The 230,686-nt window shown below is 72.7% G+C and carries 194 protein-coding genes, 2 tRNA genes, 2 rRNA genes and 4 pseudogenes (2 of these 202 running past the window's edge); 50 read left to right on the top strand and 152 right to left on the bottom strand.

Going from position 1 to position 230,686, the window contains the following annotated elements; genetic code table 11:
• The 4 genes from HUT16_RS27740 to HUT16_RS27725 form a co-directional block, all read right to left on the bottom strand.
• A protein-coding gene (locus tag HUT16_RS27740) for a ricin-type beta-trefoil lectin domain protein (protein ID WP_176190782.1) crosses the window boundary here: on the bottom strand, positions 1-1,873 show its 5' portion. Its footprint begins 1,322 nt before the window's first position; 1,873 of the gene's 3,195 nt are visible here — the first part of the coding sequence; it begins with the start codon at positions 1,871-1,873; its stop codon lies off the left edge, out of view.
• Between the two features lie 238 nt (positions 1,874-2,111).
• Positions 2,112-2,897 carry a carbohydrate ABC transporter permease gene (locus HUT16_RS27735; RefSeq protein ID WP_254898377.1) on the bottom strand — a complete coding sequence of 262 codons (786 nt, stop codon included), beginning with the start codon at positions 2,895-2,897 and terminating at the stop codon, positions 2,112-2,114.
• A gap of 131 nt (positions 2,898-3,028) precedes the next feature.
• Positions 3,029-3,928, bottom strand: coding sequence for a carbohydrate ABC transporter permease (locus tag HUT16_RS27730; protein ID WP_176190780.1), 900 nt, complete (start codon positions 3,926-3,928; stop codon positions 3,029-3,031).
• Between the two features lie 66 nt (positions 3,929-3,994).
• Complete coding sequence (locus HUT16_RS27725) at positions 3,995-5,290, bottom strand: ABC transporter substrate-binding protein (RefSeq protein WP_176190779.1); 1,296 nt, start codon at positions 5,288-5,290, stop codon at positions 3,995-3,997.
• 421 nt (positions 5,291-5,711) lie between these two features.
• Here HUT16_RS27725 and HUT16_RS27720 point away from each other — a divergent pair, with 421 nt between their 5' ends.
• Positions 5,712-7,490, top strand: coding sequence for an alpha-glucosidase (locus HUT16_RS27720; RefSeq protein WP_254898013.1), 1,779 nt, complete (start codon positions 5,712-5,714; stop codon positions 7,488-7,490).
• Positions 7,491-7,562: 72 nt separating this feature from the next.
• On the opposite strand, the gene HUT16_RS27715 is transcribed toward HUT16_RS27720, so the two are convergent.
• Positions 7,563-8,774: an ROK family transcriptional regulator gene (locus HUT16_RS27715; RefSeq protein ID WP_176190778.1), complete on the bottom strand. Its 1,212-nt coding sequence runs from the start codon at positions 8,772-8,774 to the stop codon at positions 7,563-7,565.
• A gap of 294 nt (positions 8,775-9,068) precedes the next feature.
• On the opposite strand from HUT16_RS27715, the gene HUT16_RS39375 reads away from it, so the two are divergent.
• Positions 9,069-11,372 (top strand): carbohydrate-binding protein, encoded by a 2,304-nt coding sequence (locus HUT16_RS39375; protein ID WP_176190777.1) that lies wholly within the window; start codon positions 9,069-9,071, stop codon positions 11,370-11,372.
• Positions 11,369-14,206 carry a TIM-barrel domain-containing protein gene (locus tag HUT16_RS27705; protein ID WP_176190776.1) on the top strand — a complete coding sequence of 946 codons (2,838 nt, stop codon included), beginning with the start codon at positions 11,369-11,371 and terminating at the stop codon, positions 14,204-14,206. Before HUT16_RS39375 ends, HUT16_RS27705 begins: the two co-directional genes overlap by 4 nt.
• A gap of 103 nt (positions 14,207-14,309) precedes the next feature.
• Here HUT16_RS27705 and HUT16_RS27700 read toward each other — a convergent pair whose 3' ends face one another.
• From HUT16_RS27700 to HUT16_RS27660, 9 genes are all read right to left on the bottom strand, one after another.
• Entirely contained in the window at positions 14,310-15,233 is a 924-nt protein-coding gene (locus HUT16_RS27700) for a carbohydrate kinase (RefSeq protein WP_176190775.1), read from the bottom strand.
• A 76-nt stretch (positions 15,234-15,309) separates the two neighbouring features.
• Positions 15,310-17,328, bottom strand: coding sequence for a glycoside hydrolase family 32 protein (locus HUT16_RS27695; protein ID WP_176190774.1), 2,019 nt, complete (start codon positions 17,326-17,328; stop codon positions 15,310-15,312).
• Between the two features lie 44 nt (positions 17,329-17,372).
• On the bottom strand, positions 17,373-18,389 hold the full coding sequence (locus tag HUT16_RS27690) for a glycosyl hydrolase family 32 (RefSeq protein WP_176190773.1): 1,017 nt from the start codon (positions 18,387-18,389) through the stop codon (positions 17,373-17,375).
• A 98-nt stretch (positions 18,390-18,487) separates the two neighbouring features.
• Positions 18,488-19,411: a carbohydrate ABC transporter permease gene (locus tag HUT16_RS27685; protein WP_100840062.1), complete on the bottom strand. Its 924-nt coding sequence runs from the start codon at positions 19,409-19,411 to the stop codon at positions 18,488-18,490.
• Positions 19,412-19,414: 3 nt separating this feature from the next.
• Positions 19,415-20,425, bottom strand: coding sequence for a carbohydrate ABC transporter permease (locus HUT16_RS27680; RefSeq protein ID WP_217712099.1), 1,011 nt, complete (start codon positions 20,423-20,425; stop codon positions 19,415-19,417).
• A 64-nt stretch (positions 20,426-20,489) separates the two neighbouring features.
• Positions 20,490-21,764 (bottom strand): extracellular solute-binding protein, encoded by a 1,275-nt coding sequence (locus HUT16_RS27675; RefSeq protein WP_176190772.1) that lies wholly within the window; start codon positions 21,762-21,764, stop codon positions 20,490-20,492.
• A gap of 153 nt (positions 21,765-21,917) precedes the next feature.
• A complete protein-coding gene (locus tag HUT16_RS27670; protein ID WP_176190771.1) occupies positions 21,918-22,955 on the bottom strand; it encodes a LacI family DNA-binding transcriptional regulator in 1,038 nt (345 codons plus the stop codon).
• A 700-nt stretch (positions 22,956-23,655) separates the two neighbouring features.
• Positions 23,656-25,614 carry a sulfatase-like hydrolase/transferase gene (locus tag HUT16_RS27665; protein ID WP_176190770.1) on the bottom strand — a complete coding sequence of 653 codons (1,959 nt, stop codon included), beginning with the start codon at positions 25,612-25,614 and terminating at the stop codon, positions 23,656-23,658.
• Between the two features lie 195 nt (positions 25,615-25,809).
• A complete protein-coding gene (locus HUT16_RS27660; protein ID WP_176190769.1) occupies positions 25,810-28,023 on the bottom strand; it encodes an MMPL family transporter in 2,214 nt (737 codons plus the stop codon).
• 93 nt (positions 28,024-28,116) lie between these two features.
• Between HUT16_RS27660 and HUT16_RS27655 the strand changes: the two genes are divergently transcribed.
• Positions 28,117-28,698: a TetR/AcrR family transcriptional regulator gene (locus HUT16_RS27655; RefSeq protein WP_176190768.1), complete on the top strand. Its 582-nt coding sequence runs from the start codon at positions 28,117-28,119 to the stop codon at positions 28,696-28,698.
• Between the two features lie 216 nt (positions 28,699-28,914).
• Here the strand turns inward: HUT16_RS27655 and HUT16_RS27650 are convergent, their stop codons facing one another.
• The 7 genes from HUT16_RS27650 to HUT16_RS27620 all read right to left on the bottom strand — a co-directional run bounded on the left by HUT16_RS27650 (position 28,915) and on the right by HUT16_RS27620 (position 36,267).
• Positions 28,915-29,745: an aldo/keto reductase gene (locus HUT16_RS27650; protein ID WP_176190767.1), complete on the bottom strand. Its 831-nt coding sequence runs from the start codon at positions 29,743-29,745 to the stop codon at positions 28,915-28,917.
• A gap of 202 nt (positions 29,746-29,947) precedes the next feature.
• A complete protein-coding gene (locus HUT16_RS27645) occupies positions 29,948-31,093 on the bottom strand; it encodes a phosphotransferase enzyme family protein (RefSeq protein WP_254898012.1) in 1,146 nt (381 codons plus the stop codon).
• Complete coding sequence (locus HUT16_RS27640; protein WP_176190766.1) at positions 31,090-31,947, bottom strand: ABC transporter ATP-binding protein; 858 nt, start codon at positions 31,945-31,947, stop codon at positions 31,090-31,092. The genes HUT16_RS27645 and HUT16_RS27640 overlap by 4 nt, the downstream gene beginning before the upstream one ends.
• On the bottom strand, positions 31,944-32,747 hold the full coding sequence (locus HUT16_RS27635) for an ABC transporter permease (protein ID WP_176190765.1): 804 nt from the start codon (positions 32,745-32,747) through the stop codon (positions 31,944-31,946). The genes HUT16_RS27640 and HUT16_RS27635 overlap by 4 nt, the downstream gene beginning before the upstream one ends.
• On the bottom strand, positions 32,747-33,820 hold the full coding sequence (locus HUT16_RS27630) for an ABC transporter substrate-binding protein (RefSeq protein WP_254898011.1): 1,074 nt from the start codon (positions 33,818-33,820) through the stop codon (positions 32,747-32,749). Before HUT16_RS27630 ends, HUT16_RS27635 begins: the two co-directional genes overlap by 1 nt.
• 71 nt (positions 33,821-33,891) lie before the next feature.
• Positions 33,892-34,821, bottom strand: a complete 930-nt coding sequence (locus tag HUT16_RS27625) for an ABC transporter substrate-binding protein (RefSeq protein WP_176190764.1) — start codon at positions 34,819-34,821, stop codon at positions 33,892-33,894.
• 738 nt (positions 34,822-35,559) lie between these two features.
• Positions 35,560-36,267, bottom strand: a complete 708-nt coding sequence (locus HUT16_RS27620; protein ID WP_176190763.1) for a GntR family transcriptional regulator — start codon at positions 36,265-36,267, stop codon at positions 35,560-35,562.
• Between the two features lie 311 nt (positions 36,268-36,578).
• Here HUT16_RS27620 and HUT16_RS27615 point away from each other — a divergent pair, with 311 nt between their 5' ends.
• The gene (locus tag HUT16_RS27615; RefSeq protein ID WP_176190762.1) at positions 36,579-37,562 is read left to right on the top strand and encodes a sulfurtransferase; all 984 of its coding nucleotides are present in this window, start codon (positions 36,579-36,581) and stop codon (positions 37,560-37,562) included.
• 18 nt (positions 37,563-37,580) lie between these two features.
• Here HUT16_RS27615 and HUT16_RS27610 read toward each other — a convergent pair whose 3' ends face one another.
• The 4 genes from HUT16_RS27610 to HUT16_RS27595 all read right to left on the bottom strand — a co-directional run bounded on the left by HUT16_RS27610 (position 37,581) and on the right by HUT16_RS27595 (position 42,477).
• Positions 37,581-39,059: an RICIN domain-containing protein gene (locus tag HUT16_RS27610; protein WP_176190761.1), complete on the bottom strand. Its 1,479-nt coding sequence runs from the start codon at positions 39,057-39,059 to the stop codon at positions 37,581-37,583.
• A gap of 122 nt (positions 39,060-39,181) precedes the next feature.
• Entirely contained in the window at positions 39,182-40,942 is a 1,761-nt protein-coding gene (locus HUT16_RS27605) for a glycoside hydrolase family 27 protein (protein ID WP_176190760.1), read from the bottom strand.
• A 175-nt stretch (positions 40,943-41,117) separates the two neighbouring features.
• On the bottom strand, positions 41,118-41,963 hold the full coding sequence (locus HUT16_RS27600; RefSeq protein WP_176190759.1) for an SDR family oxidoreductase: 846 nt from the start codon (positions 41,961-41,963) through the stop codon (positions 41,118-41,120).
• Between the two features lie 103 nt (positions 41,964-42,066).
• A complete protein-coding gene (locus HUT16_RS27595; protein WP_176190758.1) occupies positions 42,067-42,477 on the bottom strand; it encodes a heme-binding protein in 411 nt (136 codons plus the stop codon).
• A gap of 313 nt (positions 42,478-42,790) precedes the next feature.
• On the opposite strand from HUT16_RS27595, the pseudogene HUT16_RS27590 reads away from it, so the two are divergent.
• The 3 genes and pseudogenes from HUT16_RS27590 (at position 42,791) to HUT16_RS39370 (ending at position 46,340) form a co-directional block, all read left to right on the top strand.
• Positions 42,791-43,991 (top strand): annotated as a pseudogene (locus tag HUT16_RS27590) (IS3 family transposase).
• 539 nt (positions 43,992-44,530) lie between these two features.
• Positions 44,531-44,737: a hypothetical protein gene (locus HUT16_RS27585; protein ID WP_176190757.1), complete on the top strand. Its 207-nt coding sequence runs from the start codon at positions 44,531-44,533 to the stop codon at positions 44,735-44,737.
• Between the two features lie 1,471 nt (positions 44,738-46,208).
• On the top strand, positions 46,209-46,340 hold the full coding sequence (locus HUT16_RS39370; protein WP_303392105.1) for a hypothetical protein: 132 nt from the start codon (positions 46,209-46,211) through the stop codon (positions 46,338-46,340).
• A 2,750-nt stretch (positions 46,341-49,090) separates the two neighbouring features.
• Here HUT16_RS39370 and HUT16_RS27580 read toward each other — a convergent pair.
• The 4 genes from HUT16_RS27580 to cas7u are packed head-to-tail and all read right to left on the bottom strand — an operon-like array spanning position 49,091 to position 55,943.
• Positions 49,091-50,191, bottom strand: a complete 1,101-nt coding sequence (locus HUT16_RS27580) for a hypothetical protein (RefSeq protein WP_176190756.1) — start codon at positions 50,189-50,191, stop codon at positions 49,091-49,093.
• A gap of 2 nt (positions 50,192-50,193) precedes the next feature.
• Entirely contained in the window at positions 50,194-53,241 is a 3,048-nt protein-coding gene (gene cas3u / locus HUT16_RS27575; RefSeq protein WP_176190755.1) for a type I-U CRISPR-associated helicase/endonuclease Cas3, read from the bottom strand.
• A gap of 29 nt (positions 53,242-53,270) precedes the next feature.
• Positions 53,271-54,743, bottom strand: a complete 1,473-nt coding sequence (csb2, locus tag HUT16_RS27570; protein ID WP_176190754.1) for a type I-U CRISPR-associated protein Csb2 — start codon at positions 54,741-54,743, stop codon at positions 53,271-53,273.
• 6 nt (positions 54,744-54,749) lie between these two features.
• On the bottom strand, positions 54,750-55,943 hold the full coding sequence (gene cas7u, locus HUT16_RS27565; RefSeq protein ID WP_176190753.1) for a type I-U CRISPR-associated RAMP protein Csb1/Cas7u: 1,194 nt from the start codon (positions 55,941-55,943) through the stop codon (positions 54,750-54,752).
• Positions 55,944-56,346: 403 nt separating this feature from the next.
• Between cas7u and HUT16_RS27560 the strand changes: the two genes are divergently transcribed.
• Positions 56,347-58,263 (top strand): DNA/RNA helicase domain-containing protein, encoded by a 1,917-nt coding sequence (locus HUT16_RS27560; protein ID WP_176190752.1) that lies wholly within the window; start codon positions 56,347-56,349, stop codon positions 58,261-58,263.
• Positions 58,264-58,281: 18 nt separating this feature from the next.
• Here HUT16_RS27560 and HUT16_RS27555 read toward each other — a convergent pair whose 3' ends face one another.
• Entirely contained in the window at positions 58,282-59,217 is a 936-nt protein-coding gene (locus HUT16_RS27555; protein ID WP_176190751.1) for a phosphorothioated DNA-binding restriction endonuclease, read from the bottom strand.
• 275 nt (positions 59,218-59,492) lie between these two features.
• On the opposite strand from HUT16_RS27555, the gene HUT16_RS27550 reads away from it, so the two are divergent.
• A complete protein-coding gene (locus HUT16_RS27550) occupies positions 59,493-60,128 on the top strand; it encodes a hypothetical protein (protein ID WP_176190750.1) in 636 nt (211 codons plus the stop codon).
• Between the two features lie 37 nt (positions 60,129-60,165).
• Positions 60,166-61,260 (top strand): ImmA/IrrE family metallo-endopeptidase, encoded by a 1,095-nt coding sequence (locus HUT16_RS27545; protein WP_176190749.1) that lies wholly within the window; start codon positions 60,166-60,168, stop codon positions 61,258-61,260.
• Between the two features lie 168 nt (positions 61,261-61,428).
• Here the strand turns inward: HUT16_RS27545 and HUT16_RS27540 are convergent, their stop codons facing one another.
• Positions 61,429-64,704, bottom strand: a complete 3,276-nt coding sequence (locus HUT16_RS27540; protein ID WP_217712098.1) for an AAA domain-containing protein — start codon at positions 64,702-64,704, stop codon at positions 61,429-61,431.
• Between the two features lie 262 nt (positions 64,705-64,966).
• Between HUT16_RS27540 and HUT16_RS27535 the strand changes: the two genes are divergently transcribed.
• Positions 64,967-66,334, top strand: coding sequence for a tyrosine-type recombinase/integrase (locus tag HUT16_RS27535; RefSeq protein WP_176190747.1), 1,368 nt, complete (start codon positions 64,967-64,969; stop codon positions 66,332-66,334).
• Positions 66,335-66,837: 503 nt separating this feature from the next.
• Here HUT16_RS27535 and HUT16_RS27530 read toward each other — a convergent pair.
• The 7 genes from HUT16_RS27530 to HUT16_RS27500 all read right to left on the bottom strand — a co-directional run bounded on the left by HUT16_RS27530 (position 66,838) and on the right by HUT16_RS27500 (position 73,823).
• A complete protein-coding gene (locus HUT16_RS27530; RefSeq protein ID WP_176190746.1) occupies positions 66,838-67,485 on the bottom strand; it encodes a hypothetical protein in 648 nt (215 codons plus the stop codon).
• Between the two features lie 69 nt (positions 67,486-67,554).
• Positions 67,555-68,340 carry a hypothetical protein gene (locus HUT16_RS27525; protein ID WP_176190745.1) on the bottom strand — a complete coding sequence of 262 codons (786 nt, stop codon included), beginning with the start codon at positions 68,338-68,340 and terminating at the stop codon, positions 67,555-67,557.
• Positions 68,341-68,396: 56 nt separating this feature from the next.
• Entirely contained in the window at positions 68,397-68,954 is a 558-nt protein-coding gene (locus HUT16_RS27520; protein ID WP_176190744.1) for a hypothetical protein, read from the bottom strand.
• A 336-nt stretch (positions 68,955-69,290) separates the two neighbouring features.
• Positions 69,291-70,367: a DUF4192 family protein gene (locus tag HUT16_RS27515; protein ID WP_176190743.1), complete on the bottom strand. Its 1,077-nt coding sequence runs from the start codon at positions 70,365-70,367 to the stop codon at positions 69,291-69,293.
• A 71-nt stretch (positions 70,368-70,438) separates the two neighbouring features.
• Complete coding sequence (locus HUT16_RS27510; RefSeq protein ID WP_176190742.1) at positions 70,439-71,494, bottom strand: DUF4192 domain-containing protein; 1,056 nt, start codon at positions 71,492-71,494, stop codon at positions 70,439-70,441.
• Between the two features lie 194 nt (positions 71,495-71,688).
• Positions 71,689-72,681, bottom strand: coding sequence for a DUF4192 family protein (locus HUT16_RS27505; RefSeq protein WP_176190741.1), 993 nt, complete (start codon positions 72,679-72,681; stop codon positions 71,689-71,691).
• 104 nt (positions 72,682-72,785) lie between these two features.
• Positions 72,786-73,823: a DUF932 domain-containing protein gene (locus HUT16_RS27500; RefSeq protein ID WP_176190740.1), complete on the bottom strand. Its 1,038-nt coding sequence runs from the start codon at positions 73,821-73,823 to the stop codon at positions 72,786-72,788.
• 406 nt (positions 73,824-74,229) lie between these two features.
• On the opposite strand from HUT16_RS27500, the gene HUT16_RS27495 reads away from it, so the two are divergent.
• The 3 genes from HUT16_RS27495 to HUT16_RS27485 all read left to right on the top strand — a co-directional run bounded on the left by HUT16_RS27495 (position 74,230) and on the right by HUT16_RS27485 (position 75,902).
• Positions 74,230-74,439: a hypothetical protein gene (locus HUT16_RS27495; protein WP_176190739.1), complete on the top strand. Its 210-nt coding sequence runs from the start codon at positions 74,230-74,232 to the stop codon at positions 74,437-74,439.
• Between the two features lie 23 nt (positions 74,440-74,462).
• Positions 74,463-75,362 (top strand): helix-turn-helix domain-containing protein, encoded by a 900-nt coding sequence (locus HUT16_RS27490; protein ID WP_176190738.1) that lies wholly within the window; start codon positions 74,463-74,465, stop codon positions 75,360-75,362.
• A 198-nt stretch (positions 75,363-75,560) separates the two neighbouring features.
• Entirely contained in the window at positions 75,561-75,902 is a 342-nt protein-coding gene (locus HUT16_RS27485; RefSeq protein WP_176190737.1) for a hypothetical protein, read from the top strand.
• Here HUT16_RS27485 and HUT16_RS27480 read toward each other — a convergent pair.
• The 10 genes from HUT16_RS27480 to HUT16_RS39365 form a co-directional block, all read right to left on the bottom strand.
• Positions 75,899-76,252: a hypothetical protein gene (locus tag HUT16_RS27480; RefSeq protein ID WP_176190736.1), complete on the bottom strand. Its 354-nt coding sequence runs from the start codon at positions 76,250-76,252 to the stop codon at positions 75,899-75,901. The two genes, HUT16_RS27485 and HUT16_RS27480, sit on opposite strands and share 4 nt — an antisense overlap.
• Before the next feature lie 137 nt (positions 76,253-76,389).
• Entirely contained in the window at positions 76,390-76,731 is a 342-nt protein-coding gene (locus tag HUT16_RS27475) for a hypothetical protein (RefSeq protein ID WP_176190735.1), read from the bottom strand.
• A gap of 87 nt (positions 76,732-76,818) precedes the next feature.
• The gene (locus HUT16_RS27470; RefSeq protein WP_176190734.1) at positions 76,819-77,280 is read right to left on the bottom strand and encodes a hypothetical protein; all 462 of its coding nucleotides are present in this window, start codon (positions 77,278-77,280) and stop codon (positions 76,819-76,821) included.
• On the bottom strand, positions 77,277-77,720 hold the full coding sequence (locus HUT16_RS27465; RefSeq protein WP_254898010.1) for an HU family DNA-binding protein: 444 nt from the start codon (positions 77,718-77,720) through the stop codon (positions 77,277-77,279). The genes HUT16_RS27470 and HUT16_RS27465 overlap by 4 nt, the downstream gene beginning before the upstream one ends.
• 69 nt (positions 77,721-77,789) lie before the next feature.
• Positions 77,790-77,996 (bottom strand): hypothetical protein, encoded by a 207-nt coding sequence (locus tag HUT16_RS27460; protein WP_176190733.1) that lies wholly within the window; start codon positions 77,994-77,996, stop codon positions 77,790-77,792.
• A gap of 66 nt (positions 77,997-78,062) precedes the next feature.
• On the bottom strand, positions 78,063-78,638 hold the full coding sequence (locus HUT16_RS27455) for a hypothetical protein (protein WP_176190732.1): 576 nt from the start codon (positions 78,636-78,638) through the stop codon (positions 78,063-78,065).
• 272 nt (positions 78,639-78,910) lie between these two features.
• Complete coding sequence (locus tag HUT16_RS27450) at positions 78,911-79,741, bottom strand: N-acetylmuramoyl-L-alanine amidase (RefSeq protein WP_176190731.1); 831 nt, start codon at positions 79,739-79,741, stop codon at positions 78,911-78,913.
• A 113-nt stretch (positions 79,742-79,854) separates the two neighbouring features.
• Positions 79,855-80,400 (bottom strand): hypothetical protein, encoded by a 546-nt coding sequence (locus HUT16_RS27445; protein ID WP_176190730.1) that lies wholly within the window; start codon positions 80,398-80,400, stop codon positions 79,855-79,857.
• Between the two features lie 242 nt (positions 80,401-80,642).
• Complete coding sequence (locus tag HUT16_RS27440; RefSeq protein ID WP_176190729.1) at positions 80,643-81,752, bottom strand: hypothetical protein; 1,110 nt, start codon at positions 81,750-81,752, stop codon at positions 80,643-80,645.
• Positions 81,753-81,859: 107 nt separating this feature from the next.
• A complete protein-coding gene (locus HUT16_RS39365; protein ID WP_176190728.1) occupies positions 81,860-82,489 on the bottom strand; it encodes a helix-turn-helix domain-containing protein in 630 nt (209 codons plus the stop codon).
• 635 nt (positions 82,490-83,124) lie between these two features.
• On the opposite strand from HUT16_RS39365, the gene HUT16_RS27430 reads away from it, so the two are divergent.
• A complete protein-coding gene (locus HUT16_RS27430; protein ID WP_217712097.1) occupies positions 83,125-83,418 on the top strand; it encodes a hypothetical protein in 294 nt (97 codons plus the stop codon).
• 98 nt (positions 83,419-83,516) lie between these two features.
• Here the strand turns inward: HUT16_RS27430 and HUT16_RS27425 are convergent, their stop codons facing one another.
• The 38 genes from HUT16_RS27425 to HUT16_RS27240 form a co-directional block, all read right to left on the bottom strand.
• A complete protein-coding gene (locus HUT16_RS27425) occupies positions 83,517-83,984 on the bottom strand; it encodes a hypothetical protein (RefSeq protein WP_176190726.1) in 468 nt (155 codons plus the stop codon).
• A gap of 98 nt (positions 83,985-84,082) precedes the next feature.
• The gene (gene folE / locus HUT16_RS27420) at positions 84,083-84,676 is read right to left on the bottom strand and encodes a GTP cyclohydrolase I (protein WP_176190725.1); all 594 of its coding nucleotides are present in this window, start codon (positions 84,674-84,676) and stop codon (positions 84,083-84,085) included.
• Positions 84,673-85,404 (bottom strand): 7-carboxy-7-deazaguanine synthase QueE, encoded by a 732-nt coding sequence (locus HUT16_RS27415; RefSeq protein WP_176190724.1) that lies wholly within the window; start codon positions 85,402-85,404, stop codon positions 84,673-84,675. The genes folE and HUT16_RS27415 overlap by 4 nt, the downstream gene beginning before the upstream one ends.
• Positions 85,401-85,874: a 6-carboxytetrahydropterin synthase gene (locus tag HUT16_RS27410; RefSeq protein WP_176190723.1), complete on the bottom strand. Its 474-nt coding sequence runs from the start codon at positions 85,872-85,874 to the stop codon at positions 85,401-85,403. Before HUT16_RS27410 ends, HUT16_RS27415 begins: the two co-directional genes overlap by 4 nt.
• Complete coding sequence (locus tag HUT16_RS27405; protein ID WP_176190722.1) at positions 85,871-86,230, bottom strand: hypothetical protein; 360 nt, start codon at positions 86,228-86,230, stop codon at positions 85,871-85,873. Before HUT16_RS27405 ends, HUT16_RS27410 begins: the two co-directional genes overlap by 4 nt.
• Positions 86,227-87,165 carry a hypothetical protein gene (locus HUT16_RS27400; protein ID WP_176190721.1) on the bottom strand — a complete coding sequence of 313 codons (939 nt, stop codon included), beginning with the start codon at positions 87,163-87,165 and terminating at the stop codon, positions 86,227-86,229. The genes HUT16_RS27405 and HUT16_RS27400 overlap by 4 nt, the downstream gene beginning before the upstream one ends.
• Positions 87,162-88,067, bottom strand: coding sequence for a hypothetical protein (locus HUT16_RS27395; RefSeq protein WP_176190720.1), 906 nt, complete (start codon positions 88,065-88,067; stop codon positions 87,162-87,164). The genes HUT16_RS27400 and HUT16_RS27395 overlap by 4 nt, the downstream gene beginning before the upstream one ends.
• Positions 88,064-88,900 carry a hypothetical protein gene (locus HUT16_RS27390; RefSeq protein WP_176190719.1) on the bottom strand — a complete coding sequence of 279 codons (837 nt, stop codon included), beginning with the start codon at positions 88,898-88,900 and terminating at the stop codon, positions 88,064-88,066. The genes HUT16_RS27395 and HUT16_RS27390 overlap by 4 nt, the downstream gene beginning before the upstream one ends.
• A 68-nt stretch (positions 88,901-88,968) precedes the next feature.
• Positions 88,969-89,184: a hypothetical protein gene (locus HUT16_RS27385; protein WP_176190718.1), complete on the bottom strand. Its 216-nt coding sequence runs from the start codon at positions 89,182-89,184 to the stop codon at positions 88,969-88,971.
• Positions 89,185-89,331: 147 nt separating this feature from the next.
• Positions 89,332-90,609, bottom strand: a complete 1,278-nt coding sequence (locus HUT16_RS27380; RefSeq protein WP_176190717.1) for a hypothetical protein — start codon at positions 90,607-90,609, stop codon at positions 89,332-89,334.
• An 83-nt stretch (positions 90,610-90,692) separates the two neighbouring features.
• Positions 90,693-91,838, bottom strand: a complete 1,146-nt coding sequence (locus HUT16_RS27375) for a recombinase RecT (RefSeq protein ID WP_176190716.1) — start codon at positions 91,836-91,838, stop codon at positions 90,693-90,695.
• A gap of 375 nt (positions 91,839-92,213) precedes the next feature.
• On the bottom strand, positions 92,214-92,522 hold the full coding sequence (locus HUT16_RS27370) for a hypothetical protein (protein WP_176190715.1): 309 nt from the start codon (positions 92,520-92,522) through the stop codon (positions 92,214-92,216).
• A 128-nt stretch (positions 92,523-92,650) separates the two neighbouring features.
• Entirely contained in the window at positions 92,651-92,896 is a 246-nt protein-coding gene (locus HUT16_RS27365; protein WP_176190714.1) for a hypothetical protein, read from the bottom strand.
• 28 nt (positions 92,897-92,924) lie between these two features.
• Positions 92,925-93,185, bottom strand: a complete 261-nt coding sequence (locus HUT16_RS27360; protein WP_176190713.1) for a hypothetical protein — start codon at positions 93,183-93,185, stop codon at positions 92,925-92,927.
• The gene (locus tag HUT16_RS27355) at positions 93,136-93,369 is read right to left on the bottom strand and encodes a hypothetical protein (RefSeq protein ID WP_176190712.1); all 234 of its coding nucleotides are present in this window, start codon (positions 93,367-93,369) and stop codon (positions 93,136-93,138) included. The genes HUT16_RS27360 and HUT16_RS27355 overlap by 50 nt, the downstream gene beginning before the upstream one ends.
• Complete coding sequence (locus tag HUT16_RS27350; protein WP_176190711.1) at positions 93,366-94,025, bottom strand: hypothetical protein; 660 nt, start codon at positions 94,023-94,025, stop codon at positions 93,366-93,368. Before HUT16_RS27350 ends, HUT16_RS27355 begins: the two co-directional genes overlap by 4 nt.
• Before the next feature lie 17 nt (positions 94,026-94,042).
• Positions 94,043-97,459 carry a hypothetical protein gene (locus HUT16_RS27345; RefSeq protein WP_176190710.1) on the bottom strand — a complete coding sequence of 1,139 codons (3,417 nt, stop codon included), beginning with the start codon at positions 97,457-97,459 and terminating at the stop codon, positions 94,043-94,045.
• 17 nt (positions 97,460-97,476) lie between these two features.
• Positions 97,477-98,301, bottom strand: a complete 825-nt coding sequence (locus tag HUT16_RS27340; protein ID WP_176190709.1) for a hypothetical protein — start codon at positions 98,299-98,301, stop codon at positions 97,477-97,479.
• On the bottom strand, positions 98,301-102,101 hold the full coding sequence (locus HUT16_RS27335) for a hypothetical protein (protein ID WP_176190708.1): 3,801 nt from the start codon (positions 102,099-102,101) through the stop codon (positions 98,301-98,303). The genes HUT16_RS27340 and HUT16_RS27335 overlap by 1 nt, the downstream gene beginning before the upstream one ends.
• On the bottom strand, positions 102,094-102,360 hold the full coding sequence (locus HUT16_RS27330) for a hypothetical protein (protein WP_176190707.1): 267 nt from the start codon (positions 102,358-102,360) through the stop codon (positions 102,094-102,096). The genes HUT16_RS27335 and HUT16_RS27330 overlap by 8 nt, the downstream gene beginning before the upstream one ends.
• A gap of 5 nt (positions 102,361-102,365) precedes the next feature.
• Positions 102,366-102,959, bottom strand: coding sequence for a hypothetical protein (locus HUT16_RS27325; protein WP_176190706.1), 594 nt, complete (start codon positions 102,957-102,959; stop codon positions 102,366-102,368).
• Between the two features lie 566 nt (positions 102,960-103,525).
• Positions 103,526-104,071 carry a type II toxin-antitoxin system CcdA family antitoxin gene (locus HUT16_RS27320; RefSeq protein WP_176190705.1) on the bottom strand — a complete coding sequence of 182 codons (546 nt, stop codon included), beginning with the start codon at positions 104,069-104,071 and terminating at the stop codon, positions 103,526-103,528.
• Between the two features lie 271 nt (positions 104,072-104,342).
• A complete protein-coding gene (locus HUT16_RS27315) occupies positions 104,343-104,909 on the bottom strand; it encodes a hypothetical protein (protein WP_176190704.1) in 567 nt (188 codons plus the stop codon).
• 119 nt (positions 104,910-105,028) lie between these two features.
• Entirely contained in the window at positions 105,029-105,457 is a 429-nt protein-coding gene (locus tag HUT16_RS27310; protein WP_176190703.1) for a hypothetical protein, read from the bottom strand.
• Positions 105,450-105,704: a hypothetical protein gene (locus HUT16_RS27305; RefSeq protein WP_176190702.1), complete on the bottom strand. Its 255-nt coding sequence runs from the start codon at positions 105,702-105,704 to the stop codon at positions 105,450-105,452. Before HUT16_RS27305 ends, HUT16_RS27310 begins: the two co-directional genes overlap by 8 nt.
• Positions 105,705-105,811: 107 nt before the next feature.
• Complete coding sequence (locus tag HUT16_RS27300; protein WP_176190701.1) at positions 105,812-106,282, bottom strand: hypothetical protein; 471 nt, start codon at positions 106,280-106,282, stop codon at positions 105,812-105,814.
• Positions 106,282-106,623, bottom strand: coding sequence for a hypothetical protein (locus HUT16_RS27295; protein ID WP_176190700.1), 342 nt, complete (start codon positions 106,621-106,623; stop codon positions 106,282-106,284). Before HUT16_RS27295 ends, HUT16_RS27300 begins: the two co-directional genes overlap by 1 nt.
• Positions 106,623-107,210, bottom strand: a complete 588-nt coding sequence (locus HUT16_RS27290; protein WP_176190699.1) for a hypothetical protein — start codon at positions 107,208-107,210, stop codon at positions 106,623-106,625. Before HUT16_RS27290 ends, HUT16_RS27295 begins: the two co-directional genes overlap by 1 nt.
• Positions 107,211-107,322: 112 nt before the next feature.
• On the bottom strand, positions 107,323-108,297 hold the full coding sequence (locus HUT16_RS27285) for a phosphotransferase (RefSeq protein ID WP_176190698.1): 975 nt from the start codon (positions 108,295-108,297) through the stop codon (positions 107,323-107,325).
• 152 nt (positions 108,298-108,449) lie between these two features.
• Positions 108,450-109,052 (bottom strand): hypothetical protein, encoded by a 603-nt coding sequence (locus HUT16_RS27280; protein ID WP_176190697.1) that lies wholly within the window; start codon positions 109,050-109,052, stop codon positions 108,450-108,452.
• A complete protein-coding gene (locus HUT16_RS27275) occupies positions 109,049-110,182 on the bottom strand; it encodes a hypothetical protein (protein ID WP_176190696.1) in 1,134 nt (377 codons plus the stop codon). The genes HUT16_RS27280 and HUT16_RS27275 overlap by 4 nt, the downstream gene beginning before the upstream one ends.
• Complete coding sequence (locus HUT16_RS27270) at positions 110,179-111,021, bottom strand: thiopeptide-type bacteriocin biosynthesis protein (RefSeq protein ID WP_176190695.1); 843 nt, start codon at positions 111,019-111,021, stop codon at positions 110,179-110,181. The genes HUT16_RS27275 and HUT16_RS27270 overlap by 4 nt, the downstream gene beginning before the upstream one ends.
• Positions 111,022-111,046: 25 nt before the next feature.
• Entirely contained in the window at positions 111,047-112,204 is a 1,158-nt protein-coding gene (locus tag HUT16_RS27265; RefSeq protein ID WP_176190694.1) for a lanthionine synthetase C family protein, read from the bottom strand.
• A complete protein-coding gene (locus HUT16_RS27260; protein WP_176190693.1) occupies positions 112,201-115,239 on the bottom strand; it encodes a lantibiotic dehydratase in 3,039 nt (1,012 codons plus the stop codon). Before HUT16_RS27260 ends, HUT16_RS27265 begins: the two co-directional genes overlap by 4 nt.
• A 115-nt stretch (positions 115,240-115,354) precedes the next feature.
• Entirely contained in the window at positions 115,355-115,519 is a 165-nt protein-coding gene (locus HUT16_RS27255; protein WP_176190692.1) for an FxLD family lanthipeptide, read from the bottom strand.
• A 44-nt stretch (positions 115,520-115,563) separates the two neighbouring features.
• Positions 115,564-116,793, bottom strand: a complete 1,230-nt coding sequence (gene fxlM / locus HUT16_RS27250; RefSeq protein ID WP_176190691.1) for a methyltransferase, FxLD system — start codon at positions 116,791-116,793, stop codon at positions 115,564-115,566.
• Positions 116,794-116,909: 116 nt separating this feature from the next.
• On the bottom strand, positions 116,910-117,257 hold the full coding sequence (locus HUT16_RS27245) for a hypothetical protein (protein WP_176190690.1): 348 nt from the start codon (positions 117,255-117,257) through the stop codon (positions 116,910-116,912).
• A gap of 170 nt (positions 117,258-117,427) precedes the next feature.
• Complete coding sequence (locus HUT16_RS27240) at positions 117,428-117,907, bottom strand: ATP-binding protein (protein ID WP_176190689.1); 480 nt, start codon at positions 117,905-117,907, stop codon at positions 117,428-117,430.
• Between the two features lie 230 nt (positions 117,908-118,137).
• On the opposite strand from HUT16_RS27240, the gene HUT16_RS27235 reads away from it, so the two are divergent.
• Entirely contained in the window at positions 118,138-119,388 is a 1,251-nt protein-coding gene (locus HUT16_RS27235) for a helix-turn-helix transcriptional regulator (protein ID WP_176190688.1), read from the top strand.
• Positions 119,385-119,900 carry an N-acetyltransferase gene (locus HUT16_RS27230; RefSeq protein WP_176190687.1) on the top strand — a complete coding sequence of 172 codons (516 nt, stop codon included), beginning with the start codon at positions 119,385-119,387 and terminating at the stop codon, positions 119,898-119,900. Before HUT16_RS27235 ends, HUT16_RS27230 begins: the two co-directional genes overlap by 4 nt.
• A gap of 152 nt (positions 119,901-120,052) precedes the next feature.
• Here HUT16_RS27230 and HUT16_RS27225 read toward each other — a convergent pair whose 3' ends face one another.
• Both HUT16_RS27225 and HUT16_RS27220 read right to left on the bottom strand, forming a co-directional pair.
• The gene (locus HUT16_RS27225; RefSeq protein WP_176190686.1) at positions 120,053-120,511 is read right to left on the bottom strand and encodes a hypothetical protein; all 459 of its coding nucleotides are present in this window, start codon (positions 120,509-120,511) and stop codon (positions 120,053-120,055) included.
• A complete protein-coding gene (locus HUT16_RS27220) occupies positions 120,511-121,833 on the bottom strand; it encodes a phage major capsid protein (RefSeq protein ID WP_176190685.1) in 1,323 nt (440 codons plus the stop codon). The genes HUT16_RS27225 and HUT16_RS27220 overlap by 1 nt, the downstream gene beginning before the upstream one ends.
• 405 nt (positions 121,834-122,238) lie before the next feature.
• On the opposite strand from HUT16_RS27220, the gene HUT16_RS27215 reads away from it, so the two are divergent.
• A complete protein-coding gene (locus HUT16_RS27215) occupies positions 122,239-122,817 on the top strand; it encodes a hypothetical protein (protein ID WP_176190684.1) in 579 nt (192 codons plus the stop codon).
• Between the two features lie 25 nt (positions 122,818-122,842).
• On the opposite strand, the gene HUT16_RS27210 is transcribed toward HUT16_RS27215, so the two are convergent.
• From HUT16_RS27210 to HUT16_RS27200, 3 genes are all read right to left on the bottom strand, one after another.
• Positions 122,843-123,994 (bottom strand): hypothetical protein, encoded by a 1,152-nt coding sequence (locus HUT16_RS27210; RefSeq protein WP_176190683.1) that lies wholly within the window; start codon positions 123,992-123,994, stop codon positions 122,843-122,845.
• Between the two features lie 64 nt (positions 123,995-124,058).
• Entirely contained in the window at positions 124,059-125,066 is a 1,008-nt protein-coding gene (locus HUT16_RS27205) for a hypothetical protein (protein WP_176190682.1), read from the bottom strand.
• Between the two features lie 92 nt (positions 125,067-125,158).
• Positions 125,159-126,181: a hypothetical protein gene (locus HUT16_RS27200; protein WP_176190681.1), complete on the bottom strand. Its 1,023-nt coding sequence runs from the start codon at positions 126,179-126,181 to the stop codon at positions 125,159-125,161.
• Between the two features lie 193 nt (positions 126,182-126,374).
• Here HUT16_RS27200 and HUT16_RS27195 point away from each other — a divergent pair, with 193 nt between their 5' ends.
• Together HUT16_RS27195 and HUT16_RS27190 are read left to right on the top strand one after the other, a co-directional pair.
• Positions 126,375-127,445 carry a DUF6615 family protein gene (locus HUT16_RS27195; protein WP_176190680.1) on the top strand — a complete coding sequence of 357 codons (1,071 nt, stop codon included), beginning with the start codon at positions 126,375-126,377 and terminating at the stop codon, positions 127,443-127,445.
• A gap of 79 nt (positions 127,446-127,524) precedes the next feature.
• Positions 127,525-127,974 carry a hypothetical protein gene (locus HUT16_RS27190; RefSeq protein WP_176190679.1) on the top strand — a complete coding sequence of 150 codons (450 nt, stop codon included), beginning with the start codon at positions 127,525-127,527 and terminating at the stop codon, positions 127,972-127,974.
• A gap of 70 nt (positions 127,975-128,044) precedes the next feature.
• On the opposite strand, the gene HUT16_RS27185 is transcribed toward HUT16_RS27190, so the two are convergent.
• The 7 genes from HUT16_RS27185 to HUT16_RS27155 form a co-directional block, all read right to left on the bottom strand.
• Positions 128,045-128,284 (bottom strand): hypothetical protein, encoded by a 240-nt coding sequence (locus HUT16_RS27185; RefSeq protein ID WP_176190678.1) that lies wholly within the window; start codon positions 128,282-128,284, stop codon positions 128,045-128,047.
• 41 nt (positions 128,285-128,325) lie between these two features.
• Positions 128,326-130,368 carry a phage portal protein gene (locus tag HUT16_RS27180; protein ID WP_176190677.1) on the bottom strand — a complete coding sequence of 681 codons (2,043 nt, stop codon included), beginning with the start codon at positions 130,366-130,368 and terminating at the stop codon, positions 128,326-128,328.
• 7 nt (positions 130,369-130,375) lie between these two features.
• On the bottom strand, positions 130,376-130,594 hold the full coding sequence (locus HUT16_RS27175) for a hypothetical protein (protein ID WP_176190676.1): 219 nt from the start codon (positions 130,592-130,594) through the stop codon (positions 130,376-130,378).
• A gap of 26 nt (positions 130,595-130,620) precedes the next feature.
• Complete coding sequence (locus tag HUT16_RS27170) at positions 130,621-130,995, bottom strand: hypothetical protein (RefSeq protein ID WP_176190675.1); 375 nt, start codon at positions 130,993-130,995, stop codon at positions 130,621-130,623.
• Positions 130,996-131,163: 168 nt separating this feature from the next.
• Positions 131,164-131,592: a hypothetical protein gene (locus tag HUT16_RS27165; RefSeq protein ID WP_176190674.1), complete on the bottom strand. Its 429-nt coding sequence runs from the start codon at positions 131,590-131,592 to the stop codon at positions 131,164-131,166.
• A gap of 612 nt (positions 131,593-132,204) precedes the next feature.
• The gene (locus HUT16_RS27160; RefSeq protein ID WP_176190673.1) at positions 132,205-134,067 is read right to left on the bottom strand and encodes a helix-turn-helix domain-containing protein; all 1,863 of its coding nucleotides are present in this window, start codon (positions 134,065-134,067) and stop codon (positions 132,205-132,207) included.
• Positions 134,068-134,271: 204 nt separating this feature from the next.
• Complete coding sequence (locus HUT16_RS27155; protein WP_176190672.1) at positions 134,272-135,981, bottom strand: hypothetical protein; 1,710 nt, start codon at positions 135,979-135,981, stop codon at positions 134,272-134,274.
• A 197-nt stretch (positions 135,982-136,178) separates the two neighbouring features.
• Between HUT16_RS27155 and HUT16_RS27150 the strand changes: the two genes are divergently transcribed.
• The gene (locus tag HUT16_RS27150) at positions 136,179-136,619 is read left to right on the top strand and encodes a hypothetical protein (protein WP_176190671.1); all 441 of its coding nucleotides are present in this window, start codon (positions 136,179-136,181) and stop codon (positions 136,617-136,619) included.
• On the opposite strand, the gene HUT16_RS27145 is transcribed toward HUT16_RS27150, so the two are convergent.
• The 5 genes from HUT16_RS27145 to HUT16_RS27125 all read right to left on the bottom strand — a co-directional run bounded on the left by HUT16_RS27145 (position 136,613) and on the right by HUT16_RS27125 (position 139,567).
• Entirely contained in the window at positions 136,613-137,806 is a 1,194-nt protein-coding gene (locus tag HUT16_RS27145; RefSeq protein ID WP_176190670.1) for an AAA family ATPase, read from the bottom strand. The two genes, HUT16_RS27150 and HUT16_RS27145, sit on opposite strands and share 7 nt — an antisense overlap.
• Positions 137,807-137,875: 69 nt before the next feature.
• Positions 137,876-138,100, bottom strand: coding sequence for a hypothetical protein (locus tag HUT16_RS27140; protein WP_254898009.1), 225 nt, complete (start codon positions 138,098-138,100; stop codon positions 137,876-137,878).
• 50 nt (positions 138,101-138,150) lie between these two features.
• Positions 138,151-138,309 (bottom strand): hypothetical protein, encoded by a 159-nt coding sequence (locus tag HUT16_RS27135; protein WP_176190668.1) that lies wholly within the window; start codon positions 138,307-138,309, stop codon positions 138,151-138,153.
• A 71-nt stretch (positions 138,310-138,380) separates the two neighbouring features.
• A complete protein-coding gene (locus HUT16_RS27130) occupies positions 138,381-139,277 on the bottom strand; it encodes a hypothetical protein (RefSeq protein ID WP_176190667.1) in 897 nt (298 codons plus the stop codon).
• A gap of 68 nt (positions 139,278-139,345) precedes the next feature.
• Positions 139,346-139,567, bottom strand: coding sequence for a helix-turn-helix domain-containing protein (locus HUT16_RS27125; protein WP_217712096.1), 222 nt, complete (start codon positions 139,565-139,567; stop codon positions 139,346-139,348).
• Between the two features lie 489 nt (positions 139,568-140,056).
• On the opposite strand from HUT16_RS27125, the gene HUT16_RS27120 reads away from it, so the two are divergent.
• Together HUT16_RS27120 and HUT16_RS27115 are read left to right on the top strand one after the other, a co-directional pair.
• A complete protein-coding gene (locus HUT16_RS27120) occupies positions 140,057-142,048 on the top strand; it encodes a site-specific integrase (RefSeq protein ID WP_176190666.1) in 1,992 nt (663 codons plus the stop codon).
• A 19-nt stretch (positions 142,049-142,067) separates the two neighbouring features.
• On the top strand, positions 142,068-142,589 hold the full coding sequence (locus tag HUT16_RS27115; RefSeq protein ID WP_176190665.1) for an HD domain-containing protein: 522 nt from the start codon (positions 142,068-142,070) through the stop codon (positions 142,587-142,589).
• Here the strand turns inward: HUT16_RS27115 and HUT16_RS27110 are convergent.
• Positions 142,523-143,890: a hypothetical protein gene (locus HUT16_RS27110; protein WP_176190664.1), complete on the bottom strand. Its 1,368-nt coding sequence runs from the start codon at positions 143,888-143,890 to the stop codon at positions 142,523-142,525. The genes HUT16_RS27115 and HUT16_RS27110 overlap by 67 nt on opposite strands.
• 285 nt (positions 143,891-144,175) lie before the next feature.
• A tRNA-Lys gene (locus HUT16_RS27105) sits at positions 144,176-144,242 on the bottom strand.
• A gap of 420 nt (positions 144,243-144,662) precedes the next feature.
• On the opposite strand from HUT16_RS27105, the gene HUT16_RS27100 reads away from it, so the two are divergent.
• The 4 genes from HUT16_RS27100 (at position 144,663) to HUT16_RS27085 (ending at position 150,907) form a co-directional block, all read left to right on the top strand.
• Positions 144,663-144,971 (top strand): helix-turn-helix domain-containing protein, encoded by a 309-nt coding sequence (locus HUT16_RS27100; protein ID WP_254898008.1) that lies wholly within the window; start codon positions 144,663-144,665, stop codon positions 144,969-144,971.
• Entirely contained in the window at positions 144,972-146,246 is a 1,275-nt protein-coding gene (locus HUT16_RS27095; protein WP_176190663.1) for a site-specific integrase, read from the top strand. It begins immediately after the preceding gene.
• 240 nt (positions 146,247-146,486) lie between these two features.
• A complete protein-coding gene (locus HUT16_RS27090) occupies positions 146,487-147,380 on the top strand; it encodes a hypothetical protein (RefSeq protein WP_254898007.1) in 894 nt (297 codons plus the stop codon).
• The gene (locus tag HUT16_RS27085) at positions 147,365-150,907 is read left to right on the top strand and encodes a DEAD/DEAH box helicase (protein WP_176190662.1); all 3,543 of its coding nucleotides are present in this window, start codon (positions 147,365-147,367) and stop codon (positions 150,905-150,907) included. Before HUT16_RS27090 ends, HUT16_RS27085 begins: the two co-directional genes overlap by 16 nt.
• Positions 150,908-151,353: 446 nt before the next feature.
• Here HUT16_RS27085 and HUT16_RS27080 read toward each other — a convergent pair.
• The 4 genes and pseudogenes from HUT16_RS27080 to HUT16_RS27065 all read right to left on the bottom strand — a co-directional run bounded on the left by HUT16_RS27080 (position 151,354) and on the right by HUT16_RS27065 (position 154,987).
• Positions 151,354-152,357: pseudogene (locus tag HUT16_RS27080) on the bottom strand (IS5 family transposase).
• A 277-nt stretch (positions 152,358-152,634) separates the two neighbouring features.
• Positions 152,635-152,708 (bottom strand) — tRNA-Pro (locus tag HUT16_RS27075).
• A gap of 135 nt (positions 152,709-152,843) precedes the next feature.
• Complete coding sequence (locus HUT16_RS27070) at positions 152,844-154,139, bottom strand: MFS transporter (protein WP_176190661.1); 1,296 nt, start codon at positions 154,137-154,139, stop codon at positions 152,844-152,846.
• 230 nt (positions 154,140-154,369) lie between these two features.
• Entirely contained in the window at positions 154,370-154,987 is a 618-nt protein-coding gene (locus HUT16_RS27065; protein WP_176190660.1) for a TetR/AcrR family transcriptional regulator, read from the bottom strand.
• A 124-nt stretch (positions 154,988-155,111) separates the two neighbouring features.
• On the opposite strand from HUT16_RS27065, the gene HUT16_RS27060 reads away from it, so the two are divergent.
• A complete protein-coding gene (locus HUT16_RS27060; RefSeq protein WP_176190659.1) occupies positions 155,112-155,831 on the top strand; it encodes an SDR family oxidoreductase in 720 nt (239 codons plus the stop codon).
• 18 nt (positions 155,832-155,849) lie between these two features.
• On the opposite strand, the gene HUT16_RS27055 is transcribed toward HUT16_RS27060, so the two are convergent.
• Positions 155,850-156,413, bottom strand: coding sequence for a YbhB/YbcL family Raf kinase inhibitor-like protein (locus HUT16_RS27055; protein WP_254898006.1), 564 nt, complete (start codon positions 156,411-156,413; stop codon positions 155,850-155,852).
• A gap of 309 nt (positions 156,414-156,722) precedes the next feature.
• On the opposite strand from HUT16_RS27055, the gene HUT16_RS27050 reads away from it, so the two are divergent.
• Entirely contained in the window at positions 156,723-157,610 is an 888-nt protein-coding gene (locus HUT16_RS27050; protein WP_254898005.1) for a helix-turn-helix transcriptional regulator, read from the top strand.
• 153 nt (positions 157,611-157,763) lie between these two features.
• Here the strand turns inward: HUT16_RS27050 and HUT16_RS27045 are convergent, their stop codons facing one another.
• Positions 157,764-158,462, bottom strand: coding sequence for a type 1 glutamine amidotransferase domain-containing protein (locus HUT16_RS27045; protein WP_176190657.1), 699 nt, complete (start codon positions 158,460-158,462; stop codon positions 157,764-157,766).
• 231 nt (positions 158,463-158,693) lie between these two features.
• On the opposite strand from HUT16_RS27045, the gene HUT16_RS27040 reads away from it, so the two are divergent.
• The gene (locus tag HUT16_RS27040) at positions 158,694-159,743 is read left to right on the top strand and encodes a LysR family transcriptional regulator (RefSeq protein ID WP_176190656.1); all 1,050 of its coding nucleotides are present in this window, start codon (positions 158,694-158,696) and stop codon (positions 159,741-159,743) included.
• A 270-nt stretch (positions 159,744-160,013) separates the two neighbouring features.
• Positions 160,014-162,086 (top strand): phosphocholine-specific phospholipase C, encoded by a 2,073-nt coding sequence (locus tag HUT16_RS27035; RefSeq protein WP_176190655.1) that lies wholly within the window; start codon positions 160,014-160,016, stop codon positions 162,084-162,086.
• On the opposite strand, the gene HUT16_RS27030 is transcribed toward HUT16_RS27035, so the two are convergent.
• Positions 162,076-163,332, bottom strand: coding sequence for an MFS transporter (locus tag HUT16_RS27030; protein WP_176190654.1), 1,257 nt, complete (start codon positions 163,330-163,332; stop codon positions 162,076-162,078). The genes HUT16_RS27035 and HUT16_RS27030 overlap by 11 nt on opposite strands.
• A 395-nt stretch (positions 163,333-163,727) precedes the next feature.
• On the opposite strand from HUT16_RS27030, the gene HUT16_RS27025 reads away from it, so the two are divergent.
• On the top strand, positions 163,728-164,837 hold the full coding sequence (locus HUT16_RS27025) for a helix-turn-helix transcriptional regulator (RefSeq protein ID WP_176190653.1): 1,110 nt from the start codon (positions 163,728-163,730) through the stop codon (positions 164,835-164,837).
• A gap of 75 nt (positions 164,838-164,912) precedes the next feature.
• Here HUT16_RS27025 and fusA read toward each other — a convergent pair whose 3' ends face one another.
• The 6 genes from fusA to HUT16_RS26995 form a co-directional block, all read right to left on the bottom strand.
• Entirely contained in the window at positions 164,913-167,015 is a 2,103-nt protein-coding gene (gene fusA / locus HUT16_RS27020) for an elongation factor G (protein ID WP_176190652.1), read from the bottom strand.
• A gap of 458 nt (positions 167,016-167,473) precedes the next feature.
• Positions 167,474-168,799: a hypothetical protein gene (locus tag HUT16_RS27015; protein ID WP_176190651.1), complete on the bottom strand. Its 1,326-nt coding sequence runs from the start codon at positions 168,797-168,799 to the stop codon at positions 167,474-167,476.
• A 157-nt stretch (positions 168,800-168,956) separates the two neighbouring features.
• On the bottom strand, positions 168,957-170,384 hold the full coding sequence (locus HUT16_RS27010; protein WP_254898004.1) for a GH1 family beta-glucosidase: 1,428 nt from the start codon (positions 170,382-170,384) through the stop codon (positions 168,957-168,959).
• 78 nt (positions 170,385-170,462) lie between these two features.
• Positions 170,463-171,362, bottom strand: coding sequence for a carbohydrate ABC transporter permease (locus HUT16_RS27005; protein ID WP_254898003.1), 900 nt, complete (start codon positions 171,360-171,362; stop codon positions 170,463-170,465).
• Between the two features lie 4 nt (positions 171,363-171,366).
• On the bottom strand, positions 171,367-172,308 hold the full coding sequence (locus HUT16_RS27000; RefSeq protein WP_176190649.1) for a carbohydrate ABC transporter permease: 942 nt from the start codon (positions 172,306-172,308) through the stop codon (positions 171,367-171,369).
• Between the two features lie 91 nt (positions 172,309-172,399).
• On the bottom strand, positions 172,400-173,701 hold the full coding sequence (locus HUT16_RS26995; RefSeq protein ID WP_176190648.1) for an ABC transporter substrate-binding protein: 1,302 nt from the start codon (positions 173,699-173,701) through the stop codon (positions 172,400-172,402).
• A gap of 309 nt (positions 173,702-174,010) precedes the next feature.
• On the opposite strand from HUT16_RS26995, the gene HUT16_RS26990 reads away from it, so the two are divergent.
• From HUT16_RS26990 to bla, 4 genes are all read left to right on the top strand, one after another.
• A complete protein-coding gene (locus HUT16_RS26990; RefSeq protein ID WP_176190647.1) occupies positions 174,011-176,926 on the top strand; it encodes a glycosyl hydrolase in 2,916 nt (971 codons plus the stop codon).
• A 238-nt stretch (positions 176,927-177,164) separates the two neighbouring features.
• Positions 177,165-177,533 carry a hypothetical protein gene (locus tag HUT16_RS26985; RefSeq protein WP_176190646.1) on the top strand — a complete coding sequence of 123 codons (369 nt, stop codon included), beginning with the start codon at positions 177,165-177,167 and terminating at the stop codon, positions 177,531-177,533.
• Positions 177,534-177,622: 89 nt separating this feature from the next.
• Positions 177,623-178,633 carry an aminoglycoside phosphotransferase family protein gene (locus HUT16_RS26980; protein WP_176190645.1) on the top strand — a complete coding sequence of 337 codons (1,011 nt, stop codon included), beginning with the start codon at positions 177,623-177,625 and terminating at the stop codon, positions 178,631-178,633.
• Between the two features lie 570 nt (positions 178,634-179,203).
• Complete coding sequence (gene bla, locus HUT16_RS26975; RefSeq protein ID WP_176190644.1) at positions 179,204-180,124, top strand: class A beta-lactamase; 921 nt, start codon at positions 179,204-179,206, stop codon at positions 180,122-180,124.
• Between the two features lie 141 nt (positions 180,125-180,265).
• Here the strand turns inward: bla and HUT16_RS26970 are convergent, their stop codons facing one another.
• The 4 genes from HUT16_RS26970 to HUT16_RS26955 form a co-directional block, all read right to left on the bottom strand.
• Positions 180,266-181,306, bottom strand: a complete 1,041-nt coding sequence (locus tag HUT16_RS26970) for a LacI family DNA-binding transcriptional regulator (protein WP_176190643.1) — start codon at positions 181,304-181,306, stop codon at positions 180,266-180,268.
• A gap of 213 nt (positions 181,307-181,519) precedes the next feature.
• Entirely contained in the window at positions 181,520-182,317 is a 798-nt protein-coding gene (locus tag HUT16_RS26965; protein WP_176190642.1) for a DUF1684 domain-containing protein, read from the bottom strand.
• A 90-nt stretch (positions 182,318-182,407) separates the two neighbouring features.
• Positions 182,408-183,268 carry an acyl-CoA thioesterase II gene (locus tag HUT16_RS26960; RefSeq protein WP_176190641.1) on the bottom strand — a complete coding sequence of 287 codons (861 nt, stop codon included), beginning with the start codon at positions 183,266-183,268 and terminating at the stop codon, positions 182,408-182,410.
• Between the two features lie 118 nt (positions 183,269-183,386).
• Complete coding sequence (locus HUT16_RS26955; RefSeq protein WP_176190640.1) at positions 183,387-184,073, bottom strand: alpha-ketoglutarate-dependent dioxygenase AlkB; 687 nt, start codon at positions 184,071-184,073, stop codon at positions 183,387-183,389.
• 417 nt (positions 184,074-184,490) lie between these two features.
• Between HUT16_RS26955 and HUT16_RS26950 the strand changes: the two genes are divergently transcribed.
• The 3 genes from HUT16_RS26950 (at position 184,491) to HUT16_RS26940 (ending at position 186,720) form a co-directional block, all read left to right on the top strand.
• Positions 184,491-185,333: an MBL fold metallo-hydrolase gene (locus HUT16_RS26950; protein ID WP_176190639.1), complete on the top strand. Its 843-nt coding sequence runs from the start codon at positions 184,491-184,493 to the stop codon at positions 185,331-185,333.
• Positions 185,334-185,409: 76 nt separating this feature from the next.
• A complete protein-coding gene (locus HUT16_RS26945) occupies positions 185,410-186,027 on the top strand; it encodes a TetR/AcrR family transcriptional regulator (RefSeq protein ID WP_176192888.1) in 618 nt (205 codons plus the stop codon).
• Between the two features lie 87 nt (positions 186,028-186,114).
• Entirely contained in the window at positions 186,115-186,720 is a 606-nt protein-coding gene (locus tag HUT16_RS26940; protein ID WP_176190638.1) for a DUF4865 family protein, read from the top strand.
• Between the two features lie 123 nt (positions 186,721-186,843).
• Here the strand turns inward: HUT16_RS26940 and HUT16_RS26935 are convergent, their stop codons facing one another.
• Together HUT16_RS26935 and HUT16_RS26930 are read right to left on the bottom strand one after the other, a co-directional pair.
• Positions 186,844-187,203 (bottom strand): transglycosylase family protein, encoded by a 360-nt coding sequence (locus HUT16_RS26935; RefSeq protein WP_176190637.1) that lies wholly within the window; start codon positions 187,201-187,203, stop codon positions 186,844-186,846.
• A gap of 207 nt (positions 187,204-187,410) precedes the next feature.
• Positions 187,411-188,214: a transglycosylase family protein gene (locus HUT16_RS26930; RefSeq protein ID WP_176190636.1), complete on the bottom strand. Its 804-nt coding sequence runs from the start codon at positions 188,212-188,214 to the stop codon at positions 187,411-187,413.
• 648 nt (positions 188,215-188,862) lie between these two features.
• Here HUT16_RS26930 and HUT16_RS26925 point away from each other — a divergent pair.
• Positions 188,863-189,723 carry a hypothetical protein gene (locus HUT16_RS26925; protein WP_176192887.1) on the top strand — a complete coding sequence of 287 codons (861 nt, stop codon included), beginning with the start codon at positions 188,863-188,865 and terminating at the stop codon, positions 189,721-189,723.
• A gap of 104 nt (positions 189,724-189,827) precedes the next feature.
• On the top strand, positions 189,828-190,397 hold the full coding sequence (locus HUT16_RS26920) for a hypothetical protein (RefSeq protein ID WP_176190635.1): 570 nt from the start codon (positions 189,828-189,830) through the stop codon (positions 190,395-190,397).
• A 118-nt stretch (positions 190,398-190,515) separates the two neighbouring features.
• On the opposite strand, the gene der is transcribed toward HUT16_RS26920, so the two are convergent.
• From der to HUT16_RS26905, 3 genes are all read right to left on the bottom strand, one after another.
• Positions 190,516-191,970 (bottom strand): ribosome biogenesis GTPase Der, encoded by a 1,455-nt coding sequence (der, locus tag HUT16_RS26915; RefSeq protein ID WP_176190634.1) that lies wholly within the window; start codon positions 191,968-191,970, stop codon positions 190,516-190,518.
• Between the two features lie 140 nt (positions 191,971-192,110).
• The gene (cmk, locus tag HUT16_RS26910; protein WP_176190633.1) at positions 192,111-192,827 is read right to left on the bottom strand and encodes a (d)CMP kinase; all 717 of its coding nucleotides are present in this window, start codon (positions 192,825-192,827) and stop codon (positions 192,111-192,113) included.
• Between the two features lie 154 nt (positions 192,828-192,981).
• Entirely contained in the window at positions 192,982-194,067 is a 1,086-nt protein-coding gene (locus tag HUT16_RS26905) for a prephenate dehydrogenase (RefSeq protein ID WP_176190632.1), read from the bottom strand.
• 192 nt (positions 194,068-194,259) lie between these two features.
• Between HUT16_RS26905 and HUT16_RS38610 the strand changes: the two are divergent.
• The 4 genes and pseudogenes from HUT16_RS38610 to HUT16_RS26890 form a co-directional block, all read left to right on the top strand.
• Positions 194,260-195,060: pseudogene (locus HUT16_RS38610) on the top strand (DUF4139 domain-containing protein); the annotation flags it as partial.
• Positions 195,061-195,412: 352 nt separating this feature from the next.
• Positions 195,413-196,306: a DUF4139 domain-containing protein gene (locus HUT16_RS38605; protein WP_254898002.1), complete on the top strand. Its 894-nt coding sequence runs from the start codon at positions 195,413-195,415 to the stop codon at positions 196,304-196,306.
• Positions 196,303-197,880 carry a DUF4139 domain-containing protein gene (locus HUT16_RS26895; RefSeq protein WP_176192886.1) on the top strand — a complete coding sequence of 526 codons (1,578 nt, stop codon included), beginning with the start codon at positions 196,303-196,305 and terminating at the stop codon, positions 197,878-197,880. Before HUT16_RS38605 ends, HUT16_RS26895 begins: the two co-directional genes overlap by 4 nt.
• Before the next feature lie 64 nt (positions 197,881-197,944).
• Positions 197,945-198,307, top strand: a complete 363-nt coding sequence (locus HUT16_RS26890; protein WP_176190631.1) for a DUF952 domain-containing protein — start codon at positions 197,945-197,947, stop codon at positions 198,305-198,307.
• A gap of 109 nt (positions 198,308-198,416) precedes the next feature.
• On the opposite strand, the gene HUT16_RS26885 is transcribed toward HUT16_RS26890, so the two are convergent.
• The 10 genes from HUT16_RS26885 to HUT16_RS26840 all read right to left on the bottom strand — a co-directional run bounded on the left by HUT16_RS26885 (position 198,417) and on the right by HUT16_RS26840 (position 210,470).
• Complete coding sequence (locus HUT16_RS26885; RefSeq protein ID WP_176190630.1) at positions 198,417-199,394, bottom strand: helix-turn-helix domain-containing protein; 978 nt, start codon at positions 199,392-199,394, stop codon at positions 198,417-198,419.
• 217 nt (positions 199,395-199,611) lie between these two features.
• On the bottom strand, positions 199,612-200,913 hold the full coding sequence (locus HUT16_RS26880; protein ID WP_176190629.1) for a pseudouridine synthase: 1,302 nt from the start codon (positions 200,911-200,913) through the stop codon (positions 199,612-199,614).
• Positions 200,913-201,509, bottom strand: a complete 597-nt coding sequence (locus HUT16_RS26875; protein ID WP_254898374.1) for an SMC-Scp complex subunit ScpB — start codon at positions 201,507-201,509, stop codon at positions 200,913-200,915. Before HUT16_RS26875 ends, HUT16_RS26880 begins: the two co-directional genes overlap by 1 nt.
• 182 nt (positions 201,510-201,691) lie before the next feature.
• Positions 201,692-202,492, bottom strand: a complete 801-nt coding sequence (locus tag HUT16_RS26870) for a ScpA family protein (RefSeq protein ID WP_176190627.1) — start codon at positions 202,490-202,492, stop codon at positions 201,692-201,694.
• Positions 202,493-202,565: 73 nt separating this feature from the next.
• Positions 202,566-202,745, bottom strand: a complete 180-nt coding sequence (locus HUT16_RS38600) for a hypothetical protein (protein ID WP_254898001.1) — start codon at positions 202,743-202,745, stop codon at positions 202,566-202,568.
• A 348-nt stretch (positions 202,746-203,093) separates the two neighbouring features.
• Positions 203,094-204,206 carry a ParA family protein gene (locus HUT16_RS26860; protein ID WP_099908327.1) on the bottom strand — a complete coding sequence of 371 codons (1,113 nt, stop codon included), beginning with the start codon at positions 204,204-204,206 and terminating at the stop codon, positions 203,094-203,096.
• A gap of 399 nt (positions 204,207-204,605) precedes the next feature.
• Entirely contained in the window at positions 204,606-205,721 is a 1,116-nt protein-coding gene (gene ald, locus HUT16_RS26855; RefSeq protein ID WP_176190626.1) for an alanine dehydrogenase, read from the bottom strand.
• A 240-nt stretch (positions 205,722-205,961) separates the two neighbouring features.
• Entirely contained in the window at positions 205,962-207,707 is a 1,746-nt protein-coding gene (locus HUT16_RS26850; protein ID WP_176190625.1) for a tetratricopeptide repeat protein, read from the bottom strand.
• 356 nt (positions 207,708-208,063) lie between these two features.
• Positions 208,064-208,684 carry an NUDIX hydrolase gene (locus HUT16_RS26845; protein ID WP_176190624.1) on the bottom strand — a complete coding sequence of 207 codons (621 nt, stop codon included), beginning with the start codon at positions 208,682-208,684 and terminating at the stop codon, positions 208,064-208,066.
• 115 nt (positions 208,685-208,799) lie between these two features.
• A complete protein-coding gene (locus HUT16_RS26840) occupies positions 208,800-210,470 on the bottom strand; it encodes a CTP synthase (protein WP_303392104.1) in 1,671 nt (556 codons plus the stop codon).
• A 335-nt stretch (positions 210,471-210,805) separates the two neighbouring features.
• On the opposite strand from HUT16_RS26840, the gene HUT16_RS26835 reads away from it, so the two are divergent.
• A complete protein-coding gene (locus HUT16_RS26835; protein WP_176190622.1) occupies positions 210,806-212,740 on the top strand; it encodes a glycoside hydrolase family 15 protein in 1,935 nt (644 codons plus the stop codon).
• A gap of 7 nt (positions 212,741-212,747) precedes the next feature.
• Here the strand turns inward: HUT16_RS26835 and HUT16_RS26830 are convergent, their stop codons facing one another.
• The 3 genes from HUT16_RS26830 to HUT16_RS26820 all read right to left on the bottom strand — a co-directional run bounded on the left by HUT16_RS26830 (position 212,748) and on the right by HUT16_RS26820 (position 216,514).
• Positions 212,748-213,908: a glycosyltransferase family 4 protein gene (locus HUT16_RS26830; RefSeq protein ID WP_176190621.1), complete on the bottom strand. Its 1,161-nt coding sequence runs from the start codon at positions 213,906-213,908 to the stop codon at positions 212,748-212,750.
• 125 nt (positions 213,909-214,033) lie between these two features.
• Positions 214,034-215,767, bottom strand: a complete 1,734-nt coding sequence (gene recN, locus HUT16_RS26825; protein WP_176192885.1) for a DNA repair protein RecN — start codon at positions 215,765-215,767, stop codon at positions 214,034-214,036.
• A gap of 63 nt (positions 215,768-215,830) precedes the next feature.
• Entirely contained in the window at positions 215,831-216,514 is a 684-nt protein-coding gene (locus HUT16_RS26820) for a YitT family protein (RefSeq protein ID WP_176190620.1), read from the bottom strand.
• A gap of 114 nt (positions 216,515-216,628) precedes the next feature.
• Between HUT16_RS26820 and HUT16_RS26815 the strand changes: the two genes are divergently transcribed.
• Entirely contained in the window at positions 216,629-218,101 is a 1,473-nt protein-coding gene (locus tag HUT16_RS26815) for a PLP-dependent aminotransferase family protein (protein ID WP_176190619.1), read from the top strand.
• A gap of 24 nt (positions 218,102-218,125) precedes the next feature.
• On the opposite strand, the gene HUT16_RS26810 is transcribed toward HUT16_RS26815, so the two are convergent.
• From HUT16_RS26810 to HUT16_RS26790, 5 genes are all read right to left on the bottom strand, one after another.
• Positions 218,126-219,028 carry an NAD kinase gene (locus tag HUT16_RS26810; RefSeq protein ID WP_176190618.1) on the bottom strand — a complete coding sequence of 301 codons (903 nt, stop codon included), beginning with the start codon at positions 219,026-219,028 and terminating at the stop codon, positions 218,126-218,128.
• Positions 219,029-219,119: 91 nt separating this feature from the next.
• Positions 219,120-219,926, bottom strand: a complete 807-nt coding sequence (locus HUT16_RS26805) for a TlyA family RNA methyltransferase (protein ID WP_176190617.1) — start codon at positions 219,924-219,926, stop codon at positions 219,120-219,122.
• 36 nt (positions 219,927-219,962) lie between these two features.
• A complete protein-coding gene (locus HUT16_RS26800) occupies positions 219,963-220,184 on the bottom strand; it encodes a hypothetical protein (protein WP_176190616.1) in 222 nt (73 codons plus the stop codon).
• On the bottom strand, positions 220,177-220,767 hold the full coding sequence (locus HUT16_RS26795) for a histone (RefSeq protein WP_176190615.1): 591 nt from the start codon (positions 220,765-220,767) through the stop codon (positions 220,177-220,179). Before HUT16_RS26795 ends, HUT16_RS26800 begins: the two co-directional genes overlap by 8 nt.
• A gap of 49 nt (positions 220,768-220,816) precedes the next feature.
• Entirely contained in the window at positions 220,817-221,395 is a 579-nt protein-coding gene (locus tag HUT16_RS26790; RefSeq protein WP_176190614.1) for a hypothetical protein, read from the bottom strand.
• 120 nt (positions 221,396-221,515) lie between these two features.
• Here HUT16_RS26790 and HUT16_RS26785 point away from each other — a divergent pair, with 120 nt between their 5' ends.
• Entirely contained in the window at positions 221,516-221,863 is a 348-nt protein-coding gene (locus tag HUT16_RS26785) for an SCP2 sterol-binding domain-containing protein (RefSeq protein ID WP_176190613.1), read from the top strand.
• A 16-nt stretch (positions 221,864-221,879) separates the two neighbouring features.
• On the opposite strand, the gene HUT16_RS26780 is transcribed toward HUT16_RS26785, so the two are convergent.
• From HUT16_RS26780 to HUT16_RS26770, 3 genes are all read right to left on the bottom strand, one after another.
• Complete coding sequence (locus HUT16_RS26780; RefSeq protein WP_176190612.1) at positions 221,880-222,590, bottom strand: hypothetical protein; 711 nt, start codon at positions 222,588-222,590, stop codon at positions 221,880-221,882.
• A 101-nt stretch (positions 222,591-222,691) separates the two neighbouring features.
• Entirely contained in the window at positions 222,692-223,738 is a 1,047-nt protein-coding gene (locus HUT16_RS26775; protein ID WP_176190611.1) for an HAD-IIA family hydrolase, read from the bottom strand.
• 47 nt (positions 223,739-223,785) lie between these two features.
• Positions 223,786-224,292, bottom strand: coding sequence for a tetratricopeptide repeat protein (locus HUT16_RS26770; protein ID WP_176190610.1), 507 nt, complete (start codon positions 224,290-224,292; stop codon positions 223,786-223,788).
• Positions 224,293-224,398: 106 nt separating this feature from the next.
• On the opposite strand from HUT16_RS26770, the gene HUT16_RS26765 reads away from it, so the two are divergent.
• Positions 224,399-225,754: a DUF1015 family protein gene (locus HUT16_RS26765; protein WP_254898000.1), complete on the top strand. Its 1,356-nt coding sequence runs from the start codon at positions 224,399-224,401 to the stop codon at positions 225,752-225,754.
• A gap of 76 nt (positions 225,755-225,830) precedes the next feature.
• Here HUT16_RS26765 and HUT16_RS26760 read toward each other — a convergent pair whose 3' ends face one another.
• From HUT16_RS26760 to HUT16_RS26745, 4 genes and pseudogenes are all read right to left on the bottom strand, one after another.
• Positions 225,831-226,715 carry a tetratricopeptide repeat protein gene (locus HUT16_RS26760; RefSeq protein WP_176190609.1) on the bottom strand — a complete coding sequence of 295 codons (885 nt, stop codon included), beginning with the start codon at positions 226,713-226,715 and terminating at the stop codon, positions 225,831-225,833.
• A gap of 606 nt (positions 226,716-227,321) precedes the next feature.
• Positions 227,322-228,119: pseudogene (locus HUT16_RS39865) on the bottom strand (tetratricopeptide repeat protein); the annotation flags it as partial.
• A 258-nt stretch (positions 228,120-228,377) separates the two neighbouring features.
• Positions 228,378-228,494, bottom strand: a 5S ribosomal RNA gene (rrf, locus tag HUT16_RS26750).
• Between the two features lie 135 nt (positions 228,495-228,629).
• Positions 228,630-230,686 (bottom strand): 23S ribosomal RNA (locus HUT16_RS26745); it runs 1,049 nt beyond the window's last position.

The raw sequence follows: 230,686 nt of genomic DNA, 5'->3' as shown, positions 1-230,686 counted from the left end.
GCCACTGCGCCAGGGCGATGTCGGAGTTGATGTGGATCTCCAGGGGCCCGGTGAGGCTGTCCAGCGGGGTGGCGTCGTTGCCGGTGAGGGCGCTCTCCCAGGGGAACTTGGCGCCCTTGATCGGCTGGGAGGGGGTGGACAGCGACGCGGCGTTGGCCTCGGCCTGCGGGAGGAGCTTCTGCCGGTAGGTGTTGGCGGCCTTGGCGATGTCGGGGTGCTGGGCCAGCAGCGCCGGGTACATCCACGTCTCCATGTCCCAGAAGACGTGGCCGCCGTAGCCGGCGGAGCCGTGGGTGGACAGGCCGCCCGGGGCGGCGCTCCAGGTGACGTCCGAACGCACGCCGGCCAGCAGGTAGAACATCGACGCGCGGATCTGCGCGGTCATCGCGGTGTCGCCGGGGACCGAGATCGTCGACTGCCACAGCTCGGCCCAGGCGGCGGAGTTGGCCGCGAGCGCCTGCCGGTAGCCGGCGGCGGCACCGGCGGCGGCCGCGTCCGCGGCGGCCTGCTGGGGGGTGGCTTCGGCGAGCGGGCGGTCGGTGTCGACGCTGGAGGCGGCGCCGACGAACTTGGTGACCTCGTAGGTCCGGCCGGCGGTCACCGGGAAGGTCGCGCGCTGGCCGGACGTGGTGCCGCCGGGCCCGGTCACCGGGGTGGAGGGCACGGTGGCGCCGTCCACCCGGAGCGCCGAGTGCAGGGCGGCGGTCACCAGGTCGCCGTCCGAGACGAGGCTCTGCGACAGCGTCGCGTGCGCGCCGTCGACCTGCGTGCCGTTGACGGACGCGTCGCTCAGCCCGCGCTCGTCGAAGCCGTCGACGGCCGCGGCCGTTCCGCTCCAGTGCGGTACCGCCCGGATCGTCACGGTGCCGAGGTGGGCGTGGGCCCGGTTGGCGTTCACCTCGTAGGTGAACGTCGTGCGGTCGCCCTCGGGCGAGGTCCAGTCGAACGAGGTGGTCAGCAGTCCGGTCCTGAGGTCCAGCGCCTGGCGGTAGTCGCCGGTGGCGCCGTTCTTCAGGTTGCCCCCGGTCGGGAGCGGGGCGCCGGCCGGGTAGGCGGAGACGTAGTCGACGTTGACCCTGGCCGTGTCGCCCTGGGCGACGGTGATCTCGACCGTGTTCGTTCCGGCGTTCAGGGTCGTCGGCACCGTCAGCAGCGCCCAGCTGTCCCAGTCGGGCGTGGCGGGCGCGTTCACCTGCTGGGGCACGCCGTTGACCGTGAGGTGGACGGTCTGCGGGCCGCCGCTGCCGTTGGAGTAGCGCACCGCCAGCGTCGCGGCTCCGCCCGGGGCGTCCAGGATCGGAATCACGTCCCGGGCGCCGACCGTCGGTGCGTCGTGGGTGTTCAGGCCGGCCAGGTAGCTGCCGGTGGTCGAGCCGGCGTGGGTGTCCTCGACGAACGCCCCGCCGGAGATCTGCCCGTGCCCGGCCGGGCACAGCTGGTCGAACGTGCACGGGCGTGGCGCCGGCACGCCGTAGACGCCGCCGTTGCCGTCGTCGCGCCCGAATCCGAGCGTGGTCCAGGTCGGCAGGCCCGCCCGCAGTTCCCGCTGCCCCTGGGGCAGGGCGTACAGGCCGGCCAGCTCCGACTGGACGGGTACCTTGCCGTCGCTGTAACCGGCTCCGGCCGCGGGGACCCGGGAGGCGAGGTACCCGTTGCCGACGAATGCCGGGGCGTAGTCGGTCGTGGTGTCGGTGGTGCTCAGCACCCATCCGTCGCTGCCGCCGGTCCCGGTGTCGGCGGCGGCCGGGGCCGGTGTCGCCGCGATGTCGGCGGCCAGGCAGCCGATGGCGAGTGCCAGCGCGAGGCGGGCCCACGGCCGCCGGGGGGTGCGTGAGGGTGCGTGCCGCGGTCGGGGTGGGAGGTGTCGGTCCATCGGAGCGGTGGCCCTCTCGTGAGAGATGCGCGAACGGGGGATTCGCCGTGGCCCGGCCGGTGTGGGGCCGGTGCCGCGGCTGCACCGCCCCGGGCGGCGGGGTGCCTCGGGGCGGGAGCTCTCGATGAGGGTGGTGACGCTGGGGGTGAGACGGTGGGGTCTCTGACGCTGCTGCGGGGAACCGGGGCCCCGGCGGCCGCGGTGCGGGGTCGGGCCCCTGCCGGTGCGGACGGGGGCCCTACTTGACGGCTCCGGCGGCCATGCCGCGGGTCAGGGTGCGCTGGAAGGCGAAGAAGAAGAGCACCATGGGGAGGATGCCGAGCAGGGCGGCGGCGCTGAGCGCGGTGGGGTCGCTGGTGAACTGGCCCTGCATGGCGGACAGTCCCAGGGGGACGGTCTGGTTGTCGTTGGAGATGAGCAGGACGACGGGGTAGAGGAACTCGTTCCAGCTCCAGACGAAGAAGAAGACGCACATGACCGAGAGGGTGGGCCAGCTCATCGGCAGCACGATCCGCCACAGGATGGTCCACCGCCCGGCGCCGTCGAGGGAGGCGGCCTCGATCAGTTCGCGGGGGAAGCCGCTGAAGACGGAGGTCAGCAGGTAGGTGCCGAAGGCGCTGTAGACGATGCCGACGAGCAGGGTGTAGCCGAGCTTGTCGTCGTAGAGGCCGAACTGCTTGAAGAGGTAGTAGATCGGATAGACGAGTCCCTCCTGCGGCAGGACGTTGACGCCGAGGAAGAACACCAGCAGGGGGGTGCGCCAGCGGACGCGGCCGATGCCGATGGCGTAGGCGTTGAACAGGGCGAGCGCGACGGCCACGACGACGACGCCGAGGCTGGTGGTGAGGCTGTTGGTGAGCTTCTGGGTGAAGTCGACCCGCTGCCACACGTCGCCGAGGATGCTCCAGTTCCAGGACTCCGGCCAGCTGAGGGGGCCGTTCTTGCGGTAGTCCGCGGACGTCTTGAAGGAGTTGAGGACGATGACGAGGAACGGGGCGAGGAAGGCGAGGACGAAGACGCCCATCGCGATGGTGACGGCCCGGGACAGCGGGGTGCGGCGGCCGGCGGCGGAGCGGGCGCCCGGCTTCGTCCTCGCGGTCTTCGGGTGCGGGGTGGCGCCGGTGCGGGCGGGCGGCGCGGTGCGGGTGTCGGTGCTCATGCTCGTCCGTCCTCGCGGGCCTGGCGGGTGAGGAAGGCTCCGGCGATGATCAGGACCAGCAGCGACATGGTGCTGGAGATCGCCGAGCCGTAGCCGACGTCGGCGCGCTCGAAGAAGTTCTGGTAGGCGAAGTAGGAGGGGACCAGGGTCGAGTTGCCGGGTCCGCCGCCGGTCAGGACGTAGATCTGGGCGAAGACCTTCAGACCGGCGATGGTGGTGGTCACCAGCACCACGTAGACCTCGGGCCGCAGCAGCGGGACGGTGATCCGGGTGAAGCGCTGCCACCAGCCGGCGCCGTCGAGTTCGGCCGCCTCGTACAGTTCGGGGTCGATGCGCTGCAGGCCGGAGAGGAAGAGGACCAGCGGGTAGCCGAGCTGCATCCAGATCAGGACGAACAGGACGACCCACAGGGCCAGGTCGGGGTTGCCGAGCCAGTTCTGCGCGAGGCCGTCGAGGCCGGCCTTGGCCAGCAGGGAGTTGACGGTGCCGCGGGGCGCGAGGATCCAGCCCCACATGAGGCCGGTGACGGCCACCGGGATGACCTGGGGCAGGTAGAGGCCGGAGCGGAAGGCGTTGACGAGGCGGTCGCCGTGCTTCTTGCCGATGTAGTCGAACAGGACGGCGGCGATCAGCAGGCCGAGCATCGTGGGGACGACGGCCATGCCGAAGATGAGGAAGAAGATGTTGCGGAAGGACGCCCAGAAGTCGGCGTCGCCCAGCAGGCGGGTGTAGTTGTCCAGGCCGGTCCACGTCGGGTCGCCGATGCCCTGCCAGCTGGTGAAGCTGTAGCCGAAGGTCATCAGCAGCGGGACGACCAGGAAGAGCAGGCACAGCAGCAGGCCGGGCGCGAGGTAGAGCGCGTAGCCCGCGGACCGCGAGCGGGGTTTGGTGTCCATCGGTGCTCCTTGGGTCGGGGCGCCGGCCGCGGGTGCGGTCGGCGCCCCGGGTCGTCCGGCCGGGGGTCAGTGCCGGGAAGCGGCCTGCTTCTCGTAGGGGGCGGCGATCTGGTCCAGGACGGACTTGGCGTCGGTGCCGTTCATGAGGTTCTGGGTCGCGGAGACGAGGACGTCGTAGTACCCGGCGGCCGGCCAGTCGGGGTAGTAGCCCAGGCCGTCGCTCTTCTGGATCTGGTCGAACTCGCTGACCAGCTCGCGGGACTTGGGGTCGGTGATGGCGTCCGGCTGCGCGGCGATCGGGACGTTGCCGTTGTTGCCGATCAGGGCCTGGATCTCCGGGGACATCGTGATGTCGATGAAGTCCTCGGCGAGCGTCTTGTTCTTGGAGTGCTGCGGGACGACCCAGAGGTTGCCGCTGGAGCCGAGGGTGATCTTGCTGCCGGGGAAGTTCGCGGTGCCCCAGTCGAAGTCCTTGATGTCGGACTTGAAACCGCCGAACCACCAGTTGCCGCCGACCAGGATGGGGCGCTTGCCCGAGACGAACTGCTCGGTCATGTCGGCGCCCTTGAGGCTGACGTCGTCCTTGTCGAAGTAGCCCTTGTCGAGCCAGCGCTGGTAGGTCTCGACGGCGTAGGTCCACTCCGGGCCGTGGAAGTCGATCGTGCCGGAGAAGGTCTGGTAGTCCTGGACCCACTTCTTGTCGGCCTTGGACAGGGCCAGCAGGTAGAGCCAGTGCGAGGCCGGGTGGTCGTTGCCGGCGTTGGCCAGCGGCGTGATGCCGGCGGCCTTGAACTTCGCGAGGGCGTCCTCGAAGCTCGCCATGTCGGTCGGGATGCTCACGCCGTACTTGGTGAACATGTCCTTGTTGTAGTAGGAGAGGACGAACTCGCCGTAGTTCGGGATCCCGTACCACTTGTCGCCGCCCATCTCGCCCTTGGCGTTGTAGCGGGCGGGCACCGAGGCGCTGTCGCTGATCTTGGCGGTCCAGCCGCGCTCCTTGGCGACCGCGGTCAGGTCGGTCAGCAGCCCCTGCCTGGACAGCAGGCCGGCGGTGGCGTTGCCCTTGTTGTACTCCATGACGTCGGGCGCCTTGTCGGAGTTCAGGATCATGCCGGCGCTCTGCTGGATCTGGTCGAACGTCTTGCGCTCGAACTCGACCTTCACCCCGGGGTGGGTCTGCTTGAACTTCTCGATGGCCGCGTCCCACGCGTTGCTCAGGGCGCCGTCCTGCTCCTCGTAGTGCCAGATCCGGAGCGTGTTGCCGCCGGAGGCGCTGTCGGAGCCACTGCCGCAGGCGGTCAGCGGGAGGGCGAGGGAGAGGGCGAGCGCGGCGAGGGCGGCGCGTCTGCGGGGGAGGTTCATCGGGAGTCCTCGGGTGATGGCGAACCGGGTGGCGGGGCTGCGCACCCGGCACGGGCCAGGGAGTCGGAGCCGGGCCGCCTGGCACGGGGCGGCCCGGTGCGTCCGGTCGGCTCGACCGCAGGGACGTTGCGGAAGGCCTCGGTCGTCCGGCGCCCGCCGATCGTGACACGGGCCACTTTCTCGCGTCAAGAAACTATCGAAACACGAACATCACCATGTCGTAACAGCACAGACGCGCAGGTGACATCCTCGTGCGCCCGCGCCACGACGACAAGAAGCCGTTGACAGCCAGCAACTTTCTCGACAAAAGTAATTATCTCCGAGGCAGTGCGCTGCCCAGCCACCTGCCCGGTCGTCCGCCCTGCCGGAGCCCGGCAGTACCGGCGTCCCCGTTCCCCGTTCCCCCGAGAGGTCGTTCCCCGTGTCCCTCGACGTCCGCAGCATTCCCGAGCAGTCGGCTCCCGCGCCGCAGGAAGGCCCCGGCCCGGAGGCCCCCGCGCCGTGGTGGCAGTCCGCGGTCGTCTACCAGGTGTACCCGCGCAGTTTCGCCGACTCCGACGGGGACGGGATCGGCGACCTGCGCGGCATCACCTCCCGGCTCGACTACCTGCACGAGCTGGGCGTCGACGTGCTGTGGCTGTCGCCCGTCTACCCCTCGCCGCAGGACGACAACGGCTACGACATCAGCGACTACCAGGACATCGACCCAGTCTTCGGCTCACTGAGCGACTTCGACGAGTTACTCGCCGGCGTCCACGCCCGGGGCATGAAGCTGGTCATGGACCTGGTGGTCAACCACACCTCCGACGAGCACCCCTGGTTCCGGGACTCGCGCGCGGGCGTCGGCGGCAAGCGCGACTGGTACGTGTGGCGCCCCGCCCGCCCCGGCCGCGTGCCGGACACGCCCGGGGCCGAGCCCAACAACTGGGGCTCGTTCTTCTCCGGCCCGGCCTGGGAGTGGGACGAGGCGAGCGGCGAGTACTACCTGCACCTGTTCTCCCGCAAGCAGCCCGATCTGAACTGGGAGAACCCGCGGGTCCGGCAGGCCGTGTACGCGATGATGCGCTGGTGGCTGGAGCGCGGGGTCGACGGCTTCCGGATGGACGTGATCAACCTGGTCTCCAAGGACCAGCGCTTCCCCGACGGCGCGGTCGCCGACGGCGCCGCCCACGGCGACGGCTCGCCGTTCTACGTGTGCGGGCCCCGGATCCACGAGTACCTGCAGGAGATGCACCGCGAGGTGTTCGCCGCGCACCCGGGGCGGCTGCTGACGGTCGGCGAGATGCCGGGGGTGGACGTCGAACAGGCCCGGTTGTTCACCGACCCCGCCCGCGCCGAGGTCGACATGGTCTTCCAGTTCGAGCACGTCGGCCTCGACCACGGCCCCGGCGGCAAGTTCGACCCCCGCCCGCTGCGGCTGAGCGAGCTCAAGCGCTCCCTCGGCCGCTGGCAGGAGGGCCTGGCCGGCACCGGCTGGAACAGCCTGTACTGGAACAACCACGACCAGCCCCGCGCCGTGTCGCGCTTCGGCGACGACGGCCCCCGTTACCGGGAGCTGTCGGCGAAGGCGCTGGCCACCGTCCTGCACCTGCACCGCGGCACCCCGTACGTCTACCAGGGCGAGGAGCTGGGCATGGCCAACGCCCCCTTCGCCGCCGTCGACGACTTCCGCGACATCGAGTCCCGCAACCACTACGCCCACGCGGTCGCGGCCGGCGCCGACCCGGAGCAGGTCCTCGACGGGCTGCGGCGGATGGGCCGGGACAACGCGCGCACCCCGATGCAGTGGGACGCCTCGCCCGGCGCCGGATTCACCACCGGGACGCCCTGGATCGCGGCCAACCCCGACCACCTCCGCGTCAACGCCGCCGCCCAACTCGCCGACCCGTCCTCCGTCTTCCACCACTACCGGCGCCTGATCGCCCTGCGCCACGGCGAACCGGCCGTGGTCCACGGCGACTTCACCATGCTCCTGCCCGAGGACGAGCACCTGTACGTCTTCACCCGCAGCCTCGACGGGAGCGCGCTCCTGGTCGCCGCCAACCTCGACGGCGCTCCCCGCCCCCTTCCGGCCGCGGTGCTGGAGGGGTGGGGCGGGGCCCGCGTCCTGGTCGCCAACTACGCCGACCTGCCCGACCTGGGCGGCTCCCGGGTCCTGCGGCCCTGGGAGTGCGTGGTGCTGCGACGCGCTGCGGTGTGAGAACGGACGGTGCCCCGGACCGCGGCTTCCCGCCCGGTCCGGGGCACCGTCATGCGCGCGGCCGCCCCGGCGTCACGACTGGACGGCGTCGCGGATCACCAGGCAGGCGGCGCCGCGCGCCCAGAGGTCGTCGGTGACCGCGTCCACGATCACCTCGCAGTCGGCGGCGGCGGTGGAGAAGGCGTGCTCGCGCAGGGACGCGGCCATCGCCGGCCCGAACAGGTCCTGCACCGCGGCGCCCTCGCCGGCCAGGACGATCTTCTCCAGGTTGAGCAGGTTGCACAGGCCCGCGAGCCCGCGGCCGAGCGCGTCCCCGGCGGCGGCGAACGCCGCGAGCGCCGTCTTCGAGTCCGGGCCGCGGCCGGAGCGGGCCAGCGCGACGGCCTGCTCGATGTCGTCGCAGCCCGCCAGGCCCGCCTCGCGCAGCCGTCGCAGCACCGCGCCGTAGGAGACCAGGGCCTCCAGGCACCCGGTGTTCCCGCAGCTGCACACCGGCCCCGTCGGGTCGAGCGGCATGTGGCCGAACTCGCCCGCCAGGCCCGTGCGGCCCAGGTGCAGCCGCCCGCCCAGCAGCAGTCCGCACCCCACGCCGGGGCCGACGGTGACCACGGCGAACGACTCGGTGTCCCGCCCGTGGCCGAACCACTGCTCGGCGACCACCAGGGTGTTCACGTCGTTGCCCACCGCCACCGGCAGACCCGTCGCGGCGGCGAGCGGACCGGCGACGTCCTCGTCGTGCCACCCCATCAACGCCGAGTACCGGCACAGCCCGGCGGCCGGGTCCACGTGCCCGCTGACCCCCACGCCCAGGCCCAGCATCCGCTCCGCGCTGCCCGGCACGGACGCCAACAACTCCTTGACGCCCTGCGCGGTCGCCGCCACCACGGCGTCGATCCGCCGGTCGGTCAGCGGCTGCTCCCAGCGCGCCAGGACCTGCGCCCCCAGGTCGGTCAGCACCGCGGTCACCTTCGACGGCCCGATCTTCACCCCCACGACCAGGTGCAGTTCGGTGCGCACCTGGAGCATCCGCCGGGGGCGCCCGACCGCCCCCTCGGCGGCCGCCGAGGCGTCCTCGACCAGGTAACCGGCGTCCATCAGCGGATTGACGATCTTCGTGACCGTCGACTGGGACAGCCCCAGCTGCTGCGCCACCTCGGTCCGCGACAGCGGGCCCGCGGTCAGGATCGCGGCGAACACGTCCGCCTTGGTGCGCTGCCCGGCCGGGTCCGCGGCCGGCACCCACAGCCGGGGCACCGGCCGTCCAACGGGCATCTGGATGGTCACGGTCGGCCTGCCTCCAATGTCTCGCCCCCGGCCGTCGGCCGACGCGGCTGCGGATCAGTCTGGCACCGGTCCGCCGCACACGGCGGGCATCGCGCAGTTAGTTTACATAGCCAAGAAAATGAAGGGGAGCCTTGACCGCACGACCCTTGACTTCACATGCACACGTCGCCACGATGTGGGCGGCGTTAATTTCTCGCTTCAAGCAAGTATCGGAAGCTCTCCTCCGGGACCGCTCCGACTGCGACGACGCCCCCCTCCCCCTCCGTCCCACCCCACCTCACGGAGAACGATCCCATGCACCGAAGAATCGGCCAGGCCCTGCTCGCGGCCGCCCTCGCCGGGACCGCCCTGCTGGTTCCGGCCTCGTCGTCCGAGGCCCGGGAGAGCACCAGCACCCGCACCGGGACCAGCTCGCACCCCCTGTACTGGATCGCCTACGAGCAGCCGTTCACCAGCGACTCGCCCCTGACCGAGGCGCAGTGGGACGCCGACATCTCCTGGGTCTCGCACAACCTGAAGCCCTACGGCTACACCATGGCCAGCACCGACGGCTGGATCGAGGGCGGCACCCAGACCGACGCCCACGGCTACGTCCTGAAGTACAACGACTCCTGGACGAAGACCTGGAGCGGCGTCAAGGACCAGCTCGACTCCGCGGGCCTGGACATGGGCGTCTACTACAACCCCCTGTGGGTGACGCCCGCCGCCGTCGCCGACCCCGCCAAGACCGTCGTCGGCCGCCCCGACCTCAAGGTCTCCGACATCGTCACCCCCGGCGACCGCTTCCTCGGCAACCCGGACAAGCCGCTCTACTGGGCGGACGTCACCAAGCCCGGCACCAAGGAGTACGTCCAGGGCTACGTGAACTACTTCAAGCACATCGGCGTCAAGTTCCTGCGCATCGACTTCCTGAGCTGGTACGAGTCCGCGACCGCCGTCGGCGCGCCCGCCGGGTCCGTCGCGCACGGCGCCGACAACTACGCCACCGCGCTGCGCTGGATCGAGGAGGCCGCCGGCCCCGACCTCGAAGTCAGCCTGGTCATGCCGAACCTGTACGACCACGCCGCCACCGAGGTGAAGTACGGCGACCTGATGCGCATCGACGAGGACGTCTTCGGCGGCGGCTGGGACCACGTCAGCGGACGCCGGCAGACCTGGCAGCCCGGCTGGAGCCAGTGGGCCAACCAGTTCCTGGGCTTCACCGGCTTCTCCGACGTCGGCGGCCGCGGCGCGATGACCCTCGACGGCGACTTCACCCGGCTCAACACCTTCCCCGACACCCCGATCGGCGACGCGGGCAAGCGCACCGAGATCTCCCTGCTCACCATGGCCGGCGCACCCATCGCCGTCGCCGACACGAACACCACCGGCGACGGCCAACTCGCCTACTACCAGAACCGCGAGATCCTGGCCCTCAAGCAGGAGGGCTTCACCGGGAAGCCCGTCTACCGCAGCGCCGCCCCCTACGAGCCCGCCACCGACGGCCAGGAGGCCACCGGCAGCCGCGACACCGAGCGGTGGACGGGCCAGACCGCCGACGGGGACTGGGTCGTGGCCCTGTTCAACCGCGACGACACCCGGACCCGCACGCTCAGCCTCGACCTCTCCGCCGAAGCCGGACTCACCGACGGCGGCGACGCCCGCGACCTGTGGACCCACACCGACCTGGGCCACCTCACCTCGGTGACCGCCACCCTCGCCCCGCACGACGTCAAGCTGGTCCGGATCAAGCCGACCGGGCCCACCGCCGACGCGTTCACCACCACCTACCAGGCCGAGGTCGCCACCTGGCGCGACGGAGCCAGGTTCGACAACAACCACGCCGGGTACTCCGGCACCGGGTTCGTCGACAAGCTCGAAGCCGCCTCCGCGGGCTCGAACGTCGTCTTCGCCGTCGACGCCCCCGAAGCCGGCAGCTACGACCTCGGCATCCGCTACGCGGCCGGCGGCGGCACCAGCACCGTCCACTGGAGCGCCCAGAACCTGGCCGGCGCCCAGCAGTCCGCCGGCACGGCGTCCCTGCCCGGCACCGCCGACTGGAACACCTGGGCCACCGGCCACCAGCAGGTCACCCTCACCCGGGGCGTCAACCTGCTGACCGTGCGCCGCGACGCCGCCGACACCGGCGCGATCAACCTGGACTCCGTCACCCTCGACAACCGCGACCCCGTCGCCAACGGCGGCTTCGAGAGCGGCGACCTGTCCGGCTGGAGCGAGTGGCACGGCAGCGCCCCGCAGTACGGCGTCGACTCCTACGACGTCGCCGACGGCCAGTACAAGCTGTACTTCTACGACCCCGCCCGGCCCGTCCGGCAGAGCACCCACCAGACGCTCTCCCTGCCCGCCGGGACCTACACCGTCCGCGCCAAGGCCAAGCTCCAGTCCCTGGCCGGCAACCCCGTCACCACCGCCCGCCTGGAACTCACCCCCGGCGGCGCACCGACCACCACCTCCCCGATCACGCCCGGCGCCGCCTACCAGGACGTCACCGGCACGGTCACCCTCGACACCGCCGGCACCCTCGACCTCGGCTTCTACCTCGACGCCGGCCCGGGCACCTCCCTGCAGCTCGACGACGTCACGGTCACCCGCGGATGAGAGCGCCCACCGCCCGCCGGCGGGCGCCGTCCGCCGCCTTCGCCCTGGTCCTCGCCGCCGCCCTCACCCTCGGCGCGCACCCGCGAGAAGCCCGCGCCGCCTCCCTCGGCGACGTCACCGGTGTGAGCGTCACCGGCGACACCGTCACCGTCTCCGTCGGAGCCGACCGGCTCGTCGTCCGCGCCCTGCGCCCGGACACCGTCAAGGTCGACTACCGGCCCGGCGGTGCGGGTAGCCCCGACACCCCGGTCATCGACCCCGGCAAACAGTGGACCGGCTCGAACACCACGAGCATCGACACCACCGCCGACCCCGTGGTGATCACCACCGACCGGCTCAGCGTCCGGATCGCCAGGCACCCCGCCCGGGTGGCGATCTACGACTCCACCGGCACCCCGCTGCTCACCGAACCCGCCTCCGGCGGCGTCGAACCCGGCGCCCTCCACTTCACCCACGCCCCCGGGCAGAACTTCTACGGCATCACCGGCACCCCCGTCCCCCACGCCGAGGACGACCCCAAGCAGAGCCTCGCCGCAGGCATGCAACGCGACTCCGGCGGCCACGTCAGCGCCGGGAAGCAGGGCGACGGCGGCGCGCCCCTGGTGTTCACCACCCACTACGGACTCCTCGTCGACTCCGTCGACGGCGACTTCGACATCACCGACACCGGCCTCACCTTCACCGGCGTCTCCAAGACCGACGTCTCCTACTACGCCGTCGCCGGACCGCCCAAGCAGGTCATGAACGCCGTCGCGGAGATCTCCGGCCTGCCCGACATGGCCCCCAAGTGGGCCCTCGGCTTCAACAACAGCCAGTGGGGCAGCACCGAGGACGAGGTCAAGGGCATCGTCGACGGCTACCGCAGCCGGCAGATCCCCCTCGACGCGTTCACCATGGACTTCGACTTCAAGGCCTGGGGCGAGGACGACTACGGCGAGTTCCGCTGGAACTCCACCTCCGCGCCCGGCAACGTCCAACCGGACAAGTACCCCGACGGAGCCTCCGGCGCCTTCGCCCGCGACATGGCCGACCGCGGCGTCCACCTGATGGGGATCATGAAACCCCGCATCGTCATCGGCGCCCCCGACGGCGGCACCACCGCCCAGGGCCGGTGGGCCCGCGACAACGGCTGTCTCTACCCCGGCCGCGCCGACTACCCCGAGTACTTCTCCGGCCGCCTCGCCAACGACATCGACTTCTCCCAGCAGAAGTGCCGCGACTGGTACTGGCAGCACGCGAAGAACCTCGCCGACACCGGCATCGCCGGCTGGTGGAACGACGAAGCGGACGAGGCCAACGGCACCGACTTCGACAGCCTCCAGCACACCGACATGCAGCGCGCCCTCTACGAGGGGCAGAGCGCCACCTCGGACCACCGCGTCTTCTCCCTCAACCGCAACTTCTACCTCGGCGCCCAGCGTTACGGCTACGGCATGTGGTCCGGCGACATCGACTCCGACGCCACCACCCTCGCGAACCAGCGCACCGGCCTGCTCACCGCCGCCAACATCGGCGAGACCCGCTGGGGCATGGACATCGGCGGCTTCACCGGCGACCCCACCGACGAGGCGTACGCCCGCTGGATGGAGTTCGGCGCCTTCGTCCCCGTCTACCGCGTCCACGGCACCCTCGACAAGAAGCGCCAGCCCTGGCTGTACGGCCCCGCCGCCCAGGCCGCCGCCACCAAGGCGATCGACCTGCGCATGCAACTCATGCCGTACCTGTACGCCAACGAGCGCACCACCCACGAGACCGGCATCGGCCTGGTCCGCCCGCTCTTCTACGACTACCCCGACGACCCGGCCGCCGCGAACCTCACCAGCGAGTGGATGTTCGGCGACTCCCTGCTCGTCGCCCCCGTCGTCGAGATGGGCGCCACCGGCAAGAGCGTCTACCTGCCCGCCGGCACCTGGACCGACTGGGCCCGCGGCACCACCTGGACCGGCCCCACCACCATCGACTACCCCGTCGACCCGGCAACCCTCCAGGACATCCCGCTGTTCGTGAAGGGCGGCGGCATCGTCGCCACCCAGCCCGTCCAGCAGTACACCGGGCAGGCCCCCGTCACCCAGCTCGACCTGAACGTGTTCCCCGCCGACACCGCCACCGACTTCACCGTCTACGACGACGACGGCCTCACCACCGCCTACAAGAACGGCAGTTACTACCAGCAGAAGATCACCGCCCGGCGCACCGCCGACACCGCCACCGTCCGCACCGACGCCCGCACCGGCTCCTACGACTCACCGCTGCGGTACAACGTCGTCAAGATCAACCGCTGGGACGCCACCGGCGTCACCGTCGACGGCGCCACCCCCGCCGCCTACCCCGACCTCACCGCCCTGGAAGCCGCCGACGGCGAGGGCTGGACCACCGGCACCGACCAGTACGGCCCCTACACCGCCGTCAAGGTCCGCGCCGGACAGGCCCGCACCGTCCAGGCCACCGGCAGCCCCCAGGGCCACCTCGTCGGACTCGCCGGCAAGTGCGCCGACGTCTCCGACGGCGACACCGCCAACGGCACCCCCGTCCAACTGTGGGACTGCGCCGCCGTCCCCGCCCAGCAGTGGACCTTCACCGACGGCAAGCTCCACGCCCTCGGCAAGTGCCTGGACCTCGAATCCGGCGGCACCGGCAACGGCACCCGCGCCCACCTCTGGGACTGCCTGCCGGTGGCCTCCCAGACCTGGGAACGCACCGCCGACGGCCAGTACCGCAACCCCGCCTCCGGCCGCTGCCTCGACGTCTACCAGCAGTCCACCGCCAACGGCACCCGCCTGCACCTGTGGGACTGCCACTCCGGCACCAGCCAGAAATGGAGCACCCCCCGGTAACCGGCACCCCTCGAGGCCCCGGTCCGCCCGCTCACCCGGTCGTCCGGCGCCGCGTGCTGCGGCTCACCCCCAGGTCCTCCCGTGCCCGGGCATCCGCAAGCGGTCACCCGCTTCCGGGTGCCCGGCGACTGGAGGCGTCGGTGAGTTCGGCGGCGGTGGGCGGGTTGGCTCCGGCGCGGGAGACGGTGATGGCAGCGGCCGCGGCGGCGGTCCGCAGGGCGGCGGTCAGTGCGTCGAGGGAGGGGCGGTGGGTGTCGAGGGTGGCGAGGAGTGCGGACATGAAGGAGTCTCCCGCGCCGACGGTGTCGACGACGGTGGTGGGCGGGGCGTCGACGCGGGTCTCGCCGGTGGGGGTGAGGGCGAAGGCTCCGTCGCCGCCCCGGGTGACGACGACGGTGCCGGGGCCGAGGGTGAGCCAGCGGGCGGCGCTGTCGCGGACGGGGATGCCGGGGTAGAGGAAGGCGAGGTCCTCGTCGCTGGCCTTGACCAGGTCGCTGAGCGCGACACAGTGTTCGACGGCGGCGACGGCGGCCGCCCGCTCGCCGACCAGGCCGGGGCGGACGTTGGGGTCGTAGGAGACGGTGGCGCCGCCGGCGCGGGCCTCTCGGAGCAGGCGGCGGGCGACTGCCGCGCCGGGTTCCTGCACGGAGGCGAGCGAGCCGAGGTGGACGTGCCGGGTGCGGGGCGTCGGGGTCGGGGCGAGGGTCCAGTCGATCGCGAACTCGTAGGAGGCGCTGCCGGACGGGTCGAGGGTGACGATGGCGGTGGGTGTCGGGACGTCCTGGCCGTCCGTCAGGACGGTGGTGCCGCCCGCCTCCAGGTGGGTGCGGATCAGTTCACCGTACGGGTCGTCGCCGAGCTGGGTGAGCAGGGCGGTGCGCCGCCCGAGCCGGGCGAGGCCGTGGGCGACGTTGGCGGGGCTGCCGCCGGGGTGCGGCCGGTCGGGGAGGCCGGGAGTGCGGACGATGTCGGCGACGCACTCGCCGATGACGAGGAAGTCGAGGTCCGCTGTGGTGGGTTCGGGCATGGCGGTGGGCTGCTCCCGGGTAGGGGGTGGGTGCCCGGGGCGGCGCACGGGGTGCGCCGCCCCGGGCGGTGGTCGGTCAGTCGCTCAGGACGACCTGGTCGACCATCAGATGTCCCCAGGCGCCGGTGGCGTCGTCGAGGACCTGGAGCCGGGCGGTGCGCCCCTGGAGGTCGGTCAGGTCCCAGTCGACGGGTCGCATGGTGCCGCTGTCCGCGCCGGTGGCGGTGCGCACGGGCTGCCCGTCGACCAGCAGGTTGACGCTGGTCGCGCCGGGGGTGCCGAGCGGGTGGTCGCCGCCGGCGAGGAGGAGGTGCAGGTGGTCGCGGTCGACGGTGAAGGCGGGCGAGGTGAGGGTGCCGGTGGCGCTGTCGCGGCCGGCGAAGGTGTCGAGGACGGCGGCGCCCACCGAACCGGGGAGCTGCTCGACGGTCGGGGCGGTGCCCGCCAGGTCGCCGGTGCCGGTCCAGCCGGGGGCGTACGCGCCGCCCTCGAAGTCGGCCAGCGGCCGGGCGGGGCGCTGGGTCAGGTCGTTGTACTCGGTGACGGTGAGGTGGGCGAAGGTGGCGGTGCCGCCGCTGGTGAACAGTTTCAGCCCGTCGTCGGCGGGGTCGGCGAACACCTCGTCGGAGTGGACGTGGCGGCCGTCGTCGACGAAGTACTCGACGCTGGTGCGGTCGACCAGGACCGTCAGGTGGGCCGTGGTCTTCGCCGGGTCCCGGGGGGCGTGGGACTCCAGGTGGGTGCCGTCCGGCGAGGGGTTGCCGGTCTGACCGCGGTTCAGGTAGCTGAAGTCGTGGTAGATCCCGGCGTCGGCGTGCCGGGTGCCGTCGGCGGAGACCCGCAGCTGGACGCCGAGGTTGTCCAGGGCGCTCCAGCTGACGTCGGCGTCCAGCCGGTAGGCGGTGCCGCGGTAGGGCAGGGTGGTGAGGCCGCTGACCTGGACGGTGCCCAGGTCGGTGGTCCTCGCGGCGTGCCGGTCGAGGGCGGGGGCCGGCCGGGAGGCCAGCGCGTAGCCGTCGGCATAGTGCTTGAGGCTGAGCTGCCGGGTGATCGCGTCGGTGCCGTTGAAGCCGTCGGACGCCCAGGTCGGGGTGGTGTACGGGTAGGTCCAGTTGTTGAGCCAGGCGGTGGCGTAGCGGTGGTCGAGCGGGGCGGCCGGGTCCTCCCAGGTGACGCCCGCGTACCAGTCGAAGCCGTGGTCGAGCCACTGCGGGGCGGTGGTGTCGGGGGTGAAGGCGGTGCCGTCGAAGCTGCCGGTCCAGTAGGCGTAGGTGTTGGGGTCACCGGTGAGGTAGCCGTTGGCGCTGGCGCCCAGCACCCAGTGCACGGTGCCGTCGTCGGCCCGCATCCGGAACAGGTCGGGGCACTCCAGGGTGCCCAGACCGGTGTGGGTGGAGTCGGAGGCCCAGGTCCAGGTCTTCAGGTCGGGCGAGGTCCAGAGGCTGATCTTCGTGCCCTCGGCGAGCAGCGCGACCCAGCGGTTCCGGTCGGCGTCCCAGACGAGCTTGGGGTCGCGGAAGTCCCTGCGGCCGCCGTTGGGGAGGACGGGGGTGTCGCCGTAGGGGCGGAAGTTGCGTCCGCCGTCGGTGGAGTACCAGAGGAACTGGGCCTGCGGACCGGAGGCGTCGGCGATCTGGGCGGGGGTGGGGTGGTCCATCTGGGTGACCATCATGACCACCGCGCCGGGGCCGAACCCGGCGGTGTTGCCGGTGTCGACGACGGCGGAGCCGGACCACAGGTCGTAGTTGGCGTTGGTCTTCTTCGGGGCTGCGACGCCCTGGTCGTGGAAGGCCACGCCGTCGGTGCTGGTGGCCTGCCGCCAGGCGGTGCCGATCTGCTGCCCGTAGTCGGCGTTGTAGAGGTAGTAGGAGTGGAACGCACCGTCGAACCAGACCGGTCGCTGCGGGTCGTTCTTCCAGTGGTCGGGGACGGTGAAGTGGTAGACGGACCGGTAGCTGTCCGCCGCCCGGGCCGCCGTGGGGGCGGCCCGGCCGGGGGCGACCACGGCGGCGGCGGTCAGCACCAGCCCGAACAGGGCGGCGAGGCCGAGCCGCAGGGCGCGGCGGGGCCGGTGGAGCGAGGAGCGTGGGGTCATGCTCGACTCCTGGGTGGAGGAGGGGGGATGGGGGCGGCGGGGCGTCAGCGGGCCGGCGGGAGCGGGCCCCGGGCGTGCAGGTCTTCGGCCTCCAGGTCTTCGGCGTCCAGGCCCTCGACGGTCAGCCGGTGTCCGTCCCAGGACACTGGCATCGGATCGCTCACCCCGCCGGCGAAGCCGCCGTCGGGACCGGTGTGGTGGAAGCCCAGCAGCACCCACGCCCCGTCGCGGCGGCGGACCAGTTTGCCGCTGTAGTAGCGGTCGTCGGTGACCTGCTGGGCGGCGTCGATGTCGAACGGGCCGAGCAGGCTCCGGGCGGGGGCGGCCCAGATGCCGCCGCGGGTGCCGGTGGCGCGGCGGCTGTCGGAGGCGTGCTCGGCGAGGCAGGAGAAGAGCAGCAGGGGCTTGCCGTCGACGACCTCGGTCTGGGTGACCTCCAACTGCCCGAAGCCGTGGGCGGTGGGGGCGGAGAGCGGCGGCCGCAGTTCCCAGGTCCGCAGGTCGGCGGAGACGGCGTGGCCGACCACACCGCGTTCGAAGGCCGCTCCGGTGGTGGCGCGGGCGGTGATCAGCATGTGCCAGCCGTCGCCGTCCGGGGCGGGGAACACCCAGGGGTCGCGGAACGCCTCGTCGTGCCATCGGCCGGAGTCGAGGGTCTCGTAGAGGGCCGGGTCGGCGCTCAGTACGGGGTTGGCCTCGGCCTTGTGCCAGGTGGTCAGGTCGGTGGAGGTGGCGTAGCCGATCCGTTGGACGTTCTTGCCCCCGGGGGCGCGGGTGGAGCCGGTGTAAAACAGGAACCAGGTGCCGTCGGGGTGGCGGACCACCGAGCCGGTCCAGGTGGCCAGGTCGTCGAAGGCGGGGGCGTCGGCGCGGACCAGGGCGTCGGGAACGCGGGTCCAGTTCCGCAGGTCGGTGGAGACGGCGTGCCCGATGGAGGCGCGGTAGTGCCGGTCCTCGGGGTCGTGCAGGGCGCGGGAGGCGTACAGGAAGAACAGGTGGTGCTGCTCGCCGTCGTCGGCGAACCAGAAGTCCCAGACCCAGGAGTCGGGCAGCGAGAACATGACGGCCTTTCGGGCAGGCCGCGCGGACCCTCGGCCGCGGCGGGGGGCGGGCGGCGGGGTCGGCGCGGGGTGCGGAGGGAACTGCGGGAGGAGGGCGGTCAGCCCTTGACGCCGCTCGCGGCGACGCTGCTGACGAAGGAGCGCTGGAAGGCGAGGAAGACCACCAGCACCGGCAGGGTGATCATCGACGTGTACGCCATGACCTCGCCCCAGGCCGGGTTGTCCTGGAAGAAGTACTGCATGCCGACCATGACGGGCCGCAGCTTCTCGTCCTGGACCACCATGGTCGGCCACAGGTACTGGTTCCAGGCGGGCAGGAAGGTCAGGATCGCCACGGTGGCGAAGGCCGGTCCGGACAGCGGGACGACGATCCTGCGGTAGATGGTGAACCAGCCGGCGCCGTCGATCCGGGCGGCCTCGTCCAGCGAGGTCGGGATGGTGGAGAAGTACTGGCTGAACAGGAAGATCGAGAAGGCGTTGGCCACGAACGGGATGATCTGCACCTGGTAGCCGTCGAGCCAGCCGGTGTCCCACACCAGGGTGCCGTCCTGGAAGAACAGGATCGGCAGGTGCGCCACCCAGTACACCAGCGGCACTGCGATGGTCTCGAACGGGACGATCAGGGTCGCGATGACGACGCTCGTCACCAGGCCGCGGCCGCGCCAGCGCAGCCGGGACAGGGCGAAGCCCGCCATCGAGTTGACGACCAGTCCCAGGCCGACGATCGCCACCGTCACGAACAGCGAGTTCAGCAGGAACCGGCCCACCGGCACCCGGTCGAAGACGGCACCGTAGTTGTGCAGGCTGACGTCGCCGACCGGGAGGAAGGCCCGCCAGCCGCCGATGTCGGAGAGCAGTTGCCCGTCCGGCTTGAGGCTGGAGACGAACATGAACACCAGCGGGAACAGGAAGAACACCGACAGGCCGACCAGCACCAGGTAGGACCACGCCCGGCGGCGCCGGCGCAGCTGCTGCTCGCTCGTTGCGGTGCGCGCCCGGGGGGCGCGTACGGTCTCGGCCATGGGTCAGTCCTTGTCGCGGGTGAGGTGGCGCTGGATCAGCGCGATGACGAGCACGATCACGAAGAAGACCAGCGACAGGGCCGAGCCGTACCCGATCTGCTGCTGGCGGTAGCCGGTGAGCACCGCGTGGTAGACCAGCGTCGAGGTGGAGTCGACCGGGCCGCCCTGGGTCATCACGTCGATCTGCACGAACAGGCCGAGCGCGGCGATGGTGATGGTGATCAGGACGAAGATCCTGGTCGGGCGCAGGCACGGCCAGGTCACGTCCTTGAACTGGCGCCAGGCACCGGCGCCGTCCATCCGGGCGGCCTCGTAGAGCTCCTCCGGGACGGTCTGCAGGCCGGACAGCCAGATCAGCATGTGGAAACCGACGGCCTGCCAGACGGACAGCACGATGATCGCGAACAGCGCGGTGCTCGGGTTGTTCAGCCAGGCGGTGCCCTGCCAGGCCCCGAAGGTGATCGAGTCGATGAAGGAGTTCACCAGGCCGTTCGGCTGGTACATGAACTTCCACAGGATCGAGACCACGACGATCGAGGTCACGACCGGGATGAAGAAGATCACCCGGAACGCGGTGGCGCCGCGGATCTTCTGGTTGACCAGCAGCGCCAGCAGCAGGCCGAAGCCGGCCTGCACCGGCACCACCACCGCCGCGAAAGCGAAGGTGTTGAACATCGACCGGAAGAAGGTCGGGTCGACGGTGAACGCGCGGACGAAGTTGTCGAGGCCGACGAAGCGCAGCGGCTCCGGGGAGACCAGCCGGGCGTTGGTGAAGGACAGGACGAAGCCCAGCAGCACCGGCACGATCAGGAAGGCCAGCAGCAGCAGGACCGCCGGGGAGGCCATCGCCAGCCCCGCCCTGGCCTCGCTGCGGCGGGCGGCCCCGCGCCGCCCGCCGGAGCGCCCGCCGGAGCGGGCGGGGGTGGCCGCGGGGGCCGGGTCTGCCGCGGGGGCGGGCCGGGGTTCGTCGGGGCCGGGGTCGGCCGGGGTGTCGAGGCGGGAGGTCGCCGTCATGGGGTCACACCTTTCCGGCGGCCGGGCGGCGGCACGCCCCGCCCGGTCGCCGTTCGCCGCTGCGTCAGTTGCCGTAGCCGTTGTTCGACTTGATGTCGCTGTCGATCGCCTGCACGGCGGCGTCCAGCGAGGACTTGACGTCGGCGCCGTTCATGATGTCCTTGGCGGCCTTCTCGAAGCTGGTGGAGACCACCGGGTAGCCGGGGGTGGCGGGCCGGGCCAGCGCGAACTTCTGCGACAGCACGGCGAACTGGCGCAGCTCGCCGTTGGCGCCGAAGTACTTGGAGGCGGCGGTGGCGCCCGCGGTGGCGGGGATGACCACCTGACTGTCGGAGAACGCGGTGAGGTACTTGTCCTGGAAGCTGAACTCCAGGTACTTGCGGGCTCCTTCGGACTGCGTCTTGCCGCAGCCCGTGGAGATTCCCCACTGCCAGGAGCCGCCGCCGATCTTCGGGCCCTTGCCGAAGTCGACCGGGGGGAGGATCAGCAGGTCGGACCCGACCTTCTCGAGTGCGTCCTTGGCGTTCCAGACGCCGGTGTAGCTGAGCGCGACCTTGTCGTCGATGAAGTTCTGGTTCCCGACCGGGCCGTCGCTGTTCGCCCAGCCGTTCTTGAACGCCTTCTGGAACCAGGTGAAGAAGTTCACCGCGTCCGGCCCGTTCAGTACGCCCTGGGCCGACTTCATTCCGGTGCGGTCGATCTCGTCGCCGCCCGCGCTCTGCAGCATCGGCGAGTAGGCGTAGCTCCACCACTCGCCCTTGTCGGCGGCGCCCAGGTCCAGCGGGGTCGAGTAGCCGGAGTCCTTCAGCTTGCCGATCGCGGCGTCGAACTCCGCGAGCGTCCACGGCTGTTCGACGGTGGGGACGCGGATGCCGTTCTTCTCCAGGACCGACTTGCGGGCGAAGATCGACAGTGCAGCGTCCCAGTAGCCCGCCGAGTAGATCTTGCCCCGGTAGGTGCCGACGGCGGTGGGCAGCAGGGAGTCGGTGAGGTTGCTCGGCAGGCCGAGCGGCTGCAGGTAGCCGGCCCACGCCCAGTTGGGCATGATCGGGCCGTCCAGGTCGATCAGGCAGGGCAGCTTGCGGGCGGCGGCGGCCGCGGTGACCGCGTCGTTGTACGAGCCCTGCGGGAAGTTCTGCTGGACGACCTTGTACTCGCTCTGCGAGGCGTTGAAGTCGGCGATGATCTGCTGGTAGACGGCCAGCTCGCCGGGGTTGCCCGCGGAGTGGGTCCACATGGTGACCTCGGTCGGGCCGCCGTCGGAGGAGGCACCGTCGTGGCTGGCCTTGGCACAGCCGGTCAGTGCGACCGTACCGAGCAGGCTTGCCGCTGCTACCATCGCGAGGGGATTGCGCACAGGGGGTCCCTTTCCGGGGGCCGACCGCCAAGTCGGCCCCGAGTGAACGGCAGCGCCAACTGCCGTGTGGTTGCACCAGCCGGACGGCAGCGCCAACTGCCGCGTGCTGGAAGTACTGCGAGGAGTCCGCCGCCGCTACCGGCCAGTCCCCGGGGACGGCGGCGGACCCACGGAGTGTCGGCGGATGACCGGGCATTCCATGCGGTGCGGTTCGACCGGGTCGGCCACCCGTTCCCCGAGCGCCACCTCCATCGCCCAGCGCCCCATCTCGTAGTGCGGCAGGGCGATGGTGGTCAGCGGCGGGTCGAGTTCGGCGGCGATCAGCTGCTGGTCGTCGTAGCCGACCACCGACAGGTCCTCCGGGACGCGCAGGCCCCGGCGGTGGGCTGCGGTGTAGGCACCCATCGCCATCCGGTCGTTGAAGCAGAACAGGGCGGTCGGACGCCGGCCGGCGGGCAGGTCGAGCAGTTCCTCCGCGGCGGCTCTCCCGCCGCCCGCGTCGGTCTCGCCGCGCACGTGCAGCGCCGGGTCGGGGGTGATGCCCGCCTCGGCCAGTACCTGCAGGTAACCCTGCAGGCGGAGCCCGGAGGCCACCACGCCGGCCCCCTCCGGGGCGTCCAGGTAGGCGATCCGTCGGTGCCCGGCGGCCGTCAACTCCCGGGTCGCCGCTACCCCGCCCTCCCGGTCGTCCGGCACCACGGCCGGCCAACTCCCGTGCGCGGGGCGGCAGTCCAGGAAGACGCTGCCCTCGGCGAGGCCCGCCGGGGCGTCCACCACCTGGTGCCACATCCGGGCGTAGACCATCGCGTCGACCCGCTGCCCGGTCAGCGCCTCGACCGCCTGCCGCTCCTGCGCCGGGTCGCCGTCGGTGTCCACCAGCACCACCAGGTGGCCGTGCTCACGGGCCGCGTCGTTGGCGCCCGCCAGCATCCGGCCGGCGAAGGGGGTGGTGGCGATGCTGTCGGAGATCAGGCCGATCATCCGGGTGCGCTGCGTCCGGAGGCTGCGCGCCACCGAGTTGGGCGCGTAGCCGATCGCCTCGGCCGCCTCCCGGACTTTCGCCTGGGTCTGCGCCGAGATCCGGTCGCCCCCCGCGCCGCTGAGCACCATCGACACCGTCGCCGTCGACACGCCCGCCGCCGCGGCGACGTCCGACATCCGCACCCGGGCCATCGCCACCCTCTCCTCCCCGCCTTCGTTTAATCGATTAACCGCCGGGAAGTGAGTATGCAATCGCGCCGATACCCGGTCAAGGGGAAGTTGCGGCAGCGTTACCTCACCGCAACGCGAACCGCACCCCGGAGCCCCTGGACGGTCCGGTGCGGTTCGCCGCCCGCCCCGGCAGGTCCCCTGGCCGTTCCGTCCTGTGCCGTGGCCGTCGGCGCCCTCTCGCCGCGGTCCTTCCACCACGTCCCGGTGATCGGGGGCCCGTGGGGACGCCGCAACCGCCGGTGCGGCGGGTCCACCACCCGCGCGAAAGCCGCACGGGACCGGCACCTCCGTCCCCGAAGCCCTGGACGCCATCAGCGGGCCCGTCCCCCGGTCCGAGGCCCACGGCTGGACGACCGGCTGTCCCGCCGTCGTCCCCTCCCTCCCGCTCACCCGGTGGCGAGCCGCCCGGCCCCGGCCCTGACACCCCCGGGGCAGCGGCGGGGACGCTCGTGCTTCACGGCGCACAAGGTGACGCCGGCGCCCGCCCGCCGCAACGTGGCCGCCTTCACCGCCTGCGGATTCGCATCGGCCTGCGCAGCCTGGTCCGCGTCGGCACGGCAGGCTTCCCGGCCTGCCGCTCCCACCACGGGCAGGCGGTCCGTTCCGTCGGCCCGCCCCGGTGCGGGGGAAGGCACCTCGACGCCGCCGCGCAGGACGCGTTTCAGGCGACCGGCTCGTAGACCCGCGAGGACGGGGTGTACGTGCCGTCCAGGACGAACTTCAGGTAGCGGCCGGCGTTGTGCAGGTACTCGTTCGGGCTGAGCGCGGCGGCCGCCACCGCCGGGTAGGCCGGCCGGGCGGTCTCGGCGTCGATGAACGTGAGGGCGTTGATCGCCTGGAGGCGCACGAACGGGTTCGCGTGCTCACCCAGGGTCTTCGCGAGGAAGGCGACCGCCTCGTCCGTGCGGCGGCCGAGGTTGACCAGGCTCTCGGCCGCGGCGATCCGGACCTGGGGCGAGGAGTCGCGCTGGAGCGTCCTGGCCAGGCGGTCGGCGGCCGGGGCCGCCCGGCGGCCCAGGATCAGCAGGCCCTGCGCTCCCCAGTAGCGGACGGCCTCGTTGCGGTCGTCGAGCGCGCGGACGAGGGCGGACAGGTGGCGGGGGTCGCGTTCGATCGCCCGGCCGGCCAGCTCCAGGACCTGGCGCAGCGGGTAGGCGCCCGGCTTCCGGCTGGCCTCCCACCCCTCCAGCGGGCTGCCCTCCGGGATGAACCCGTTGTCGTTGATCGCGATGATGTGGTCGTCCAGCACTCGGCTCAGCCGGCGCACGGTGTCGGCGTGGCGGGGATCGTCGGCGAGGTCGTGCACCTGGTCGGGGTCGGCGTGCAGGTCGTACAGCTCCTGGTGCGGCTTGGGGTGCCAGAAGCGTTCCTGCTGGGCGTTCAGCCGGCCGGCGAGGTGCTCCCGCTCCCAGGACTGGTAGCCCTTGGCCAGCCAGGCGAACGCCTGCTGCTGTCCCCAGGGCCGGTGCGGCGCGTAGTTGCGCAGGTAGCGGTAGCGGGCGTCGCGCACGGTGCGCACCATGTCGTAGCGCTCGTCCATCCGGTCCCGGCCGCCGAAGGCGTAGGCGGCGGGGCGGGGTCTGCGGACGCCCAGGAAGGGCCGTCCCTGGACGTGGTCGGGTATCGCCACCCCGGCCAGGGCGAGGACGGTGGGCCCGTAGTCGACCGAGGTCACGGCACCCTCCTCCACCGAGCCGGCCGGCCGGGGCGCCAGGTGGGCCCACTTCTCGGGGAACCGCACGATGAGGGCGGTGCGCATCCCCTCCTCGTAGCAGTAGCGCTTGCTGCGGGGCAGCACACCGCCGTTGTCCGAGTAGAAGAAGACGATGGTGTCCTCGGCCAGCCCGGCCGCCTCCAGTTCGGCGAGCTGGGCGGCGATCCGGCCGTCCAGGGTCTCCATCGCGTCGTAGTAGTGGGCGAAGTCGGCGCGGATCTCCGGGGTGTCGGGGAGGTAGGCCGGCAGCCGCACCTCGGACGGTCGGGTGCGCCCGTCCTTCGCGGTGAACAGGCAGGTCTCGTGGGTGGTCATGTCGTTGAACACCGCGAAGAACGGCGCCCCGGCCGGGCGGTCGCGCCAGTGGGCCGTGGTGCTGGACTCGTCCCAGGTGGCGCCCGTGTCGACGACGGTGTTGTAGTCGGTCTTGCTGTTGTTCGTGCAGTAGTAGCCGGCGCGGCGCAGGTACTCGGGGAAGCCCCGGAGGAAGTCCGGCACCTTGCCCAGCGCCCGCATGTGTTCGGCCGGGCCGGCGCTCTGCGGGTGGACGCCGCTGATCAGCGCGAAGCGCGAGGGGGCGCAGACCGGGGCGCTGGAGTAGGAGTGCTCGTAGCGGATGCCCTCGCGGGCCAGCCGGTCCAGCGTGGGGGTGCGGGCGGTGCGGTCGCCGTAGCAACCGAGGAAGGTGAAGTGGTCCTCGGCCACGAGCCACAGGATGTTGGGCCGCTCCGCGCCGGGACGGGAGGCTGGCGCGGTGTCCCGGGCGGGGGCGGCGACGGCGGGTGCCGCCAGGGCGGCCGAGGCGGCGGCGGTTCCGGCGAGGGTGGTGAACCCGCGCCGGGACAGGCCGGCGGGGCGCGGCGAGTCGGCGGGTTCCCGGTCGGGGCGCGGCGAACGCGAAGGCATGGCGGTGCTCCATCGGACGAGGCGGAACGGGGCCGGAGGATGCTCCGGCGGGAGGCGGGGGTCAGTTCGTCCGGGAGCGACAGAGCGCGCTCGACTGCCGCACCAGGTCGACGTGCAGACGCACGACGAGCGGTGGACGGGTGTACGAGGCGCCGGAATTCATGATCACCATCCTGGGGACGCGGTGCGGGGCGGTCAACGGCCGTCCGGCAGGCGGACGGACGTGCTTGCGGTACCGGGGGGCGGCCCGGTCGGAGTCCGGTCGGCGGCCGGCCGGGGCAGGCCGGCGCCCTCGATGTCCACGTCGGGGAGGAGGTGGTCGAGTCGGCGCGGCAGGTACCAGGCGCGGCGGCCGAGCAGGGCCATCGTGGCGGGGACCAGGATCATCCGGACCACGAAGGCGTCGATGAACACGCCGACGGCCAGGGCGAATCCGATCGACTTGATGATCGGGTCGTGGTTGAAGACGAACCCGCCGAAGACGGCGACCATGATCAGGGCGGCGGCGGTGACGACCCGTCCGCTGGCGGCGACGCCGTGGATGACGGCGTCCCGCGCGTCGCGGTTGTGCTGGAAGTGCTCGCGCATGCGGCTGACGAGGAAGACCTCGTAGTCCATGGCGAGGCCGAACAGGACGCCGATCAGCAGGACGGGCAGGAACGCGGTGACGGGTCCGGCGGTGGGGATGCCGAGCAGGCCGTTCAGGTGGCCCTGCTGGAAGACCCAGACGGTGGCGCCGAGGGAAGCGCTGACGGAGAGCAGGAACCCGAGGACGGCCTTGAGCGGGACCGGCACGGACCGGAAGGCGAGGGTCAGCAGGGCCAGCGCGAGGACGACGATGAGGGCGACGAACAGCGGCAGGACGTCGGCGAGCTTGGCGGAGACGTCGATCGCGGCGGCGGTGGAGCCGGCGATGTAGAGGGTGCCGCCGTCGCGGGCGAAGCCCGGCTCAAGGGCGCGCAGCCGGTCCACGAGGTCGCTGGTGGCTTGGTCGTCGGGGCCGCTGGCGGGGACGACGGCGATGGCGGCGAAGGTGGCGTCGGCGTTGGGGACGGGCTGCTCGACGTGGGCCACGCCGGGGACGGCGGCCAACGAGGCGGTCAGCTCGCCGAGGGCGGCCTCGCGGTCGGACGCGGGGATGCGGCTGGTGTCGGCGACCGCGGTGAGGGTGGCGTTGAAGCCGGGGCCGAAGCCCTCGGTGAGCAGGTCGTAGCTCTTGTGCTGGGTGCTGGCGGCGGGTTGGGAGGCGTTGCCGGGCAGGCCCAGGCGCAGGTCCTTGGCGGGCAGGGCGAGGGCGAGCAGCGCGACGACACCGGCGAGGACGACGAGCAGGGGTTTGCGGGTGACGGCGCGGGCCCAGGCGAGGGACCAGGTGTCGTTCGGGGAGGTGCGGGCGCGGGCGCGCGGGCGCAGGCGTTCGCCGAGCAGGCCGAGGAGGGCGGGCAGCAGGGTGACGGCGATCAGGACGGCCAGCAGCACGGTGGCGGCGGCGGCCAGGCCCATCACGGTGAGGAAGGGGATGCCGGTGACGGCGAGCGCGGCGAGCGCGATGATCACGGTCGCGCCGGCGAAGACGACGGCGCTGCCGGCGGTGGCGGTGGCCCGCGCGGCGGACTCCTCGACGTCGGTGCCGGGGTCCTGGAGCTGCTCGCGGTGGCGGGCGATGATGAACAGGGCGTAGTCGATGCCGACGGCGAGGCCGATCATGAGGGCCAGGACGGTGGCGGTGTCGGTCATGTCGACGGCGTTGGCGGCGAGTTGGACGCCCAGGACGCCGATGCCGACGCCGACCAGGGCGGTCAGCAGCGGCAGCCCGGCGGCGACCAGGGAGCCCAGGGCGACGGCGAGGACGGCGAAGGCGATGACGACGCCGATGATTTCGGCCGGTCCGCCCACCTCGGTGTCCGGCTCCATGGCGGAGCCGCCGTACTCCACCCGCAGACCGGCGTCGCGGGCGGCGGCCATGGCGGCGGTGAGGGCCTTCGTGGACGTCTCGGGAACCTGCTGGGCGGCTTCGCGGAACTGGACGTCGGCGAAGGCGATCCGGTGGTCGGCGGACACCGTCCGCGCCTCGAAGGGATCGGCGACGTAGACGACTCCGGGGACGTGCGCGGCCTCGCCGAGGCTCCGGCCGAGCGCGGCCCTGGCGGCTCCGGTGTCCAGGGTCGCGCCCTCCGGCGCCGCGACCACGATCCGCACGGTGCCGCCCGACGCCTCGGGCATCTTCTCCTCCAGCAGGTCCTGGGCCCGCTGCGACTCGATGCCCGGGACCGGGAACTCCTTGCTCACCGGCCCGGCCATGGCCAGGCCCAGGCCGCCCACGACGGCGAGCACGACGAGCCATCCGGCGACCACCGCGCCGCGGCGGCGCACCGCCCAGCGGCCCCACGCGTACAGCACCGATGCCATGTCGTCCTCGCTCTCGAATGACCCGCAGATTTTTACACCCTAAGGTAATTTTGCAGTCGACTGCAAAATTACTGTCCGATATAGGCTCTGCGCATGGCTGACGGCGCGAGGGAGCGGGGCAAGGCCCGGCGGAGAGAGGCGATCCTGCGGGCGGCGTACGAGCTGTTCGCGGAGCGCGGGTTCGACGCGACGACGGTCGCGGACGTCGCCGGGCTGGCGGAGGTCTCCCCCCGCACGGTGACGCTGTACTTCCCGACCAAGCTCGACCTGGCGACCTCGTACCTGGAGGAGTTCACCGACCGACTGAGCCGGTCGCTGGCCGAGCGCGCCGAGGGCGTCACCACCCTCGGCGCGCTGGAGGCGTGGCTGCGCGAGGACGTGGCCGCCAGCGGCGAGCTGGACGCGCTGTGGGAGCGGATGATCGACCGGAACCCGCAGCTGAAGGCGATCGCCAACAGTCGGATCACCGAGGCCGTCCAGGAGGGCGCGCGGATCTTCGCGGCGGAACGCGGCGCCGATCCGGACTCGTTCGCGCCGCGCATGGTGGCCGCCGCCGCGGCCGCCGTGATCGCCGAGGTCTACCTCGACCCGAGCGAGGCGGCCGTCGCGGGCGCCGTCGCGTTCCTGGGCGGCGGAATCGCGGCCCTGTCGGACGCCGCGCACGCCGGGGGATGACCGGCTCCCGAACCGGCCTTCCCGGCGCGCACGGCCGGTAGTCCGGCCTGCGGCGCATCGACCCCGAGCCGTACGAGGCCGCCGACCTCGACGGCGGCTCCACGGTGGTCTTCTTCGCCTTCCCCCGCACCCCCACCCGCGGCATGGCCGCCGGAGCCGTCGAGCAGAGCGCTCCGGAGCGTCGCCGGAACTGCTCCGGAACTGCTCCGTCCGGGGTCAGAACTCCTCGTGGGAGTCGGGGTCGCCGCCCAGCCGCTCGTGCGGCCGGTCGGCGATCCGGGCCATCTCCTCTGCGGTCAGCTCGAAGCCGAAGAGGTCCAGATTGGCGCGCTGGCGCCCGGGGTCCGCGGACTTGGGGATCGGGGTGGCGTCGAGCTGGGTGTGCCAGCGCAGCACGGCCTGCGCGGGGGTCACGCCGTGCGCCCGGGCCACCGCGCCGACAGCGGGGTCGTCGAGCAGCGCCGAGCCGCGGCCGAGCGGGCTCCAGCTCTCGGTGCGGATGCCCAACTCCGCGTGGACGGCCCGCAGTTCGTCCTGCGGCAGCAGCGGGTGCAGCTCGACCTGGTTGACCGACGGCAGGACGCCGGTCTCCCGGTGCAGGCGCTCCAGGTGCTCGGCGGTGAAGTTGGAGACGCCGATCGAGCGGACCAGGCCGTCGTCCCGGAGTTTGATCATCGCCCGCCAGGAGTCCACGTACCTGTCCACCCGGGGCAGCGGCCAGTGGATGAGGTAGAGGTCCACGTACTCCAGGCCGAGCCGGCGCCGGGACTCCTCGAACGACGCCAGCGTCTCCTGGTAGCCGTGGTGGCGTCCGGGCAGCTTGGTCGTCACCACCACGTCCGGCCGGGGCACGCCGGAGCGGGCCAGGCCGCGCCCGACACCGGTCTCGTTGCCGTAGTTCACGGCGGTGTCGACCAGCCGGTAGCCGGTCTCCAGCGCGCCGGCGACGGCCCGCTCGGCCGCCTCGTCGTCCAGCGGGTAGGTGCCCAGGCCCACCCCGGGAAGCTTCGTACCGTCGTTCAGCGCGTGCACGGGGGCACTGGTCACGAGTCCACTCCTTGTCGGTCGTCCCTCGCCGCCGGCCCACGGGGCGGGGCGGGCGGGCGCGGTGTCCCCCTTCGCGTACCCGTGGCGGCGACCCGTCGAAGCCCGGTTTCACCCGACTGAGCGAGTTTGGACGTGCGCGACGGCCTGCCCGGGTCCGGACCCGCGCGAGGCCCCGCGCGAGTCCGGGCCGGGCGCCCGGGCCTCAGGCACCCCAGCGCTCGTGCAGGTGCTCCAGCACCGCGCGGCCTCGGGAGGTGGTGAACCAGGCGGTGTGGTCCGTGTAGTAGGCGCGGGCCAGGGCGGTGTTGACGGCCGAGCGGGTGACCCCGTGGAAGTAGTCCATCTCCGTCAGCGCGTACTCGGCGTTCACCAGCGGGAGGACCAGCGGCAGCGCGCGGGCCTCGGCCGCGGCGAGCGGGCGCACGCCGGTGTACCCGGTCAACAGGGCGTCCAGGTGGTCGAGGTGGACCGGGATGTCGGGGCCGAGGGGCAGGTCGAGCCAGCCGAAGACGTTGCGCTCCAGGGCGAGCGCGAGGTCGTGCACGGCGGTGGTGCGGTCGGCCAGGCCCACGTCCAGCACCGTCGCGACGCGGGCCCGCTCGGTACCGCCGTCCGCCGGGCAGTGCCACAGCAGGTTGGAGGCGTGCCAGTCGTTGTGCGTCCACAACGGCTCCAACTCGCCCAGCAGCGGCGCCAGTCGGGCGTGGAACGGCAGGTGCAGCCGCTCGGTGTCCGCACGCACCGGGGTCCGGTCGAGGGCCTCGGCGAGCGCGGGCCGGGCCGCCGCGTAGCGCTCCAGCGCGGCCAGCGGGTCGCGGTCGGCGAAGATGCTCCACGAGGAGACCAGCGGTTGCACGGACCGGGCCGGCGCCCGGTGCCCCGCCGCCGCGAGGTGGAAGCGGGCCAGCGCGGCACCGGCCTGCCGGGCGTGCGCCGCCGAGGCGAACGGCGTCCACGACAGGGCGTCGCGGTAGAGGTCGGTACCCGCCCCGGGGGCGTGCGCCTCGTAGGTCCACTCGCCCAGGGCGTGCGCGCCGAGGACCTCGACCACCGGGGCGCCGTGCGCCCGCAGGTGGTGCAGGAAGGCGTGCTCCTCCGCCAGCCCCCGGAGGGAGCGGACGCTCGCGTGGTGGCGTTTGAGGAAGACCTCCCGTCCGCCGTGCGCGACCAGCGCCGCCGCCGACAGCGGGCGCGGGCTGCGCCAGCGCACCCGGGTGCGGCCGGGCCCGCACAGCGCGTCCAGCACCTCCGCGGCCTCGGGGTCGGTCAGCGGCGCCCAGTCCGGCTCCACCCGTTCGTAGCCCATGCCGTGCGCGACGGGCCCGGTGCCCGGGCCGGACGCGTTCACCGGGCCCCGCCGGCGGTCGGCGGGCGCAGGGCGCGCAGGACGCGTTCCTCCAGCGCGGCGGCCGACGCCGGGTCGAGCGCCTGCGGGTGGCGTCCGGAGCCGTCCTCCGCGGGCCGGGGGACCTCGATCCGGTCGACCACCCGCGCCGGGCGCGGCGACATGACGTGCACCGTGTCGGCGAGCAGGAGCGCCTCCCGGATGTCGTGGGTGACCAGGACGACCGTCCAGCCGTAGTGCCGCCACATCCGCAGCAGCCACCGCTGCATGTCCGCGCGGGTGAGCGAGTCCAGGGCGCCGAAGGGCTCGTCGAGCAGCAGCAGCGGGCGGCCGAGGACCACCGTGCGCAGCAGCGCGGCGCGCTGGCGCATGCCGCCGCTGAGCGCGCTCGGGTAGGCGTGCTGGAAGCCGTCCAGGCCGAACGCCTCGAACAGTTCCGCCGCCCGGGCGCGGGCCTGCCGGCGGGGCACTCCCTCGGCCTCCAGGCCCAGGGCGGTGTTGGCGAGGACGGTGCGCCACGGGAAGAGCAGGTCCTTCTGCGGCATGTAGGCGACCCGTCCGGAGCGGGTGCGCGGCGGCTCGCCGTCGACCAGGATCTCTCCGGCGGTGGGCCGCTCCAGCCCGGAGACCAGGTTGAACAGGGTGCTCTTGCCGGCGCCGCTCGGACCGATCACGGCGGCGAACTCGCCCGGCCGGACGTCCAGGTCGAGCCCGTCCAGCACCCGGAGGTCACCGTAGGACTTGACCGCGGACCGCACCCGCAGGCGCGGGGGCACGGCGTCGCCGCCGGCGGGGGCGGGCACCGGCGTGGCGGACCGCGCGGCGGCGGACGACACGGCGGGGGGCGGGGCGCTCATGCGCGGTCCTCCTCGGTGGTACGGCGCTCCCAGGGCAGGACGAGCCGCTGGAGCAGGTGGGTCGCCCCGAACAGGGCCACGGACAGCACGGCCGTCACGGCGACCGCCGCGAGGACCAGGTCGGTGCGGAAGGCGCTCTTCTGGGCCTGCATGTAGATGCCCAGCCCGGACACGGCGCCCGCGTACTCCGCGAACACCGCCCCGACCACGGCGTACGTGATGCTCACCCGCAGGCCGGTGAAGAAGTACGGCATGGCGCTGGGCACCCGCACCAGCCGGAACGCCGTCCACCGGCCGGCCCCCAGCGAGCGCAGCAGCCGCATCGCCTCCCGGTCGGCGGAGGCGAAGCCGGCCGCGAGGTTGGCGGTGAGCGGGAAGAACGTGACGAGGGTGACCACCAGCATCTTCGGGAAGAGCCCGAACCCGAACCAGATGATCAGCAGCGGTGCGACGGCGACGATCGGGATCGTCTGGGAGGCGACCAGCAACGGGTACAGTCCGCGCCGCGCGGCGGCGGAGAAGTCCAGCGCGACCGCCACCAGCCAGGCCGCGGCGAACGACAGCCCGAAGCCGGCCGCGGTCTCCTGGAGGGTGGGCAGGGTGTTGTCCCACAGCGCCTGCCGGTTCTCCCAGCCCTGGGTGAGCACCCGCCAGGGGCCGGGCAGGGTCGTCGGGTCGACGTGCGCCGAGGACGTCCATGCCTGCCACCCCGCCAGGAGGACGCCCAGCACCAGCGCCGGCGGCCATCCCGCCGCCAGGGCCCGCCGGAGCGCGCCCGGCCGGGTACCGGTGGCGGCCATCACCGCTCCGGCAGGTAGTCGTCGGTGAAGTACGCGGAGGCGTCGGGCGCCTCGGTGAGCCGGTGGCCGTCGGCGTCGGAGAGCAGCCCGGCCCCGAACTCGAAGTCGGCGAAGGCCTGCCAGCGTTCGGCGCTCTGCACGCCGATCCTGCCGTCGGCGTCGCGGTAGTACTCGGCGGCGAGCAGCTTCTCGCTCTCGTCGACCAGTCTGGTGTTGGTGAGCACGCCCTTGTTCGCCGCGACCAGTTCCTTCGCGGCCTCGGCCGGGTGGTCGGCGGCGTAGGTGTAGCCGCGCTGGACGGCGGAGAGGAACGCGCGGGCCACGTCCCCGTGGCTCTTCAGGTAGCCGTCGGAGGAGGCGATCAGGGTGGAGTAGATCGCCGGGAAGCCGTGGTCGGAGAGCTGGAAGTCCTTCAGCGGTTTGCCGTCGAGCTTCGCCTCCAGGCCCTCCCAGGTCGGCATCGGCATCGCGAAGTCGGCCTGGTGCGCGTAGAGCGCGGCGTACGCGGAGGTGTTGAGCGTGACGTTCTCGAACTCGCCCTTGCCGCCGGCCTCCCGGATGACGCTCCTGAGCAGCGCCGCCTCGTAGGGGGCGCCGAACCCGGCGTACGTCTTGCCGTCGAGGTCCTTGGGGGAGGTGATGTCGTCCCGGTCGGCGCGCACCGAGATGGTGACGTCGGTCTTCTGGGTGACGGCGTAGACGGAGACGATGTCCTGCCCGGCCGCGCGGGCGGTGGTGACGCCCTCCTGGTAGGAGACGCCGAAGTCGGCCTTGTGGTTGGCGATGAGCGTTTCGGGCGCGGTGGAGCCGTAGGGCACGATCTCCAGGTCGATACCGGCTTCCTTGAACCAGCCCTGCCGCTGGGCCACGTAGATGCCCGTGTGGTTGGTGTTGGGCGTCCAGTCGAGGGCCAGGGTGACTCTGGTGAGCTTGCCGGCGGCACCCGTGGACGCCGCTCCGGAGGAACCCGGGGAGCACGCGCTCACGCCGATCAGGGCGGCGGTCAGGGCGAGGGCGGGGGCCAGGCGCCGGACGGAGCCGGCGCGGCCGGCGGCCGGGGAGGGGGTGGGCACGGGGGTGTCTCGTCTCTGGTGGGCGGGCCGGCCGTGGGGCGGCCCGGGAGGTCGTTCGGGGACGGTCGGTGTCAGACCAGGGCCGCGGGCGCGGCGGGGACGAGCCCCGGCAGGTAGGCGTCCTGCCAGTTGTCGGCGGTGGGTACCGCCCCGTGCTCGGCCAGCCAGTGCGCGTAGGGGCCGGTGCGGTCCGGGTCGACGACGCCCCAGCGGCCCTCCGCGTCGGTCCAGGTGGGCGCCACCAGGGCCAGGGAGCGGGCGATCAGCGGGCGGGGGAAGTAGGGGATGACCCGTTCCAGGAGCCGCAGCGTCGCCGGCTGGTCGGCGGCGGCGGCGAGGTAGCCGCGGGCCGTGGCGGCGAGGAACCGGACGACGAGGTCGCGGTCGGCGTCCACCAGTTCCTGCCGGGTGCCGAGCCAGTAGCTGTGGTAGGCGGGGGCGCCGATCTCGTCGACCGGCCAGGTGACGCGGCGCTCCTCGGGCAGGTCGCCGCGCAGGGCGTCCCACGACCAGTAGTTGCCGAACGTGGCGTCGGCCTCGCCGGCCTCGATGTCGTCCACGGTCAGCTCGCGGTAGCCCGCGTCCACCAGCACCACCGCGTCCGGGTCCCCGCCGTCCGCCGCCACCAGGTGGCGGATCATGGCCGCGCCGCGCGGTGTCGGGTTGCACGCGACCCGGCGGCCGGCCAGGTCGCGGGGACGGCTGATCCCGCGACCGGTGACGCTCTGCACCGCTTCCAGGGCCCGGTGGTTGACGGCGGCGACCCCGACCAGCGGCTGGCCCGCCGCCCGCCGGGCGAACAGCCGGTTCGGCGGGAACACCCCGAACTCGGCGCGCCCGGTGGCCAGGTGCTCCAGGGTGTCGCCGACTCCCGGGTCCTGGACGACGAGGTCGACCTCCAGGCCGGCCTCGGCGTACCAGCCGCGCTCGCGGGCCAGGTACAGGCCGGCCGTGTTCGGCCAGGGGTGGAAGTAGTCGAGCATCACGCGTATGCGGGTCACGGGGGGCTCCGAGAAGGGCGGGAGGGGGAGGGGGGGGGGGGGCCGGGCGCGTTCGGCCACTGCGAGGACGCGGCCCGGGTGCGGTGGTCGGCGGGGCGGGCACGGCCGACGGCGTCGAACGTCGGGGCGGCGGCCCGCTCTCGTGCCCGTTCCCCGTCCGGTCGCGGCACCGGGCTTCGGGCACGGGGGTCGGGTACGGGGTTCGGGCGGTGTCACGCCGTCCGGTCGGCGGTGCGGCGGTGCACCCTGTCGGCGGTGCGGCGCGTCAGGCCGTGCGGCCGGTGCCGGGCCGGCGCGGGCCGGACGGGTGGGTCCGGCGGGGCGCGGCCGGGAGCGGGATGGTGCTCACGGGGCTCCGGTGGGACGGCCGGGCGGGGGCCGGGCGGCGTTCGGGGCGACGACGGCCGGGCCCCGGCGCGGCGGCCGGCGGGGGGCGGTCGGGTCCGCGGGGCGCGTCCGCCCCGGCACCGGGGCCCGCGCGGGGCGGTCAGTGCCGGACGGGACGCCCGCGGCCGGGGTGGTGGGCCGGCGCCGGACAGCGGGAGCTCCCGCAGCGGCCGTTGTCGACGTGGCGCCGCGAGGTGAGCGCGGGCGGGGCGGGGCGGGCGGGGCGCACGTGCTCCTCCTCTCGTGACGGCGGCGGCGGTTCGGTGCCGCGTGGTGCGGACGCCCTGGTGGGCGGTGGTGCGGGACGGGTGGTGCGGGGCGGGGAAGGACCCCGGGCGGTGCGGGGGCCGGTCAGGGGGCCGGGGCGGAGCCCTCGACCATGGTCCTGATCCGCTGTTCGAGGCTGCGCTGGAGGTGCCCCCGGGTGGCCGCGCGGGCGGTGTCGGCGTCGTGCTCGGCGATCGCGCGCAGGATCTCGTCGTGTTCGGCGTGCAGGGCGTCCACGCCGCCGAACGGCGAGGGGGGGCCGCTGTCGTAGATGCGCAGCCGCGCGGTCAGCTTCACCAGCAGTTCGATCATGGTGGCGTTGTGTCCGGCCTGCCACAGCGCTTCGTGGAAGCGGAAGTTGGCCTCCCGGACCACCTGTTCGTCCTGTGAGCCGCGGATCAGCTCGTGCTGGTACCGCAGCCGGGCCAGGTCCAGGTCGGTGCGGTGCAGCGCGGCGGCCGCGGCGGCCTCCGACTCCAGGGCGATCCGGGCCGCGTAGATCTCCAGCACGTCCTCCGGGGTGCCCGAGCGCACCCGGTACCCGCGTGCGGCGCGCTCCAGCATCCCGTCGTGCTCCAGCAGGTTCAGCGCCTCCCGCACGGGGGTCCGGGAGGTGCCGTACGCCGTGGCCAGCGCGGTCTCCAGCAGGGTCGCGCCCCGGGGGAAGCGCCCCTCCAGGACGTCCTGCCGCAGCCGCCAGTACAGCTCCGAACCGCCCTGCTCGGCACCGGGAGCGCCGCTCTCGGGCACGGCCGACGACGGGTCGTCGGTGGGGGGCTTACGTGGCGCCATGGGGACCTCGCGGGGGTACGGGGAAGCCGGGACGGTGTCGCTCGCGTCGGGCGGGAGCGGTCCGCGCACGGCGTGACGCACCGGGCGGCGGCAGGTGTCCCGCCTCGGTGACGTCGTCACGGTATCAGATGGACACACGTGGATACGCGTGTATACGTGCGTCGACGCAGAGCGGCGGGGATGAGTACGATGAGTCCCGCCGTGGACGCGGTCCGAGCAGCAGGTGCGCCGACCGGCGCGTCCCGGACCCCCACCGGCCTCCCGCCGCAGCCGCCGTGACGGCCCCCGCAGACTCCCGGAGGTTCTCCCGCATGACCGATGACCACCCCGCCGGCCCACCCGCCGGCCGGGACGCGATCCTGCTCTCCCCGCACGCCCTGGCCGCCCTGCTCGACCGCGCCGACGTCCTGGTCCTGGACGTGAGCGTCCGCCTGGAGCCGCCCGCGCACGACGGCGACTACCGGTCCGCGTCCGGGGCGGCCGACTGGGCGCGCGCCCACGTCCCGGGCTCCCGGCACGTCGACCTGCGCCGCCGCTTCGCCGACCCGGCGGCCCGCCACCACTTCGCCCGCCCCGGACGTGACGCCGTCCGGGCCGAACTGGCCGCGCTGGGCGCCGGGCCCGACAGCCTGGTGGTCGTCTACGACCAGGGCGCCCTCCAGTGGGCGAGCCGCCTGTGGTGGACCCTGCGGGACGCCGGAGTGGCCGCCCTGGTGCTGGACGGAGGGCTGCCCGCCTGGCGGGCGGCCGGCCTCCCGGTCGCCACCGCGCCCGCGCCCGGCGCCGCCGCCGGTGCGCACCGGCGGGGCGGTCAACCCGCCCGCTCCTCCGGGGAGTTCGAGGCCGCCCGGGCGGGCGACCGGGAACGCGCCACACTCTGGGCCGACCGCCGCGACGTCCGCGCGCTGAGCGAGGGCCGAGCCGCGGGCACCCTGGTCTGCGCCCTCGGCACCGGGCAGTTCGAGGGCACCGACCCCACCCGGTACACCCGCCGGGGCCGCATCCCCGGCAGCGTCGGCCTGCCCGCCCACCCCGTCCTGGCCGCCGACGGAACGGTGCGCCCCACCGCCGAACTCGCCTCCTACACGGCCGGCTTGCCGTCCGCGCCGGAGGGGCCGGTGGTGGTCTACTGCGGCGGCGGCATCTCCGCCACCCTGCTCGCCCTCGCCCTGGTCCTCACCGGCCGCGACGACGTGCGCGTCTACGACGGCTCCCTGGAGGAGTGGACCGCGGACCCGGACCTCCCCGTACTGACCGGGCCGGCCGGACGCACCCCGCCCGCGGCGGCCGGCTGAGACCGCGACCGGCCCGGTTCAGGTCGCCTGCAGGTGGAACTGCTGGTTGGCGCTGTCGGCGCCGCAGGTCCACTGGATGAGCTTCGCGCCGTCGGCGGTGGAGACGTCGTAGACGTCCAGGCACATGCCGGAATGACCGGCGACGAGGCGCGTGTAGCCACCGCCCGCGTCCGTGAGCCGCCACTTCTGCTCGGCGCGGGCGCTGTCGCAGGTCGCCTGCACGATGCCCGCGCCGGCCTGCTGGGAGGCCCCGGACACCGCCAGGCACAGCGAGCTGTGGCGCGCGACGAGCTGGACGGAGCCGTCCCCGGCGGGGCGGGCCCAGAAGCGCTGGTTGTTCTCGCCCGAGCAGGGCCACTGGATCGCCGGTCCCCCGGGGCTCTGCGCGTTGTCGGACACGTCGACGCACTTGCCGGAGTGCCGGGCGCTCAGGGTCTGGTAGGGGCCGCCGGTGGCGGTGACCGTCCCGGCCGCCGCGTCGATGGTGAGTTCCGGGGCCCAGTCCATGGCGAGGGTGCGGGAGTCCGGGAAGGACAGGGGCAGCCACACGTACCGGGAGTCGTTCACCGACCCGCCGATGGAGTTCCCCCAGCGGTCGCCCAGGTACAGGTAGGAGGTGCCGGCCGTGCCCTGGAGCGGGAGCACGTAGGCGGTCTGCGAGCCGTACGCGGTGGAGTCGCCGACGTTCCGCATCGCGCTCCACCCGCCGGCCAGGCCGGTGGAGGTGGCGTACTGCTGCTGGTTGGGCCACCAGCCGGTGGCGTCCGAGGTGAGCAGGAAGTACACGCCGCCGCGCTTGAACAGGGCGGGGGCCTCCCGGCGGCCGCCCGGCCAGGGGTTGGCCACCAGGGCCGTCACCGTCGTGTAGTCGGCGCTCAGCCGGTAGATCTGGAGGTCCGCGTTGTCCCGGGCGGCGGAGACCAGGTAGCCGGCCCCGTCGTCGTCGACGAACACCGTCAGGTCGCGCGACATCTGGCCCAGCGGCCGGAAGCTGCCCTGCCACCGGTAGTCACCGTCGACGGTGCTGGAGACGGCCACGGCGGCCCGCGCCTCGTCGTAGTCGGTGGCGTTCTCCTTGTGCATCCACATCACGAACGTCCCGGTGGCCCGGTTGTACACGACCTTGGGGCGCTCGATGTTCGCCGACTGGAGCTCCGGCGAGGAGGACTGGGTGAGGACGTTGCGGCGGAACTCCCAGGTGCGCAGGTCTGCGGAACGGTAGACCGACACGTACCGGAAGGCGTTGCTGCCCCCCTCCTGCCGGTTCTCGCCGAACCAGTAGTAGAAGTCGTCGACCTTGATGACGCCGCCGCCGTGCGCGTGCACCGGCTGGCCGTCCGGGGTCGTGAACCGGGTGCCGCTGAGGACGGCCACCGGCGCGGCGTGCGCCCGGGGTGCCGCCGCGAGGAGTGCGGCGCACAGGCACAGGACCGTCAGTACCGATGCCAGGAGGCGGGTGCCGTCTCCCCCGCGCGGGGCCGCCTTGACGAGGGACATGGCCGTTCTCCGTTTCCGAGTGGGGGTGTGGACCCGGTACCACTGGCAGCGCCCGGCCCGCGGGTGGGGCCGGGCGGTGCGGTGGGCCCGGTGGCTCGCTTGCGGTCGGCCCCGGCGCGGGTTCAGCCGAGGGTCCAGCGCTGGTTGGCGCCGCCGTTGCAGTCCCACAGCTCCAGGCCGGTGCCGTTGGGGTTGGTGGCGCCGGTCACGTCGAGGCAGCGGCCGGACTGCACTCCGGTGAAGGTGCCGTCGGCGTTCCGGTTCCACTGCTGGTTGGCGCCGCCGTTGCAGTCGTAGATCTCGACGACGGTGCCGGCCGCCGTCCGGTTGTCGTAGGCGTCGAAGCACTTGCCTTCCAGGACCAGGGCCTTGGAGGACGGGTCGTAGGTGACGTTCTGGTTGGGGGCGCCGTTGCAGTCCCAGACCGTCAGCTGCACGGTGTTGTAGGTGGTGCCCTGCGGCGAGTCGACGCACCGCCCGGACAACCGGCTGACCATGGGCGCGCCGATCGTGCCGTGTCCGGCGGCCGGGGTGACGCGCAGCAGCCGCGCACCGTGGCCGGGCACGGCGGCCGTGAACGAGCCGGTGGAGGTGCCGAGGTCGGTGCGGCTCCACAGGTCGCGGACGGCGGCGGCGCCGGTGAAGCCGAGGTCGGACCAGTCGGCGGCGACCCGGGCGGAGGAACCGGCGAGGTTGAAGAGCCCGACGGTGTAGGTGCCGTCCTCGTTGTAGGCCCACCAGGTCTGCTGGGCCGCGCCCTGCCGCACCGGGTGGGCGGGGCGGCCGGCGCGGTCGACGGCCAGGACCTCGTCGTTGGTGAGCAGGGCCAGGTCGGTGGGGTCCATCCGGGTCAGGTCGGTGCCCAGCAGCAGGGGCGCCGCCGAGATGGACCACAGGGTCAGTTGGGTGCGGCGTTCGTCGACGGTCAGCCCGTTGGCGGAGCCGTTGCCCACCTCGACGGAGTCCGGGTCGCCCCAGCCGCCGGGGCTGTCGTACCGGACCCAGGCGGGCAGGTCGTCGAAGCGCAGGGCGACGTTGTTCCAGGTGGTCAGGGTGGAGCAGTAGCACTCGATGTCGTCCTCGACGCGCCACCCGTTGGAGTACTGCTTCCAGGCCGGACCGCTGTTGACGTCGAGCGAGTTGGACAGTTGGAAGTGGACGGTGCGCCCGGACCCGGCCAGCGCCCGGGACCAGTGCTCGACGTCGGCGGTGTCGTTCGGGCCGACGCCGTCCATCTTCAGGTAGTCCACGTCGTAGGACGCCAGCAGGCGGGCCCAGGAGTCGAGGAACGCCTGCGCGGCGGCGGGGTTCTTGGCGTAGTCGATGAAGTACATCGCGCCGTCGCCGAAGTTGTAGTTCTTCTCGTAGTGCGCGGTGTCGGAGACGATGTCCCGGGCGTGGTAGGGCGTTCCCTCGATGGGGGTGTTCTGGTTGTACGCCGCCACCGGGATGCCGGGCGTGAGGTACATGCCGAACTTCTCGCCCTTGCCGTGCACGTAGTCCGCGACGGCCTTCATGCCGTGCGGGAACCGCGCGGCGTCGACCACCCAGCGCCCGTAGGCGTCGACGGTCGTCCTGGGGTCGAGGTAGTAGAAGTCGTCGATGTTGACGTAGGTGTACCCGTGGGCGACCAGTCCGGTGGAAGCCATCGCGGCCGCCTGGGCCTCGATGTTCGCCTCCGTCGGATTGCCCCGCAGGAAGCTCCAACTGCTCCACCCCGCCTGGGGGGTCGCGGCCGCGCCGTTGCCCTGGGCGTGCGCGGTGCCCGGCTGCGTCGCGCCCAGGAGCGAGCCCAGGAGCGACGCCGCGCCCAGCAGACCCGCCCAGCCCCTGCGCCCGTGCGACCGGTGGCGGTACGGCTGCGGCCGCGGGGAAGAGGTCATGGCGATCCGGCTCCTCGACCGGCCCGTCGGGGAGGGGCGGCCGGACCCCCGGGGCCTCCAGGGGCCCGGTTTGCAGGATGAGGGCCGTGAATGAACGCGTCAAGACCGCCCCGGCGGGCGGTCGGCCCGCCCCTCCCCCGCACCAGGTGCCGGTGGTGACGGAGGTGACGGCGGGTCAGGAACCGGCCGGTGTGGCGGGGCTGATGTCGTACGCCTTCTGGACCAGGTCGGGGCGGCGGCCGTCGTTGACCTGCCGCTCCCACAGGGCGTCGACCTGCTCGCGGGTCTGCGGCTCCGTCTCGGCGGGCAGCAGGTTGCGGTAGCGGCGCTCCTCGCCGAGCAGGACGCGCACGGTGCGCTCGAAGACCGGCTCGGGGTCGTACTGCTCGTGCGGGAAGGCGAGCCGGGCGTAGTCGTACAGGCGCCCGGCGGGATCGTCCCGCCACTCCTTCCACGTCTCGAACATGGTGTCGTTGAAGCCGGTGAGGAACGGGCCGGGGTTGATCGTCGCCACCGTGACGCCGAACTCGGCGAGTTCCTGGTCGAGCGCGTCCGCGAACGCCTCGACCGCGTGCTTCGAGGCGGCGTAGGCACCGGTGAACGGATCGACCGTCAGCCCGGCGACCGAGGACATGAAGACGATCCGCCCGCTGCGGCGGGCCGCCATCGCGCGCGCGACCCCCTGGGTGAGCAGGATCGGGCCGAACACGTTCACCTCGAACTGGCGGCGCAACCGCTCCTCGGGGATGTCGGCGCTCGCCCCGCCCTCGGAGACGCCGGCGTTGTTGAGCAGGACCTCGGCGTTCCACGTCCAGGCCCGCTCCCGGTCGCCCGGATCGGTGACGTCCACCTTCTCCACCCGCAGCTCCACACCCCGCTCCCGCGCCGCGGCCCGCACCGCGGTGACTTGGGCGATGATCTCCACGCCCGCGATCACCTCGTGCCCGGCCGCGGCGAGCCTCAGCGCGACCTCCTTGCCGAAGCCGCTGCCCGCACCGGTGATGAGAATCGGTCCCGCCATGTCGTCGCGCCTCTCCCGTGCTGGGGTCCGGTCGTTCCGGACCACGCATGTCCTCGGCCCCCCTGGTGCTGCTTCCCCGGCCCGCCCGCCCCACGCCACCCCGTCACAAGGCCGCGGCCGCAACCTCGGCCACCGCGCCGTCCTGCTCGCGCGAACCACCGCTGACGCCCACCGCGCCCACCACCTCGCCGCCGCTCACGAGCGGCACCCCTCCCGCGAAGACCAGGACCCGGCCCAGCCCCGACAGCGCCATGCCCCAGAACTGCCCGCCCGGCTCGGAGTCCCGCGCCAGATCACCCGTCGGCGAGCGGAACAGGACACTGGTGTGCGCCTTGTCGATGGAGTGCTCGACGCTCCCGAGCTGCGCGCCGTCCATCCGCACGTGGGCGACAAGGCTGCCGCCGGCGTCCACGACGGCGATGTTGCTGGGCGACTGGATCCGGTCCGCCTCGGCGATGCCCGCATCGATGATCCGGCGGGCATCGACGAGGTCAACCGTCTGAATGGTGCGCATGACGGCACGTTAGGCCACCGGCAGCCGGGACCACCCGTGACACGCGCCCGGAGGACGAAACGCCGGCCCTCTCCTGCCACCGGGCACTCCCAGACCCACCAGCCGACCCAGGAGACTTCCCCGCCCCCGCCCCGCCCCTGCGCACCGCCCGCTCTCCGGCGGCAACGGCTGGTGGGGCCTGGACTGGGTAACCCCCTACAGCCGGGCCGGCGACGGCCGCCACCTGGCCACCGCCTGCGCCGACACCGAGCTTTGCTACGTAATGTGGACACCCTGACACTTGGATCTTGTCGATCCAGGAAGGGAAGTCCAGGTGGGACGTCCGTCGAAGTACTCGGACGAGTTCCGTCGTGATGCCGTCGCCCTGTACCGGGCCCTGGATGGTCGGCGCACGTTCGCGTCGGTCGCGAAGAAGATCGGGGTCAACCACGAGACTTTGCGGAACCGGGTGAGAGCCGCCGACGCCGAGCCGGCGTCGACCGCGCAGGCGCTGAGCGCTGAGCGCTGAGCGCTGACGAGCGGGCCGAACTCGCCCGGTTGCGCAAGGCGGAGCGTGAGTGGCAGATGAAAAAGGAGATCCCGCGCCGGGCAGCGGCCTATTTCGCACGGGAGATGAAGTGAGGGTCCGCCGCTGGGACTTCGTCTCCGCCCATGCCGCCGAGTTCGGCGTCCAGCGGCTGTGCGAGATCCTGGGCGTCGCCCGTTCCGGGTACTGCGCACGGCAGGCCGGGGCACGGGCCCGTGCCGATCGGGCAGCGGCCGAGACAGCACTCGTCGACGAGATCCGCGAAGTCCACCGCGAGACCCGAGGCACTTGCGGGGTGCCGAGAATCCATGCCGAACTGCGGGCCCAGGGCCGCGCGGTCAACCGCAAGCGGACAGCCCGCCTGATGCGAGAGCAGGGCATCGTGGGCCGCCACCTGCGCAAACGCTGCCGAACGACGCTCCGGGACAGGAGCCCCCGGTGCCGGACCCGATCGGTCGGAACTTCACCGCGGACGGGCCCGATGTCCGGCAGGCCGGAGACAACACGTATCTGCCGGTCGGCGGCTCGTGGATGCATCTCGCGACCGTCATCGACCTGCACTCGCGCCGCCTGGTGGGCTGGCCGCTGGCCGGCCACATGCGCACCGAGTTGGTCGCCGACGCGCTGGAGGCCGCGGTGACCGCCCGCGGCGGCCGAGTCGAAGGCGTGATCTTTCGCTCGGACAGGGGGGTCGCAATACGGCTCGGCCGAGTTCGCGGGACTCTGCCGGCGCCACGGCATCCGACGGAGCACGGGGAAGGTCGGCTCCAGCTACGACAACGCCGCCGCCGAGAGCTTCTTCGCTTCCCTGAAGCGGGAGTTGATGCACGGACCAAGATGGGCCAGCCAGCACCAGGCGAGGCTGGAGGTGTTCCGCTGGATCTCCTTCTCCAACCTCCGCCGACGCCACTCCACGCTCGACTGCCTCAGCCCGATCCAGCACGAACAGCAGACAGCGGCGTCCCATGGGATCACCCTCGCCGCGTGAAACCCCGGTGTCCACGTCTCGGGGGAGGCTCAGAAGCTGAACGAACTGCTCGGCTGACCAAGATCATTACCGATGTGAGAAGTCGTGAGGGGCAGGCCCGGAAAACGATCAAAGGCCCTGCTCCACTTTCGTGAAACAAGGCCCTGATCTGCGACTTTGGAGCGAACTCCAGTCGGGACGACAGGATTTGAACCTGCGACCCCTTGACCCCCAGTCGCCCGGCGATGGACATCGCTGCACGTCGGGCGGTGGACAGCCCGCGTTGTTCGTTCACCGAAAGACACCTCGGCGAGGATGGTGAGCGACGCGCGGTCCCCGGCTAGTCCCCACCAAGCAGGCCATCCTGCTGCAATGGTGCCGCACCGGGGCGGTGCGGAGCGCCACCTTGATTGCCGTGCAGCCCCTTCGGCATTGGCGCGCTGTGATGGTGCCGCACCAAAATAGTGCGGAGCGACCGCGTCCAGGGCCCGGCGATGGTCGGGGCGGTGTAGCTGCGATGGTGCCGCACCGGGACGGTACGGAGCGACCCAGGAGTCCCCGTGCGGGTCGATGAAGCCGACGCCGCTGCGATGGTGTCGAACTTGGATGGTGCGGCGACCGTGGTTGCGGTGTTCGGCGGCAAGGGCGGCATCGGGCTGCGATGGTGCCGCACCAGGGCGGTGCGGAGAACCGAGCAGGCCCAGAACGAAAACAAGCAGGCCATCCTGCTGCGATGGTGCCGCAATGAGAAAGTGCAGAGGGACTGACGTCGGTGCCGCTCTAGCCGTGTTAGGAGACAAACTCTGATGGTGCCGCACCGGGATGGTGCGGAGCGCTCGGCGTCGTCGCAGCAGCCGTCCTGCTCTGGCAACTGCGATGGTGCCGCACCAGAACGGTGCGAAGCGACCTGGTACCGGCATCCGAGCCGATCAACGCGTGGTCGGCGCTGCGATGGTGCCGAGCCCATGTGGTGCGGAGGAATCCGTATGACACAGATGCCTTAGTGGTGGCCTTGGGACTGAGATTTTGCCGCACCGGGCCGGTGCAGAGTGACCGGGTGGCCCGGGTGACGAGGCCGCGTAGCGGGTTGCTGCGATGGTGCCGCACGGGGACGGTACGGCGCGACCGCCTTGAATGCCTTGCGCACCTCCGGGACGGCACAGGGCGACACCCCGTAGTACGTGGCGCCGAGCGGGGGGCAGCAAGCTTCGATGGTGCCGCACCAGGACGGTGCGGAGCGACTCGGGGTGCCCCTTGGCGGTCTTGAGTAGGGAGCACGTGCTGCGATGGTGCCGCACCGGGACAGTGCGGAGCGCCGGCCAAGACGGAGCAGTACCCGGCGCTGTGGCGGCAGCTGCGATGGTGTCGCACCGGGACGGTACGAAGCGGCCAAGCGGAGTTTGGGATTGCGGCGGCTACGGGGCAGCTGCGATGGTGCCGCACCGAGACGGTGCGGAGCGACGTTCGAGGGCCGCGGCCCACATCACCTCCAGGCCGCGCTGCGATGGTGCCGTACCAGGATGGTACGGAGCAACGGCGGTGGTGACCGGCGTGAGGAGACCCTTGCGGGTGCTGCGATGGTGCCGAACCGGGACGGTGCAGAGCAACGGGTAGGCACCATGGTGGCGGCGGCGATCGTCTCCAAACTGCGATGGTGCTGCATCGGAACGGTGCGGAGCGACGCCCGCAATCGGGTCTCTGGTTAGCGCGTTCGCCGCAATGCCGCGATGGTGCGGACCGACCGTCGGCTGCTGGATCTGATGGTCGAGCCGTTGGTGCTGCGATGATGCCGCACCAGGACGATGTGGAGCGACGCGGATCATCAGCGTCTATCTGACGCTGGTGCACCTACTGCGATGGTGCCGCACCGGGAAAGGGCGGAGCAGCGATGTGGGGGCGCTCCCTGAGCCACACCAGCTGCATCCTGCGATGGTGCCTCACTGGGACGGTGCGGAGCGCCGACCCAGTAGTAGCGGCGCAGGTTGTCGATGACAGCGCTGCGATGGTGCCGCACTGGAACGATGCGGGGCGATCAAGAACGTGGTCAACGCTCCGGGTGGGGTGGAGACACTGCGATGGTGGCGCACCGGGGTAATGCAGAGCGACGGCGCGTTCGCGCATCGTCTCCTCGGCGCTCTTATCGCTGCGATGGTGCCGCACCGGGATGGTGCGGAGTGACTCGGAGTGGAGATGGAGAGCCGGGGTTTCCGAAAGCGGCTGCGATGGTGCCGCACCGGGATGGTGCGGAGTGACTGGTGTGACGGCGTGGAGTTCCTCGGCCCGGAGGAGCTGCGATGGTGCCGCACCGGGACGGTGCGGAGCGACGAGGAGTTCCTGTTCAACATCAACGTGGGCAAGTCGCCGCGATAGTGCCGTACCGGGACGGTGCGGAGCGACCGCGGTTTGGGTGGACGGTGATCACAATTTTTGCCGGCTGCGATGGTGCCGCACCGGGACGGTGCGGATCGACAGCCAAGGCGGAGCAGTGCCCGCCGCTGTGGCGGCAGCTGCGATGGTGCCGCACCGAGACGGTGCGGAGCGACTGGCCAAGTTCCGCGCCGAGATTGCCGTGATCGACGGGCTGCGATGATGCCCGGACCAGGATGGTGCGGAGCGGCTCTCGACGAGATCGCGCTGCGATGCAGCTGCACCAGGAAGGTGCAGAGCGACAACGACGTCCGCCGCCTTCATGCCCAGGGCAATGGCCGGCTGCGATGGTGCCGCATCGAAATGGTGCGGAGTGGCACGTCTGGCAGTTGGCGGTTCCCGTTCTGTACAACGTGCTGCGATGGTGCCGCACCGGGACGGTGCAGAGCGACTCGCGGCGGCGTCGATCAGGTCCGCCGGGCAGTCGAACCTGTGATGGTGCCGCACCGAGACGGTGCGGAGGGACTGGGCTCCGGGCGACAACGAGGCGACGGTTGAAAGGCTTCGATGTCGCCGCACCGAGCGGTGCGGAGCGACGGTCGGAGTCCGGCGACCACTGCTGGCGGGTGCCCCAGCTACGATGGTGCCGCACCAGCGAAGTGCGGAGGTAGGGACGGCTTCGGAGGCCAGAACATCTGGGAACTCAACCTGCGATGGTGCCGCACCGGCAAGGCGCGGAGGAGCCAGGCAGAAGAATGGGCCCTGCGCATCGCACGCGCTGCTGTGATGGTGCCGCACCGATAGGGTGCGGAGGGGTGTTGTCCTCAACGACACTGAACTTCTTGGTCAGCTTGCTGCGATGATGCCGCGCTGGCAAAGATACAGGGGGACCCGGGACGGCGGCCAGAGAAATCCGGCTGGCCGATGAGCTGCGGTGGTGCCGCACCAGTAAGGGTACGGAGATGCCGCACGGAAGGTGAGCGGGTCAGGGTCACCGCCAGCACGAAATGGTGCCGGACCGAGATGACGCGGCGGAAGTCAAGCCCTTCGGCTCGGTGGCCATGTCGCCTTTGAACCTGCGATGGTGCCGCACCAACGGAGGCGAAGGAGCCGGTGCTTCGGCGACTCCTCGGATCTCGAGCTCTGGCTGCCGTGGTGCCCGCCGAGGGCCAGGCCGGCTGGTACGACCAAAGCCAAGTGCCCGAACGGCGATGGTGTCGCGCCGGCAGGGCGTGAAGGGACCATGGGGACCGCGCCGCACGTCATCGTGCCCAAAGCCCTGCGATGCTGCCGCACCGGCCGGCGCGGAGGGACCGAGCGCTGCACGAGTTCATGCGACTTGAAGCGCTCGCCCTGTGATGGTGCCGCACCGAGATGGTCCGGAGCGACCTTGGTCATCGGCCGGTCGCTGCCGACGATCGAGCGGCGACGATGGTGCCGCACCAGGGAGATCAGGAGGAGGATGGCAAGGTACTACGCGAGGAGGCCGTGGCTATGCTGCTGTGATGCCGCCGCCCAGGGATGGTGCGGAGTGCGCCCACCCGTGCTGGTTCGGATACGGGTCATCTGGCTGCGATGGTGGCGTACAAAGCTGGTACAGAGAGATCCGGGGCACGCTTCAGATGACCATCCAGGAGCTATGGCTTCGATGGTGCCGCATCGGTGGGACGGAGCGACAGGCTAGGTCGGAAGGCGGATGTCCTCCGGCCCGGTGCTGCGATAGTGCCGCACTGGGAGGGTGCGGAGCGGCGGTCCTGCGCAACACCCGCACCTGCGGCGTCATGCGGCTGCGATAGTGCCCGGAGTGACGGAGATGGGCCAAGTTCGACGCCTGGCGCAACGTCAAACTGCGCTGGTTCCACCTCGGGGTGGTGCGGAGCGACCCTGGCCGGCATGGGCGGCCGCAGCATCGAGACGACGCTGCGATGGTGCCGCACCGGGGAAGGGTGCGGAGCGCCCCCGGCCGCTGAAGAGGCCTTCCTTCGCTGGCGACCTGCGATGGTGGCGCACCGGGAGGGTGCGGAGCGACGTCAGAAGTGACAGGCCATCCGGGCCAGTCATCTCGCGCTGCAATGGTGCTGCACCAGGATGGTGCGGAGCGACCTGCCGGTCGTCGGCCAAGTGGTACGACAGGTCGGCACTGCGATGGCGCCGGCCCCGGGACGCGCTGAGCGACTGACGGCGAGACTGTCATCAGGGTTGAACTCGATTTCGTTGCGATACTGCCGCACCAGGATGGTGCGGATCGACCTACAGGCGCGAGCCGAACTGACATGCCCCCAAGCCGCTGTGAGGGTGCCGCACCCGTGATGGTGTGGAGCGACTCTGCCGGAGGCTCGACAAGGACGCTGTTCTCGAAGCTGCGATGGTGCCGCACCGACGAGGTACGGAGCAACCCTCCTGGGAGGTCAGCACAGCGTCGGTGCTCAGACCCCTGCAATGGTGCCGCACCGGAACGGTACGGAGCGACCGGGAAGCTGCTGGCGGCCGCCGACTACCTGTCGGGGCTGCGATGGTGCCGCACCGGGAGGGTGCGGAGCGACGGCGTCTGAGCTGCTGGCTTGATGGTCCGACGAGTCGGTTGCCGTGCCTGCCCGGGTGCCTTTAAGGCAATTCGGACTTATTGCTTCGACGCGGTGGGGTGTTTTCGTGTCTGCTTGTGGTTCCGAAGTCGTGTCCGCCCGGGGTGCCGTCTTCTGTATTGGCGCTGTGGAGTTATCAAGGGCCGGGGGTTGGTGGAGTGAGGGTGGGGTTCAGGGCCAGAGGTGGCGGCTTGCGGCGAGGGGTCCGTTGGATTGTTTGAGGCCGGTTCGGGGTGCGGTGTGGAGGGCGGTGACGCCGAGGTTGGTGAGCATCGCGGTGTTGCGGTTTGTGCCGGGTTCGGTGGCGCGGACGGCGGGGTGTTCGAGGAGGACGGTGACCGCGGTGGAGGTGAGGGGTGGTGTCCAGGCGGGCCATCGTAGGGCGCCGCGGCGGTTGGTGGTGTCCCAACTGGTGGCGGTCTGGGTGCGGCCGGTGGCGGTGAGGCGGAAGGTGCCGAGGGCGTGGAGGGCGAGCCAGGTGGGGCCGGGGGCTCCGCGCTGGTAGGGCTTGCCTTCGGAGTTGGTGTGGGCGTCGCCGAGGGAGCGGTGGTCGAAGTTGGCGGAGGCGTAGTCGGGGACGCGGCGCCAGCCGTCCAGGGCCGAGCGGATCTGCCGAGGGTCGTTGTGGCAGCCGAGGACGGCTCTCTGGGCCAGGCCGGTGATAGTCATCTGGCCGGCGGCGGCGATCAGCGGTGTGACGGGCGTGCGTCGAACCGTGGTGGGCGCCGGCCCTCCGACAGGTTCCGGGTCGTTCTTGCCGGTTTTGGGTTTGACGTCCTCGAAGCACATGACGTTGGTCAGGGCGGCGAACCAGCGGGCTTGGCGGTCGCCCGTCTCGCGTTCGGCCTGGGCGAGTTCGCGCAGGGTGTGGTGCGCGGTGTCGACTCGAAGGCGCAGGGCTTCGTTGGGTGCGGTGGTGTCTTCGCGGGTGCGGGTGAGGAGTCCGGGGACGTGGGGGAAGGAGTCCCAGCTTTCGTCCTTCGTGCTGGCTGTGTCGGTGTCCTCGTTGTCCTGGTCCTCGGTGTCGGCTGTGTCGTCCGGCTGTCCGGCTGTGGGGGTGGGCTTGGGCGGGAGGTGGGTGGTGAGGAGGTCGGTGAGGGTGTCGAGGGTGAGGGGTTGGTCGGTGGTGAGGACGGCGGGGCCGGCGGGGCCGTTCCAGTGGAGGCGGGGTTTGGCGGTCAGGGTGGCGGTGGTGAGCTCGAGGATGCCGAGGGCGGCGAGGAAGCCGAGCGGGTCGTCGGCGTGCAGGGCGGGGAGTTCGAGTTGGTGCACGGTCAGTTGCCTTCTTCGGAGCAGGCGATGTCGGCGAGGCGGACGACGGATTCCAGGAGGGCCAGGCCCCAGGGGCCGTAGCGCTGGTTGAGTGCGTCGAAGCGGTCGGGGCCGTTCCAGTCGGTGCCGATCGTCGTGCTGGAGACGGTGACGATGGTGTCGTCGGGCATGGTGCACTCGACGAGGACGGGCTCGGGGTCGGCGAACGCGGGCAGCATCGGGCGGGCGTAGCCGTGGTGCGCGGCGACGAGATGGATGACGAGGTCGTGGTCGAGCCCTTGGGCGGCGTCGGGGTCGGTGGCGAGCCAGGTCTGGACGGCGGCGGCGCTGAGAGCTTCGTGGCGCAGGTCCTTGGACCAGTTGGCCAGGTGGGCGGCGCGCCTACGGGCGGCGCGGTCGGCGGGGTCCATGCCGGACTTGGCGAGGGGTTCGGGCAGGGATTCGGCGAGCAGGCGGTCACCGGAGCAGAGCATGCACTGGAACCGTGGGTGGTGTTTCCCGCAGTCGTGGGCCCGGGCGGCCAGCACGACGGCACCGACCAGGTCGTCGGGCAGTCCGACCGCCCGGGCGAAGTCGCGGGCGCGTTCGCCGACCGTCTGGTGATGGCGTTGGAGGGTGACGGTGCGGGTGAGGCTGCTGCTGTCCGGGTCTCCGTCGTCCACGGAAATCCGGTAGCGGCCGGCGTCGGCGAGCCGCGGCGGGAGGAGGACGATCCGCCCCTGACCATCGCGGTCGACCAGCACCGCCCCGGCCGTAGCCGACCGTCCGATGCGCCACTCGGCAACCTCCAACAGGCCCTCCAGGCGTCGGCCCAGTGCCGGGGTGTGCCGGGCGGGGCCGTCGGGTGCGGTGTCGGTGGGCAGGGTGGCGAGCAGGCTGGTGATTGCGGCGCGGATGGCGTCGGTCGTGCTCACGGCGTCCGGGGCGTCGGGGTCGGTGGTCAGGTCAGTGATGGCCTGTTTGACGATCGGGGCGAACTGCTCGGGGGCAGTGCCGGTGGTGCTAGCCAGGACGGCCGGGTCGAGGCGTAGCGGGGTGCGGGTGTGATCGGCGGGGTGGTCGCCGAGGTCGGGGACGGGGGTGTTGGGGTCGGCGGTCCAGCCGTAGGCGTCGTGGCCGCCGGCGGTGGTGGGCAGGACGAGGGTGGCGCCGGGTTTCAGGTCGTCGGCGGCGCGCGGGGTGGTCCAGGTGCCGTCGGCTTCGCGTTGGAGGACGGTGGTGCGCAGGCGGGTGGGTGGGTTGCGGGGTTCGGGTGTGGTGTCGGCGTCGGGGCCTTCGAGGTCGCTGGTGTCGGGGGTGCGGCGGGGTTCGGTGAGGGAGCGCCGCACCGCGGCGAGGGGCAGGGAGAGGGTTTCGGCGGTGTGGACGGGGGTGGTGCGGAGGTGTTCGACGAGGGTGTCGGGGTCGGTGGTGTCGGTCGGCAGGTCGGCGCGCCACAGGAGTTGGACTTCGGGCTCGCCGGTGTCGAGGCCGTGGAGGAAGGGGGCGGGGGATTCGTCGGGGACGGGGATGGGGCTGGTGCGGGCGAAGGCGTCCACGCGCACCCGGTGAACAGGTGGGATGTGTTCGCCGGCGCGGGTGAGCGGTGCGGTGTCGGTGCCGTCGAGGAGGCCGGGCAGGGTGGCGGGGTTGAGGACCAGGCCGTCGAGGAGGTGGGGGGTCAGTTCGGCGGGGTCCTGGGTGTCGTGGGCCGGGGCGTGTTGGGTGAGCCACTGCCAGGTGTGGGCGGCGGCCGGGCCGTAGACGGGGATGCGGTCGGGGTCTTCGGGGTTGTGGGTGCGTACGAGGATCGCGGGCACGGGGCCGAGTTCGCCGCGGCGGTCGAGGCGTCCGAGGCGCTGCAGGGCGGAGGCCCAGTCGCCGCATTCGCTGACCATGGCTCCGAAGGTGCAGTCGATCCCTACTTCGAGGGTCTGGGTGCTGATCACGACGAGGGGGCGTTCGCGGTCGGGATCGATGCCGGTAAGGAGCTCGGCCAGCGGGCCGGTGACGAGCAGGTCGCGTTCCGCGGGCCGGCAGCGGCCGGTCAGCAGCAGCACGTCCACGTCGGTGCGTCCGGAGAGTGCTTCGTGGGTGGCGCGGGCGTGGGTGATGGTGTTGGCGATCACCGCGACCGCGGGCAGTTTCAGGAGGGGAAGGACGGCGTCCAGGCCGGTTTCGGCGGCGAGGGCGAACGCCTCGGCGGGCTTCTTCGACCAGCTGCTGGCGTCCAGCAGTGTCACGTGGCGATCGGCCGCGATCCGCCGCCCGGCGATCGGGTGGGCGCGGTCGGCGTCACCGATGCCCAGGCGGGGCCGTCCTCCGGTGGCGCTGGTCGCCGACAGGCTCACCACCCGAAGCGCCCGTAGCGCCAACTCCGCTCGTGTCGCCGTCTGCTGGTAGAGGGCGGTGTCGGCGGCGGTCGCGAGCAGGGCCTTCGACAGGTGGGCCTCGTCCAGGGCGAGCAGGGCGTCGTACCCGGTCAGGGCGGCGTCGATCGGAGCGCGCTGCGGTGAGGTGTGGTAGCCGCGGAACAGCAGGCGGCTGCCGTACTGGTCCACGGTCGACGTCACCACCAGCGGCTGGGCTGGGCTGCGCACCCAGTTCGACTCCCACCTGGTGCCGCCGCGCATCCGCAGCACGTCCAGAGGCAACGCTCCGCCGCCGAGGTCGCGCAGCGATGCGGCGACCTTCGCCCGCACGGAACCGTCCGGCGCCCCGGCGAGGGCCGCGGCCAGCTCGAGGGAGTGCTGGTGGGCCTGGTCGACCACCAAGCGCCGGTCGACGCAGAAGAACAGCCGCAGCGGCACCCTCCGGTGCTCCCGGCCTAGCCTGCGGGCGTGTTCCCAGGCGAGGAGGAAGATCCAGATGTCAATGAACGTCGTCTTGCCCAGTGCGGTGGGCACGTCGAGGTCGGGCCAGTCCGCGCGGTCGGCCACGGCGTCCAAGTAGGCGCTCTGCCACGGGAACGGCGCCCAGCCCTCGCACCCGTCGCACACCGCGGTCCGTGTCCCGTCCGGGCAGTGGGTGTGGTGATGGACCTCCCGGAAGAAGGTTGGGAACTCGGCCACCTCGATCGTCGCAGACCGCTCGGCGCCGGTCACTGGTCGTCCTCCTGGAAGCCGGGCTCCGGACGGCACAGGCCCAGGCCGAAGTTCTTCTTGCTGCCCAGCACCACCGGCCCCGTCACCGGAGCAGGGAAGGTCAGGCGTACGTGGCAGCTCGGCAGCGGCCGCTCCCCGAGTTTGCGGCGCACCGGAAAACCGTCTACCCCCGGAGCTCCGGGGGTGAGCCCGTAGCGCGGGCTCACCTGCACCTGCGCGGGTTCAGGTAGCCCTGCTGCGACGCAACTGGCCGCGACCGAGTGGGCCCATGTGGCTTCGTCGTACTTCTTGGGGAAGCGGTCGAGGACCATCGGCAGCACTGTGGTCCACACGGTCGAGGGTCCCTGCCACGTCCCCGGCTGGACGGTCTGCGGCCACGAGTCCTGGTCCGCGGGGCTGACCCGCACCAGGTCCAGCGGTTCGCCGTCCGCCTGCCGGATCCAGCGCAGGCCCCCGTCGTGGCGGAGGAGGGCGGCGAGCAGTGCCTTGCGGTCCTGCCTGGGCATCTCGCGGGGCAGGGCGATGCCCAGGCCGCGAAGCCTCCCGTCGGCGTGGCGGTGGCCGGTGAACGGCAGCGCGAGGTAGGCGACCGGGCGTGGGCCGTCCGGGCTGTTCTTGTGGCCGTGGACGGTGGTCATCGCCTCGACGTCGTGGCCCATCGCCTCCAGGGTGCCCATCACCATGCTCCGCAGCCGGCCGGTCAGCTCCAGCGTCCACCGCGCATCCAGCACCACCCCGGGGGCGAAGGAGAACGTCAGCAGGTCATCGAACGGACCATCCACCACTGGGGTTTCGGGCCGGTCGTCGTGGTCGGGGTCGAGGTAGTGGCGGGTGAGCGACTGGCTCCAGGCCGGCCCCTGTTCCTCGAACGCCTCCTCCAGCCAGGCCAAGTAGCCGCGGTAGGGGACACGGATCGGCCGTGAACCTCTCAGGTACTGCCCGGTGGGTGCGGGCCTCCAGCGCTGCCGCCGCCCCTCCTCGTCGCCGGGCTCGTCGGGGCCACACCAGGCATCCAGCAGCCCCGCCCCGGTGGAGCGCCCGAAGTACGGCACCCGGTGGGCCAGTTCCTTCAGCACCGGGGTGAGTTCCTCCCCCGGCTCCGCGGCCCAGCTGAACACCATCCGTGTACCGGACAGCGTCTTCTGTGCCCACGCTCGTGGCACGCCGCCGGCAGTGCGTCCCGGCAACAGACCGTGGGTGACCTTCTTCGGGTCCACGGTGTTGGTGACCACCCATGCCGCGCGCGGGTGTTCCGCCTCCATCGGCCTGACCGGCACAGTGACTGCCGGCGGCTCCTGGGCCTCCAGCCAGGTCAGCGCCATCCGGTGCGCGGTGTCGTCGAGGTCCGCGTGCGCGACCAGCGCGCAGAACAGGCGGGCCGGATGGGGCGGCCACTCGGCCTTCTCGCCGTCCATCGCGGTCGCCTGATAGAGCGGTTCCAGCAGCTCCACCGAGATGTGGAAAGGCATGACGCTCTACTCGCCTTCCGCCTCGCCGATGCCCTCCAGGCGGAAGGAGCGCTCGATGGCCTGCTGCACCTGCGCGTTCGGCCGCAGCCGCACCGGCTCCTTCGACCACACAAGGCCCGCCTCCTCGGCCCGCGAGCGCGCGAACTCGAACAGCTCCAGAGCCTGCCCTGCCGTCTCCAGCTCCAGCGGCTCCGTCACCGCCACGCCCTCACGCCCGCGCCCGACCCACTCGATGCGCTCCGACACCAGCAGCAGGTCGCAGCCCGACCGCAGCCGCACCGCCGGCGCTGCGAACGCCAGCCGGTCCCCCACGAGTGCGAGCGCCGCCAGCAAGGCCCTCGCTGCCCGCACGTACTCCTTCGGCGCGTCTCCGAAGCGCAGCGCCCGCAGGCCCGCCGTGGCCAGCGTCGCGTTGCGTTCGATCGACTGCACCGTCACCCCGCCCATGCCTTCGACCGGCGGGATCATGCCGTGCCCAACCGCCGACGCCTTGAGCGTCTTCCCCTTGCCGCTCTTCTTGCCCGCGCCGTCGACCGGCCGCCAGCCGTCGGCGGTCAACTCCACGTTGTCACCGGGGAAGTTCCACTTGTCGAAGCGCCCCGCCGCCCGCTTCCCGGACAGCGGGTCCAGACCCACCATCTCCGAGGTGTAGGTGCGCGGCACCTTCAACTGCACGCGGCGCTTGCGGTGCGAGTCCCACAGCCCGAACACCAGGTCCGACGGGGCCCGCTCCAGAAAGGCACGCACGTCACCGGTTCCCGTGTCGCGCAGCGCTCGCCCCGCAACCGTGTCGTCGAACTTCGCTCCGGACTCGTCCAGCGCGTCCCGGAAGTAGGCGTCGCGGGAACGGTGCGGGGCCTCCAGGTTCGTCATCCGCAGCGCCCGGCCTTCCGCGGTCACGTGCAGCGCCAGGTGCGGCAGCACCACATCCCCCAGATCGGCGGCCTCCAACAGGGCCGTCTCACAGCGGTTCGCCTGCGACTGCCGCTGGTCCAGCAGCACCACCCTCGTGCGGTTCCCGCCGACCCACCGGTCCTCGAACAACTGGCCCGGACCGTCGCCCTCCTTGACCTTCACAGTCGGCGGCGCCACCGGCGCCCCCACGCCGGCCACCGGCTCGTACTGGGCCACGACCCGGATCGCGCCATCTGCCGACAGCCCGCTCGCCGCCTCAGCCAACCGCTCGTACAACGCTTCCATGAAAACCCTCCTGGAGCAGAACCTCTCGGACAGCTCGCATCGAAGCAGTCCCTTCCGACAGGCCTCACTCGTGAGAGTGACTATCCATCAGAACTCTTTCGGAATAAGCGAGTTGAGATAAAATCCGGCCCCTTCGGATGGTCGGCAGCAGTGATCATCCCAAGCCTCAGCCAGTGCCACAGCGTCACGAGCATCATCCGTAGATCACGGTGAGCTGGCCCGTGTGCTCTGCGTCCTTGCCTGGCGCCGTTGGAAGCCGCCGACCCCTTCCTTCGCCGTTCGAGGACGAGTTCAGACCACCCGTTGATAGGTTTGGCCCAGTCATCAGCGCGGCCCGCCGGGCTTCCCTCCCAGGACATGCCCCCACCCGCACGAGTCACTTCGTGCTGCCTGGGAGCATGTCTTGCTGTTCCGCGACTCCGCGTCCGCGGTCGCCGCCGAGAGGCTGGCCGGATCACTGTTCGTGCGCCTCATCGACCAGTTCGTCCACCAGCACGGCCACAAGCCCGGCCCGTCCGAGGTCCGCTCCTGGGAGATGAGCATCCCCGAGCTGACCAACGCCCTCCTGGACGCCGGACTCGGCGCGGTCGAGGTGCTCCTCGAGTACTCCCTACCGCTGAACAGCAAGCGCGCCGACGCCGTCCTCGCCGGCGTCCACCCGGTCACGGGCGAACCGTCGTACGTGGTGGTCGAACTCAAGCAGTGGAGCAGCGCACTCCCGGAGGACAGCGAGCCGCTGCTGTGCCGCGTCGACGCGTACACCCGGCCGGTGCTGAACCCGGTCGAGCAGGTCCGCGGCTACTGCGACTACCTGATCTCCTTCAACGGGGCGCTCGCCGAGCACCCCGAGCGGATCTCCGGGGTGGCCTTCCTGCACAATGCGACGGAGTTCGGCGTCCAGGGCCTGTACGAGGTGCAGCAGGACGAGCGCGGTCGGCTGTTCACCGCCGAGCGGCGCGGGGAGTTCGTGGAGTACCTGCGCTCGAAGCTGAAGCCCGCCTCCGGTGCCCAGGCCGCGGACCTGCTGCTCGCGGGCAAGATCGCCCCGTCCAAGCAGCTGATGGCGGTCGCCGCCGACGAGGTGCGCGAACGCGAGCAGTTCGTGCTGCTGGACGAGCAGCGGGTCGCCTACGAGCTGGTGCTGCGCGCGGTGCGCCGGGCGCAGCAGTCCGACCACAAGCAGGTGGTGGTCATCACGGGCGGGCCGGGCACCGGGAAGAGCGTGATCGCGCTGTCCCTGCTGGGCGACCTGTACCGGCGCGGCGTGACCGCTTTCCACGCGACCGGGTCCAGTTCGTTCACCACCACGATGCGTCGGGTCGCCGGGGCGCGGAAGCGCCAAGTCCAGGAGCTGTTCAAGTACTTCAACAGCTTCATGACCGCGGAGCGCAACGGGCTGGACGTGCTGATCTGCGACGAGGCGCACCGGATCCGGGAGACCTCGGCGAACCGGTACACCCGGGCCACCGAGCGCACCGGCAAGCCGCAGATCGAGGAGCTGATCGACGCCGCCCGGGTGCCGGTGTTCCTGCTGGACGAGCACCAGGTGGTCCGGCCGGGCGAGATGGGCACGGTGGCGCAGATCAGGGCGGCCGCTGCGGTGAAGGGCCTGGATTGCCAGGTGGTCGAGTTGGACAGCCAGTTCCGCTGCGGCGGCAGCGACGCCTACCTGCACTGGGTGGTGCGCCTGCTGGGTCTGGAGCCCGGCGGCCCGGTCCCCTGGGAGCCCGACGGCAAGGTCGTTCTGGAAGCCGTCGACACCCCGGAGGAGTTGGAGGCGTTCCTAGAGGCCCGGCGCGCGGAGGGCTACGGCGCCCGGATGTCGGCCGGGTACTGCTGGAAGTGGACCACCAAGGTCGCCCCGGGCGACCCGCTCCCCCTCGACGTGCAGATCGGTGACTGGGCCCGCCCGTGGAACGTCTACGGCGACCGCTCGATCGCCGGTGCGCCCCCCGCCGCGCTGTGGGCCACCGACCCGGCCGGCTTCGGCCAGGTCGGCTGCGTCTATACCGCCCAGGGCTTCGAGTACGACTGGAGCGGCGTCATCCTCGGCCCCGACCTCGTCTGGCGCACCGACCGCTGGATCACCGACCGGACGGCCTCCAAGGACCCGGTCTTCCGTAAGTCCACCAGCGACGCCGACATCGACCGCCTGATCCGCAACACCTACAAGGTGCTGCTGACCCGCGGCATGATCGGCACCGTCGTGTACTCCACGGACCCGGAGACCCGCGCCAAGCTGCGCGAACTGGTCACCGGGCAGCAGGCAGACCGGGTCGAGGCGGGCCAGATCGAGGCGGGACAGAGCAGCCGCGGCTGACAGCCTCCCCGCCGACGGTCAGCCGGTGGACGGCGAGTTCGCGGACTCCCGGGGCTCGCCGTGGAAGACCTGGTCGGCGTGCCACTTCCGGTGCCGGTCCGCGATCGGCGCGGTCCCCGGCTGCGGGCCGATGACCGGCCGTCCGGCCAGGGCGAGCACCTGCTGCCTGCTGGCCTCGCTGCGGCCGACGAAGCGCCGGGAGACCAGGACGCGGTGCCCCTCCCCCAGGCCCAGGACGCCCTTGTCGAAGAGCTTGTGGTGCAGCGAGCACAGGCACAGGCCGTTGTCGACCTCGTCCGGCCCGTCGAAGGACCACCACCGCACGTGCGCCGCCTCCAGGCCGACCGCGCTCGCGCCCAGCATCCCGTCGTAGCCGCAGAACGCGCACTGGAACTCGTAGGCGGTCAGCACGAGTTCGCGCATCCGCCGGTCCCGCTGCCGCCGCGCCGCCCGCTCCCTCGCCCCACCCGGGACGCCTCCGGTCAGGCTCTCGGTGTCGGCCAGGTCCAGGTCGAGCCCGACGGCCTCGCACAGGTCGGTGTGCAGCGACGGTGGGAAGTGGAAGTCCAGCAGCACTCGCGCCAACTGTCCCAGCAGCGCCGGGTCCTTGCGCAGGGCCGCCCGCAGCTCGGGCACGAGCCGGCCGGTCGCACCGCTGGAGCGCAGGACCCGCACGCCGGTCCCGGGGCTCCTGGGCCCCTGGTCGGTCCTGACCTCCCAGACCCCGTCGCTGACCAGGTGGTGGAACGGGTAGGCGGGGGTGGTCGAATGGGACGGCCCGTACTCCTCGAGCAGCCGCTTCAGCTCCTCCTCGACCGCGCTGTAGCGCAGTTCGGCGTCGGCGTCGCGCTGGTAGCTGCCCAGCGCGTACAGCAGCAGCAGCGGTTTGTGCGGCGCCCGGACGCCGCTGCTGGTCCACCGTCTCAGCTTCGCTACCCGCTCCGGCCAGTCCATAGCGGCCCAGCGTATTCCGAAGTCTCCGACGCGGGGCGAGCACTGGCCAAGTGGCAGAGGGGCGTGTGGCTGGCGCTGGCCATCAGGCGCTTCTTCTTCCAGCTCCTGCGTGCGGAGCGGATCGGTACCTGGCGGGGGTGCTTGGGCTGGCGGCCGTCAGGGTTGGGCGAGTCGCGTGACAGATACGAACTGGTGTGCGAAGATGGCCAAGGTTTCATAAACCGGCCCTCAGTTGAGGTATGGTTTATGAAACCTACGGTTGCTTGGAGGAGTCCTTGCACAACGTCAGCCCCGAGTGGTGCGCGGAGCGTCTTGCCCAGCTCGACCTGTCGGTCGATCTGTTCCACGTGGTGCTCGATCTGGCTGCGGCAGATGCCCGCAGTTGCACCGATTTCGATGCACCTGCGATGCAGGGCGTCACCTTCTGGAGCCGTACCAACCGCTACATCGCTGAGACGCTGATTCCGGAGGGGTGGGAGTACACGAGGCGCGACAGCATCCTCCGCACGATTCACCCTTCTCACAGTCATGCGGTTACGGCGATCAGCGCGGCCGGCGGGGTCGGGGATCTGAAGGCGACGGTCCGCTCGAAGAACCCCAAGGGTCCGAAGATGGCCCAGCTCGTGGAGCGCAACGGCCAGTTCGTGCTGCTGAGCCGTGACGAGGTGCGCTACGGCCGGGAGCTCGACGACATTCCCACGTGGTGCCTGCTCTACAAGCGGGAAGAGGGCAGGATCGTTGCCGAGCTCTCCCTGCCGGTCAAGATGAACGGGAAGTTCGTCGATGAGTGGCAGGAGCGCATCCCGTTGTACCTGCCGGACCTCGGAGACCCGGGCGTGGACATCGCCCTGCTGGACGGCCCTGGGGACGACAGCGGGCCGGACGTAGTGGTTGAGCTGTTGGGGGGCTGACGGAGCGTTACTGAGTACGACATGGGAGCTGAGGAAAGTGTTCACCCCTGAACGGCTGGTCTTGGCGCGCAAACGCCGGCGGATGACGCTAGCGGCGCTCGCTCGGGAGTCGGGAGTCTCAGCGCAGAGCATCACTGCGTTTGAGAATCATCGGAAGCCGCCTTCAGCGGAGACACTTTCCTCGCTCGCATCGGCATTGCGCTATCCCGTGTCGTTCTTCGGTGCGCCGATCCCGCCCGAGATGCTGCCAGATGCTGTCAGTTTCAGAGCCCCGTCGAAGATGAGCGCTCTGGAGCGGGACAGCGCCCTCAGTTCAGGCGCGGTGGCCGCATCTTTGAACCTGTGGCTGCAGGAACGTTTCAAGCTGCCCCAGCCGAATGTTCCCACCTATCCCCATCTAGACCCCCAGAGGGCTGCGGAGCAGGTTCGGGCCCATTGGGGGCTCGGCGAGGAGCCTGTGCCGAACCTCGTTCACCTACTGGAGGCCAACGGTGTGCGGGTGTTCTCCCTCGCGCCGGACTGTCTGGATGCGGATGCTTTCTCCACAATCAAAGACGGCACCCCGTTCGTCTTCCTCAACACCCGTAAGACGGGTGAGCGCGGGCGCTTCGATGCAGCGCACGAGCTCGGTCACCTTGCGATGCACTGTGAGCACCGCATCCCCCATGGACGTGACTCTGAGAGCGAGGCCAACGACTTCGCCTCCGCCTTCCTCATGCCGGCCGCGGGCATCAAGGCACAGCAGCTCCACAATGCATCAGTCGAGCGGATTCTGAGCGCGAAGCGGCGGTGGGGCGTCTCAGCGATGGCACTGACCTATCGACTGCACAAACTGGAGCTCCTGTCGGACTGGCGCTACAACCAGACGATGAAGCAGTTGGCGAGCATGGGTTACCGCAATGCCGAACCTGGCTCCTCGATGGTGCGGGAGAGCAGCCAGCTGCTGGCCAAAGTGTTCGATGCACTCCGTAAGCCGCCGCTGTCCATGTCACCGGCCGATGTCGCTACGCAGATGGACATCTTTCCGGAAGAGTTGAACGACTACGTCTTTGGCCTGGTGCCAGTCGGTGTCACCGGAGGGGGCCGGCAGACCCCGCCGGTGCGACCGGGTCTACGCCTCGTACACGGGTAGCGAGCCGGATACCTCCCACCGTTGTCTGCTGGCGGTCTGTCCCTGGTGCAGGATGAGGACGGGTCAGACCGCCAGGAAAGCGGGTGCTGAAGCCCGCCGAAGCCGGTTCTCCGCGGGCCCCTCCGGGCAGTTGCAGAAGCAGAACGTCATCGGGCCCGCTGCATCCAGCTACCGCGGGGCTGGTCTGCTGTTCGTGAGCTTGACGTCGCTTCGCCAGGCTTGCTTGCCCTTCCTCGCTGGGCAGGAAGGGTTGTAGCAGCGCCAGTACCAGCCCTTCGCGCCTCGCCGGAGGTCGACCTCATCGCCTCGGCAGCCGCCGCACCGCGGTGGGCGTGCGAAGTCCTCGGCGTGCTCGTGGTCGAGGATCTTGCGGGCGAAGTGGGCGCCTCGCACGGTCAGCATGATCTCGCGGGAGTGGCTGTGGGAGAGGGCGTTGAGGCTGCCGAGCAGGACGGTCCTCTCGTCGATGACGACGATTTTCTGGTGCATGACGTTGACAGGGACGACGGAGGGGATGACAGCTTTCAGTTCGCTGAGGTACTCGGTGAACTTCTTCTGGTTGTTGTCGCTCTGATCGCGGACGAACACGGTCACCTGAACGCCTCGCCGTACAGCATCGTCGAGCGCGGGGAGCAGGCTTCGTACACGGGTCGCTACCCACGGGGTCCAGATCCACAGGGAGTGCTTGGCTTCGGCGATGTGGTTGGCGAAGGTCTTGTAGAAGGCGACCTCGTCCTGGACGTCGGCGATCTCCACATGGCGGCTGAGGATGTCCGCGAGGCGGGTGCCGACGGGGCCGAGTCTGGGGGTCTGAGCGGTGAGCGGGGTGATGAGGTCGGCGGCCCGGATGGTGCGGACGGAGCCGGCGGCGAGGAGTTCGCGGACGGCGCCGAGGGCGGTGTCGCTGCGGGCGGCCGTGATGCGGCTGCGGCTGCCGATGAGGTAGAAACGGTTCTGGACACGGGTGGCGGCGACGTTGAACAGCCGCACGCCGTTGTTGACCCACTCTCCGGCTTCCGGTCGGCGTGCGGCGTGGGCCATCCACATGCCGCGGCCGTGCTGCTCCTCGACGAGGTCGAAGACGACGACGGGGAACTCGCGGCCCTGGAAGCGGTGGGCGGTGCCGACTTCGGCGAGCAGGCCGGAGTCGCCTTCGATGTCGCGCAGGGCCGCGAGCGTGGCTTCTGCCTGGGCTCCATAGGGGGTGACGATGCCGGTGGTGTCACCGTCGGCGCGGTGGAGTTCGACGAGGGTGCGGGCGAGCAGGAGTCCGGCCGGCCACCAGCCGCTAGCCTGTCCGAGGCGGTGGACCTGGGCAAGGCTGCCGAGTCCGTCGGTGTCGACGATGACGATCTCAGCGTCGTCGCCGTTCCTGGTGCGGGCGCGGGCTCGGACGGTGGGTCCGCCGGTGAGCAGACCGTCGTAGGCGAGGGTGTTGGCCAGGCGCATCACGTCCGGACCGAAACGATGTTGGACGTCGAGGCTGAGGCATCCCGGGTGGGCGCGGGCGGCGGCGGGGGTGGTGATGCGGCAGTGGTCGAAGACCTCGGTCAGCAGCCAGCGGCGGATGTCGGGGCGCTGGTTGCCCTTGAGCACCTCGGGCAGGACTGGGCCGAGCTGCATGAAGTCGCCGAGGAGGACGGCGGTGCTCTTGGCCTTCGCGACGGCGAGGAGGACTTCGGGCAGGGTGGCGGCGCCGACCTCGTCGACGAGGACGACGTCGTAGGGGCCTTCGAAGACGGTCGGGTTGGTGCGGAACCTGGCGAGGGTGGTGGCGACGAGGCGGGCTTCGCGGATGATGTGGCCCTGCGCGTCGCGGGCGAGGCGTTCGTACTGGTCGTGGAGTTCGCGGTGCTGCCGGAGTAGTCCGGGTTGCCGGGCGGTGTCGGCGGCGACCAGGGGCCGCAGGGTCTCGGCTTCGCGGTGGGTGGCGGGGTGCCCGCGGCGGTCGGCTTTCTTGACGTCGTCGGCGGCGGCCAGGGTGAGGCGCAGTTGCTCGTCGAGGTGGACGATGCGGGCGGCTGCGTCTTCCTCCTGTGCGCGGATGTGGCGGAGGGCGGCGTCGGCCTGGTGCAGTTCGTTGTCGATGGCGGCGAGGTCGTCGCGGGTGAGCGGGGTCTGCCGGCTGATCCGGGTGATGGCGGTGTGGGTCTGGAGGCGGTGGCGGTCGGCGAGGGCTCGAGCTTGTCTGGCCTGTTCGAGGGTGCCCTGCCGGCGTGCGAGGGCGGCGTCCCGGTGGTTCTCGGCCGCGGCGATGGCCTGCCGGGCTTTGAGTTTGGCGAGGCCCTTCCTCGATTCGAGTGCGTCCAGGGCCTGTTGGGCTTCGGCCAGGTGCTGGCGGGCGAGGAGGTCGCGGGCCTCGGCACTGGTCGCGGCCTCCTCGACCTCGGCCGCTTCGGCCTCCAGTGCGTCGATCTGCGCCCAGGCCGTGCGGGGAACGGCGGCGTCGGCGCTGCGCCGGGCGGCCTGTTCGGCGCGCTCTTCGGCTTGGGTGAGGAGGGGTTGCAGTTCCCGGTGCCGGTCGGAGTGGGCGGCGAGTTGCGCGGTGAGGTGTTCGGCTGCGAGTGCTGGGTCGTCCAGGCGTCGGCGCTGCCGGGTGTAGTGGTCGGCGTCGAAGCCGGCCAGGCGCGCGGTGAGGGCGGCGAGTTGCCGGGCGCGCTGCTGCAGGGCGCTGAGTTCGGCGGCCACGCTCTCGCGCTGCCCGTCGATGGCGGCGAGCTTGGCGCGGACCATGAGGGGCAGGCACACCTGGGGGTCGTCGGCGATCTGCTTGAGGTGGGGCGGGCCGACGCGGACGAGTTGCCCGGGAGAGTGCCGTTGTTCCTTGACGACGCCGAGCAGGGCGTTGTCGACGGCGATGTTGGTCGCCGACACCAGGAGCACGCGCTTTCCGGCGGCGACGAGGTCGCTGATGGCGCGTTTGAGGACGGAGGTCTTGCCCGTGCCGGGCGGCCCCCACACGAGCCACAGTCCCGTGCCGAGGCAGGCTCGGTAGGCGAGGTCCTGGGCGGGCAGGAGGACTCCTTGGGGCAGGCCGTGCGGGGAGAGGCGGCCGCCGGGTTCTCCGCGGGCGAGGAGGCCGGCGAGTCCGTCGTCGGTGAGGCCGGCGATGCCGTCGCGGAGGGCTTTGGTGAGGAACGTCGCCGGTTGCTGGTAGAGCCACAGGCACGGGTCCGCGGGCTCGGCGAAGTCGGGGACGCGCACGCGCAGGGCGGTGCCGTCGTGCGTGACGTCCAGGACGGGGTGGCCGTCCTCGACGGTGTTCTCGTCCGGTTCCGCGAGGCGCAGGCTGTCGCTCTGCAACTGGTCGGCGTTGATGTTCAGGCCGCGGATGTCGACCGCGTACTCCCCCGGCCCGGCGACGACGGCCCGGCCGAGGATGCGCCACTGGGCCTTGCGTCCGGCTCCGCCCTCCAGGGCGAGCCAGGAGTCGAGCGCCGTCACCGTTTCCTCGCGCCAGCCCACAGTCCCCCCAGAAGGCGTCCCTCAAAGGCCTCTGTCCTACCACCGAGGGCTGTTCGTTGGAGGAGTAACGCCGAGATCCGGCCTCGTGACGCTGGGTGGACGGCCGCATGAGGTGCGGAACCGGCCAACTCCGGCCGGGCAGCCGACCGCTGCCCGGCCACGGCACTGCCAGGACACGACTCGCACTGCCACAGGTCCACACTGGGCTGTGCGTCCACCGGAACTCCGGAAGGAGGACGTCATGCACGGCACCGGAACGATCTACAAGCGGTGCGGATGCCGCGATCCCCTCACTGGCCGGCAACGCGGCAGCGCCTGCCCCGGCCTGAAGCGGCGCGGCCACGGCTCCTGGTACCTGGCCCTTCCCCAGCCGGCAACCGCCGCCCACCGAGCAACCCGGCTCCGCCGCGGCGGCTACCCCACCCGTGCGGTCGCTGCCCACGCTCTGGCACGGCTCCGCGACCCCGAGCTCGTCAGCTCAGGTGCCCTGATGTCCTGCGCCCAGTGGCTCGGCCACTGGTATGCCACCGTCGAACCGCACCTGCGCGCTTCCACCGCCCGTGGCTACCGCAAGCACCTCCAGCAGTACCTGGTCCCGCTGCTCGGACGCGAGTTGCTGTGCGAACTGACCCATGACCGCGTCCAGCAGGCGTTCGACATGATCGTCCGCCAGCACCGGGACTCCGGGCGGCCCATCAGCGGCAACACTCTGCGCCGTATCCAGGCCACCTTGCGCGCCGCACTCAACGCGGCCATCCGCCGGGGCATGCTCACCGCTAACCCCGCCCGCTACCTAGACCTGCCCCGCACTCCGCGCCCGCACCCCGTGGTGTGGACCGACGCCCGCGTGGCCGAGTGGCTGCGCACCGGGCAGCGGCCTGCCGTCGCCGTATGGACACCCGTCCAGACCGCCACGTTCCTCGCCCGTATCAGCGACCACCGCCTCTACGCCCTCTACCACCTGTACGCACTACGAGGACTCCGCCGCGGCGAAGGCGCCGGACTGCGCTGGTACGACATCGACTTCACCGCCCGCACCCTCACCATCACCCGACAGCTCCAACAACGCGAGCGAGGCCGCCTGGAAGTGTGCCCGCCCAAGACCGCGGCCGGCGAGCGGACCATCGCCCTCGACTCCGGCACCATCCACATTTTGGTTATACACCGTAACCAGCAGCGGTTGGAGAAGATCGCCGCAGGCGAACTCTGGAACGAATCCGAATACGTATTCACCGACCGCTACGGACGTCCCCTACGTCCCGACCACATCGGTCACACATTCCAGACCCTCGTTCGCGCCAGCGGACTGCCGCCTGTCCGCCTGCACGATCTGCGCCACGGAGCAGCAAGCCTCGCCCTGACCGGCGGCTGCGATTTGAAGGTCATCCAGGCCCAACTCGGCCACTCCACCATCGTCACCACCGCGGACACCTACACCTCGGTACTCCCCCAGACTGCCCATGCCGGTGCCGAGGACACTGCCAGAGTCATCATCGACGCCGCCCGAAGGATCTCCCGAAGCATCCGCCAACAGCCCAAACGTCGCCACCGCCGCACGAAGCCCCGGTCAGCAGCCCACGCCGTCACCAGAACTCCCGTCGCGGCGTAGATGTTTGAGGGGCTACCAGCTCTTCCACTGCCCCACCCGGGGCCCACCGCCGACCCATCACCGATTCGAACACCACGAAGTGCGCTCTCACTGAGAAGAAAACGCCCAGGTCAGGAGTCATTTTGGACTAGCGGGTCGCCAGGGGTTCGAACCCTGAACCTACGGATTAAAAGCGCCAGTGCCAGTCGACCGGTCGGACGAGCAGGTCCACTCTCGTCCATCCCCGGGCTAGGGGGGTCCGTCCCCGCTCCGTCCCCGCTCCGTCCCCGCACCGGGGCGCAGAACGGCAAATCACACGAGCATCACCACCGGTGACCAGCGGCGATCTGGAGTAGAAAACTCGAAGCCGTCGGATCTTCCAACAGCAGGGGCGAGGTTTCCCTCTCCCCCGATTCGGTCCACCAACAACGTACCCGATAAAGGACATTGACCTCCCACCTCGCACGGCGGCCGAGTCCTGCCTTCCTCCCGGCCTGCGGTTCCCCGGGCCGGGAGGAGAGCGGTCAGTCCGTCGGCGTTTCGGCCGCGGACAGGTCGCCGACCGCGCCGGTCGGGCCGTTGAGGATGGCGCGGGCGACCTCGTCCTGCCAGCCCGCGGGCAGGTCGTCGTAGGCCGTGCCGGGCAGGCCGAGGTAGCTCCCGGCGTAGCCGTTCGGCAGGATGCCCTTCTCCTCCAAGCCGAGCAGGTACGCCAGGAGGCGGTTGCGGCCGGCCTGGTTGAAGTCCTCGTCGGCGGCGGGGATCACGCCGGCCCTGTCGAGGATGAAGTGCCAGCTGTCGAGGGCGTGCACCACGGTGGCGGCCTCGGGGAACAGCGGCTCCTCCTCGGGGCGCAGGAGCATCCAGGGTTCGAGAGCGCGGGCGACGGGCTCGATCACGCGGATCGTCCGCGGGGCCTTGCCCTGGCGGATCTGGACGTCGTACTCGGGGGCGTTGCTGGCGAGGTCGGTGGAGGCCGCGGCGGGGCGCAGCGAGCGGGCGTCCGCGGGCTCGTGGCGGGTCAGGTTCCCGGCACTGAGGGCCGCTATCTCGGCCATGCGCAGCCCGGCGTTGATGGCGAGCTGGGCCAGCGCCTCGTCGGCGGGGCCGAGCGTCTGCGCAGTGGCGAGGACGGCGCGGGCTTGTTCGTCGGTCAGGATGCCGGCCTTCATAGGTGTTTCCTTGGGGTCGGTGTACGGGTGGCGGGCCCGTAGAAGGCGTTCTACGGGCCCGGAGGGGTCTCAGGTGGCGGAGGGGCCGGGCAGGGCCGGGATGGCGGGTAGAACGAGCGCCTGGAGGCCCTGGTTCCACAGCTGGGACTGGTAGCCCTGCGGCCGGAAGTAGCGGGCCCGGTGCTCGGGGTGCAGCCACAGGTGGCGGACGGCCCGGCTGATGGAGGACTTGTTGCCCCGCCACCTGGGCCCGCCAGGTGCAGCGTGCTGAGCGGTGCTGGCGGTGACGTCGTTGAGGGAGTGTCCGTTGTGGTCGAGGATGTGGGCGATCTGGAAGTCGGTGCTGTAGGGGGCGGAGTCGACGTTCAGCAGGAGTGCGGCCGCGTGGGGGTGCTCCCGGCGGATCAGGGCAGCCAACGCGGCGGCGACGTCGGGGGCGAGCAGGTTGAGGAGGTGGCGGGCCCGCGCGCGTCCCGGCAGGTGCATGATCGGCAGCTTCTCGCCGTGGACCAGGAGTTCGAGCAGGGTCTGCTCGGCGTCCTTGAGCCACCGGTGTTCGACGTACGGGTCCGGCTCGCGGCGCCAGAGCCGAAGTGGGCGGGAGGGCGGCAGGATGTCCGGGCCGGTCCACATCGCGTGGAGCAGCGGCCCGTGGTCGGTCCGTTCGAAGTCGATGCAGGCGATGTCGGGGGAGAACTCGCGCACCGCGGTGCTGAGGTGCTCGTAGGCGGTGGCCGCGAGGGCGGCTTGGGCCTCGCTGAACTGGTAGTGGGCGGCGTCGTAGGCGTCGGCCGGCCTGCTGGCGAGGTGGGGCCCGGGGACGGTCGGCGTGAGCAGGGGGCGGGGCGTGTTCATGGCTGGCCCTTCGGAGGGGAGGGCCGGGCCGCCGGGTCGCTCGGCGGCCCGGCGGGTCACTTCGCGGCGAGGTGGCGTTCGGCGAGGTTCTTCAGCGCGTTCGACAGGGTGATGGAGGCGCGGACCTCGATGGAGGTCGGGTGGTTGTCCGGGTGGCAGTGGTCGGCGAACTCGTCTGCGAGGGCCGTCAGCTGCTGCATGGCGACGGGGTCGTGCCCGGGGATCGTGAGGGTCCAGGTGGAGGCGTCGATCTGGTGCTTGGTGCCGTTCTGGAGGGCGAGTCGCAGGCGGTCGGCGGTCTCGTCGCCGGTGAAGTGCTGCGGGGTGCGGCCGTTCTCGTCCGCCCAGCGGCAGAAGGCGGCGGGCAGGGTGAGGGTCAGCCGTGTCGTGGCGGGGGCGTGCTGGGCGGCCTGTTCGGCGTAGGCGCGGGCGTAGCCGAGGTGCTGGATGGCGCTGGAGGTGCCAAGGGCGCGCAGGGCCCAGTCGTAGCCGCACGCGGCGTGCTCGTGGTGGCGGCGGGCGGCGGGGCCGAGGTTGGCGTCGGCGGCGGCGGCGCGGTGCCGGTCGCGGGCGGCTTCGATCTCTTCGGCGGTGGGCTGCTTGGGTTGGGGCACGGTGTCCTCCGGGTGGGCAGGGCGGCTTGCGGCCCTGTTGCGGTTGGGAGTGGCGGGGCGTTCACCGCCCGACCACGCCCAACCTCTCCAATCCCAGCAGCTATGGGCACATCAACTTCCCTTGCTAAAAAGGTAGTTGACTCTCCCCGCGCACGTTTCTGCCGCGCCGGCACACCCTCTCACCCCTGACCGGCGGGTTCGATGCGGCGAGGGGGTAGAGGTTGCCTGTCTCAGCAGGGCGTGTCCGGCGAGGAGGTGCCGGCCTGTGGGCCGCTGTGTCGGCGCGCCGGGCCGGGAGCGTCCGGGGCGGGCTCTGCTGCCCGCCCCGGAAGTCCGTCAGCCGTTGCGGCTGCGGCGCTCCTTCCTGATGCTCTGGAGCAGGGGGTCGATGCCCAAGCCCCTCCGTATCGCCTCTTGGAGCAGTTCGGCAAGCACGTAGTCCGGGTCCACCTCCAAGGCCCGGTCGAGAAGGACGCGGCAGACCGCCACTTCCCCGGCGACGGCAGCAGCGATTGCCGCGAGGGTGATGGGCGCGGCGGCCAGGACGGTGCGGTTGGCGGCGCAGTGGCGGGCGAGCAGGGACCACAGCTCGCGGGCCCGCTTGAGCTCCTGCGGCTCCGTGTACTCCGCCCCGCGGTCTCGCAGCTTCTTGTCGCGCAGCCCAAGGAGCAGTTCGGCGGCCTCGACCGGGGTCAGGTTCAGCGGGGTGCCGTCGCCCCCGTTGCACAGCAACCGGTCGATCACGCCGCACAGGCGGTGGAACTCGGCGCCGGTGCCGGCTTTGCGGCTCCGGGCGGCGCGCTGCTGCGCGGCCGTCACCAGCGCCAGGCTGCAGGTGGTGGAGTCAACGGCGGAAGCCGGGGCGACGGCAGCCAGGATGGCGGCCTCGCTGGGCGGCACGTGCACGCCGTGGGCGATGGCACGCATGGTCAGGGCGCCAGGCTGGAGGGGGCCGCTGACGGGCATGCCCTCCTCCCGGTACGCGGGGTTCGGGCTGCGGTAGGACCACCAGTGCGACGGAGAGACGCACAGCACGTCCAGCACGGTCAGTCCGTGTCGTTCGGCGCTGGCGGCGAGGGCGTCGGCGAGCCCGCGGTACTGGCGCATCGCGGCGTTCCCACCGTTCTTGGCGACCTGCCCGGTGCACAGGTAGATCAGCACCCCGCCCGATTCGACCTCCTGCTCGGACAGCTCCTCCAGGGTCTCGTGGGTCAGGACGCTGACCGCCTCGTCCTGGTCCGCCAGCGGGAGCGTGGCGCGTCGGCTGGACAGGGGGATCTGCTGCTTCGCGTCGCAGACGACGTACAGGATCTTGGCGTTGGGGCCGTCGGGCTGGTGGCCCATGATGTAGGGCATGGCTTCGACGGACGCGTGCGGGTCGGTCAGGTCGAAGGCGGGGATGTTGAGGATCATGAGGTTTCTTCCGTTCACGGGCCGGTGGAGGGGTGGCCGGGGCCGCCGGTCGGCGGCCCCGACGGGGGCGGTCAGCCCGTGATGGCGTCGCTCCGGCTGGCGCGGCTGTCGCGCAGGCGCTTGCGGAAGCCCTCGTAGCTGTGCTCGACGTTCATCGCGTACACGAGGAGGCGGATCAGGTGGTACTCGCCGGTGACGTCGCTGGCGGCGTGCAGGGCGAGCCGGGCGATTCCCTCCTGGCCGAGGCCCCAGGAGGTGGCCGCGTACAGGACGGTCGGCTCGACGACGCACCAGTTGACGTCGTCGGGGCACAGGCGGGCGAGGTGGAGCCACAGGTCCCGGGCGGCGGGCAGTTCGCTGTCCTCGCAGTGCTCCAGGGCGACCCCGGCGACGTCGGAGTACTGCAGACCGACCAGGAGCCAGGCGGCGGTGTCGTCCGGGATCTGCTCGATGGTGGTGGTGCCGTTGACCAGGTCGCGGATGGTGCGCTCGATCAGCGCGGCCGCGTCCTTGGCGACCGCCATGTGCCCGGTGGTGCGGATCTGGACATCGGCGTCCTTGAGCACCTTGTCGACCGCCTTGGCGATGGCGTAAGCCCGGTCGCCGGTGACCGGTGCGAGCGCCGCGCGGACGTCGCCGCTGCGCGGCAGCGCGGTCGCGTCGAACTCGGCTGGCGGCGAGGAGATGGGGCGGCCCTCCCCGAAGGCGTCGGTGGACATCAGCCAGTACCGGTCCCGGGTGACGTAGACGACCTCCTGGAGGTCGGCTCCGCAGTGGTGGGCGGTCACGCCCAGGAGGCCCGCGAGGTGTCGGTGGCGGGTCATGGAATGCTCGCCGTAGAGGGGGTCGGCCGGGTCGGGGCAGATCCAGGCGACGAGCCCGGCGACGGTCCCCGGCCTCTCGGACGCCTTGCTCTGCTGGTACTTGAAGAGGTTCTGGACCGCGCCCTGCCAGTCGCTCGTATCGGCGGGCAAGGCGATGCGGATGATGTGGACGGGCCTGCCCTCGGGGGTGAGGCCGGAGAGCACCAGGGAGGCTTCGGGGTGGTAGCCGAACAGGTGCGGAAGGATGTGGACGAGGCTCTCGGGTCCGTTCACCACGTTGTTCTGGTCGTTCTGGGGGGTCATGACGTCCTATCAGGTCTGCCCGGGTTCGCGGCCCGGACCGGCAACCATAGAAGACTTTTGTCTTCTTTCTTGACTCAAGTCTATTTGAAGGCGTGGGGGTTGGGCACACCCCAATTCCCCTCCCCTCCAAAGCCGCTGACCCCGGGGGCAGCACCCGAACGGGCCGCCCCCGGGGCCGGAACACGCAAGCGGAGCTAGTCGCCGCTCAGGTGCCGGCGCAGCTCGCCCGGCAGGTCCAGCGGCACCCCGAACCGCTGCGCGATGACCGCGAACTCCGCGCACAGCAGCGCCGCGCGCGCGTCCTTCGCCTCCGGCCTTGCCTCGACGGCCCGGCCCAGGTGGCCGCTCGCCCCCTCGCAGTCGCCGTCCAGCAGGGTTGCGATGCCGAGCAGGACCAGCGGCCCGCCCACGAGCTGGGCGTGCTCGCCGGTGCACAGGTCGGCGACCCGCTGCCACAGCAGCCGGGCCCGCTTCACCTCCTGCGGTTCGAAGCGCAGCGCCGCGAGGTGCCGGAAGGCACCGCTCTGGGCAGCGAAGACCAGCCGGGCGAGCTGCTGGTCCGCGAGCTCCTCGAGGTCCTGGCCGTCGGCCAGCAGGTCCACGACGAACAACAGCAGGAGTTGGAGCAGGCTGTCATGGCCGTGGATGGACAGCTCGCCCTTGAAGTCGAGATACGCCTGATCCATCAGCCCGGCGTCAGCGTCGGCGGGCGAGGGAGCCGCGGCGGCCTGGGCGAGGGCGGCGCCGCGCAGCCGGACGGAGCCGAGGCCTGGCCCGTCGGAGGGCATGAAGCCGGGCAGCCTCCACCAGCGGGTGGGGGTGGCGAACTGCCGCCCGCCGACGGGCAGGTTGTGGTTGCCGCAGGCGAGGACCAGCCGCCGCCCGAGCAGGGTGTGCTTCTCGATGGCCTCGGGCCCGTCACCGGGGTGGGCGTAGATGATGAGGACGACCTCGCGGGGGTCCTGGCCCAGGGCGCGCAGGCGGTGGGCGACGAAGCCGATGAAGTCGGCGGCGAGTGCCGGCCAGGTGTTGGGGTCCTTGTCGTACCCGATGTCGAACAGGCTGAGCTTGCTGCCGAAGGCTATGAGGACGGCGCGACCGGCCGGTTCGTAGCCGTAGGCGTCGGCGACGAAGTCGGCGAGGCCACCGGGCTGGAGGTCGATGTGGGGGGTGCTGCTGCCGGACATGGCAGTTCCTCGTTCCGGGTGGGCCGCGCCGCCGGGCGGCGCGGCCGGGGTGGGTGGAGCGGGGCGGGCTGGCCGGGGGCGGGTTCCGCCCCCGGCCGCCGGGCTCAGGCCGCCAGCAGCAGGGCCTTCGCCATGTCCTTGATCGGGTTCTTCTGGTCGTGCAGCAGGGTGTTCATCGCCAGGTTGTTGCGGTGCTCCTGCTCGGTCAGGGCCTCGGGGACCTTGACGGTGCGGAAGTAGTCCTCGAACTCGATGACGGTCTGCAGGGCGGCCCAGCGGGTGCCCCGGATGTTCTCCTGGGTGGCGGCCTCGGCGAACAGGGTGTGGAGGCGGTCGCGGCGCTCCTCGTGGGCGGCGAGGAGGTGCTTGCGCGCGCCCTCGGCCGGGGCCTGCCACAGCTGGGTGATCAGCTTGTCGAACTCCTGGTCGGTCATCGCCTGCTGGAACAGGGCGGTCGCCTCGGCCTCCAGCGCGGAGGCGTACTGCTCGGTGAACCCGAGGGTCTGGCGGGCCTCTTCCAGGTCGGTCAGGGCGTTCTTGGTGTGGCGGATCTTCCAGACGCGGTGGGCGTCCCGGACGGCGAGGTCGAGGGTGTTGGTGCACACCGCCCGCACGGGGGTCTCGACGGCGACGGCGGCGGAGCGGCCGTCGTGGCTGTTGGCGAACAGGGTGTAGAGGTCGATGCGGTCGGCCGCACCCTGGGGGTCGATGGTGATGCTCGGGGACTTGGTGGACATGAAGACGACCCGGCCGCCGTCGAGGGCACCAGCGGTCTCGTAGGTGACGTGGCCGCCGCCGACCAGTTCGTCCAGGAAGCTGAAGGCGTCGCGGTTCTGGATCGGGGTCCAGGTGTTGCCGACCAACCCGCCGACCCAGTCGCCGCTGTCGTCGCGGAAGGTGCCGAAGCGGCCGGGGATCTTCTTGCCGAGCTTGCCCTTGTTCATCGACAGGAGGGGGCGCTTCTCGACCAGCCAGTCCAGCTTGGCGATCTTGATCACCTCGTCGCTGGTCTGGGCCTCCTCGGTGACGGTGCCCAGGCCGTGCCAGGCGGGCTCGCGGTGGGAGTAGAAGGCGGCCGCGCCGGTGGTGTTGTCGATCGCGCCCTGGTCGGCCCGGCCGGTGATGACGTCGCTCTGACGCATGGGTGTCTCCCTTGTGGTGGGCCCGGATTCGCGGTCCGAGCTGGCAACCAAGCTGACTTCTGTCTGCTTTCTTGACTAAAGTCTATTCTCGGGCGGCGACCTTGGGCACACCCTTCGGGGAAGAACTTCCGGGCCCCGCCGCGAGCCCCGCCCCCGGCCCGGCTCCCGTCGGCCACACCCCGGCACCCGCGCCCGGCCCCTTGGACGGAAACGAGTTGAAGTCGCGGATCACCGCAGATCAGGGCCCGATCGCGGCTCTCTCGCCGACACAACGTCCACCCCCTCGCCCGCTGCAAGGCAGTGGCCCCGGCCCCGCCACAGCTCCAAAATGGGGTCCCACGAACCCGGCTGGACAGGCGAGTTCGCCCTCTGCGGCAGACGCCGCTACACCCCTCAGGAGTCCCCCGTGAAGAACCGCCTCGCCTCCAGCGCCGCCCCCGCCGGCCACCTCTCCGGGGCAGAGGTCGCGCTGATGATCAGCCTCGCGCTGCTGATCGCCGTCCTAGCCCTGGTCGGCCGCCCCGTTCCCGACGGGCTGCTCGTGATGGCCGGCGCGTGCAGCGCCTTCATCACCCGCGGGCACCCGGGCGCTCTTCCCGGGCGGCAGGGGCGCTGACCGTGGGACGCCGCACGATGCCGGTGGCAGCGGGAGCCAGCCCGCGCACCCGGGCGCTCGCCGCCGCGCTGCGCCGGATGAAGGCGGACAGCGGCCTGACCTATGCGGACCTCGCCAAGCGCACCAAGGAACTGGGGGTCCCGCACGGTGCCGCGACGCTCAGCCGGGCCGCCGCCGGCGCCCATCTGCCCCGGCTGGACACCGTCCGGGCGTTTGCCCGCGCCGCCGCCGACCGGGACAGCTGGCACGCCCAGTTCCAGGCCGCCGACAGGGCCGAGGTGCTGTGGGCGGCCGTAGGCGCCGAGCAGGCGGCGGTGCTGGCCGCCGAACCGGTCCGGCCCCGGCGCAGCACGGCGGGGCTGGCCCGCGGCCTGGCCGGGCTACGGGCACGGGCCGGACAGCCGTCGCTCACCCGGCTGCAGAAGCTGACCACCATGGCTGGCCACCGGGTGCCGCGGAGCACCCTCCACCTGCTCCTCGGCGGCCGGGCGCTACCGACAGGGGATCAGCTCGCGGCCGTGCTGGCGGCGTTCGACGCCGCGGCGGGGCCCGGCCGGGTGGTGGTTGGGGACCACCGGAAGTGGCTGGAGGCCCGCAACGCGATCGAGCGGAGGCTACGCCCCGGCCCTCCGGAGCCGGTCATCAGCTACGGGTGCATCGACGGCCAGCTCGACGAGCTCCTGGAGCGCCGGGGGCGCGAGGAGGAGATCCTGCGCAAGGTCGGAAGGTGGAACGACGAGGAGGGCGACAGCGAGGAAGACGAGTACAGCCTCGGCATCCTCCGCGACCCGTACGCACCGTGGGAGGCGCTGGACGAAGACGAGTTGGCCGCCTGGGAGGCGGCGGCACTCGCCGCCGGCGCAAAGAAGGGCAATGAGGAAGACCTCGCCGAGGCCATACGGCGCTCCCTGGCTCGCAGCTAAGGCGCTTCTCCCATACACAGCGGCTGACCCGGTGCTCACCTGAGGGAACTTCAGCACCCACTGGTGGGATCGTCGGCGGCCCTCCCCAACATCATGGAGAATGTCGCCCAGCTCGAGTCTCGCCGAACGCGGGCCCAAGCTGGTTGACATCGTTCTGAGTAGCCCTCCGGAGCACCGGACAGGGCCGGGGAGGGACACATGGATCGGCGCGAGAAGCAGCAGCGTCGCAACTACATCGGCGAGTACCTGGACATCTCCAGCACGCGCATGACGGACGACGAAGTGATGCTCCTGTGCGAGTTCATCGAGATGTACGACAAGTCCTACAGGGGAGTGACGAAGACCCGCACCCGACGCGGTAGCAGCTGGAGCTCCGACGGAAAGTACACCTACAGCGAGACGTTCACCGACACCTTCACCGATGACATCGGCATCCGCCAGGACTACCAATACACGGATGACGACGGGGGGCGGAGGGAGTCGACGACGATCATCAACGACGCCCGGGGAGTGCTGAACTGGCTGAGGGAGAACTCCTAGGAGTCGGCGGAGCGCCGGTTGCGCATCTCCAGTCCGGCCTGCTTGGCGTAGCGGGTCACCAGGGCGGCCGACAGCCCGGCGGCGTCGGAGATCCGGTACACGGGCACCGACCGGTCCGGGTAGGCGCCGGTGACGCCTTGCAGGCGCAGCTCGCGCATCCTGGTGGCGACGTCGTCAACGACCGCGAGCGGGTCCCGTACCTGTTCCAGCAGGTCCATCGGCTCCAATCCGGCTCCCTCGACGGCTTCGAGTGCGGCGCGCAGTTCCTCGGCGGCGGCGGCCAGCCTCTCGCCGGGGGTGGCGGCCTTGCCGCGCCTGGTCTTCACGGCCGCCGGCTTCTCGCCGCTCATCGCAGTCTCCTTCGGGTGCGGTCCGGTCGGGGCCGGGGTCGTCTATGTCTACCAGTGAGTGCCGAGGTGGGCGAAGAACGCGCGGTGCCCGCGCCCCACCGAGGCGGGGCGCGGGCACGGGCCGTTCTCGTCGGGGCCTACCGGAAGAGGGCGACGTACTCCTCGATAGCGGCCGCCAGCTCCTCGCCCTGCAGGTCTTCGGGCCTGGTGCCGACAGACACCCGGCCGGTGCCGCCCTTCAGCGGCAGGGTGCCGTAGTCACCGAACCGGAAGGCGTTGACGGCGAGCGGACCGGCCGTCGTGCTGATCACGCGGACGAAGACGCCCTCCCACTCGTCCTCCTGGGGCACCCAGTCCGCCGCCAGGAGCTCGGCGGTGATGATCAGGGCACCGTCTCGGCGGGTCTGGCACTCCCCTGCGACCAGTCCTCCGGCGAGCGGCTGGAGGGCTTCGAGGATCGCCTTGTGGTCGACCGGCATTTGCAACTCCCCTACTTGGTGCCGGGGTTCTGCGTTCCCCGGCTGGCTCTGCCATCCTCCACCCCAAAGAAGACTTGAGTCAACTTTCTAGACCTTTGCCTCTTTGGCCGACTGTGCCGAAGCCCTGTCCTCCACTCCGGGCAGGTGCCCTGCCAGCTCGCGGCGGATGAGGCCCCGCACCGTGCGCAGCGCCTCGTTCCAGCCGTGCGCCCACGGGTCCGGGCCACGCTGCTCCCCCAGTTCGGCGACGGCCGCCAGGGCTGCCGCCATCTGCGGTACCGGCAGGACGAGCGCCCGGGTCCCGTCGCCGTGGCCGCCGACCTCGCCGAGGCGGCCGGGCCGGTCCCAGGCGATCGTCTGCCCGCGCTCACCCCGCAGCCGGGTGACGGCTGCGGAGCCCGCGGCGGGCGAGAACTGGCAGCCCTCGGCGACGATCCCGGTGACGCGGGCACCCGCGACGTAGGTGTCCCGGGCGAGGAGGTAGAGGGTGGGGGGCTCGGGGCCGAACGGCCGGAACAGGCCTTCCAGGAGGTCGGCGAGCTCGGTCACGCCGCGCCCCTGGCGGCGGCCCGGCGGCGGTTGCTGTTGGCGACCGTCCGGGTGCGGGCGCTGCGGGCTGCGGCCCGGGTACTGGTGCTCTTGGCCGCGGCCTGGGTGTGGGTGCCCTTGGGGTCCTTGCGGACCGCGCTGCCGGCCTCGGGCAGGTCGCGCTCGCGGTTGGCGTACTCCCTGAACCGGGTGTGCGGGCGGAAGCGGGGAACGGTGCGGGCGGCGAGGTCGAACGTCTCGCCGGTCTGCGGGTTGCGGGCCCTGCGGGCACTGGCCTCGGTCGTCTCGAAGGTGCCGAAGCTGGTGACGGACACGGTCTCGCCGCTGACGACGGCGCGGACGATCGTGTCGAGGACGGCTTCGACGGCCTCGGTGGCGGCGCGCCGGCTTCCGAGCTGGAGCGCGACGCGCGCGATGAGGGCGGTCTTGTTGATCGCCATGCGGTTCTCCTCGGGTTGGTCGGGCCGGGCGACGGGGTGGTCACGTCGCCCGGCCCGGGTCTTGGGGTGTCAGGCCGGGTGCGGCACGGGGGCCGGGGACGGGGAGGGCAGGAGCTGCGGGGTGGTGGCGCTAGTCGGGGCCGGGCAGGTGGGACCGGAGGTCGCCGCCGGGGGCGGGACCGGGCGGTCGGTGCTGCGGGCCGTGGCGGCCCCGCTGATGCTTCCGAGCACCAGTCCGGCGAGGAGGGAGCCGACGAGCAGAGCGGAGCCGCGCATGGTGGCGGTGTCCTTTCGGTGGTGGGCCCGACCGGCCCCGCCGGGGCGGGGCCGGTCGGGGCCGGGTCAGTGGCTGGAGGGGCGGGGGGTGGGGTTCGGACCGGTGCTCGGGGCCTCGGTGAGCGACGGGGAGGGCTCCGGGTCGGGGGCCGCCGTCGGGGAGGCGGCGGGCCCGCAGGTGCCCGGGGTGGCGCTCGGGGACGGGGCCCCGGAGTTCGGGGCCGTCTCGACCCGGGTGACCGTGACGGTCACGGTCGGGACCGGGGCCGGGGTGTCCCCGCCGTCGGCCTGCTCGGCGGCCGGGGCCTGGCTCAGGCCCGGGACGACCGGGGCCGTCGCGGCCAGGGTGCCCAGGGAGGCCGGGACGGTGGTCGCCGGGACGGTCACCGTCGGCAGGGCCAGGGCCGTCGGGGCGTCGGTGCCGAGCTGGACGGGGGTGGCCGTCCAGCTCGGCACGGTCGGGACCGGGGCCGGGGCCTGCGCGCTGACCGCCGGGGCGGCCGTCCGGTCCACCATCAGCGACCCGGCGACGAACCCGGCTCCGGCGAGCCCGAGGGCCACCACGGTCCGGGTGTCGAGGCGCAGGGTGAGCGCGCGACGGGTCCGGGCGGGGGCCTCGGGGGCGGGGGCGGTTTCGGTCATTTGGCTGTCTCCTCAGTCGGGCCGGGGCTTCGCGTTTCCCCGGCTGGCAGGACCAGCCTCGCATAAAACAGACCGAGGTCAAATAAGATGACACCAGTAACTTTAGGTTCGGGGTGGTCGCTCAACACGACCACCCCGAGCCCAAGTTGGTCGCTCCGGCCCGCAGCTCGCGCTGTCCGGAGCCGCCCGGCTGCACGCACCGAAGGGCCGCGCCCCTCGCCCGCCGGCCCAGCCCCGGCCCCGACTGCCCTCGCCGCCCGGCTGCTCCCGGCTCAGCGCGTGACGGGCCGATCCCAGAGGGCCGCCCAGGTGAGCGGCCCGATCTCGCCGTCGTCGGCCAGCGGCCAGCCGTTCGCGCTGGAGTCCCGCTGGAAGCCGACGACCGTGGCCCGCGTGCGCTCCCCGTACCAGCCGTCCGCACCGTCGGGGCCCACGCTCCAGGTGCGCTCTATCAGCCGCTCCTGCGCCCTCTGCACGTCGGGTCCGTGCATCATCGGCTGGGCGAGCCGCAAGACGCGGCCGGGAAAGGACGGGGCGGACGACGAGCCGGACGGCGGCGCAGGGGCCGGGGCGGGGGCCTGCCCGGAGTTGCCGGGCCTGGGTGCGCCGCGCTGCACCCATGCGTACAGCTCGTCCCCCGGGCAGGTGGTGGCGTACCCGTCGCGGTGGCCGCGCACCTCACCGCCGGCGCCGCCCTGAGCCCGGCAGTACTCGATGGCGTCGACCAGGCCGTTGAGCATCTCGTCGGTCGGCGAGGTGATGCCGGAGGTGCCGACCATCGCGCAGATCGCGTAGTGGCCGGCGTTGAGCGTGGGGTTGCCGTTGGCCCCGTTCTTCACGTTCAGGCCCCGGCCCTCGAACACGTACCCGTGCGGGCAGACGAGGAACGAGTACGCGATGTCGATCCAGTCCTCCTTCGGGTCGTTGAGGTGCGCGTGCTGGACGTCGCGGACGTGGCCGGCGCACCGGCCGTGGTCGCCCGCCAGTGCGCCGGGCACGGCCGAGCCTTCGTAGTGGACCTTGGCGCCCCTGGTGGAGCTGATGCGGGCGTAGGAGCCGGTGGGGGCGGCTGCGCCCCACGCGGAGCGGGAGACGAGCTTCATCGGCTCGCCTCCCGCCCGCGGTCGGCCCGGTTGGTGTTCGGCACGGGTTCCTCCCCTGGTGGGTTGGTCGGGTGCCGGGACGCTAGGCCGGGCCGGTGCCTAACGTCGCGCTGTCACTCCTCGGCGATCTCCGCCAACACGCCTTCCTGGTAGCCGAATCGGCGCGTGCGTATCACCTCACCGACGGTGAAGATCGGCACGACACCACCGCCCTCGGCGGGGACGAGCATGCTGCCGTAGCTGTCGGAGACGACGAGCACCCACTCGCTGGGCTTCTCCTCCGAGAACCCGACCGCGCGGACCGCGTCGTGGGCGACGCGCCGCTCGCTGGCACGTCGGGCGTGGGGCCGGGCGATGTGCGGACAGAGCTTCAAGGCCCACTCGGCGCACTCCTCATGCATCGGCGGGTCGGAGTAGAAGCCGAACTCCGCGCACTTCGGGCCGCCGAGGAACGTCGCCGTGCCGGTCATCCGCTGCCCGCACAGCGAGCACCGGCCCGTTCCCGCGAGCTGCAGCGCGGCAGGACCGTTGATGGTGACGAAGTCCACCTCGCCGCCGGGGTGGACGTTGACGGCCGGGATCGGAAGGCCGCGCCGCAGGTCGACGGGGCGGGTTCCCAGGCCGGGCGGGAGCTGGCTCAGGTCGGGTCGGGTGGTCATCGTGTCCTCCAGGGGGCCCCGTTCGCAGCGGGGCTCGGCAACAGAGCGTCCGCCCGCGCCGGCCACCGTGAGGGGTGCAGACGGCCCGTCACCCTTCTTCCCGGACGGCGCGGAGCGGGCGGCCCGGCACAGGACGGGCCCTGCCCCGCTCCCCCGGAGCCGACCCCGGAAGAGGGGTTCGGCGGTCCGGCGCGGGCGGACCCCTCCAGCCTCCCCACCCGTGCCGAAGTGGGACAACACCCTTACCTGGCAGGGCGGATGATGCCTTCCGGTGCCTGCCCATCGGCACTCAGAAGGTCTTCCGACACCCAGTAGGGCTCGATGAGCTTGGAGTCGGAGAGGGTCTTCCCAGGCCCGTACCAGACCACCTTCATGTGGCCGCCGCGCTGGTGGGGGTACTGCCGCCACCCGCCCCTGACCCCGGTGTCCTTCCCGCTGCGCCGCGCCGCCGCTTCTCGGGCCTGCTCCCGGGCCGCCTTCAACCGCGGTCCCAGCCTCCAGCCCATCCGCAGGAAGTTCTCCGGCTTGCTCCAGCGCCGCTGCTTTCCGGGTTTGGCGCTCTTGCCGCGCCGCGCGGGTACGCCGGCTTCCTCCTTCGAGGCGGGCACTTGGATGTCGGCCTTCGACGAGCACAGGTAGACGGCAACCTGGAGCGCCCGCAGCACCACCACCCGCTGCGCCGCCGTCGACTCCTCGCGCCCGGCCTTGCGGGCAATGCGCTTCGCCGCGTCCTCGACGGTGAAGCGCACATCGGCCCCGACGGGGATCGACAGGTGCAGGAACTCCAGTTCCGGCATCGTGCTGCCCGGCGGCAGCGGCAACGGGCCGCCGTCGTCCGCCAAGGGCTCGCAGATCACCGTCACCCCGACCTCGTCCATCCGCGGGTCGCTGGTGTAGCACAGCAGCTTGTCGGGCCCGGTCCGCCCGCAGAACAGGATCGCCAGCAGCCTGCCCGGCCCGCCGTCGCCCATGGACAGCTCCACCACCGGCGGCTCGGCGAACACCACGATGGGGTTCGGGAACCGGCCCAGGTTGCGGAACAACTGGCCGGGCAAGGTGCCAAGCTTGTACGTCACCAGCTCTGCGGCCATGTCGGGGTGCATCGCCACCACGTTTTTCGCCTTCGCCCACAACCGCCACAGCGCTGCGAGGGTGTTGGAGGCCCGAACCTCCCGCGCGCCCAGCACCTCGTGCGGGACAGCGCTGACCAGGACGCCGCCGTTGATCGCGTGGTCCGGCAGCGACCCGAGACCGATCGACTTCAACGCCCTTTCAGCTGAAGCGAGTTGCCCGACGACCTGTTCAGCGACAAGTGCGGCCGCCCGGCCGAGTTCAACGTCCTTGCTCGCCATGCGAGTTACTCCCTTGCCCCTGCGGGCCCCCTCCGGCCCGGCTGCACCCACACTCGCCAAGAGGGGAAAGGCGGACAACAGCCTTATGAAGTAAGGAAGTTCGCGAATCAGGCGTCCAGGCCGTCCACCAACTCGGCGTCGACCACCTCGGCCTCTTCGGCCAGCTCCGCCGCGAAGTCCTCGCGGATCTTCGACAGCCGCGCGGCCAGCCGGTCGACCGCATCTCCGCGACCGGAGGCCTCGATCGGCAGCTCCCCGCCGCCCGCCGGCGCCAGCTCGATCCGGGCCTGCGCCGCCCGGCCGAACGTCTCCGGCGCGAGGCACGCCAGCAGGAACTGCGCCGCCCGCCAGTCCGGCTGGGCGAAGTCCCGCTCCGTCTGCACCACCCGCTCGCCCGTCTCCGGGTCGCGCACCGTCCGCACCCGCTCCCGGACCACCTGCCCGCCGGTCGCCGCCTTCCGCACCAGCAGCACCAACTGCGCCTTGCCCTCGCTGCGCGCCCGCGTGAACCTGTCGCGGAACTCGCAGAACGGCTGCTCCGCCGCACGTGCACGGTGCCCCGCCTCGCGCCGCCGCAACTCCTCCTCCGCGCGCTCCAGCCACCGGTACACAGTGCTCGGGTGCACGCCGGCCATCGGCGCAGCGTCGCTCACGGGCACCCCAGCGCGCACCGCGTCCAGGAGGCGCTTCTCCACCTCCGGGTCGAGGGCGGGACGGCGACCACGACGGCTACTCACGGGGCGACGGTACGCGAAGCCCCAGGTCAACGGCGCTTCGAGACCCGCAGAGACGAAAGGATTCGGCCCTCAGAGCGAGGGAGGTGCCGATTCGAAACCAAAACACTTATGGATAGGCGGCACTACAAATCATCGCCGACAACGAAAAGAGCAAACCGAGTGATATGAGTGTAAATTATTTGGCTTCCCAGGCCAGCTACCAGGCGACGCGCCGATCGACTAAACTCCAAGTATCGAAAAGCCTCTGACTATTCACCCTGAAACCCAATACGGATGGGAATGTATTCAAATAACATTAGTGCCCCTCGACAGTGCCACCCTGCACAAATAGCACCCCCAGGCAACTAAACTATTCACCGACCCGGCCTCCGACAGGGGTACGCAAGAGCGCTCAGGAGGCAGGGCGCGAGCGAGATCGCGCCAGCCCGACCGGAGCGCCTTTCGACGGAGAGTTCCGGGGCTATGCGGCGTCCCGAGCTGGAACGATTCGCATCTTGACTTTCCGGATTTGGCGAGGCGTCAGCGAGGGCCCTACGATCACTTACAGAAGCGGGTCGCCCTCTCCACAAGGGCGACCCGCGAGCTCCGCATTCGCCCGGCCTTTAACCACGCGCGAGATTGGAACTATGCCCATGATGGCACAACCCGCGGGCTTCACGCCGCCCGCCTTCGAGGCCGACAAGCCGGTCACCTGGGGAGACCTGGCGGCCCACCTGGAGCGGCTGACCCCGCCGCCTCCGGCCCCGGCCCCAGCCCCGGTGGCGATCCCGGCCTCGATCGCAGATCGGCCGGTCACCTGGCGGGACCTGGCGGTCTGCGCGCACGGAGCCCTCACTGCGTGGGCCCTGCACCCGCAGGCCGGCTGGCTGGCTGCCGGTCTCGTCGGGGCCACCACCCCCGCGGTCTGGGCCCTGGTCCGCGGCCGGTAGCCGTCGCTCCGGGCACCTAATTACGTAATTAGGTGATGGCCACCCGCCCTACGTGAGGCGGTGGCGGCTACGCCCCGGGCCGTTGGCGCTGGGTGGGGCTACTCCCAGCCGAGGCTGTAGACCAGGTCATCGTAGGCGTCCCCGGTCATGCCGCCGGGTACGCCGGGGAGCACGACCACCTTCACGCTGACGCCGGAGTCCTCGTTGACCAGGTTTCCGAACTTCGGCTCGCCGATGGCGGCCTGGAGAGGGCCGTCGCCGCTCTCCCAGATCGTGACGGGCAGCGCGTGGTCGGGCAGGTCCGCGATCACCCGGGTCATCAGCGAGACCGTCATGACCTGGGGGTCGTCCGGGTCGACCTGCGGCAGGCCGATGACCGGCACTCGGTGGCCGGACTCGCTGAGCACGTGGGCCTTCACGGCCCAGCCGAGGGCGAAGGTGCCCTCTTCGGCGTCGGGGCGCTGGGCGACGACCAGCATGTCGTCCGGTGCCATGTGCAGCTGCGCCTTGAGGTCGCCGATCGTGATCGCGTCGGCGGGCAGGTCTCGGGGAACCCTGGTGAGCATCGGTGTCTCCTTCGTCAGGGGCCGGGGTTCGCGGCCCCGGCCTGGCGCTCCTATCCTCCCGCCGGACAGGTCAGCTTGGGAACAACTCCCTTGCCTTGTCAGGGAGATGGGGGCATGAGGGCGAGGACTTCCGCGCGGCGTGCCGGGTCGGCTTGGAGGGCACCGGTCAGGTGGGTGGTGACCATCGCCGCACCGTGGGCGCGGGCCCCGCGCAGGGTCATGCAGGCGTGGACGGAGCGGATCAGGCAGGCCGCGCCCTGGACGTCGAGGTGGGCCCCGAGCGCTTCCACGACCTGCTCGCCGAGGCGTTCCTGCACCTGCGGGCGGGCAGCGAACTCCTGGAGGAGCCGTGCCAGCTTCGACAGGCCGACGATCCGGGCTCCGGGCACCGGCAGGTAGGCGACGGCGGCCCGGCCGGTGAACGGCAGCCCGTGGTGCTCGCAGAGCGCGGTGAACGGCACGTCAACCGCGGCGATCAGGCCAGCCCGCTGCCCCTCCGGCGGGAAGGTGACGGCCAGGTGCCGGGTCGGGTCGAGGTGCTGGCCCGCGGTCAGCTCGGCGAGCGCCTTGGCGATCCGGGCCGGGGTGGCGGCGGTGGACTCGGTGTCGCAGGGGATGCCGAGCGCGGCGAACAGGCCGGCGGCGTGCTCGGCCGCGCGGGCGAGGTCGATGGTGTTGTCGGTGCTGGTCATCGTTCGCGTTCTCCAGGCCACAGCAGGACGTGCTGCCGCAGGGTCAGGTTCCAGTGCCGCCCGATGACGTCCTCGGCCAGCGCGCGGCCGGCGGCGATGGTCTGTTCGGGGGTGACGCCTTCGGGCATCACCCAGGTCGCGTGCGGCGGGATGTGGAAGCGGTCGGCGAGGACCGCGATCTCCTCGAGGTCGTCGCTGTTCGCGGCGACGAACTTGAACCGGGCGCGGCCCGCGTTGGCGAGGGCGGTGAACGCCTCCAGGGCCTCGGGCTTGATCCGCCGGTCCTGCGGCATGCCGGAGTTGGCCAGCTTCGGGCTGACGTTGAAGACCAGGCGCGGCACGCCGAGGGTGACGGGCTTGGGCGCGAGGGTGCCGTTGGTCTCGATCTCGACGCGGCGGGTGGTGTACCGCAGGACGGCCATCAGCGAGCGCCAGGCGTCGGTGCTCTGGTGCAGCAGCGGCTCACCGCCGGTGATGACGATCAGGGCGTGCGGGTGCGTGCCGGTGGCCTCCGCGAGGTCGACCACCGGCACGCGGCGGATCTCCTGGCGCAGGTCGAACCGCTTGCCGTCCCAGGTGTACGGGGTGTCGCACCAGGTGCAGGAGAGGTTGCAGGCTCCGAGGCGGAGGAACAGGGCGTTCTGGCCGGCGCTGGGGCCTTCTCCCTGGATGGTGGGGCCGAAGACCTCGGCGACGGGCAGGCTGGCCGGGGCGACGAGGGCGCTCACGCGGTCACCGCCCAGGAGGCGGCGTTGACGGCCGTCTCGGCGACGCGGACGTGGGAGACGTACGCGCCCGCGGCGCGCGGCAGGGTGCGCAGGGCCTCGGCGGCGACGCGGGAGAGCAGTTCGGCGACGGCCTCCACGCTCGGCCACTGAAGGCCCGCGGCGTGCTGCTCCTGCTCGGTGGGGTCGTCGGCGCCGAACCGGAACAGCTTGCTGCCCTGCCCGGCGAGGACCGGGGCGAGCGGGTCGTTGGCGCCGAGCATCGCGCCGTGGTCGAGGAAGGTGTCGATCCACTCGCGCAGGGCCCGCTTGAACGCGCCGAACTCCACGACGGTGCCAGCGGCGAGCACCGGCGCGGCGACGGTGATCTCGGCCCACCAGGAGTGGCCGTGCAGGTTCTCGCACTTCCCCGCCAGGTGGGGAAGCCGGTGGGCGGTCTCGAAGTTGTGCCGGACGGTCACGGTGTGGGTCACGGCCGCTCTCCCTCCTGCAGCAGGGTGACGACCGCCCCGGCTTCGCCGTCCTCGGACACGCCGACCTCCCGCACCGACAGGCCCTTCCCGAGCAGGTAGTCCGCGAGGGTCCAGGCCAGGGTCTCGCAGGACGCCGGTCCGCACTCGCGGTCGCCGGTCCCCCACCAGCCGCGGATCTCGTCGGCGAGGTCGTGGAACTCGGTGTCGCGGTCGTCGTGGACGACGTCGACGCTCACCCTGATGTGGAACAGGTGGCGGTGCCGGGCCCGCAGGTAGGAGCGGTGGTCGGGCGCTGCCGGCCAGTGGTGGAATCCGGGCAGGCGGACTTCCGCCCAGACCTCGGTGGTTGACTTCATGGGAGCGGGTTCTCCGATTCGGTGACAGGGGGGTAGGCGGGCTGCTGGAGCAGGCCGTCGCGGGTGGTGCGGGCGAGCCGCCACACGGTGGTGGTGGCCTCGACGGTCTGCGCGCACATCAGGCAGCAGGCGGTGCGGCCACGTTCCGGGTGGGCGGGCTGGTCGAGGTCGTAGGCGAAGCCGCGGTCGATGACGCCGACCTTGCGCAGCAGCGCGGAGTCGATCCGCACGTCCGGCCAGCGCAGCGGCCCGAGCCAGGTCGAGGAGTCGCAGGAGTCCGGGGGGACGGCCAGGCACCACTCGTTGACGGTCAGCCCGAGCACGTGCACCCACAGGCCGGGATAGCGGCGGTGGCGCTCCCACAGGGTGTGCAGCAGGCGCAGCCGGACGGGAGCCGGGGCCTGGACGACGTTGCCGAAGCAGATGCGGTCGTACTGCTGCGCGAGCTCGTCGAAGTACTCCCAGCCGTCCACCAGCGGGTGGTACACCGGGATCGGCGCGAGCCCTTCGCCCTCCAGCCGGGCACGGGTGCGGACCTTGTGGTCCCGGCCGCCCTGGTCCAGTTCGATGTAGCCCCACAGCCGGTCGCCGTGGCGCTGCACCAGCTCGACGTACCGGGCGTACAGGGCGTCGAAGCCGTCGATCTTCTCCGGCGGCAGGCGCAGGGCCTCGTCCATGGAGATGCCGGGGTGGTCGCGCTTGTACTGGTTGGTCAGCCAGAAGATCCCGGAGTCGAGCAGCACGCGGTGCCCGGCGTCCAGCAGCGCGGTCAGTTTGCGCTCGTGGCCGGCGGTCAGCAGGTCGTTGGTGGCCAGCAGCACGTGGTGCGGGTAGTGCTCGGAGTCGCCCGCGGCGAAGTACAGGTGCCGGTCGGCCGGGTCGAACGCTCCGCCGCCGGTCTTCTTCAGCACGGTGCCGCGCCGGGCCGGGCTCACCGCAGTGCCCCTTCCGCCTCGGTGCGGGCCCCGGCCGGGCCGCCGACCAGTTCCCCGGCGCGGTGGGCGGCATGCTGCCAGCACCGGCCCAGAGCGGTGGCGGCGTCGGCGCACAGCCGGGCGGCGGCCTGGTAGGAGGCGCTGTCGTCGCGGGTGTAGCGGAAGCCCGCGGGCAGGTCGCCGACGCGGCGCAGCATCGCGGTCTCGACGCGCTGGTGGTTCCAGCGCAGCGGGGCCAGCCAGGAGGAGGAGTCGCAGGAGTCCGGGGCGAGCGGCAGGCACCACTCGTTCGCGGTCAGGCCGAGCGCGTGTATCCACAGGTGTGGATAACTTCGGCGCCGCTCCCAGATCGTGTGGAGCAGGCGCAGCCGCACCGGGGCGGACGCCTGGACGATGTTGCCGACACAGATCCGGTCGTAGGTGGCCGCGAGCTCGTCGAAGTAGTCCCAGCCGTCCACCAGCGGGTGGTAGACGGGGATCGGGGACAGGCCGAGGTCGTGCAGCGCCGCGCGCTGGACGCGCTTGTTGTCCCGGCCGCCCTGGTCCAGTTCGATGTAGCCCCACAGCCAGTCACCGTAGGTGCGGGCGAGGTAGATGTAGCGCTCCCGGAGTTCGGCGAAGCCGTCGACTTCCTCGGGGGCCAAGCCCAGGGCCTCGTCCATCGTGATGCCGTGGGCACGGCAGTGCCGGTTGGTGAGCCAGAAGATCCCGGAGTCGAGCAGGACCCGGCAGCCGGCGTCGAGCAGGTCACGCAGCCGCTGCTCCTCGCTGCCGGCCATCAGCTCGTTTGCGGCCATCAGCACGTACGGTCCGGCGTTGAACTCGCCGCCGCCCGCGGTGAAGTAGATCGGGTGCTCGTCCGGGTTGAAGGTGCCGCCCGCGGTCGGCACGACGGCCGTCACCGGCTGCCCGCGAGGACGGGGGTCTGGCCGCTGATCCGGGCCCACTTGTCCAGGAGGTGTCCGGCGAGGTACCGCTCGGGCTGCACCATCACCAGGCGGTGCCTGAGGGCCCGGTCGGCGAACGGCGCGAGGGGCGTCGGGTAGGGCAGGAAGAGGCTGCCGTCGGTGAGCAGCGGCGCCCACAGCGGCCAGCCGTCGAAGACCTCGCCGATGACGAGGCGGTGCTCGCCCAGTTCCCAGACCTGGCCGGTCTCGACCTGGTGCTCGGGTTCTCCGACGGTGACGCCCGCCAGTGCCAGCAGGTCGCCGCGGTTGGTCGGGCCCGCGTCCTGGTCCTGCGGCTCGTCGGGGTCGCTGCTGCCGGTGGCGGGGGCGAGGTCGGCGAGCAGCGCGTCGAGCTGCTGCTGGTCGAAGCCGGTGGCGGCGGCCAGTGCCGGGTCGGCCTGCTCCAGCTCGGACAGCAACGCCGCGAGCCCTTCGCCGTCCCAGCCGCCCGCGGTGGTCAATTGGTTGGAGGCGACGAGGTACGCCTCCGCGTGGGCGTCGTCCCGGGACGCCCACCCCCGCACCACCGGGACGGTCCACGTCCCGTCCTCGGTGACGACCACGCCGTCCGGGGCGGCCTTGCCTGCTGCGCGGCGGCGCTCCAGGGTCTCGTAGCGGCCGTGGCCGGCCACCAGGCGGCCGGTGCGTTCGTCCAGCAGGCCGGGCTCGGTGAAGTCGAACTTGTCGACGGAGCGGTCCAGCCCGCCGTCGTCGTGCCCTTTCGGGTTGCGGGCGGCGGGCCGGATCTGGTCCAGCGGCTGGTACTCGATGTATCGGGGGGCGGCCATGAGCGGGGAACCTAGGCGGGTTCACCGGGTTAGGTCGCGTCGACAACTTCCCTCGCTGCTGTGGGGGTTCAGGTCGCGGCGGGACGCTCGCCGGTGCGCGGGGCCCAGCGGGCGCGGGTCGGCCCGAGGGCGCTGAACGGGTCGCCGAACTCGGTGACCATCCGCGTGTAGATGGGGGTCGGGGCCTCGGCCGGGGTGGCTGGCACCGTCCGGGTCACGGCTCGGTTCGTGGCGAACCAGGGCGAGGGCTGCGGTTCGGGGCCGGGTACGTTCGGGCTGCTCACAGTTGTTCCTCTCAACTGGCTTTCGAAGTAGGGACGTTAGGGGCGTGAGGCAACAGTTCCCTGCTGGTCGGCCGGGCGGGGACCGGCCCCGTGGCCCCGGAAGGGGCACGGGACCGGCGGAAACAACGCGCACCGGAGTTGGCGGCCTTACCCGCGACCGGGCGTCGCCCGGCGCGCCCGGACGGCCGCCCGGACACGGCGGACTTCCATCCGGCTGGTGGTGCGGGTCCGCTTCGTCGGGTAGTCCAGTTCGGCCAGGGCGGGCCGCTCGGTCTCCGGGAGGTCCCAGAGCCCTTCGAGCTGCCGCAGGCGCGCGGCCGGGTCGGGCTCGGGGTCCTTGAGCCTGCCGCCGGTGTGCACGTACTCGAACTCGCCGTAGGTGGCAGGCGGTATCCCGTCCAGCAGGGCCTTGGCGACGTTCTGCGCCTTCTCGGCCTTGGACTTCTCCGCGCGGGTGCGGTCGTACTCGCCGAGAGCCCACTCGATGTCGTCGGCGTCGGTGACGAGGGTGTACGACTCCGGGGAGCGCCCGGCGGCCTCGGCCTGGTTGATGCTCCAGCAGTCGATGCGGGCCCCGCAGTAGCGGCGGCAGATCACGTCGGTGCTCGGCCCTGACCGGTCCCGGGGCAGGGCCGTGCCGAGGTCGAGGGCGGTGGCGATCGCGGTCAGGCGGCCGAGGGCCCGCCGGGCGGCCTGCTCGTCGAAGGGCCGGGAGAACTCCTCGTCCGCGCCGCTCTTGCGCTCGTAGTAGACGATCCGCACTTCCACCACGAGCTGGCCCGCGAGGTGGAGCGCGAGCGCGTACAACTGGCCCTGGTCCCACTCGGTCTCCGGCGGGCCGCTCTCCCCCACCACCGCCCACTTCCAGTCACCCGCGGTCTTGTAGTCGTACAGCACGCCGGTCACCGGGTCGTACTCGTCGTACCGGCTCGGCCGGTCGAGGCCCGGGAGGGTGACGGACTGCTCCTGCAGCCGCCACGGGTACAGGGCGCGCCGGCGGCGCGAGATGGAGTCGTGGATGAGGGTTCCGGCGAGGGCGGCGCGCCGGTCGACGGGGGCCGGGACGTACCCGGGGGGCGGGTTCTCCCGGTACCAGATCGCTCGGCGGCAGGACCCGGTGTCGGACGCGCCGATCGACCACTCGCCGGGCTTCTTGGGGCGGCGGGGCCGCCTTCGCCGCCGGGGCCGGTCGGACTGCGCGAGGTCCTGGCCGAGCCGGTTGTTGGCTGCTGCCTGGGCGCGTTCGAGGAGGACGTCGGCGGGGTCGCGCCGGTAGCGGGCGCAGTTGGTTGCCGAGTGGCTGCCGAGGCTTTTCCTGCCCTGGTGAACGTGGCGGGGTGCGCCGCAGCGGCACGGCGCGAGGCCGGGGCCGAAGACCTGGGCGGAGGCGAGCGCGCGGGCGCGCTCGATGAGGGACTGCTGCATCGGGAAGGTCCGTGTCTGGGCAGGCCGCAGGGCCGCGCGGGCGGCGCGGGCCCTGCGGGAGGGGTGGCGGGAGGAGGGGGCGGTCAGTCCTGCGGGGTGGCCGCTTTGCTCCAGACCTTCGGGTCGGGGTCGAGGCCGATCAGCAGGTCACCGGCCTCGACGTGCTCGGCCGCCTGCGGGTGACGATCCCTCAGCTCGGCGATGACGTAGGCCCGCCACTCGGTGAGCAGTTCTTCGAGCTGGTCGGCCGTCGCCGCGTTGACTCCGCTGCCCGCGGTCTGCCGCCACCGCGCGGTCATCTTCGTGACGGTGCTGCCCATCGCGGCGGCGTAGGCACGCAGTTCCCGGCGCAGGTTGTCCGCTGTGCGCGGCAGGGGCGGCTTCGGGTCGCTGCCGGTCCCGGGTTCGTCGTCCTCGCCGTCGGCGACCGGGCTTGCGGTGGCGCTGACGACGGTGCCGGGGATGACCGTGCCGCCCTGCACGTGGCGGGCGTCCCGGCGGCGGGCTGCCGCGTCCTCCCGGTCCGTCTCGCGCTGCACGGCGTCGGCCTGCTCCATCTCGGCGTGCTCGTAGATCCCGACGAGTTCCCGGGGGAAGGCGCTGCGCCATGCCAGGGCCTCGGCGACCTTGCCGATCATGTGGGCGGGCATGACCGGCCACTGCCCGGTGAGGACGCGCTGCCCGGTCTTGAACCCTTCGCCGGTGGCGGGGTCCCGCTTCCACTCGTCCTTGCCGACGGCGAACTCGGTGAAGACGGCGACGGCCTGGGTGACCGTCACGTCACCGGCGATGCTGCGGTGCTCGATGCGGCACATCGCGGCGGCGGGGGGTTCGGTGTGGAGCCAGACGTCCACCCAGCGGCGGCGGTTGATGCCGTCCTCGCCGAGCGTCCACCACGCCGGATCGTCCTCGGGCCCGGTCCAGAACGGGCCGACACGGCGGATGAACCGGCCGGTGCGCTGCCCGGTGTGGCGGAACCCGTCGATGCCGGTCTGGGCGGTGTAGTAGATCTCGTCCTGTCCGAACACCTTGCGCTTGCGCTGGATGTAGTAGATCTCGCGGCGGAAGGGGTCCAGCCCGGTGGACTTGCAGATGTGGAAGAAGTTGACGAGGTCGTGTGTGGGGGCACCGGAGAGGCCGATAGCGCCCAGGGCTGCCCGCTGCGCCTTCGTCCAGAACCGCTGGTCGCTCGTGATCTCCAGGACCTGGTCGGCGGTCCGGATCGCCATCTCCTCGCGGTTGTCCGTCAGAGGAGTGAGCGGCTCTGTCTCAACTTGCTTTTCTTGCACGGGAGTTGTCACCGTAAGTGCCTTCCTGTCTCCAAGGGCGGCACCGGGGTTCGCAGGCCCCGGTGTGGCTGCCTGCCTCTACCCTCCCGCTTGCCGGGCCGACGTGGGAACACCCACCGCGTGGCCAACTCGGTTGCGGTTCATGGAGATTGGAAGTGTGGCCGCCGGGCCAGCGGGTTGCGAAGCCCGCCCGATTCCGCGTGCTCCCCTTGATAGGAGACAGCCCCGAAGGGTTGGTTGCCGGAGCACGCGGCCGGTTGGCCCGGCGGCCACATCATCACTCTAGGGTAGAGCCGGCCTCCGACACAGGGCCGGTTACCGGATCGGGCGCCGTTCGGCGGACGTCGCCTGCTCCAGCGCGGCCGCCCCGGCGTGCTGCCACAGCCCGTCGTAGAACGTCTTCGAGGCGACGACGGTCAGGGCGATGGTGGTGAGCGCGGTCTGCGCGTGGGCGATGTCGCCGCGGGCGAGGACGGTGACGGTGCCGACGATCGCGGACAGCAGGGTGCCGACGACGGCGCGCAGCGGCTTGCTCCAGGCCGGCTGCTGGATCAGAGCGGTCGCCCAGGGCGTAAGAGCGCCGAGCAGCAGGCCCCACGCCTCGGTGTCGTTGAGGATTTCCACGGTCGTCTCCCGGTGCTGGTGTTGGACGGGGCGGGGTCAGAGCGGCCAGGTGGCGGCCAGCGCGATGCCGGCGGCGGCCAGGTAGCCGGCGGTGACGGGGTATCGGGACAGCAGGCCAACGCGCGGGGCTACTCGCGGGGCGGCCGTTCGTCCCTTGACAGCACGGCGGGCAGCCCCGCGAGGGTCAGCCCGGTGATAATCACGCTCGGGTCGGCGGGCGGCGTCCACGCCTCCCGGACGATCAGCACCGCCCCGAGCAGGAACAGGGCCAGGTCCCGGATCGACTTCCACCCCGTGATCTCGCGCCATCTGGCCCTCCGTCGGTGTCGGCGGCCAGCGGCGGGCTGCTGCTGGTCGTCCGGTGCCTGTTCCACAGCGGGGGACGGTAGGTGCGGCCGGGGGTTACGGTCGCGTCGAGCTGCCCTGGAGCGACGCGATGGTGGCCTTCAACTCGGCGATCTCGCGGTCCTTGTCGGCTGCGGCTTCCCGGGAGACGGTGAGCTGGCGGTCCTTCTCCGCCTCGCGGGCAGCCCGGACGGTGCTCTCCGTCCGGGCGAGGGCGAGTTGGGCCTGTACCTCACCCCACGCTTCGACCAACTGCGCGCGCAGCTGGTCAATGTACTGCTGGGCGTCGACGGTGACCTGCTCGGCGGGCGGCGTCATGGCGGCGGCTCCGTTCACTTCGTCTGCTGGTGGTCAGCGGGCCGGGGCACTCGCAGGGACGGGCGACGGCCCGCAGCTGCTGCACGCCGGTGCGCAGCAGCGCGGCTTCGGCGGGGGTGAGGCGGCGGCGGTCGGCGGTTCCGAGGAGGTGGTCAAGCTGCTCGGGGGTGGGGGCGTCGCTCATGCCGGCTCCTGGTCGCTGTCGCCGTCGCGGGCCTGGTCCCGCTCGGGCAGCGCAGCGTCCCACACCGGCTCAGCGAGCGTCTGCGGGAGGCGGTCCGCGGCTGGACGGTACGGCCCGGACGGCTGCTGCTGTGCGAACTGCCGGCGGACCTGCTCCACGAACTCGGTCTTCTCCGCGACGCCTTCGGGGGTGATGTTGTGGTTGGCCCGGATCACGTCGAGTGGGTCGGTGGCCGTCCGTGCCGTGACGATGCCGGTCTTCCCGGTCGGTGTGGAGGGCGAGGTGACGGTGATGCGGGTCTGCTTGGTGTGGGCGATCCGCTCCAGGTGGGCGGCGCGGGCGGTCGCCCGGTCGGGCGCGGTGCGCAGGGTGATGGGTGCCGGGCCGCTGGCGGTCAGGCCCTTCGCCGCGGCGCCGGCCTGGTGGGGCGGGCTGTCGGGCAGGTGGGGCTCGTGCAGCAGCATGTCGAGGATCAGGTTGATGCCGTCCGGGGTGCGGTGGTCGATGTCGTATTCGGCGGCCCGCCACTCCAGTGAGGACGTCGGGAACACCGTCAAGTGGTGCTGGCCGTCGGGGCGTTCCTGCCGCACCTCCCAGCACTCCATGCCTCCTTCGGTGGTACGGGAGACGGCGATGATGCGGTACTGCTCGGGCATGGGTGTTCCGTTCCTGATCAGATGCGGTAGCACCAGAAGCCGATGCTGCCCCCGGCGCTGGTGGAGCCGAGTCCGACCGTGAACCCGGTGGTGCTGGACGCGGTGACCTGCCAGGCGCGCACCGCGCCGCTGTCCCGGAAGGTGACGATCGGCACCATGTCGGAGGCCATGGTCGGGCCGTAGCCGAGGGACAGGGACGCCCAGTTGTTCTTCTGGACGGTGCCGGTGAACCAGCCGCGATCGGGCTCGGAGTACCAGTAGTTGGGGAAGACGCCCTTGTACTGGAGGGCCGGGTTGTCGAGCCACAGCTCGCTGGAGCTGCCGTCGTCGTTGCGTCGGCCGAGGTTGGAGCCCCAGCTCTGGGCGGTGACGTAGCCATGGAGCGTGCTCTGCGTGAAGTAGGCGAGCGCCGCGCCGTTGGCCGCGGTCATGCGGACGGTGCCGCCCCAGGTCTCCTGGGTGTCGGTGCGGATCGTCTCCAGCGCGGCCGCGGAGTCGGTCAGGTAGAGCCGGTACGCGGCGGTCTGCCCGTTGGCCTGGAAGGTGCCGGAGTTGAGACCGATGTAGGCGGCGCCGTTGTTCCCCCCAACCGCATTGATGAAGGCGTAGTTGCTGCCCGTGGTGGGGAAGAACCGGATCTCCGGCAGGCCGACGACGGGGTTGATCTCGATGCGCTGGCCGGTGGTGCCGCTGGCGAGGCTGCCGATGAGCTTGACGTCGCCGGTCGCGGCGGAGACGGCGACGGTCTTCACCCCGGCGGCGTTCCACGCCTCGATGCCGCCGGAGTTGAGCTCGACCCGCGCGCCCTGGTTGGCGGTCTTGATGCGGGCGGCCACGGTGACGTCGGCGTTGAGCTGGCCGACGGTGATCTTGGCGGCGGAGACGGTGCCGATGTGGGCGTCCTGGATCGTCGCCAGGGCGATCTTCGCGCCAACGATCGTGGCGTCGGCGATCTGCACCGCGCCGATGATGTTCGGCGGGAACTCCAGCGATTCCAAGGTGAGCATGTCGACTTCGGTGACGGCCGTCGCGCCGCCGCCGGTGTTCAGCAGCAGCAGGGGGCGTACGTAGCGCACGTCCGGGTGGAGGGTGGTGGGCCGCTGCGGGTCAGGCTGGACGGTCCAGAACGGCCCGGTGGCGGGGCCGTAGCCCTTGAGAAACCCGGTGAGGATCGACCAGCCCGCACCGACGGCGAGCTGGGTGGCGTTCGCGCTGACGGGGAAGGGCTGGCCGATGCGGGTGGTGCCGTCGGCGGCGATGCCGATCAGGCCGACCGTGACGGTGCTGGGGGTACCGGCGGTCTGCCGGACCCGCACGGACATGCGGTACAGGACGGCGGGGTCGAGCAGCAGGTTCTCCGCCCACTCCAGGCGCACCGTGCGGGTGGCGACCAGGGCCCGACCGCCGGTGGGGGCGTCGGGCCGTGTGGCGGTGGTCCAGGCGGCGTCGTTGTCGCCCGCGGTCTTGGCCCAGCGGGCGTCGTCGGTGGCGAAGCCGGTGAAGAACGAGGTCTGTAGGCTGGCGCGTTCGACATCGGCCCACTTCCCGGCGGTGAGGATCTTGTCGGCAAGGTCGGAGCCAATCACCATGTCCGGCACCGCCGACACCTCGGCGGACGGCGCGGAGGCGTTACCCGCCCGGTCGACGGCGACGAGCTTCATGTAGTAGGTGGTGCCGTAGGCCAGGCCGGTGATCGGCGCGGCGGCTGCGCCGGCCAGCCGGTCGGTGACCGTCCCCGGGTTCGGGGTGAACCCGGCCGCGGTGGAGATGTGCACTTCGACGTGGGCAAAGTCGGCGGGCATCGGCTCGCCCTGCGCGCCGAGCCCGTTCCAGGAGGCGCGGATGCCGCCGATCAGCCGGGCGGCGGTCGGCGCCGACGGCACGGGCGGCGGCGTGGTGTCGCTGGCGAGAACTACCTCCTCGGACAACCGCCAGTCGGAGGAGTTGCCGGAGGCGTCCACGGTGCGCACCCGGGCCTGGAGGCGCTGTCCGGCCGGGAGTTGGTCGTAGTGGGCGATCGTGCCGTGCACGGTCTGCTCCGGGGACCACTGCGGGTCCTGCCCGCCGCCCAGGGGCAGGCCGGGCAGCAGGTAGGAGACGAGGTACCCGCCGGCGTCGTCGTACGCGGTGCCGTCGGCGTTGTGGGTCACCTCGGGCCAGGAGACGGCGAGCGCGGCGTGCTGCTGGCCGTCCGCGTCCAGGTAGGCCCAGGAGCCGAGCAGCACCGCGGCGGGCCGGTCGGGGGCGACGGTGTCGTTGCGGTCGCCGAGCGGCGGCAGCGGCGTGCGGGAGGCGGTGGCGGAGCCGTTGGTGAGCGCGTCGAGTTGCCGCTGCACCCGGATGCGCTGCTCCACGAACAGGTCGTTGAGTTCCAGGCTGACGCTGGGCTGCCCGGAGGCGTCGTACGTGGTGGCGATAGTGCGTACCCGCAGCGGCTCCAGCTCGGTGGGGCTCAGCCGCCGCTGGTCGTAGCGCAGGTAGTGCCCGGCAGGGGGAAGGCGGTCTGGGCCGTCTCCGGCTCGGGGGTCGAGTTCGACGGTGAAGCCCTCGGCGGCGGCGGCCATGCCGCCGAGGGTGACCCGGGCCAGTTCGGCGAGGGTCTGGGCGTCGGTGATGCCGCCGCGCCCGTCGAACGCCTCCCGGCGACCGTACCGGGCGGCCGCGGTCGGGTTGACGACCTCGGCGAGGTTGCCGCCGTCACCCGCGGCCAGCAGGTACGAGCGCACCTGGCGGCGGGAGCGCTGCCGGGGGCCCTTGAGGACGTCCCGGCCCAGGTACAGCACCACGTCCGGGTGGTCGACGGCGCATGCGGTGTCGGGCACGTAGGCGCGCAGCCGGTAGCCGTCCATCTGCACGTCCGCCCACCCGGCGTCCGTGATCGACTGCACGGTCTTCAGCAGGTCGCCGCCAGCGTCGTACTGCACGGTGTAGGTGGTGGGCCAGGGCTGCCCGGCGCTGTCCACGCTGCTGGTGAAGTCCCACTCGATCTCGGGGAGGGCACCACGTTCCTGGGCGCGCTGCAGCAGCGTGGCGATGATCGCGCCGGGGGTGGCGTTGGCGAACGGGAAGTGCGCGTCGAGGCCGGTGACGGGCTGGCCGGCACTGTGGCCGACGGGGTAGATGATCGCGCGTTCCAGCAGGGCGAGCGCCCCGCGGCAGCCGACCTGGATCGGGCGGGCTGCGCCGGCGTCGTCGGCGGGGTCGTCGCCGTCGTCCTCCAGCAGGTACCGCGCGGGCTGCTCCACGCCGTCGACGACGAGGGAGATGCGGGGGTCGTCGCCGGACAGCAGGGCCGCGCCGATGGCGTTACGCGGGTAGGTGAAGCTCAGCGCGCCGGGGCCGTTGTGTTCGGCCTGGGTCTTCACGTCGGCGGGGTACGGCAGGAGCCCGAGCAGGGTGCCGCTCGAGCTCAGGGCTCGCAGGTGCACGGCCACGGTGGTCTTCTTCCGGGTCAGGTCAGGTAGGCGCGGCGGCCGGTGACGGCGAGCTGGGTGGTGGGGCCCGGGTTGGTGCCGGTCAGGCGGACGCTCGGGGCGGTGCCGGGCAGGCCGGGGGTCAGACGTAGGAAAGCGGGGCCGGTGTTGGTCAGGCGGCCGGGGTCGGGGACGAGGCCGCCGCTGCCTGTCAGCTGCCAGGTGGCGGCGTCCACGGTCAGGGCCTGCCCGGCGGGGATCTGCCCGGTGTAGGTGAAGGAGTCGCCGGTCCCGTCGGTGGTGTCGGTGACGGTCGGGGCGGTGATCGGCCCGGTGATGCGGTAGGCAAGCTGCTCCATCGGGGCAGTGGCGTCCGCGAACGGCTCCAGGTCGAGGTCCTGCGGGAGCGGCACGCCGGGGGCGGTGGCCTCGAACGCCACATCGGCGGACTCCCAGTAGCCGGAGGGCACGTTGACCTCCAGGCTGATGCGCATGCCGTCCTGGCCGAGCGGGGTGGGGGTGAGCGCGGAGAGCACTTCGCCCTGGCAGCGGCGGACCTGCCCGGCCGCGGTGTGCCGCTCGAAGGTGAGCAGCCGGTGCGGACGGGCGACGGCGCGCAGCAGGTCCTCCCACGCGGCTTCAACGTCCTGCCAGCGCCCGCCGGCGGGCGCCAGCCACAGGGCGAGGGTGAACTTCCCGGGGCCGTGGTGCTTGGGCCGCCACAGCTCGCCGATGCGGTTGGGGACGGTGGCGTTCGCGCCGACGACCGCCGGGGTGGCGGTCAGCCCGGCCCGGTACTCGACATCGCGGACCAGGCCGTCGGTGAGGTCGTAGCCGTCCACCAGCCAGCGTTCGAAGGCCATCAGGCGCTCTCCTTGTCGAACAGGCCGAAGCTGGCGAGGGCCCGCAGCCGGTTGTTGACGGTCTCCCCCGGTGTCTCGGGCAGCGGGTTGGTGATGTACTGCACGATCGCGCCGGGCGAGATGACGGTGCCGATGCGCTGGCCCGCTCCGGCGTCGGCGAGTTGCCCGCGGGCGGCGTTGAGGGCGGCGACGGCCGGGCTGCCGCCGAGGCCGCGCACGGCCTGCGGGGTCAGGACGCCTTCGCCGGGCGACAGGCGCGCCAGGGCGCTGTCCTGGCCGGGCGCGTAGCCGGGCACGACGCCGCCGGTGGAGTAGCCGCGGACGAAGGCGAGCACCCCGTCGACGGCCCGGTTGACCATGCCGCGCATCATGGCGGCCCACCGGGTGTCGGGCATCCAGTTGAACATCGACCGGACGGGGGCGAGGGCCTTGCCGAGGGCGCTGGTGGCCCAGCCGCGCAGCTTGTCGAGACCGGCGTCGACCAGGCCGCCGAGGCCGAAGCCCTCGACGGGCGCGCCGGCCTGGGACAGGCGTCCGGCGCGGGCGGCGTCGTTCAGGGCGCTGATGCCGCCTTCGCCGCCGAGCTGCCGCACGGCCTGCGGGATGAGGATGCCCTCCCCCGGGGAGAGCATCGCGGGGACGGTGTCGCGGCCCGGGGCGTAGCCGGGCACGACGCCGCCTCGGGCGAAGTTGACGGTGAAGCTCGGCAGCTTGCTCAGGCCGAAGGAGTCGGCGAGGGCGTTCCACAACCTGCGGATGCCGCCGTCGTAGACGATGTTGACCCAGAACTTGATGGGCGCACCGAACACCGAAGTCAGGATCGGCCACAGCCACTTGATGAAGTCGACCAGGCCGTTGAGGGCGAACTTCGCCCCGTCGACCAGCCCGCCGATCGCGGCGTTGACGACGGAGCGGAACCACTCCGACTTCTGGTACGCCGTCACGAACGCGACGACCAGCGCGGCGATCGCCGTGATGATCAGCATCACCGGGTTCGCCGACAGGGCGAGCATGGCCACGCGCAGCGCGCTGATCGCGTTCGAGACGGCCATGATCCCGCCGGCCACACCGGCGACCATCAGCAGCGCGGAGACAAACTCGCCCATGCCGGGGATCGACAGCAGCAGTTGCACGGTCGAGGCGACGGCCTGGAGAACCAGCAGGAACCCGGACAGGGTGTTGCCCAGGCCGCCGAGCTGGGAGGCGATCCCGGCGATCGAGGTCAGCAGCCCGAGGAGCTGCCCCCACAGCTGGCCGTTGCCGAGCGCCCCGGCAAGCTGGACGACGACGGGCAGGAACTCGGTCCGCAGCCGGGCGAGCAGCGGGGCGAGCGCCGGGTTGTTGGTGAAGTTGAACCAGGCGAGGCCGGCCGCAGCCGCGAGCCGTCCGATCTCCTGGAGGACCGGGACGGTGTTGGCGAAGTACCCGGCGAGCTTGGACTGGGTCTCGCTCTCGCCGGTCAGCTGCCGGAAGGCGCTGGCCGCGCCGGACAGCGAGTCGAGGAGCTGCTGCCCGGCCGGGGCTGCGGCCCGCCCGACGTTGTACAGGCCGAGGCCGATGTCCCGCAGGACTCCCCACAGCTGCGCGCCGGTGTCACCCGCCCGCTGAAAGAACGCGCCGAGCTGCCCACCGTCGCGCCGCGCCTGGATGAACGCGGCGGCCAGCGCCATGCCGCGCTCCGCGCCGCCGGCCAGCCGCTCCAGCAGGGGCCCGGCCGCCACCGTGACGTTGCGCAGCGCGTCGGCCGCGCTCAGCCCGGCGTTGGCGACCGAGCCGACGACCCGGGCGTTCGTCTCGCCGATCTGCGCCAGGTCCGCGCGCCACGGACCGGAGGTCGCCATCTCGGCGCCCCGCAGCGCGGCCTCGCCGAGGACCTGCCCGGTCTGCCGGATCGCCGAGTCGAAGATCGGCAGCAGGGACAGGCCCCGGTTGATCCCCTTCTCCAGCGGGGGCAGCAGCGCCTCCTGCGCGGTGTCCCGCAGCCCACGCAGCGCGGGCTGCACCGTGCCGGAGATGAACCGGGCGAAGCGCTGCCCGGCCGGGGAGAGCGCGTTGAGGGCCTTCTCGGCGGCGCTGGCGGCGCTGCTGGTGGAGGCGAGCGCCTGGTTCTGGTCTCGCAGCGCGCGGGCAATGTCCCGCTGCGCGTCGGCTACTTGCTCGGCGGAACGTTTCTGCTGGAGGCCAGCTTCGCGGACCGTGCGGTCCAGCTCGGTGTGCGCGTCCTGGACGTCGCGCACCGCCTGGACCCGGGCGCGGGCGGCCTGCTCCTCGGCGTCCTGGACGCCGCGCACCGCGTCCTGCTCGGACTCCTGCGCGCGGGCCAGTTGCTCCTTCGCGGAGACGACCTGGTCGCTGCCCTCGACGCCCTGCTCGTTGGCCTTCTGGACGTCCTGGGCGAGCCGGGCGTTGCGGACCCGGACGTCTTCGAGCTGGTTGACCGCCTCCTGGTAGGAGATCTGCGCTTCCCGCCGGTCCGTCTCCGAAGAGAACGGGCTGACGTTGACCTGGTTGAGCCGGGAGCGGGCCTGCTCCAGCGCCAGCAGCGCCTTCTGCTCCTCCAGCGGCCCCCGGGCCGCGTCCCGGTTCAGGTCCTCCAGGGTGCGCTGGGCGTCCTGCCGGGCACCGTTGAGCGCTTCCTGCGCCTGCGCGGCGGCCTGGTGCGCGCGGGCAACCCCGAGTTCGGCCGACGCCAGTTGCCGGTCGGCGGCGGCGACCGACGCGGCGGCCTGCTGCTCGACGTCGGCCAGGCGGCGGCGGGCCTGCGCGACCTGCTCGGCCCCGCGCAGCGCCTGCTCGTCGCTGTCGCGCTGCGCGGTGACAAGGCGGCGCTGGGCGTCTGCCACCCGGTCGGCGGCGGCCTGCCGGGCCTGCCCGGCGGCCGACGACACCCCGGCGGATTCGGTGTCCGCCTGGCCGAGGGCCTTGACGGCGGCACCGATCCCGGAGAACGCCGCCAGGATCGTGCCCGCGCCCTGGGCGGCGGCGCTCATCGCGCCCGGCAGCGCGCCGATCAGCCCGACCGCGGGCGCGGCTGCCGACCCGAGGGCGAACAGCCCACCGGCGACCTGGGTGAGGGCCTGTCCGAGCGCCAGGGCGCCGGAGGCCATCGCGGGCAGCCGGGCCAGCCCGGCGATCGTGGAGCCCAGGCCCTCCGCCGCCTGCAGCAGCCCGCCGCCGGCCTCCCCCGCCGCCCCGGCAGCGGAGCCGCGGGCGTTGAGGGGGACGTCCACCGGCCGGGACGCGGCCGTACGGAACGCGACCAGCCGGGTGGTCGCGGCGGCCGTGTCCAGCTCGACCTTGACCTTGACCCGCAGGCCGACAAGGGCGTCCCGGACCTGGGCACGCAAGCTCGCCACATCGACATCGACGCCGAGGCGGACGCGGGCGGAAGCGGACTCGGCGATCGCCCGGACTCGCTCCTTGACGCCATCGGCGTCCAGCAGCGCCAGGAACCGCAGGTACGCAACGCCTCGGGTCTCCTCCCGGATCTTGGCGTTGAGTCCGTCGGCGTCGAAGTCGGCGGCGACCTGCACACGGGCCTTGACCGCGTTGACGGCGGTCTGGACCCGCTGGCGCAGGCCGGAGGTGTCGGCCTCGACCGCGACCTTGATGCGGGCCCGGACGGAGCCCGCGGCGGCTTCGACGCGCTCGCGCAGCCCGGCGGCGTCCGGCTCCAAGCGGATGCGGGCCCGCAGGTTGCGGGTGGCCGCATCGACGCGGGCCTTCGCGTCCGTCCCGAAGCCGCCCGAGTCGGCGACGACCTCGACAACGAGGCGGCCGGAGTCGATCTCGTCAGCCACGGCGGACCGCCCTCCCGCTGCGGCGCAGCACGCCGACCGCGCGGGCCATGCCCTGCGCGTCGCCGCCGCGCTCGCGGGCGGCGGCCTTCAGGTGGGCGGGGCGCGGCAGCTCGACCGGCTTGAGCAGACGGCGGTCGGCGGCGAACACCGACACCATCTCGACCAGCTGCGCCAGCAGCTCCTCTGTCAGCCCCCACCGGTCGGTGCCGGCGTCGGCGGCCGGGCGGCGCAGCAGCGCGTCGGCGGGCAACCCCCGCATCAGCGTCAGGAGGCGGCGGGTGCCGAGGAATCCAGCGTCACCGGGACGCCGCCAGGCACCGCGGGCGTCGATCCGGTAGTACCGCTGGAAGTCGGCTTCGAGGTCGTCCCACCGCTCGAAGGCGAGCCGGACGGCCCCATGAGTTCCCCCAGGCCGGCACCGCCCGAGAAGTACTTCGCCGACAGGGCGCGCACCAGCTCGAAGACGTCCGTGTGGCTGGGGCGCTGTTCCATCAGCCGGGTGAAGCCGTCCTCGCCGAGCAGGCGGCGGCCCATATCGGCGGCCGCGGTGAGCAGGTCGGACGGCAGGGTCGGCTCGGAGCCGAGCACGTCCACGATCAGGCCCGCGGCCTGGGTCTGCTGCTCGCCCTGCGACTGCGCGGCCTCCACCAGCGAGCGCAGCAACAGCGGCAGGTACGGGATGCCGATCAGCGGCTCCCACACCGCGAGCGGCAGTTCGGCCGGGAGCACCGCCACGGTGACGCCGCCGAAGATGACCGGCTCCTCGCCGACGGTGTACTCGGCCTTCGCCGCCTGGGCCTTCTCGGCAGCGGCGGCCAGCCGGCGGCGGCGCGCGGCGTCCAGGTCGATCCCGGCCATGTCGGCTCCTCGGTCTGTCGGCAACGGAACGCCGCAGACCGTAGGAGTCAACGCCGGTTAGCGTCGCGCCCAGCACCGAGTGCAGGGGCAGCACGATGCGGGTGGGGGGCCGCCACCCACCAACGCGGAAGGGGCCGTCGGCGTACCGGCGGCCCCTTCTACGGGTTAGGTGGTGGTGCTGGGCACGGCGGTCAGGCGCGCCGGGCCCTCCACCAGCGCTCGGCGATCACGAACAGGGAGACCTCGGCGGTCAGCAACATGACCTGCCCCGCCGACAAGCCGTGGACGGTCCCATACACGAGGACGCCGAGAAGGACCGCGGGAAGTCCATCGGTTGCGGCCCGGTCACGGATGGCCCGGATGATCCGGCCGCGGAGGATGGACTCTGAGGGAAGGGCGTGGCTCTCCTGGGAGCGACGCGCGATAATGCCCACTAGGTGCCTTTCGGACTCGATTCAGATGGGTACTGCAACCGCCGCCCCTCGCTGTTCGCCGTAGGAAGCACTGCGAGGGGTGGGCGGGGATCTCAGCCGCGAAGTGCTAGCAGGGACTTTGCGGCACGAACTTCATTGGCCGATGGGCTGGTTGGCGTAATCCCAGACATCCCGGAGCGCCTGCATGGCACCGGCCAGAAACTGGCCGCTGCGTTCGAGGCAGTCCTCCGACCCCGGCTCAGCGAACTCAGCGGGGAACGCCTCAGCGAGGCTCTGATACCAATCGCCGGACCAGCCGGGTGCCGACCGCTGAGCTGCCGCAATCTCTTGGAACGCGGAGTAATCGTTGTCGTACCGAGCTTTCCGGTGGATGCTCAGGACCCGCTTGAGGTCAAACCTCCACGAGGCGAGCCAGACCAGCCAATCCCAGGGGGCGACCTTGGCGAGCTCGAAGCCCGCGCGGTATCCCTCTTCGTAGTCTTCCCGGGCTGCGGCCCGGAGGCGGTCGGCCACCTCGGCAAGGCCGGCCTTCGCCCACTCCGGGCGGTAGGGCTGCTTCTTCTCGGGAGCGAGGAGGGCCAGCCCCTTCTGTACGAGCTGGCTCACGTTGTCCTGCTGGTGGAGGGCCTGCGCCCGCTCGAGGAGCTCGTCCGGGATGGAGACCGATACCTTCGCCATGAGGCCAAGAGTAGCACCGTAAGGTACGACAGCAAAGTGTGACTCTTAAGGTATTACCCACAAGTGCTACCCGGGGGGCGCCCCAGCCGACTGCGCCGCACGGCCATCCCCGCGCGAATGCAGCGATGCCCCGTCCGGAGGGGATCGGACGGGGCATCGCGGGTGCGGTCGGCCCCGGGGAAGGGGGCGGCGGGGGCCGACCGGCGTGATCCACACTATGCGGACCTCAGACCTATGGGCACAGCCTCAACTGTGCTGGTCAGGAAGGGTTTCACGCCGCCGGGGCGAAGCCAGGGTCGTCGGTCAGGTCGTACCACGGGTCGGTGGACTCGCCGCCGATGATGGCGAGTTCCAGGGGCAGCGTGGACTCGGCGTCGTCCGGGAACTTCTGGTTCACCGCCGCGACCTGCTCGCACAACGGCACGATCCGGCGGTAGTGCTTGGAGCCGTCGATCAGCTCCACCACCGCGGCGAACTGCTTGCGCCCGCCGACCTTCGGCGGGGTGTACCGGTAGAAGGTCTTCGAGTCCTGGGTGACCGTGGTGACCTCGCCGCCGCCGTAGACCGCGCAGATGTTGTTGGCGTTCCACTCCTGCAGCTCCACCTTGACCGTCGCCGCGTCCTCGGTCTGGATGGTGCGCGCCGCGTACCGCAGCTGGTGCGAGCGGAGCTTCTCGAACTTCGGGTCGGTGTTCCACTCCAGCGAGCCGGGCTTGAACAGCCCGGCCTCCTTCCACCCGGTGGGCAGCGCCACCAACGGGTCCGCCGGCGCGACCGTACCCGGCACCGCCAGGTACAGACGGGCCATCTGCGCGACGAACATGCTCTCTGCGGGCACGGCCGGTCCTCCTTGATGCGGGCCGTCAACGACGGACCGGACCGTAGGCCGGGCAGGTCAGTAGCGTCGCCCCGGGCGGCGCGCGTGGGGCTGTCGCAGAACTCGCACAACCCGGCCGGTCACCGGGTCGGGGGATGCGCGGTGACGGCCACGATGACCAGGTAGCGGCCCTGGCCGGTCGGCTCCGGCAGCCACCCGCCGGCCGACAGCGCCCGCACCGCGGTCACCACCGGCCGCCCCGGCACGGCCTGCTGCCCGGCCAGTTCGTGCAGCGCCTTCACGGCCACCGTGAATGCCTTCCGCAGCTCCGGCCGGGGCGTGGAGCGGTCCAGGTCCCCGAGCGCTTCGACTTGGAGGTGGAAGGTGGCGGTCCAGCGCCACCCGGGGGCGGAGCCGCCCGGTACCTGGGTGATGCGGATGCGCGGGTAGGGCGGGGTGTTGCGGGCGCCGACCCGGCCGGGGCCGCCGAGGGCCCCGGTCAGCTCGGCGTGGCCGGAGAGCCAGGTGACGGCCAGCTCCTCCGGGTCCAGGGAGGCCAGGTCACTCACTCGCCGGGCCCGCCGCCTTGTTCGCCGGCGGCTTGGCCATCGACGGCTTGCGCTCGATGGCCGGGGCGAGGGCCTTCGCCACGGCTTCCGGGTCGTTGGGGTCCACCCCGGCGACGTACCCGGCGGTGATGAGCTTGCGGGCCTCGTGGGTCGGCACGTCGATCTCGTCGCCGGGCAGCAGCTGCGCGCCGTCCCGGTCGAAGTGGTGGGCGAGGGTGATGCGGACGGTGCCGGGTGCGGCGGCCATGTCGACTCCTTCGAGCGGTTGGGGTGACCGGGCGAAGGAAAGCAGGCGTGGCGGCTACCGTCCCGCCGGAGAGCGGTCCGGCCGCCCCGGTGGCGGGGGCGGCGGGTTCACCGGTGCCGGTTGGCGACCTCGGAGGCGGCGGCGCCCATGAAGTGGCTGCCGTCGCCGTGTGCGTACTCGGCCTCGGCGGCCCGCGGGTAGTCGCAGGTGACGGTGGCGCGTACGCGCGTGCCGGAGGTGGCGGCCTTGCCCGCCGTGATGGCGGCGGCGACGGCTTCCGGGTCCTCGGTGACGGTGCAGCGGCACCCGGCGGTCTCCTCGACCGGGCCGTCCGGGTCGCGGGGCCGGTCGAGCGTCGTGTTGCCGACAGAGAACGGCAGCGGGGCGGGCACGGTCTGCCCGTCGGCGGCCTGGTGGCTGGGCCGGGCGTTGCCGTCCTCCTGGGTGTGCCAGGTCTTCGCCGCGGGCGCGCGCCTGCGGGCTTCCTCCGCGACTTCCTCGGCGAGGCGTTCGGTGTGGCGGCGCAGCAGCGGGGCGAGCCGTTCAGCGATGTCGGCGGGCAGCTCAAGGCGGGCCATCAGGGGTGTCCTTCTGCTCGGGTTCCACCAGCCTGGCGGGATCGGGCGGTCACCCGGACGTAGGCCAGGGCCGGGTCGGCGGCGTGCACCAGGTCGTCGGCGGCGGTGACCGTCCACTCCTTGCCGCTGGCCGGCTCCACCACCAGGTCCCCGACCAGCAGGGTGCCGGCCTGCGGGTCGAGCGCCAGGTGCCAGGTGCCGTCCGGCTGGGGCAGGGCGCGGCCGGGCCACGGGCCCCGCAGCGGGCCGGGCGGCCCGGTCACCTCCGCTCCGTGGGCATCGAGGCCGGGAGCGCCCCGGGTGCGCACGCCGAGCTGACGGTCGGCCAGCAGCACGCCCATCACGGCCCGCCCGGGACGGTCAGGCCGGGCGGGTTCGGCCGGACCGGGTCCTGGTAGACCCGGCGGCCGCGCAGCCGCCATCGGTCCGTGGTCGTCAGGTCAGGCGGGGCGAGGAGCACCGGCGGCTCGACCGCGGTGTCGTAGGTGACCGACTGGCCCTCCACCGAGGCGGAGGCGATGCGGCGCTGCCGGAGCGGCGCGTCGGCGAGCAGCGGGTGGTGGCAGGCCGTCGCCCGGACCCACAGGCGCAGCGGCGCGGTCTCCGGGTCGGTGCTGGCGTCGATCCCCGCGATGTAGGTGACGGTGTAGGTCGGCGTCCCGAACGAGGGGGTGGGCAGCGAGGTCGCGTCGGGCACGGCGGAGATGACCGTGATGACGGGGGCGTGGCTGAGGTTCCATCCGCTGGTACCGGCCCGGATGCCGCTCTCGGTGTACTGGACAGGCAGGAGCGGCCTGCCGAGGTGCGCGACGAGGGTCTCCTGCGCGTCCTCAACCGCGGTCTCGACGCGCTGCCGAACCTCGTCGGTCAGCGGGACGGACAGGCCGAGGCGGCGGGCGACCTCCTCGGCCGTGACGATCAGCTCCACCGTGTCCTCCTCGCGCGGCTTGGCGGCGGGGAGGACGGTAGGCGGCAGCTGGGCTTGTGTCGCTACCAGCTTCGGCCGGTACTGGCAGCTCTCCGGGAACCCACAGCAGCTGTCAGCCTGCGGTACCGGCTGCCGCTGCTGCCCGAACGGGATTGGCAGGAGCCCAGTCCCACGGGAACTGCCTGTTGGCGAGGAGGGTGTCGAGGCGGTGGCGGGCCTGGGGCAGGACCTCGGGTCTGCCCTGTGTGCCCAGCTCCGCGTAGAAGAGGTAGGCGCTGATGCCGAGGAGCATCGAGATCGTCCGGTACGGGAGTCCGCCGGCGGCGGTGGTGATGTCGTACCCGTAGTTGTCCACCCAGTCCTCGTGGACGGACGGGTCGAGGCCGAAGGCATCGCGAGCGAAGGCGGCTGCGGCCTGGTCGAAGCCGGGGTGCCCGATCGAGAGGGTTTCCAGGTCGAGGAGCGCGGTGCCGCCGCTGGCGAGGAGGGCGCCGTTGCCGGGGTTGAGGTCGCCGTGGACGGTGCGCGGGGCGGGCCAGGTGATGCTGGTGTAGGCGTCGGCGGTGCGGGTGAGGAGGGCGAGAAGGCGAGCGCGTTCGGTTTCGGAGATCACGCTCGACGGGAGCAGGGTGATGCGGCGGGCCGCGCTGGTGATCTTGTCGATGAGCGGGAGGCCGAGGCCGGCCAGGGGCGGGATGTGGTGCAGGCAGGCGGCGGCCTCGGCGAGCTGGCCCCAGGTGGGCTCCGTGGTGCCCAGGTCCTCGGTGAAGCTGACCACCAGGCCGCCAGCGGTGATGGGGCGGCCGTCGCCGAAGGGGGCGGCGGTGGGTATGCCCGCGGCGAGCAGGGCTTGAGCCGCCCGGGCGTCTCGCTGCACATCGGCGTACCGGCGGCGGTGGTGAACCTTGGCGATCACTCCACCACGCAGGCGGAAGACGAAGTTCCTTCCCTGATGGAGGAGTTGGGCGCCTGCCGGGTCGAGTCCGGCGAGCGCGGCGGCGTGGTGCAGAGCGGTCCGAGCGGCCCGGGCGGGGTGCTGGTGGGTGCTGCGGGCCGGTGCGGCTGTGCTGGTGCCGGTGGCGGACATGAGGGGAAGTTCCTTCGGGTGGATAGCGGGTACCGCCCCGCCCGGGGCGGGGCGGCACCGGGCGGGGCAGTGGCGGATGATTTCGACCTCGGCGTCTACGGCCTCCCACCACCTCTGCATGCTCCAGACGGTGACCTGCGGGAGGCGGTGGTTCACCTGCGGTACGTCCGGCGGGTGGCGAGCCAGGTCGTGACGGCCGCGGCGGTGACGCCGACGGCCCGGTGCAGGGCGGCGTCGAGTTCGAACCAGGCGGTTCCGGGCCCGTTAACCTCGGCGTGTGCCTCACCGTCGGCGTCGAGGCGTACGGCTTGGCAGTGCTCGATGTAGCCACGTAGGCGGGTCCTGTCCGCGAGCCACAGGAGCAGCGGGCCGCGGTCGATGGCCGCGTGGGTGACGGCGTTGATGGCCGCGCCGGCCAGGAGCGCGGAGGCCGGGACGCGGTAGCCGAACGCCCGGGTGAGGGCGAGGGCCGCACCGCTCTGGATCGCGGTGTAGGTGGCGACGTGCACGGCGACCGCGCGGCGGGCCCGGGCGTCGGCCGTCATCGTCGGCTCGCCGCCGCGGTCGTCGCTCTCGTCGCCAACGCGCACGCCGTCCCGGTAGACGAGGTGCTTGCCGCTCAGCCGCTTGCACCACGCCGTGGTCGAGTCCTGGGCCCACTGGTCACAGGCCGGGTGGATCTCGCCGAAGGCGGACAGCAGCGCGCCGAACAGCGCCAGCCGTTCGACTCGGTCGGCGTCGGCAGCGCGGTTCACCGGCCCGTCCCCGCACTCCTGATGACGGCGGCGGCCAGGGCGAGGGCGGCGGTGATCCGGTCGTCGTGGTCGGTGGTGAGGGTGGCCGGGCCGCCGACGCCGGAGTCGGCGGCGATGGCTGCCAGTTGGCGGCGCTGTTGGGGAGGGAGGCCGTCGGCGAGGGGGTGGCGGGCGAGGTCGCGGGCGCTGTAGCCCTCGGGTGCGGCGATCGTCCGGCCGACTGCGGTGAGGTAGACGCGGGCGGCGTCGGGGAGTTGGCCTGCGGCGGTGGCGAGGTCGGCGACGGTCAGGGCGAGCCGGGTGTCGAACACCGCACTGCCGTCCTGCGGGGCGACGGCGGAGTGGGCGTGGAGCAGGGTCTCGGTCTGCTCGGCGGCCGGGGCACCGTCGAGCAGCGTGCACGCGGCGGTCAGGGCGGCGGCGATGGCGTGCTCCCACGGTTCCTCAGCGGGGGTGTTGCAGGCCAGGGTGCGGGCGAGGGCGGTGCGGCCTTCGATGGCCATGGCGACAGCGGCGACTTGGCGGGCCTCGAAGAGGCGGTCGCCGGGGGCGGTGGACTGCTGGAGGTGCAGGCGGGCGTCGGACCAGCGCCCGGCACGGACCAGGGCGCGGGCTCCGCCGAAGACCCGGATGTCGCTCAGCCACTCGTGGACGTTGCCGCGGTCGACGCTGCTGGCAGTGAGGCCGGCGAGCGGGACGACCAGGCCGCCGAGGGTGGCGTCGTCGTTGTCGGCGACCGCGCGCGTCAGCTCGTCCAGGATGGCGAGTGCCGGCATGCCGTTGCCCGCCCGGAGTTCGAGGTGGGCGAGGTTGACGAGGGGTTCGAGGGCCAGGCGGGCCAGGTCGGCGGTCAGCGGCCGGTGGGCGAGGTAGAAGCCGGCGTGGTTGAGGCACAGCACGCGAGCCAGGCCGGGTAAGCCGCGGTCGGAGGCGAGGAGCGCGGCGAGGTTGTGGACGCTGGTGGCGGTGGTCGGGTTCTCGGTGTCGGCGGCTTGCCGGGCTAGGTCGGTGAGCCTTTGGACCCGCTGCTCCAGCGGGGTGGCGAGGGCGTGCCTGCGGGGGACGAGCGGGAGGCGGGCGAGGGCGTCGCCGAGCGGGCCGGTGGGCTGGGCAGTGCGTTGGGTGGTCACCGCAGTACCGCCTCGTCGGCGTCGACGAGGTCCAGGACAGCGCCGGCGGCGGCCGAGGCGAGGGCGGCCTGCTGCTGGTGGGGCAGGCCGAGGCGGTTGGCGGTGAACAGCTGGTGGTGGGCGAGGACGGCACGCTGCCCCCGCCACAGCTGCCCCTCGTCGGCCAGCGCCCGCAGGGTCAGGCCGTGGACGGCGAACGCGCCGAACCAGCCTGCGGCGTGGGCGAGGCGGCCCTCCAGGAGCGCGGAGCCGGGGGCGGTGTCGGCCCGGAGCAGGGTGCGCGCGGCGTCGACCAGGCGCCGATCCGGGACGGACAGCCGGGGCCGGTTCTCGGCGACCTGCGCCCAGGTGTCGCCGATCTCGTACCAGTCGAGTCCGGCCCCGCGCATCGCGGCCGTGCCGAGCAGCAGCCACAGCTCGGCACGCTGGTCGGGCAGTTCGCCGCGGTGGACGGCGGCGAGGTAGATGAGGGCGTGGCGGCTGTCCTGGTGGAAGAGGCGGTGGGCGGCGGGCAGCGCGGCGGCCCCGCCGAAGGCGTAGGTCTCCGGCTCGTAGAGGGCCGGGGTCCAGTCGCTGATCATGCCCGCTTCGCGGCACATGTCCAGGGCCTCGTTGACCGCGAACGCGGTGGTGGCGGCCCCCAGGATGCCGGAGGCGCTCTCGCGGTAGCGCAGCCGCCAGCGGTCGCCCTTGCGCAGGAAGTGCCAGCAGTCGATCAGCCCCTGGTCCTCCAGGGATATCAGGGCGGGGCCGAGGAGCCGGACGGCGTGCTCCTCGGGGGTGTCGGTGGCCAGGTGCAGGTGGACCTGCGTCCAGGCGCGGTCGCCGGTGGCGAGCACCAGAGTTCTCCTTCTTCGGTTCGGGTCAGACGAGCAGCAGCAGGGCGTCCCAGCCGGTGCCGGGCGTCTCGGCGGCCAGGGAGCAGCGGGCGAGGGAGATACCGGCGGTGCCTTCGAGCAGGCCCTGTCCGGTCGCGGCGGGGACCGGGGCGGGCAGGGTGCTGGCGGCGGCGAGGATGCGCACCGCGGTGGTGTGGTCGGTGCGTTCGGCAAAGCGCCGGGCGGCCAGGCGGACCCCGGCCGTGCCGTGGCAGACCGTCTCGTCGGTGAGGCTGTGCACCTGGTCGGGGTCTTCGAGGGCGTCGAGGAAGGCGGCTTCGGCGGTGCGGGCGCGCGCGGGGTCGCCGGTGGCGCGGGCGGCGTGGTGCAGGGCGGTGGCGACACCGGGGGTGCCGTAGCACCAGGACGGGCGCAGCGGCTTCGACTGCCGGGCGCGGCCCTGGTCGGCCTCTGCGGCGGTGATCGCCTCGGGCCACCAGGCGCGGGCGGCGCCGTTCTGCTGCCAGGCGTCCAGCCAGTCGAGAATCCGCTCGATCGCCTCCAGGTGGCCGGGCACGCGGGTGCCGTCGAGGTGGGCGAGGGCCAGCAGGGCGAGCGGGCCGGGGATGCCGTGCGCGATGCCGAAGTTGCCGTGCCCGCCCGGGTACCGCTCGTCCTGCTCACCGCTCGGTGCGAGGTGCGTCCACCAGCCGGAGCGCCCCTGCACCGGCTCGGTCAGCCGCACCAGGTAGGCCAGCACCTCGCGCAGCAGCTCCTGGCGGCCGCGGACCCGCAGGTGCGCGCCGAGACCGGTCAGCCCGCCCAGCAGGTCGAACTCGTGGAAGGCGGGGCGCTGCCCGGCATCGATGCGGCGGTGGGCGGCGGCCAGGCGCTGCTCCACCACGTGCTCCACCGCGGCGTCCAGCAGCATGCGCGGCTGGTGGTAGGCGCGCGGGCCGTGCATCGTGGCCAGGTGAAGGACGTGGGCGACGGCGGGCGCGCCGTAGAACACGGAGGCCCCGGCGAAGGAGTTCACGGGCTGGCTCACGCACGCGGTGATCCACTCGTGCGCGGTGTCCCAGTCGCCCCTGCCGGTGGCGGCGCGCTCGATGTGCAGCAGCGCGGTGGCCAGGCCCCCCTTGGCCAGGGACTGGCCCCACTGGGCGGATGCTTGGGTGGGCGGTGCGAGCAGTTCAGCGGTCATGCCGGCTGTCCTTCCTGAGCACGGGCGGTGAGGGTGAGAGCGGCGGCGCGGGCCAGGCGGTGGCAGATCCGCTCGCTGGCCGCATCGAGGCCGACGGCGCGGGCGTGGTGCAGGTGCAGCAGCGAGCCGAGGACGTCGGCGGTCTCCAGCTCCCCGTCCCGGCCGAGCGCCCTGCGGTAGTCGACCAGCTTCTTGGCCCGCACCTCCCACACCAGGGCGAGGGCGCGGCCCTCCTCGGTGAGCGCCAACCGCTCTGGCCGGTCCGCGAATTCGGCGACCAACCGAGGCGCAGAGCGCGGTAGTGCGATGCCGCTGTGCCGCGGCACCCGCTCCAGCAGCCAGGCGTGTCCGGCCTGCTCGCCGAGCAGCGCGGTGGCGAGGTCGAGCATGCTCGCCGCCGTCACGGTGGCCGGGTCGGTGGAGGTGGCGCGCTGGTAGGCGAGTTGGGCCAGCACCGCCCGGGAGTCGGCGGCGAAGAACGCCTCTGCCGCCCGCAGCGCCGCCCCGCGCCCGTACCGGCCGGCCTCCGGCAGGTACGTGTCGATCTCCATCCGTGTCAACAGGCCCTCCTCCCGCATCTGCTCCGCCCACCGGCCGATCCGCTCGGCGGCCAGCGACCACGCGGCGACGGCGGAGACGGGGACGCGCAGGCGCAGGTGCGGTTCGGGGTCGGTGTGCCGCAGGAACCACCACTGCGGCGGGACCACCCAGTCAGCGGCCAACCCTTCTACGCGGGACAGGAGTTCGTCGGCGCGGCGCGGGTTGCCGAACAGGCGGGCCGACAGCCACCCGGACGCGCCGGGCAGGTGCCCGGACCGGACGGTGGCCGGCCGCCCGGGCCGCGGGTGCGCGGCGGGCAGCGGGGCGCGGGTGGAGTGCAGCTGCACGGTGATCTCGTGGGCCCGGCCGCACCACCGGTTGTCGTCCGCCCTGGGGGCCTCGATCAGGATCGCGGTCGGCTCCCGCAGCAGGTGTTCGCGCAGCATCACCAGGTGCTCCGGCAACCTCAGGTCCAGCGGCAGCCGCAGGTCGCTCTGCGACAGGTACACCGCCGCCGGGACGTTGTACCGGGCGATCCACTCGCCCGCCGCCGCCCGCCACTGCTCCCACTCGGCGTCCTTGCCGGGCAGGTCGGCGGCGGGCAGGTGCCAGCGCGCCGCCGACAGCACCACCTCCCCGTAGCGCACCCGCGGCAGGTAGGGCAGCCGCCCGGCCGCGCCCCAGTTGAACGCGGTCAGCCACGGCGTGTGGGCGCCGGTGATCTCGCACAGGAACCGCACCAGCGGGTCGGTGTTCGCCCGGAAGTCCACCGCGTTGAGGACCCGCACCTCCACCGGGCGCCGGTCGGCGAGCCGCACCAGCCACATCCGCCGCTCGTCCGCGCACACCCCCAACTCCTCCAGCCGCAGCACCGATCCGATCTGCGGGTACTCCCCCAGCGTCAGCAGGGGCAGCAGCGCCGGGGCCCGGGAGACGTTCTCCGCTCGGGCGTACAGCGGCGGCGCGGAGACCTGCACCACCAGCGCGCCCGCCCGCAGCGGCGGCGCGGCGGCGATCGCCGCCTCCAGCTCGCGCCGGCGCTCGGTCTCCAGCAGGTACAGGAACCGGCCCGCGGTCGTGCCCGCCCCGCGCGGTACCGCCTGCACGACCGGGGTGAACGGCACGGCCCCGTCTGCCGACAGCCGCACCGTCAGCTCGGCGTGCGGCTGCACCACCCCCTCGGGCACCGGGCTCGGGGCGAGGCGCTCCAGCAGCGGGCCGTCAAGGTCGACCTCGTCCAGGCACTCGACGGCGGCCTTCTGCGCCAGCGCCATCAGCTGGGCGTCGCGCCGACGGACCCTCGGCGGCACGTCGGGCAGGACCGAGTGCCGGTAGCGGGCGGGGAAGCCCATCCCGGTGTCCGGGTTCACCAGCTCGACCACCGGCACCACCGCGCCGGGCCCGAACCGCTCCAGGAACCTGCCGTGGTAGTCCACCCACGCCGGATGGCCGTCCGGGAACGGCGACAGCCGGGTCAGCACCTCGGCCGCGCCGGCCATCAGCGACGCCACCCGCCGCGGCAGCACCGCGGGCCCTGCGTCCAGGTGCAGGTCCACCATCAGCGACGGCACCTCGCCCGAGCGCCCGGCCTGCTGCCGGGCCAGCCGCGTGCGCAGCGTCCGCTGCTCGACCGGGTCGGCGGACTCGTTGTGCCGGGCCGACTGCTCCCGGACGGATCGCAGTTCGTCCAGGGGCGCGGCGGCGGCGGGAACCTGGTCGAGGCCGGTGGTGCGGGCGACGGCGAGCAGGTGGCCGAGCGGGTCGGTCGCGGTGGTCGGCAGCCGCAGGATGCTGATCAGGAAGCCTTGGCGCACCAGTTCGCCGAGCATGGCGCGGACCTTGTCCGCCGGGGCGGCCGGGAAGCGGTCGGCGAGTTCGCCGAGCGTCACCGACAGCGGGCCGTCGGCGGCCTCCAGTACGGCCAGCACCGGGTCGGTGGCGCGGACGGACAGCTCCGCCGGTTCCCCGTCCTGCGGGTTGCACGTCACCGGCAGCAGGATGCGGTCCCCGCGCCGCACCCGCAGCTGGTTGGCCGTCACCGGCAGCAGGTCCCCGACAGCCTCCTCCAGCTCCCGCACCACCGAGGCCAGCCAGCGCGCATCCGGGCGCGCTACCGCCCGGGATGCACCCCAGCGGGGCGCGGCGGCGGCCTCGCCGAAGGGCACCGCGGTCACCCCGGCGAACAGCCCGAAGGGCGTGGGCCGCTGCTGGCGCAGCGCGTACTGCATCACCGAGGCGGTCAGGCGGCGCAGCCGCCGCCGGGGTGCGTGGTCGAAGTTGAAGACGACCTCGCGTACTCGGGCGGCCAGCTGCGGGCCGGCGGCGACCTCGACGGCCGCCGCGAACACCTCGTCCGACCAGACGTGCTGGAGCCAGGCCCGCCAGTTCGCGGTGGCGTGTGTGCCGGTGTCGGCCAGGTCGGGCCACCAGGACGGCCCGGCTCCGGCCGGACGGGCGGCGGCCCGCAGCAGGGCCGGTCCCACGGCTTCGTACACGGGTATTCGCCTCGATTCCGGGAGATTTCAGGAGGTTTCGGAAACGCCGGGGCCCGGCGTGCGGCGGCTTGACGGCCGCACGCCGGGCCCAGGTCACGCGGGGAGAGGAGTGCGGTCAGACGTTGCCGCCGCCCGAGGCGCAGGCGCTGCCTTCACAGGTGCTGCCGCAGCCGTCGTCGGTCGAGCGCAGCAGCGCGGCCACCGGGTCGGCGCCCTCCACGATGGTCACGTCGAGGTCGAAGTCGCCCGCGGCGACGGTGCCGGTGAGGGACTGGGTCATGGTGCTTCCTCCTTGGAGTCGGTGGTGCAGGACCTGGCCGCGGACTACGGCCAGGAGATCGTGAGCCGGACGTGGGTCTTGTCGATGACCAGCCCGTCCGGGAGCCGGTCGTCGGGCGTGCCCGCCGGGTACGCGGTGAAGACGGGGCCGTCGCCGCCGCGGTGCTCGCGATCCCACGTCCGCACCTCGGTGTTGATCAGGGCGGCCAGAGGTCCGCCCTCGGGGCCGAAGCCGTGCGCGCCGAACTCGAACGTCGTCGGTTCGTCGGTGATCTTGCGCAGCGCGAGGTAGGCGAGGCTGCCGCCCTCCACGATCACCGGGCACGCCATCCGGTTCGCCGGGGCGACCATCTTGGTGTCCAGCTCCGGGTCCACGGACATCAGCCCGAAGCCGGGCAGCGAGGACGCCAGCCACAGGTACAGGGAGTCGAAGGGCTCCCGGTTGCCGACCGTCACCCGGGTCCACCACTCCGCGCGGGGCGTCTCCAGCGCGCCGCCCAGACGGCTGGTGTCCGGGCGCTCCAGCTCGTCGAAGCGCAGCCCGATCTCCTTCGTGCCGCGCGGCAGCACCAGGAACTCGTCGTGCGCGTCCGCGCCCTGGATCTTGACGAAGCCGCACACCTCGGCGGACACGCTCACCAGCCGCTCGCCCTCCCGCCGGAAGGTGATCGAGCGGGTCAGCCCGCGCATCCGCAGCGGCACGGTGATCGTGCCGCCCTCGACCAGGGCGCCGGTCCACGCCGGCGGCAGGTCCCACGCCCCGACGGTGACGACGATCCGGTCGAACGGACCGCCCTCCACCTGCTCGGAGCCGTCCGCCAGCACCACCCGCACCCGCCCGTACCCGGCCTCCGCGAGGTACTTCTGCGCGCGCTCGGTCACGAACGGGTCGATGTCGACCGTCACCACCTCGCCCTCCGGGCCCACGAGTTCGGCCAGCAACGCCGCGTTGTAGCCGCCCGACCCGACCTCCAGCACCCGCATCCCCGGCCGCACGTCCGCCTGCTCCAGCATCTGCGCCTGGATGCGCGCCGCCGACACCGAGCTGACCGCGAGGCCGTGCTCGTTCCGCTTGGTCACCAGCGCCCGTTCGGGCTCGTACACCTCCGCCAACGACGACTCCGGGGCGAACACGTGCCGCGGGACCGTCAGCACCGCCTTCGCCACGGCGTCCGAACGCACCGTCCCCAACTTCCGCAGGGCGACGACCATCTCCAGGCGCAACGCATCGGCCCTGTGCGCGCCCGGGCCGACGATCTCCGACAAAGTAGGCATGACTCTCCTCGTGATCAGCCGCCCGCGAGCGGCACCGTGCCGGGAGCAGGCGCACCCGCGCCCGACCCCCTTGTCCAACACCGGCGTCAGCATGAGCCGGGTCCTGTGACGAAACGTCAGCGCGCAGCAACCAGACGGCCGGACCGCCCGGGAAGCCGGGCTTCGAGACCGGTGCTCGCCCCGGCCGAGAACACGTACACCACCTGGTCAACGAGCAGCGTCAGCGCAAAGTCCTCGCCGAACACCATGGCGGCCATCGCCGCCTCGTGCTCCTCGGCGATCGAGAAGACCTGCCGGGCCCAGTGCGCGTCCTGCGGGTCGAACTGCTCCGCCATCTCGCGCAGCCTCGTCACGATCCACAGCATGGCCACCCGCGGGGAGGACGCCTCGAACGTGGCGAGCACCATCCGGCGCCCAGCACCGTGCACCAGCGCGGTCACCTCGCACCAGTACGCCCTACCCACCCGCTCCGCCTCCACGAAGGCCGTGCCGCTGGGATCAACCGGGGGCGTCGCCCAGCGCGGCAGCAACCTGGTACCGGAGAACGCCGGCGCGACCGGCGCGGGTGCACTCGGCCAGCGAAGCCGCAGAACGCGGAGTAAGGCGCGCTTCACCGCACCTGGCCGTCGTACCGTCATGCCGCCGTCCTCAACTGACCTTGGTGATGGACCTTGGCCCACACGATCTTGTCCTCTCCCGATCTCTCTACGCCCATGGCCGCCGCCAGGTCCCGCACCAGCAGCAGGCCCCGGCCGCTTTCTTCACGCGGCAAGAGGTCCGTCTGCGGCATCAGGTCCGGTCGACCGTCCACCACCTCGACCCGGCAACCGTCCCCGACCTGTCTCAAGCGCACCAGGACGCTGCGGCCGGGGACCTGCGCGTGCACCACGGCGTTGGTGACGAGCTCGGCCAGGACCACCAAGAAGTCGCTCACCGCCTCGCTGTCGGGTTCCCAGCCGCAGTCCGTGAGGACCTGCCTTGCCCATCGGCGGACGACTCCGACTGACTCGAACTCAGAAACGAACTCCCGTTCTGAGAAACGGTGGCGGCTGTCCACCGGTCCGAACGGGCGGCTCTCGCTCTGCGTGGTGCCCTGAGGTCTGTCGGCGAGCATGGGGACTCTCCTTGAGGCGACGGAACAGGCGTGCCGCACCTTCGACCTTCGGCCACTGGCAGACGGTTTGCAGGAGCGGGGCTGCCGCTGTCTGACGCCCAGTCAACGCCCGTTCCAGCCTTGAGGGGAGTGAAAAGCAGCGGCTCGCCTGTGCCGCCGAGAGGGAAATTTTGACTCTCCCTTTGCCATCATCCATGTGCAGGGTGTGTCCGCCGCGCTACTTTGAGCGCATGGGGGACAACACCGATCTACGTGACCTCATGAAGGAACGAGGCCTCAACCGGCCCGGCCTCGCCAGCCTGGTCAACAAAGAACTCGCCAAAATGGGATGCCCTGGCACCGTGTCGGTCAGGACCATCGCCAACTGGCTGTCCGGCAAGACCCAGTGGCCTCAAGGCAGAATCCAAGTCGCCCTCTTCCGTGCGCTGGGCCGCACACCCGAGCAACTTGGCTTCATCCCGCCCCCTGGCGCAGTCGCGTGCCATGCACCACCGGAGGAACCCGTGCACCGCCGCAACTTCCTCGTCGCATCCGCCACGCTTCCGCTCGCGGCGTCTACGCCCTCACGCACCGTCGGCCACTCCGATGTCGACCGGCTCCGCGCCAGCCTCGACACGCTGACCGCCCTGGACGACCACCGCGGCGGACACGGCTCTCTCGAATCAGCGTCGCTGGCCGGCGCGGAACAAGCCCTCGAACTTCAGCGGAACGCTGTCGGCGAGTCCGTGCAGAAGCGCCTGTACGGACTGGCGGCCGAGTACACGGCGACCGCAGCGTTCTCGTCCATCGACTCCCGGCAGTTCGACCGAGCCGAACAACTTCTCGACCGCACCCTGCGCCTGGCGGGCCTCGGCCGCGATCACGCCACGATGTTTCGCGCCTACAACCTCCTCGCGATGATCGGCTACCACCGCAACTCCCCCTCCGGCTCGCTGGTCGCGGCACAGGCGGCGCAAGCCACCCAGGCAACCCGCCGTGATCCGTTCCTGGCTTCCCTCGGTCACGCCCGAACCGCCATCGCGCTCTCCGCCGCAGGCGACCGGCAGGCGGCGCTCCGGTCCCTCGGCTACGCCAACGAATCCCTGCACCGGGCCGATGAGCGCCCCCGACCTGGATGGACCACCTTCTACGGATCGGCCGAACTTGAGGCGCTGAGCGCCGTCGTGCACCAGCAGCTCGGCGACAGCCCTGGGTCCGAACGATCCTCGCACCGCGCCATCGCGGGCATCCCGCCCCAGTTCCGCCGCAACCGCAGCCTGGCCACAGCCCGGCTCGCCCTCGCCCAACTCGGACAGAACGACCTCGACCAGGCGTGCAAGACCGCATCCCAGGTCTACACCTTGATGGGGACCGACCCGCTGCCCCCGCGGCTGCGCAGCCTCCTCGGCGACTTCCACCGAGGGCTGATCACCCTGGCGCCCGACGCCGCAGTTACGCAAGAGTGGACCGACCGCGTACGCGCCCAGGGAGACACGCAGTGACGATAGCCCTCCGCCGCTTCCAAGCCGGAGACCTGCCCGAAGATCACCGGCAGACCCTCCTCGACGTCCACAGCGACGCCTACAAGGACCAGGCCGACGACCCCTTCGTCCAGCGGTTCGGCTGGTTCGCCCAGCACTGGACGAACCGGCCCGGCTACACCTGCGTGATGGCGTACGACGGAACCGAGGCCGTCGGCTTCTCCTACGGCGCTCCGCTGGAACCAGGCCGCGAGTGGTGGCGTCAGCATCTCCTGCCAGAACCGGCCGAGACCTCCACGTTCGCCGTCTCCGAGGTCATGGTGCGCCCCGCCTGGCGGAAGCAGGGGATCGCGGAGCAGACTCACGAAGCCCTCCTGGCGGACCGCCCGGAGGCGCTGGCCGTGCTCTACGTCGATGTGACGCACCCCCGCGTCCAGGCCATGTACGAGCAGTGGAAGTACACCAAGGTTGGCGAGCACCGGCCCTTCGAGGACGCCCCGCTGTACGCCGTCATGGTGCGCTCCTTGCGCTGACGAACAGCCCGTCAGCGGGTACGTCCGAACGCACGCCGGAGGCCTTGGTGCACCGCGGACAGCACCAGGCCGTCGTCGGGCAGCGGGCACAGGCGTCCGCGTGTACGGCGGGGGCCCCACACGATCGTGTGGGGCCCCCGCCGTACGAACTGCTACTCCCAGCCGCGGGCCTGCCGCAGGCGGTCGAACTCCGCCCGGGGAACGGACTTCGCCGGGATGTAGAGCAGGTGGGTGGCCGTTCGGCGGCTGCCGGGAACGGTCCGGCGCTCGTAGATACGGACCCGGGGGAAGACGACGGTCCACTCCGGGTGGGTCAGGTCGAACAGCTCGCCGGGGTCGTCCGGGAGCGGGCTTCCGTTCTCGTCCACCAGCTCGCTGTCGGCGGCGGACGCCGGCGCCTGGAGCGTGAAGCCGGGTACCGGCCCCTCCGGGCGCGGTTCGGGCTGCTCGGGGGGCGCGGGGGGCGGTTCGAGTGGGGCGGCGGCGGACGCCTCCGCCGCCGGGATCGGGGCTGTTGCGGGCTGCTCCGCCGCCGGTGCAGCAGTCTCCGGGGCCGGAGTTGCTGCGGGCACCGGGGCGGTGGTCTTCGCCGGGGGCTTGCGGGTGGCCATCAGGCGGCCGCCTTGAAGGTCCCGTAGACGAAGGACTCGGGGCGGGGCACCTCGAGGCCGATGCGCTCGGAGCCGCGCATGGTGACGACGCCGCGCTCAAAGTTGTCGCGGTTCTCGGTCGAGACCTGGACGCCGACCTGCTCGCGGTCGTAGAGACGGGCGCCGAGCCCGAAGCTGCCGACGAGGAACTTGCCCTCGTTGATGGCCATCGAGTCGACGACGGCGAGCCGCCAGACGATCTTCTGCGCGCCGATCGCCACGTTGACCGCGACCCGGTAGGCACCCTGGCCGTCGGTCTCCAGCTCCAGGTCCTCGAAGTCGAAGGGGTGCAGGACGATGCCGGTCGGCGGGTAGTTGGCCAGCACGGCGCGGGTCGCGGCTCGGCGGATCGCGGCGGTCTGCTTGTCGGCGGCGTCCTGGGCGTAGGTCTGCACGCCTTGGGTGTTGACGATGCCGGTGATGCTGTCGTCGCCGCCGGGGCCGTACAGGATCTCGTTGTCCTCGACCATCTTGACGCCGTCGACCAGTTCGGTGTCGATGATGCCGCGCAGGCGGGGCTCGTCGGCGAGCGTGTTCTTGTGGATCGGCATGGTGTGCGCGATCTCCGCGACCGGGTAGAGCACGGTCTTGAAGGTGAGCTGCGACTGCGGGGCGCGGGCGTAGACCTCGACGGCGGCACCGCCACCGGCCGGTACCTCCATCGTGCGCTCGGGGACGACGGCCGCCCCGTTGGTGAAGCCGGTGACGCGCACGCCGTACAGGATGTTGGCGGTGGTGGTCTCCGACGGGAACAGGTCGCGGATTCGGCCGGGGCGCAGCGGGCGGGGCACCATCTCCAGCTGCTCCGGGGTGCCGAGGCCAAGGACGGCGGCGGTGCCGGCGGACCGGCTGAACACGTCCTTGCGGGCGAGCTGGTGGAGGCCACTGCCTTCGATGGTGACGATCTGGTCGAAGGAGCCGCGGAAGCCGGCGGCGGCGAGGGACTTGAACTCGCTGCTGTCGATGAACCGCTCGCCGAGGGACTTCGCGTTCTGGCCCGCGAGGTGGGCTGTCAGCGCGGCGTCCCGGGGGGCGAGGGGGCTGGAGGCCGGCTCGTTGAGGAAGGTCTGGATGGCGGCCGCGCCCTCCAGGTCGGTGATCAGCTGCTTGATCTCCTGGGCGTCGGCGAGGGCCTTGCGGAACGCTGCGGCCTTCTCGGTGGATACGGTCACGCCGCCGTCCTCGACGGTGAAGGCCGTGCTGATCGTGTCGAGTTCGGCCGCCTTGGTGCGCAGCGCGCTGTTCAGTTCCTTGAGTCGAGCGTTGTCGACGGTGGTGGGCACGGTGTGGCGCTCCTTGGGATGGTGCCGGGCCACCCCGCCAGCGCGGGACGGAAGGGTCCACGCCGTGCGCTCGGTCAGCACCGGGACGCCACGGCGATCGGCACACCGTAGGAACTGGTGATCGTTAGTGTCGCGTTGAGGGCTTACCGGTTGGCGCACTTGCAGTCGCCATCATCAACTCCATTGAAATTAGAGGAAGTTGCCTGTTCTTCTGTCTGCTGTTGCGGGTGAGTGTGGTGGAGTCCGGCACGGCGTCGGACCGGCCGGTCAGCCCGGCCGTCCCTCGTGGAGGCCGGCGTGTACCCCTTCCCGAAGCCTGGTCTTCCGCTGATCGAAGCAGCGGGAGCCGCTGGCCCCGTCGGCATCCCTGTCCGCCAACTCGCTTTTTGTGGAGAGGTGTTGGAAGTGGTTCCGGTCGAATCCGGTTGGGCGCTGCGGATCATCGGTTCCGCCGAGGAGTCGTTCGGGCCGTGCAGCACGCCGGAGGCGGCGGAGAGCTGGATGCACGAGTGGGCGGCGTGGCGGTTGTGGCCGCTGGCGCAGGCCCGCGGGCCGTGGGGGTGCTTGGCACGTGCGGACGGCGGGTGGATGACCGCGCTGGCCCGCACCGGCCTGCCGCCGGTGGTGGAGGCGCACTCTGCGGTGCAGCACGCGGAGGAGCACGCCGCCCGACACCTGATCTCGCCCGCGGCTTGGGCTGCGGGCCCCGACGGTCTACCGGAGGCGGTGCGCGAGATCGAGGTGCGGTTCTGGGTGAGGGAGGGCTACCGGGTGTTGGCGGCCTGGGCGACTGCCGATCTCGGGGCGCTGGCCCGCGAGGCATACCGGCAGCAGCAGCTCGGCCGGGGCAACTTCCCGGTGTCGGAGCTGGCGGCGCGGCTGGGGGTGTCGTCGGCGACGGTCTCCGGGGCGGCGGCCGGGCGGACCTGGAACCCACAGATCAGCCCGGCGGCCGGGGTTCTCGCCCCTCGCCCGCGCCGGTAGGCACGCGCCGCCGGACAGCGCGGGCTCAGCCGCGGTCGGTGGCGTCAGCGAACAGCGTGAGCGCGGCGGCGATCTCCGCCGGGCTCAGCGTCTCCACGTTCCGTCCCTTGCCCTCGTCCGGAGCGGGGGCGCTCTGCCACTCGATGCCGGCAGCGTCGAGGACGGCGACGAGGTGCTGGGCGGCGGCGGCGAGGCGGTCGGCGTTGTCGCCCGACAGGACCCGCCCGGCCTTCCCGGCGGCGGCGGTGAGCACCTTCATGTGGGACGCGACCCGTTCCAGGTCGGGCGCGAGCGCCGCGAGCGCGGCGGCCGGGCCGTCCTGTTCGACGTCGAGCACCAGGCGCACCGGTGCGGGCGGCCCGACGGTCGGGGTGCCCTCGCCGTCCAGGGTGTAGGGGACCTCCCAGGCCGCCGAGGTGTAGCCGTCGGCGGTGAACGCCCACACCGTGGCGACGACCTTGTCCGGGTAGGTGCCGATGATCTGCACCGTGCCGACCTCGACACCGTCACCGTCCGTCGCCTGCTGGAGGTGCTGCTCGACCGCGCGGGCGATGGTGTCGATCCGCTCCTCCAGGGTGCCGGCCAGCGGTGCCAGTTCCAGGTCGGCGTCGGACAGGTAGGCGCGGGCCTTCCCTCCCTGCTGCTTCAGGTCGAGGGTGGAGGTGTAGGGGTTCGCACCGAACAGCACCGGCGAGTACTCGTACAGGTCGAGGTCGCTGATGCGTCGCGCACCCCGGACGCGCTTGGCGGTGCGGACCTTGTAGCCGATCGACCACTGGACCTGGTGGGCGAAGAACTGCAGGTTGGCGTACATGTCGCGTCCGGCCTGGGTGGCGAGGTTGCAGCGGCCCTTGACGAGGAGCGCGCCGGCTTCGGCAGGCCAGGGGGTGCCGTCGGGGAGGGCCGCGGGCAGCCGCGGGTCTCCGGGCAGCAGTTCCTCGGCGTGCTCGGTGCGGGCGGTCCACACGTTCCAGTCGTGCGACCAGACACCCTTGGGGGTCATTGCGGCAAGGGTGCGGGCGTAGGCGCCGGGCTCGATCACGTCGTTGTCGTGGTCGAGCAGGCCGGTGACGGAGACGAGGGTGGTGAAGGTGCCCTCGTCGTCGTCGGTCTCCAGGACCCCGAGCGGGGCGGCCTGCTTGTGGTCGAGTGTGCTGCTGGGGGTGCGTCCTGCCACCGTCTCGCTCCCGTTCGTTGGTGCGGGTGACGGTAGGGGCCGGACGGGGCTTGGGTCGCGCCGCCTAGTCGTGCCAGCCGTCGTCGTCGCTGGGATACACCTCCTCGGCGTACCACTCCCCGGGACCGGCCAGGATGACGACCTCGGCTTCGTCCAGGCACCCGATGCCGGTTCCGGGTACCGCGAGGACGCGGGTGACGGGAATGTCGCCGCTGATCAGGTAGCCGCTGACCTCCCCGCCCTGGGTGGAGAAGTCGCGGGCGGTCTCCTCGTCGGTGGTGGCGGAGGACAGGGGGCGCAGCGGCAGGCCGGTGACGCTGCCGTGGCCGTCGAGGTCCTGGAGGTGGGAGTCGTCGTAGTCGCCGGTGAAGCCACGGTGGACGGTGACGTGGGTGACGCCGAGGGCGGCGAAGTGCTGCTGGGTGTTCTCCCACATCGCGGTGAGGAAGGTGTCGAGGACGTGGCCGCGGTCGCGGGTGACGCGGTCGGTCTCGGCGGCCAGGTCGTCGTCGCCGTGGTTCCAGCCGAGGGTGCCGTCGAGGTGGAAGGTCCGCTGGGCGGCGTCCTGGAGCGCCAGGGCGTCTGGGTCGTGGTCGTTGGCGGTGGACGCCCAGCCGGTCACGAGCCGGGAGACCGCCTCCGCCCGGACGAACTGGTGGTACTCCTCGCTGCTCATCCGCTGGTAGCCCCACGGCTCGCGGCGGGCGCCGCTGTCGAGGTCGGCCTGTTCGACGTACTCGGCGTACCCGTTGTTGCCGGACTCGGGGCGGTATGCGGCAAGGCGGCCGTCCCGGACCCGGGTGAGGCGGTCGCGCTGCTGGTCCGACAGCACGTCGTCCAACACCGAGTTCATCGCCTGCGCAAGCGAGTCGCACATGGCGGCCTTGACCGTTCCGGCGGGCCGGTACCTGCTGCCGAGGAGGTCGGCCGTGCTGACGCGCTGGCCCTCCGTGCGGGTGCCGGGGAGGGTGACGTGGCCGGCTCCGACGTGCTCGGCGAAGCGGCCCTGGTGGTCGCGTGGGTGCCTCTGTTCCTCCCACCGAGCGGCCTTGTGCCGAAGCCGCAGGATCACCGCCGGAAGGCGCAGCCGGTCGGCTCCGCCCGCATCCGGGTGGAGCCGACCGGGACGGGTACCGCGGGTCGGGGCCGTGCCGGGCTGACCGGTCACTCCGCCGTCTCCCAGCGCCAGGTACCGGGGCCGGCCAGGATGACGACTTCCGACTCGTCCAGGCACCCGAGCCCGGTGGCCGGGGTGGCGATCACCCGGGCGGCGGGGACGATCCCGCTGATCACGATGCCGGGGCCCTCGGCGGTGGCGAAGCCGTGGGCGATGTCCGGGTCGAGGGAGAACGCCGACAGGGGGCGCAGCGGCGGGTCGGCCAGGGTGTCGCCGTCGGCGGCCCACTCGGCGGGCGGGCGGCCGTCGGGGGTGGCGATGCCCCGCCACACGGCCAGGTAGCCGAGCTGTGCTTCAGCAAGGTGTGTCTGGGTGCGGTCCCACATCGCGGTGAGCATCGCCTGCTGCCCGGCGCCGAAGTCGGCGCGGTGCTCGGCGGTCTGCTGGGCGGTCTGGTCGACCATCGGCCAGTCGGCGACGGGCTGCAGCCCGAAGTGGTCGCGGGCCGCGTCCTGGAGTGCCAGCGCCGGGGCGTCCTCGTCGTTGGACGTCATCGCCCACGTGGAGACGACCCGGTTGACCGCGTCCCGGCGCAGCAGGCCGCGCGCCCGGTCGGCGTCGATCTGCCGCGCCGAAGACCCGGCCGCGGTGCTGCCCGGCTCGGCCATGTGGACGAGGCCCGTCGCCGGGTCCTCGAAGGCGTGCAGAGCGCCGACCTCCACCTGGCCGAGGGACGCCCGGTCCAGCCCGCTCAGCAAAGCCTCATCAGGCAGGTTCCGAAGGTCGTCGGTGAGCCCGTCCACCACGTTCGCCTTGTACGCCTGGGCGACCCGCTCACTCTGTCCGTCCCGGAACACCAGGCCGTGCTGCTCCTCGTCGAACCGCAGCTCGGCCCGTGGGGCGCGGGACGGCTGGCCGGCCCCGGTCCGGATGCGCTCCAGCAGCGGGTCGAGCCCGGACCCGGGCACCTCGGCGAACCGGCCGTGGCCGTCGCGCGGGTGCTGGTGCTCCTGGAAGGGCTGCTTCTTGGTGCGGAGTCGCAGCCGGACAACCCTGGCGATGACGGGCACGTGCTCCCCTCCGGTCTCGATGGAGGGGCAAGCGTCCCGTTCGACGTGCTTAGCGTCAGCTTCGGGAACTACGGTTGTCCCAGTGACGCGGAGGTCGAGAGGCGAGGGCGTGAACTGTCCCTGCGGGTGTGCACTTCGTCCGGAGTACAACTACTGCCCGGGGTGCTCCCGGCCGCTCAACCCGGCGATCACCGTGGAGGATCTGCCGGGCAGCGTGGTGGGGCAATCGTTGTGCCACACGTTCCGGGCGCTGTCCGCGCGGACGTTCGAGCTCCAGGCTCATGACTACTTCGATGGGGGCCGTCTGGTCCCTCACGAGGATGATCTGACCCGGAGGAACCTGACCGACCTGATCCGTCTCCACCAACGACAGATCCGCTCGCACCGCTTCGTGGCGGCGGAGGAGGCGAAGAACGGGTCGGACTGGGAGTGGTGGCTGCACTCCGGGGACTTCGGGATCGGCCTGCGGGTCCAGGCGAAGCGGGCCGGCCGCGGAGGGGCGTTCAAGTTCGACGCGCCCGCCGGTTCCACGGGCCGCAGCCAGTGCGACGCGCTGATCCAGACGGCCGACGAGGAGGGCTTGATCCCGGTCTACGTCCTCTACAACCACCGGAACTGGGTGCCGCTCTCAGGGCTCGGAGTCGCCGACTGCGACCACGGTCCTGGGCAGCAGGCCCACCTGGGCTGCACGATCGTGTCTGCACGGATCGTGCAGGCGCGCCTTGACCACGGCAAGAAAGGCTACGCCCCGGTGCGGAACCAGAGCGTGCCGTGGCACCGGTTGTTCTGCGAAGGCCCGGTGGACAGCCTGCACGGCCTGGATGCGGCAGCGTTCAGGTTCGAGCGGATGGACAGGGAAGGCGCTGAGGCGGTCCAGCGGGCGGACGAGGCTGCTGCCGCCCGGGAGGCAGCTGCGGCCGCCCAGGAGGCAAGGGAGAGGGCCGCCCCCGGCATCGTGGACGATCGGCCTTACTTCAGGTACGAAACGCTGCCCCGCGAGAAGTGGGTGAGCATGCCCAGCCCCGCCGTGGCGGAGCGCCTGAGAGGTTCCGGTGAAGCATTCGATGACGGCCCGTCGTCTGTGCGTTGGCCGTTCACCCAGATGGTGTCGGACGAGTTCGAAGGTGCCGACGCCCCGCAGCGGTACCGTCTGCCGGACTACGTGAAAGACCTGATCGCGGGCCGGGAGATCGAGCAGCCGGACGAGCGGATCAGCTGGGTGGTCGCCATGGATCTGGGCGAGGGTCAGGACGAGTCTTCCTGAGCTGCTCCGCGCGGAACTCCTGCTTCGGGGTCAGGTGATTACCTGACAGGAACAGGGTGGATTCGATAGATCTATGCGGGTGAACGACGACTCTACGCCGCCCGGCGAACCACCCGAGGACAGCGGGTCCACCTCTTTCTCCGAGTCCGCAAGGAACTGGTACCAGCGGCACAAGCCGAAGATTCGCATCGCACTTGGCGTCGCCCTGACCGTAGGTGTGGGTGTGGTCGCGGCCCTGGCTACCCAGCGCCCCGAGGGACAAGAGGGCGAGACGTACGAGGCTGAGAACATCGAAGGCTTGGCACCAGTCCCAAACCATGACACGACGGGTGCCTTTCGTCAGTCCGCCCTCGATCCTGACCGCGACCCATTCCTCCGTAGGCTCCCCCCCGGTCAGCACGCCAGCGAGGCTGCTAAGGCGAGATACAGGGAGCTGACGGGCAACGAACTTCCGCCCGGCTACACCGTGGTCCGCCGGTGGTTGTTCCTGGACTCGGAGGACGAGGGCCCCGACGAAGCCGCGGCTTGAGCACCTGGCGGGCCCTTGGATCAGATGGCCGATGCAGTGCGCTCGATCTTCACTGATCTCTCGTAGGTGCTCAGGCCCCGTTACGAATCTGCTGCTCGGCTTCGTCGCGGAGCTGCTGGGGCGCGGCCTTGCCGAAGGGCTGGGTGAGGACGCGACGGGCGGCTTCCTGCCGGGTGATGCCGAGCACCTGGGCGAGGCTGTCGAGCGTGTCGACCGGCTCGCCGTTGGGGTAGCGGACGTCCCAGCGGCGGGTGCGCAGCCAGTCCTCGTTGAGGTGCTGCCGGTCGTTCGGAGGTGTTCCGGTGGTCATGCTGCATCCTCACACGGGGTGCGGTGGGCCGTCCGGCGGTGTCAGCGTTCGATGCGCCAGGCAAGGCGGCAGCGGCAGTTGACGGTCTGTCCGGGCGGGGCGGTCGGGTCTCCCGGGTGGCGCAGCAGGTCGTCGCCGATGGTGAAAGGGTGGCCCGCGGGCTGGGTCTGGCCGTCGGCGGTGTCGTGGTCGGGGCGGGTGCGGCCGTCGTCGTGGGCGACCCACCGGCGGACGAGGCCGGTTCGGGCGCTGGCGGTGGCCGCCTGGTCGCGGGCGCTCTCGACGGTGGCGGTGGCGAGGCGGCTGGCGGTGGTGCTGGCCCAGGTGGCGAGGGAGCGGCCCCAGCTGCGGGCGGTGTCGGTGATGGCGGCCAGGGCCTTGCCGTCGCGGTCGGCTTGGGTGATCTGCTCGGTGAGGGCGTGGGCCTGGTGGGTGAGCGAGTCGGCGAGCAGCGGGGCGAGCAGCGGCCAGACGGCTACGGGGGTGCCGGTGGTTCCGACGGTGGTGTGCAGGTCGTCGGCGGCGGCCTCGGCGGCCTGCTCGATGAGGGGCTGGAGGGCCTGGGCGGCTTCCTGCTGCCAGGTGGCGGCGTCGACGGCCTGCTCGGCGGGCAGCTGCTTGGCGCCGGCGCGCGGGTCGGCGTGCCCGCGGTCGTCCCAGTGGCGGGTGCCCTTGCGGTGCCGGGGGGAGTTGAGGCGGGCGACGGTCCGTTCGGTCCAGCGGGTGGCGAGGGCCTGGAGGGTTTCGTCCAGGCGGGCGCGGAAGGCGTCGGCGGCCGCGGTGTCGAGCGGCAGGTCGGTGCCGGACGCGAGCGCCTTCGTGGTCTTCGGGGGTGCGGCTTCGAGGGCGGGGGCGTCGGCGGAGCTGGCGGGGAGCGCAGTGCGGCCGGAGGGCATCCACAGGGCCCGGGTCTGCGGGGTGTCCTCCACCTCGTCGGCGTATCCGGCGAGCTCGGCGTAGGAGCGGATCGAGCGGACGCCGGCGGCGACTTCTTCGCGGGCTTCGGTCAGGCGCTTGCTGCGGGGCTCGCGCAACACGTCGATGTCGGAGGTGTCGAAGTAGACCTCGTTGTCCTCTCCGGCGTCGTCCTGGAAGGCGTCGGCGATCAGCCGCAGGTGCGGCGGCATCGTGATCTCCCAGAACGTGGTCTTCTCGGCGCGGGCGTTGTCGAACGTGCGGCCGGAGGCGTTGCCGAGCTGGGATTCCGGGACGCCGAAGGAGGCGAGGAGTTCGACCTTGGAGGTCGCGGCAACGGTCTCGTACGCCATGTCCCGGGGCGTGATGGAGGTGTCGGCGACGGTGACGTTGCCGCCGCTGAGGACCGTCCAGCCCCCGGCCGCGGAAGGCCCGGTGCCGAACTTGGCGCGCAGCAACCGCAGTTCGGCTTCGTCCATGTCGCCGTCGATGCCGATGACGCCGCCGGGCCGGGCGTCGTTGTTGACGAAGCTCAGGTTGTAGTGGCGGGTGTAGAAGTCGAGGTCGGCGCTGAGGCCGGCGGCCTCCAGCGGGGTGATGCCGCTGTACGGGTCGAGCGGGTGGGGGTTGCGAATCCACCGGACCTTCTCGACCTCGAGGTTGCGCAGTTCGCCGGTGACGGTGACGGTCTCGAAGTGGGAGATCAGGTCGTTGCCGGTGGACGGCACCGGCCGGGTCCGGCCGGGCGGCAGCAGGTCGATGCGCAGCAGGTCGCCTCCGCGGCTGAAGGTGGGCTCCAGGAAGACGCCGCGCTTGGAGAGCAGCAGCTGCATGCTGACGCGCTTCTTGAACGTCCACGCGCCCTCGGCGGGGTTGGCCCGGACGTTCATCGCCCGGTAGAGGGGGTGGGCGTCGTACGGCGGCAGCGGTTCGTCGGAGGTGCCGCCGCGCGGCCGCACCCGCAGGGGCCGGTCGGCGACGTGGTTGGAGATCGTGTCGACGGCCTTGTAGATCCACACCGCCCGCTCCATGCCGTCGCGCACGGCCCGGTCGACGGACCAGGGGCGGGCCCGGTCGACGCCGGCGGGCGTCCAGCCCGGGGAGAAGTCCGGGAGGGACTTCACGGCCGGGGCGGGGCGGCGCAGGGTGGGGAACCAGCGGCGGGGCATGGGGCTCCTACTCCTCGTCGGTCTGGCCGAGGGCGGCGGCACTGCCGAGCGCCGACAGGCTGGTGCAGGCGATGCCGAGGCGTACGTCGGTGGCGTAGGCGGCGGCGTTGAGGCCGACGGTGCCGAGGACGAGCAGTACGAGCGCGGCGACGTCGCGTACCCGCTGCTGGCTCGGGTGCGCGACGTCGCCGGTCAGGTGGGCCTGGTTCCTGCTGGGGGTGGTCACGGCAGGCAGGCTAGGCAGAACGCGGGTTAGCGTCCCGGCGGCGGCTGGCGCATCCGGTTGTTCGGGCCACGCGGGTCCGGCTTGCGGAAGTTGTCCGCCGCAGCTACCTGGTGGGGGTACTCGGCCGCGGGGCGGCGCTTGCGGGTGCCGACCGGGCCACCGTGGAGCATCGGGTCGGTGCCGGCGCAGGGCTGCTCGCTGACCTCGTCGTAAGGGCGGCGGCAGCGGATGCACATGACGTCCGCGCTCTGGATCTTGGTGGTGGCCGGGATGCGGTAGACCCCGCGGCGGCGGGCGTAGGCGGCTCCCTGGGTGTCGACGGGGACGTAGGCGGCGATCACCCACTCGTGGACGGTGTCGGGGTTGGGGGTGTGGTCGGTCGTCGGGTTCGTCGTAGTCATGCTGCACTCCCCTCGCCGACGGACGCGGTGTCGGTGCGCCCGTCGCCAAGCAGCGGTAGATCTGTTCCTGTTCTGGGTGGACCCGGTCGTGTGGTGCGGGTCTCTTGGGACGCGGGGTGCTCGCCTCGCGTGTGGCCCTCGGGTGGTGCTCGAAGGGGCGGGTGTTCGTCAGCGGCAGGGTGCGGCGGTTCTGCCTAGGACGAGGACGGCGGCCTCCAGGTCCCAGTGGCGTTCGTCTATGCCCGGGAGGATTCGTGCGTCGTTGACCTGCCGGGGCAGCGCGCTGGCGCTGAGGTGGGCGACTTCCGTGCCGGTGTTGGCGATGGGGCCGATCGTGCCGAGGAGTGTGTCGCAGATGGCCCGGGTATGGAGGTCGTCTGCGGCGGGGCCGATGACGACCATCGTGCTGGCGGAGTCGTGTACCGGGGTGTGGTGGCAGGTGACTCCGTGCTGGCGGGCGAGGACGTAGGTGTCTTCGCCGAACGGCGTGTACGACAGGTGAAACCACTGCGCTCCGGCGCTGAGGGCGTTGAGCGCGCCGGCGGCCGGGTCAGTGAGTGCTTCGTGGAGCTCGTCGGCGTCCTCGATGAGGGTCAACAGGACGTCGGCACCGTCTGCTGCTTCTCGCGGCGTCGGGCATCGTGATATCCCGGTGATCTTCAATCCACTGACGTCCCAGGTGCGAACCGGGCGGCGCGTTGCGGCGATTCGCTGAGCGATTCGCAATGCGCGCCCACTTGACCCGAGCACGGCAAAAGTCTTCAACTCCCCCTCCATTCCTGGCACTAGATGCCGGGGAATCCCCCCCAAGATCGACCGTAGATGGCGGTCGCCGCGATAGGAATCTGCTCAATGCACAGGCGTGGTGTCACCATTGCACATCGAGTACTAACCGTATGTGATCTCGACCCATCCAGGCCCGCGGCCATCACGGACTGTAGCGACCCGGAGTGACCACGGTCAACCTCGATGCTCACCTAGAGAGACAAGGCCGTACGCTTCCGTAACCTTTAAGCGCCCTCAAATAACCGATTATGGCGCTATTTAACTGATCTGACCCTCTTGCTGAGGGCATGGTGGCAGCAGAGCCGAGGCGCGTACTTCACTGGAAGTTACCGCGCACTCGGACTCACGCTTCACGGTCCGCAATGGCGCTCTGGCCACCGCCAACGCGGGGGCAGGCCGATTTCCGAAGTCGCCCGCCGGTGCTCAGCCGCGGCGAAGAGGAACCGGCAGGGCAAAGTGGCTGGCCACCGCCAAGACGACGTCGTAGACGTCGGCGGTATGACCGAGCAGATCCCGCTGGACATGGAGGGTCGCCCCCCTCAACCTCTTGCGGGCAGTCTGCTGGTGGACACCGAGCGCGGCAGCCATCCGTGCGGTGTCGCCGTCGGCCAGCACCCACTCCTTCACCGACTCGGCCAGGTCCGCGGGCAGAGGGCTGAGAAGATCGCTCTGCCACGCCTGGGCCTCGGACCCCACGAGGTAGTCCCTCAGGTCCTCCACCACTTCGACCGGCTCCAGATCGTCGCGCGGGCCCTCCAACCCGAAGGCCTCGAGGGCCACGGCGGCCACCGCGCGGTGGCGGATGCTGTCGAGGTCGAGATCCAGGATGGAGGCGGCTGCCCTGACTCGGCTGGCGACAGTGTTGCGGTGGGCGCCGATCAGCTCGGCAGCTTCGCGCACCGAGGTGTGCAGGGCGAGGTTGAGGGCTTGAAGGAGGAGGTCCCGCTCTGGTGCCGGCTCCGCCAAGAGCGGGCCGAGCACCACACGGGACCACCCGGGCCGGAGATAGTTCAGCAGCTCTGGCAACCGTCCGCGCTGGTCGTAGACGGCGGTGCGGCTGCGGTCCAACCGGGCGCTGGTGAGCGAGCGCAGGGCGTGCCGGTACATCTGGTTCGTCTCGGCGATCGGCCGGATGTCGCTCTTGCCGAGGTAGCGGCGGGGCTGCTCGGCGACCAGCGCGTGCAGGGCCTCGGCGACCCCGCCGTCCTCCTCGTGGGTGGCGCACGGCTGCGGCGCGACCACGAGAACGTGCTCGGCGAAATCTGTGCACGGATTGACAAGTGCGAGGGCTCCGACCCGGCGCTGGCACTCCTTCAGGAGGTCGTCGCGGTCGTCGGGCCGCCCCTCCAGGACGTAGAGGCGGGCGACGGGGTGCTGGAACTGGCCTGCCGGGTAGAGGCTGGCCGCGACCTTCCCGGCAACGTCTGCCTCGCCGGCCATGAGTAGCTGCAGGATGGCCGCGCGCAGCGCCGCGCCCGCGGCATGGTGGCTGTCCTGGCGGGCCTTGACGTCCTCGACCAGGAGGTGCAGGGCGAGCAGGTCGACGGTCCGGTTGATGATCTGGTTGGCGGTCCGGTCGAACGGGGAGTCCCTGGCCAGGACGAGGACGGCCCGCGTCTGCCCGCCGCCGACAGCGAGCAGACGCTTTCGGGTGCCGTTCTCCTCGAAAGCCGCCGACTGGAGGGCCCCGGAGGCGATCTGCTGGATCGTGTCCGCCAGGGCAGGGAGGGCCCGGGCAGCGAGCTGGGGGGCTGCGGCCAGGAGTGAGGAGTCGCTGCCGATCAAGGCGACGCGGATGCCGGCCTGGGTGGCCAGCCACCGCACGATCCGGGCAACCTGTCGGCCGTCCTGCGCCTGGCGCAGCTGGCTGGCCAGCCAGTCCCGCCAACCGACGGCCAGGCGCTGGTCTTCCGCCCTCTCGCGCCTGACCGCTTCCGCAACGTCGACCCACGAGGTTTCGGTGGGGACGGTCAGCAGCGGCACCCGCAGGGCCATCAGCGCGCCTACCAGAGCTGGGGGCACGTCGCCGTTGTCGGTGGCGACGGCAAGCGCCGCCACACCGACAGCGGCGGCACGATGGGCGAGCTGGTGGAGGGAGGCGTCAGCCCACTCCTGGAGGTCTGCAACGGCGAGGCTCTGGGCCAAAATCCCTCGCTTGGGTGTGCAGTCCCCTGGGCGCAGGGGCCAGACCGCGTCGATCCTTCGGGAGAGGCAGGCGGAGGGGGTGTCGGGGAATTTGGCCAGGCCGATTTCCGGCAGCCCGGTAAGACGCGCAAGCGATGGCATCTGCCCCCCTGTTGCTGGATCAGCGCGCGTTTTGGCAAGGCGCGAACATGCCAACAGTCCGAACGTCCCCCCGCCGGACTCGATGATCGCGCTCAGGGAGCGAATCCAATCCGCGCCCCAACTCGCCTGTCAACACCAATATTTTGATGGTTCATTACGCGCAAATCACATTGGCCCTTAATGCCGGATTTTACTGATGGGCCGTCAGGCGATGACGCGCACGCGCCGACGTGCGACGTGGGGCTCGTAGAGGGCGAGCAGGACTGCCTCCGCCCGGTCCGGTGAGCTCACGCCGCGCCGCCGCATGAAGCGCTTGGACTCGATGACGGTCCGACCGGCGGAGTTGGTTTCAAGTTTCGGCGCCGACATCTGGGCCTGGGTGCGGCGGTCGGCGCGCAGCCGCAGCGAGCCCTGCCCGTTGGGGGAGAGCAGCGACCGCATGGCCAGCCACATCTCGTCGCGCTTGGTCCCGGGGCGCAGCGTCGCGGCCTCGTCGTCCCGGCCCGTTCCCTCGCTGGCGAGTACCGCGACGATCTCGGCGGAGTGGAGCCCTTCGCGCCGCCACGCCTCCAGCAGGCCGGCCACGCCCCAGCCGAGGCCGACGCCGTCGATCTTGACCCGGACGGGTGCGGTGCTGCCGAGGGTGGAGGCGAGGCGCTGGGCGGCGGTGATCTCGCGCAGGACGACGCCGGCGACGACGACGGGGTCTGCGTTCTCCTGGCCTGCGGTGCTGTGGCGCAGCTCCACCAGGTCGCCGACGGAGCGGGCGATCACGAACTCGTCGCCGCCGTCCGCCGCGACGTCGACGCCGAGCCTGATCCACGCCCCGCGCTTGACCCGGTTGGGGCTGGTCTCGCCGTCCAGGCCGAGGGTGTGGAGGGCGGTGTAGCCGGGGCCGTCCGGTTCGGGGCTGTCGGCGGCGCGTTCGACCCAGGAGGCAGGGATCGCGCGGGCCTGCCCGCCGCGGGGGAACCGGGCGTGGACCTTGGCCTGGACGAACGGGGCGTCCTCGCCGTGGTCGCGGATCGTGTCGTCCACCCACTGGCGGTCCACGAGGTGGGTGGCGAGCAGGTGCGCGGGGGCCTGGGCGGGGCAGGCGCGGCAGCGGCGGGTGCGCTCGCCGGACAGTAGCGGGGTGTCGTAGACGCTGATCGGCAGGACGAGGACGGCCGGGTCGTTGCAGGTCTGCTCGAACCAGGAGCCCTCGTCGTCGGTCGGGGGGTTGCCGATCAGCAGGGCGCGGGTGTGCTCGCCGGTGAGGACGCCGCGCATCGCGGCGCCGATGATCCGGCCGATGCCGCCGGCCTCGTCCACGATGAACATCAGCCGCGGGGCGTGGATGCCCTGGACGGCCGCCTCGTCGTGGTCGGGGGCGCTGAAGCCGTAGGCGACCACGACGTCCGAGCCGTGGTGGTCGGGCATCTTCCACTGGGTGACGCCGACTTCGCCGGGCAGGCCGGCGCGGGCGACGACCTGGCGGATGTGGGGCCACATCTGCCGCTGGACCTGGCGGGCGCGGGTGGCGGTGGTGACGGTGAGAGCGGTGCCGGGCGGGTGGACGACGGAGGACCAGACGGCGACCCTCGCGGCGATGTGGGTCTTGCCGGAGCCGAAGCAGGAGGGGACGGCGACGCGGCGGTTGTCGATGAGGGCTTCGAGGATGTCGCGTTGGCGGCTCCACTGGCTCTCGCCGAGGACGTCTTCCACGAAGCCGACCGGGTCGTCGGCCCACAGGGCGTAGGGGGTGCCGGCCTCGGTGGCCGCGGCGGCGAGGACTTCCGCCCAGTCGGCGGTGTCGAGGGTGGTGTAGAAGCGGCGGCGGACGGCGGGGGTGGCGTCGGCGAGTTCGGCGTAGAGGCGGCGGCCGAGCCTGCCTGGGCGGCGGGCGGCGACCGCGGGCAGTGGCCTGTTCACGCTTCCCCCGGGGTGTCGGTGTCGGTCGGTGGGTCAGGTTGCCGCAGCTGCTGCGCGGTGTCGCGCCGAGGGTGAATTTACCTTAGCTAATTTTATAGACTTGAGTCTGTTTCTCTGCGAGGCTGGTACCGCCAGCCGGGGACCGCGAACCCCCGGCCCTACCCGAGGAGACCTTCACGATGGCCCTGACCAACCGGTTGACTGCCCGTCACGCCGCTGTCGCCTTCGCCGTCACCACCGCCTTCACGAGCGGCATGCTCGTCAGCGCCCGCCCGGCGACCGCCCCGGTCGCCCCGGCGACCGCCCCTCTGAACACCCCGGCCCTGCCCGTCCCGGCCGTCGCCGACACCGCCCTGGCCCCCACCGCCCTCTCCACCGCCCCGACCGTCCCCGCCCCGGCGACGGTCACCGCGGCCCCGGTGCCCACCACGACCGTTCAGCCCGCCTCGATCCCGACCCTGGAGCCCGCCCCGACCGTCACCGTCACGATCACCGTGACCGCCACCGCCACCGCCACCGAGGTCGTCACCGCCCCGACCGTCGCCGCCCCCGCGCCGAGCGCGTCCACAACGGAGACCCTGCTGCCCGAGCCGAACCCGGCCCCGAGCGTCCCCCGCAGCCCGCAGCCGACTCACTGACCCCCCACCAGGGCCCCTCCCCCGGAGGGGCCCTGTTCCGGCAGGGAGAGCACCCACCCCCGGGCGGTCTTCGACGCCACCACGCCGAGCTGCTGCCGGGCCCGCTGCACCGTACGCGGTGCGAGGCCGGCCGCGACCGCCGCCGCCAGGACGTCCCGGGTGGGCACCGGTCCGGCCGACAGCAGGCTGCACAGCAGGTCCCGGGCGTTGGTGCTCGCCGGACGGCGCCGGCGCACGTCCGCCCAGGCGAGGGCCTGGCCGCTGCCGTGCGGGAACCGGCTGCTCCACACCACCGGCCGGTGGCCCGGCGCCTGGAACTGCAGGCCGCCCATCACCGTCCAGTGGCTGGTATGCACCGGCACCAGCGCCAGCGCTCCGTCGGCTCCGGCGACGACCAGGTGCACCGCGGCTGCCATCGAGGGCCGGGCAGCCTCCTGCGCGCGGTGCGCGGCCATCCAGCCCGACCGCTTCGAGGCCTCCCGCACCGCGATCACGGCCGTGCCGAGGCGGGCCGCCACGTCCGCCAGTGCGCGCAGCGCCCGGCCGACCGGCATCCGGTAGGGGCACAGCGACATCAGGTCCAGCACCACCAGGTCCGGGGCGCGCTCGCGCAGGAGCTGTTCGAGGCGGTCGGCGTCGGCGGGAAGGCGCAGCCCCCGCTGCCCGCCGCGCCCGCCCAGCACCTCGACGACCTCGATCCGGTCGGCCCCCGGGCCGGAGACCGCCAGGATCTCCGTCATCCGCTGGGCGTTCTGCGGCGAGGCGAGCGCCAGGACCCCGCGGGCCTGCCGGTGCTGCTGGCCGTCCGGGAGGGTGCTGCCCTGCGCGATCCGCGCGGCCACGTCGAGGGCGACCACCAGGGCGCTCGTACCGTCCTCCCCGTCGATCACGGTCACTCCGGCCTCCGGCACGTACCCGGGCCAGAGCCAACCCGGCCCGTCCTCGAACGCCGGCGGCGCGACCACGACGTTCTCCGGGCCGAGCCGCAGCGCCGCTGCCACGTCCTGCGGGTCGCAGTCGCCGCCGAGGCAGTCCAGCTCCACGCGGCCGTCTCCGGCGGCGAGCACCAGGAGAGAGCCCTGCCGGTCGTCGTGCACCGGGCAGCGGGCGAGCCACCCTCCCTCGGTCGGCCGGACGTTCCCCCAGCCGCGCAGCGCCGACAGCACCGCCCCGTACTCCTGCACCACGCGCCCTTCCTTCGTCGTCCATTCCTCCCGGCCGCACCGCAGCATGCGGCATTCTCGGCCCGCACACTGTCAAGACGCCCGGCGGCGGCCAGGGTTGCGCCGTACGGCATCGGCGGTGCACGTGGCCACATGCGGCAGGTGCAGCCGCTCGTACGGCAGCAGCGGCAGCTCCGCCGTCGGCCGCCGGGAGCGGATCGTGCCGATGCCGTCCCGGTAGACCGCCGTGCTGCCCATCGCACAGGGGTTCGCGTCGACGGCCAGCCGCGCCCCGGAGGCGGTGATGGTCCAGTGCACCGGGGTCCCACAGCGCCGGCACCGCGGTAGGCCCTGCTGCGGCAGGACGCTCATCCCTCACCCGCCTTCGGGCCGTCGGCGGCGAGCAGCGCCGCCACCGCCCGCCAACCGAACTGCGCGACGGCGCTGGCCTGGCCGTGGTCGGCGATCACCATCAGCACGTCCACCGGGTCGGGCTGGCGGGCGCGCCCGCCCGGCAGAGCGGCCATCAGCGGGTGCTGGCCGGGCATCGGTGCGGCTGCGCGCGGTGCGCGGCCTCCGGGCCGGTCCGGGACGAGCGTCAGCGGCCTCGTCTCCGGCGTCGGCTCCCGGTCCTGCGCGATCTCGTCCTCGATCGCCGCGAACCGCTCGGCGACGCTGACCCCGGCAGCGTCGCTCGCGCCCCGGCGGCCGGGCCCACGGCGCTCGGCGCGGGCCGGGCGGGCCGGACCGCGCCCGGGCACTCGCGTTGCTCCCGCACCCACTTGCGCCACAGGGCCTGCCAGTTGGCGCCGAGCGTGGCCCGGCCCCGGTGCCAGTCCGCGAACGCCGCGGTCACCACCGCGAGCCCGCCGGGGCCGCCGAGCCGGTCGGCGTGGCCCTCGGCCACCGCCCAGGCCAGCCCTGCAGCATCCGGGGCGAAGTCGTCGGGAAGGGGGTGGCGGCGTGCCGCCCCCCACCCACCTGCACGTTCAGCACCCACACCAGCCCCCTCCCTGCGGGAGGGGAGGGCAGGGGCCGGGCGCGCGCGAGGACCCCGACCGTCCCTTGGGGACTCGCCTTGCTGGCCTGGGTGTTCGCCGTCAGCGGGCTCCGGGTTCGCCGCCGGATCGGCTTCAGAATCGGGCTCGTCGCCTCGCTGACGGCGCTTCTTCGCCGCCGCGCGCCGCCGCCGCTCCTCCACCTGGCTGCGGCTCGGGTTGGCCTCGAGGTAGCCGTGCATCACGTACTCGCCCTCGCCCGGCTGCGGGCAGCCGCCGCAGACGTGGCCGGCCTCGTGCCAGAGGCCGGCAGAGAGGAGTTTCGCGATCTGGGTGGCGGTGCCGTTCTTCGCGGCGAGCGCCGCCGGGATCAGCCCGTCGGTCAGGTGGGCGCTGGCGTAGGCCCCGCAGCGCACCCACAGCCCGACGGCGGCGTTCCCGGCGGCGAGGATCTTGGGGTGGTCGTCGGTGGTGTCGCCGACGGCGAACCAGGTCATGCCTGTGCTCTCCTACCAGGGTGGGGCGCCGGGTTCGCGGTCCGGCGCGGCGTTCGGGGACGGGATGGTCAGGCGGCCGTGTCGGTGGTGTCGAGGCCGAGCAGGGCGCGCAGCTTGGCGGTGGGCACCAGCAGGCGGCGACCAACCGTGATCGTCGGGATCTCCTTGCGGCGGGCGGCGTTGTAGCTCGCCGCGCGTTCGAGGCCGAGCAGTCGGCCGGCCTCGGGCACGGTCATCGTCGGGCGGACCTGCGGGTCGGGAAGGGCCGGTGCGGCGGTCGTGGTGTCCATGCCCCGCACCTTGGCGTGCGGGGCGGGTTAGCGTCCCGCCGTCCACCCCCGGCCCATACCGTCCCGGCGGGCGCTACACCCGGTCCCGCTGGTACACCGGGGGCCATATTCGTGCAGATCACAGCCAATGCATGTCGCAGATGGCGTCCTTGCGGGTCGTGGGCACCGCCCGCCACCCAGGGCCTGATGTCGGGCAACTGCCCCTCCCGGGCAGGGCATTAGCTCCATCCCGGTCCTTCCCCGTCCATGCCCGTCCAAGCCAGCAGCACAGACGCCCGGCCCGTCCACGCTCGACGCGACCGAAGCCGAACAGCACCCGTACGGTCTCGCCAACTTCCCTACCCACAAGGCGGTCTGTGCCCTGATCGGCACGGACTTGGTGACTGTGGGCGTGCCCATGACCTCCGCCAGAGCTGGCGGACCCGGACGCCGATTGAGAGCTGTGACCATGCACAACCCGAGCCCGCGCACTCGGCAGGTGACCCGCCGATGAGCAACGTTGGAGCCGGACGGGTCTACCGCCGCTGCACCTGCCGGGAGCCCGTACTCGACCACGCCGGCCAGCCCGTACTCGACGCCAGCGGCAAGCCGAAGAAGCGCGAGCTCGGCTCCCGCTGCCCGAAACTCAAAGGCAAGAAGGCGCACGGCAGTTGGTGGTACTTCCTTGAACTCGCCCCGAATCCGGACGGCACCCGCAACCGGGAGCGCAAGGGCGGGTTCGAGGACCAGGACAAGGCCCAGGAGGCTCTGAGGAAGGTAATCGGGAAGGTCGACCGCAAGGAGGTGATCGACCACCGGACCACCGTCGGCGAGTACCTGACGGACTGGCTGAAGCGGCGCAAGACGCTGGAGGCGACGACCGCCAGCGCCTACGAAAGCCACCTGCGGATCTACCTGATCCCCGCGCTCGGCCGCATCAAGCTGGAGGACCTGACCGCCGAGCCGATCGCCGACCTTTTCGACGCGATCCAGGCCCGGAACATGGTCATCGCGTACGAGTTGGCGCTGATCGCCCAGGCCCGCGCCGAGCACGCCGAGTGGAAGAAGCTCTACGGCCGCAAGCCGGGTCGGCCCAAGCGCGATGCCCCACCGCCGCCGGTTCCGGAGCCGCAGATCCCCCAGCGGCAGCACCACCCGCAGATGCGGATCGTCGAACCAGCCACGATGCACCGCATCCGCGCGACGCTGCGCTCCGCGCTGACCGCCGCCGTGAAGTCCGGCAAGATCAGCCGGAACTGGGCGAGCCTGGTGGAGCTGCCGACGAGCAAGCGGCCGAAGGCGCTGCTGTGGACGCCGGAGCGGGTCGCGGAGTGGGAGCGCACCGGCGAGAAGCCCTCGAAGGTGATGGTGTGGACCCCCGAGCAGGCTGGCCGGTTCCTGGACGGCATCGAGGGGGACTGGCTGCGGGCGTTCTGGCACCTGGCGATTTTCCGCGGGCTGCGCCGGGGCGAGGGTGCCGGCTTCGAGTGGCCGAAGGCGAACCTGGAGACCGCGGTCATCACCGTCGACTGGCAGGTGGTCACGGTGAAGGGCAAGAAGCTGGAGAAGGACCCGAAGGCGGACAGCAAGCGCACGATCGCGCTCGACAGCCACACCCTCCAGGAGTTGCGTGAGCACCGCGACCGCATGGCCGAGGCCCGGCGGGAGGCCACCGAGGCCGGGGTGCCGTGGCCGGTGACGACGAAGGTGTTCGTCCGCGAGGACGGCACCGAGGTCCACCCGGACTACCTCACCGACCGGTTCGAGCTGCTGTGCGCCAAGCTCGGGCTGCCGCCAGTCCGCCTGCACGACCTGCGGCACCTCGCGGCGACCCTGCTGCTGGGCGCGGGCGCGGACTTGAAGGTGGTGCAGGAGGTCCTCGGGCACTCCACCATCGTGCTGACCGCCGACACCTACACCTCGGTGCTGCCCTCCCTCGACCGGGAAAGCGCGGAGAAGGCCGCTGCCCTGGTGCCGATGAAGTCCCGCGCCGCCAGCAGCGCCCCGCTGGTCTACCTGCTGGTGTTCGGTGGGATCGAGGTCGCGATGACCTCCGCCGAGGACGCGCAGGCCCTTGTCGACCTCTGGAACAACGTCGTCTCGCGCGAGGACTCCGGGCTGGTCGAGGCGGCCGTCGAGATGCCGAAGCGGCGCACCCGCTGGTTCGGGCGGGGGCGGTTGTGGGACCGGCAGCCCCGGCACGGCGAGGTCTACTCCCTTGCCGCCGGCCTGGACCGCCGGACCGGCGCGACCCTCTACCAACTGCCGCTCCGTCGGCAGGCGACGTTCGAGTTCGAGCCCGAGCAGTTCACCGACCAGGCCGCCGTCGGTTCGGTGGAACTGCGGCACGGCCTGCGCGGCATCGTGGAAGTCGCGGCTCGCGGGACGGACGAGGTGGCGGTGCAGGGCGCGTTTCGAGAGGCGATGGCGCGGGTGACACAACTGCGCCCCTCGGCCGGGGACGGCGGCTGCGAGCAGGAGAGCGGGTCAGCCGCCGCATAGCAGGCTGCCGGGGTCGAAGGTGGTCTCCGGCCCCGGTTGCTCCCCGTCCACCGGACTCCTTACCGCCCTGCTCGGTGCCCTCCACGGCATCTCCGAGGGCCGCACCGGCGACCTGACCCCCCTCACCCGGAAGTACGTCACCGCCGCCGACCCCCGCAAGGTCGTCGCCGACCAGACCGCGACCGCCCACCCCGCCATCCAGTCCCTCTTCGCCGACGCGATCGCCGAGTTCGAGGAGGGCACCACCCCCGAGGCCCGCTGCGCCAAGGACGCCGACAAGCTCGACTGCCTGCTGCGCGCCGCCAAGTACCGCGCCGCGGGCATCCCCGCCGTGCAGGGCAAGATCGACCGCTGCCGCGCGGCCCTCACACCGCCTCAGCCCAGCGGATCGCCGACGCCGCGCTCACGCTCGACCCCACCGGCTGGCAGTCCGCGCCGACCCCAGGTAGCACAGGCCCGAGCCGCCCCGGTCGGTCAGCACCAGACCAGGTGCTCGTCGCGGAACACCGGCCAGGGTCGACTGGAGATGTCCGGAGCATGAGCCAGGTGCCGGATGCCGGCCACCCACGAGTCCTGATCCATCAGCTCGATCATGTAACGGTCCAACTCGGAGCGCTGGGCCTGCAGTTTCTTCTGCAGAATCAGGCTGCCCCCGGGGCCGGTGGCGAGAGACCGGGAAGTGTCGATCTCCATCACGACCTCCCCCGGCTGCACCGGTCCGTCAGGCGCCGGGAACCGCACCCAGGTGGCAGGCAGCCCGCGGCCGGTGAGGTCGTCGGCGAGCCGCGGCCCAGAGGTCTCCACGGTGAAGACGGCCATGTCGCCGATCAGGCGGGCGCAGAGCACCGGGTGCAGCGGGTAGCTGGCCCAGGGAACCCGCAGCGGGTCGCGGGCGGCCGAGTCCAAGCTGTTGAACTGGATGTTCAGTTCGGGCGAGGCGTCGATGCCCGCCCGCCGCTTCGCGGCCCGCCACTGCTTCTCCAGCTGTGCCCCGAACTCGTCGTCCGTCCAGCCCTGCGCGTGCATCCCGTAGACGTCCACGACGCACAGCGCGCGGCTACCGGGGACCTTCAGCGCGCACACGGCCTCGCTGGCGGCCCTCTCGGCCGCGAAGCCCAGCAGGTCGAGGTGGGTGCGGAGCGGGATGCCGAGGTCGTGGATTCGCTCGTCGGGGTGGTCGCCGGGCAGGTTCCCGCCGGCGTCGAGGGCTGCGTGGGCGGCGTCGATCCGGCGCTGCTGCTTGGACTGCCGGTGGCGCTCGCTGGTCTTGATCTCCACGATCCGCGGGCCGGCCTCCGGGTCCCACACGGTGACGTCGCCGATCCGCAGGCAGTTCGTCAGGTCGTGCATCAGAGCGAACCGGCCGTGCTCTCGCCACTGCTCCTCGACGAAGGCGAGTTCGGCCGCCAGCCCCTTCTTCCCCGCCACCATGCCCGACGGCATGTTGCGGCACCAGGAGAGCAGGACACGGCGGTCGTAGTTGAACGCCCGCCAGGCCAGGGAGTCCCCCAGGCTGCGCAGTTGCCGACCGAGCCTCTCGCACAGGTCGCGTTCGAAGATCCAAGTGTCGATCTCCCCGGGGTCGCGGCCCGACGCCGGCTCCGGTGCTCCTGGCTGCGGCGCGAGACCCTTCTTCATCCGCTTGACCGCTTGGCTAAAGGCCAACCGGTCCTCTTCCACCGCCAGGAGCCGACCCAGGAGTTCGGCCTGCACCTCGTAGCCGTCCCGCTCGCTGTGGCAGGCACGCACCTGCTCGATCAGCGGCACCAGGTCCTGCTGCATCTCGTGGTGGCGCGGGTGCCTCATCGCTTCCGCGAGCTGGCCGTAGTCGAGCGTCTTCATCCGGACAGTCTGGAACCGGCCCCATCGGCGCGTCAGCTCTGCGGGGATTTTGATCCACGGATCGTGACGTAGCACGACGGGTCCGGGGCCGGTTGGAGGGTGGTGGACGTGGGTGGAAAGGGGGTCCGAGGGGGCGGTTCGGGGGCGTCGTCCCCGCACCGTCCCCGCACTGGTCCACAATTCCGGCATTCCGGGCACTATCCCGAGCGGCGCGAGCGAGCCCCAAACCGCTACGGGCACGAATAAGGCCAGGTCAGACAGCATCTGACCTGGCCTCGCGTCGGGTGGGCCGCCAGGGGTTCGAACCCTGAACCTACGGATTAAAAGTCCGCAGCTCTTGAGTTAGCTGCGGTGGGACGTCAGGCACCGACCATGCAGCGCCCCTTACCTCGTCACAGACCGTGTCCGAAGCTCCTCGTCTACCGCCACTTTCAGGGTACCCCGAAGCATCGCCAGGACAGCCCGACCGCACCCCACCAGACAAGGACGCCATCCGCAGCGCGCATCGCAGCCGGCACCAAGAATCGGCTCCCGCCCTGGGCCGACCTGCAGCGACCTCCGACAGTGACAGACGCTCTTCTGCGATCGCAGACGCCAGGTCGCCTCCCACCCGGCCTGCCCGCCGAATCTCGACGCGCTTCACACAACCAGGCGTGCATACGGTCTGCCCCATCCAGCACGCCAAACCCTGTTCCGCCCGTCCAGGCGGACAGGTGACTGTGGGCGTGCCCGGCCGAGCCCACGCGGCTCCACCACCCAGCAGAGGGAGACCATGCACGCCCGATCCCACATCCCCGCCACGAACCGGCTCTCGAACCCGACTCCGGCCATCGCCGCCTGCCCCGCGCACGAACCCGACCCGGCAACGGAGTTCGACCTCCTGCACAGCGGCTGGTACTCGACCGAGGAACTCGCCTCGCTGCTGAAGGTCGACCCCTCGACCCTGCGGCGCTGGCGCTCCGCCACTCCCCCGCAAGGCCCGCCCTTCGTCCAGATCGCGCCCCGGCTCTACCTCTACAGCATCCCCGACACCCAGCTGTGGCTCGCCCAGAAGCGCACCGACCCATCCGAGGCAGCCTGAATGTCCGACCGCACCCCGCTCATCCCGATGGGTGTCAAGCTCACCACCGACATCGAGCACCGACCCGATCGCCGCCCGGAGTTCCGCTACCGCGCCCGCGTGCGCTGGACAGAACCCAACAGCGGCGGCCGCAAGTCCGCTTCCGCCTCCGTCCCCACGGAGGCCGAGGCCGAAGCATGGATCGCCCGCATGGAACGGGCCGCAGGACGCGGTATCACCCCCAGAACCCTCACCATGACCCTCGCCGACTACGGCGACGAGAACTGGGGCCTGGCGATGCGCGGACTGGAGACCACCACCCTCGACCCCTATACCGCGGGCTGGAAACTGCGCGTCGTCCCGGTCATCGGCCACATACCCGTCACCAACATCACCAACGGCATCACCGACCGGGCCCTCCACTCCTGGATCGCCGACGGGCTCAGCGTCTCCTCTGTCAAGAACAGCCTCGCCCCGCTCGTCCGCGTCATGGAGCAGGCCGTCCGCGACGGCCTCATCGACTTCAACCCCTCACGCATCAACGGCTGGCAACGCCTCTACAAGAAAGCAGAGGACGAACTCGACGACCCCCGATCCCTCGCCCTCGCCGACTGGGACGCCCTCGACGAACTCGCCAACGCCCTGGTCGAACGCTCCCACAACCACTACCGCGGCTGGGGCGACATCGTCCGCTTCGCCGCCTGCACCGCCGCCCGCATCGGCGAGGTCTCCGGCGTCCGCGTCAAAGACATCAACCGCTTCGACTGGACCTGGGACCTGTGCCGCCAGACCACCACCGCCCCCGGCGGCCTCATCGACAAGGGCACCAAGGGCAAACGGCGGCGCACCGTCCCCATCATCGAAGAGATCCGCGACCTCGTGAACCGGCGCATGAACGTCGTCGGCAACGACCCCATGGCCCGCCTCTTCACCGGCCCGCGCGGCGGCCGCATCACCACCGCCATCCTGCGCGACGCCACCCACTGGGACGAAGTCGTCGTTAGCCTCGGCTACGAGTACCTGCGCCGCCACGACCTCCGGCACACCGGCCTCACCTGGCTCGCCGACGCCGGCGTCCCCATCCACGTCCTCCAGAAGATCGCCGGACACGGACACATCACCACGACCCAGCGCTATCTGCACCCGGACAAGAGCTCCATCGAGAAGGCTGGTCGGACCCTCAGCAAGCACCTCGCAGCAGACCGGCACCCGGCACCCGATCTGAGCCAAGGAAGCAACACAGGAACATCGATCACGCTCGAAGCACCCATACGTCACTTGCGGCTGGTCCAGTGAACCAAGACGGCCGCGCCCCTCTGAACTGTTGACTCTGCTCTCCCACGGCTGGGACCTCGACGCCACTACTCTCTGCGCCGACAGAGTCTCCGTCGAGATGGTTGATCCACGGCCCGTTCAGCCTCGCGCCGTCGATGCACGGACTGCCGGCTCCCTGAGTAGGCCGCCACCGATGCCTGACAGCTCTGGAACGGATGTTCTCCCTAAGATGTACTCCCCAGGGGGCGTGAGGAGTTTGGAGTGGCCTCTATACCGGCCTACGACGCGCAGCGGCGGGCTGATGCTGTTGGTGGGCGGCTGACTGCGTTGTTCGACCGCTCGAGCAAGGGAACCGGGCAAGTGTGTCCGTGGGAGCTGGTCGTCTTCGACGACTTGAGCGCGGAGGCACGGGCAGCGGCGGCGTGGATCGTGGCCGATTCGGTCATGAAGGATCGCACCGGCAATCAACCGGCGGCCTACAGCCTGTGGCGGCATGCCGCGCTCTCGGGAACGAAGCTGACTGGCGACGACCGCGCGGAGGTGCTCGCCTTTGCCATACCGGTGTTCAAGGCGGCGGGAGAGGAGGCGACCAACGCTCTCATCGGATATGTCGGCGAGTGGCTGTGGTACTTGACAACGCGCGAGCTCCCGCCGGAGGCCGACCGTACAATCGAAATCATCAACTCGCCGAGCGGAACGGTGACGGACAGTGGTGGTGACGGGATCGTCGTTCACCGTCTGACAGGCGCGGAGGGCGGATTCTCCTTCAGGCTATGGGAGATGAAGAAATTCACGGCCGACCCCGCGAAGTCGAGCGATGTGGGAACGACGATCCGGAACGCGTGGCGTCAGCTCGGCGCGAGCGGGGCCGAATACCTGGCGATGATGTCGTTCGCCGACAAACACCTTTCCAAGGACTCGCACGCGTTTGTCAGCACCCTAGTGCGGCAATGGGTGCAGGCAGCCCCTTCCAGCAACGCGGGGGTGAGCGTGGCACTCGACGAGGCTGCGGTCCCGCATCAGGCGTTCCACCTGTCTCACACGCACTTCACCTCGCACAGGCACGACGGCGCGATGGCAGGGCTGATTATCGGAATCGATGAACTTGGTGATTTCTCCAAGGACGTGAGGAGCTATGTGTGGAACGCACTCTAGACCTTCAGGTACTGACTCTTGCCCTTGGTGATCACAGCGGTGCGATCCTCCCAGCCCCTGCGGAGCTTCTTGCCCTCCTGACGGAGCTGGAGATCAATGCCGTGCGGGCCGGCGCAGGTGTTCCGGAGGAGGTCCTGAACACTGCGTGGCTCCTCCACGGCCTTGCCGCAGTCAGCCCTGGCGCCGCGGACTATGACCCCGCGCAGGTCCGTCACGCGTTCGCCGTCAGTGCGCACGTCCTCGACCTCGCCCTCGCCGGTGAGCACGACGATACCGAGCGTCTGAAGATCGCATTTGCCGCGCAGGCTGGCTACCGGCGATGCGAGCAGGACCCCAACGCCACTGCGGTCTACCGCACAGTCGAACGGCTCGTAACAACTGACGCAGAGCTCCCCGACCACATCGAAACCCTCGCTCTCGAGGCGGGCGTGGCCTTCCTCGGCATGGATCGCCCCAAACTCACCACGGTGCTTCGGGCTTGGCGCCACCAGCTTGCCCAACTCCGCGCACTTCTCGGCCGCCGCTTCGATCGGCCGGACACGCTGGCCGGCACCATGTACGGTCCGGCCGAGGCCGTCGTCAACGCAGTTCACCACCTCCATCAGCACCTCGCATTTGGCGACCAGAATGACCTCGACACCGCGGTGCAACTACTCGGGGATGTCGTGGCGCAGCAGACTGGTACCGGCGACTTGCTTGCGCGCTGGGTGGCCTCGCACCTACTCGAGCTCAGTGAGGACCTCTCTGACAGCAGCCTCTACCAGCTACTGCCACCAGGTACGCCGCCGGCCGTCGCCCGGACCTTCGCACTCTCAAGCCCGCCGGTGCTCACGCTGTGGCCGCCGCAGCGCAAACTGCTCGAACTCGAGCGGGGAAACCCTGTCGACCCCGCGACGACGCGTAGCCTCATCAGCGTACCCACGAGCGCAGGCAAGACGCTCATGGCACAGCTGGTGATCTGCGCGCATCTGGCGCAAGCCCGCGGCCGGGTGCTGTACGTGTCGCCGATGCGTAGCCTCGGCCGCGAGATGCGGCAAGCCCTGCGTGGGCGGCTGCGGCTGCTGGGACGGCGGCTGGCCGCCGATCTGCCGGACTTCCCCATTAGCGACAGGACATTGGGAAATCTCAACGACGACGTGGAGATCCTCACTCCCGAACGGCTGATGCACATGCTGCGCCACGATCCCGTGGAGGCCCTCGACGGCGTCGGGCTGATCGTGGTGGACGAGGCCCATCACATGGCGCAAGCCCAACGAGGCTTTGTACTGGAGGGACTGCTGGCGTTCTGCCAGGTTCACCCGGGTGCGCCGCGGCTAGTGCTGCTGTCCGCAGCCGTGGGGAACCGGGCGGCGCTGGCGTCTTGGTTGGACCCGACCCACCCGCCGGAGGAGGTGTTCTTCAGCGACACCTGGCGTGGACCGCGGCGCCTGCACGGATTGCTGTCCCCGCACTACATGCGAGATCGCGTGGAACGGACTGAGCGCAAGCCCACCAAAAGAGCCCGCGGGCGCATCAAAGCTGTAGTGCCGATGGCCCTGCGGATGGCCCTGCGCCCCACTACGGCGTCCAAACCGACGGTGCTGCTCACCCGGGAGCTCGGGCGACGATCATTCGCCGAGACGTACGAAGGGGACTGGAGCAGGGACACCTTGCTCGCAGGCGGCACCGCGAACTACCAACTGTTCGCGGCAGGCGCCGCCTACCTGACGACCAAGGGCAGCGTGCTGATGGTCGTCTCGACAAGAAAGGACGCCCGCAACACCGCACGAGCGATAGCCGATCACCTGGAAGCGCGGGCCGAGGCCGAGCCCTTGGCTGTCTACCTATCCGAAACCCTAGGGGAGGAACACCCCTTGGTGTCGTGCGCACGCAAGGGCGTCGCCTACCACCACGGCGCGCTGCCCGACGATGTCCTAGAGGCGATCGAGGACGCGTTGCGCACCGGGCAGCTCCTGGCGATCGCCAGCACCAGCACCTTGACCGACGGCGTCAACCTGCCTGTACGCACAGTCATCGTCCATCATTCAATCGACGGGGACTTCCGTACCTACGAAAGACAACGGCAGATGACCGACGCGGAGCTGCTAAACGCAGTCGGCCGGGCCGGGCGCGCAGGCCGCGAGAGCGAGGGATGGATACTTCTCACTCGACAGGTCACACCCACGACTGCCGACTTCGACCGACTCACCCCGCGCGATGACCAGCTACACGTCACCTCAGCCCTACTGGACGCCCAAGTCCTGGAACAGCTCGCTGAGGCTGAAAACAGGGTCCGAAACGACGCTGACGAGGTGCTCAAACTCGCGGGCACGCTGGTCGCGGACTTCGCCGCCTACGTGTGGTTCACGGTGGACGCCCTCGGCTCGATGCCCGCCTTGGACATCACGCCTCTCAAGGCCGTCGAGAACCTCCCCGCACTCCAGCTCGTGGAGGACCCCCAGGTACGCTCAAGGTGGCTATCGCTGGCCGAGAAGGTCGCCGCAGTTCACGCCGCGACCAACCCTGTAACCCGCAGGCGCTGGGCCACAACCGGCACCAGCCTATTCACCGCCCGCAACCTCGACGAGCTCGCCCGGTGGCTCACCTTTGAGATCCGTGCCCTGACAGCACACCATGACGAGACACAGTGGGAAGGCGACTTCGAAGGGTGGTCACTGGCACCGGACGAGTGGCCACTTCGCCGCACGCTCGACTTCCTCGCCGAGCACCGCGTCCTCGACACGCTGCTCGGTCTGCCCGAGGTTGAGGGAAACTGGAGGTTCACCGACCGGGAGCACCGGGGCAGCCCCCTGGAAGTACCAGTGAGCCAAGCAATCACCGACTGGACCTCCGGCCTGCCAATCCCTCGACTCGCACAGCGCTGGCTGCCGACCGTAGAGCGGGTGTGGGCACTGGAACAGACTGTCGACAACATCAGTCGCACCTTCGAGCACGCCTTGTCGTGGACCCTTGGTGCGCTGATCCACCTGGTCAACACGCAACTCTCCGACTTCGGTTCCCGCACCCGACTCCACCTTGAGACCGGCTGGTACTTGCGACACGGCGTCGACACAGCCCAAGCCCTGAAGCTGCTCACCTCTGGGATAACCTCGCGCCGCCTCGCCCATGCCATGGGTTCCGTAGCAGCCAGCCAGCACATCCCGTCCGCAGACATGAAGGAGTGGGTGTCCGCCTGGCAGATTGACGGCTGGCTCTCCCTGTTCCAAGCCACGCCGCGGGAGATCGATGAACTTCTGGAATACGTGCGTCAGCCACGGGATCTGATTGGCGAACTGATAGGCGGCAGAACCGTCAGCGTCGATGTTGTCCTTGACTCATGGAGGGAACCGGCCGTAGGCGAAGCCACCCTGGAGCGGCCGACCCCCGACTCGCCGACGCTCAGCGTCTTCGTCGGACCAATCCGCGCGGGATACATCCAGGTCCAGCACCAGGTCGACGTTCTCGCCGTACTCGACAGCGGGCTGCCGCTAAGTCTCTTCCTGGTGAACGGACAGCTGACTATCGCGAGGTCTCCATGGTCAGGCTGAGCGGGCCGTAAGGGCCTGTGCCGTTGGGGGTGTAGCGCTGGCCGACTTGTGACGCTGACGACTCCGGGTACACCAATTAAAGTTGCCCTTCCTAGCCTGGCGGCGGTGGCCTGGCTTCGCACGCGTAGCTGATGGCAGCAGGTGCGGGGAGGGCGAAGTCGAACGTCGCCACCTTCGCTACGGTCCCGATCTGTGGGGCCGCCGCAGGAGCAGCCACCCCGTCCAGCAGCGTTCAAGCTCTGCCACCGGCATCACGAAGCGACACAGGCCGGTATCCCTGATCGGCGCTGATCCGGTACTCCATCCCTGCAGCACGGCGCTGCGCTTGCAGCACGCTAATCGACTGCCGCAACCTCAAGACCCGCTCGCCTAGCATCTGAGCATCGGCGCTCTGGTCGAACTGCCCAAGGTCCCTCCTCCGGGCTAGGGCACGTATTTTGTTGTGATCAAGGAGTTCCCTTGGTGAGGTCCTTGATCCAGATCATTGCACCGCGAAGGTGGAGGCCTGCGAGGTAGCTTGTCGGGGTCTTGTCGTAGCGGGTGGCGATGCCTCGCCAGGCCTTCAGTTTGTTGATCAGGCGCTCGACGGTGTTACGTTCCTTGTAAAGCCCGGCGTCGTGGCCGACGGGCCGGCCACCCCTGCTGCCCTTCTTCTTCCGGTTGGCGGCTTGGTCGGCCTTCTCCGGGATGACGGCCTTGATCCGGCGTCTGCGCAGGTAGGAACGGTTGCCGCGGGACGAGTAGGCCTTGTCTCCGGCGGCCGCGCCGGGCCGAGTGCGGGGACGGCCGACGGGCCCGCGGACCCGGACCCTCTCCAGCACGGGGACGAACTGTGGGCTGTCGGCGGCCTGGCCTTCGGTCAGGGCGAAGGCCAGCGGACGGCACCTGCGCTCGCCGGCGACGTGGATTTTGCTGGTCTGCCCGCCCCGGGAGCGCCCGAGCAGCGCGGCCTTCAGTCGGAGTTTGCGTCTGCGCCGGGCACGTCGCCGCTCGTCCCGTCCCGGGTCGTTTGAGGCGTGCTGCCCGTCTTGTTCCGCCGGGCAGCCCCCTTTTGCCGGGCCTTCTCCGCCTCCTCGGCGGCCTTCTCCAGATCGGCGAGGGTGTCGGGGTCGAGGTGCATCCCGGCGGCGTCATGGTGGGCCCGCACGGTCGTGGAGTCCACGCTGACCAGCGACAGGTCCACCTCACCCCGCTTGGCTGCCTCCGCGATCGCGCCCTCCAGCAGAGCATCGAACACCCCGGCGTCCCGCCACTGCCGGAAGCGGTTGTGGACCGTCGACCAGGCGCCGAACTCGCCCGGCACCTCCCGCCACTGGCCGCCCGTCCGAAACCGCCAGATCACTCCCTCGAACTGCCGGCGCAGCCGCTCGGGGTACGGGCTGTACTCACCGACTGGCAGGTACGGCTCGATGAACTCCCACTCCGCATCCGTCAGTTGCACTCGTGTCACACAACACGGTCTAGCCGACCAGGGCCCACCACGAGGGTAGAACCTGCAAATTGATCACAACCAGATACGCGCCCTAGCAGGGCGACCCTGTAAGACACAGGCGTGACGCCGCTGCAGCAGCTTGCGGCGGCCCTGCGGCCGGCGGCTGCGGTCCCCGGCTGGTCCCTGGCAAGATAACAAAGCAGCGGCGCCACGGCCGTCAACCACCTGTTGGGCCATCAGCAAAAAGGCCGCTGACTTGGGATTTCTCCCAGCCAACGGCCTTCCGACATCACTGTCGGGACGACAGGATTTGAACCTGCGACCCCTTGACCCCCAGTCAAGTGCGCTACCAAGCTGCGCCACGTCCCGTGGTCGTCTGCCGGTGGCCCCTGCGAGCTCCTGGCTTTCTGACCTTGCCGCTGATCTCTCGGCGACGTGGAAAACAATACAGCACGTCGGGGGGTGCTCGCTGCCAGGTTTCGGGGGTGTGGCGGGTGGGTGGGGTCAGGGGGTGGGGTGGCGGGCGTCGTAGTGGAGGAAGGCGGGGCGGCGGGCGGCGAGGTAGAGGACGACGGCCACGCAGGCGAGGCCGCCGGTGAGGATGGAGAGGGCGGGGGTGGTGAGGGCGGCGACGGTGCCGGATTCGAAGTCGCCGAGGCGGGGGCCGCCGGCGACGACGACGATGAAGACGCCCTGGAGGCGGCCACGCATCTCGTCGGGGGCGGCGACCTGCATCATCGTGTTGCGGAAGATCATCGAGACGGTGTCGGCGCAGCCCGCCGCGGCGAGCAGGAGCAGGCCGAGCGGGAGGTTGCGGACGAGTCCGAAGGCGGCGATGGCCAGGCCCCAGGCGGCGACGGAGGCGAGGACGGCGACGCCGTGGCGGTGGATGCGGCCGATCCAGCCGGAGAAGAGGCCGCCGGCGAGGGCGCCGACGGCGGGGGCGGCGGCGAGCAGGCCGACGGTGCCGGCGTCGCCGCCGTAGAAGGAGAGGGCGATCGCGGGGAAGAGGGCGCGCGGCAGGCCGAAGATCATTGCGGCGAGGTCGGCGGCGAAGGAGGTGCGGAGGTTGGGCTGGCCGCGCAGGAAGCGCAGGCCGTCGAGGACGGTGGCGCGCTTGCCGGTGGTGCTCTGCGGGCGCATCGAGGGCAGGCGCCACATCGCGTAGAGGGTGGCGGCGAAGGCCGCGGTGTCGACCAGGTACGCGCTCTGCGTCCCGTACGTGGCGACGGCGACGCCGCCGAGCAGCGGGCCGACGGTCTGGCCGAGGTTCATGCCGATGGTGTTGAGGGCGTTGGCGGCGGGCAGCTGCTCCTGCGGGACGAGGCGCGGGATCATCGAGGACCTGGCGGGCGAGCTGACCGCGAAGAAGCCGCCCTGGAGCGCGACGGCGGCGTAGAGCAGGACGACGGAGCGCAGGTCCAGCAGGGCCTGGGCGGCGAGCAGCGCGGAGACCGCGGCGAGGCCGCCGGAGCCGATCAGGCCGAGCAGGCGGCGGTCGACGCGGTCGGCGATGGCGCCGCCGTACAGGCCGAAGACGACCAGCGGCACCAGGGAGCAGATTCCGACCAGGCCGGTGAGGAAGGTGGAGCCGGTGAGGTGGAAGACCTGGATGCCGACCGCGAGGGCGGTCATCTGCTGGCCGATCGAGGAGACCGTCTGCCCGAACCAGAGCCGCCGGTAGTCGGGGCTCTGGCGCAGCGGGGTGAGGTCGGCGAAGGCACCGCGGGTGAGGCGGCGCAGCCCGGTCGGGGCGGGTCGGGGCGGCGGGGACGGTCGGGAGGGGGTCTCGGTTGGCACCCCGCCATGCTCGTTCAGCCGTTCGACGATCTTGCGGGCGGGGTCCGGATGGACATCCGGGGAAACGGCGGGAAACCCTGAGAGGCCGCGGGAAACAGGGGGAAACAGCGAGAAATGGTGGGAAACAGGGGGGAATAGCGGGGAACAGGGGAATGGCGGGGACCGATCGGGCCCGCCGACCCCGGCCCCGACCCCGACGCCCCGCCCCCGCCGACCTCGGCCCCTCCCGCTCAGGCGCGCAGCAGAGTGCGGGTGAGGAGTTCGGCGAGCCCGTCGTCGAGGGGTTCGCGGGTGGCGAGCAGCCGGTACCAGAGGAGGCCGAAGGCGAGGTCGACGGCGGTGGCGGGGGTGAGGTGGGGGGCGAGCGCGCCGGCGGCGTGGGCGCGGGCGGTCAGGGTGCCGAGCGCTTCGCGGCGGGGTCGCAGCAGGGTGTGCTGGAAGCGTTCGCCGAAGGCCGGGTCGATCTGGGCCTCGGCCATCAGTGCGCGCAGCGCGTCGGTGGTGGGTGGGGTGGCGGCGGCGAACGTGGCGGCGAGGAAGGCGTGCAGGTCGGCGGCGTGGTCGCCGGTGTCGGGCAGCGGGATGTTCCGGCGGGCGTGCGCGGTGACGGCTTCGAGCAGGACGTCCGCCTTGCCGGGCCACCAGCGGTAGAGGGTCTGCTTGCCGGTGCCGGCCCGGGCGGCGATGCCCTCGACGGTGAGGCGGGCGTAACCGGCCTCACCGAGCAGCTCGTACGCGGCGGCGAGGATCGCGCGGCGGCTCTCCTCACTGCGACGGCGCCCCGGCCGTACGGGAGTTGACGTCTCGTCGGCCGGCCCGTCCGGCTCCTGGTTCGCTTGCTCGATCACGGAAGCCACGCTACCTTAATTCGAGACGAGACGTCGCGGTTCGAAATTGCGAGTCGGCGCCCTGTCTTGATCGACGACTCGCACAACGCCATGCACAACGGAACGCACAGGGGAGAGAGCACGGATGAGTGAGCGCATCGCACTGGTCGTCGGCGGCACCTCGGGGATCGGGCTGGCCACCGCCCGCCAACTGCGCGCCAAGGGAGCCGTGGTGCACGTGGCGGGCCGGAGCAAGGAGCGGTTGGAGGCGCTGGCGGTGAGCGACCCGGAGCTGATCGGGCACCGGGCGGACGGCGGCGACCGCGAGCAGATCGCCGAAGTCCTGGGCACCATCGGCAGGTTGGACTGGCTGGTGGTCGCACTGAGCGGCGCCGAGGGTGCCGGGCCGTTCGCCGAACTCGACCTCGGCGCCCTGCGCGGCGCCTTCGAGGCCAAGTTCTGGGGGCAGTTGACGACGGTGCAGGCCGCGCTGCCGCACCTGGCCGAGGACGGATCGGTCACGCTGGTCACCGCGATCTCGGCCCGCACCGGCATGCCGGGCACCGCCGGGCTGGCGGCGGTGAACGGGGCGCTGGAGGCGATGATCCGGCCGCTGGCCGTGGAGTTGGCCCCGCGCCGGATCAACGCCGTCTCCCCCGGCCTGGTCGACACCCCGTGGTGGAACGGCCTGCCGCAGGAGGCCCGGGAGGCCTACTTCGCCCAGGCCGCCGCCCAGTTGCCGGTCCGCCGGATCGCCTCCGCGGCGGACGTGGCCGAGGCGGTCGCGTTCGCCGCGACCAACCGCAACCTCACCGGCACCGTCCTGGAGAGCGACGGCGGCCTGCGCCTCGTCACCCTCAACTGACGTGCGGGGCAGGCCGGTTCATCGGGCGGCCAGCGCCGTGGTCTCCGCGTAGCCGATGACGTGGCCGCCCATCGTGAACGTGGTGACGGTCGGCGGCGTGGCGGCGGGCAGCGCCAGACTCGCGGTGTCCAGGGCGTAGACGGTGATCCGGTAGCGGTGCGCGTGGTCGCCGACCGGCGGGCAGGGGCCCAAGTAGCCTTCCGCACCAGCCGCGTTGGCACCGGCCACCGCGCCGGCCGGCAGGGTCTCCCGCAGGCCGGTGGTGCCGGCCGGTACGTCCCAGACCAGCCAGTGCCAGAAACCGGAGCCGGTCGGCGCGTCCGGGTCGAACATGGTGACGGCGAAGCTCTTGGTGCCGGCCGGGGCCCCGCGCCAGTCCAGCCGCAGCGGCTGGTTGCCGCCGTCGCAGCCGAACGAGTTGGCCCAGTGCTCCGGCGAGAAGCGGCCGCCGGCCAGGTCGGGGCTGGTCACGGTGAACCGGTGCGCCCCGGTCGGAATGCCGGAGCGGACCGAGATCCGGCCGAAGTCCTTCGCCTCCCCGCGCACCTCGGCGCTCGAATCACCGGCCCCCAGCAGCGTCAACGCGGTGGCGGCGGACAGCAGGACGGCCGCGATCCGGGACGGGCGCGACCGCAGAACGGCAGCGGCGGCAGAGGTCGCAGCGGCGGCAGAGGCAGCAGAGGCGGTAGAAACCTCAGAGGCAGCAGAGGAAGGAGTGGTGCGGGCGGAACGTGACATGGCGCGGATCTCCCAGCCGGTCGTCGAATCTGGTGTGCGAGACCCAACCCTCGTCCTGCGCCCACCACTTGGGGAGGTCCTCCGGATGGTGGCACTCGGCGTACCAGGCTCGGCGCTGGACGGCCCGCCCGGTCCGCGCCGATGATCGGGAACATGACCGAGCGCGTACCGCCCCGACAGGCCGAACTGGCCGCCTTCCTCCGGGCGAAGCGCGCCCGCCTGCAGCCCGAGGAGGCCGGGCTGCCGCGCGGACCGCGCCGCCGCACCCCGGGGCTGCGCCGCCAGGAGGTCGCCCAGCTCGCCGCCGTCAGCGTGGAGTGGTACGTCCGCCTGGAGCAGGGCCGGGTCGGCACCCCGGGCACCGCCGTCCTGGACGCGATCGCCGAGGCGCTGCGCCTCACCCCGGACGAGCACCGGCACCTGCACCTGCTCGCCCGCGGGGAGACCCCCGTCCTCCCCGCGGACGGCCCGCGGCAGCCCGAGATCCGCGCGTCGCTGCGCCAACTCCTGGACGGGATGCCGCTGTTCCCCGCCTACCTGATCGACCACCGACTGGACGTGCTGGCCCACAACGCGGCCGCCCGGGCCCTGTTCGGCCCGGCGTTCGGCACCGGCGCGGCCGACAACACCGCCCGGATGCTCTTCCTCGACCCGGCCACCCGCGCCACCCAGCTCGACTGGGCCCGGGTCGCCCGCGAGATGGTCGGCCACCTCCGTACCGCCGCCGCCCGCCACCCGGACGACCCCCGGCTGGCCGCCGTTCTCGCCGAACTGCGCGCCCACAGCTCCGAGTTCACCCTCTGGTGGGACGACCACACCGTCCTGGAGCGCTCCTCCGGCACCAAGCGCGTCCAGCACCCCGAGGCCGGCCGCCTGCTGCTCCACTACGACATCCTCACCACCGGCCCCCACCACCTCTTCACCCTCACCCCCGCCGACCCCGCCACCGACCGCGCCCTGCGCCACCTGGTCACCGCCCACACTGCCACCCGCACCACCGCGACGGCGGACGCGACCATCCACCCGATCACCGCGGCCTGAGCGCCGCGCCCCGCGCGCCACCGCCGGGCGCCGCGGCCCGAGCGCCTCCGCCTCGGCAGCGCGGCCCGAGCAGCCCAGCTGCCCGACCGGCTGCCGACGGCGGACAGCAGGCGCCCGGCCGCGGACGGTGTACCGACTCGGCGCGGGCCGGTCTCAGCCCAGCTGCTTGAGCAGCTCCTGGGCCAGCGGGGCCGAGGAGGCCGGGTTCTGGCCGGTGATGAGGTTGCCGTCGACGACGACGTGCGGGGTCCAGGGGGCGGTGGGGTCGACGGTGAGGCCGGCCTCGGCGAGGCGGGTCTGGAGGAGCCAGGGGGCGCGGTCGGCGAAGCCCGCCAGGGTCTCCTCGGCGTCGGTGAAGGCGGCGACGCGGCGGCCGGCGAAGGCGTTGCGGCCGGTGGCGGGGTCGACGGCGGCGAGCAGCGCGGCGGGGCCGTGGCAGACCACGGCGAGCGGCTTGCCGGAGGCGAGGGCCCGGGTGAGCAGGCGGCCGGAGTCGGCGTCCCGGGCGAGGTCCTCCATCGGGCCGTGGCCGCCGGGGTAGAGGACGGCGTCGTAGTCGTCGAGGTCGACGTCGGCGATGGCCAACGGGTGGTCGAGCGCGGTCATCCCGGCCAGCGTGTCGGCGATGTCGCGGGCTCCCTCGGCGCCGCCGTTGGCGTCGGGCCCGAGGCTGGCCGGGTCGACGGGCGGGACGACGCCGCCGGGGGTGGCGACGACGATCTGGTGGCCGGCGGCGTGCAGGGCGCGGTACGGGGTGGCGGCCTCCTCGGCCCAGTAGCCGGTGGGGTGCTTGGTGCCGTCGGTGAGCGTCCAGTGGTCGGCGCCGGTCATCACGAACAGGATCTTCGACATCTCGGGTTCCTCCGGGTGGGCTGCGTCGTGGTGGTGCCCCGACCGTAGACCGGCTCAGCCATCGGTATCCAATAGGCCAGCCGATGGGAGCGATCGGTTCTCCGATGCCTCCGGCCGCCCGTCCGGCCGGTACGCTCGCCCGGCAGAAGCCCGCCCGAGGGCGGCCGACCCGGGGAGGACCGACCGGGCGAGGCCGGCCCGCGGGAGACCAGCCCCCTGGAGGCCCGCCCGATGGACGCTCCCCCGCCGCACCCCGCCACCGAGCCGCCACGCCCCACCACCGAACGACCACGCCCCACCGCCGAACGACCGCACCTCGCCACCGAACGACCGCACCCCACCGCCGAGCGGCCGGACCTCAACCAGCTGCGCACCTTCCTCGCGGTGTACCGCCTGGGCTCGTTCACCGCGGCCGCCCGCCGGCTCGGCCTGTCCCAATCGACGGTGACCGCCCAGGTCCGCGCGCTGGAGCGGCGCCACGGGCGGGAGCTGTTCGAGCGGCAGGCCCGCGGCGCGGCGGCACTGCCCGCGGCGGACGAGCTGGCGGCCCGGGTCGCCGAGCCGCTGGACCGGCTGGCCGACGCGACGGAGCACCGCCCGGCGGCCGAGCCGGTGCACCTGGCCGGGCCGGCGGAGCTGCTCGGCACGCTGGTGCTGCCCGCGCTCGCCCCGCTGGTCGCGTCCGGGGTGCGGCTGCGGGTGGCCACCGGGCTGACCGATCCGCTGCTGGACGAACTCCGGTCCGGGCGGCACGACTTGGTGATCGCCACCCGCCGCCCGACCGGCCGGGCGCTGAGCGCCGTACCGCTCGCCGACGAGGAGTTCGTCCTGGTCGCCGCACCCGGCTGGCCGGACCGCCCGCCCACCTCGGCACCGGGCCCGGGCCCGGACCAGAGCCCAACCGGCCCGGCAGACCCGGCGGACCCGGCGGACCTGGCCGAGGCGCTCCCCCGGCTGCCGCTGGTCAGCTACGCCGAGGACCTGCCGATCGTCCGCCGCTACTGGCGGCACGTCTTCGGCCGTCGGCTGCACGCCCGGGCCGCCGTCACGATGCCCGACCTGCGGGCGGTGCGGGCGGCGGTGGCGGCCGGCGCGGGCTGGAGCGTGCTGCCCGGGTACCTGTGCCGGGAGGAGTTGGCGACCGGCGCGCTCGTCCCGCTACTGCTGCCGGAGGACCCGCCGATCAACACCGCGTACCTGGTGCACCGCCCGGAGGCCGCCCCGAACCCGCACCTGGCCCTCGTCCGGGAGCAGTTGCTGGCCGCCGCCCGCCACTGGTGACCCGGCCGCACCGAGCCACCCCGCACCGAGCCACCCCGCACCGCACCACACAGCACCGCACAGCACAGCACCGCACCGAGCCACGCCCGAGCCCGAACCCGCCTTGTCCACACAACTTCCGGCCAAACCGGGCGTACTTGTCCGGACAACTCAAGGCGTTCGCCCGACGTACGCCGGTCGGCCACGAGCGGGACGACGGGCGGTACCCCGGGCGCGCTGTCCTGGGGGACGCCCTCCGTCCGCCCCTCATCCGTAGAGGTCGTGTCCCCCATGGCTGCTGAACCGTTCGAACCGAACCGGCGTCGTTTCCTCCAACTGGCGGGCGCGAGCCTGGCGTTCTCGTCGCTGGCGCCCAGCATCGCGCGAGCCGCCGCAATCGCCCCGCAGGGCACCACGGGCACCATCCAGGACGTGCAGCACATCGTGGTGCTGATGCAGGAGAACCGGTCCTTCGACCACTACTTCGGCGCGATGAAGGGCGTGCGCGGCTTCGGCGACCCGCGGCCGGTGACGCTGCCGAGCGGGAAGCCGGTCTGGTACCAGGCGAACAGCGCGAAGAAGGAGATCCTGCCGTTCCGGCCGCAGGTGAACGACCTCGGGATGCAGTTCGTCCAGGACCTCAACCACGACTGGGCGGGCGGCCACAAGGCGTTCAACAGCGGCAAGTACGACCAGTGGGTCCCGGCCAAGACGGCCACCACGATGGCGTACCTGACCCGGCAGGACATCCCGTTCCACTACGCGCTGGCCGACGCGTTCACGCTGTGCGACGCCTACCACTGCTCGTTCATCGGCTCCACCGATCCGAACCGCTACTACCTGTGGACGGGCTACACCGGCAACGACGCGACCGGCGGCGGGCCGGTGCTGGGCAACCAGGAGGCGGGCTACTCCTGGACGACCTACCCGGAACGGCTGGAGGCCGCCGGTGTCTCCTGGCGGATCTACCAGGACGTCGGCGACGGCCTGAACGCGGCCGGGTCCTGGGGCTGGATCAGCGACGCCCACCGCGGCAACTACGGTGACAACTCGCTGCTGTACTTCAACAACTACCGCACCGCGCAGCCCGGTTCGGCGCTGTACGAGAAGGCCCGCACCGGCACGAACGCCAAGGCCGGCGACGGCCTGTTCGACCAGCTGCGGCGCGACGTCGCGGCCGGGACGCTGCCGCAGGTCTCCTGGATCGTCGCCCCCGAGGCGTACACCGAGCATCCCAACTGGCCCGCCAACTACGGCGCCTGGTACGTCTCGCAGGTGCTGGACGCGCTCACCTCGAACCCGGACGTCTGGGCCCGCACCGCGCTGTTCATCACCTACGACGAGAACGACGGCTTCTTCGACCACGTGGTGCCGCCGTTCCCGCCCGCCTCCGCCAACCAGGGCCTGTCCACCGTCGCCACCGGCGCCGACTACTTCGCGGGCAACGCGAGTTACGCGGCCGGACCGTACGGTCTCGGGCAGCGGGTGCCGATGCTGGTGGTCTCGCCGTGGAGCACCGGCGGCTACACCTGCTCGGAGACCTTCGACCACACCTCGATCATCCGCTTCATCGAGCGGCGCTTCGGCGTCGCCGAACCGCACATCTCGCCCTGGCGGCGCGCCGTCTGCGGCGACCTCACCTCGGCCTTCGACTTCACCGCGAGCAACACCGCCCCGGCCGCGCTGCCGTCCACCGCCGGCTACCTGCCCGCCGACCACGACCGGCACCCCGACTACGTCCCGGCCCCGCCCGCGACCGGCACCATGCCGCGGCAGGAGGCCGGGTCCAAGCCCACCCGTCCGCTCAAGTACGCGCCGTACGTGGACGGTTCGGCCGACGTCTCGACCGGCAAGTACGCCCTCGCGTTCAGCGGCGGGCCGGCCGCGGGCGCCCAGTTCCTGGTCACCTCGGCGAACCGCACCGACGGCCCGTGGACGTACACCGCCGAGGCCGGCAAGTCCCTCTCCGATGCCTGGAACACCGCGTACTCCGGCGGCGTCACCGACCTCACCGTGTTCGGCCCGAACGGTTTCCTGCGCCGCTTCCGCAACCCCGGCAAGACCGCGGGCCCCGAGGTCACCGCCCGCCACGACGCCGCCACCGGCAACCTCGTCCTGACCTTCACCAACCCGGCCGGCGCCGATGCCGTCCTCACCGTCACCAACGCCTACGCGGGCTCCCCGCGGACCGTCACCGTCCGCAAGGGCGCGACCGCCATCCTCACCGTCGACCTCTCCACCTGCCGCCACTGGTACGACCTCACCGTCACCTCCGACCGGAGCGCCGACTTCGTCCGCCGCCTGGCCGGCCACGTCGAGACCGGCGCCCCGTCCCTCTCCGACCCGGGCCTGCTCACCTACTGACGCCCGGGGCCCCCTGGTCGCCGCCCGAGCCCGGCCGCCGCCCGACGGCGCGGAAGCCGAGACCGCCGGCGGCGACCAGGGCGGCGAGCAGGGACCAGAAGAGCGTGCCGTGGTGCTCGATCAGGGTGCCGACCAGCAGCGGGCCGCTGATCGCGGAGACCGCCCAGGCCAGGTTGACCAGGGCCAGGAAGCGGCCGCGCGCGGCGGCCGGGGCCGCGGTCGCCGCTATCGCGGTGCAGGCGGGGCCCGCCAGGACCTGGCCCGCGGTGAACAGCAGCACCGCGCCGAACACCGACCAGGCCCGCCCTCCGCCGAGCGCCAGCACGGCGATCGCCCCGGCCATCAGCGCGGACGCCCAACCCACCACCCTAGTACGGGAGAAGGCCACCAGCCGGGCGGTCGTCGCGGACTGCACCAGCACGATCACCACGGCGTTCAGGGTCAGCGCGGTGGACGGCACCCAGGCCGGCAGCCCGGCCACCTTCACCAGGTACACCGGCAGCACGACGGTGGGGATCAGCCAGCCGAACCCGAGCGCGGCCTGCGCCGCCAGCAGCCCCAGCAGCCGCCGTTCACGCAGCAGCACGCCCCACCCCGGGGCGTCCTGCGGCACAGAACTCCCGCTCGAACGCCCGGCACGCGGACCAGGACGCGGTCCCGAACGCCCGGCACCCGACTTCGGACGCGGCTTCGGACGCGAGTCCGGACGCGGGTGCGGACGCGCGCCCGGCGCGAGCAGCAGGACGGCCGCCGCCACGCTGGTGGCCGCGTTCACGGCGACCACCGCCACCGCCGCGCCCGGCCAGCCGGTGCCCAGCAGCAGGCCACCGGCCGCGCCGCCCAGGCCGGCGGCGGCGTTGGTACCGGCCGTGGTGAACGCGTACCAGCGGTCCAGTTCGGCGCCCTCGGCCAGGTCCGCGACGAAGCCCGGCCAGGCGGCGAAGTACAGCCGTTCCGCGGAGAGCACCACCAGCATCGCGGCGACCAGCCCGACCAGCGAGTCGACCAGCAGGTAGCCGAGGTAACCGGCCGCCGCCAGCAGGTTGTTGACGATCAGCGAGGTACGCGCGCCCCAGCGGTCGACCAGCGCGCCGGCCAGCGGAGCGACCGGCAGCGACAGCAGGGTGGCCAGCGAACTGCCGAACCCGACCTGGGCGACGGTCAGTTCGGTGGTGAGCACGAAGAACAGGAAGGACAGCGGCACGAACATGCCGACCCCGAACGCGTCGAGCACGGTCGCCGCCACGATCCGCCGGTGCCCGGTCAGGTCCGGCACCCCGAGCCCGGCCCGCCACCGCGAGACCCGGGCCGGACCGGACGGAGGGGACGGAGGGGAGGAAACGGGAGGAGCGGAGGGAACAGAAGGAGCGGCAGCGGGAGAGGGCGATGGGGCGGTGACGGGGAGCGTGTGGGCCATGCCCACCACCTTCGGCGACCCGCTCGCCCGCCCACCAGAGCGGACGGTGTCCGAACCCTGCACTGCCGGTTCCGGCCACGGCCACGGCCGGGGCCCGCACCCTTTGACACCGGACGCTCCAATGGTCTAGACCTACCCCAGACTGGTCGAACGGGCGGGTGGAGGAGCGGCGGCGATGCACACGGTGACCTGCTCCGGCCGCCGCACCCCGGGCGTCCACTGAGATGCCCGTCGCCCTCCAGGCGTTCGGCCTGAGCGACCCGGCCGCCAAGCTGTACCGCGAACTGCTGCGCACCCCCGGCGCGACGGACGCCGAGCTGACCGCCCGCCTCGGCCTGGCAGCGGAGCAACTGCACTCCTCCCGGAGCGAGTTGACCGGCCTCGGACTGCTCCGGCCGTCCTGGGGCGACCCGGCGGCCCTGCACCCGGTGGTGCCGGAACTCGGACTGGCCGCGCTGCTGGCCCGCCGCGAGGCCGAACTGCTGTCCCAGCGGCAGGAGTTCGAACAGGCCCAGGCCGCGTTCGGCCAACTGCGCGCCGAGGCCGAGGCCGAACGCCGACACACCCGCACCGAGTACCTGATCGGCCCGGACGCGATCCGCGACCGGCTGGCCGAACTCGGCGCGGGCACCACCTCCCAGGTGCTGGTCCTCTCCCCCGCCACCGAACCGACCGCCGCACCGGCCACCGTGCCCGCCACCGAACCGACCGCCGCACCGACCACCGCACCCGCCACCGAACCGACCACCGCGCCCGCCACCGCACCGACCGGCAGGCCGGGCCACGGACCCGCGGGCACCCCGGCCGACGCCCTGCTCGACGAGTCGCTCTGCGCCGAACTGCTGCACCGCGGAGTCGAGTTGCGCACCCTGTTCGTCGACGCGGTGCGCCGCCACCCGCCCGTCGTGGAGTACGCCCGCCGCCTGGTCGGACTCGGCGGCTCGGTGCGCACCGTGGCCGCGCTGCCACTGCGCATGGTGGTGCTGGACCGGGAGACCGCCCTGCTGCCGCTCGACCCGGAGCGCGCGGACACCGCCACCGTGCTGCACGGCCGCGGGCCGGTCGCCGCGCTGTGCGCGCTGTTCGACGGGCTGTGGCACAGCGCCGCCCCGCTCTGCCACCCCAGGGGGCGTGACCCGAACGGCATGACGGCGCAGCACTACGCGCTGCTGCGGATCCTCCAGCAGGGCGACACCGACGTGGTCGCGGCCCGGAAGCTCGGCGTCTCCGAGCGGACCGTCCGGCGGCTGGCCGCCGAGGCGATGGAGGTGCTGGGCGCCCGCAGCCGCTTCCAGGCCGGGGCCCGGGCCACCGAACGCGGCTGGCTGCGCTGACCCGGACGACCGGCACGACCCCGGCCCCGCCCCGCCCCCGCCGAGAGGCGGAAGGGCGGGACGGGGCCGCGTCCGCTACTGCTGCGCCCGCGGTGCCGGGGCGTACCCGGCGGGCCGGGTGGTGAACGTGCCCCGGCCCTGGGTGCGGCCGCGCAGGGCGCCCGCATAGCCGAAGAGTTCGGCCAGCGGGACGGTGGCCGTCAGCACCGCGCTGCCGCCGCGCGGCTCGGAGCCGTGCACCCGGCCGCGGCGGGCGGACAGGTCGCCGAGGACGCCGCCGACGCCGTCCGGCGGCACCGTCGCGGTGAGTTCCACGACGGGCTCCAGCAACAGCGGGCCGCCGCGCCGCAGCGCCTCGCGCAGGGCGAGCCGTCCGGCGGTGCGGAACGCCAGGTCGGAGGAGTCCTTGACGTGGGTCGCCCCGTCGGTGAGGGTGACCCGGACGCCGGTGACCGGGTGGCCGAGCGGGCCGTCCGCGAGGGCGTCCCGGCAGCCCGCCTCGACGGCCTGCACGAACTCCTGCGGCACCCGGCCGCCGGTGACGGTGGAGCGGAACTCGAAGCCGTCCGTACCGGGTTCGCCGAGCGGGTCGACGTCGACCACGATGTGCGCGAACTGGCCGGAGCCGCCGTCCTGTTTGACGTGCCGCAGGACGAGGCCGGACACCGCCGTGGCGAGGGTCTCCCGGTAGGCGACCTCCGGCCGTCCGACGGTGACCTCCAGCCCGGCCCGGCGCAGCTTCTCCACCGCGACCTCCAGGTGCAGTTCGCCCATCCCGGACAGCGTGCGCTGCCCGCTCTCCGGGTCGCTGCGGACGACCAGCGACGGGTCCTCCTCGGTGATCCGGGCCAGCGCGACGGCCAGCCGGTCGGTGTCCACCGAGCGGCGGGCCTCGACCGCGACGGTCACCACCGGGTCGGCGGCGGCGGCCGGTTCGAGCACCAGCGGGGCGTGCGGGGCGCACAGCGTGGTGCCGACCTTGGCGCCCTTCGCGCCGATCACGGCGACGATGTCGCCGGCCACCGCGGTGTCGGTCTCGCTGTGCCGGTCGGCCTGCACCCGCAGGATCCGGCCGATCCGTTCGGTGCGGCCGGTGCGCGCGTCGAGCACGGTGTCCCCCTTCCGTAGGGTGCCGGAGTAGATCCGCAGGCTGCTGAGCCGGCCGGTGGTGCTCGCGGAGACCTTGAACACCAGTGCCGAGAAAGGCTGTTGTGCTTCGGCGGCGCGTTCCTGCGGGGCGCCCTCGAACTCCCCGCGCACCGGCGGGACGTCCAGCGGCGACGGCAGGTACGCGGTCACCGCGTCCAGCAGCGGTTCGACGCCGCGGTTGCGGTACGCCGAGCCGCACAGCACCACCACCGCCTGTCCGCTGCCGGTGAGTTGGCGCAGCGCAGCGGTGAGCGTGCCGACCGCGAGGGTGCCGGTGGCGCAGTACTCCTCCAGCGCGGCGGGGTGCAGTTCGGCCACCGCCTCGGCCAGCGCCTGGCGACGCCGGGCCGCTTCGGCCGCCAACTCCTCGGGGACGTCGACGACTTGGTAGCCGTCGCCGGGCTCGGCGTCGTCCGGCCAGGTCAGCGCGCGCAGCCCGACCAGGTCGACCACGCCCACGAACCCGCCCTCCCGGCCGATCGGCAACTGCACGGCCAGCGGGGCGGGGTGGAGCCGGTCCCGGATGGAGGCGACGGCGGCGTCCAGGTCGGCGCCGGGCCGGTCCATCTTGTTGACGAACGCGATCCGCGGCACGCCGTGCCGGTCGGCCTGCCGCCACACCGACTCGCTCTGCGGCTCGACGCCCGCGACCGCGTCGAACACGGCCACCGCGCCGTCCAGCACGCGCAGCGAACGTTCCACCTCGTCGGCGAAGTCGACGTGGCCGGGGGTGTCGATCAGGTTGAGCAGGTGGCCGTCCCACCGGCAGCTGACGGCCGCGGCGAAGATGGTGATGCCGCGGTCGCGCTCCTGCGGGTCGAAGTCGGTGACGGTGGTGCCGTCGTGGACCTCGCCGCGCTTGTGGGTCTCGCCGGTCAGGAAGAGGATCCGCTCGGTGACGGTGGTCTTGCCCGCGTCCACGTGGGCCAGGATGCCCAGGTTGCGGACCGCGGCGACGGCAGCGGCGGAGGCGGCAGCGGTGGAGGCGGCGGTGGCGGTGGGGACGGTGGTGACGAGGTCGGTGCGCATGGCGGCCCGGGCCCTTCGGAGTTCGTTCCTGGAATCGGCAGCGCGATTCACGGCACCACGGGGGACGCCCACCGGCCCGGTGCACACCCGTGCGGCGCCCACCGCGCCCACCGCGCCGGACGGGCCGACGGGCGGGCAGGTGGAACGGGTGGTCAACGAGGGCAAAAAGGCAGGGAGTTCGTGGTTCCTACCGGCACCGGCCGCGCAGCGGGCACCGGCCCGCCCGGGACACCAGGATCACCTCGAACCGCGACGGGGGAACGACAGCAGCGGTGCCACGCACGACCGGTCCCTCCCTCTCCACTCACGTCACGGTGCGCCCGATCGGCCGTCCGGCCCGGGCGTTGTCCAGCGAGCAGAGTCTAGGGACGCCGCCCGCCCGCCGTCACCACATTTTGCCGGTCCTCCAACCAGCGTCCCCCGCAGCCGAGTTGAGCAACCGTAGGCCCTGGCCCGCCTCACCCCTCGTCCGGCTCCCGCACCGCCGCGAGTGCGCGCTCGGCGGCCAGCGTGCGGACGTGCTCGGGCCCGTAACCCTCGCGCCAGGCGGCGACGTTGGCGGCGAGCTCGGACCGGGCCTCCTCGGTGCGGCCGAGCGCGGCCAGGACGCGCCCGTACAGGGTGCCGACGACGAGCCCGGTGTGGTCGTGCGGGGCGAGGGCGGCCCGGCAGTGGGCGACCAGCCCCTCGACGGCCTGCCGGGCCTCCTCGGGACGACCGAGCCCGAGGAGGGCGGCGGCCAGGTCGTAGTGGTACACCGTGGCGGCCTCACCGGTCTCCCCGGGCTCCCCGCCCGGCGCAGCCGACGCATCAGCCGGGCCCGCCGTACCTGCCGGGCCCGCCGCAGCCGCCCTGACCGCGAGCTGGGCGAGGACCAGTTCCAGCGCCTCCCGGTGGCGCTGCTGCGCGTTCAGGGCCGCCGCCAGCGCGTGCCCGATCCGGAGCGGGAGGGCGCTCTCCGGCCCCCCGGCCCGGGGCCACGCGGCGGCCTCCCGGGCGACGGCCTCGCCCTCCGCGGCCCGGTCCTGTAGCACCAGCGCGCGGGAGAGGGCGGCCGCGGCCATCCACCGGCCGGTCCCCGCCGGGTCGTCGGCGGCGGCCCCGAGCACCGCGCGCGCCGCCCGCTCGGCCTGGACGTGGTGCCCGAGCAGCAGCAGGGCCCGGGCCAGTTTGGCCCGCAGCCGCAGGACGGCGGCGTCGGAGCGCCCCGCGGCCGCCCCGGCCTCCCGGTGCGCGGCGGTGTCGGCGTAGAGGTGGACGGCCTCCGCCCCGCGGGCGAGCAGGACGTAGGCGTCCGCCAGGTCCTCGGCGGACAGGCTCCCGGCGAGGTCGTACTCCAACTGCCGGGCCAGTTCCCGGTGCTCCTCCAGGACGGCGGCCGCCGCGGCGGGCCGCCCGTGCCGCAGCAGGACGGCACCGAGGGCGCCGAGCGCGTCGAGCCGGAGGGCCAGGCGGCGCTGGTCGGGGTGCGGGGCGGCGGCGTCGGCGACGGCACGGAGCGCCTGTTCGGCCTCCGCCCAGCGGCGCAGCAGCATCAGGGTGCGGCCGTGCTCCGACCCGGCGAGCAGGGTGCGCGGGTCGTCCGGGCCGAGCAGGTCGGTGCCGAGCCGGGCGGCCTCGGCCAGGGTGGCGGCGGCGGCCTCCCGGGCGCCGGCCCGGCGCTGGGCGCGGCCCTCGGCGGTGAGCCGGTCGGTCTCCTGCCCGGCCTGCTGCCTCGCCCCGGCGGCCGCGACGGCCGCCCTGTTCCCGGCCTGCCGGGCCCTGCGTTCAGCCAGGAATCCCACGTCCGACCCCACCCCTCTCGATCCGGAGGCAGATCGTAGCGCCCGGCCGCCGGCTCCTCCCAAGGCCCGGGCGGCCGGGCAGTCACGGACCCGGACGACCGGGCAGTCGCAGGCCCGGACGGCCCTCCGGGCGGGCCGTCCGACCGCGGTCCCGCGGTTACTGCGGCAGCGCCCCGTCCCGAATCACCCGGGCGTACCAGTGCGCGCTGTCCTTGGGCGTGCGGCGCTGGCTGGCGAAGTCGACGTGGACGATGCCGAAGCGCTTGCTGTAGCCGTACGCCCATTCGTAGTTGTCGAGCAGCGACCACAGGAAGTAGCCCCGGACGGGGGCGCCGTCGGCGATGGCGCGGTGCACGGCGGCGAGGTGGGTGTGCAGGTACTCGATCCGCTCGGGGTCGTGGACGGCGCCGCTGGGGTCGGTGTAGTCCTCGTACGCGGCGCCGTTCTCGGTGACCAGCAGCGGGACGCCGGGGAGGTCGTCGCGCAGCCGGGTGAGCAGTTCGTACAGGCCGTCGGCGTCGACCGGCCAGCCCATGGCGGTGCGGGTGCCGGGGGCGGGCAGGAAGCGGATGCCCTGGTCGGCGGGCCAGGGGCTGCCGCCCTGGTGGCCGTCGCCGCGCGGGCCGTCCTCGGCGCTCTGCGCCGGCTCCTCGGCGGCGACGACGGTGGGCGTGTAGTAGTTGATGCCCAGCGAGTCGATCGGGCGGGAGATCTCGGCGAGGTCGCCGTCGTGGACGAAGGACCAGTCGGTGACGTGCGCGGTGTCGGCGAGGACGTCCTCGGGGTAGCTGCCGCGGAACACCGGGTCGAGGAAGATCCGGTTGGCGAGGCCGTCGATCCGGCGGGCCGCGTCGAGGTCGGCGGGGTCGGTGGACAGCGGGCGGACGGCGGCCAGGTTGAGGGTGAGCGAGACCTGCGCGGTGTCGGGGAGTTCGGCGCGCAGCGCGGCGGTGCCGAGGCCGTGGGCGAGCAGCAGGTGGTGGTGGGCGGCGAGGGCGGCGGCGTGGTCGGTGCGGCCGGGGGCGTGGACGCCGTTGCCGTAGCCGAGGAAGGCGGCGCACCAGGGCTCGTTGAGGGTGGTCCAGGTGGGGATGCGGTCGCCGAGGCGGCGGGCGGCGATCCGCGCGTACTCGGCGAAGCGGTAGGCGGTCTCGCGGTTGGTCCAGCCGCCCTCGTCCTCCAGTTCCTGCGGGAGGTCCCAGTGGTAGAGGGTGGCGACGGGGGTGATGCCGGCGCCGAGGAGTTCGTCGACCAGGCGGTCGTAGAAGTCGAGTCCGGCCTCGTTGGCGGGGCCGCGGCCGCCGGGCTGGATGCGCGGCCAGGCGAGCGAGAACCGGTAGGCGCCCAGGCCGAGTTCGGACATCAGGGCGACGTCGTCGCGGTAGCGGTGGTAGTGGTCGGCGGCGATATCGCCGGTGTCGCCGTTGCGCACGGCGCCGGGGCGGCGGGCGAAGGTGTCCCAGATGGACGGGGTGCGGCCGTCCTGGTCGGCGGCACCCTCGATCTGGTACGCGGCGGTGGCGGCGCCCCAGACGAATCCGGCCGGGAAGCGGGCAGGTTCGGCAGCGGCGGAGGCAGTGGTCATGGGAAGAGTGTCGAGGGTCATGTCGCGTTCCATCCAAACGAGTTGAGTGTCTGTCAGCCCATCGGGCACCTGCGGGGGTCAGCCCTTGACGGCGCCCTGCATGATGCCGCCGACGATCTGTCGGCCGAGCAGGGCGAACACCACCAGGACGGGCAGGGTGCCGATCAGGGTGCCGGCCATCACCACGGACTGGTCGGGGACGTAGCCCTGGCCGAGCGACTTCAACGCGACCTGGACGGTGGGGTTCTGCGAGCTGAGCGCGACGATCGGCCAGAAGAAGTCGTTCCAGGTGGCCATGAAGGTGAGCATGCCGAGCACGGCCATGCCGGGGCGGGCGACGGGCAGCACGATGGAGCGGAAGATCCGCAGCAGCGAGGCGCCGTCCATCCGGCCGGCCTCCACGAGTTCGTCCGGGAGGGCCTGCACCAGGTACTGGCGCATGAAGAACACGCCGAACGCGGAGACCAGCGAGGGCAGGATCACCGAGGGCAGCTTGTTCTGCAGGTCGAGCTTGACGATCACCATGAACAGCGGGATGACGCCGAGCTGCGGCGGGATCATCATGGTGCCGACGGTGAGCGCGAGCAGCGCGCCGCGGCCGCGGAAGCGCAGCTTGGCGAAGGCGAACCCGGCGAGCGTCGAGGAGAGCACCACGCCGGCGGTGACCACGCTCGCGACGATCAGCGAGTTGAGCAGCGCCTTGCCGATCTCGGCCTGCTGGAGCGCCTCGCCGATGTTGTGGAACAGGTTCGGCCCCGGCGTCAACGCGGGCGTGGCGGAGCTGAGTTCGGAGTTGGAGCGGCTGGCGGCGACCAGCGTCCAGTAGAACGGGAACACGGCGAGCAGGGTGGCGCCGATCAGCACCGCGTAGGCGAGCGGCCCGCCGTGCAGCGGCGAGCGCGCCCGGCGGCCCTTCGCGCGGGCCTGGCCGCCGTCCGCGGCGGCGGGCTGGTCGAGCACCTGGGTCACGTGGGTCATCGGGTCACCGGTCCGTACGGTTGCGGCGGGCGGCGATCGCCGCGTTCAGCAGGGCGAGCAGCACGATCAGCAGGAACATCACCCAGGCCACCGCGGCGGCCCGGCCGAGGTGGAAGAACGTCCATCCCTGCTCGTACAGGTAGAGGCCGAGGGTCTGGTACTGGTGCGAGATGCCGCCGCCGGAGTTGCCCTCGTACAGCAGCGGTTCGCCGAACAGCTGGGTGGCGCCGATGGTGGAGACGACCACGGTGAACACGATGGTGGGGCGCAGTCCGGGGATGGTGACGTGCCGGAACTGCTGCCAGCGCGAGGCGCCGTCGACGGCCGCGGACTCGTACAGCTCGCCGGGGATGGACTGCATGCCGGCCAGGTAGATCAGCGCGTTGTAGCCGGTCCACCGCCAGGTGACGATGGCGGAGACGCCGAACTGGGAGGCCCAGGTGTCGGCCTGCCAGTCGACCGGGTTCACCCCGATGCTGCTCAGCACCCAGTTGATCAGCCCGTAGTCGCGGCCGAAGAGCTGGGCGAACACCAGGGTCGCGGCGGCGACCGAGGTGGCGTACGGCATCAGCATCGCGACCCGGAAGAAGGTGCGGCCGCGGAGCTTGTAGTTGAGCAGGTGGGCCAGGCCCAGGGCCATCAGCAGCTGCGGGACGGTGGAGAGCACGCCGATGGTGAAGGTGTTGCGCAGCGCGTTCCAGAAGAACGGGTCGGACAGCAGCCTGGTGTAGTTCTGGAAGCCGAGCCAGTCCATCCGGTCCGAGGTCTGGAGCTCGACCCGGTGCAGCGACACCCAGGCGGTGTACAGCAGCGGGAACAGCCCGAACGCGGCGAACAGCCCGAAGAACGGGGCGAGGAAGCCGTAGGGGGCGAGTCGGCGGCGCAGGCCGCCGGGCCGCTTCGCGGGCTTGGCGGCGGGCAGCCGGGCGGTGGAGCTGAGGGCCATGGGCGGGGTCCTTCGACGGGGGCCGCCCGCCCCGCCGCGGCGGAGGCGGCGGGGCAGGCTACCGGGGTTGACTACCTGAGGTGACGGTCCGTCAGTTGCCGTCGGCCTTCTTGACGTTGTCCAGGGCGTGCTTCCAGGCGGTGTCGGGCGCGGTGTTGGTGCGCTCGACCTCACCGAGGGCGTCGGTGAACGCCTTGCCGATCACGCCGTCCTCGGTGCCGAGCACCTGGGCGGGCATGGCCTTGGCCGACTCGCTGAAGATCTGGCCGATCGGCGCGTTGTTGAAGTACGGGTCGGTGACGTCCTTGATCGCCGCCTGGGCGCCGGTGGAGGACGGGAAGGAGCCCTGCTTGGTGAACAGGGTGGCCTGCTGCTCCTTGGCGTTGAGCCACTTGATCAGCTCGGCGGCTTCCTTGGGGTGCTTGGCGGTGCGCGGAATGGTCAGGTAGGAGCCGCCCCAGTTGCCGGTCTTGCCGGGGCCGGGGGCGATGTCCCACTTGCCGGAGCCCGCGTCGCCGGCCTGGCCCTTGATGTAGCCGATCATCCAGGCGGGGCAGGAGAGGGTGGCGAACTTGCCGGTGGAGAACGCCTTGTTCCACTCGGGCGTCCACTGGGCGAGCTTGGCGGACAGGCCGTCGGCGACCAGCGCGGTGGAGTCGGCCCAGGCGGTCTTCACGGCCGGGCTGCTGTCGTAGACGGGCTTGCCGGCCTCGTCGGAGTAGCGGACCTTCTGCTGGCCGACCTCGGCGGTGAACATGCCCGCGGCGCTGTCGGTCCAGGCGTTGCCCGCCTCGGCCTTGGCGGCGTACTGCTTGCCGAGGTCGAGGTAGCCCTGCCAGGTGGACCACTTCTCGGCCAGCTCGGCGCGGTCGGTGGGCAGCCCGGCGGCCTTGAACAGGTCGGTGCGGTAGCAGATCGCCTCCGGGCCGATGTCGGTGCCCGCGCCGAGGACCTTGCCGTCCGCGGTCTTGATCGCGGCGCCCTTCCAGTCCACCAGGTCGTCGTTGACGTCCCCGATGCCGAGCGTCTTCAGGTCGGTGAACTTGTCGGCCTGCTTCTGCACCACGCTGGCCACCCGGCCGACCTCCAGGCCCTGGATGTCGGCGAGGCCGCCGCCGCCCGCGAGCTTGGTCTGCAGCGCCTGCCAGTACTGGCCCTCGTCCTGGGTGTCGGTCTGCTTGATGGTGACGTTCGGGTGGAGCTTCATGTACTCGTCGTAGAGCCCGGCCTCCTTGAACCCGAAGGTGCCGAACAGGTCCACCGTGATGGTCACCTTGCCGTCGGCGGAGTCCTTGGACCCGCTGCCCGAGCTGCAGGCGGTGAGCAGGAGTGCGGTGGCGAGGACGGTGCTGCCCAGGGCAGCGGCGGAGCGGCGGACTCTCGGGGTAGCCATGCGAAGGCCTCCAGGGCGGAGCGGGAGCGTGGGTGGAGTGCGAAGGGGAAGCAAGTACCGCTCGGCTGGCGCCCGAGTTCCTGAGAGCGCTCTCAGCCGATGCCGAGAGAGTGCCGGGGCGGAAGTTCCCTCGTCAACCCCTCGAAACCTGAACGTAATCTCCGGACCGACTCGACCTGGGCTTTCGAGTTCTGAACGCATCAGTGTGTGTCGCGCCGGTTGACACCTCTTCAGGTGCGCCAATACGGTCCGCTGGCTGAGAGCGCTCTCATTCTGAACCGCCCGCCCCCACTCAAGGTGGACACGATCATGAAGCTCCGCTCCCTGCGCGGCCCCACGGCCGCCCTCACCACCCTGGCGCTGGCCGCCGCGGCCACGCTGACGGCGGCGCTGACCGCCGGCAGCGCCTCCGCCGCCACCGTCCGGGTCGGCCTCGGCGGCTACAGCGACGCCCGCCCGGCCGGCACCGTCGGCCCGAGCAACTCCGACGGCGCGCCCGTCACCCCCAAGGTCACCCCGAGGATGGCCGGGCAGGCCGCGCCCACCAACGACTGGTGGTCCTCGCTGATCTACCAGCGCTACGCGGGCAACCCGTACTCGGAGAACCTGTACGCCCACCCGATGACCTTCAAGGCCCAGGCCGCGGGCCTGGAGGTCGGCTACCCCACCACGCCGACCATCACCTCCGACGGCCGCCAGTACGACTACACCCACACCCGGGACCTCACCCTGGGCGTGGCCGGGCTGAACTCCCCCGACACCAAGGTCGACGGCTGGTCGGACTGGACGGTCACCCCGTACTGGGCGGACGGCGCGCACACCTTCAGCGCCACCGTCGGCCACGGCCTGCCGTACGTGTACGCGCACGCCACCGGCGGCGCCGCGCAGGTCACCACCGCCTCGGCGCCCACCGTCTTCAGCAACCAGGGCAGCGTGCTCGGCATCACCGTGGCCGGCCACAACTACGGCCTGTTCGCGCCCACCGGCAGCAGCTGGAGCGTCAACGGCACCACCCTGACGGCGAACCTCGGCAGCAAGGACTACTACTCGGTCGCGCTGCTGCCCTCCACCGCCGACCTCGCGCAGTTCCGCACGTACGCCTACAACTTCGTCACCGACACCAAGGTCGGCTGGAACTACGACCAGGCCGCGGGCAAGCTCACCACCAGCTTCACCGCCACCACCACCGCCCAGGAGGGCACCGGCACCGGCACCCTGCTCGCGCTCTACCCGCAGCAGTGGCAGGCCACCCCGGACGCGCTGACCGCGCTGACCTACGTCTCGCCGCGCGGCACCATGAAGGTCCGCCAGGGCTCGTCCTTCTCCACCGTGCAGTCCGTCACCGGCGTGCTGCCGTCGCTGCCCGACGCCGGTTCGTACGACCGCACCGCGCTGGACACCTACCTGCACCAGGTCTCCGACGCGAGCGACCCGTTCAACGGCGCCACCGACACCTACTGGGTCGGCAAGGCACTCGGCCAGATGGCCCAACTCGTGCCGATCGCCGACCAGTTGGGTGACACCGCGGCCCGCGACAAGCTGCTCGGGCTGATGAAGGGCAAGCTGCAGACCTGGTTCGCGGGCACCGGCTCGCCCGGCTTCGCCTACGACTCCACCTGGAAGACCCTGATCGGCTACCCGGCGTCCTACGGCACCGACGCCGAACTCAACGACCACCACTTCCACTACGGCTACTTCGTGCAGGCCGCGGCCACCGTCGCCCGCTACGACACCGCCTGGGCGGCGGACTCGCAGTGGGGCGGGATGGTCAAGCTGCTGGCCAAGGACGCCGCCAACACCGACCGCACCGACACCCGCTTCCCCTGGCTGCGCAACTTCGACCCGTACGAGGGCCACGGCTGGGCCTCCGGCCACGCCGGGTTCGCGGCCGGCAACAACGAGGAGTCCTCCTCCGAGTCGCTGAACTTCAGCGCCGGCCTGCTGCTGTTCGGCGCCGCCACCGGTGACACCTCGCTGCGCGACCTCGGCGTCTACCTATACACCACCGAGGCCAACGCCGTGCAGCAGTACTGGTTCGACGCCGACCACCAGGTCTTCCCGGCCGGCTTCCAGCACTCCACCGTCGGCATGGTCTGGGGCTCCGGCGCCGCCTACTCCACCTGGTGGACGGCCGCGCCCGGCATGATCCACGGCATCAACTTCCTCCCCGTCACCTCGGGTTCGCTCTACCTGGCCCGCCGCAAGGACGACCTGGCCGCCAACCTGACCGAGCTGAAGGCCGGCAACGGCGGCGCGTTCACCGACTGGCGCGACCTGCTGTGGGAGGCCGAGGCGCTGACCAACCCGGCCGCCGCGAAGGCCGACTGGGACGCCGGGAACGCCGGATACACCCCGGAGGAGGGCGAGTCCAGGGCCCACACCTACCACTGGATCTACAACCTGGCGACCCTCGGCACCCTGGACCCGGCGACCACCGCCGACACCCCGACCGCGGCGGTCTTCGTCAACGGCACCACCCGCACCCACGTGGCGCACAACTACACCACCAGCGCCCGCACCGTGCGCTTCTCCGACGGCTACACCCTGACCGTCCCGGCCCGCTCCACCGCCTCCGAACGCGGCACCAAGCCCGACGGCGGCACCGGCGGCGCCACCAACTCCCCGTCCCCGTCGCCGTCGCCGTCCGCCTCGGCCTCCCCCTCGCCGTCCGCCTCCCCGTCCTCGTCCCCCTCGCCGTCCACCTCGCCGACCGCCCCGCAGAACCGGGCCAACACCCTCTACCTGCAGCCCGACGGCACCCTCTCCACCGCCTACGGCACCGGCGCGAGCAGCAGCACCATCGCCTCCGGCGGCGGCGCCAACCACGACGGCGCGCCCTACCAGCCGCTGACGTACACCCTCAGCCACCTGACCGGCACCGCGCGGGCCGGCGGCAGCACCGACTTCGACCTGTACGTGGACGCCGGCTCCACCGTCGCCCTCGCCCAACAGGCCCGCGTCTCCTACGACTTCGACGGCAACGGCACCGTCGACCGGACCGAGACCTACCGCTACTTCGCCACCGACCCCGTCCCCGGCTGGGAGCGCTACGGCGCCGCCGCCGCGGGCCTGCAGTCCACCACCGGCGGCCCGCTCGCCAACCTGAGCAACGGCACCGTCAAGGTCGAGATCTGGCCCGCCCTCGGCAACGCCCCCGCCCAGCTCCGCACCGGCGCCACCCAGGCGCAGGGCAACGCCTCCGTCCTGCGCATCCCCTTCGACTGACCGGCCCCGTCCCGGACACCTCCCGGGCCGCCGCGGATTCCGACAGGTCCGCGGCGGCCCGGGAGGCCACTCCGTTTCCGGGGCCGGTCCGTTTCCGGGGCAGTCCGTCTCCGGGGCCGGTCCGGAGCGCGGGGGTTGGCAGATCCCAGCGGAACGTTGAAGATGCAACTGACATGGCCGTGCGGCGCGGTACGCACCACCGCGCGCGCCGGTCCCGCCCGCCCCAAGGAGCCCCCGCATGGCCGCCCTCCGGAAGAAGACCCTCGCCGCGACCGCCGCCACCGGTGCGGCCCTGCTGCTCGGCGCGACCCTCGCCCGGCCCGCGGCCGCCGTCGAACTCCCGCACTCCGCCGTCGCGTACTTCACCACCGGCAGCGACCTGACGGGCACCCGGTTCGCCGTCGACACCACCGACACCGGCTGCCACGACCTCCCGACCGCCGCGCGCTCCGCCGTCGACTTCACGGCCGCGAACATCGCGGTCTACTTCAACGCCGGCTGCGCCACCGGCCGACCCGGCGAGCCCGGCGACCTGTCCTACGCCCTCGGCAGCCTGCACTGGGCCGACTTCCCTTACCCGGCCGTCAGTTACCGCGTCCTCGGCTGACGGGCGCAGCGGCACCCCCGCCGCGCCCCCGCCCGCGTCAGCTCCCGTCCGCCCGGGCCCGTCCGCCGCGGGGGCGTAGGGTCGCACGGGTGGACACCCCGCCGCCCGCCCCGGCCACCGATCCCGACCCCGGCCCCGACCCCGACGGCCGACTCGACGTCGGCGCCGACACCGTGCGCGCCCTGCTCCGCGAACAGCACCCGGACCTCGCCGGGTTGACGCTGCGCCGGGTCGAGGGCGGGTGGGGCAACCGGATGTGGCGGCTCGGCGAGGAGCACGCGGTCCGGCTCCCCCGGGACCGGCACACGCCCGCCTGCCTGGCGAACGAGACCCGCTGGCTGCCCGAGCTGGCGCCGCGCCTGCCGCTGCCCGTCCCGGTGCCGCGCCGCACCGGAGTGCCGGGCGCCGGGTACCCGTACCCGTGGGCGGTGTTCTCCTGGGTGCCCGGCGAGCCCGCGGACCACACCCCGGTCACCCCCGCGCACGGGCCGCGCTCCGCCCGGGCCCTCGCCGACTTCCTGCTCGCCCTGCACCGTCCGGCCCCCGCCGACGCGCCCGCCACCACCCCGCGCTGCGGCCCGCTCGCCCCGCTCGCCGCCGACGTCGAGCGCCGGCTCGCCGCGTTCGCGGAGCACCTGCACGCCCTCGCGCCCGGCATCCGCGCCGAGCAGCTGCGGGCGGTGTGGACGGACGCACTGGCCGCCCCCGCCTGGTCCGGCCCACCGGTGTGGCTGCACTCCGACCTGCACCCGGCGAACGTCGTGGTGGTGGACGGCGCGCTCGGCGGAGTCGTCGACTTCGACGCCCTCGGCACCGGCGACCCCGCCTGCGACCTGGCCGCCGCCTGGCTGCTGCTGCCGCCCGGCGCCGACCGCCCCTGCCTGGCCCGCTGGCTGGCCGCCCAGCCCGCCGACCGGCAGGACGCCGCCCGGGCGACCGTCCGCCGCGCCCGCGGCTGGGCCGTCCTGCGCGGCCTGGTCCTCCTCGACATCGGCCGGGCCGGCCTGCACGGGCTACCGGGCGGCAAACCCACCTGGGGCCCGGCCGGCCGGGCCGCCCTGGAAGGGGTACTGGCGCACTTCCGGCACCCCGACGACTGAGCAAGGCCCGACGACCGAACCGGGCCGACGACCGAGCAGGCCCGACGGCCCAACAGGTCCGACGGCCGAACCGGCCAACGGCTCAACAGGTCCGACAGCCGAACAGGCCGACAGCCGAACGGGCCCAACGGCCCAACAGGTCCGACAGCCGAACAGGCCGACAGCCGAACGGGCCCAACGACCGAACCGGGCCAACGACCGAACGGGTCGACGGCCGAACGGGCCTAACGGCTGAACCGGGCCGACGACCGAACCGAGCCAACGGCCGAGTAGGCCCGACGACCCAACAGGTCGACAGCCGAACAGGCCGACAGCCGAACAGCCCCGACGGCCGAACCGGGCCGACGACCGAACCGAGCCAACGGCCGAGCAGGCCCGACGACCCAACAGGTCGACAGCCGAACAGGCCGACAGCCGAACGGGCCCAACGACCGAACCGGGCCAACGGCCGAGCCGGCCCGACAGCCGAACCGGCCAACGGCAGAACGGCCCCGACGGGCGGCCGCTGGAGCCGCGTCCTCCTCCTGCCGATGCACAGGGTGCGACCCGCGCCGCCCCGAGGAGGCCCCGATGCACCCGTGCTCCCACCCCGCCCGCCGCTACCTGCTCACCGGCGCCGCAGCCACCGCCCTCACCCTCGCCCTACCCGGCCCCCCGGCCGCCGCTGCCACCGCCAACACCATCACCGCCACCGCCACCGCCACCGCCACCGCCGAACTGCACGCCGCCTTCCGCGAGTTGGAGCGGCAGCACGGCGCCCGACTGGGCGTGTTCGGCTACGACACCGGCAGCGGCGCAGCGGTCGGCCACCGCGCGGACGAGGCGTTCCCGCTCTGCTCGACGTTCAAGCCGCTCGCCGTCGCCGCCGTGCTCCGGGGCGGCGACGACCTCGCCGCCCGCGTCCGCTACACCGACCGGGACGTCGCCGACTCCGGCTACGCGCCCGTCACCGGCCGCACCCGCGTCCTGACCGTCGCCGAACTGTGCGCCGCAGCCGTCGAGTTCAGCGACAACACCGCCGCCAACCTGCTGCTGCGCCGACTCGGCGGCCCCACCGCGGTCACCCGCTTCTGCCGCTCCCTCGGCGACCCCGTCACCCGCCTCGACCGCTGGGAACCCGACCTCAACTCCGCCGAACCCGGCCGCAGCACCGACACCAGCACCCCGCGCGCCCTGGCCCGCACCTTCGCCCGCCTCACCCTCGGCGACGCCCTCGCCCGCGCCCACCGCGCCCGGCTCACCGCCTGGCTCCGCGCCGCCACCACCGGCACCTACCGCCTGAGGGCCGGTCTCCCGCCTGACTGGGCCCACGCCGACAAGACCGGCACCGGCTCCTACGGCACCACCAACGACCTGGCCCTCACCTGGCCCCCGCACCGCGCCCCGCTGGTCCTGGCCGTCCTCAGCACCAAGCCCGCCACCCCCACCGCCGCCCCCGACGAACCCCTGCTCGCCCGAACCGCCACCCTGCTCGCCCGAGCCCTCTCCTGAACCGCCCGAGCCCGCTCCTGAACCGCCCGAGCCCGCTCCCGACCACCGAACCCTTCCCGCCCGCCGGGCCCGCTCCCGCCCACCGGGCCGCGACACCCACCGCCGGAGCAGCACCCGCACCCCGAGCCGGGCGCCCGCCGCTCAGGCCGACTCCCGCACCACCAGCACCGTCGGAATGATCACCGAGGACGGCGCCGACGCCGCCGGGTCGTTGAGCCGGCGCAGCAGCAGCCGCGTCATCAGCCGGCCCATCTCCTCGATCTCCTGGCGGACCGTGGTGAGCGTCGGCTCCGTCCAGGCCGCAATCGACTCGACGTCGTCGAAGCCGACCACCGCGACGTCCTCCGGGACGCGCCGCCCGGCCGCCCGCAGGACCCGGATCGCACCGGAGGCCATCGCGTCGGAGGCCGCGAACACCGCGTCCAAGTCCGGTCGCCGGGTGAGGAGTTCGGTCATCGCGCGGATGCCGCCGTCGGCGGTGAAGTCGCCCACCGCGATCAGTTGCTCGTCCCCGTCGGGGAACAGGTCGCGATAGCCGTCGAGGCGGTCGACGGAGGAGGTCTGGTCGAGCGGGCCGGTGATGGTGGCGATCCGCTGCCGGCCGATGGAGCGCAGGTGCTGGACGGCGAGCCGGGCGCCGCCGCGGTTGTCGTTGTCGACGTAGACCAGGTCCCGGTCGGACTCGGCGCCGGGCCAGCCGGGCCGTCCGCCGATCACGAAGGGCAGGCCGAGGCGGTGGGCGAGCTCGGGGGTGGGGTCGGAGCGGTGCAGCGAGAACAGCAGGACGCCGTCGACGTGGCCGCCGGCCAGGTAGCGGCCGATCCGCTCGTGGTCGCGGTCGTCCTCGGCCAGCAGCAGCACCATCTGGTTGTCGGCGGCGGCCAGTTCGCGGCTGATGCCGCGCAGGTGCTGGGCGAAGAACGGGTCGGAGAAGAACCGGGCCTCCGGTTCGGCGACGACCACGCCGATCGCCCGGTTGCGCCGGGTGACCAGGGTGCGGGCGGCCAGGTTGGGGACGTAGCCGAGTTCCGCGACGGCCTGTTCGACCTTCTCGCGCAGCGCGGCCCGTACGCCCGCACCGCCGTTGACCACCCGGGAGGCGGTGGCCCGGGAGACGCCGGCCAGTTCGGCCACCGATTCCAGGGTCGGGCGCCCGCCCGTTCCCGCTTCGGACTCGGTCACCGTGGGCTCCTCTCCACCGTCCGCGCGCACACCCGCACGCACGTGATCGCGTTCCTGCTGCGAGCAGCCTAGCGCCCGCCGCCCCGCCGAGAGAGCGCTCTCAGAAACCGGTACGGGCCGACCGGCGCCCACGGCGGCCGCCCCGCACTACGACACGCACCCCGGCTCGCACCGCGACACGCACCGCGGCTCGCACCGCAGCCGGACACCGCCTCAGACCGTGACCACCTGCCGCTCGCCGGCCTCCACCGCGATCTCCAGCCGGTTCCCGGGCGGCGGGAACGGGCAGATGAAGTGGTCGGCGAACGCGCACGGCGGCAGGAACGCCCGGTTGAAGTCCAGCACGGTGTGCCCGTCGGCGTCGGGCGCGGGCAGCGTGACGAACCGGAACCGGTAGGTCTCCCGGCCGCTGGTGCCGTCCGCGATGACGGCGCTGAGCCGCCCGCCGGAGCCCTCGGAGCCGCTGACCGTCAACGTGTGCGGCCGCCCGGCCAGCGTGAACGCGACCTGCCCGGCGACGGCGAGCGGCCGGGCCCGGCCGTCCGCGTTCTCCACCAGCACCGCCCGCCCGCCGTCCTCGAACGGCGTGAACACGGCGGGCACCGCCCAGTCCGGGGCGTACGGGTAGACCGAGATCCCGGCGAACGCGGCCCGGGCGGGGGCGTCGGGGTCGAAGACCCGCAGGGCGAGCTCGCCCTCCCGCTCGATCGGGACCAGCCGCAGCCGGTCGCGGACGGCGATCTGCGGGTGCCGGTCGGTGTCCGGCCGCAGGGCGACCCGGCCGGTGGACTCCCGCTCCTCGCCCTCGATCCGGACGCCGTCCCCGGCGAGCAGTTCGGCGCAGACCGCGCCGTCCTCGGCCCACCAGCGGCCGGGCACCCCGGGCAGCTCGGCGGGGGCGGGCTCCAGCCAGTGGGTGCCGGTCAGGGCCAGCGGCCCGTGCTGCGCGCCCACCGAGGCGTTCCTGGCTTCCGTCCAGCGCTGCCAGGCTTCAGCGGCGGTGTCGGTCATCTGACTGCCTCCCAGGTCGCTCTGTTCTCCGGTCACTTCTCCGGTCACTTCAGGTGCAACGTCGGCTCCCGCCCGGTGCGGGCCCTCCTCCTACCCGGCCAGCGGACGGAACAGCCCCTCCTGCATCACCGAGACCACCAGGTTCCCCCGGCGGTCGTAGATCTCGCCCCGGGCCAGGCCGCGCCCGCCGTGCGCGATCGGCGACTCCTGCCGGTACAGCAGCCAGTCGTCGGCCCGGAACGGGCGGTGGAACCACATCGCGTGGTCCAGCGAGGCCATGTCGAAGTTCCGCTCGCCCCACAGCGGTTCGACGGGGGCGCGGACGGCGTCCAGCAGCGTCATGTCGCTGGCGTAGGTGAGCGCGCAGACGTGGATCAGCGGGTCGTCGGGCAGCGCGCCGTTGGTGCGCAGCCACACGCCGCTGCGGGCCTCCACCCCGTCCAGCTCCTCGCGCGTCCACTTCAGCCGGTCCACGTAGCGGATGTCGAAGGGCTGGCGGCGGCTGATGAACGGGGGCAGCTCGCCGAGCCGGGCGCCGACCTCGTCCAGCGCGCTCGGCAGGCTCTCCGGGTCGGGGACGTCCGGCATCGGGAACTGGTGCTCGATGCCGCCGGGCTCGGACCGGTGGAAGTCGGCGGTCAGCGCGAAGATCGTCCGCCCGCCCTGGATGGCGAGCACCCGCCGGGTGGTGAACGAGCGCCCGTCCCTGGTCCGTTCGACCTGGTAGACGATCGGCACGCCGGGAACGCCCGGACGCAGGAAGTAGGCGTGCAGCGAGTGCACCGGCCGGTCCTCCTCGACCGTCCGGCCCGCGGCGACCAGCGCCTGCCCGGCCACCTGCCCGCCGAAGGTGCGCTGCAGCGACTCCTCCGGGCTGCGGCCGCGGAAGATGTTCAGCTCGATCCGCTCCAGGTCGAGCAGGTCGACGAGCTGGTCGACGGGGGTTCCCATGTGTCGCTCCCTCTCCGGACGGCCGGCGGACAGGGGTGTGCCGCCGGACGTCTCGTCCGTCCAGCACAAGTCTCCGCGCCCGCCGGGAATTCCCGCCCTCCGGCACGCGCGACCGCCCTCAGCCCAGGCCGGACTGCCGGACGGTGATGTTCAGCCGCCCGGTCAGGCCCAGCGCCGGGTCCGCCGTGCCCGGCAGCGTCCGCACCACGCCGTGGTGCGCGAAGCGGCTCGCCCCGCCGAACACCAGCAGGTCGCCGCCGCACAGCCGCAGGTCCGTCCACGGCCGGCCCCGGCCCTCGGCGTTGCCCAGCCGGAACACGCACTCGTCCCCCAGCGACAGCGACACCACCGGCGCGTCCACCTGCTCCTCCCGGTCCTGGTGCAGGCCCATCCGCGCACCGTGCGGGTAGTGGTTCACCAGCGCGACGTCCGGCGCGAAGCCCGCCGCCCCCGCCACCTCACCCACCCGCCCCCCGTACGCCTCGGCCACCGCCCGCCGGGCCAGCGCGCCCAACCGCGCCGGGAACGGCTTCACCGGCGCCCCGTCCCCGTCCACCACCGTCCGCGCGTAGCCGTACGGGTACCAGTGCCACCCCAGGCACACCGTCCGCACCGACATCACCCCGCCACCCGGCAGCACCACCGACCGCATCCCGCCCGGCGGCCGCGCCCACTCCCGGCACGCCGCCACCAGCTCCCGCTGCTCCTCCACCCCCAACCACCCCGGCACCAGCACCACCCCGTCCGCCGGCTCCTCCCGCCCACGCCCGAACAACTCCCCCACGAACACCCCACCACCACGCATCCCCCCATGCTGCCACCCCCCACAGACACCCCTCCCGCCCCCAGCCCGCCGCAAACACTCCCCCGCTCCACCCCCGACATGCGCCCGCCACCCTCCCGGCGAACCCCCCCCTCAGCCCGCCGCAGACTCCCCCTCCCCGCACCCCAGCCCACCGCAGGCGCTCCCCGCTCCGCCCCGGCACAGGCCCGCCGCCTCCCCGCCGAACCCATCCCCCCAGCCCGCCGCAGGTGCTCCCCACTCCGCCCCCGACACGCGCCCACCGCCCTCCCGGCGAACCCGCCCCCCAGCCCGCCGCAGGCGCCCCCTCCCCGCCCCCCGCCCGCCGCAGGCGCCCCCCGCTCCGCCCCCCGCATGCGCCCGCCGCCCTCCCGGCGGACCCTGGTGGGAGGACCGTCCCCGGCTGGAGGAGGTTGCGCGATGCATCCACTGGAGTTCCGCGTGGTGGACCTTCCCGAGGCTTCGCTGCACAAGAGCGCGGTGCTGGTACTCGGACAGCACCGGGCCGTGCTGGTCGGTACGGGGCTGCGGCTCTCGGACGGTCGGCGGCTGGCCCGGGAGGTCGAGCGTTCGGGGCGCCGGCTGGACACCGTCCTGGTGTCCCACCACGCGCCGGACTGCTGGCTCGCCGCGGAGGTGCTGCGCGAGGCCTTCCCCGAGGCCCGTTTCCTCGCTCCCGACCCGGTCCGGGCCCGGATCGAGCACGACTACCCCGCCGTACGCGCCGCGTGGGCCGGTCTCGGGGACGAACTCCCGTCCCGGCTGGTCGCGTTGGAGCCGCTGGAGGGCGACGTCGTCGAGCTGGAGGACCACCGGCTGGAGCTGCGCGGGGCGTCCCTCGGGCTGCCGGACCACCACTACCTGTGGGAGCACCGCAGCCGGACGCTGCTCGGCGGCCCGCTGCTGTGGCTGAACGTGCACCCGTGGCTGGCCGACACCCCGTGGGCGGCGCAGCGCGAGGCCTGGATCGACCTGCTGGACGAGATGGCGGCGCTGGAGCCGCTGCGGGCCGTCCCGGGCCACCGCCACCTGACGACGCCCGCCGCCCCGACCGCTCCCGCCCCGACCGCTCCCGCCCCGACCGCTCCCGATCCGATCGCCTGGACCGGCGACTACCTGCGCGCGTTCGCCACCGAGCTGGGCAAGCCCGTCGGGGCGGACACGGTGACGGCCGCCCTGCTGCACCGTTACCCGTCCGCCGCGCTGCCCGCCCACGCCACCGGGTCCGTCCGGGCGGCCCGGGAACAACGCGCCGCCGCCTGAAACTGCCTGACGGCCGCTCACCCGGGCCTTCCCTCTGTACCTACTAGTATGTACAGTGCTGCCCGTGAACGTGAACGTGAACCCGGACGTCGCCACGAAACCCGCGCAGGCGAGGGCGAAGGCGGGCGCCGACACCGCGGACCGCCTCGTCGAGGCCACCCGGGAGCTGCTCTGGGAGCGCGGCTACACCGGCACCAGCCCCAAGGCCATCCAGCAGCGCGCGGGGGCCGGGCAGGGCAGCATGTACCACCACTTCGCCGGCAAGCCCGAACTCGCCCTCGCCGCGATCACCCGCACCGCCGAGGAGCTGTGCGCGGTCGCCGACGGGCTGCTGTCCGGCCCGGGCACCGCGGTCGAGCGGGTCACCGCGTACCTGCGCCGCGAGCGCGACGTGCTGCGCGGCTGCCCGGTCGGACGGCTCACCCAGGACCCGGAGGTGATGGCCGATCCGGTGCTGCGCGCCCCGGTCGAGCGGACCTTCGACTGGCTGCGCGGCCGCCTCGCGGAGGTCCTGGCCGAGGGCCGGGCGAACGGGGAGCTGCCGCCGTCGGTCGACCCGTCCGGCACCGCCGCGACCGTGGTCGCGGTGCTCCAGGGCGGCTACGTGCTGGCCCGCGCGGTCGGCGACACCGGCCCGTTCGACCAGGCGGTCACCGGCCTGATCACCCTGCTCGACCCGTCCCACCGGCCCTGAGCGCCCGCTCCCCGCCCGGCCCGTCCACCCGACCGCTACCCCGCCCGACCCACTTGCCCGCCCGCTTCCACAGACAGGACCAGCCCCGTGCTCGCCAAGCAGTACGAGATCACCCTGCCCGCCGACTACGACCTGGACATCATCCGCCGCCGGATCAAGGCCGGCGCCCCGATCCTGGACGACCGCCCGGGCCTCGGCTTCAAGGCCTGGCTGCTGCGCGAGCGCGGCACGGACGGCTCGCCGGTCAACCAGTACGCGCCGCTGTACGTGTGGCGCGCGGACGGCGAGGCGGCCCGCTTCCTGGTCGGCGGCGGCGGGTTCGAGAACATCGTCCGGGACTTCGGGCGGCCGACCGTCCACCACTGGACGGTCCTGGCGCACTTCTCCGGCCCGGCCCGGGCCGACGTCCCCGTGCCGCCCACCGCGACCCGGCGGCTGACCGCCGTCCCGGTCGAGCAGGACCCGGCGGCGCTGGCCGCGCACGTGGACCGCGAGGTGGAACTGCTGCGCGAGCTGGCCCGCCGCCCCGGGGTGCACACCGCCGTGCTGGCGCTCGACCCGAGCCGCTGGGAGCTGCTGCGCTTCACCCTCTGGGGGTCCGCCCCGGAGGAGGACCCGGCGGCGGCGGTCTTCGGGGTGCCCCACCTGTCCGCCCCGGAGCTGTCCACCCTGCCCGAGGGCCGCGCCTGGTGACCCTCCGGCCGCCGGAAGGCCGCTGAAGGGCCACCGCCCGGCGCCCCACCCGCGCCCGGCTGCCCGCGCCCGCCCGCCCGCCCGCGCCCACCCATCCGCGATCGCCCGCCCGCCCGCCGACGGCTACTCCAGCACGCCGATCTCCCGCGCGCACCAGCCCCAGGCCGCCCAGCCCTGGCGGCGCAGGATCTCCTCGCCCACGGTGATCTGCTGCTGCCGGCTCGCGTGGTCGGGGCGGTCGGCGTAGCGCAGGCCGCCCGCCTCCTGCCAGGTGGGCGGCCAGATCTGGAGGCCGCCGTAGTAGTCGTTGCCGGTGTCGGCCTGCCAGTCGCCGTCGCTCTCGCAGTCGGCGAGCCGGTCCCAGACCTGGTCGGGCACGGCCTGCCCGGCGGCGGCCGGGGTGCCGGCCGCGGCGACGGCGGCGACGGGGAGCAGCAGGCCGAGCACGAGCAGCGCCCGGCCGTACGCGCGAGGTATCCGCATCCCCCGACGCTACGCACGGCGTCCGCCCCGCGACCCTCCGGGCGCGTCCGAGCGGGTGGTGCCCGCCCCCGCCCACGCCCACGCCCCCGACCCCGGGAACGTCCCGGGAACGGCGGAAGCCGCCGCCCACGGCCGTGGGTGGCGGCTTCACGCCGACAGGGTGGGATCAGCGGGTGATCCCGGGGAAGCGGTGCTTCCGGGGGTGGGTCAGACCGACAGGACCTGGCCCGGGTAGATCAGGTCCGGGTTGCCGCCGACGACACCGGAGTTGTTGTTGTACAGGGTGTGCCAGTCGACGCCCAGGCTGTCCGCGATCTTGGACAGGGTGTCGCCGGCCTTGACGGTGTAGTCGTCGCCGGTCTTGGCGGTGTTGGTGGTGGTCGCCGCGGCGGGCTTGTTCTTCCAGGTCTGCTTCGGGGTCTCCTGCGCGGCGGCCTTGGGGGCCTGGGCGCGGGACTCGGAGCGGGAGGCCTTGGCGGAGTCGTCCGAGGCGGTGCTGTTCGACTTCGAGGAGGTCGACTTCGAGGACGACGACGAGGTCGACTTCGAGGAGGACGAGGAGGAGTTGCTCGACGCGGAGGAGGAGCTGTTCGAACCGGAGGTGTCGACCTGGGCCGGCGCGCCGCCCTTGGTCAGACCGGCCTGGACCGAGCAGACGGGCCAGGCGCCGGGGCCCTGGGAGGCCAGCACCTTCTCGGCGACGGCGATCTGCTGCGCCTTGGTGGCCAGGTTGGCCTGCGGGGCGTACGCGGTGCCACCGAAGGCGGCCCAGGTGGAGGAGGTGAACTGCAGGCCGCCGTAGAAGCCGTTGCCCGTGTTGATCGACCAGTTGCCGGTCGACTCGCACATCGCGACCTTGTCCCAGGTGGAGACGTCCGCGGCGGAGGCCGAGTTGGCCGTGACGAGGCCGGCCACCGGGACGGCGAGCAGGGCGCCACCGACGACGGCCGCACGGACGCGGTTGCGCTTGGTGGCGGTGGTGGCAGCGGCGGTCTCGTTACGGAAGGTCATGAGATTCCTCTCGACATTCCCGGGATGGGCAGGCGGAACCAGGCCCCGATCGGGCCGTGTTCGCTCGCCAAGTCCGGTGGGCGGGCCGTGCACGTGTCGGACGTGCCGCTTGCCGCCCCGGCCACCTGTCCGCATCCCCGGCGGCGGCTGGCTGCCGTCGCGCCGGTGGGCGCCCGATCCGCGTTCCCGGGGTGAGCCGGGGCGGTCCGTGCGTCGGGGGTGAACCCGGGAGGTGCTCGTTGCACCGGGCAAAAACCTACGATTCGGACTCCGGGGCGCCAAACACTTTCGGGTCGTCCCAGGTCAAAGCAGCGTTACCGGCGGTATCGATCAAGTTAGTCGAAGGCAAATGTCCGTTTCATCCGCTTTTTCGAAGATCAAACCATATGCGAATATGGCCCCGGTCACAGTTTCACCCGTGTGAGGTCGGGCACAGCATCGACAGAATGTGACACTTCGTGTACACGGGGCAATCAGAAGCCGTGCAAATCCCGTCGCCCGGCGGCCCACCCGTGACCCCAGCCACAACCTCCCGTTGGTAATGGCGGTCGGCGCTCCCAGCGCCGCGCGCCCGGGACGTCCCGCCCGGGGGCACCGGAACGAGCACCTGGAACGTCAGGGCGAACGAGGAGTCAACAAGTGCCGCGCATGCTTGAGGTGAGCGAGGACGTACGCGCCGAGATCGGCGACGACGAGGCCGAGGGCCTGCTCGCGGGCGCCCACGCGCCCGACGCGTACGACTGCACCTCCTGCCGACAACCGGGCGACTCGCTGCGCGAGCCCACCAGCACCGTGCTGTTCGTCGGCGAGGAGACCGCGGTGCTGGCCTTCGCGCACGCCCGCTGCGTGCCGTCCCAGGTGGTGCCGGTGGACGAGCAGCAGCTGCGCGGCGCCGTCGAGTCGATCAGCCAGGGCGTGGACGCCGCGGTGCCCGCGCAGGCGGTGGTGCCCGCACCGGCCGGGCCGGAGCCGGCGGTCGAGGTGCGCATCCCGGAGCCGATCACCGCCCCGCCGACCGCCCCGCCCGGCCAGCCGCAGCCCGCGGTGCTCGGCGTGACCTGCGGCATCGTGCTGTGCGGCGACACCCAGCACGCCGCGCTGGTGGTCGAGCCCACCGGCCCGGTCGGCCGCCCGGGCAGCTCCCACGGCGAGGACGAGTTCCTCTCGCTGCTGACCGAGCACGGCTTCCAGATCGTCCAGGACGTCAACCAGGCGCCGGTGCGGCCGCGGGCCGGCTGGTCGGTGCTGATGGCGATGGGGCAGCTGCACGCGATCCTGCAGCCCTCGGCGACCGGCGGCTCGGCCGCCTGGTGGCAGGCCCACCAGCCGCTCCAGGTCACCCCGGGCTGGCGGGCCGCGGCGGCCCGCAAGTCCGAGGTGATCATGTACGCGGTGCCGGCCGGCACCATCGGCCGCCAGCCCCGCGAGGACCTGCTGCGGATCGCCATGGACCGGGCCGCCGCCCGCGGCCTGCTCGCCGCCGGCATGCTCCCGCTGGCCGGCACCTGAGCGGGGGCGCGCCGATGACCGACCCCGTGAACGACCCGGCCGCCGCCGAGGACGCAGCTGACGAACCGTCAATTCCAGCCGCCCGAGCCGCCGTTGACCAGCCCGTGAGCACCCCGGCCGGGATAGGACTGGGGGCCGCGCCCCCGCATCCGAAGCCCGTCTCGCTCGTTGGCTCCTACGTGTACAGCTACGACCTCGCGTCCCCCGGCCGTCCCTCCGCCCAGTCCGGCCCCGGCGGCGCCGGCCGGTCGATCCCGAACATGCGCCCGTCGTACGACGCCGAGAACCCGGTGTCGGCCACCCCGATCTACGACACGCTGTACTCCGAGTACCGGCGGATGTTCCGGGCGCTGCCCGGCGACCGCTCCGGCGAGGAGGGGATGAAGTTCACCGGCTTCGCGGTCCGCGAACCGCAGCCGCACTCGGCCCAGCCCGCCCGGGAGGCCGCCGACCGTCCGGGCGCCCTGGCGTACCCGCAGCAGCACCAGTCGTTCGAGACGTACGCCGGGCAGGGCGCGGGCACCCCGCAGTTCATGCCCGCGCAGACCTCCGCCGCGCAGGCCAACGGGCAGGGCTGGGTGGCCACCGGCTACCTGGGCGCCCCGGGCGGCGGCGGCACCTCGGGCGGGCGGCACCGCTCGGTGCTGTCGCTGCCCCCGGGCCGGGACGCCTGACCCGGCGCCCGCACGGCACAAGCACAGCACGGCACGGCACAAGCACGGCACAAGCACGGAAGGAGGGGAGGGGCCGCGTGCGGCCCCTCCCCTCCTTCCGGGTCTCCCCGCCCGTTTGCTACTTCTTCTTGTTGCGCTTCTCCCGGACCCGGACCGAGATCGAGATCGGGGTGCCCACGAAGCCGAACTCCTCGCGCAGCCGGCGCTCGACGAACCGGCGGTAGCCGGCCTCCAGGAAGCCGGAGGAGAACAGCACGAACCGCGGCGGGCGGGTGCCCGCCTGGGTGCCGAACAGGATGCGCGGCTGCTTGCCGCCGCGGATCGGGTGCGGGTGCGCGGCGACCAGCTCGCCGAGGAAGGCGTTCAGGCGGGCGGTCGGGATGCGGGTCTCCCAACCGGCCAGCGCGGTCTCGATCGCCGGGACGAGCTTCTCCATGTGCCGCCCGGTCTTCGCCGAGACGTTCACCCGGGGCGCCCACTGCACCTGCACGAGGTCGCGCTCGATCTCGCGCTCCAGGTAGAAGCGGCGCTCCTCGTCCAGCTGGTCCCACTTGTTGTAGGCGATGACCACGGCGCGCCCGGCCTCGACGGCCATCGAGATGATCCGGGTGTCCTGCTCGGCGAGCGTCTCGCTGGCGTCGACCAGGACGACCGCGACCTCGGCCTTGTCCAGCGCGGCGGAGGTGCGCAGCGAGGCGTAGAAGTCCGCGCCGGAGGTCAGGTGGACCCGGCGGCGGATGCCCGCGGTGTCGATGAACTTCCAGGTCTTGCCGCCGAGTTCGATCAGCTCGTCGACCGGGTCGCGGGTGGTGCCGGCCAGTTCGTTGACCACCACCCGGTCCTCGCCCGCGACCTTGTTCAGCAGGCTGGACTTGCCGACGTTCGGCCGGCCGATCAGCGCGACCCGGCGCGGGCCGCCGGGGGCCAGGCCGTCGCCGAACAGCTGCGGCGGGGCCTCCGGCAGCACCTTCAGGACGGCGTCCAGCAGGTCGCCGGAGCCGCGGCCGTGCAGCGCGGAGACGGGGTACGGCTCGCCCAGGCCGAGCGACCACAGGTACGCGGCCTCGGCCTCGGTGGACGGGCCGTCGACCTTGTTGGCGCACAGCACCACGGGCTTGCCGGAGCGGCGGATCAGCCGGACCAGGGCGTCGTCGGTGTCGGTGGCGCCGATGGTGGCGTCCACCACGAACAGCACCGCGTCGGCCTGCTCGATGCCCAGCTCGGCCTGGGCGGCGACCATCGCGTCGATGCCGAGGACGTCGATCTCCCAGCCGCCGGTGTCCAGCACCTTGAACCGGCGCCCGGCCCACATCGCCTCGTAGCTGACCCGGTCGCGGGTGACGCCGGGGCGGTCCTCGACGACCGCCTCGCGGCGGCCGATGATGCGGTTGACCAGGGTCGACTTGCCGACGTTCGGGCGGCCGACGATGGCCAGCACCGGCAGCGGGCCGTGGCCGTCCAGGTCGGCGTCGACCTCGTCGCTGTCGAAGCCCTCCTCGGCGGCCAGCGCCATGAACTCGGCGTACTCGGCGTCGCCCAGCTCGCCGTGGTGGGCGGTGGTGTCGTTGCTCATGTTCCGTTTTCCGTTTCCCGGCCCGGCCCTTCCCAGGGGCGTGCCGTGCGTACCTGCCCGGTGGGCAGCGCGAACCGCGCGGATCTCGCGCGGTCGGAGCGTGGTCTGTCCGTTGAGTCCGGCGGACCGTGGTCCGCCGGTCAGGCGGCGGTCAGGCCGGCCTTCTCCTCGACCAGGGCGGTGATCGTGTCGATCACCTGGTCGAGGGTGAGTTCGCTGGTGTCCACCAGCACCGCGTCGGCGGCCTGGGTCAGCGGGGCGGTCTCCCGCGAGGAGTCCGCGGCGTCCCGGCGGGCCAGGTCGGCGGCCATCGCGGTGATGGTCGCCTCGTCCACGCCCTTCGCCCGCAGCTCCGCGGCCCGGCGCGCGGACCGGGCCCGCTCGGAGGCGGTCAGGAACACCTTCACGGTGGCGTCCGGGAAGACCACCGAGCCCATGTCCCGGCCCTCGGCGACGATGCCCCGCTCGGCGTGCGAGGCGCAGCCGCGCTGGAGCTCCACCAGCCGCGCCCGCACGGCCGGAACGGCCGCCACGGCGCTCACCTTGCCGGTCACCTCGGGCCCGCGGATCGGCCCGGACACGTCCTGCCCGTCCACCGTTATGGTCGGCCCGGCGGCGTCCGTCCCGGACACGATCACCGGCTTGCCGCAGGCGATGGCCACCGCCTCGGCGTCCTCGACGTCCACCTCGTTGGCGAGCATCCACCAGGTCATCGCCCGGTACATCGCGCCCGTGTCCAGGAAGCTCAACCCCAGCCGCGCGGCCACCGCCCGCGAAACGGTCGACTTCCCGGACCCCGAAGGTCCGTCGATCGCGACGACGACCGGGCCGCTCGACGCTCGGTCGGCACTCTCCACGGGACGAACCTCTCTCTCACGGCACACACACTCACCCCCAAGGTTAATGGACTCCCACCCACCCCCGCCCCGACCACCCGTCCCAGCCCCGCGCAGCGGCCGCCCCGCCTACTCCCGAACCCCCCACGCCGCCTACTCCCGCCCCCCGCCCCGCCTACTCCCGAACCCCCCACCCGCGCCCGCGCAGCCCCTCCACCAGCGTCCGCACCATCGCCGGTGCGATGGCCAGCTGGACGTGGCCGACCTGCTGGCCGGTCGAGTGCTCGATCGTCACGTCCTCGATGTTCACCCCGAGGGCACCGACCTCGCCGAAGAGGCGGCCGAGCTCGCCGGGCTGGTCGCCGAGGACGACGGTGACCGTCTCGTAGCGGGTGGGCGGTGCGCCGTGCTTGCCCGGGATGCGGGCCTGGCCGGTGTTGCCGCGGCGCATGACCGCCTCGATGCCGGCCGCGCCCGCGCGCCGCTCGCCCTCGTCGGCCGCCTGCAGGGCCCGCAGCGCGGTGACGGTCTCGGCGAGGTCCACCGCGAGGTCGTCCAGGACGTCGGCGACGACGCCCGCGTTCGCGGAGAGGATGTCGATCCACATCGCGGGGTTGGAGGCGGCGATCCGGGTGACGTCGCGCACGCCCTGCCCGGAGAGCCGGACGGCGGTCTCCTCGGCGTGCTCCAGCCGCGCGGCGACCAGCGAGGAGAGCAGTTGCGGGGCGTGCGAGACCAGCGCCACGGCCCGGTCGTGCTCGGCGGCGTCCATGACGATGGGCATCGCCCCGCACAGCGCGACGAGTTCGAGCGCGGCGTTGAGCGTCTCGGTGTCGGTGTCGGCGGTGGGCGTGAGCACCCACGGCCGACCCTCGAACAGGTCGGCGGTGGCGGCGAGCGGGCCGGAGCGCTCGCGGCCGGCCATCGGGTGCGAGCCGATGTAGTGGACGGTGTCGAGCCCGAGCGCGGTGATCTCGCCGCGCGGTCCGGCCTTGACGCTGGCGACGTCGGTGTAGCAGCGGGCGAGGCCGCGCCGCTGGCAGTCCGCGAGGACCTTGCCGACCAGCGCCGGGGGGACGGCGATGACCGCCAGGTCGACGGGGCCGTCGGGGAGTTCGGTGGTGCCCGCGCCGAGCGAGGCGGCCGTGCGGGCGGCGTCCTGGTCGGCGTCCGCCAGGTGGACGCTTATGCCGCGGCGGGTGAGGGCGAGCGCGGCGGAGGTGCCGATCAGTCCGGTGCCGATGACGGCGGCTGTGCGCATGGCGGCTTCTCGTCTCCCGGGTGCGGTGCACGTCTGTCGTGCCCATCCTCTCGTACGGCCGCGCGCCCCCGCATACCGCCCCGGCCCGGTCCGCGGGCCGACTCGCAGCGGAAATCCGGGTGCCGTGACGGGGGTTGGGTGCAGACTGGGCGCCCGGGTCCGGGGAGCGGGCCAGGCGGCTAAGGGGGCCAGGTGGCGGGGCAGCGGGCGGTGTGGGAGTCGAGGCTGGACTCGGTGGTGGTGCACGCGGTGGGCGCGGTGTGCCGGCGCCGGGCGTCGGGCGTGCTGCCGGCGGACGGCCGGGTGCGGGTGGCGGGGCTGCCGCGGCTGGCCGCGGCGGGTTCGCTGCGGGTGCGGGTGCTGTCGGGCGGCGGCCGGGTCGCCGAGGCCCGGATGGGCCATCCGGCGCGGGTCCGCACCGAAGACGAACTTCCCTCCTGGGAAAGCGAGTTGGCCGAGCTGCGGAGCGGGGTGGAGCTGCTGGAGGAGCGCCGGTCCCGGCTGGCCGAGCGGATCGCCGAGGTCTCGGCGCTGCGCGCGGTGCCGCCGCAGCGCCGCCGGGACGAGGGGCACCGGCGGGCCCCGGCGGACGCGGTGCTGGCGCTGGCGGACTTCGTGGACGCCCGGCTGGAGGTGCTGCAGGAGCGGGCGGTGGAGCTGGAGCAGGAGCTGCGGTCGGCGGAGCACGCCTTCCGGGTGGCGGCGGAGCGGGTGCGGGCCGGTTCGAACGCCGAGCAGCCGGGGGGCGTGGAGCGCGGCGCGTGCGCGGACCTGGTGGTGCGCGGCGAGGGCCCGGTGGAGCTGGAGGTGGAGTACACGGTGCCGGGCGCGGTGTGGGTGCCGACGTACCGGCTGGCGCACCGCCGGGGCGAGCGTTCGGCCCGGCTGGTGCTGCGGGCGTCGGTGGCGCAGCGGACGGGCGAGGACTGGTCGGGGGTGCGGTTGGCGCTGTCGACGGCGAGCCTGACGGGCCCGGGCGGGCTGCCGGAGCTGGCGTCGCTGCGGATCGGCCGCCGGCAGGCGGTGCCCGCGCCGTCGGGGTGGCGGGCGCAGCCGGCCGGCCTGTCGGGGCTGTTCGACGGCTGGCAGGACGCGCAGCGGTCGAAACCGGAGCCGCCCGGCCTGCCGGTGGCGGTGTCGGCGGCGCGGCCGGTGCCCCGCCGAAGCCGTCCGCCCGGGCGGCCCGGCCGGGCGGGGACGTCCGGTGGGCGGCGCGGGCGCGGGCTCGCCCTTCGTCCCGCAGGCCCCGCCGATGCCGGCCGCACCGGTCGCCCCGGCCGCGCCGGTGCCGATGCCGTTGGCGTCGGCCGCTCCCCCGCCGCCCCCGCCGGGTGCGGGGGCGCCCATGGCGTACGGTTCGGCCGATTTCCGGGGCGCCCCGCCGGTGGCGGCCGAGCCGCCGCTGCCGCCGGACCCGCGGCCCTCCGCGGACCAGCTGGACTACGCCTCGCTGGTGCTGGCGGGCCCGGAGCAGGAGTCGCCGCGCCGGGGCCGGCTGTTCCCGGAGCCGTCGCCGTCCCGGCCGGGCGGCGCGCTGCGCGGGGCGGAGGAGGTGGGCCTGCTGCCGCTGCCGCGGTACGGGTCGTGGCCGCGGGTGTCGGCGGGCTCGTTCGACCACCGTTTCGACGCGCAGGCCCCGGCGACCGTCCCCGCGGACGGGGTGTGGCACACGGTCGCGGTGGCGGAGCTGCCGGTGGGGGTGCGCACCGGCTACGTGTGCGTGCCCTCGGTGGAGGAGGCGGTGTACGGGGTGCTGGAGCTGTCGAACGCGACGGCGCACGCGCTGCTGGCCGGCCCGGTGGAGGTGTCGGTGGACGGCGAATTCCTGCTGACGGCGGGGCTGCCGACGCTGGCGCCGGGCGGGGTGCGGGAGTTGGGCCTGGGCCGGGCGGAGGAGGTCCGGGTGGCCCGGCGCACGGAGCTGCGGGAGTCGACGTCGGGGGTGCTGAACTCGACGACGGTGCTGGAGCACGGCGTGCGGATCGAGCTGGTGAACCGGCTGCCGCACGAGGCGTCGGTGGAGGTCCGCGAGCGGGTGCCGGTGCCGGGCGACCCGGAGGTGCGGGTCGAGGAGCGGCCGGGCTGGTCGGCGCCCGCGGAGCCGTCCGAGGGGCTGCCCTCCTCGGCGCGGATCCGCCGGGTGGTGGTGCCGCCGGGGGGCTCGGTGGAGCTGACGGGCGGTTATGTGATCCGTATCCCGGCCGGTAGGGCCGTGGTCGGCGGGAACCGGAGGAGCTGAACGTGTACGAGGAGACGATCGCCCTTCCGGTGACCGCGGTGACGTGCCTGGAGGACCGGGCGCAGCTGGAGCGGACGGCGGAGCTGGAGCTGGCGCCGGGCGCGCACCGGCTGCGGCTGGGCCCGGTGACCGCGCTGGCGGTGGACCGTTCGCTGCACGCCGCGGTGCTGGACGGGCGGGGCGGGCCGACCGGCGCGGCGAAGGTGCTGGACGTGCGGCTGGTGCGGTCCTGGCAGCCGCCGGCGCCGGTGCCGCCGGGGCCGGACGATTCGGAGCTGCGCCGCCGGGTGCACTCCCTGGAGCGCGAGCACCTGGCCGAGTCGCACCGCCAGGAGCGGTTGCAGGCCCGGCTGGCGCTGCTCGGGCAGCTCGCGGCGGACCTGCTGCGGGAGATCGGCGAGGGCGCGGGCTGCGGCGAGCTGGAGCAGGCCCGCTGGTCGCGCGAGCTGGACCGGGTGGACGCGGAGCGCGAGTCGTACGGCGAGCGGTTGCGCGCCTCGCGGGTGCGCTCGGTGGAGCTGGCCGCCGAGCTGGCCCGGGCCGAGGAGGCGCTGGAGCTGGCGGAGCGGGAGCCGGCCGAGCTGCTGGCGTTCGTGGAACTGTCGGTGGAGTGCGCCGAGCCGGGCCGGTTCCTGGTCCGGGTGGGGCACCTGACGGCGTGCGCGCTGTGGCGTCCGGCGTACCGGGCCGAGCTGGTGGGCGGCACGCTGCGGCTGGAGAGCGACGCGGTGGTGTGGCAGCGCACCGGCGAGGACTGGTCGGGGGTGCGGCTGACGCTGTCGACGGCGCGTTCGGCGCTGGCGGGCGATCCGCCGGGGCTGGTCGAGGACCGGCTGGTGCTGCGGGAGCGCTCGGCGCAGGAGAAGAAGACCGTGGAGGTGGAGCTGCGCGAGCAGGCGGTCTCCGACGCGGGGCCGCTGGAGCCGGGCCTGCCGGGGGTGGACGACGGCGGCGAGGTGCGGGTGCTGCGGGTCGGGGACCCGGTGTCGGTGCCGTCCGACGGGCGGGCGCACCGGGTGCCGGTGAGCGCGTTCGAGACGGCGGCGCGCAGCGAGTTCGCGGCGGCGCCGGAGCTGTCGGAGGCGGTGACCGAGGTGGTGTCGTTCCGCAACGCCTCGGGGCACGCGCTGCTGGCCGGCCCGGTGGACCTGGTGCGCGGTTCGGGCTACACCGGCCGGGGCGCGCTGGAGTTCGCGGCGGCGGGCGCGCCGGTGCGCCTGGCGTTCGGCTCCTCGGACGGGCTGCGGGTGGTCCGGGAGGCCGACGAGCGCCGCGAGGGCGCGGGCCTGGGCGGGCAGCGGACCCTGGTGACCCGCACCGTGCGGCTGCACCTGTCGCGCTTCTCCGGCCCGGACGAGCAGGCCGAGCGGGTGGTGGTGCTGCGCGAGCGGATCCCGGTCTCGGAGGTGTCGGAGGTCCAGGTGCGGCTGCGCAAGGAGCACTGTTCGCCGCCGCCGGACGAGCTGGACGCGGAGGGCATCGCCCGCTGGGAGGTGCCGCTGCCACCGGGCGGCCGGCGGACGGTGACGCTGGTGTACGAGATCGCGGCGACGGCGAAGGTGTCGGGGCTGTGAGCCGGGCCCGTCCCGGCCGCGCGGGGCACCGCGCGGCCCGGCCCGCCGGGGGTACAAAAGACTCATGATCTACCACCTCGCCCCGCTGGACGACTGGCTGCGCGACCCGGGCCGGCCGTACACCGCCGCGTCGCTGCTGACCGAGGGCTTCCTGCACTGCTCGCCGGACGAGCCGACGGCGCTGGCGGTGGCCAACGCGTTCTTCCGGGACGTGCCGGAGCCGCTGATGGCGCTGCTGATCGAGGAGCGGCTGGTCGAGCCGATGGTGAAGTGGGAGGCGGCCACCGGCGGGCCGCCCCCGGGGGCCACCGAGGGGGCGCTGTTCCCGCACATCTACGGCCGGCTCAACCGGACGGCGGTGCTCGGCCTGGAGAAGCTGGAGCGCGGCCCGGACGGCCGCTGGGCGGCGCTGAGCCCCTGGAGCTGAGCGGGAGGCCCGGCGGGCCGGAACGGGCCGCTCCGGCCCCTTGGCGGCCCCTTGACGTCCCGTCAGGGCCCCTCGGGGCCCGTCGGGGGCGGCCTGCGGGCCGGCCGGGTCAGAGCCAGCCGCGCTCGCGGGCCGCCATGCCGGCCTGGAAGCGGGTGGTGGCGCCGAGTTCGCGCATCAGGCCCTGCAGGCGGCGCTGGGTGGTGCGGGCGCTCCAGCCCAGCGAGCGGGCGATCGACTCGTCGGTGAGGCCGGCCGCGAGCAGGCCGAGCAGCTTGAGGTGGTCGGCCTCCGGGCCGGGGCCCTCGCCGTCGCCGAGCACGGTCTGCAGCGGCACGGCCCGCTCCCACTCGGCCTCGAACAGCGCGTCCAGGGCCTGCAGCAGCGCGGAGGGGTGGATCACGTAGGCGGCGTCCAGCACGCTGTCGCCGACGCTGATCGGGATGATCGCCATCTTGTCGTCGGCCATCATCATCTTCATCGGCAGCACCGGGCGGACCCGGGCCTCCTCGCCGTCCTCGACGCCGGTGAGGATCTCCTGCTCCAGCCGTCCGGGCCAGGCGATCGCCTCCTTGTCGAAGACGGTGCGGATCCGCACCCCCGACTTGAGCTTGGCCCGCTGCCGGGGCTGCTCCACCGTCGGGTCCTGCACGTACGGCGGGCAGTCGAAGCCGCGGATCTGGTACTGGCTGGACTCGATCAGGTGCTCCAGCCGCTGGGCGATCGCCTCGCCGCCGGTGAGCACCTCCACCGAGTGCGCCGGGTCGGTGTACCGGGAGGCCTCCCGGAAGGCGTCCATCAGCCGGTGCATCTCGGCGCGGGCGGAGCGCAGTTCGGCCTCGCGGTGGCCGATCAGGGTGCCGATGGCGACGTCGGGGGCGACCGACAGGTAGCGCTCGCGGTCGACCGGGGCGCGGGTGGCCATGCCCTGCTCGGCGAGCCGGTCCAGGGCCTCGCGGCACTGTTCCAGGGTCAGGCCGCAGTGCTCGGCCAGCTCCTCGGCGGTGGACTGCGGCGCGACGACCAGCGCGGCGTACACCTGGCCGTCGGGGCGGCCGAGGCCCAGCACGGTGAATGCGTCCAGCATGGTGGTGGTTCCTTCCCCCGCCGCCCTGTGGCCTGACGCGGTGGCGCACTTCCGCCACGCGTCGGGGCGAACTTCGGTGGCAATCTTCTGCCACCGGGCGGAACGATAGCAAGGGCGTGCGGTGCGCCTCACATGTCAAGGGCCCGCCGCGTCCGTCCGCACACGCACCGGAGCCCGCCCGCCGTGGTCACGGCGGGCGGGCTCCGGTGGTCGGCCGCTACAGGCCGACCTCGCGCATCAGGGTGCCGACCTCGGGGTTGGTCAGGCGGCGCAGCCAGCCGGACTTCTGGTCGCCCAGCGAGATCGGGCCGAACGCGGTGCGCACCAGCTTCTCGACCGGGAAGCCGACCTCGGCCAGCAGGCGGCGCACGATGTGCTTGCGGCCCTCGTGCAGGGTCACCTCGACCAGGTAGTTCTTGCCGAGGTTGGAGACCACCTTGAAGCTGTCGGCGCGGGCCCAGCCGTCCTCCAGCTCGACGCCCTTGGCCAGGGTCTTGCCGAGGTCGCGCGGCAACGGGCCCTGGATCGCGGCCAGGTAGGTCTTGGTGACGCCGTACTTGGGGTGGGTGAGGCGGTGGGCCAGCTCGCCGTGGTTGGTGAGCAGGATGAGGCCCTCGGTCTCGGTGTCCAGGCGGCCGACGTGGAACAGCCGGGTCTCCCGGTTGGTCACGTAGTCGCCCAGGCACTGCCGGCCCTCGGGGTCCTCCATGGTGGAGACCACGCCGGCCGGCTTGTTGAGCGCGAAGAACAGGTAGGACTGGGTGGCGACGGTCAGGCCGTCCACCTTGATCTCGTCCTTCACCGGGTCGACCCGGCGGCCCTGCTCCAGCACGGTCTGGCCGTTGACGTCGACCCGGCCCTGCGCGATCAGCTCCTCGCAGGCCCGGCGGCTGCCCATGCCGGCCCGCGCGAGCACCTTCTGCAGGCGCTCGCCGTCCTCGCCGACCTCCTTGTCGGGGCCCTCGTGCCGGGCCAGCACCCGGTCCTCGATCCGGCCCTGGAGCTCCCGGGAGCGCTGCGGCTGGCGCCGCGGGTCGCCGGGCGCGCCCTGCCCCTCCCGGCGCGGCCGGGGCGCCGCCCCGGGCTTGCGGGAGTCGTACGCCCCGCGCCCGGGCGTCGCGTTCGGGCCGCCGCCGTACTCGGGGCGGTCGTACCTGCGCTCCTCCGGACGCGGCTGCCGGCGCTCCTCGCGCCGCTCGCCGCCCCGGCCGTACGAGCCCGCGCCGGAGCCGGAGCCCGCCCCGCCGCGGCCCGAGCCGCCGCCGTACGAGGAGCCCGAGCCCGAGCCGCCGCGCCCGCCGCCGTACGAGGAGCCCGAGCCCGAGCCCGAGCCGCCGCCGTACGAGCCGGAGCCGCCGCGCGAGGACTGCCCGCCGCGGCCGCCCTGCTGGCCGCCACCGCCGCCGTAGGACGACGATCCGCCCCGGCCCCCGCCCTGCTGGCCGCCTCGGCCGCCCTGCCCACCCCGGCCCTGGCCGCCGCTGTTCCTGCCGTTGCCACCGTTGCCACTGCTACGCATCAAAATGTCCGTACGTCGATATCCGTCTGGTCGGCCTGGTTCGGCCTCGGCCCTTCCTGTGCGGCGGCGACCGCCTGCGCGATCATCGTGCCCTCCAGGGACTCCGCTTCCACGTCGTCGACCTCGGGCAGGAAGGGCGCGAGCTCCGGCAGCTCGTCCAGGCCGCGCAGCCCCATCCGTTCCAGGAAGTAGTTCGTCGTCCGATACAGGATCGCTCCGGTCTCGGGCTCGGTGCCGGCTTCTTCGACCAGTCCTCGCTGTACCAGGGTACGCATCACGCCGTCGCAGTTCACACCACGGACGGCGGAAACCCTCCCGCGCGACACCGGCTGCCGGTACGCGACCACCGCCAGCGCCTCCAGCGCGGCCTGCGTCAGCCGGGCCTGCTGCCCGTCCAGGACGAACCGCTCGACCGCCGCCGAGCACTCCGCGCGGCTGTAGAACCGCCACCCGCCGGCCACCTGCCGCAGCTCGAAGCCGCGCCCCTGCGCGGTGTACTCGCCCGCCAACTCCCGCAGCACCGAGGCCACTTCGTCCTTCGAGGCGTCCAGCAGCCCGGCCAGCCTGGCCTCCGCGACCGGCTCGTCGGCGACCATCAGCACCGCCTCCAGGGCGGCCCGCAGCGGCACGCCGCCGGGCCGCTGCGGCTCGCCGTCCGGCAGCGCCGGGACGCGTTCCACCGGCTCGACGCGCGCGCCGTCCGGGTACGCCGGCTCCTGCCACTCGCCGGGCCGGGGGGTGCCCGGCAGGCCCAGGGACCGCCGCGCGGGCCGCTCCGTCATGCCGTACCGCCTTCCCCGCCGCCCGCCGGGCGGTCGAACTCGTCGGTCACCTCGACCTGCCGCCCGGCCCCGGCGATCCAGCGCACCAGCAGCTCCTCCAGGGGCTGCGGCTGCTCGAAGTCCAGCGCCCTCTCCCGGTACAGCTCCAGCAGCGCCAGGAACCGGGCCACCACCACCAGCGTGCTCTCCGCGTCCGCGGCCAACTGCCCGAAGGTGGCCGCGCCGAGCGCGCCGAGCCGCTCCGCCACCAGCGCGGCCTGCTCGCGCACGCTCACCGGCGGCACGTGGATGTGGTCCACGTACACCGTCGGCCTCGGCTTGGGCGCGAACGCCTTCGCGGCGAGCCGGGCGAACCGCTCCGGGCCGACCGTCAGCACCACCTCGGGCAGCAGCAGCGCGTGCTGCGGCTCCAGCGCGACCGTCCGCGGCCGGCGCAGCGCCTCGGCCTCCCAGCGCTCCGCGAACAGCGCCGCGACCTTCTTGTACGCCCGGTACTGGAGCAGCCGCGCGAACAGCAGGTCGCGCGCCTCCAGCAGGGCGAGGTCCTCCTCGTCCTCGACCTCGGCGACCGGCAGCAGCCGGGCCGCCTTGAGGTCCAGCAGGGTGGCCGCGACCACCAGGAACTCGGTGGCCGCGTCCAGGTCCCACTCCGGGCCCATCGCCCTGATGTGGGCGACGAACTCGTCGGTGACCTTCGACAGCGCCACCTCGGTGACGTCCAGCTTGTGCTTGGCGATCAGCCCGAGCAGCAGGTCGAACGGCCCCTCGAAGTTCTCCAACCGGACCTGGAACGCCATAACGGAACATTCTGGCAGAACGCCGGGCGAACCCGGGCGCGCGCGGGGCCGCGCGCCCCGCCCGGCCCGGCCCTCAGCGGCCGCGCAGCCTGCGCACGAGGATCGAGGCCTCGCCGCGCTGCTCCAGGTCCGCCAGGACCACCGAGATGGCCTCCCGGACGACCCGGCCGCGGTCCACCGCGAGGCCGTGCTCGCCGCGCAGCACCAGGCGGGCGTGCTCCAGGTCCATCAGTTCCTCGGCGGACACGTACACGGTGATCTTCTCGTCGTGCCGCTCCCGGCCGGAGGGCCGCCGGGCTCGTCCGCGCCCGCGCACCGTCGCCGGGCCCGTCCGGCGGGCCTCCGCGGGGTCCTCCGCGCGCCCGCGGGGCCGCCGGAGCGGCTTCCGGTCTGGCGGCGGGCACCTCCGCGGTGCGCGGCGCCGGGGCGGCGCCCTGGCCGTCCCCGGGGCTCTCCTGCCCCGCCGCGGCGGAGCCGTTCGCGGAGCCGTTGGCCGGACCGTTCGCGGAGCCGGGGCCGGAGCCGTTGCCGTTGCGTGCGAGCGAGGGCGACAGGGCCATTCCGCCGGTTGCCCGGAACAGTTCGTCGGCCCCCGGAAGGCTCACTCGGCGGGGCGGCACCGGTCGAGCACCTCCCTGGCGAGCTGGCGGTAGGCGGCGGCGCCGACCGAGTTCGTGGCGTAGGTGGTGATCGGCTCGCCGGCCACGGTGGTCTCGGGGAACCGGACGGTCCGCCCGATGACGGTGTGGAAGACGTGCTCGCCGAACGCCTCGACGACCCGGGCCAGCACCTCGCGCGAGTGCACCGTGCGGGAGTCGTACATGGTGGCCAGGATGCCGTCCAGCCGCAGGTCGGGGTTGAGCCGCTCGCAGACCTTCTCGATGGTCTCGGTGAGCAGCGCGACGCCGCGCAGCGCGAAGAACTCGCACTCCAGCGGGACGATGACGCTGTGCGCGGCGGTCAGGGCGTTGACCGTCAGCAGGCCCAGCGAGGGCTGGCAGTCGATGATGACGTAGTCGTAGTCGGGCAGCAGCGGCTTGAGCGCGCGGGCCAGCGCCGACTCCCGGGCGACCTCGCTGACCAGCTGCACCTCGGCGGCCGACAGGTCGATGTTGGACGGCAGCAGGTCCATGCCGGGGATGGCGGTCTTCAGCAGCACCTCGTCGGCCGTCAGGCCCCGCTCCATGAGCAGGTTGTAGACGGTGACGTCCAGCTCCATCGGGTTGACGCCGAGGCCGACCGAGAGCGCGCCCTGCGGGTCGAAGTCCACCAGCAGGACCCGGCGGCCGTACTCGGCGAGCGCCGCGCCCAGGTTGATGGTGGAGGTGGTCTTGCCGACGCCGCCCTTCTGGTTGCACATCGCGATGATCTGCGCGGGGCCGTGCTCGGCGAGCGGCGCGGGGATCGGGAAGTACGGCAGCGGCCGGCCGGTCGGGCCGACCCGTTCGCGGCGCTGGCGGGCCGCGTCGGGGGCCAGCGTGGCGGCGTACTCGGGGTCGGGCTCGTACTCGGCGTCCGGGTCGTCGTAGGGCCCGTAGCCGAGCTCGTTGTAGGCCAGCCCGTACGCCGCGAAGTCGGCGTCGTAGTCGGTGGCGGCTGCCGCCGCGCTCTGGCGGGCCTCGAAGGTGCGGACCGCGACCGAGCCGACCTCCTGCGCGCCCACCGTGGCCTGCCGGGCTTCCTCGTTCGGCTGCCCGGCGGAGAGCTCCGCCAGTCCTGGCTGACCACCCCCGGGAGCAAATGTCGACTCATTCACAAGTCGTCTTACCTCCTTGGACGTCCAGGACTCTATGTCGATTCGTCAGCGTGGCAGCATGCCAACGGTTTGCGACTCTAGGCCGTTTCGGGCATTGGCAGCAACACAATCCACGGTAGTGGGCCGCTTGTGTCGGCCGTTCACCCACCCCGTGTCAAGACACGACCCTAACGTTTCCGCGCGGTCGCCGGGCCGTGAGGGCCCGTCAGGTGTCCTTGTCGACAGAGCGGGTGACAAACCGCACCGGAATTGACCGCCGGCGGTCACCCGGGGGCCGACCGCCCGCCCGCGCGGGCATGCCGAAGCCCCCGGCGCGGAGGGGAAGGACGGCCGGGGGCGACAGCGGGTGAGGGGGGGTCAGGCGAGCACGCTCTCCAGCGACACCGACTCCAGGCCGAAGGCCTCGGCGACGGCGGGGAAGGTGATCTGGCCCTCGTGCACGTTCAGGCCCTTGGCCAGCGCGGCGTCGCGGCGCAGCGCCTCCTTCCACCCGCGGTTGGCCAGCTCGACCACGTACGGCAGGGTCGCGTTGGTGAGCGCGTAGGTGGAGGTGTTCGGGACGGCGCCCGGCATGTTGGCCACGCAGTAGAAGACCGAGTCGTGGACCTGGAAGGTCGGCTCGGCGTGCGTGGTGGGGTGCGAGTCCTCGAAGCAGCCGCCCTGGTCGATGGCGATGTCGACGAGCACGGAGCCCGGCTTCATCTTCGCGACCAGCTCGTTGGTGACCAGCTTGGGGGCCTTGGCACCCGGGATCAGCACGGCGCCGATCACCAGGTCGGCCTCGACGACGGCCTTCTCCAGCTCGAAGGAGTTGGAGACGATCGCCTTGACCTTGGTGCCGAAGACCTTGTCGGCCTCGCGCAGCTTGTTGATGTCGCGGTCGAGCAGGGTCACGTCGTAGCCCATGCCGATGGCGATGGTGGCCGCGTGCCAGCCGGAGACGCCGCCGCCGATGACGACCGCCTTGGCCGGGTGGGTGCCGGGCACGCCGCCGGGCAGCACGCCGCGGCCGCCCGCCGGGCGCATCAGGTGGTAGGAGCCGACCTGCGGGGCCAGCCGGCCCGCGACCTCGGACATCGGGGCGAGCAGCGGCAGCCCGCCGCCCGGCAGCTGCACCGTCTCGTAGGCGATCGCGGTGGTGCCAGAGGCGACCAGCGCGTCGGTGCCGGCCCGGTCGGCGGCCAGGTGCAGGTAGGTGAAGAGGGTCTGGCCCTTGCGCAGGCGGTGGTACTCCTGCGCGATGGGCTCCTTCACCTTGAGGATCATGTCGGCCGCGGCCCACACCTCGTCGGCGGTGGGGAGGATGGTCGCACCGGCGGCGACGTACTCCTCGTTGGGGATCGAGGAGCCGACACCGGCGTTGTCCTCGATGACGACCTCGTGTCCGTTGCGGACCAGCTCATGCACGCCGGCGGGCGTGATGGCCACGCGGTACTCGTGGTTCTTGACCTCGCGGGGGATGCCGACCTTCACGGCTAACACGTCCTCTTGCCATGGGGAAATACCTACCGGGGAAGACCGGCGGCGACGCACACGGAGGGCACAACGGACAGGCCGGTGCATAGATCTATGCGCGACTGAGTTCGAGTGTAATGAAGCCAAGTCGGCGTGTCAGCCTTCCAAAGTGACCAAATCAGTCGGACTCATTGGCAGGTTCGTAGGCTTGTACGGGATCCAAGGCCACATTGCGGGGCGAACTCCGCACCTACGACACTACTCCGAAAGCGGACCCGAACCCTCCCGGCCGAGGTGCCGCTGAAGACGGGCCGACAGCGCCGCGACCTCCCGCTCCCCCCGCCCGTCGCCGGTCCGGCGCAGCACCGCGGCCGCCGACCGGTACTCGCGCAGCGCCTCCTCGAAGCGCCGCAGCCCGGCGTGCGCCTCGGCCAGCCGCACCAGCAGCCGGGCCTCCGCGGCCTGGTCGCCCAGCGCCTGCCGCAGCACCAGCGCCCGCCCGTACGCGTCGGCGGCGCGCAGCGGATCGCCGAGCGCCCGGTGACCGTGGCCCACGCCCTCCAGCGCCCGGGCGCAGCCGGCCTCGTCGCCCGCCCCCCGGGCCAGCTCGACCGCCCGGCGGTAGCGCTCGCCCGCCTGCTCCCACCGCCCGGCGGCGGCCTGGAGGTCGCCCAGGTTCAGCAGCGCGGCGGCGGCCCGGCGCGGGTTGCCCTGCCGCTCGGCGACCTTCAGCACCGACTCGTGCAGCGCGTGCAGGTCGGCGGGGGCGGCCTCGCCGGTCAGCGGCAGGGCGCGCAGCAGCGCGGTCACCAGCCGGCCCGCCGAACCGTCCAGGTCCCCCTGCCCCACCGCGTCGGCGACCGCGGCCAGCAGTTGCTCGCGCTCCCCCAGCAGCCAGCCCTCGGCGTGCGCGGCGGTGCGCAGCCGCAGCGGGCCGGGCAGCGGGTCCGGGTTGGGGCCGGCCGCCGGGTCGAGCAGCAGCCGCGCCGAGTCGACCAGCCGCACCAGCCGCTCCAGCAGCCGGGCCCGGGCCAGCTCCACCTCCGAGGCGCGGTCGCTCTCCCGGCGCAGCTCCACCAGCCGCCCGTACAGTCGGCCCGGGACGCGGTAGCGCTCGGTGCCGTCCGCGGCGTCCGGCTCGCGCTCCAGCAGCTCCAGCTCGGCCAGCTCGGCCAGCGAGGCCCCCGCCTCCGGGGCCGGGCAGCCCACCAGCGCGGACGCGGTCCGCAGGTCCACCTGCTGGCCCGGCGCCAGCGTGCACAGCCGCAGCAGCCGGGCCCGGGCCGCGGGCAGCCGCCGGTACGCCAGCTCGAACGCCCCGCGCAGCGGGTCGCCCTCCACCACCGGCACCGTCTCCCGCTCCGGGTCGGCGGGCCGCTGCGGCCCCTCGACCACCACCGGCGCGGGCGGCGGGACGGCGTGCAGCCGGGCCGCCGCGTCGGTCACCGCCAGCCGGGGCTCGCCGCGCAGCCAGCCCGCGACCAGCCGCAGCGCGGCCGGGCGGTTGGCGCACGCCTCGGCGAGGTCGGCGGCGCCGACCGGGTCGCAGGAGATCCTGGTCCCCCCGACCAGCTCGCCCAGCAGGTCGACGGCGGCCCGGTGGTCCATCCCGCCGAGGATGACCGGGTCGATGCCGTCGATGCCCATCAGCGGCCCCGAGGTGGTGGCCAGCAGCAGCGACTGCGTCTTCTCCGCCAGCAGCGGCCACACCTGCCCGGCGTCCCGGACGTCGTCCAGCAGCACCAGCACCCGGCGCTGCCCGAGCGCCTCGCGCAGCGCCTCGCAGGCCGGGTCCTCCTCCGCGGCGCCCGGCAGCAGCGCCGCGCCCGGGCGCTCGCCCAGCTGGTCCAGCAGCATCCGGGCCGCCCGCCCGGCCCCCACCCGGCCCCCGTCGGGCGCCGACAGCCGCGCGTACAGCAGCCCGTCCGGGTAGTCCCCGGCCACCGACCCGGCCCACCGCACCGCGAGCGCGGTGCGCCCCGAGCCGGGCCGCCCGGCCAGCACCAGCAGCCGCCCCGGCCCGCCGCGGGCGGCCGTCCGGCCGCGACCGTCAGCGCCGCCAGTTCCGCGGCCCGCCCGGCGAACGGCCGGGCACCCGCGGGCAGCACGTCGAAGATCCCGGCCGCCTCGGCCACCGCCGCCGTCTTCCTCGCCACCCGCGCCACTCCCGACCCGTCGCCCAGCGAACCCGACCCGCACGCCGGGCCCTGTCCGCGAAGCGTAGTTCGATCACCCCGCCCCGCCGAGACGCCCCGGTATGACCAACGGCCGAATCACCTTGCTGGCGCAACCCGCTGCGCCGCGCCCGCCGCTGCGAAGGCAGGGGCGGGCTGCCGGTGCGCGGGCCGTCCGCGGTCCCGCTAGTACGGTCGGGCCGGCCACTCCGCGTCCGCGGGTCGCAGTGCGTCGAGGCCGCCCGGCAGGGCCGCGGTGAGGGCGAGGACGCCGGTGACCAGGGTCGGGTTGTGGAGCTCGCCGGCCAGGATCAGCCGGACCAGTTCCGCCCGGGGCACCCAGGCCGCCTCGATCTCCAGCTCCTCGCCGTGCGCCGCGTAGCGCTCCTCCTCGGCCTCGGAGAGCTCCGTCGCCAGGAACAGCCGCACCGCCTCGTCGCTGCCGCCCGGGGAGGTGAAGAAGTCGACCAGGACGCGCCACTGCCCGGCCTTGCCGTGGGCCTCCTCGAAGAGCTCCCGCTGCGCCGCGTGCAGCGGGTTCTCGCCGGGCACGTCGAGCAGCCCCGCCGGCAGCTCCCAGAGCCGGTGCCGGACGGGGTGCCGGTACTGGCGCAGGGTCAGCACGCGGTCCTGCTCGTCGAGGGCGAGCACCGCGACCGACCCGGGGTGCAGTTGGTAGTCGCGCTGCGCCCAGACGCCGTCGGGCATCCTGACCTGCTCGCTGCGCACGCCCGTCACCTTGCCGCGGAAGGGCGTGTGCCCGTCCCGGACGTCCCACTCCTCGGCCGTGTCGTGAATCCCGGACACCGGGCACCACCCCTTCTCGTCAGATAGACACAATCTACCGGACGCCGCCCCCGCGACACGCCGAAGCGCCCGCCGGGAGGATCCCGGCGGGCGCTCGGTCGCTCCGGGGAGCGGCTCAGCCGACCTTGCGGTCGATCGCCGCCGCGACCAGGCCCGCGAACAGCGGGTGCGGGCGGGTCGGGCGGGACTTCAGCTCGGGGTGGGCCTGGGTGGCGACCAGGTAGGGGTGGACCTCGCGCGGGTACTCGACGTACTCGACCAGGTCGCCCTTCGGGGAGAGGCCGGAGAACTGCAGACCGGTCTTCTCCAGGTCGGCGCGGTAGGCGTTGTTGACCTCGTAGCGGTGGCGGTGGCGCTCCTCGACGTACGGCTCGCCGCCGTACACCTCGCGCACGATGGAGCCTTCGGCGAGCTTCGCCGGGTACAGGCCCAGGCGCATGGTGCCGCCCAGGTCGCCCTTGCCGTCGACGATCGCCAGCTGCTCGGCCATGGTCGAGACGACCGGGTACTTCGCGGCGGAGTCGAACTCGGTGGAGTTGGCCTCGGGCAGGCCGGCCAGGCTGCGGGCGGCCTCGATGACCACGCACTGCAGGCCCAGGCACAGGCCCAGCAGCGGCACCTTGTTCTCGCGGGCGTAGGTGATCGCGGCGACCTTGCCGTCCACGCCGCGGTCGCCGAAGCCGCCGGGGATGCAGACCGCGTCCACGTCGCCGAGCTGCTGCCGGGCGCCCTCGGGGGTCTCGCAGTCGTCCGAGGCGACCCACTTGATCTGCACCCGGGCGTTGTTGGCGAAGCCGCCGGCCCGCAGCGCCTCGGTGACCGAGAGGTAGGCGTCCGGCAGGTCGATGTACTTGCCGACCAGGGCGACCTTGACCTCGTGCTGCGGCTCGTGGACGCGGCGCAGCAGGTCGTCCCAGACCGTCCAGTCCACGTCGCGGAAGGCCAGGTCCAGGCGGCGCACCACGTACGCGTCCAGGCCCTCGCCGTGCAGCACCTTGGGGATGTCGTAGATCGACTTGGCGTCGATCGCGGCGACCACGGCCTCCTCGTCGACGTCGCACATCAGCGAGATCTTGCGCTTGATGGCCTGCGGCACCTCGCGGTCGGCGCGCAGCACGATCGCGTCGGGCTGGATGCCGATGTTGCGCAGCGCGGCCACCGAGTGCTGGGTGGGCTTGGTCTTCAGCTCGCCGGACGGGCCGATGTACGGCAGCAGCGAGACGTGCACGAAGAACACGTTGTCCCGGCCGACCTCGTGGCGGACCTGGCGGACCGCCTCCAGGAACGGCAGCGACTCGATGTCGCCGACGGTGCCGCCGACCTCGGTGATGACCACGTCGACGTCCTCGGTGGCCATCCGGCGGATCCGGGACTTGATCTCGTTGGTGATGTGCGGGATGACCTGGACGGTGTCGCCGAGGTACTCGCCGCGCCGCTCCTTGGCGATCACGGTGGAGTAGACCTGGCCGGTGGTGACGTTCGCCGAACCGTGCAGGTTGGTGTCGAGGAAGCGCTCGTAGTGGCCGATGTCGAGGTCGGTCTCGGCGCCGTCGTCCGTGACGAAGACCTCACCGTGCTGGAACGGGTTCATGGTGCCCGGGTCCACGTTGAGGTACGGGTCGAGCTTCTGCATCGTCACCCGCAGGCCGCGCGCCTTGAGCAGGGCGCCGAGGCTGGAGGCGGTGAGGCCCTTGCCGAGCGAAGAGGCGACACCCCCGGTGACGAAGAGGTGCTTGGTCGTCACGGCACGGCCGTTGGCCGACTTGCCGGAATGGGGCTGTGCCAAGAGGGGGCTCCCGTGGGTCGCGTGTCGGAGGGTGACGCCGGTGGAGGGGCTCCCGGCCCTCGTTCCCACCAGTTCCACGGGATACCAGCGTATCAGTGCCCCGGCGACTGCTCGCCCGCGTCCGGGCACCCCGGCCCCGGACGGATCGGCCGGACGGCGGATCGGGGCTGCTCGGACGGGGTCGCCCGGCATGCCGCGCGGGGCGCGCGGGCAGGCGCCGGGGGCGCGTGCCCGCGCCCCAACCACCCGAATCCACGTATTCTGCTCAAACGTCGACATCCTCGCCCGACCCTGTGCGCACCGTCCGCCGCGGGGCCCGCACGGAACGGAGAACCATGGCCGGTCGCATCGAGGACTACGCGCTGATCGGGGACATGCAGACCGCCGCGCTGGTCAGCCGGGACGGCGCGGTCGACTGGCTGTGCCTGCCGCGGTTCGACTCCCCCGCGGTGTTCGCGGGCCTGCTGGGCACCGACGAGCACGGCTTCTGGCGGATCGGCCCGGCCACCCCGGTCGAGGAGCCGCCGCCCGCCGCGCCCGCCGAGCCCCGTCGGGGCCTGCTGGACACCGGGGAGCTGCGGATCCCGCCGATCACCGCCGCCGCGCCCGCGGTGCCCTGCGACCGGCGCCGCTACCGGGGCGACTCGCTGATCCTGGAGCAGGAGTGGGACACCCAGGACGGCACCGTCCGGGTGATCGACCTCATGCCGCCCCGCCACCTGCTCGGCACGCCCGACGTGCCGCAGATGATCCGGATCGTCGAGGGCCTGGCCGGCACCGTCCGGATGCGCTCCGCGGTGCGGATGCGCTTCAGCTACGGCCGGATCGTCCCCTGGGTGCACCGGGTCGAGCACCCCGAGGTCGGCCAGCGCACCGTCGCCGTGGCCGGACCCGACTCGGTGTGGCTGGACGGCCGGGCCGAGACCTACGGGCGGGACCTGACCACGTACGCGGACTTCACCGTCACCGCGGGCGAGCGGATCGCCTTCGGGCTGACCTGGAAGGCCTCGCACGAGCCGGCCCCCGCCCCGCCGGACGCCGAGGGCGCGCTGGCCTCCACCGAGCGGTTCTGGCGCGAGTGGGTCGAGCAGTGCACCTACCAGGGCCCCTACCGGGAGGCCGTGGTCCGCTCGCTGATCACCCTCAAGGCGCTCACCTACGCGCCCACCGGCGGCATCGTCGCCGCCCCCACCACCTCGCTGCCCGAGGACCTCGGCGGCGAGCGCAACTGGGACTACCGCTACACCTGGCTGCGCGACGCCGCGATCACCCTCTCCTCGCTGCTGCGCACCGGCTACCGCGAGGAGGCCCGGGCCTGGCGCGAGTGGCTGCTGCGCGCGGTGGCCGGCGACCCGGAGAACCTGCAGATCATGTACGGCATCGCCGGGGAGCGCGAACTCACCGAGTCCGAGCTCGACTGGCTGCCCGGCTACGAGGGCTCCCGCCCGGTCCGGGTCGGCAACGGCGCCGCCGGGCAGCTCCAGCTCGACGTGTACGGCGAGGTGGTCGAGGCGCTGCACCTGGCCACCATGTCCGGCCTGTCCCGGCACGACCACGCCCACCAGCTGCAACTGCGCCTGATCGAGTACCTGGAGGACCACTGGCGCAACCCGGACGAGGGCATCTGGGAGGTCCGCGGGCCGCGCCGGCACTTCGTGCACTCCAAGGTGATGGCCTGGGTCGCCGTCGACCGCACCCTCAAGCTGCTGGCCCAGGCCGAGGAGCAGCCGCCCGGCCTGACCGAGCGCTGGACGGCGCTGCGCGCCGAGATCCACGCCGACGTGTGCGCCCGCGGCTACGACCCGCAGCGCAACACCTTCACCCAGTACTACGGCGGCCAGGAGCTGGACGCCTCGCTGCTGCTGATCCCGCAGGTCGGCTTCCTGCCGCCGGACGACAAGCGGGTCATCGGCACCATCGAGGCGATCCAGCGCGAGCTGTCCACCGAGGACGGCTTCGTGCTGCGCTACCCCACCCACGACGAGGACGGCAACAACGTCGACGGGCTGTCCGGGCACGAAGGGGCGTTCCTGGCCTGCTCGTTCTGGCTGGCCGACGACCTGGCGATGATCGGCCGGGTCGGCGAGGCCCGCGAGCTGTTCGAACGGCTGCTGGCGCTGCGCAACGACCTGGGCCTGCTCGCCGAAGAGTGGGACCCGCGGGCCCGCCGCCAGGTCGGCAACTTCCCGCAGGCGTTCAGCCACGTCCCGCTGATCGACACCGCGCTGCGGCTGACCGCGGCGGGCGGCCTCAACCTGTCCTCGGGCTGACGGCGGCTCAGGCCCGGCGCTGCGCCAGCTCGTCGTAGATCGACAGCACCTGGGCGACGGTGGCCGCCTCGTCCGGCCAGGTGCGGGCCTGGGCCCGGCCGGCGGCGGCGAGCGCGGCGCGCCGCTCCGGGTCGGCGAGCAGCTCGCGGACGGCCCCGCCGAGCGCCCGCGGGTCGGCGAACGGGACCAGCACGGCGGCGTCGCCGACCAGTTCGGGCACGCCGCCCACCGCGGTGGCCACCACCGGGGCGCCGGCCCGCATCGCCTCCTGGGCGACCAGCGAGCGGGCCTCCCAGCGGGAGGAGAGCACCACCAGGTCGGCGGCGGCCAGCAGGTCGGGGATGTCGGTGCGGTAGCCGAGCAGCTCCACCGGCAGCCGCTCGGCGGCGATCCGCTCGCCCAGGCCCTGCCGCTCGGGGCCGTCCCCGGCCAGCAGGACGCGCGGCGCCGGGGCGCCGGGCGCGGCGAAGTGCCCGACGGCGTCCAGCAGCAGCCCGAAGCACTTCTGCGGGACGAGCCGGCCGATCGCCAGCACCACCGGGCGGCCGTCGTCGCCGCCGGGCAGCGCCTTGCGGGCGGTGTCCCGGTCCAGGGTGCCGGGCGGCATCGGCGGGGCCGCGACCGGGCCCAGCCGGGCGTCGGTGGCGCCCAGTTCGCGGGCCCGGGCGACCAGGTCGGAGGAGGCGCCGAGGACCAGGTCGGCGGCCCGCACCACCCGGCGCTCCATCAGGCGCTGCAGGCGGCGGTCGAGCCCGGTGGTGAGCAGCGCGTGGTGCGAGGTGACCACCAGCGGCGTCTGGGGGCGGATGCCGGGGAAGCGGCCGGCGGTGCGCAGCGCCAGGTCGGACAGCAGGCCGGCCCGCAGGCCGTGGGCGTGCACGATGTCGGCGCCGGTGAAGGCCCGGCGCAGCTCCCCGATCGCGGTGGCGTCGCTGCGGGCGCCGGAGGTCGGGGTGATGTCGACGGTGTGCAGCCGGGCCCCGGCCGCGGAGAACCCGAACAGCCGGTCGGTGCCCTCGGGCGCGCAGACCGTGACCGCGACGCCGTGCGCCACCAGGCCCCGGGTCAGGGAGCGCACGTGGGCGCCGATTCCGCCGGTCGCGGCGGCCAGGACCAGCACCACGTGCAACTGGGGGGCCGCGGCGGCCCGGGCGGCGGAATGCTCCACGTCTGTCTCGCTCCGACTCGTTGTCAGCAGGTGTCCGCTCGCCACCATGCCAGGTCGGTCCACCTCTTGGACAGTCGGCACCGCCGCTGGCGCGTCGCCCGCGGCGGTGCCGGTCGTCCGGCGGGTCAGCGGGCCCGGGCCGTCCGGGCGGCCTCCAGGAGCTCCTCGGCGTGGGCGCGGCCGAGCTCGGAGTCCTCCAACCCGGCGAGCATCCGGGAGAGTTCGCGCACCCGCTGCTCGTCGTCGAGGGTCTTGACGCCGCTGCGGGTGACGGTGCCGTCGTTGGTCTTCTCCACCACCAGGTGCCGGTCGGCGAACGCGGCGACCTGCGGGAGGTGGGTGACCACCACGACCTGCGCGCTGCGGGCGAGCTTGGCCAGCCGGCGGCCGATCTCGACGGCGGCCTTGCCGCCGACGCCCGCGTCGACCTCGTCGAACAGGTAGGTGGGGACGGGGTCGGCGCCCGCGAACACCACCTCGACGGCCAGCATGACGCGCGACAGCTCGCCGCCGGAGGCGCCCTTGGCGATCGGGCGGGGCTGGGCGCCGGGGTGCGGGGCGAGCAGCACCTCGACCTCGTCGACGCCGTGCTGGCCGTAGGCGACGCTGCGGCCCTCCAGCTCGATGCCGGCCAGGTCGTCGACCTGGCTGATCGCGAACGTCACCCGGGCGTGCGGCATGGCGAGTTCGGCGAGTTCGTCGGAGACCGCGGCGGCGAACTTGTCGGCGGCGGCGTGCCTGGCCCGCGAGACCTCGGCCGCCAGGTCGGCCAGCCGGGCGCGCAACTCGGTCTCCCGGGCGCCGAGTTCGTCGATCCGCTCGTCGTCCCCGTCGAGTTCCAGCAGCCGCGCCGAACTGCTCTCGGCCCAGTCGATCACCTCGGCGAGGGTGCCCTCCGCGCCCGCGTACTTGCGCACCAGGTGGCCCAGCACGCTGCGGCGGTCCTCGACCGCGGCCAGCCGGACCGGGTCGGCGTCCAGGTCGTCGGCGTACCCGGCGAGGTCGCCGGCCACGTCGGCGAGCAGGTAGCCGCACTCGCCGAGCCGGTCGGCCAGCGCCGCCAGGCGCTCGTCGTGGTGGCGCACCGCGTCGACGGCGCGGCGGGCCTGGGCGAGCAGGGTGCCCGCGTCGACGGCCTCCGGGTCGGCGGGGTCGCCGGCCAGGGCGGCGTGCGCGAGCGTCGCGGCGGAGGACAGCGCGTCGGCGTGGCCCAGCCGCTCGGCCTCCACCGCCAGCTCGGCGTCCTCCCCGGCGACCGGCTCGGCGGCGGCGACCTCCTCCAGCCCGAAGCGCAGCAGGTCGGCCTCCTGGGCCCGCTCCCGGGCCCGGGTGGTCAGCTCCTCCAGCGTCGCGGAGACCTCCCGCAGCTCCCGGTACACCAGCCGGTAGCGGGCCAGCGGCTCGGCGACGGCCTCGCCCGCGTACCGGTCCAGCGCGCCGCGCTGCCGGGACGGGCGCAGCAGGCGCTGCTGGTCGGTCTGGCCGTGCACGGCGATCAGGTCCTCGCCGAGCTCGGCGAGCAGCCCGACCGGCACCGAGCGGCCGCCGACGTGCGCCCGGGAGCGGCCCTCGGCGGAGACGGTGCGGCTGACCAGCAGCTCGCCGTCGTCCAGCTCCGCGCCCGCCTCCAGCGCCCGCGCCACCACCGGCGAGGCCGGGTCGAGCGTCAACCGGCCCTCCACCACCGCCCGTTCGGAGCCGTTGCGCACCAGCGCCGGGTCGGCCCGGCCGCCGAGCAGCAGGCCCAGGCTGGTCACCACCATGGTCTTGCCCGCACCGGTCTCGCCCGTGACGGCGGTGAAGCCGGGGGCGAGCTCGACCACCGCATCGTCGATGACACCCAGATCCCGTATCCGCATCTCGTCCAACACGGAGACGACCTTACGAGGTTCCACCGTCGCTTTGCGACGACCGCCCCCCTTTCACCCCTGAGTGGCGCGGGCCTCCGGCCCCGTCAGGGGCTCGGGGAACGGCGAGGCCGGGACGGTGAGCCGCGGCAGGAGGAACTGCACCAGCGGGCCGATGGCCAGCGCGTAGGCGAGCGTGCCGAGGCCGTAGGTGCCGCCGAGGGCGATGCCGGCGGTCAGGACGGTCAGCTCGATGCCGGTGCGGATCAGCCGGACGGAGCGGCCGGTGCGCCGGTGCAGGCCGGTCATCAGGCCGTCGCGGGGGCCGGGGCCGAGGCGGGCGCCGATGTACAGGCCGGTGGCGACGGCGTTGAGGAGGATGCCGGCGGCCAGCAGCGGGACGCGGACGGCGAGGGAGTGCAGGTGGGGGACGAGGGAGAGGGTGGCGTCCATGGCCGCGCCGAGGACGAGCACGTTGCCGACGGTGCCGACGCCGGGCTTCTGGCGCAGCGGGATCCACAGCAGCAGGACCAGCACGCCGACCAGCGTCACCCAGGCGCCGACGCTGAGGCGCAGGTGCCGGGCCAGGCCCTGGTGGAGGACGTCCCACGGGTTGCCGCCGAGCGCGGAACGCAGCACCAGGCCCATCGAGACGCCGTAGAGCACCAGGCCGACGGCGAGCTGCAGGAGCCGGCGGGGTAGGCGGCGGGGCGTGCCGGTGCGGGTCGGGAGCAGGGACGGGGTCAGGACGGCCGCCATCGGGTGGACCTCTTCTCGGTGCGGTGCTTGCCGTTCTCCGGCACTGCACGCCACTATGGGGAGGCCAAAACGCACCCCGAAAGGGCCAATCCGAACCAGGTGGACTGATTCGCGATGTCCGAGTGGCACAGCACGCTCACCCCGCACGCCCTCGCCCGCCAGCTGCCCGCCGGGGACGGCCGCCGCCCCGCCTACCGGGCGCTGGCCGCCCAGGTCTCCCGGCTGGTCGCCGACGGCCGCCTGCCGGTCGGCACCCGGCTGCCCGCCGAGCGCGAACTCGCCGCCGAGCTGCACCTCTCCCGCACCACCGTCGCCGCCGCGTACGAGGCGCTGCGCGCGGACGGCTACCTGCGCTCGCGGCGCGGCGCCGGCTCCTGGACGGCCCTGCCCGAGGGCACCCGCCCGCCCGCCGACGCGCTGCACCCCGTCTCCCCCGACCAGGACGCCGTCCTCGACCTGGGCCTGGCCGCGCCCACCGCCCCCGAGCAGCTCGCCGAGGCGGCCGCGCACGCCCTCGCCCAACTGCCCGCGTACACCGCCGGGCACGGCAACTACCCGACCGGGCTGCCCGCGCTGCGCGAGGCCGTCGCCCGCCGGTACACCGAGCGCGGCCTGCCCACCGGCCCCGAACAGGTCCTGGTCACCACCGGGGCGATGAGCGCCCTGCACCTGGCCCACCAGGCGCTGCTGACCCGCGGCGACCGGGTCGCCGTCGAGGCCCCCAGCTACGCCAACACGCTGCGCGCCCTGGAGCGGGCCGGCGCCCGCCTGGTGCCCGTCCCGCTGACCGAGGACGGGGCCGGGCGCACCAGCTGGGACCTCGCCCAGTGGCAGCGGGTGCTGCGCGGCGCGGCGCCCCGGCTGGCCTCCGTCATCCCCGACTTCCAGAACCCCACCGGCGCGCTGGTCGACGAGGAGCAGCGCCGCGCCCTGCTCGCCCACGCCCGGGCGGCCGGCACCGCCGTGATCGCCGACGAGACCTGCGCCGAACTCGGCTGGGACGTCGCCGACCGGGACCTGCCCCGGCCGCTGGCCGCGCTCGACCGGGACGCCCAGGTGATCACCGTCGGCTCGGCCGGCAAGATCCTCTGGCCCGGCCTGCGGATCGGCTGGCTGCGCGCCCAGCCGTCCCTGGTGCGGAAGCTGGCCGCCGACCGGGCGCTGTACGACCTGGGCACGCCCGTCCTGGAGCAGCTGATCGCGGCCCGGCTGCTGACCGAGCACCTGCCCGCCGTCCGGGCCGAGCGGCACGCGCGGCTGCGGGCCACCGCCGAGGCGTTCGCCCGCGAGCTGCCCCGGCACTTCCCCGGCTGGCGCTTCGCCCTGCCGCCCGGCGGCCTCGCCCTGTGGGCGGCCACCCCGGGGCTGCCCGCCACCGCGCTGGCCCGGGCCGGCGAGCGGACCGGCGTCCGGATCGCCTCCGGTGCCCGCTTCGGCGTCGACGGCGCCTTCGAGGAGCACCTGCGGCTGCCGCTGACCCTGCCCGCCGCGCACGTCCCCGACGCGCTGCGGCGGATCGCCGGGGCCGCCGAGCTGGCCCGCACCGAACGCCGCTCCGGCGGGGACCAGGCGCCCGCCGCGCTCTGAGCGGGCGTCAGTCCCGGTGCGGGGTCAGCAGTTCTCCGAGCGCCCGCGCCAACCCGTCACCGGCAGCGCGAACTTGGCCACCAGCCGGTCGGTGAACGGGGCCCGGTGCAGCCGGGCCAGGCGCACCGGGGTCTTGCCCCGGCGGACCTCCACCCGGGCCCCGGGCGGGAGTTCGGCCGAGCGGCGGCCGTCGCACCACAGCACCCCGTGCTGGGTCTTCGGCTGCAGCTCCACCGCCAGCACCGAGTCCGGCGAGGTCACCAGCGGGCGGGCGAACAGCGCGTGCGCGCTGATCGGCACCATCAGCAGCGCCTCCACCTCCGGCCACACCACCGGGCCGCCGCCGGAGAACGCGTACGCCGTGGAACCCGTCGGCGTGGACAGCACCACCCCGTCGCAGCCGAAGTTCGACACCGGGCGGCCGTCCACCTCGGTGACCACCTCCAGCAGCCGCTCCCGGGCGGCCTTCTCCACCGAGGCCTCGTTCAGCGCCCAGTCCTCGTGCAGCACGTCACCGTTGGTGCGCACCAGCACGTCGACGGTCATCCGCTCCTCGACCTCGTAGTCGGCGGCCACCACCCGCTCCACCACGGTCGCCAGGTCGTCGCGCTCCGCCTCGGCGAGGAAGCCCACCCGGCCCAGGTTGATCCCGAGCATCGGCAGCCCCGACTCGCGGGCCAGTTCGGCGCCGCGCAGCAGCGTGCCGTCCCCGCCCGCGACCAGGATCAGCTCGCAGCCGTCCGCCGCGCCGTGCCCGCCGGGCACCAGCTCCACCCCGTCCGGCAGGTCCAGGCCCACCGCCTCCGCCTCCAGCAGCCGGATCCGGATCCCCGCCCGCAGCAGGCCGTCCACCAGGCCCTCCACGCTGCGCAGGGCCGCCTCCCGGCCGGTGTGCGCGATCAGGAAGACCGTACGACGATCGCTCATTACCCGCTGCCCTCTCCCTACGCCCGCCGGGCCACCGCGGCCCGGCCACGGCCTGCCAGTCTGCGCAACGCCCGGACGCCTGCCAAGTACCCTACTGGGGCCCCTCGGCCACGGCCCGGTCCGCCGCCGCCGGATCCAGCGGCTCCGCATCCCGGCGCAGCCACAGGAAGTACTCCACGTTCCCCGACGGCCCCGGCAGCGGCGACGCCGCCACCGCCCGCACGCCCAGGCCCGCGGCCCACGCCTGCCCCGCGACCTGCCGGATCGTCTCGGCCCGCAGCTCCGGCGACCGCACCACCCCGCCCGAGCCGAGGCGCTCCTTGCCGATCTCGAACTGCGGCTTCACCATCAGCACCAGGTCCGCGTCCGGCGCCGCGCAGCCCGCCAGGGCCGGCAGCACCAGGCCCAGCGAGATGAACGACAGGTCGCCCACCACCAGGTCGACCGGCTCGCCGCCGATCAGCTCCGGCGTCAGCTCCCGCACGTTGGTGCGGTCCATCACCGTCACCCGCCCGTCGCTCTGCAGCGACCAGGCCAGCTGCCCGTAGCCGACGTCCACCGCCAGCACGTGCGCCGCGCCCGCGCGCAGCAGCACGTCGGTGAACCCGCCGGTGGACGCGCCCGCGTCCAGCGCCCGGCGGCCCGCCACCACCAGGCCCTGCGGCACGAACGCCGCGAACGCGCCCGCCAGCTTGTGCCCGCCGCGCGACACGTAGTCCGGGTCCGCGTCGTCCTTGGCGACCACCACCGCGGCCGCGGTCTCCACCTGCGTCGCGGGCTTCGTCGCCACCGTCCCGCCCACCGTCACCCGGCCCGCCGCGATCAACTCGCTCGCGTGCTCCCGCGAACGGGCCAGCTTGCGGCGCACCAGCTCCGCGTCCAGACGGCGTCGTGCCACTGCCACTGCTACGTCAGCTCCCACATCGGACGGTCCTCACCCGCGGTCCAGCGCCGCGAGGGTCGCGGCGAGCCGCGCATGGACATCTTCGTACACCTCGGCCCACTGCTCCGCCCCCGCCCCGTCCGGCTCCCCCAGCCGGGCCAGCACCTCGTCCACCTCGGGCACGCCGGTACGGACGGCCTCCCCGCCCGGAACCGCCCCGGCCCCGACGCCCGGACCGGCCGGGACGCCCGCGTGGACGGACGGCTCACTCACCGCCGCCACCCGCCTCGGGCCGCCTGGCCGGAGCCTTCTTCGCCGTCGCCTTCTTGGCCGGAGCCTTCTTCGCCCCGGACGACTGCCCACCCGCGGACGCCACCACCGCCGCACCCTCCGCAGACGACAACGGCCCCGCCTCCCCCACCGCAACCCTCTTCGCCGGAGCCTTCTTCGCCGCCGCCTTCCGCGCCGGAGCCTTCTTCGCCCCGGACGACTGCCCACCCGCGGACGCCACCACCGCCGCACCCTCCGCAGACGACAACGGCCCCGCCTCCCCCACCGCAACCCTCTTCGCCGCCGCCTTCCGCGCCGGAGCCTTCTTCGCGGGCAGCGGCGCACTCGGCAGCGCGTCCGCGAGCGCCTCGGCCGGGGCTCCCCCGGCGGGCGGCCGGACGGCCGACTTCTTCGCCGCGGTCTTCTTGGCGGCGGCCTTCTTCGCCACCGTCCGCGGCGTCACGGCCGCCTCCCCGCCCGCCGCCGGGGCCGCCTTGCGGGGCACCGAGCGCTGCGCCGTCGCCTGCTTGGCCGCCGCGCCCTTGCGGGTGGCGGTCTTGCGCGCCGGGGCCCGCCGCCGCGCCACCGTCCGCGGCCGCGCCGTCCGCCGCCGGGGCCGGCGGCCGCCGCCCGCTTCACGCCCGACGCCGAACCGGCCGCCTGCGGGCCGCCGCCTTGCGCGCCGCCGTCCTCCGGTCCCGGCCCGGCTCCGCGCCCGCCCGGTCCGGGGCCGACCCGGGCTCCGGCTCCGGCTCCGCGTCCCAGCCCGCGTCGAACAGGCCCTGGGCCCGTGCCGCCGGACGGACCAACGGCGGCTCCTCCGGCCCCTCCCCGAACGGCCCTTCCCCGAACGGCCCCTCCCCGAGCGGCTCCTCCACCCGGGGGCCGGCCGCCACCGGCTCCTCCTCGACCTCGCGCAGCTTCGACTCCAGGAAGCTCAGCACCACGCCGACCTTCACCACCTGGTCGCCGACCTTCTCGAACACCCGCTCCGCCTCGCCCCGGGCCACCCCGGCCACCAGGTCCACCCCGGCCTGCCCGGCCGTCACCACCTCACCGGCGAGCACCCGCAACTGCTCGACGCCGGGCGGCAGTTCACCGCCCTTCTGGAGCAGCCCACCGGCCGTGTCCAGTACCCGGCGGCCCGCCTCCTCGACGAGCTCGCCCGCCACCACCAGCACGCCCCGCACACCCCGCACCGCGTCCTGCAGCATCCGTCCGCCTCCTCTGCGCACCGACCGCCCGCACCGACGCTACCCGTTCCCGGCCGCCGCCGTACGGCGCTGCGCTAGCGTGGAGCGCCGAACGACCACCGACGGGAGCAAGCCGCACACATGGCCACCATCGAGGAGTGCCGCACCGCGCTGGAACAACTCAGCCGCAACCTCGCGGCCGCCGACGGCGACGTCCGCAAGGCCGCCGCCCTCGACCGCTCCCTCAGCTGCCACCTCACCGACCTCGACCTGACCTTCACCGGTCGGCTGGCCGACGGACGGCTCACCGGCATCACCGACGCCCCCGGCCCGCCCGCCACCAAGGCCGACATCAAGCTCACCACCACCGGCGACGACCTGGTGGCCCTGGTCGACGGCAAGCTGCCCTTCCCCACCGCCTGGGCCACCGGCCGCCTCAAGCTCGACGCGAGCTTCCGCGACCTGCTGCGCCTGCGCACCCTGCTCTGAGGACGCCCCCGGGCCCTCAGCCGCAGTCCCGGAACGGCAGCCCGCCGTCGGCCGGTTCCTGCGGGACTTCCAGCGGCTCCTCGGTCTGCTGCCCCCCGTCGACCAGCAGCCGGGCCACCGGGCGGCCGGTCAACTGCCAGTCGGAGAACACCAGGTAGTGCCGGCGGCCGCCCTCCGGGAAGTGTTCCTCCCCGATCGGCACCACCTTCAGCTGCTCGCCGCCGCAGCCCACCCCGACCACCTGCTCCCGGTCCGCGTCGATCTGGACGTACCAGCGGGCGTCCGCCCGGCCGTCCGGCACCACCCGCAGCGCGGGCCGCTCCGCCAGCGGCCCCGGCGCCCCGGGGTCGCACCGGGTGACCGGGCCCGGGGACTCCGCGCCCGCCGTGTGGCCCAGGCACTGCCGCCCGTCCGACCCGGTCCAGGTCAGGAAGCCGACCGCCCCCTCGCGGTGGACCAGCCGGACCGAGCCCGGCACCGTGCCGTCCGCCGCCTCGATCCGCTCCCGCATCCGCACCACCCGGGCGTCGGTCTCCGCGGGATCGACGGCCCCGGCGCCGTCGCCCGCCACCGGTGCCCCGCCCGTCACCCCGCCCGCCGAGGGCAGCCCCCCGGCGACCGGCGAACCCCCGGCCGCCGCCGGGTGCCCCGCCGAGGTGCACCCGACCGCCCCCGCCAGCAGCACGCCGCACACCGCGGCCGCCGCCCTCCCCCGTCCACCCCGCACGACTGCTCCTCCCCCGGATCCGTCGGACGCACCGTACACCGAGCATCCGACGGACCGTCAACGCGCCCGGCCCGCCCGGGAGGAGGGGAACCCGCGGGGCGTCACTCCGCCGCGGGCAGCCCCGCCAGCGCCTTCGCCGACTCCGGCGCCGCGCCGTCGTGCCCGTCCGCCCACGTCCAGGCCGCCGCGCACAGCGCCCGCACCGCGTCGATCCGGGTGCCCGTGCCGTCCAGCGCCAGCACGCCGCCCTCCGCGCCCGCCGTCCAGCCGCCGCAGCCGAACCGGCCGCCGTCCAGCGCCGCCACCTCGGGCTGCGCCTCCAGCAGGCCGCGCAGATCCTCGGCCAGGTACGTCGGCCGGTGCTGCACCGGCGCCGCGAGCACCTGCTCGGGCGTGGCGATGCCGGTGAACACCAGCAGCGAGTCCACCCCGCCGTTGAACGCGCCCTCGATGTCGGTGTCCAGCCGGTCGCCGACCACCAGCGGACGCTTCGCCCCCGTCCGCAGCACCGTCTCCCGGTGCATCGGCGGCAGCGGCTTGCCCGCCACCTCCGGCTCCACGCCGGTCGCCGCCCGCACCGCCGCCACCAGCGTCCCGTTGCCCGGCGCGACGCCGCGCGCCGTCGGGATCGACAGGTCGGTGTTCGAGGCCACCCAGGGCAGCCCCCGGCCCACCGCGTACGAGGCCTCCGCCAGGTCCGTCCAGCCGACCGACGGGTCGTAGCCCTGCACCACCGCCGCCGGGTCGTCCTCCAGCGAGCGCACCGGCACCAGCCCGCGCTCCTCCAGCGCCTCCAGCAGGCCCGCCCCGCCGATCACCAGCACCCGCGACCCGGCCGGCACCTTCTCCGCCACCAGCCGCGCCGCCGCCTGCGCCGAGTTGATCACGTCCGCGGGCTCGGCCGGCACGCCCAGCTCGGTCAGGTGCTCCGCCACCACCCGCGGCGGCCGCGACGCGTTGTTGGTGACGTACGCCAACCGCATCCCGGCCGCCCGGGCCCGGTCCAGCGACTCCACCGCGTGCACGATCGCGTGCGGCCCGGCGTACACCACGCCGTCCAGGTCCAGCAGCGCCGTGTCGTACGCCTCCGTCAGCACCTCGGCACTGGCACCCGGCACGCTCCGCACCGCCGCGGCGTTCTCCGTCATCGCTGCTCCACCCTCGTCACCTCGAACCGAACCGAACACCCGCCACCCTATGGCGCGGCCGGATCCTCCGGCGGAGCCAGGTACCCGGGCGCCCCCGGCAGCAGCGGACCGTACGCCCCGGCCCGGGCCGCCAGCGTCGCCCTGGTCTGCCGCAGCGCCGCCTGGTAGTGCCGGTTGCCCGGCTGCATCGCCACCGCCAGCGCCAGGTGCTCCGCCGAGGTCTCGAAGTCGCCCAGCCGGGCCGCCGACACCCCCCAGCCGAACTGCGCGTAGTCGTCGGACGGATCGGCCTCCGCCACCGCCCGGAAACTCACCAGCGCCTGCCCGTACTGCCCCGCGTCGAACTGCGCCCGCGCCAGCGCCTCCCGGATCGACCCCGACCCCGGCTCGGCCTCCGCCGCCCGCGCCAGCAGCTGCACCGCCGCCGCCGGGTGCTTCTCCTCCAGCAGCCGCACCCCGCGCCGGTACCAGTCGTACACCCCGCCGCCCGGCACCCCGCCGCTGCCGCCGCCGTCGGTGCCGCTGCCGCCGTCCTCGTACTCCGGGTGACTCATCCGCACCTACCCCGCTTCCCGCTCGTCCCGTTCGCCCCGCCCATGACCTGGACGTCCGCCTTCGTCGCGATCTCCCAACAAGGACTACCCGGCTAACATGCCCAGAATGAGCGCCCCTCGTGCCGAAACCGGCAACGAGCCCTCGGGCGGCCCCGGAGACCCCGGGCACGTCGCCACCGCAGGGCTGTCCCTGTCCCCGTTCCGCGGCCTGCGCTACGACCCGCACCGGGTCGGCGACCTGGCCGCGGTGACCTCCCCGCCGTACGACGTGGTCGACCCCGGACGGCGCCTGGACCTGGAGACCGCCGACCCGCACAACATCGTCCGGCTGATCCTCCCCCGCCCCGAACCCGAGGACGCCGGCGACCGCCCCGACCGCGACACCCGCTACCGGCACGCCGCCCGCCTGCTCCGCGACTGGCGCCGACAGGGCGTCCTGACCGCCGACCCGCGCCCCGCCCTGTACGTCTACGAGCAGCGCACCCCCTCCGGCACCCTCCAGCGCGGCCTGATCGGCGCCCTCGCCGTCAGCGGCCCCGAGGCCGGCGTCGTGCTCCCGCACGAGGACGTCATGCCCAAACCGGTCGCCGACCGGGTCGGCCTGATGCGCACCACCCGCGCCAACCTCGAACCGCTGCTGCTCACCTACCGCGGCCACGGCCGCGCCGCCGACGTCGTCGACCGCACCGCCGGCACCGAACCGCTGCTCGCCACCACCACCAGCGACGGCACCCACCACCGCCTGTGGGCCGTCACCGACCCGGCCGACCTCGCCGCCGTCACCCGCGACCTGGCCACCTGCCGCGCCCTGATCGCCGACGGCCACCACCGCTGGGAGATGTACCTGCGGCTGCAGCGCGAACACCGCCACCTCCCCCGCAGCCCCTGGGACCGCGGCCTGGTCCTGCTCGTCGACACCGACCGCTACCCGCTGCGGGTCCGCGCCATCCACCGCGTCCTGCACCGCCTCCCGCTCGACGCCGCGCTCGCCGCCCTCGACCCCGCCGCCTGGCGGGTCACCGCCCTGCCCGGCGCCCTCCCCGACGCGCTGGACGCCCTCACCGAGGCCCACCGCTCCCCCGGCAACTCCTTCGTCCTCACCGCCGGCGACGGCCGCTTCCACCTGCTCACCGGCCCCGACGAGGCCACCCTCGCCGACGCCGTCCGCACCGACCGCCCCGAGGAGTGGCGCCGCCTGGACGCCACCGTCCTGCACGCCGTCCTGCTCGACCGCACCTGGCACGTCCCGGACAGCCCCGAGCACATCGGCTACCTGCACGCCGCCGAGGCCGCCGTCCGCGAGGCCGCCCGCACCGGCGGCACCGCCGTCCTGCTCCACCCCGTCGAGGAACGCGTGGTGCGCCGCCTCGCCGAGCAGGGCGTCACCATGCCCCGCAAGTCCACCTCCTTCGGCCCCAAACCGGCCACCGGGCTCGTCCTGCGCTCCCTCGAACTCGGCTGACCCGCCCCCGCCGCCCCGGGAACGCGAAGGGCCCCCGCTCCTACCCGGAACGGGGGCCCTCCTCACGCGCTGCGGATCAGCCCTGCTTCGGCTGCTCCTTGAACGAGTCCTCGTCGTAGTCCTCGTCGATCTCGAGGTCGTCCTCGTCGTAGAACTCCTCGACGTCCTCCTCGTCCTCGAAGATCATCCGGTCGTCGCCGACGTCGTCCTTGTCGATCTGACGGCGCACCGGCTCCACGGCCTCCGCGCCCTCGTCCTCGACCTCGGCGTCCTCGTCCAGCGCGTCGGTGAACTCGATGCCGTCGATCTCCGCCAGCCGCTCGGCCGCGTTGGTCGACCCGTCCGTGTCCGCCTCCACGGCCTTCACGAACCAGTCCCGCGCCTCGTCCGCCCGACCCGCCGCGATCAGCGCGTCCGCGTACGCGTAGCGCAGCCGCGCCGTCCACGGGTGGATCGCCGAGGACGCCAGCTCCGGGCTCTGCAGCGTCACCACGGCGGCGTCGAACTGCTCCAGGTCGGCCCGGGCACCCGCCGCGACCAGCCGCATCTCGACCTGGCCGGCCTTGTCCAGCTGCTTCACCTCGGGCTCGCCGGCCATCGCCAGCGCCCGCTCCGGACGACCCAGACCGCGCTCGCAGTCCGCCATCACCGGCCACAGGTCGACCCGACCGGTCATCCGCTTCGCCGCCCGGAACTCGGTCAGCGCCTCCGCGTACCGCTGCGTCATGTACGAGGCGAACCCGGCCGCCTCGCGCACGCTCGCCACCCGCGAAGCCAGCCGCAGCGCGACCCGCGAGTAGTTGTAGGCCTCCTCCGGCTCGCTGTCGAGCAGCCGCGCCACCATCACCAGGTTGCGCGCCACGTCGTCGGCCAGCGTCTTCGGCAGGCTCTTCAGGTCCTGCTTGACGTCCGCGTCGATCTCGAACCCGGTCACGTCGTCCGGGATCGGCAGCCGCTTCACCGGCTCCTGACGCCGCTCGTCGTACCCACCGCGGTCCCCACGGTCGTACCCGCCCCCGCGCGGACGGTCGTCCCGCCCACCCCGGAAGCCGCCACGGTCCCCACGGTCGTCCCGCCCACCCCGGTACCCGCCCTGCGGACGGTCGTCGCGCCCACGGAAGCCACCACCCTGGGGGCGGTCGTCCCGGGAACGGTAGCCACCGCCACCCTGCGGACGGTCATCCCGGCTGCCCCGGTACCCACCCTGCGGGCGGTCGTCACGGCGCTCGAAGCCACCGCTGCGCTGCGGACGGTCGTCCCGGTCACGGAAACCGCCGCCCTGGGGGCGGTCTTCACGCGGACGGTAGCCACCGCCACCCTGCGGACGGTCGTCCCGGTTACCCCGATACCCGCCCTGCGGGCGATCGTCGCGGTCACGGAAGCCACCCTGGGGGCGGTCGTCGCGGCGCTCGAAACCGCCGCTGCGCTGCGGACGGTCGTCCCGGTCACGGAAGCCACCACCCTGCGGGCGGTCGTCCCGGTTGCCCCGGTACCCGCCCTGCGGACGGTCGTCGCGCCCACGGAAGCCACCACCCTGGGGGCGGTCCTCACGCGGACGGTAGCCGCCGCCACCCTGCGGACGGTCGTCCCGGTTGCCCCGGTACCCACCCTGGGGGCGATCGTCGCGGTCACGGAAGCCACCCTGCGGGCGGTCGTCACGGCGCTCGAAACCACCGCTGCGCTGCGGACGGTCGTCCCGGTCACGGAAACCGCCGCCCTGGGGACGGTCCTCACGCGGACGGTAGCCACCGCCACCCTGCGGACGGTCATCCCGGCTGCCCCGGTACCCACCCTGGGGGCGGTCGTCACGGCGCTCGAAACCGCCACTGCGCTGCGGACGGTCGTCCCGATCGCGGAAACCGCCGCCCTGCGGGCGGTCCTCACGCGGACGGTAACCACCGCCACCCTGCGGGCGGTCGTCCCGGTTACCCCGGTACCCACCCTGCGGGCGGTCGTCACGACGCTCGAAACCGCCACTGCGCTGCGGACGGTCATCCCGGTCACGGAAACCGCCGCCCTGGGGACGGTCCTCACGCGGACGGTAACCACCGCCACCGCCACCGCCGTAGGAGGGGCGGTCGTCCCGCGGACGGTAGCCGCCGCCACCCTGCGGGCGGTCGTCACGGTTGCCGCGGTACCCACCGCCACCACCGCCGCCGTACGACGGCCGGTCGTCGCGCGAGCGGAAGCCCCCGCGATCGCCGCCACGGTCACCGCGGTCGTCACGACCCCGGTAGCCGCCGCCTTCGCCACGATCGTCACGACGCGGGCCACGGTCGTTCGACCAGCCCCCGCGCGACCTGGGCTCGTGACCCCGGCCGCCGTCGTTACGGCGCTCGGGCCGGTCCTGGGGCGGGTTCGACATGCTGGTGACTCCTGTCTGCACACTGCGAGTTCGAGAGGCGCCACTGCCGATCCGTCGACACCAGCGCGAGATCCGGACGCCCTCCGGTCCCCACCAGGGTCCGGAACGTCCGCCTTGTCCATTGTCCGGCATGCGGCAGGACACCGCGTCCGGGTGCCCGACCGCGCTGTCCGCCGGCCGTGCACGTGTCCGGCCGAGGCCCAACAAAAAAGGCCGAGGCCCCAGCTCATCGCTGGGGCCTCGGCCTTTTGAAGAATTGTTCGGCGGCGTCCTACTCTCCCACAGGGTCCCCCCTGCAGTACCATCGGCGCTATGAGGCTTAGCTTCCGGGTTCGGAATGTAACCGGGCGTTTCCCTCACGCTATGACCACCGAAACCCTATCGGGTATTCAGCGAACACACTTTTTAGTTGAAAGTTGTGTTGCTTACCTTGGCGGAACCAAGAGATCTGGTTCCATGCCGGTGATAGCTGTTCGCTACCCGGGAACCACACAGTGAACGCGAGCGTCTGAGGACAAGCCCTCGGCCTATTAGTACCGGTCAACTCCACCCCTCACAGGGCTTCCATATCCGGCCTATCAACCCAGTCGTCTACTGGGAGCCTTACCCTCTCAAGGAGGTGGGAGTGCTCATCTCGAAGCAGGCTTCCCGCTTAGATGCTTTCAGCGGTTATCCCTCCCGAACGTAGCCAACCAGCCATGCCCTTGGCAGGACAACTGGCACACCAGAGGTTCGTCCGTCCCGGTCCTCTCGTACTAGGGACAGCCCTTCTCAACACTCCTACGCGCACAGCGGATAGGGACCGAACTGTCTCACGACGTTCTAAACCCAGCTCGCGTACCGCTTTAATGGGCGAACAGCCCAACCCTTGGGACCTACTCCAGCCCCAGGATGCGACGAGCCGACATCGAGGTGCCAAACCATCCCGTCGATATGGACTCTTGGGGAAGATCAGCCTGTTATCCCCGGGGTACCTTTTATCCGTTGAGCGACGGCGCTTCCACAAGCCACCGCCGGATCACTAGTCCCTACTTTCGTACCTGCTCGACCCGTCAGTCTCACAGTCAAGCTCCCTTGTGCACTTACACTCAACACCTGATTGCCAACCAGGCTGAGGGAACCTTTGGGCGCCTCCGTTACCCTTTAGGAGGCAACCGCCCCAGTTAAACTACCCACCAGACACTGTCCCTGATCCGGATCACGGACCCAGGTTAGACATCCAGCACGACCAGAGTGGTATTTCAACGTCGACTCCACCCGAACTGGCGTCCGGGTCTCACAGTCTCCCACCTATCCTACACAAGCCGAACCGAACACCAATATCAAGCTATAGTAAAGGTCCCGGGGTCTTTCCGTCCTGCTGCGCGAAACGAGCATCTTTACTCGTAATGCAATTTCACCGGGCCTGTGGTTGAGACAGTCGAGAAGTCGTTACGCCATTCGTGCAGGTCGGAACTTACCCGACAAGGAATTTCGCTACCTTAGGATGGTTATAGTTACCACCGCCGTTTACTGGCGCTTAAGTTCTCAGCTTCGCCCGACCGAAGTCGGACTAACCGGTCCCCTTAACGTTCCAGCACCGGGCAGGCGTCAGTCCGTATACATCGCCTTACGGCTTCGCACGGACCTGTGTTTTTAGTAAACAGTCGCTTCTCGCTGGTCTCTGCGGCCACCACCAGCTCGGGGAGAAAATCCCGTCACCAGCAATGGCCCCCCTTCTCCCGAAGTTACGGGGGCATTTTGCCGAGTTCCTTAACCACAGTTCACCCGAACGCCTCGGTATTCTCTACCTGACCACCTGAGTCGGTTTGGGGTACGGGCCGCCATGAAACTCGCTAGAGGCTTTTCTCGACAGCATAGGATCATCCACTTCACCACAATCGGCTCGGCATCAGGTCTCAGACTATGTGCTGCGCGGATTTGCCTACGCAACGTCCTACACCCTTACCCCGGGACTACCACCGCCCGGGCTGGACTACCTTCCTGCGTCACCCCATCGCTCACCTACTACAGGCTCGGACCGGCGGCTCCACCACGTCCCATCGTCCGAAGACTCCGGGCCGGCTTCACGGCCTTAGCATCACCTGGTTCGACGTTGGCGCTTCAAAGCGGGTACGGGAATATCAACCCGTTGTCCATCGACTACGCCTGTCGGCCTCGCCTTAGGTCCCGACTTACCCTGGGCAGATCAGCTTGACCCAGGAACCCTTGGTCAATCGGCGCAAGAGTTTCCCACTCTTGTATCGCTACTCATGCCTGCATTCTCACTCGTGAACCGTCCACAACTCGATTCCTCGGCTGCTTCACCCGGCACACGACGCTCCCCTACCCATCACAGCCTCCGTTGGGAGTATTGCTGCAATGACACGACTTCGGTGGTGTGCTTGAGCCCCGCTACATTGTCGGCGCGGAATCACTTGACCAGTGAGCTATTACGCACTCTTTCAAGGGTGGCTGCTTCTAAGCCAACCTCCTGGTTGTCTCTGCGACTCCACATCCTTTCCCACTTAGCACACGCTTAGGGACCTTAGTCGGTGTTCTGGGCTGTTTCCCTCTCGACCATGGAG

Origin of the sequence: Kitasatospora sp. NA04385 (assembly GCF_013364235.1) — a bacterium.
In the GTDB taxonomy this organism is placed as follows: Bacteria; Actinomycetota; Actinomycetes; order Streptomycetales; family Streptomycetaceae; genus Kitasatospora.
This window is presented reverse-complemented; position numbering and strand designations above follow the sequence as displayed.

Excerpts from the sequence above, each read along its gene's own strand:
- HUT16_RS27735 (WP_254898377.1), bottom strand. The coding sequence starts at position 2,897 with ATGGGCGTCTTCGTCCTCGCCTTCCTCGCCCCGTTCCTCGTCATCGTC.
- HUT16_RS27730 (WP_176190780.1), bottom strand. The coding sequence starts at position 3,928 with ATGGACACCAAACCCCGCTCGCGGTCCGCGGGCTACGCGCTCTACCTC.
- HUT16_RS27725 (WP_176190779.1), bottom strand. The coding sequence starts at position 5,290 with ATGAACCTCCCCCGCAGACGCGCCGCCCTCGCCGCGCTCGCCCTCTCC.
- HUT16_RS39375 (WP_176190777.1), top strand. The coding sequence starts at position 9,069 with ATGCACCGAAGAATCGGCCAGGCCCTGCTCGCGGCCGCCCTCGCCGGG.
- HUT16_RS27705 (WP_176190776.1), top strand. The coding sequence starts at position 11,369 with ATGAGAGCGCCCACCGCCCGCCGGCGGGCGCCGTCCGCCGCCTTCGCC.
- HUT16_RS27700 (WP_176190775.1), bottom strand. The coding sequence starts at position 15,233 with ATGCCCGAACCCACCACAGCGGACCTCGACTTCCTCGTCATCGGCGAG.
- HUT16_RS27695 (WP_176190774.1), bottom strand. The coding sequence starts at position 17,328 with ATGACCCCACGCTCCTCGCTCCACCGGCCCCGCCGCGCCCTGCGGCTC.
- HUT16_RS27690 (WP_176190773.1), bottom strand. The coding sequence starts at position 18,389 with ATGTTCTCGCTGCCCGACTCCTGGGTCTGGGACTTCTGGTTCGCCGAC.
- HUT16_RS27685 (WP_100840062.1), bottom strand. The coding sequence starts at position 19,411 with ATGGCCGAGACCGTACGCGCCCCCCGGGCGCGCACCGCAACGAGCGAG.
- HUT16_RS27680 (WP_217712099.1), bottom strand. The coding sequence starts at position 20,425 with ATGACGGCGACCTCCCGCCTCGACACCCCGGCCGACCCCGGCCCCGAC.
- HUT16_RS27675 (WP_176190772.1), bottom strand. The coding sequence starts at position 21,764 with ATGGTAGCAGCGGCAAGCCTGCTCGGTACGGTCGCACTGACCGGCTGT.
- HUT16_RS27670 (WP_176190771.1), bottom strand. The coding sequence starts at position 22,955 with ATGGCCCGGGTGCGGATGTCGGACGTCGCCGCGGCGGCGGGCGTGTCG.
- HUT16_RS27665 (WP_176190770.1), bottom strand. The coding sequence starts at position 25,614 with ATGCCTTCGCGTTCGCCGCGCCCCGACCGGGAACCCGCCGACTCGCCG.
- HUT16_RS27660 (WP_176190769.1), bottom strand. The coding sequence starts at position 28,023 with ATGGCATCGGTGCTGTACGCGTGGGGCCGCTGGGCGGTGCGCCGCCGC.
- HUT16_RS27655 (WP_176190768.1), top strand. The coding sequence starts at position 28,117 with ATGGCTGACGGCGCGAGGGAGCGGGGCAAGGCCCGGCGGAGAGAGGCG.
- HUT16_RS27640 (WP_176190766.1), bottom strand. The coding sequence starts at position 31,947 with ATGAGCGCCCCGCCCCCCGCCGTGTCGTCCGCCGCCGCGCGGTCCGCC.
- HUT16_RS27635 (WP_176190765.1), bottom strand. The coding sequence starts at position 32,747 with ATGGCCGCCACCGGTACCCGGCCGGGCGCGCTCCGGCGGGCCCTGGCG.
- HUT16_RS27620 (WP_176190763.1), bottom strand. The coding sequence starts at position 36,267 with ATGGCGCCACGTAAGCCCCCCACCGACGACCCGTCGTCGGCCGTGCCC.
- HUT16_RS27615 (WP_176190762.1), top strand. The coding sequence starts at position 36,579 with ATGACCGATGACCACCCCGCCGGCCCACCCGCCGGCCGGGACGCGATC.
- HUT16_RS27610 (WP_176190761.1), bottom strand. The coding sequence starts at position 39,059 with ATGTCCCTCGTCAAGGCGGCCCCGCGCGGGGGAGACGGCACCCGCCTC.
- HUT16_RS27605 (WP_176190760.1), bottom strand. The coding sequence starts at position 40,942 with ATGACCTCTTCCCCGCGGCCGCAGCCGTACCGCCACCGGTCGCACGGG.
- HUT16_RS27600 (WP_176190759.1), bottom strand. The coding sequence starts at position 41,963 with ATGGCGGGACCGATTCTCATCACCGGTGCGGGCAGCGGCTTCGGCAAG.
- HUT16_RS27595 (WP_176190758.1), bottom strand. The coding sequence starts at position 42,477 with ATGCGCACCATTCAGACGGTTGACCTCGTCGATGCCCGCCGGATCATC.
- HUT16_RS39370 (WP_303392105.1), top strand. The coding sequence starts at position 46,209 with ATGGTGCGGAGTGACTGGTGTGACGGCGTGGAGTTCCTCGGCCCGGAG.
- csb2 (WP_176190754.1), bottom strand. The coding sequence starts at position 54,743 with ATGCCTTTCCACATCTCGGTGGAGCTGCTGGAACCGCTCTATCAGGCG.
- cas7u (WP_176190753.1), bottom strand. The coding sequence starts at position 55,943 with ATGGAAGCGTTGTACGAGCGGTTGGCTGAGGCGGCGAGCGGGCTGTCG.
- HUT16_RS27555 (WP_176190751.1), bottom strand. The coding sequence starts at position 59,217 with ATGGACTGGCCGGAGCGGGTAGCGAAGCTGAGACGGTGGACCAGCAGC.
- HUT16_RS27535 (WP_176190747.1), top strand. The coding sequence starts at position 64,967 with ATGCACGGCACCGGAACGATCTACAAGCGGTGCGGATGCCGCGATCCC.
- HUT16_RS27530 (WP_176190746.1), bottom strand. The coding sequence starts at position 67,485 with ATGAAGGCCGGCATCCTGACCGACGAACAAGCCCGCGCCGTCCTCGCC.
- HUT16_RS27525 (WP_176190745.1), bottom strand. The coding sequence starts at position 68,340 with ATGAACACGCCCCGCCCCCTGCTCACGCCGACCGTCCCCGGGCCCCAC.
- HUT16_RS27515 (WP_176190743.1), bottom strand. The coding sequence starts at position 70,367 with ATGATCCTCAACATCCCCGCCTTCGACCTGACCGACCCGCACGCGTCC.
- HUT16_RS27510 (WP_176190742.1), bottom strand. The coding sequence starts at position 71,494 with ATGACCCCCCAGAACGACCAGAACAACGTGGTGAACGGACCCGAGAGC.
- HUT16_RS27505 (WP_176190741.1), bottom strand. The coding sequence starts at position 72,681 with ATGTCCGGCAGCAGCACCCCCCACATCGACCTCCAGCCCGGTGGCCTC.
- HUT16_RS27500 (WP_176190740.1), bottom strand. The coding sequence starts at position 73,823 with ATGCGTCAGAGCGACGTCATCACCGGCCGGGCCGACCAGGGCGCGATC.
- HUT16_RS27485 (WP_176190737.1), top strand. The coding sequence starts at position 75,561 with ATGGATCGGCGCGAGAAGCAGCAGCGTCGCAACTACATCGGCGAGTAC.
- HUT16_RS27480 (WP_176190736.1), bottom strand. The coding sequence starts at position 76,252 with ATGAGCGGCGAGAAGCCGGCGGCCGTGAAGACCAGGCGCGGCAAGGCC.
- HUT16_RS27475 (WP_176190735.1), bottom strand. The coding sequence starts at position 76,731 with ATGCCGGTCGACCACAAGGCGATCCTCGAAGCCCTCCAGCCGCTCGCC.
- HUT16_RS27465 (WP_254898010.1), bottom strand. The coding sequence starts at position 77,720 with ATGGCGATCAACAAGACCGCCCTCATCGCGCGCGTCGCGCTCCAGCTC.
- HUT16_RS27460 (WP_176190733.1), bottom strand. The coding sequence starts at position 77,996 with ATGCGCGGCTCCGCTCTGCTCGTCGGCTCCCTCCTCGCCGGACTGGTG.
- HUT16_RS27455 (WP_176190732.1), bottom strand. The coding sequence starts at position 78,638 with ATGACCGAAACCGCCCCCGCCCCCGAGGCCCCCGCCCGGACCCGTCGC.
- HUT16_RS27450 (WP_176190731.1), bottom strand. The coding sequence starts at position 79,741 with ATGAAGCTCGTCTCCCGCTCCGCGTGGGGCGCAGCCGCCCCCACCGGC.
- HUT16_RS27445 (WP_176190730.1), bottom strand. The coding sequence starts at position 80,400 with ATGACCACCCGACCCGACCTGAGCCAGCTCCCGCCCGGCCTGGGAACC.
- HUT16_RS27440 (WP_176190729.1), bottom strand. The coding sequence starts at position 81,752 with ATGGCGAGCAAGGACGTTGAACTCGGCCGGGCGGCCGCACTTGTCGCT.
- HUT16_RS27430 (WP_217712097.1), top strand. The coding sequence starts at position 83,125 with ATGGCACAACCCGCGGGCTTCACGCCGCCCGCCTTCGAGGCCGACAAG.
- HUT16_RS27425 (WP_176190726.1), bottom strand. The coding sequence starts at position 83,984 with ATGCTCACCAGGGTTCCCCGAGACCTGCCCGCCGACGCGATCACGATC.
- folE (WP_176190725.1), bottom strand. The coding sequence starts at position 84,676 with ATGACCAGCACCGACAACACCATCGACCTCGCCCGCGCGGCCGAGCAC.
- HUT16_RS27405 (WP_176190722.1), bottom strand. The coding sequence starts at position 86,230 with ATGAAGTCAACCACCGAGGTCTGGGCGGAAGTCCGCCTGCCCGGATTC.
- HUT16_RS27390 (WP_176190719.1), bottom strand. The coding sequence starts at position 88,900 with ATGGCCGCCCCCCGATACATCGAGTACCAGCCGCTGGACCAGATCCGG.
- HUT16_RS27380 (WP_176190717.1), bottom strand. The coding sequence starts at position 90,609 with ATGCAGCAGTCCCTCATCGAGCGCGCCCGCGCGCTCGCCTCCGCCCAG.
- HUT16_RS27375 (WP_176190716.1), bottom strand. The coding sequence starts at position 91,838 with ATGGCGATCCGGACCGCCGACCAGGTCCTGGAGATCACGAGCGACCAG.
- HUT16_RS27360 (WP_176190713.1), bottom strand. The coding sequence starts at position 93,185 with ATGACGCCGCCCGCCGAGCAGGTCACCGTCGACGCCCAGCAGTACATT.
- HUT16_RS27355 (WP_176190712.1), bottom strand. The coding sequence starts at position 93,369 with ATGAGCGACGCCCCCACCCCCGAGCAGCTTGACCACCTCCTCGGAACC.
- HUT16_RS27350 (WP_176190711.1), bottom strand. The coding sequence starts at position 94,025 with ATGCCCGAGCAGTACCGCATCATCGCCGTCTCCCGTACCACCGAAGGA.
- HUT16_RS27340 (WP_176190709.1), bottom strand. The coding sequence starts at position 98,301 with ATGGCCTTCGAACGCTGGCTGGTGGACGGCTACGACCTCACCGACGGC.
- HUT16_RS27330 (WP_176190707.1), bottom strand. The coding sequence starts at position 102,360 with ATGCGGGGGTTGCCCGCCGACGCGCTGCTGCGCCGCCCGGCCGCCGAC.
- HUT16_RS27325 (WP_176190706.1), bottom strand. The coding sequence starts at position 102,959 with ATGGCCGGGATCGACCTGGACGCCGCGCGCCGCCGCCGGCTGGCCGCC.
- HUT16_RS27320 (WP_176190705.1), bottom strand. The coding sequence starts at position 104,071 with ATGGCGAAGGTATCGGTCTCCATCCCGGACGAGCTCCTCGAGCGGGCG.
- HUT16_RS27305 (WP_176190702.1), bottom strand. The coding sequence starts at position 105,704 with ATGGCCGCCGCACCCGGCACCGTCCGCATCACCCTCGCCCACCACTTC.
- HUT16_RS27300 (WP_176190701.1), bottom strand. The coding sequence starts at position 106,282 with ATGGCCCGCCTTGAGCTGCCCGCCGACATCGCTGAACGGCTCGCCCCG.
- HUT16_RS27295 (WP_176190700.1), bottom strand. The coding sequence starts at position 106,623 with ATGGGCGTGCTGCTGGCCGACCGTCAGCTCGGCGTGCGCACCCGGGGC.
- HUT16_RS27285 (WP_176190698.1), bottom strand. The coding sequence starts at position 108,297 with ATGTCCGCCACCGGCACCAGCACAGCCGCACCGGCCCGCAGCACCCAC.
- HUT16_RS27265 (WP_176190694.1), bottom strand. The coding sequence starts at position 112,204 with ATGACCGCTGAACTGCTCGCACCGCCCACCCAAGCATCCGCCCAGTGG.
- HUT16_RS27255 (WP_176190692.1), bottom strand. The coding sequence starts at position 115,519 with ATGACCCAGTCCCTCACCGGCACCGTCGCCGCGGGCGACTTCGACCTC.
- fxlM (WP_176190691.1), bottom strand. The coding sequence starts at position 116,793 with ATGCCTACTTTGTCGGAGATCGTCGGCCCGGGCGCGCACAGGGCCGAT.
- HUT16_RS27240 (WP_176190689.1), bottom strand. The coding sequence starts at position 117,907 with ATGCTCGCCGACAGACCTCAGGGCACCACGCAGAGCGAGAGCCGCCCG.
- HUT16_RS27235 (WP_176190688.1), top strand. The coding sequence starts at position 118,138 with ATGGGGGACAACACCGATCTACGTGACCTCATGAAGGAACGAGGCCTC.
- HUT16_RS27225 (WP_176190686.1), bottom strand. The coding sequence starts at position 120,511 with ATGGCCACCCGCAAGCCCCCGGCGAAGACCACCGCCCCGGTGCCCGCA.
- HUT16_RS27185 (WP_176190678.1), bottom strand. The coding sequence starts at position 128,284 with ATGACCACCGGAACACCTCCGAACGACCGGCAGCACCTCAACGAGGAC.
- HUT16_RS27180 (WP_176190677.1), bottom strand. The coding sequence starts at position 130,368 with ATGCCCCGCCGCTGGTTCCCCACCCTGCGCCGCCCCGCCCCGGCCGTG.
- HUT16_RS27170 (WP_176190675.1), bottom strand. The coding sequence starts at position 130,995 with ATGACTACGACGAACCCGACGACCGACCACACCCCCAACCCCGACACC.
- HUT16_RS27160 (WP_176190673.1), bottom strand. The coding sequence starts at position 134,067 with ATGCCATCGCTTGCGCGTCTTACCGGGCTGCCGGAAATCGGCCTGGCC.
- HUT16_RS27135 (WP_176190668.1), bottom strand. The coding sequence starts at position 138,309 with ATGGCCGCTCTGCCGGGCGGGCGCGCCCGCCAGCCCGACCCGGTGGAC.
- HUT16_RS27130 (WP_176190667.1), bottom strand. The coding sequence starts at position 139,277 with ATGACCTGGTTCGCCGTCGGCGACACCACCGACGACCACCCCAAGATC.
- HUT16_RS27125 (WP_217712096.1), bottom strand. The coding sequence starts at position 139,567 with ATGGACACCACGACCGCCGCACCGGCCCTTCCCGACCCGCAGGTCCGC.
- HUT16_RS27120 (WP_176190666.1), top strand. The coding sequence starts at position 140,057 with ATGAGCAACGTTGGAGCCGGACGGGTCTACCGCCGCTGCACCTGCCGG.
- HUT16_RS27110 (WP_176190664.1), bottom strand. The coding sequence starts at position 143,890 with ATGAAGACGCTCGACTACGGCCAGCTCGCGGAAGCGATGAGGCACCCG.
- HUT16_RS27100 (WP_254898008.1), top strand. The coding sequence starts at position 144,663 with ATGCACGCCCGATCCCACATCCCCGCCACGAACCGGCTCTCGAACCCG.
- HUT16_RS27095 (WP_176190663.1), top strand. The coding sequence starts at position 144,972 with ATGTCCGACCGCACCCCGCTCATCCCGATGGGTGTCAAGCTCACCACC.
- HUT16_RS27060 (WP_176190659.1), top strand. The coding sequence starts at position 155,112 with ATGAGTGAGCGCATCGCACTGGTCGTCGGCGGCACCTCGGGGATCGGG.
- HUT16_RS27050 (WP_254898005.1), top strand. The coding sequence starts at position 156,723 with ATGACCGAGCGCGTACCGCCCCGACAGGCCGAACTGGCCGCCTTCCTC.
- HUT16_RS27045 (WP_176190657.1), bottom strand. The coding sequence starts at position 158,462 with ATGTCGAAGATCCTGTTCGTGATGACCGGCGCCGACCACTGGACGCTC.
- HUT16_RS27040 (WP_176190656.1), top strand. The coding sequence starts at position 158,694 with ATGGACGCTCCCCCGCCGCACCCCGCCACCGAGCCGCCACGCCCCACC.
- HUT16_RS27035 (WP_176190655.1), top strand. The coding sequence starts at position 160,014 with ATGGCTGCTGAACCGTTCGAACCGAACCGGCGTCGTTTCCTCCAACTG.
- HUT16_RS27025 (WP_176190653.1), top strand. The coding sequence starts at position 163,728 with ATGCCCGTCGCCCTCCAGGCGTTCGGCCTGAGCGACCCGGCCGCCAAG.
- fusA (WP_176190652.1), bottom strand. The coding sequence starts at position 167,015 with ATGCGCACCGACCTCGTCACCACCGTCCCCACCGCCACCGCCGCCTCC.
- HUT16_RS27010 (WP_254898004.1), bottom strand. The coding sequence starts at position 170,384 with ATGACCACTGCCTCCGCCGCTGCCGAACCTGCCCGCTTCCCGGCCGGA.
- HUT16_RS27005 (WP_254898003.1), bottom strand. The coding sequence starts at position 171,362 with ATGACCCACGTGACCCAGGTGCTCGACCAGCCCGCCGCCGCGGACGGC.
- HUT16_RS27000 (WP_176190649.1), bottom strand. The coding sequence starts at position 172,308 with ATGGCCCTCAGCTCCACCGCCCGGCTGCCCGCCGCCAAGCCCGCGAAG.
- HUT16_RS26995 (WP_176190648.1), bottom strand. The coding sequence starts at position 173,701 with ATGGCTACCCCGAGAGTCCGCCGCTCCGCCGCTGCCCTGGGCAGCACC.
- HUT16_RS26990 (WP_176190647.1), top strand. The coding sequence starts at position 174,011 with ATGAAGCTCCGCTCCCTGCGCGGCCCCACGGCCGCCCTCACCACCCTG.
- HUT16_RS26985 (WP_176190646.1), top strand. The coding sequence starts at position 177,165 with ATGGCCGCCCTCCGGAAGAAGACCCTCGCCGCGACCGCCGCCACCGGT.
- bla (WP_176190644.1), top strand. The coding sequence starts at position 179,204 with ATGCACCCGTGCTCCCACCCCGCCCGCCGCTACCTGCTCACCGGCGCC.
- HUT16_RS26965 (WP_176190642.1), bottom strand. The coding sequence starts at position 182,317 with ATGACCGACACCGCCGCTGAAGCCTGGCAGCGCTGGACGGAAGCCAGG.
- HUT16_RS26960 (WP_176190641.1), bottom strand. The coding sequence starts at position 183,268 with ATGGGAACCCCCGTCGACCAGCTCGTCGACCTGCTCGACCTGGAGCGG.
- HUT16_RS26955 (WP_176190640.1), bottom strand. The coding sequence starts at position 184,073 with ATGCGTGGTGGTGGGGTGTTCGTGGGGGAGTTGTTCGGGCGTGGGCGG.
- HUT16_RS26950 (WP_176190639.1), top strand. The coding sequence starts at position 184,491 with ATGCATCCACTGGAGTTCCGCGTGGTGGACCTTCCCGAGGCTTCGCTG.
- HUT16_RS26935 (WP_176190637.1), bottom strand. The coding sequence starts at position 187,203 with ATGCGGATACCTCGCGCGTACGGCCGGGCGCTGCTCGTGCTCGGCCTG.
- HUT16_RS26930 (WP_176190636.1), bottom strand. The coding sequence starts at position 188,214 with ATGACCTTCCGTAACGAGACCGCCGCTGCCACCACCGCCACCAAGCGC.
- HUT16_RS26925 (WP_176192887.1), top strand. The coding sequence starts at position 188,863 with ATGCTTGAGGTGAGCGAGGACGTACGCGCCGAGATCGGCGACGACGAG.
- der (WP_176190634.1), bottom strand. The coding sequence starts at position 191,970 with ATGAGCAACGACACCACCGCCCACCACGGCGAGCTGGGCGACGCCGAG.
- HUT16_RS26905 (WP_176190632.1), bottom strand. The coding sequence starts at position 194,067 with ATGCGCACAGCCGCCGTCATCGGCACCGGACTGATCGGCACCTCCGCC.
- HUT16_RS38605 (WP_254898002.1), top strand. The coding sequence starts at position 195,413 with ATGGCGTACGGTTCGGCCGATTTCCGGGGCGCCCCGCCGGTGGCGGCC.
- HUT16_RS26890 (WP_176190631.1), top strand. The coding sequence starts at position 197,945 with ATGATCTACCACCTCGCCCCGCTGGACGACTGGCTGCGCGACCCGGGC.
- HUT16_RS26885 (WP_176190630.1), bottom strand. The coding sequence starts at position 199,394 with ATGCTGGACGCATTCACCGTGCTGGGCCTCGGCCGCCCCGACGGCCAG.
- HUT16_RS26880 (WP_176190629.1), bottom strand. The coding sequence starts at position 200,913 with ATGCGTAGCAGTGGCAACGGTGGCAACGGCAGGAACAGCGGCGGCCAG.
- HUT16_RS26875 (WP_254898374.1), bottom strand. The coding sequence starts at position 201,509 with ATGGTCGCCGACGAGCCGGTCGCGGAGGCCAGGCTGGCCGGGCTGCTG.
- HUT16_RS26870 (WP_176190627.1), bottom strand. The coding sequence starts at position 202,492 with ATGGCGTTCCAGGTCCGGTTGGAGAACTTCGAGGGGCCGTTCGACCTG.
- HUT16_RS26835 (WP_176190622.1), top strand. The coding sequence starts at position 210,806 with ATGGCCGGTCGCATCGAGGACTACGCGCTGATCGGGGACATGCAGACC.
- recN (WP_176192885.1), bottom strand. The coding sequence starts at position 215,767 with ATGCGGATACGGGATCTGGGTGTCATCGACGATGCGGTGGTCGAGCTC.
- HUT16_RS26820 (WP_176190620.1), bottom strand. The coding sequence starts at position 216,514 with ATGGCGGCCGTCCTGACCCCGTCCCTGCTCCCGACCCGCACCGGCACG.
- HUT16_RS26815 (WP_176190619.1), top strand. The coding sequence starts at position 216,629 with ATGTCCGAGTGGCACAGCACGCTCACCCCGCACGCCCTCGCCCGCCAG.
- HUT16_RS26810 (WP_176190618.1), bottom strand. The coding sequence starts at position 219,028 with ATGAGCGATCGTCGTACGGTCTTCCTGATCGCGCACACCGGCCGGGAG.
- HUT16_RS26790 (WP_176190614.1), bottom strand. The coding sequence starts at position 221,395 with ATGCTGCAGGACGCGGTGCGGGGTGTGCGGGGCGTGCTGGTGGTGGCG.
- HUT16_RS26785 (WP_176190613.1), top strand. The coding sequence starts at position 221,516 with ATGGCCACCATCGAGGAGTGCCGCACCGCGCTGGAACAACTCAGCCGC.
- HUT16_RS26775 (WP_176190611.1), bottom strand. The coding sequence starts at position 223,738 with ATGACGGAGAACGCCGCGGCGGTGCGGAGCGTGCCGGGTGCCAGTGCC.
- HUT16_RS26770 (WP_176190610.1), bottom strand. The coding sequence starts at position 224,292 with ATGAGTCACCCGGAGTACGAGGACGGCGGCAGCGGCACCGACGGCGGC.
- HUT16_RS26765 (WP_254898000.1), top strand. The coding sequence starts at position 224,399 with ATGAGCGCCCCTCGTGCCGAAACCGGCAACGAGCCCTCGGGCGGCCCC.